The organism is Nostoc sp. DSM 114167 (genome assembly GCF_052692655.1).
The window spans coordinates 1,321,028-1,551,713 of the sequence record NZ_CP195116.1 but is presented as its reverse complement, the minus strand read 5'-3'; the positions used below and the strand labels follow the sequence as shown (position 1 = coordinate 1,551,713).

The window sequence follows — 230,686 nt, the reverse complement described above, 5'->3', positions numbered from 1 at the left end:
TTCTTTTGTCAATCACCCCTGGCTGAACTCACCAAAGAACTCGACCTTAGCCGAGGCTTGACATTGCTAAAAACCCTGATTGAGTCCCTAGAACCAGAAACCCAAATTGAAACTCCAGAATATCCTTTGACTAAATTCTATGGGTGTATTCAAGATGAAACATTCTTTCGCCATTCCCAAGGACAACAAGAACGCGAACCCATCCTGTGAAATTTCTGCTAGATACTAACACTTGCATTATCTATATGCGTGGTAAAAATTTCACCTTAAAGCAGAAATTAGAAACCACTGCTACTAAAGATATTGCCGTTTGCTCAATCGTCAAAGCTGAATTATTTTATGGCGCAATGAAAAGTGCCAACCCAGAACGCAATCTTACGTTACAGCAAGAATTTTTAGCTCAATTTATATCACTACCGTTTGACGATCTCGCAGCAATGACATTTGGAATAATTCGATCTCAGTTAGAAGCATTAGGCACTCCAATTGGAGCTTATGATTTACAAATTGCTGCGATCGCACTGACAAATCACTTAAGCCTTGTTACCCATAACACCAGAGAATTTAAGCGGATTAATAACTTACTGATTGAAGATTGGGAGATAGATAATTGACAAATGACTGGCTAGAAAACATTATCTCACAACTTTCCGCACTCGTTCTATTGTATTTACACTGGTATAAAATTAATTAAGTATTACTGTTGTATTACCATATACTCATACACGATTTTATAAGTGCGATTGACAAAGCTAAGTTTGTAACCAAAGCGATTAAACTATGGCACATTTACTGAGAATAACTTCCAGCCCATTCTGTACTTGCTCTTCTTGGCGCTTTTGGTAAATCCACATCTTTTCAGCTAGAGTTTTGTTGTAAGCCTTTTTCTGGTGTTCTAGGAGATTTTCGGAAAGTGCGATCGCTTGTGCGATTCTAGCAAAACGTTTTAGTCAATTCTGGGAAGTTTCGGTTAAAAGGAAAAAAGTCATTGTTGACATTATCAAAAAAAACCGAAAACAGTTATAAATATATCTTGGGTGAAAAAGTACTTAAGTTCTGTGCTAAATCTATCTTTGTCTGTAGAGGAATTTGGGTATGCCAAGACGCAAGCGCGGAGTTATACTCACTTCTGTTGGTTTACAGAAGTTTGAGGAAGCAAGGCACAAGTTTGAGTTTCGAGATAATTTTGGCAAGAGATTTACTCTTGAAGAGTTAAGCTACCGCACTAACTTAGATCCTCTAACAATTAGAAAAGTTTTGAACCGTAGGAAGGGAGTTGACAAGCGAACACTTGAGGCTCTCTTTCTTGGTTTTGATAGCTCTCTATGCGAAGGCTACTATTCAACCTCAGATTCCAATGGCCGTCAAGATTGGGGGGAAGCTGTTTCTGTCTTAGCATTTTACGGACGTACAGAAGAACTCAGTACTCTGGATGAGTGGCTGCTGAAGGATTCGTGTCGATTAGTTACCATTCTCGGAATGGGTGGAGTCGGAAAAACTTCTCTGTCGATTAAATTGGCAGAACTAATGCAAGACAAATTTGATTGTATTGTCTGGCGATCGCTGTATGACGCTCCACCTATTGATACATTCTTGGCTAGTATTATTCAGTTTCTGTCTGATGAGCAAGAAACTGAGGCAGAATTGCCGGAAAGCGTTAGTGATAAGATTTCTCAGTTGCTTAACTACTTTAAGGAAATGCGCTGCTTGGTCGTGTTCGATAATGTAGATGCTGTATTACGTGGTGGGAGTCGAGCAGGACAATATAGCCTTGGATACGAGCAGTATGGCGAACTCCTCAAACGAGTAGGTAAATCAGACCATCAGAGTTGCTTGCTACTGACAACGCGAGAAAAACCGAAAGAGGTCGCCTCTCTAGAAGGAGAAGCCTTGCCAGTGCGAACTTTGCGATTGGGTGGACTTAAAGAAGGAGAGGGAGAGGAAATTCTTAAGAGTAAAAGGCTTAAGGGTTCAGAAACTCAATTCAGCGCACTGGTTACACGCTATGGAGGCAATGCCTTAGCCTTAAAAATTGTCGCAACTACAATTCAAGATTTATTTGATGGTTATATTTGTGAGTTTTTAAAAGAAGAAACCACCGTATTTGGCGATCTTCGCGATTTATTAGAGCAGCAATTTGAGCGTTTATCTGATGAGGGAAAGCATGTAATGTACTGGCTAGCGATTAATCGGGAGCCAGTGAGTCTCTCCAAGTTACGAGAAGATTTAGTATCGCCTTTTCCCCAACTCAATTTAGTTGAAACGCTGGAATCTTTGGGACGGCGATCGCTTATTGAACGACATACAACTTGCTTCACTCTACAGCCAGTCGTGATGGAGTACGTGACAAGTCGCTTGGTTGAGCAAGTTTGTGAGGAGATTGCAAAGCAGGAGTTTTCTCTTTTTAGAAGCCATGCTTTGATCAAAGCTACTGCCAAAGACTATGTAAGAGAGACTCAAATTCGTCTGATTCTCTATCCCCTGATTAACCGATTAATTCCACTGTTGCAAGGTAAAAAAAACTTGGAATATGAACTGACTCAAATCTTACTCAAGCAGCGAGAGAAATCACCCTTGGAGCCGGGATATGTAGCAGGTAATATTCTTAACTTACTCAATCAACTAGAAACTAATTTAACGGGCTATGATTTCTCTGGTTTAACCATTTGGCAGGCTGACCTGCGAGATGTAAATTTGCAAAATACGAATTTTGCCTATGCAAATCTAGCGAGGTGTACCTTTACTGAAACCTTTGGCGCTATTCATGCGGTAGCCTTTAGTCCTGATGGAGAACTTCTGGCCATAGGTGACAGTAATGGAGAAATTCATCTGTACCAAGTTAGCGATGTGCAACCAGTCTTGATCTGCACGCGACACAAAAGTTGGGTAACATCACTGACGTTCAGCCCTGATGGTAATATTCTCGCTAGCGGCAGCACAGATTACACAATAAAGCTATGGGATGTTAGTACTGGTCAGTGCCTTCGCACCTTAGAAGGGCATACAAATGAGGTTTGGTCGGTTGCATTTAGCCAAGATAATTGCACATTAGCAAGTGGCAGCGATGACTGCACCGTGAAGTTATGGAATAGCAGCACTGGAGAATGCTGCAAAACACTTGAGGGACATTTGAGTTGGGTACTCTCTGTTGTCTTTAGGGGAGATGCTCAACTATTGAGTGGTAGCGACGATCGCACCGTTAAATTGTGGAATATCAACACTGGAGAGTGCATTCAAACATTTGAAAAGCATCATAATAGTGGAATCCGGTCAATTACCCCCAGTCCAGATGGTCAAATACTAGCAACTGGCAGCGAGGATCAAACTATTAGGCTATGGAAAACTCAAACGGGTGAATGTCTCAAAACACTTCTGGGGCATTCTAATCGAGTTTTTTCAGTGGACTTCAGCCCGCAAGGCGACATTTTGGCTAGCGGCGGGCACGATCATCACGTAAAGTTATGGGATGTCGATACGGGTGAATGTTTCAAAACGCTGCAAGGACATTTCAGTTGGGTCTTTGCAGTTGCCTTTAGTCCCCAAGGTAAGTTTCTGGCTAGCGGCGGCCACGATCAAACCGTGAAGCTATGGAGTGTCGAGACAGGTGAATGCCTCAAGACCTTACAAGGATATACCAATCAAATACTCTCTGTTAGCTTTAGTCCTGTTAGTGCTAGTTTGTCAAGCATCGGTCAAATTTTTGCTAGTAGCAGCCGCGATCGCACTGTGAGGTTATGGGATGCCGCAACTGGTGAATGCCTCCAAGTGTTAAAAGGACATTCCAACTCGGTTCATTCAGTTATCTTTAATCATCAAGGAAATATCCTAGTCAGCAGTAGTGTAGATAAAACACTAAAAATATGGGATATTTCTTCAGGTCAAACCTTAAAAACTTTACAGGGACATCGCGCCGCAGTTTTATCGATTGCCTTTAGTCCCGACAGCCAAACCATCGCAAGTGGCAGTGAAGACTGTACTATAAAATTATGGGACGTTCGTTCGGGTCGAACCTTAAGAACCTTACAGGGACATAACGCTGCGGTTTGGTCAGTTGCTTTCATCTCTCAAAGCGAGATATTGGCGAGTGGCTCCTGGGATCAAACGATCAAGTTGTGGGATATGCAGACGGGTGAGTGCCTCAAAACATTGGCAGGACACACGAGTTGGATTTGGGCAATTGCGATCGCTCCCAATGGTAATATCTTGGCAAGTGCTAGTCCAGATCGAACAATCAGGTTGTGGAATCCAGACACGGGCGAGTGCCTCAAAGTTTTACAAGCAGACACAAACTGGTTGCAATCGATCGCCTTTAGCCCTGATGGCAGAATACTGGCCAGCACGAGTCACGATCTGACAATCAAGTTGTGGGATGTCTCTACAGGTGAATGTCTGAAAGTTTTGCACGGACATACAGGCTTGGTTTGGTCGGTTGCTTTTAGTCCAGACAACCAAACCTTAGTTAGTGGCGGTGACGATGAAACGATTAGACTTTGGGATATCGTAGCAGGCAAATGCTTAAAAACCATGAGAGCAAGTAAGCCCTATGAACAAATGAATATTTTCGGAGTTAAAGGTTTAACTGAGGCGACAACTGCCACGTTGACCTCTTTAGGAGCAGTTATCTAAATTCCAATCATTAGCCTAGCTCACTGAGACATAACTGTTCGGACTGCTTCAAGGGTGCGATCGATGTCTGCTTCGGTATGAGCTAAAGAAGTAAATCCAGCTTCAAATTGAGATGGAGCTAAATAAATTCCATGTTCCAACATACCGCGATGGAAGCTAGCAAATTTACTTAAGTCAGACTTTTTGGCATCTTCATAATTGCGAACTGGGCTTTCGTTAAAGAAGAAACCAAACATGCCGTTAATGTGACCGCCGCAGGCCGCGTGACCTGTTTGTTTAGCAATTTCGAGTATCCCATTTGTGAGTCGCTTTGTAAGGCGATCGAGATACTCGTAAGTTCCAGGTTGTTGCAACAACTCTAGAGTCTTAATTCCTGCCGTCATTGCCAGTGGATTCCCCGAAAGCGTTCCGGCTTGATACACGCTTCCGGCTGGAGCAACCATCGACATAATTTCTTGGCGACCGCCATAAGCGCCTACGGGTAGACCGCCACCGATGACCTTACCTAAGGTAGTCAAGTCAGGAATAACACCAAATTTTTCCTGCGCTCCACCGTAAGCGATGCGAAAGCCCGTCATCACTTCATCAAATACCAGCAGCGCTCCATACTCCTGCGTCAGTTTTCGCAAACCTTCAAGAAAACCCGCAGCAGGTGGAATAAAACCTGCATTTCCAACCACAGGTTCAACAATGACACCAGCAATTTCATCGGGATTTTGCTCGAATAATACTCTTACTGCTTCTAAATCGTTGAAAGGAGCCGTCAGCGTGTTGCTAGTTACGGATTTGGGCACGCCAGGAGAATCGGGCAAGCCAAGGGTGGCAATGCCAGAGCCAGCCTTCACAAGAAACATATCGGCGTGTCCGTGGTAGCAGCCTTCAAACTTGATTACTTTCTCCCGCCCCGTAAAAGCTCGCATGAGACGAAGCACAGCCATACAAGCTTCTGTGCCAGAGTTGACAAAACGCACCATTTCGATACTGGGAACAGCATCGATTACCATCTGTGCCAGTACATTTTCGAGATAGCAGGGCGCACCAAAGCTAGTTCCTTTTTCCAAGGCATCGTGCAGAGCAGCAATGACTTCAGGATGAGCGTGACCGCAGATTGCAGGCCCCCAACTGCCAACATAATCGATATATTGATTGCCATCCACATCCCAGATGTAAGCATCCTTGACGCGATCGAACACAATCGGCTGTCCGCCAACAGATTTGAAAGCCCGCACGGGAGAACTGACTCCTCCTGGCATTAATTTTTGGGCAGCAGCAAAGATTTCCTCTGATTTAGTAATTTTCAACTGAGTCGTTGCAATCATAATTTTTGCTCCTGATAAATTTGAGCTGCGTCTAGAGTTAATCGATTACCTTTTGTAGATAATGCGATCGCAAATAACGAGAATCTAATTATTAAAAGTGACAATCAAAACGTGCAGATATTATTTCAATTCGAGCATGACTTCATTGCGTCTGAATGCGGGCAAGATGAAGGGAGAGTCATAAAAAGCATAAATCGGTTTACCTTTTGTCTCGATACCTTGCCGAGCCAGAAAAGCAGATAATTTGGCTTCCTTTTCTTTCAATTGTTCATCCCCAGCCGAACCGGAGAAACGAATTGCCGCAACTTTGTTGCTGGGAACTTCTTTGATAGTAATGCGAGAATCTTTTGGTTTTGGCAGCGTTGCCAGGGTGTATTCTGAGGGCATCACGAACTGTACCGCCCAAGTGCTAGCAATATTTCCTCGCGCTTCTTGTTGAATGACGGGCGCAGTCATGGCGATTTTTTCACTTGGCTGAGATTGCGTGACGGGCGCAGTCATGGCAATTTTTGTTACAGATGTGTTTTCCCCAAATATGTAAGCGGCAAGAATCGAAAATGCAGCTTTGTTTGCTCGATCTCTTTGGGCTTCAATGAGTGTTTCGGCAACAATTTTTGGCTCGTATTGCCGGATTTCAATCTCATCATAGGATTGCAATACGCAATATTTTGGTTCTTCGGTTTGACTCATCAGACTTCCACAAATAATTAAAATTAATGCGTTTCTTACTTTCCCACTTCTTGTACTAACCGTCCATCTTCCATGTGGATAATGCGATCGGCAATATCGAGAATTCGATTATCGTGAGTGACTAGTAAAATGGTGCAACCCTGCTCTTTAGCTAAACGCTGCATGATATCTACAACATCGCGACCTGATTTTTTATCAAGAGCAGCAGTAGGTTCATCGGCAAGAACAATTTTAGGATGACTGACTAGGGCACGAGCGATCGCAACTCGTTGCTTTTGCCCTCCAGAGAGACTATCTGGATAATAATCGATGCGATCGCCCAAACCAACACTTTTGAGAGTATCCGTCGCCAGCCGATCTATATCTTGCTTTAGATACTCATCATGCAGTTCTAAAGACATTCGGACATTCTGCTTTGCTGTTAAGAAAGTCAATAAATTGTGTGCCTGAAAAATATAACCAATCTGCCGCCGCACTTCTATCAATTGCCGCTTACTAGCCCCACACATTTCCTGTCGCAAAACTTTCAGATTGCCTTCTTTTGCGGCTCTCAATCCACCTATTAGTGTTAGTAAGGTGGTTTTCCCAGAACCAGATGGGCCAGTCATAATGACGATTTCTCCAGAATAAATGTCGAGATTAATATCAAACAAGACTTGCTTGCAGAGTTGTCCACGACCGAAGTAGTAATCGAGATGGCAAACTGAAATAACTGGTTGTTGGGAAGTATTTTGAACTTTGAGTTTTGAGCTTTGAGTTACGAGACTAATTTCTTGCAGCATGAGAGTTAAACTGTAAATTTGGGTTTCGTTCTCGAAAACTATGAGTTTTGGATGCGGTATTTTACTAAACTTCAACTCAAAACTTAGAAGATATCAGCTGGATCGGCTGCTCGTAATTTTTGCATAGCGATCGCTCCTGCTCCAATACACATAACGAATGTCAACACTAACACAGTTACCGCACGAGCTAATTTCATTGCAGTCGGTAAAAACGTCACGGATTGAAAAAAAATGTAAAATCCACTTGAGAGCAAAAAACCTGGAAGAAACCCCAAAACCGCTAAAATAAACGCTTCTTGAGCGATAACTTTAATTAGATATATATCGCTGTAACCCATTGCTTTTAAAGTTGCATATTCGGGCAAATGATCTGAGACATCAGTATAAAGAATTTGATAAACAATGACTGCTCCAACTAAAAAACCGATTGCGACACCGAGGTTAAAAGTCGGGCCAATAGAGGAGCCTGTAGACCAATATGCACTTTCACGAGCAGTGAATTCAGCGATGTTTAGTACTAGTAAATCATCCGGTAGCTTGGCTCGTAAATCAGCCTGGATCTGCTCAATGGAGGCATTTGATTCTACATCAATAATACCAAGATCGATGTCGTTTGCTTGGCGTTGGGGAAAGAGTCGTAAAAAGGTAGAATCGCTGACAATTAGATTGCCGTCAGCAGAAAAAGAAGAACCGAGCTTAAATAATCCGACTATTTGAATTTGATAATCGTTAGTTTGGACGATAAGCGGATTCTGTTTTTTCAGCAAACTAGGAACGTCCCCAAGCTGAGGAACCAATCCAGCCCTATCAAATAATGCTCGATTCAATAACTTCAGTTTATTCAATTGTCCATTGACTTCTGGTAAGTCAAATGCTGGCTGATTTGGATTGATTCCATAGACGAAAAGTTTACGGCTAGCTAGATTTTCAGGATTTCGCCACGATGCTTGACTCACATATAGCGTTGCCAGGGATTTTACACCGTTAACACCTGCTATTTTATAGAGTTTATTTCTGGAAAAACTTTTGATAGATTGCAAGTTATCAGACAGTTTATTGACTAAAAATAAATCTCCTTTAAGCGTGGTATAGGGAGTAACTTGCGAATCAAATAGTGCATCCCTAACTCCCAGTTGAAAAAACATTAGAAAATCAGCAAAGGCGATTCCTGCTATAGCAACGAACAATCGAGTCTTTTGACGGCTCATTTGCCGCCAAGCAAGTGGGGTTTTACGAAATAATTTACCGAATATAGTCAAGTTGCTTCGCTCCAATTCAAAATTATAAATTCAAAATTCAAAATACAAGCAACATATCTTTGGGTGAAATGAAGACGCGATGAATCGCGTCTCTACAAAATGGTTTGTTTGCTGCATTATTTTTGATAATTAATATTAATTTTGCTTGTTCGCTTTTATTGGTTGATATTGTTATTCGGCTGAATGGCAACCTGTACTTGCAAGTTAGTTAAGTTTGCAACTTGTTTGCTAGCTTGGGGATCGAGTGCAATTCTCACTTCAACAACTTTGCGATCGAGGTTTTCTCCAGGTTCGCCGCTAGTGACTTCTTGTTGGATCACCTGTAGTCCAATCAGCCGAACGGTTCCGCGCAATTGAGAGAACGACTCGCTGGAAATCGTTGCCTGTTGACCTTCACGAACTTTGCCAATATCAGTTTCATATATCTCTGCGATCGCTTCCATCGAGGTGGTTTGTCCGAGTTCGGCAATGCCTTTTTCGCCAACGACTTCTCCGGGTTTGGCCTTAATATCGAGAATGCGACCTGCTATAGGTGCGCGGATATAAACTTCAGCGAGATCGGCTTCAGCTTTTTTGACTGCGGCGATCGCTTTATTAACCTCGGCTTCAGCTGCTTGCACGTCTACTGGACGTACCTCAGCAATCTTATTTAGGTTGGCCTTAGCTTGCTCGATTTGCTGCCGTAGGGTATCTACACTCTTATTTTGGTTAGCTCTAGCTTCGGTAAGCTGTGCTTGCGCTGTTTCTAGAGTTAGTTGTTTTCGATCTACTTCCACAGCAGAAATCGCGCCGTTTTGGTAAAGCGAGAAATAGCGATTATACTCACTATTGGCAGTTTTAACTTCGGCTTGCCAGCGAGAGATAGTGGCATCTCTAGTAGATATTTCGCCCTTTAACTCTTCTTCAAGGCGATCGATTTCAGCTTTTTGGGCGGCAATTTCTCCTGATTTGGCACCAGCTTGCACCTTGGCTAACTCTGCTTGGGATACTTTGACTTGTGCTTGTGCTTCCAGTAAAGCATTTTGCAAGCGATCGCGCGAATCCATAATTGCAATTACTTGACCGGCTTTAACGCTACCGCCTCGCTCTACGAGTAGTTCGGCTACGCGATCGTTGCTTAAGGTAGCAGGTACTGATACTTTAATGACTTCTGTTGCTGGTTCTATCCGTCCTAAAGCGGTAATTTCCTCAATCTTTGGTCTGGGTTGCACAACTTCAACAGGTTTGTTGGTTGGTTTTGATTGAGAAACACCGTAGAAAGCGATAATTCCTGTAAGAGCAGTACCAGCCACAACTACAGCCAGCATCCATTGTGTTGAAGGCTTTGAGAGCGATTGTAAATTCATGTCAATCCTTCAAATTTCAGCGAGGACTTTAGTAAAATTGTCCTTGGTCATTAGTCATTTGTCCTTTGTAAATACGAATGCCAAATGACGAATGACAAATAACTAATGACAAATGACGAATGACAAATGACGAATGACAAATGACAAATGACCAATGACAAATGACAAATGACCAATGACAAATGACCAATGACAAATGACAAATGACAAATGACATTTCTTATGTTTTGACGGCAACAGTTAAACTACAAGAGATGTCAGGCTTGCCCAATCTTGAGGCTTTAAGAATACTTCGTATAACTCGGCTTCTGGGGTGTTTGGTTCGGGTTGATAGCCGTATTCCCAACGCACTAACGGAGGTAAAGACATCAAAATCGACTCGGTGCGTCCGTTAGTTTGCAATCCGAAAATCGTGCCGCGATCGTAAACTAAATTGAATTCAACGTAGCGTCCGCGCCGATATAATTGAAAATTACGTTGGCGATCGCTATACTCCATTGACTGCCGCCGCTTGACAATTGGCGTGTAAGCAGGTAGAAAAGCTTTACCGCAATCTTGTGCGAATGCAAATAATTCTTCCCAATTGCGGGTTGCTGGGATGCCAACGCGATCGCTGTTATATGCGGCTGTTCCTTTGGGATCGGGGCCTCGATAAAGCTGACCTTGACCGTCCTGATAGTCAAAAAAGATGCCGCCAATGCCGCGCATTTCTTGACGGTGTTTGAGATAAAAATACTCGTCGCACCAAGGTTTAAACACTGGATAATATTCGGGATCGTGCGCGTCACAAGCTTGTTTTAATGTGTAATGAAAATGAGCTGCATCTTCAGCAAACGGATAGTAAGGCGTTAAATCGATGCCGCCGCCAAACCACCAAACCGGGCCAGCTTCAAAGTAGCGGTAGTTGAGATGAACCGTTGGCACGTAAGGATTGCGCGGATGCAATACCATTGAAGTTCCGGTGGCATAAAACTTATGTCCATTAGCCTCTGGACGTTGTGCCAAGATTGAAGGCGGTAAATGAGAACCCCAGACTTCAGAGAAATTAACTCCACCTTGCTCGAATACTGCACCGTCGCGGATGACGCGCGATCGCCCGCCACCTCCTTCGGCTCGTTCCCATGCATCTTCAGCAAACGTGCCTCCGCCATCTAGCTGTTGCAAACCCTGACAGATTTCGTCTTGCAGCTGTCGCATGAACTGGCTCACCCTAGTCTTGGCATCAACTGGGGGTAGAGGTTTGGATTGAGTTGCTGGAGGAGTTAAAGTAGTGTTCATGAGCAATACCTATTTTTCCTATTTACTAATAGCGAACATTTGAGGAAAAGAGAAAGTTCATTTTTGCAGGTCGATGCATTAAAGGTGCAGGTCAGTGCATTCAAGGTGCAGGTCGATGCATTCAAGGTACAGGTCAATGCATTCAAGGTGCAGGTCGATGCATTCAAGGTGCAGGTCGATGCATTCAAGGTGCAGGTCGATGCATTCAAGGTACAGGTCGATGCATTCAAGGTGCAGGTCGATGCATTCAAGGTGCAGGTCGATGCATTAAACCTCTTGCACGAATGTTTGAAATTAATAATTTTAATTTCACGCAGAGGCGCTCAAATGCAGAGAGTAACGATAATTTTAAGTAGGTAGACACAATTATTTAGGAGACGCATTTCGACTTCGCTCAATGCTCGACAGCCAGAATAGAAGAGGGTTGAGCGCAGTCGAAACCCGGTAATCTCAAGTTAGGTTTAATTTAGTTCTTCTACTTATCTGTTTAGAAGTTCATAATCTGATTTATGCATTAAAAACAGAGAAGTTTCTCAAAAACTTACTGCGCTAACACAGGCAAAAACTTGCGAATTAATCCGATTATTACTTCCGGCACTTCCAGTTCTGGATTCAACCCTACATTTTCTAATTCGATAAATGCTTGAATTGCTTGTGGATTTAGATTTGCAAGGCGACGCCCTACATCCGGCCCTGTAAACTTCGCTTGGTTTCCCCAAATAAAGATGGTAGGCGTTGTCAATCTTGGAATGTATTCTGATAGATCGAAGGATGAGCTACCTTGTAAAAATGACAGGGCAGCATACTCGGCATTTGGCTGCTGCGCCGATTGCACAAAAGCTTCTACAATTTCGGGAGAAAGACGATTGGGTTGAGCAAAAACTCGCTCAAAAAAGTCACGAATGCCAAAGCTGCTGACTTGTCCTGCATAAAGAACGCGATCGAGAATAGGAACACTGGCAATTTGAGCGAAAAAACTATTGCTATAGTATTGCCTAAAGTCTTTAATGCCTGACGGAAGCGTAAGAATGAGCGATCTAAAGAGGTCGGGACGTTTGACTGCGGCTCGGATCGCAAATGCTCCAGTTAGGGAAGAAGCAATTATTGTTACAGGGGCTTGGCACGTCTTCTCGATGAACTCAATTAGCATTGCGATGTAGTCGGCTGGGAGATAATTTTGTTCAAGACGATCCGATCGCCCCCAGCCAATCAAGTCGGGTGCCAACACTCTATAATCTCCTGCAAATGCTGGATACACCTTCGACCACCCGTAGGCAGATGCTCCACCTCCAATACCGTGGAAGAATATCAAAGTTTCGCCCTCGCCCATTCCATCAGTTGCCCAAAGTTCGCCTTGGTTAGTGTAATAGGCCATCTTCCCCAAGCTAATTAAAACGGAGCGTTGCACAAAACCGAGTGGAATGAACATGATAAATTCCTCCTCTAGACGAACGACATGAAATCAAAACTAGAAAGTTTAATTGCCAAGTTTTGCTAACCAACGGGCTGCATCTTTGGCGTGATAGGTGAGAATCAAGTCAGCGCCAGCCCGTTTAAAACCAGTCAATGTTTCCATTACCACCCGTTCTTCCTCAATCCAACCGTTGAGGGCAGCAGCTTTAACCATCGAGTATTCGCCAGAAACGTTGTAAGCAGCAACGGGTAGATTGCTTGCTTCCTTGACGCGCCAGATAATATCCATGTAGGCCAAGGCTGGCTTGACCATTAACATATCTGCACCTTCGGTAATGTCGAGTTCGATTTCTTTTAAGGCTTCACGACCGTTACCAAAGTCCATTTGGTAGGTTCTGCGATCGCCAAATTGTGGTGTAGACTCGGCAGCATCTCGGAAAGGCCCGTAGTAAGCCGAAGCATACTTAGCAGCATAGGACAGAATCGGCGTATCTTGGAAACCAGCTTCATCTAAACCCGAACGAATGGCTTGCACGAAACCATCCATCATTCCCGAAGGCGCGATGATATCTACGCCAGCTTTGACTTGCGAAACTGCCGTTTTTTTCAGCAATTCCAGTGTCGGATCGTTGAGAACGCGCCCGGTTAAATCACCTACTTCTAAATAACCGCAGTGTCCGTGAGTAGTGTATTCGCACAGACAGGTATCGGCAATGACGATTAATTCTGGGACTGCTTGTTTGACGGCGGTGGCAGCTTGCTGCACGATGCCGCAATCGTGCCAACCGCCCGTTGCGTCTAAATCCTTGTCTTCAGGAATGCCAAATAAAATAATAGCTGGAATGCCGAGGTCGTAGACTTCCTTCGCTTCTTCCACGATTTTGTCTACAGAAAGTTGGTAAACTCTTGGCATGGATTTAATTTCATTGGCGATCGCTTCACCCGGTACGGCAAAAAGCGGGTAAATTAGATCGCTGGTTGTCAGTACATTTTCGCGCACCATCCGCCGCAATTGGGGATGGCTTCTCAGCCGACGCGGGCGATGAATTGGAAACATAGTATTAAAAAGGGTAAAGGGTAAAGGGTAAGGGGTAAAGGGGAAAGCGGCGAGCGAAAAAATCTTTTCCCTTTTAATTTTTCTGTTTCCCCCCTGTTACTTAGTTGCAAGCCCTTAACTGCGGTGGACTGTCTGGAAAATTTCAGTCAAAATCTCTGTTGCTCCTTGTTGCCGCAAGTTATGAGCTAATTGAATACCTAAATTTTCTGCTTCGCTAGCAGTACCCGTAACAGAATCTTTGACTAGACGTTTGCCATCGACGCTGGCGACTAATCCTGTTAATGTAAGATTATTGTCATCGAGTTGCGTATTAACACCGATTGGTACTTGGCAACCGCCTTCTAGTTCTCGCAAGAAAGCACGTTCGGCTAAAACGCGATCGCGGGTGGGAACGTGTTCGATTGCTTTGAGTAATGACAGTACTTGCAAATCCTCAGCGCGGCATTCAATCCCTAATGCTCCCTGTCCGACGGCATAAAGAGAAAGTTCGGTGGGCAGAATTTGATGAATGCGATCGCTCATTCCCAATCGTTGCAATCCTGCTGCTGCCAAAATCAGCGCATCGTATTCTCCATCATCCAGCTTTGCCAAGCGCGTGTTTAAGTTGCCGCGCACGTCCTTAAAAGTAAAGTGGGGGAAGTGATAACGCAATTGTGCAAGGCGGCGCAGGGAAGAAGTGCCGATGACTGTGCCTTCTGGCAGGGTATCGATTTGCTTATCTTTGTGTTTTTCATGCACAACTAAAGCATCTGCCGGATTTTCCCGTTCTGTTACGGCTGCTAACGCTAACCCCTCTGGCAAACAAGTCGGCAGATCCTTGAGAGAGTGAACTGCAAAGTCAATCTCCTGGTTGAGCATTCCTAATTCGAGTTCTTTGGTGAATAGTCCCTTATCGCCAATCTTGGCTAACGCCACATCCAAGATGTTATCGCCTTGGGTAGACATAGTGTGGACTTCAAAGGAAATATCGGGAAAGTGCTTTTGGAGTTGTTCTCGAACCCAGTAAGTTTGCACGAGTGCGAGTTGGCTTTTCCGAGAACCGATGCGGATGGTGCGAACCGGAGTCGAGATGTGAGATGAAGCGGGTTGAACTGAAGTCATAACTTTTAGTTGAGATCGTTTGACGAGTAGCTGAGTTGTTTGACTGTCTCGAAAAAGAAAGCAACATTCTCTTCGGGAGTGTTCTGTAAAATCCCGTGACCGAGATTGAGGATGTGCTTTTGGTTCCCCGCTTTGCGAATCGTGTCGAGAATGCGATCGCGGATCAGCTCTTTAGTACCAAACAACACGCACGGATCGATATTTCCTTGGACTCCAATATTTGCTCCGAGTCGCTGCCGCGCTACTGCCATATCTACAGTCCAGTCTACGCTAATGATATCAACACCCGATTGCGCCATTAACTCTAGAATTCCAGCACTGTTGTTGATATACAAAATCAGGGGTGTATCCGGGTGCGTTGCCTTAACCTGTTGCACGACTCGTTGCAGGTAAGGTAGGGAAAACGTTTGGAAATCTTCAGGGCTGAGTTGTCCCGCCCAAGAGTCAAACAGTTGCACGACTTGGGCACCGGCATCAATTTGGTAACGGGCGTAAACTGCGATCGCATCTGCCAGTTTCCCTAAGAATTGATGCAGCATTGCAGGTTCGCAAAAAGCCATCTTCTTAATAATGGCGTAGTCTTTCGAGCTTTTACCTTCAATTGCATAAGCAGCTAATGTCCAAGGTGCGCCCACAAACCCCAAAACGGTAGCTTGAGTGTTAACTTCTTGGCGTAGCGTCCTCAGAATTTGCTGCACGAAGGGTAAAGAAGCTTCGGGTTCGAGGGCAGTCAGCGCCTCAATTTGTGCTGGCGTGCGGATTGGTCGCTCGAATATCGGCCCTTTACTTTCAAGAATATCAAACGAGATACCCATACCAGGCAACGGCGTGAGGATATCTGAGAACATAATCACCCCGTCGGGTTGGAAGGCATGGAAAGGTTGCAGCGAGATTTCCACGGCTAGATCGGGGTTTTCGGAGCGATCGCGAAACGAAGGATACTTCTGACGCAAATCTCGATAAACTTTCATGTAGCGACCTGCTTGGCGCATCACCCATACTGGAGGGCGATCGAGTACCTCACCTCGCGCAGCTTGCAGTAACGTATAATTTCCCATGTATTTCTCCCTGGATTTAATAATTGTCATTTCAAGACCGAGTATGCACAATTGCCTTCAAAAATTTGTCATTGGCAACAAATAATCCAATCTTGTGGGGCTGTCAACTTCAGCTTAAACGCTTGTCCCACATACGCTTTACCCCCCTTAATCCCCCCTTATAAAGGGGGAAAAAGAAATCCAGTTCCCTCCCCTTGTAAAGGGGAGGGTTAGAGTGGGGTGACACCAATGCATCTTGCCCGCCCTAGTTATGCAAACTCTAAATTTAGTTCTTCAATAAAACAGAAGAAGGTTGGATTAAATTTCCGTTCGAGTTGTTTGATGGGTTTCGATCGGGTTTCATACCCCATCCCATCGCCAAACATTTTTGCCGAAGTTTGCGATAAGCAATAGATAAGTTATCGCAAGGAACGTGAACTTCGTCTGACAACTTATCTGGGACTGCCATCGGATATTCAGACTCCACAACTCCCTTATCTTCCATCACAACTTTGTAAGCTGCCCGTTGAAAGATGCCATCGGCCCAAGGGAAAGTTAAAAAACTGCGGAACTGAATTCGCTTAGTAATGGTGGTGCGATCGTCAATAGGAACGTGAACAGTAAAATTAACTAGCTTGCCACGACCGAAGTCAACCACTAAGCGCGTGATATTGGGCATATAAAAGCCCAGAGTCACCTTCACATTGGCTTTCAATGGGCGAAAGACAAAGGCGAAAATGTCTTTGGCTTTGGTATAATCTCGGACATTAACTTTAGCGTGACCTTCCCACTCCCCGATATTCAGCTCGTAATCTTCCATTTTTTGCTCTAATGCAAACCCATTCCCGAAGGACTTAGAATGAATAATAGATACGTGAGACATATCCATATCATTCTCTAGCGTGCGGGTGTAGTGAGCGTTCAGTTCATATTCAAAGAAAATTTTCTGTAGCCTTGGGTCTTCAAATTCTGGCAATGGTGGGATTGGCGGACGTTCTTGTTCTGGTAAATCACCATAAAATAGCCAGATAAAACCGTATTTTTCCTGTATTGGATAGCTATCTACACGAGCATTTTTGGGAATAGGGATTCCGGGTTGATTAGCAGGAATGTTAATACATCTTCCATCTGCTTGAAACTTCCAGGCATGATAGGGACAATAGACACAATCATCTTTTACCCAACCGAGAGATAAGGCAGCGCCACGATGGGGACACCGATCTTGTAAAGCGATTAGTTGTCCTTTAGTGTTACGGTAGAAGACAAATTTCTGATTTAATATCCGAACTTGCTTGGGCTTTGTGGTAACGGCGGCGCTGAACTCACAAGCGTACCAGAAGTTTTTTAACATGCTTGCTTCCTGCTATTGCTATTAAGAATCATGGATTTTATTAAGTTACGCTTTGAGCAATAACTTCTTCAACTTTTGCATGGACTTCAATACTTTCAAGTCTCATTTGAGTAACATTGATGTTTTTTGCTGCTATCTCTACGGTGCTGATTGATAAAGAGGATGTTTGGGCAACAACATTAGATTGCACCTCTGCCGTATCTAGATTAAACAACACTTGTAGAACCTGGAGGACAAGACGTTGAGCTTCCAAATCTCGCTGCGTCCGCAATTGCACCATTGGTTCGTGGAGAATTTTGTTGATAATCCTTTGAGTTAGGGCTTCGACGGCTTCTTGATGTTTTTTAGCAAAATCAGACCCCATACGCGACAAAGCTTTTTCTAACTCTTGTTCGCGAATTTTTTCCATTTTGTCTCGCAAACAGCTAATAATGGAAACAGTTTCTCGCGATCGCAACCAAGTTTGAAATGCTTCTAAATCCTCTTGGATTAATGCTTGCGCCTCTATTGCCATTTGCCTGCGACTTTCTTGATTCTGGGCAACAACGGTTTTTAAATCATCAACATTAAACACCCGAACGTGAGGCAACTCATTAACGTCGGCATCAACGTTACGAGGCACTGAAATATCAACCAGCATCAAAGGCTGTTCGGGTTGCAATGCAGCTTTGAGTTTGGCTCTATCAAGCAAGGGTTCAACTGAAGCAGTGCTAGTAAAAACTAAATCTGAAGCTGCCACTAATGACATCAATTCAGCAAGCGGATAATATTGCACTCCAACATCACTAAATTGATTCGCCAATTCCTCGGCGCGTTCGACGGAACGATTGACAATGGAAATTTGAGTTGCGCCTTTAGCGATGAGATGTTGTACCAGTCGCCGAGCCATGTTACCAGCGCCGACAATTGTCACTCGACAAGCCGATAACTTCTCTACTTTGATTTGGGCTAATTCTACTGCCGCAGAGCTAACCGAAACCGCACCCGTACCAATTGATGTCTGCGTTCTCACCCGCTTTGCAGTGGTAACAGCTTGCTTGAACAACTGATTGAGGATGCGTTCGCCTTGATTGTGTTGCTGAACTAATTGGTAGGCGTGTTTAACTTGAGCCAGAATTTGTCCTTCTCCCAACACCAAGCTATCTAAACCAGAAGCAACTTGCATCAAATGTTTAACAGCATCTTGCTGTAGCAGAGTAAACAAGTATTGATGTAAGTCTGAAAAAGGCAGTTTACTGTACTCGCAAAGAAACTCCGTCACCTCAGCAGCTGCTCGGTCTATCTTGTTGACAACTACGTAAATTTCTAAACGATTGCAAGTGCTAAGAATAGCAGCTTCTTCAATGTGAGAGTATTTACACAGTTGGGCGATCGCGTTTTCAATTTGCTCCTCTGGAATACTCAGTTTTTCCCGAATTTCAACTGGAGCTGTTTTATGACTAAGACCTACAAGTGCAATATTCATGTTTCCTCTTTTGAAGTTTGTCCTCTTCTAGAGCCTCGGTCAAGTAATATGGATGGTGAATTAGAGTTGATTTTAAACAAGATGATTGAGAAGTGACTTATACTGCGATCGCAGATTTTGTAGCAACTTCCTTAACAAATTGGTTTTTCGGTTGGGCAATCTGTTCGTATTCAAAAAAGCCAGAGTTAAATGTTCCTTTGGGATCGTATTTCCTTTTAATTTCATTAACTTTTGGCCAGTAATCGCCAAATTGGCTTTGCCACTGTTGAATAGTAAAATCTATCCAGCAAGTTAAATATCTTTTTCCACCCATTTCTAAACTCAGATTACTCAGTTTTTTCAATTCAGCCAAGATGGGTTGAACTTGCGATTTTGGAATGCTGGGATAAATTCCAAACCCAATAATCAGTTCTTCCTCTTGCGGTAAACGAAACATCGGCTTGGTGTTATTGCGATTTACCAAGCAAAAGCAGCCCATCTGCGCTTTACTAATATCGAGAAAAGAAGGCAACTGTTTGAGAGCCGTTTCGATGTAATTTTTAGCAGATGAGGCCGGAAGAAAAACATCCATCCAAGGGTGAGCGATATCCTTGCTATCTACTTGAATCATCGGTTCGATGAATTTTTCAAATCCCAAGTCTTCAGTATGGATATGACGGTAAAAATTTAAGCCAGCAAAGATTTCTTTATCATCAATAGCATCAGGAGAATTTGCTTCAACGGTAATTCGTAACGTGTAAAACCATTGAATCAAAGGTTGCATTATTCCTGTTGCTCTGGATACTCCTTGCAAACAGGGAACTGGGAAAGATACGAGATGATCTACTCTTTGTTCGGTTACTAAAATCCGTTTGTCATGCAAAAGAGCATCTAGGTTGTCATAGAACAGTAAATAAGTGCGAGTTTGAGAGGGGAAAATTCTAAGTTTGTGCTGAATTTGGGTAATAATTCCAAACTGACCGTAACCGCAAAGTACGTGATTAAAAAGTTCGCTGTTTTCTTCAGGCGAACACCAGAGAATCTCGCCTTCTGCGGTTACAACTTCTACACCAAGACAATTATCAGCTTGATTTCCATAAAGAAAAGAGGCTGCACCTATACCACCCGCAGAATGAGTTCCTCCTACAGAAACACCAAAATAATTGGTTAATACAGGAGGAACTAAACCATCAGGAATACAAGCATCGATTACTTGATTCCAAAAAGTCCCCGCATCAGCTTTAAACCAAAGTTGCTCTTTTTGGATATCTCGAATTTTATCGAGATTTCTCAGATTTAAAACGATTCCATCTTGGTTTAAAGACTGACCGCCTAAGGAATGTCCCGCAGCACGTGAAGAAATTACTAATCCTTTTTGAGCGGCATATTTAACAGTTTGGGCAATATCGTTAGCGTTTTGAGGAGTGACAACAACTTGAGGAGACTTTTGGAATATACCACCAAAATCTTGAGAAACTTCTGTCAAAATTTCTGAAGCGTTGCTGACTTCACCTGCAATCAAATGCTTGAGGTCTTGAATGATGCCATTCATAAAAATTACGATCCTTTAGAAAGAGACGTTTTTAAAAGATTTATCCCAATCTGCAAGATTTTAGGAGTCAAGCGAATCAAATCGAGAATATGAGAGAATAAGTTGGGTGATTTTTGTGGCTTTACTTCTAACCCTTTGACAGGTCTTTCATACTTGAACATACAAACGCAGTCACCATCTGCCTGTTTACTAATAATTGCGGCTTTCATCCCAGGAAATGCTCTCCTGGTTGCTTCTTGTTCCATCTCACAAATAACTCGGCAAGGACTTTCAAGCCCATATTCTTTGGCAATTGTCAGAACCGGACAAACTCGTTGAATTTCTAGTGCAGCATCTTTTCCTGGTTGGGAAATATCTACAACTTGCATTTTGAAGCCCATGATCCGAAAGATCGGAATTGCATCGGTAAAGCCTTTGGCTATGGTGGTATTGTCAATGAAAGCACCCATGAACGCCTTTTGATGAGCGGGGTAGGCTAACATCATTTGTTCAAAAGCTCCATCTTCTCCAATTTCATCTGCCAGCTTTTTGTAGGCTGCAAATCGATTCCTAAACATACTCACTGCTTTGGAAGAATCCATTTGCATCACATCATTCATGGTAATGTCGCCAATACCTATAACGTTGTCCATTGGCACTTCTCCGTATTTTTTTACTAATTTGAATGACTTGGAAAAACGAGGTAATCAATGGGCGATCGCTGCTATATTGGAGATAGCGATCGCCATCAACTCTTTTGCTCATAAATTATTCCGATTGACTACATAAACTTGTCAATCAAATCTTTGGTATCCTGCTCAAAGATGGAGTTTATTATCCTGACTAATTCAGGGCTAGCATGTCCTTGGTGATTCAGGACTAGCATGAATAGAACTCCATAAGTATAGTAAAACGAGCGTCAACGCTAGATATCTGCTAAAAAACATACACAGGAATACAATGTCAACTTCCCGCAGCTGTTCAATGGAGAAATAACTCAACCATTGAACTGGTAAAAATTTGGTAATTTCAGTTTTGAAATTGACGACTTCAGTTGAGTTATACCTACGAAATGATTTGTTAATTTTTAGCCAAATACTTGTCGGCAATTTTTCCATAAACACCTTGTTACTTCCTGTTTAGAGGCTATCTCTAAATAAATGTGAAGAGTAAAATTTAGGCGCTTCTTATACCATTTCACTCAATTTTCGATCCAAATTACTTTTCTTATTTCCCTGCAATCTGTATCAATCTTCAGGTGAAACGGCATTAGGATTTGGGTAGCCATGTTTTCAAATCTGCTGTTAACGCCTTTACCAAGAAGGGGAAAAGGGGGAAAGGGCACAAATAAAGAACTTTTCTCCACAAGGTATAGAGCAAGTGTTTTTAAATAGGTCGAACAAAAAAGAAGATTGAGCAGACACGTAGTGCGTTCGCCCTTGGCGTCTCGCAGAGAGAAAAATCAGTGTCTATATTTGAAACCCCTGCTTTTAAAAGGGCAGGAGTTTCCTTTCCCCTTTCCCCTTTACCCCTTTCCCTTTCTTCATACCCACTCTTGGGGATTTCTCAGTACCTCCAGAAGTTTTGCCTCTTCGCTATCAGCAGCGGGTTGGTCGTTATAGTTCCAAAACGCTTCTCCAGGCATACAATTGAGGACGCTTTGCGTACTTACAATCCCACTTGTTAGTCCAAATCGAACACCTCTATCATGCAGGAGAATAAATTCGGCATAACGTCCGCGTCTGATGCGCTGCCAATATTTTTGCTCTTCCGTAAACTCCATATCCTTACGTTGTTTGACAATCGGAAAATAGGCAGGAATGAAAGCTTCAGAACAAGTTTTTACAAAGGAAAGTAGAGTTTCGGCATCGGAATGTTGTAAATTGTCAAAGAAAATTCCACCTACACCTCTACACTCACTGCGATGAGGAAGATAAAAGTATTCATCACACCACTTTTTCAAGCGTGGATAGAGTTCTGCATCGTGCTGGTCGCAAGCTGCTTTATGTACTTGATGAAAATGAACTGCGTCTTCTTCAAATAAGTAAATTGGTGTTAAATCACCTCCACCGCCAAACCACCAAGAACCAAGTTCAGTACCATCACCCAATTGAAAGTACCGATAGTTAACGTGTGCTGTCGGCACCATTGGATTATATGCATTAATCACAACACTGGTACTCGTAGCGAAGAAAGAAGTACCTTTTTCATCTGGGGTTATAGTTGTTGGGTCAGCCATCACAACATCCGATCCTCGAAAGGTGACACCAGGAGGTAACTCACCCTGCATTGATACGTAGTTGATACCTACTTTTTCAAATACATTACCGTTCCGCAGCGACTTGTCGATATAGATAGCACCGTTACTGTTTTCACCTTGTACCCATTGCCCTATTTCATCTCTTGTCCAGCGTTGTTCGTGAAGTTTACTTCCATCTATTTCCTCAATAGCTTCGCAAACATTATCGAACATATCTAACAAAAAACTTTCAACTCTATTACTAATTGGTGGTTGCTTGACTGCTGGATTTTCAAGAATTTGAACCATGACGATGACCTCGTTGTGACTAAATAATTATTTCCGAAGAAATTTTGGAATCTATAAAAATTGGCAGTTACTTCTCAAGTTGTCAGCTTGGAGTTTCATTGATTAAGTATGTTTGCTTTGTAGCAAAATCTGGAAAGAAAAGAGCTAGCCTTTCGCGTTAATTACTTTTAGGTTTCGCATTACCTAAATCTTTTCGTAATCTATTTTTTTCCGTTAGCCAAATTTTTACTAGTGAAGATTTAGAATTTTAGGAAAATTATAAAGAAATTATTAAGAAGTAATTGCCTAGTTGGCAGAAGAAAAACAGGATAACTTCAATAACCGTAACTAGTCACACTTAAAATCAATTGTTTGGTAAAATTTTAACTTAACTAAACAATAAGTTATTTTTAGCTAATTTTTAACTTAAACATAATCAATATGTCATTCTTTAGATAGAAGACAAAACATTGTTACCGATGATTTACGCTTGTACTAATTTTTTCGCTTTTTCAATATTTAGGAAATTCCAGAAAATAAAATATACAATTTGCTAGAATAATAATCATTTAAACAGGCGAGATACACTGTATTTTTGGTAAATAGACCTGCCTTGAAAATAGGGACTGGAGACTAGGAAAGTAATTAGTGAAAATTATTCAATATAAAAATAGCTCTAAAACAAACATACCGTAAGGAGTCATGCTTGTTTTTGGGTAAAATCATGGTCATCATTTACCGTTAGCACTTGATTTATACCACCACGAGTAAATGAGCCAATATTAACTTAAATGTAAAATACCTGATTTATCTAAAGCTTATTTTCTTGATGTCCTATAGCTAATTGCTCAAAAACTACGTCACTTTCTTTCGGGTACTTTTTTGAGGTTGCATTTTAGCAGTTTTCTTGAGGCAATATCCTAAATCATTTAACTTGACACGAATTGTTTCTGAAGTTGGCAATTCTCGATCGCTATAACCAAACTTTTCAATTAACTGATGTCTCACTTCACCAGCAGAAAGGCTTGTATACACTCGTTCGCCTTTAAAATCTGGGTCTAGTTGCCTTTGTGAATCGGCAATTTTTTTGATATCTTCTAAAAGATTTGGTAGTTTTGCTTCTGCTTTACTACGTCCTCTATTTCGATAGTTATCCACGCAAGTAATACTAGTAGTTAATTCTTTAATTCCTTTACTAATAGTTACGCGATTCCATCCTAACTCTCGCTCCGCTAGAGATTGTCCTCCGTGTCCTAATGCCACTACTGTTTGTGCTATAAATTTACGTTTGTCTGCACCTTTTAATTGCCGTGCGGTTTCCTTCAATAACTTTTTCAGTGAATCCGTTAATTGTATAGGCATCTCTGTTCACCCAAAAATCCAATCATCATTGAATTTACTACAAAAAGGGAGGGAGAGATTAGCGATCGCCAGTCTCTCCCTGTTTTTTCAGAATGATTATTATATTTGTATATTTTATTTTCTGGAATTTCTAGAAAAATACTTGTAGTGTTGTTACTACTAAATAACTTTTTTCTTAACTTCACTAGTCTTTACTGGTGAAATTTTTCAGAAAACTTACCCTAGATCACAAAGGACTTTTGAACTTTCGTTTTTGTAACCTGGATGTATAAGGAGGAGCAAGAGGCATATACGGTGATTAAAGGTAGTATGCCGAAAGCGCTTAAGTTTCGGTTTAAAGCGCTCTGTGCACAATATGGATTAAAGATGAGTGAAGTCTTGGAAGTATTAATTAGCGAATGGGTAAAGGCTGATGGGCCAACTTCTTCTTTCACGACTGACACCTTAGATGAAGACCGAGACAATATCACGCATATCAAGGCATACATTCCCTCGTCTCTGAAGATACAATTTAAAGTTCTTTGTGCCCAAAGAGAGGTTATGCAACGCTTTATCCTCTACAACCTTATTCGTGAATGGGTAGAAACAACCCATGAAAGAAATTTGCCATGAATCTATTATTTCGTTCAACTAACATCGACAAACCTAACAAAAGTAAGGAATTAAGTCTAAAGAGCAGTAATCCCTTTATCCAACTGATATTTAACAGGGACACTATATCTGAGACTCGCAAGCTTCTAGATAGAGCTATAGTATCTGCTGCCAAAGATACATTACCAAACTGCAAGCCACCTGCCTTAACTCCCTCTCATTGGATCTGGCAACTTGCCGCTTCCTACCATTTAACTCACTCTACTGGGCTATTAATGGAAGAAGCAGCTCGGCGCTTTGCTAGATTGGGACGCTGGAGTTTAGCACAGTGGGCAGCAGAAAAAGCTCGTGAAGAACAAGGTCACGATCGCCTCGCCTTGCTTGATATTCAGTCGATGGGATATGATGCGGAAGCTGTAGTAAAAACACTTGTCTCTCCGAGTGCTATGGCTTTGCTGAGTTTCTTCACTCAGAGCGTACAAGCAGCAGATCCAATTAGTTGCGTTGGGTATTGCTATACGATGGAACGTCTAGCAATGAATATTAAAGCAGAGCATATCCAACTGGTGGAAGCGATACTACCACCTAATACCTATGCTACTCGCTGCCTGCGAATGCACAGTTGTTTAGGTAGTGACGTAAAGCATGTGGAGGAGACAGTTCAAATAGTGGCAGCACTAACTTCAGAGGAGCGCACTAACATAACTGTCGCTTGCTATGAAACTGCACTGTTGTACTTCAACTCGCTTAAGGAGAAGTATATACCAGAAGTGGAATTACAGCAGATATTGAATCAGTTCAAATTAGACGCTTGTAGTAAGAATAATTCTATTCCTGAATACATTTGCTAATGCAAATATCGCTAAACAATGATTAATTTGTTGGCGTTGCAGAGAAAGCGGGATGATTTAGTATAAAATCTCTTTGCCTGCTTCCCCTGTACAAAAACTGCTTGCCAGAATTTATCCATTTGTTGTAGAACGCCAATTTGTTTAACCAATTCTTAATCACATACTTCAAACAACCTGAGGAAAATACAATGAACGTCGCAATCACAAGCATTGGACAGCAACTTTTCGGCTGGAAATCTTTCGGCTACTTCTTGAAGCACAACTTCAAGACTTGGTTTCAAATTCCAAATGACGACGAAATTGAACTGGAAGACTTTTTGAAAGATCAATTCGACCAAGGACTATTTTTTAATATTCCTTCCTCTTTCTAAGCTCTCGTAAGAGTTAAGATCGAGCGTATTTTGTCAATCAGTCAAAATACTCTCTAGGCCTCAGTAGAGCGAAAATAGCGACCGCTTGGGCGCGGGCATTCCGCGCCATCACTCAATTATTAAAGCAAATAATATATAAGTTTTTCATCTTATTTAGGTGATTATCTAATTTCAGAGCGTCACCTCAATAATTACTAGATGTTAACGCACTATTTACAGTTTTTTAACCTCTCTTTATACAACCATAGCTATATTGCGATTGGTAAGTTTTACTGAATTTCTGTAACTTTAACAGAGACAATTGTAGTTTGTTTAAACAAATAAATAGTAACAAATGAAGAAGTCTGATTTTCTCAGGGCTATTCTACCTATTGCTGTACCAACAGCAATATCTTTCACTCTGCTTAATTATCTACAAAAGCCACTAACAGCACAACCCTCAAGCGTTCATCTAAGAATGGGCAATCCTAGTAATGCTGGCAGTAGTTACAGTAATCTTTTGTTGAGCAAATCTCAATACGCAGTTTCTTACAATTGCTATAGAGGGACACCAAATTGGGTAAGTTGGCAGCTAAACACATCATGGCTAGGAAGCGCACCTCGCCAAGATGATTTTCGTGCAGATACTACATTACCTTCAAGCTGCTACCGAGTCACTTCTTCCGATTACACTGGTAGCGGTTTTGATAGGGGACACATGACTGCTTCAGCAGATAGGACAAATACAGTTACCAATAACTCTGCTACTTTTTTAATGACGAATATAATTCCTCAGTCACCTGATAATAATCAGGGGCCTTGGGCTGCACTAGAAAATTATTCTAGAGACTTAGTAAACCAGGGGAAAGAACTCTATATTATTTCAGGCTCCTATGGCACTGGTGGAACTGGGTCGAATGGAACAAAAAACACAATTGCTAATGGTAACGTTACAGTTCCAACTAGAACGTGGAAGGTTATTGTAGTATTAAATTCATCACATTCTGATGCTAGCAGCGTTACTAATAACACAAGAGTAATTGCAGTGAATATGCCTAATTCACAGGGAATTAGAAATAATAACTGGACAAACTACAGAGTTAGTGTTGATTCCATTGAAACAAACACTGGTTACAATTTGCTCTCTCATGTTTCTTCGTCTGTTCAAAGTGTAATTGAGTCTAGAGTTGACAATTTGTAAGGATACTTACTTCACTTAAAACTTAAAGCCTATCTGCAAATTATAGATAGGCTGATGTTTGATTCGTTAGGTTTCTACAACTTTTGTCGAAATTCCGCCTAAATCTTTATCTGAAGTTTTACCAACAATATAGACATCAATACTGATCGTACCTATGCAATAAACCTTGATATTAGTGAGGCAATCTCTTAGTTTTTTGACAAGTGATTTAAACTTTGGCACATTTTGTCGTTGTATTTCATCGTGCCATTCTTTTTCTTGGGCACAGTTCCGAAAAAAATAATCTAGTTCTACTTCTTCAACTGATGTTTCTTGAGGATGTCCTGTTAACTGGAGAAGTTTTTGATTTGTCAAAGGTTCTTGCGCTTGATTAGACCACAAAAAAGCTTCAAAAGGATACTCTGATTCACTTATCATTAACAAACCATCAAAGGCTTGTTTAAGTTTTTCCGTAATCTCGTTAGTCATAAAATTTATTTATGGTTATGAGCATTGATTTTTGAGTTAGATAATTGACAAAGACTGTCTAGAAAACATCATCTCACAACTTCCCGGAATCGCTCTCTTGCATTCCTTCGGAGATGAAATCACTCAAATACTACTGTTCTATTCCCATATACTAATACACGATTTTGTAAATGCGATCGCACTGCTCTTGCTAATACAATTCTCTCCAAATCTTTACCTTTTCTCACCAAATCATCAACTTCATCACGGTGACTTACTCGCACTACATCTTGTTCAATAATTGGGCCTGCATCTAAATCAGCAGTAGCATAATGAGCAGTTGCACCAATAATTTTTACCCCACGTTCAAAAGCTCGGTGATAGGGATTTGCTCCGATAAAAGCTGGTAAAAATGAGTGATGTATATTAATAATTTGTGGGAATTGATTAATAAAATCTGCACTAACAATCTGCATATATTTCGCCAATACAACTAAATCTATTTTGTACTGGCGGAGTAATTCTAGTTGTTGGGCTTCTTGTTCTGATTTATTATCTTTAGTAATGGGAATGTGCTGAAAGTCAATATTAAATTGTTCTGCCACTACCTTTAAATTAGAATGATTACTAATAATCAAAGGAATTTCAGCAACAAATTCTTTAGCACGTTGTCGCCAAATTAAATCAAATAGACAATGGTCTTGCCGACTTACCCAAATAGCAATGCGTGGTACTGTATCAGAAAAACGTAATTCCCATTTAGCACCTAAAGGTTGGGCGATCGCATTAAATGCCGGGGCAATAAATTCTCGCGGTAAATTGAACCCATCTAATTGCCATTCAATGCGGGTAAGGAATAACCCAGCAGCAAAATCTGTGTGCTGATCTGCATGAATAATATTACCACCGTTAGAATAGATGAAATTGGCAAATTTCGCCACCAGTCCCCTTCGATCGGGGCAGGAAATCAGCAATGTTGCTGTGGGATTTGTCATAGTAACTTAGAAAAACTAGTCAGATTTGAAGTAGAGTAGCACAGATGTGCTAACCCATTGTGCGTTACCGAAACATACCACAGAAACCGTAATTGCTTATTTACTATTTGTCGGAGTTGGTAAAGGGGTGCTGAGTCCAGGTAGCTTCTGACTATTATCTACAGGTTGTTTCCACTCTGATAGTTCTCGATTTACGGCATTTGCAAAATCTGTAGATACTAACAGCACATTTATATTTCCATCGGGTTTAGCAGTAGGGTCAGCTTGAGCATACAATAAACGACCGTTAAAGTTAGATTTACCCAAAATCAACTGATGGCTTTGTCGGTTTTTCAGGGTAATATTAATAGTTGCTTGGGGTGGATCTAAGGCAAATTCTCCAAGCTCTTTTGCTGAAGTTGATAAAGTACGCTCGCTATTACCCTTGACCAACAAATCCATTAAATAAGAAACAATAGCATCATTTGCTGGCCCCGATATTGGAGATTTGATTAACCACTTGGGTTTACTAGAAGATTCAGGGTTACGTTCCAGATTCAGGGTGAGTTTTTTTGTCTTGACTGTCAAAGACTGCACATCATCTTCTCCAAAAGAGAAAATTTTCTGCTTTTGCTCCTTGATTTCTTCGCGCACAGTTGCACCTCGAATTTCATGGAAGTAAACAAAACCACCTAAACCCAGCGCTAGCAATATCAAAATTAAAGTCGTTCGTGGCAATTTCATTTTTTAGTCATTTGTCACTTGTACTGAGCGAAGCCGTTGGCGCAGCCTCTCGTAGAGAAGTATTTGTCATTGGTAAAGAGTTAATATTTATAACTCCTAACTCTTGTACAGACGCGATTAATCGCGTCTCTTCTTACCGTCGTTTCCACCAAATAATAACTGCGATCGCAAACCCAATTAAGGGTAAAACTAACAGAGATGACAATATTAAAAGATTAGCTTGTGTGGTTGTCAGGGTTATTCGCCGATTTTTCGGTTCTTTGGGACGAATGGAAAGGGGTTGCTGATCTTGTTGACTCAGCCAAGTAACTGAGTTGAGGAATACATCTCCATTTAATTGCTGTTGAAACAAACCATCAGTGGCAAAATCGGAATTTCCTAAAACTACTAACCGGGACTCGGTAGCTGTTTGAGATGAGGCAGCAGGGGAAGGAGGGGCAGGGGAGGCAGAGGGGGCAGGGGAGGCAGGGGAGGTAGGGGGAGTGGGAGAAGTCTTGCTTTGAGTAGTTGGTGATGGTAAGGGTAAGGCTTGCGGAGTCTTGGAAGAAGGGGAAGGAGTCGGGCTAGTCTTGCTTTGAGTTGTTGGCGATGGTAGAGGTGAAGGTGTGGGTGCAGCTTGGGGAGTGGAAGTAGATTTGGGTGTTTGTTTTCTTGTTAAAGCAACGCCCAAGGTTAAAGGGCCTTTGAGGTCTTTATCTGCATTAAACTCTAATTTTTCGCTTTGGAGGTCGCTTTCTGCCCAACTGCTAGGGTAGGGTTTGGTTCGTAACAGTGGAGTAGCCTGAACACCAGGCACAGAGGTAATTTCCAGTGGTCGCGCAATCGGATAAAAAGAATTGCCGTTACCGAAATCTTTGGTAATCGGATGTTGTCCATATTCTGTGACTAAGGGCGCAGCAGGGCCAAGTCCCACAACGCTTTCGCCAGAGACATCGACTGCTAAACGATTATCCAGACGAACACCCCACTCTTGTAGCAAGCTATTAAGTTTGGGATCGGTATTCGGATCGATCATCAGCAGTAAGTTACCGCCGCGATTAAGGTAGTCTTGCAAAGCTTTGACTTCACCCTCAAACAGCCCTCGTTTGGGGCCAGCTACTATCACTACAGCCGCATCTTGAGGAACTTTGGAAGTTTCTCCTAAATTCAGGGGTGATGTTGTGAAATTTTTGTCGCCTAATCCTTGAACTGCTTGTGATATTGCATCTTTACCAGGCGAAAGTTGGCGTTCGCCATGACCTTGGAGGAAGTAAACTTTAGCTGTGGTTGAATTTGTTAGTTGTTGCAGGCGACTAGTTAATCTAATTTCTGACAATCGCTCATTTTCATTTATTGTTTGTACTAATTGCCGTTTATCGCCAGATTCTAAATAAACTTCTCCATAATCTTTGACGCCAAACTTTTCTGCAAGTCCTGGTCTAGCTTGGGGGTCGATATACTCGTATTTAAATTTTGAGCTTTGGCGTTGATAATTTTCTAGTAGTTCTCTATCTTGGGGATTTTGGTTAATATCAAATACCCATACTTTCACTGGCTGTGGTAAAACCCTTACTAATTCACGTGATTGGGGTGCGAGGGTAAATAATTGAGCCTCTGTTAAGTCTGCTCGTAAGTGATAGCGAGTTCCCAAAAAGTTAATCAATCCCAAAATTGCTAATATTGCCAGAGTTGCCACTAGGGCATTAGTCCCAGCTTGGGTAGAACGACGATTCCACCAGTTACTCTGGTAGCTTTGCCATATTATCCCTAACCCACTAATAACAATTCCTGTAATCAGAAATACTAATGGAATTAGTCCCCACTGGTCAGAGACTAACCCAGCTGTTAAACCGACAGTAATTAGGAATGGGCCTAACCAAAACAGATATTTCCACAGTTTCTTTTTTGCAAGTATCTTCATATTATTAGACTGAAATTAGGAATTAAAAGTTAGGAGTTAGGAGTTAGGAGTTAGGAGTTAGGAGTTATTGACTCTCTGATACTATTATTCCTTTGTTACCTTCTCTAAGAGACGCTGTGCGGATACCTCCTTTTCAGTTGGTTTTTTCATTACTTTGCTTAAGTCCTGATGACTTTTAACTCCTCACTTTTAACTCCTAACTCATAACTTATATAACTACTGCCTTTGAAAACGCAGTGCATCAATTGATTGAGCTGTAAGAAAGATGCCAAAAAAAATGTAACTGGCGAATAAAATTAAAGCGCTAGTATCAAAAATGCCTTGGATTAATGTGTTGTAATGTTTCAGCAACGATAGATAACCTAAAGCTTCACCGACGGGGCCAGGGACAATTTTGGCGATTAAATCAATCAATAACAATAATAAGATGACTGCAAAGGTAAGAACAGCAGATAAAATTGTGCTGTCTGTTAATGAGGAAATAAACATTCCTACAGATAAAATTGCTGCTGCTAATAAGATTAATCCAATATGACCCAGTAAGGGAATTGAGGGCGTCATTGGTGGATTTGAGCCGCTGATGGCGATCGCTTCCAACACTAGCATGGGTACAACCATTGTGATAAAAAATGTGATTACACCTAATAATTTACCTACAGCTACCGCCCAATTAGTGATTGGTGAGGTGGCTAATAGTTCTAAAGTGCCCCGCTTCCGTTCTTCGGCATAAAGTCCCATTGAAAGTATGGGCAGGATAAATAACAATAGCCATCCCATGCGATCTAAAAATGCTCGGACAAATTCGTAGGGGACATCTATTGGTGGTGTTGGCACTCCCAGCTGTTGCCCTTGTGCATCTATTGCCGCGACTCCTACTAAAATGCCATCTGGCCCTAGCAAAATCATCACGAAGAATAACCCGGCGATGAACCAAAATATGCCTGCGATCGCATAAGCCAAAGGTGATACAAAATAACTCTGTAACTCTCGGCGATAAATGGCAATAATATTACTCAGCACTATACCCATTTACGCTGCTCCTTCTTTGTCTGCTGCTAAGTCTACCTCAGGATCGAAATTTTTTTCTTCTGTGGTTAGTTGCAAGAATACGTCTTCTAAGGTGGCGTTAACCCGCCGCAGTTCATGTAAACCAAATCCCGCACGCACTAATGTTGTGGCAATATCGCGTCCTGGTTCTTTTCCTGGTTGCGATATCACCCGCAAGTAAGCGCGATTTGCCTGCGGTTGATAACCTCCGGCTATAGGAATTGATTCAACCAAACTCACACCCGCAACTTTTTGCAATACCTGTTTCGCTAAGGCGGCTTCTCCTTCTATTTCCAACTCATACCCAGAACCACCTGTCAACTGAGTCATCAGGTTTTCTGGTGTATTAGTTGCCACCACTTTACCGCGATTGATGATGGCGACGCGGCTACAAGTCATACTCACTTCTGGCAAAATATGCGTGGAAAGAATAATTGTGTGAGTACCAGCGAGGCTTTTGATTAAGTTCCGCACCTCAATTATTTGTCGGGGATCGAGTCCAACGGTGGGTTCATCCAAAATGATTGCTGGGGGATCGTGAACGATCGCTTGAGCAATTCCGACCCGTTGGCGGTATCCTTTAGAGAGTTTGCGAATAATTACTCGCCGCTTATCTTCCAAGTTGCAGCGTTCGATGGCGGCTGTCACCTTGTTGGGGCGATCGCCTGCTGGAACTCCCTTAATTCGGGCGACAAAATGCAAAAATCCCTCCACCGTCATGTCTGGATATAATGGCGGTGTTTCCGGTAAATAACCAATGCGTTGGCGCACAGCCAAAGAATTCTCATGGACATCATAACCAGCAATTCGAGCATTTCCATTGGTTGCCGGTAAATAACCAGCCAGAATCCGCATGGTTGTGGTTTTTCCAGCGCCATTGGGGCCCAACAACCCTAAAATCTCCCCAGGTTCGACGCTAAAGGTGACATCAGTAATTGCTGGGGTAGAGCCGTATATTTTACTCAGATGTTCAACTTCAATCATCCGTATAGTGGCGATCGCAAATTTATAGAATACCCAATAATCTTAGATCGCAATATTGAGTATGGGGGACTGACACAAAGATTAGCTGACAATGGGTAAAGTTCCTGAAAAACGTCTTTAGGTACTTCCAAATAAAAAACATCCCAAATTTTCTTGTGGTATGGGTGTCCTCACCCGCTTTCAAGGGTAGGTTTTTAGAAAAGGGTAGATGATAGGATAAAACATCGTGGCACAAAGCGGGTCATGAACGAGTATTCAGGTTTGAACAGTTGGATAGCGATCGTTAACCAAAAGCTACCACACCTAAGTCGGCCACAAGCGAAAGTTTTGGCAATGTGGAGTTTTGGTATAGGAATGATGCAATCAACGGGTCTAACAACAGTAGCAGTGTTTTTAGCACAACTACTAAGTGAAAAAGAAAATACAGTCCGGCAGAGATTGCGAGAATGGTATCGAGATGCGGACGATAAAAAAGGTACTCAACGACAAGAAATAGATGTGAGCAAGTGCTTTGCACCATTACTAGGCTGGGTAGTTGATAAGTGGTATTCACAAGAGTCACAACTAGCCTTGGGGATGGATGCAACTACGTTAGGTAGTAGATTCACGGTCTTAGCAATTAGTGTACTGATTCGTGGCTGCGCTGTGCCAGTGGCATGGAAAGTAGTTACAGCTAACAAACCAGGAGCTTGGAAACCTTATTGGTTAGAACTTTTTGATCGCTTAAAACATAGCGTTCCACCAGATATGACAGTAATTGTTACCGCTGACAGGGGATTATACGCTGAATGGCTGTATCACAAAATAGTTGAATTGGGTTGGCATCCTTTTTTACGTATAAATCTTGGTGGGCAATTTCGCCTGTTAGATTCTCATGATTGGATTACTTTGACTGATACTGTTCCATTTGTGGGTAGCCATTGGTGTGGTGTTGTTCAATGCTTTAAAACCAATCCTCTAACTTGTACTCTTTTAGCTCGTTGGGACAAAGGTTACACCGACCCCTGGCTGATTTTGACTGATTTTCTACCACAGACAGCATCTACCACCTGGTATGGAATGCGCTCTTGGATTGAATGCGGTTTCAAGGATACTAAACGTGGTGGCCTACACTGGCATTTTACCAAAATCACTGACCCCAAACGTGCCGAGCGACATTGGTTAGCGTTCGCCCTTGGCGTTGGCGCAGCCATCGCTCTCGCTACTTTCTGGCTGGTCAGTGTTGGCAGTGAGGCTGATGCTACACCTCCTAATAGTAATTATGATGACTTGCCACCAGATCACATAGCACGTACTCAACCACCAGCTAAAAAACCAACACGTTTTTTAAGTTGTTTTCGACGCGGTTTTATTCAGATTATTGTTGCCTTGTTACTCGGTCAACCTTTGCCTATTGGTTGCTTCTTCCCTGAATCGTGGAGAAGTCCCACAGCTTTCTCATCTGCTTAAACAAAAAACCTGCCCTTGAAAGGTCCTCACCCGTCCCCTATAAGATGCCATTGGTGTCAAATTAAGCCATCAGCCCCTAATAAGCCATTCTCATACTCTGCATAGAAACGAGATAAACAAGAGAATAATGGAAAATCGAGCTTTTTTAGATTTGTGTGTACACCATAGCCAATCTGTACTAGGAGCAGTGTCAAGTTAATTAAGCAAGAGTATCTTGAAAGAAACTATTTCTCATTTCTCTTTTGAACAATAACTCGGATTAGCCGTTATTGCCGAAGATATTGAAACACCACAACAAATTTTATGGTTACAGGAACTTAGATGCGAATTTGGTCAAGGTTATCTGTTCTCTAAACCTCTAAAATATGAGACAGCACAAATACTTCTAGCAACTCAAACTATGTATTTATCTTCTGGTGAATTCGGCAAACGATCGGCTAATTAAAAAAGTAGTTGGACGATCTAAATAGGTTATCTCACAACTACAATCAAGATTTTCTGTTTCTCTCTATCTTGAACCAGATATTATTCGATAATTTTTGTTATAAGTTAGCTAGTATTTGTATTTATTATTTTAAATTAGCTAAATAATGTTATTTATCTTGATGGGTCGAGCTAATTGTTTACTCCACATATCAGATAACTAAAACATTGACCTCTGGCAAAAGAGACTTTTATAACTCAGCAAAAATCTATCTGTAGATAACTTACTAAAAATCAAAAACTAGCTTAGGGTATGTACAGTCTCAGCAATGAGTATTAGTTTTTCCCAAAACTTTTCATGCCCCATATTGATTATCCTCAGTTACTGCGTTATGTCCTTGTTGTATTAATTGTCGCACTAGCATTAGTGCTAATGTTAATGCTAGACCCTTGGTTAAGTATGAGTGGAACTTTTTTTCTACTATTTTTTAGCGCTGTAATGTTGAGTGCTTGGTATGGTGGTTTGAAGTCAGGGTTGTTAGCAACTTCATTATCTGCATTACTGAGCAATTATTTCTTTCTCCCTCCAGCTTATGAACTGAGTTTTGATTTATCTAATTCTGTGCAAATTGGGTTATTTGCATTGCAAGGATTGCTCTTTAGTATTTTATGTGAAGCATTAAAAACTGCTAAAACAAGGGCAGATGAAAATCTCCAAAAGCTGAGAGTTAGTGAAGAAAGATTTCGATTAGCGTTAAGCAGTTCAGATATCGTGGTCTTTCAGCAAGACCGCGATTTGCGATATCAGTGGATTCATAATCCTCAAAGTCCAGAAACTGTTGAGGAAATGTTAGGTAAGTCTGATGATGAATTATTTACCGCCTCAGTAGCAGCGCAATTGCAGGCAATTAAGCTAAAGGTAATAAAAACTGGTGTTGCAACCCGCCAAGAGGTTTATTTGACAATTGGTCAAGAAAATCGTTACTACGATTTGCTAGTTGAACCGCTAAGGGATGCAGACAATAACATTTTAGGTATCACCTGTGCAGGTGTGAATATTACTGAGCGCAAGCAGGCAGAACTAGAAAAAGCCAGGTTGCACCAGGAACTTCAACAAGCTATTGGGCAAAAAGATGAATCTCTGGCTTTACTCAATGCTTGGCTTACTAGTTCACCAGTAGCCCTGGCTTTTCTCGATCCTGAACTGCGCTATATTTATGCGAATGAAACGCTAGCTGCGATTAACGGTGTACCGCAAACTCAACATATTGGTCGCACCTTTAAAGAAGTACTACCAGAATGGGCGGCGCAAATTGAGCCTGTTTTTCAGCAAGTGATGAAAACTAGGCAGCCCTTACTCAACCAAGAAGTGAGCGGTGAAACCTATCCGCCTGGGGTATATCGTTATGGTCTTGTTAGCTATTATCCGGTGTGTTTGCCGAATGGACAGTTGTTGGGAGTGGGCATTAGCTCAATTGATATTACTCAACTCAAACAAACTGAACAAGCATTACGAGAAAGCGAAGCTAAGTTTCGCAGTGTGGTTGATTCAAACATGATTGGTATCGGCTTCTGGGATCGAGACGGCAGGATTACAGATGCTAACGATGCCTTGCTGAATATGGTCGGTTATACCCGTGAAGAATTACTTTCTGGAACACTTCGCTGGCAAGACCTAACTCCTACAGAGTACGTGCCACTCGATCGAGAAGCAATAACTCAATTACAAGACAGTTTCTTTTGTACACCATATCAAAAAGAATATATCCGTAAAGACGGCTCACGCTTCCCGATTTTGATCGGTGGTAGCCACTTTGAAGGGACTGTAGATCGAGGAGCTTTTTTTGTCCTCGATATTACAGAGCGCAACCAGGCTGAGGAAAGACTACGCTATATTGCCCAAATTAGTAGTGTACTCTCTACTTCGTTAGATTATGAACAAACCTTACAACAGATCGCCAAAATTTCAGTTCCCCAGCTAGCTGATTGGTGTAGCGTCGATATTTTAAATGAAGATGGTTCCATTCGCCGCCTACCCATTGCCCATGCAGACCCATCGAAAGCGGAGTTGGCGCGTAAACTTCAAGAGTATGTGACAGATTACAAGAGTGCAAGTGCAATTACAAGAGTACTGCAAACTGGACAAAGTGAATTGATCTCAGAGGTATCTGACTCGCTATTAGTCGCAACTACTCAGAATCAGGAACACTTAGAACTTGTTCGGCAATTGGGGATGAAGTCTGTAATGATTGTGCCATTAATCGCAAAAGGGCGCATACTCGGCTGTATTACCTTTGTCAGCACTCAATCAGACCGTCGCTACGATCGCACTGACCTAACTTTAGCAACAGATATTACTCATCGTGCTGCCTTAGCAGTGGAAAATGCCCAACTTTATCGAGACATCCACCAAGCTTTAGTCCATTATGCTGAATCTCTATCTCTTCTAGATGCGCTGCTAGAAGCAGCTCCTATTGCTGTATGCTTTTTGGATCGAGAACTGCGATATATCCGCATTAATCAAGTTTTCGCTGACATTAACGGTTTAGATATAGAAGAACATCTAGGACGCAAATTTAAAGAAGTCTTGCCAGCAATGGCGGCTGAGTTAGAGCCACAATTACAGCAGGTGTTAGATACTGGAGAACCCCTGCTGAATATGGAAATCAGCGGTGAGACAAGAAAACAACCAAGACGTTACGGTTACTGGCTGGGCAACTATTACCCAGTTAATAACGCAATGGGTGAAACAATAGGAATTGGGATTATTTTGGCAGATGTGACCGCAGCAAAGCAAACAGAAGTTGCTTTGCGAGAAAGTGAAGAAAGGTTTCGGGCAATGTTCAATCAGGCAACTGTCGGTATTACTCTAGTAGCGTTGGATGGACGATTTCTGCAAATTAATCCTGCCCTATGCGAAATTACTGGATATAGCCATGAAGAGTTAATGCAAATGAACTTCCAGGAAATTACCCACCCTGACGATTTAGAAGTTGATTTGGAAAATGCTCGGCGAGTTTTAGCAAAAGAAATTAGTGGATATTCCTTAGAGAAGCGCTACATCCGCAAAGATGGTTCTATTGTTTGGGTAAATCTAACTTCATCAGCGGTTTGGAATGCGAAGGGACAACCAATGTATGCATTAGGGATTATTGAAGATATTAGCCATCGCAAACGAGTTGAAGCCACACAAAACTTTTTAGTCGAAGCCAGTACCTTACTAGCTGCCTCATTGGATTATGAAATAACTTTAGAAAATGTAGCTAATCTAGCAGTTCCAACTTTAGCCGATTTGTGCATTGTAGATGTCTTCCAGGAAGATTGGTCAAGTAAACAAATTGCGATCGCAATTGCCGATTCCACAAAACTGAATATTTTAGACGAAATCCGACGGCGTTATCGACCTAAAACCAAAGCCAAAGAGCTGGTACGGCAGCTACGCTTAGGAATATCTGTCTTTTATCCCGAATTATCTGACTCACATCTTTTACAGATGTCTGAAGACGACGAACATCTGCAATTGCTGCAAAGTTTGGATATTCGTTCTCTAATGGTGATTCCAGTTCGTTCTCGCGGGCAATTATTTGGAGCAATCTCTTTTTTTACCGCCGAATCTGGTCGGTACTATCAACAAACAGACTTGGCTTTAGCAGAAGATATTGCTCGGCGGGCAGCGACAGCCATCGACAACGCCAGACTCTACCAGGAAACTGAACGGTCTGTCAATCGCACAGTACTTTTACAAAGAATAACTGCTGCCTTCTCGGAAGCCTTAACTCCCCAACAAGTAGCTAATGTAGTGGTGAACCAAGGCATTGCCGCCTTGGAAGCTACTGGTGGTTCCGTTGTCTTACTGACTGAGGGAAATACTACCCTAAATGTTGTGCAAGCAATTGGCTATCCGCAAACGCTCATCAATACTTTGACAACTTTTCCGATCGCAGCACCTAACCAAATAGCAGAAACAGTCAGAACTGGGCAGCCGATTTTTTTAGAAAATTTAGCAGCCATGATTGCTAGATATCCTGAGTTAGCAGATGTTGTGACTGTTATGGGGAATAATGCCTGGGCTTCCATTCCCTTGGTAGTAGAAGGTAAAGTAATTGGCGCACTGGGATTAAGCTTTACGACTGGACAAATATTTAATGAAGAAGACCGGGGATTTATGTTGACACTGGGACAGCAGTGTGCTCAGGCGATCGCCCGCGCTCAACTTTACGAAGCTGAAAAGACTGCTAGGGCCCAAGCCGAGACAGCCAACCGAATTAAAGATGAATTTCTCGCTGTCCTTTCCCACGAACTCCGAACTCCCTTGAATCCAATTTTAGGATGGGCAAAGTTACTCAGAACCCGCAAGTTCGACGAAGCTACTAAAATCCGAGCATTGGAAACAATCGAGCGGAATGCCAGGTTACAAACCGAATTGATTGGAGATTTACTTGATGTTTCGCGGATTTTGCAAGGTAAGGTTAGGTTAAATCTCCATGCAGTGGATTTGAAAATAGCGATCGCAGCTGCATTAGAAACAGTGCGTTTAGCAGCAGAAGCTAAATCGATTCAAATTCAAACGGTGTTAAGTAATGATATCGGCAAAGTTCTTGGCGATGGCGATCGCTTGCAACAAGTGATGTGGAATCTCCTCTCCAATGCTGTTAAATTCACACCCACGAATGGACTTGTACAAGTGCGTCTCGAGCAAGTTGGTTTAGATGCCCAAATCCAGGTAATTGATACAGGTAAAGGAATTAACCCAGAATTTTTGCCCTACGTCTTTGATTACTTCCGGCAAGCAGATGCTAAGACAACCAGAGTATTTGGCGGATTGGGATTGGGGCTGGCAATTGTGCGTCATTTGGTAGAACTTCACGGTGGCACAGTTCAGGCAGAGAGTCCGGGAGAAGGACAAGGTGCTACCTTCACAGTTAAACTACCTTTGCTGAAAAATTCTGAGTTGCGAGTTAGCAGTGGTGAGGCTTCTCAAGCAGAACTCAGTACTGAAGAGACATTACTGGCTGGAGTCCAAATCCTGCTTGTGGACGATCAAGCCGATGTGCGAGAGTTTTTTAGCTTTGCGCTGGAACAATATGGCGCGACGGTAACGGCAGTTGAATCAGCAGATGAAGCGCTACAAACATTAATGCAATCAAACCCAGATATCCTCTTAAGCGATATTGGCATGCCCTTCATGGATGGGTATATGTTGCTACGTGAAGTGAGAAAATTACCACCAGAGCAAGGCGGACAAATTCCGGCGATCGCTTTGACTGCTTATGCAGGAGAAATTAACTACAACCAAGCAATGGCAGCAGGATTTCAAAAACATCTACCTAAACCCGTCGATCCAGCGGATTTAGCCGCAGCGATCGTTAGTCTCATTGGGCACACTTCACCTTCTGAGTAAATAAACTCTTTAATTTCTCTTCTTTCTTTTACAAATCAAATTAAATATATATTTTTTATTTTTATTTAGAAATTTGCCGTTTGCAAATTGATGTTATAAATTAGCGTGAGTTCGATGAACCTCTCCCTCCCAGCCTCCCTTTCCGAAACGGAAAGGGAGGAGAAAGAAAAATTAAGCTTTTTGCTCCCCTCTCCGCATCGGAGAGGGGCTGGGGGAGAGGTCAAATAAGACTTGTCAAACTCACGTTAAATTAATGCTCAGGTTTTAATCAGAGATTTATTTACCAATGAAAACCCAACAGTTCAGTTCAACAACCCTAGAAAATAGACCTCCCAAGACGAAAAAACAGTCTTTTCCTGGTAAGAGTATTGGTACTCCCAAAGTACCATTTCGTAAATCCCATAAAATAGTCCAACAACATGAGTTACTTAGTGACTGGGAACACGCAAGTTAATTTAGTAACCTACTATGGCTACGATCTAAACTGATGTAAGTAAGTCGGTAAGAAGAAATCAAACTAGATTAAGTAATGTAAAAAATATTGAGATTAGTTTGTAGTGAGGACTTTAGTCCTCTTTTGAGGGCTGAAAGCCTCTCTGCGAGATGCTTCGCGAACACTACAAACCTTGAATTATTCACGCCGCTTTACTTACTACTCTCGGTATCCAGTCAGACATTAACTGATACCAATTTTCTCTGAAGTTGCACTTAATAACGAAGTGATGATATAATCCCATCCACAAATAGAAGCGTAGTTTACCGCCGTAGGTCTTACCCTGAGCCTGTCGTACTCCTTCGGAGAAGCAAGCTACGCGGAGCGTCTCGTAGAGAAGGGCATCGCTTCTGCTGAGATGGAACCCTTGAACCTGTTTTAACTTCCGTCTTAATTCATCTTTAGGCCCCTCGTTTACTCACCATCAAATTTTCTTAACACCTTGGTATCAAGAAATGGAAAAGTATTTAGTCACCAAAGAAGAGATTGAATCTTATGAAGGACTAGAAAAAACACATTTTCTCAACTCTAATGCTCGCAGACTAAATAAGTCTTTAGGGGATTTGACAGGTTTAAAAAATATTGGTTTCCACATCATTGAGGTAGAGCCTGGACGTGAATCAACGGAGCTTCACATGCACTATCACGAAGAAGAGTGCGTATACATTCTTGAGGGAGAAGCCGAAGCAACAATTGGAGAAAGCGTTTATCCAGTTAAAGCAGGAGATTTTATTGGATATCGCGCTGGTGGTAAGCCGCACAACCTGAAAAACACGGGCAATTCTATATTCAAATGTATAGTAGTTGGTCAAAGGCTAGAGCATGATATCGGTGATTATCCAAATTTGCACAAGCGTATATATAGGAGCAAAGGTTTAAAGTGGAATCTGGTGGATATGGAAAATATAGCTGAACCAGTAGCAGGTAAGAAGGCATAATAGGTAGAATGCATTTCCTCATGATTTCTTTGGCTCTATTGCCATGAGCCAACAATCTGAGTATTCTCTTTCATGCAATTCATGTGCCGGCAATAGCTTTACTTTCACAAAACCACATTTTTCATAACAGCGAATAGCACGGTAATTGTTAACGTGCGGATCTATAACAATTTTCTGAGCTTGACACTGTTCAAAAAGATAGTTGATAAATACTGACAGCATTTTTGTACCAATTCCCTTGTTCCAATAGCCGGTTTCGCCGATGAATAAGTCAATCGCATAGACGCGATCGGTTTGGTCGAGATGATACAATTGTCTATCTGTTTCCGATAAGTCATTGAGCGTACAATACTGCAAATAACCAATGGGAATATTTTGATAGTAGAGGAGGCAAGGAATAATCGGCTCATCTCCTCTAACCATCGGTTTGTAAGTTTCTATAATTCTTTCTAAAGGGAAAGGATTATCTCTTCCTTCATAAAATTCTAAAACTTTTGCATTAGTTAACCATTTTGCCATCAACTCATAATCATACATTTCATCTTGCATGAGACGAATAGATATTTCGTCTTTTATAATCAGCATATCTTGTATAGATAGAATATTTTTTATAGCAGCTATTAATATAAGTTGTTAAAAATATCTATATTCTGACATAATTTGTGGAAAAAAGAGGAATTTTATCTCTATTTTTTAAGAATAAAATTCCCCTTAAACCCTTATAAGACCCTTGAGATTAGATAGTTATCCACAGGTGAGATTTACTTAGTTCCCACCAGATACAACAGCTTTATTATGTATCGCAGTGTCTTCAGGCTTTCTCTGCCATTTACCATCATTGCCTGGTTCGTATTCATTTTTTACACTATTCCAAGCAATATCGCGCGCACCCTCTTCACTCGAACCATCACTTTCAGCAGCATTAAATGCCGCAAGAAAAATCTGTTGTGCGTGTTCAGGCAGTTGTCCCTTGATGTCTTCCGCTAATTCATCTATTTTGTTATAAGGCATGAACTCACTCCGAATTATCTTAACTTGAGTCCATGCTAAAGAACTGGTAATCTAATTTCCTCCTTCTCTAAGTAGAGACTAAATAATCATACTTTTGGCTGAGTCAAACAATTTTTAAATCAGCGATGCAATGATATTAATACTCATAGCTAAAATGGTGGTATTGAAAAAAAATGATAATATGCCATGTAACAGAGTCAAGCGTCTCATATAGGGTGATGTTGTCTGCACATCTGAAACTTGACTGGTCATGCCGACAACAAATGAATAATATAAAAATTCCCAGTAGTCTGGATAGTCGTTATGAGGAAAATCTAAACCTCTAGTGATTTCTTCACTATGATTACGATTAATATATTTATAATAACTGTGCGCATATTGCACTGCAAACATCGTATGCACTAATAACCAGGAACCGACAATGGTCATAATTGAAAGTACAACGTGTAGGGTAAGCTGAATTATTGACAATCCTTTTTTATCAAGTAAAAACCCAATAGCTAAAACACTGGCACAAGCCGCAGCAATTACCAGCATAAATATAGCCAAATGTCCTTCGTATTCACTCTCGGCATAACGGCGAATTTTTTCTGGGTTAGCCTTGGTCATTTTCCACCACGTTATCGCTAAGAAAAAGTCAATACCGGAGTTCCAAGCGCAGAGAATGCGAGTAGGTAAGTGCAGAGAAGGCGGCAGGATGACTGAAACTAATACAGCAAATCCGACAGCAACAATTAGTCGGGGTCGAGAGTCAAAGTTTTTAAATAAATTAAATTTCACAAATTTAGCGATCGCAGAGTTTAACTAATTCGTAATTCATAATTTTTGGTGAAACACTACACCACATTCCACAATCTTCATTCCAGATTTTACAATAGTCTAAATCCACATAAGTAGATGGACAAAAATATTTACAACCATTGCAAACTCTGTGAATCACCCAATACTCTGGGAATGTCTCACTCGCAATGACATGGTGTAATTAATTTTGTCCAACTACTTCTTTATCTTCCTAGTCTTTAATCTCCAGCTTTTAGTTCAATTAAAAATTATTGGAACTTGGCTCTAATCGTCTCTATGCGTTTACGATTAACACCCAAATCGCTTTGACCTAAACGTGAAGCTGAACGTACATGGATAACATTGGTAGTCCGGTCTAGATAGAATTCTACATCATCCACAAATCCCAGTAAAGCACTTTTAAATTCTGCATATAAATAATCATTACTGAAAGTAATGATTTTGGTTCTTGGTAAAGACTCAATAATCTGTTTAAGATTAGTAATCGCTTGTTCTGGAGTAGATGTAAAAGTCAGTGGTGCAATTTGATGAGATGCATCTGTACTCTGACTAGAAACGCAATTGGGAGAATTAGGGCAAGATGCTAATTTACCGTTGCTAATACCTAAATTATTTGGTCGTTTGCCAGCAAAAACCATAATTATGTCTCCGGGTGAGTGATTAACAATTCAAAATTCAAAATTCAAAATTCAAAATTAAAGACATTTCAAATGGGGATTTAAACCCCGACTGAAACTGCTGCTACATATAGATGTAGGGGTCTTAACCCCTTGAACTTACGATAAATATACTCTCACACATTTGTTTGAATCACTGTAATATTTTGCTGTAATCGCATCTTCTGGCAAATGACAGATTCACTAAAACATCGGTGATGCGATCGCTGTTTATGATTCAATACGCTTGGGTTAGCGCCAAAAACCCAACATTTTCATAACTTTGTTGGGTTGCGCCTTGCTTCACCCAACCTACAATTTTTCATAAAAAAAAGCCTGTATTCTTTGCTCAATAAAGCTTACAGGCTATATTACATCTATACCGAGTCATTTCAGACTAGGCGATACTCAAATTAACTCGGACAATCAAATCGTTGTAATCTCGATCGCCGCCATTAGCTAAATCCTCAAAGCCAAAAGCGTTATTTCCTAATAGGCGAATATGATCTGCTTTGTCAGTGTTAGCACCCAAGAAGGAGAAGTAAACTGCCGGATCGTTATTGGTATTGCTATCAAGAATTGCATCAGTCCCGGCATTAACGATGATAAATGGGACGAAAATAGCACCAGGTTGGAAATTACCTGTGAAAGTTGCTGTACCTTCGTTAGCTACACTCAAATCAATACCAGCGACACGGTGACTAATAGCTGCTTGAGTATAACCCGCCTGTCCAACCAGCACATCTGGTTTACCATCGCCATTGGTATCGATGCCACCATTCTCATCAGTTATCTGATAAAAGCCAACAAAGTTGTTAAAAGCTGCTTCTCTATGAACTACAAATTCGGCTTTCACCAATTGTTTCACATCCCGTAAATCAATTAGTTCGGGTTCATACTTTCCTTGAAGACCAGTACCTAAAGGTGGATCTTGCTCTGTTGCTGCAATCTTGACAACCAAATTCTGGAAGTTGAGAGAGAACCCTGTATCGTCCACATTCGTATCCGAGGCAAAAAGCACCTGAGAAAAAGGGGTTTGTCCAGATAGCACCGCCTGAGTAGTGCTGCTACGGATTAAATAAAATCTTAGGTTGCTCTCAGAGTTGAACTCCAGTAACCTGCTGAGGTCAGTGGGATTAAAACCATTGGGTAGTTTGGCAAGAGATGAAAGAAGCACTGTTGCTCGTTGGAGAGCTAGTTCGGTGTAATTTGCAGCACCAGGGGCTACGCCATTAATCCTACCTTCTGCATCGTCAACGACAAATACACCCAGTTCATTGACTTCTTCAGAAGTGTTGCTTTTAATCTTGACTGAGAGTTTGGCTTTTTCACCGTCAACTTGATTTTTGATCGTAAAGATATCACCTGTAATTCTTGTCAGTAGGCTAGTTGATTTAGTCTCAGCAGTAATTTCTTGAGCAATGGTGAGTGCAAACACATCACTGACTTCAGCCCCAACCAAATCTTTGGCAGTAACTTTGATGTTCAAGCTACCCAAGTTATTATTCGTAGGAGTGCCGCTGAAAGTACGCTTATTAGGATTGAAGCTTAACCAACTGGGTAGTGGGTCGCCGTTGTCTAAGGTAGCAGTGTAGGTTAGGGTATCTTCAATATCTACATCGCTAAAGGTGTTTTCAGGGATAGTGAAGTTAAAGGTAGTTTCTGCCGTAACTTTTTGGTCAGCGATCGCCTGCTCTACAATTGGTGGATTGTTAGCTTTAGCAATTGTGAGTGCAAATACATCACTAATTTCAGCAAGAGCCGGATCTGTGGCGGTGACTTTAATGTTCAAGCTACCCACATCATCATTCGTAGGAGTGCCGCTGAAGGTAAGCTCGTTAGCATTGAAGCTTAACCAACTAGGTAGTGGATCGCCATTGTCTAAGGTAGCAGTGTAGGTCAGGGTATCTTCAAGATCCACATCGCTAAAAGTGTTTTCAGGAATGGTGAAGTTGAAGGTAGTTTTTGCTGTGGCCTTTTGGTCAGCGATCGCCCGATCTACAATTGGCGCACTATTGAACTTAGCAACTGTCAATACAAACACATCACTGGCTTCATCCCCAGAAATATCCTTGACAGTGACTTTGATATTTTGATTACCCAAATTCTCCATCGTCGGAGTACCACTAAAATTCCGGGTAGCAGAATTAAAAGTTAGCCAACTGGGCAGTGGTTCGCCGTTTTCGAGAGTAGCAGTGTAGGTGAGGCTATCGCCGGCATCAATATCAATGAAGGTATTTTCTGGGATCGTGAAATTGAACTGCGTATTTATAAGTACCTTTCGATTAGCGATCGCCTCAACTAACTCTGGTGCATCGTTAACGTTCTTAACAGTAAGTGCAAAATCATCACTGACTTCAACCCCAAAAATATCCCTAGCAGTAACTTTAATGTTGAAGTTACTCACATCTGCATTTAAGGGAGTGCCATTAAAGGTTTTGGTAGCAGCATTGAAGGTTAGCCAACTAGGTAGAAAATCCCCATTTTCGAGAGTGGCGGTGTAAGTGAGGCTATCGCCAGCATCGACATCCTTAAAGGTGTCTTCTGAGAAAGTGAAATTGAAAACCGTGTCTTCTATTGCTTCTTGGTTTGCAATTTCGTTCATCACCTCTGGCGCATCGTTGGTGTTGTTAACAGTGAGCGTAAACACATCACTGATTTGAGCAACAGCTAAATCCGTGGCAGTAACTTTAATGTTTAAGCTACCCACGTTTGCATTTAAGGGAGTGCCACTGAAGGTTTTGGTCGCAGCATTAAAACTCAGCCAACTCGGTAGAGAGTCGCCGTTTTCGAGAGTGGCAGTGTAGGTGAGAGTGTCGCCAGCATCAACATCCTTAAAGGTGTTGTCTGGGATAATGAAGGTGAAAAGTGTGTCTTCTGTTGCTTGTTGAGGAGCGATCGCCTGAAATACCTCTGGCGCATCGTTGACGTTGTTAACAGTGAGTACAAAAATATCATTCGCTTGGGCAAGAGCTAAATCCGTAGCAGTAACTTTAATGTTGAGGCTACCTACGTTTGCATTTAAAGGAGTGCCACTGAAGGTTTTGGTTGCAGCATTAAAACTCAACCAACTCGGTAAAGACTCACCATTTTCGAGAGTGGCAGTGTAAGTAAGAGTGTCGCCAGCATCAACATCCTTAAAGGTGTTGTCTGGGATAATGAAGGTGAAAACTGCATCTTCTGTTGCTTGTTGGTTTGCAATTTCATTCGCCACCTCTGGCGGATCGTTGGTGTTGTTAACGGTGAGTACAAAAATATCATTCGCTTGGGCAAGAGCTAAATCCGTAGCAGTAACTTTAATGTTGAGGCTACCCACGTTTTCATTTAAGGGAGTGCCACTAAAGGTTTTGGTAGCAGCATTAAAATTCAACCAACTCGGTAGAGAGTCGCCGTTTTCGAGAGTGGCAGTGTAAGTGAGAATGTCGCCAGCATCAACATCCTTAAAGGTGTTGTCTGGGATAATGAAGGTGAAAACTGTATCTTCTGTTGCTTGTTGGTTAGCAATTTCATTCGCCACCTCTGGCGGATCGTTGGTGTTGTTAACAGTGAGTGTAAACACATCACTGATTTGAGCAAGAGCTAAATCCGTGGCAGTAACTTTGATGTTCAGGCTACCCACGTTTGCATTTAAGGGAGTGCCACTGAAGGTTTTGGTTGCAGCATTAAAGCTTAACCAACTCGGTAAAGACTCACCATTTTCGAGAGTGGCAGTGTAGGTGAGAGTGTCGCCAGCATCGACATCATTAAAGGTGTTGTCTGGGATAATGAAGGTGAAAACTGTATCTTCTGTTGCTTGTTGGTTAGCAATTTCATTCGCCACCTCTGGCGGATCGTTGGTGTTGTTAACGGTGAGTACAAAAATATCATTCGCTTGGGCAAGAGCTAAATCCGTAGCAGTAACTTTAATGTTCAAGCTACCCACATTCTCATTTAAGGGAGTGCCACTGAAGGTTTTGGTTGCAGTATTAAAATTCAACCAACTCGGTAGAGAGTCGCCGTTTTCGAGAGTGGCAGTGTAAGTGAGAATGTCGCCAGCATCGACATCCTTAAAGGTGTTGTCTGGGATAGTGAAGGTGAAAACTGTATCTTCTGTTGCTTGTTGAGGAGCGATCGCCTGAAATACCTCTGGCGGATCGTTGACGTTGTTAACGGTGAGTACAAAAATATCATTCGCTTGGGCAAGAGCAGTATCCGTAGCAGTAACTTTAATGTTCAAGCTACCCACATTCTCATTTAAGGGAGTGCCACTGAAGGTTTTGGTAGCAGTATTAAAACTCAACCAACTCGGTAGAGAGTCACCGTTTTCGAGAGTGGCAGTGTAAGTCAGAATGTCACCAGCATCAACATCCTTAAAGGTGTTGTCTGGGATAGTGAAGGTGAAAACTGCATCTTCTGTTGCTTGTTGAGGAGCGATCGCCTGAAATACCTCTGGCGGATCGTTGACGTTGTTAACGGTGAGTACAAAAATATCATTCGCTTGGGCAAGAGCAGTATCCGTAGCAGTAACTTTAATGTTCAAGCTACCCACATTCTCATTTAAGGGAGTGCCACTGAAGGTTTTGGTAGCAGTATTAAAACTCAACCAACTCGGTAGAGAGTCACCGTTTTCGAGAGTGGCAGTGTAAGTCAGAATGTCACCAGCATCAACATCCTTAAAGGTGTTGTCTGGGATAGTGAAGGTGAAAACTGCATCTTCTGTTGCTTGTTGAGGAGCGATCGCCTGAAATACCTCTGGCGGATCGTTGACGTTCTTAACGGTGAGCGTAAACACATCACTGACTTGAGCAAGATAAGTATCCGTAGCAGTAACTTTAATGTTCAAGCTACCCACATTCTCATTCAAGGGAGTGCCACTGAAGGTTTTGGTTGCAGCATTCAAGGTTAACCAACTCGGTAGAGAGTCACCGTTTTCGAGAGTGGCAGTGTAAGTGAGAATGTCTTCAGGATCTTGATCTTGGAAGCTATCTGAGATTGTGAAGTTGAAATTTATGTCTTCTGGAGTCTCTTTGTCTGCGATTTCCTTCACTAGTACTGGATTTTGGTTAACCCTGTAACGTGCCACAGCAAAGTTATTGGCGCTTATTCCCGCGACTATTACCGTACCATCGTGTTGGGTGAGAGCATAGGCATTATCAGTAGTCTTTGTGCCGATATCAGTAGTGATAATGCCAGTAGTGTTGAAATCAGTGTCAAGAGTACCATTGCTGTTGTAACGTACTAAAGCAAAGTTATTGTTACTCGAACCCGCCACAATAATTTTGCCATTAGCTTGCACGCTAACGCTGTAGGCTATGTCAGTACTGCCCAAGTTAGTAATGACCTTGCCAGCAGTACCAAAGCTGGTGTCGAGACTTCCATTGCTGTCGTAACGTACCACAGCAAAGTTATTACTACTCACTCCCGCTAACAGAATCTTGCCATCGTCTTGCAGGGCAATGCTGTAGGCGGTGTCCGTGGTATTAGTACCAATATCAGTAATGACCTTGCCAGCAGTACCAAAGCTGGTGTCGAGACTACCATTGCTGTCGTAACGTACCACAGCAAAGTTATTATTACTCACTCCCGCTAACAGAATCTTGCCATCGTCTTGCAGGGCAATGCTGTAGGCTATATCAGTACTGCCCAAGTTAGTAATGACCTTGCCAGCAGTACCAAAGCTGGTATCAAGACCTCCATTGCTGTTGTAACGTACCACAGCAAAGTCATTACCGCGCTTTCCTGCCAGCAAAATCTTGCCATCGTCTTGTAGGGCAATGCTGTAGGCTATGTCAGTACTGCCCAAGTTAGTAGTAACCTTGCCAGCAGTACCAAAGCTGGTATCAAGACCTCCATTGCTGTTGTAACGTACCACAGCAAAGTTACTACTACTCGCTCCCGCTACCAGAATCTTGCCATCGTCTTGCAGGGCAATGCTGTATGCTATGTCAGTATTGCCGAAGTCAGTAGTGACTTTGCCAGTACTATTAAAGCTAGTGTCGAGACTACCATTGCTGTTGTAACGTACTACAGCAAAGTTATTATTACTCACTCCCGCTACCAGAATTTTGCCATCGTCTTGTATGACAATGCTTCTAGCAATGTCAGTGGTATTAGTACCAATATCAGTAGTGACTTTGCCATCACTATCAAAGCTGGCATCGAGAACTACAGATAGAATTGAAGCGTAGGCTGTTATTACTTCTTGCCCAAACGCTAAACGAGGAACAATAGATCCTGTAGAAACCTCCAGTTCCCAATCACCACCTAATGCAGCACTCCCTGTCAAGTCATCAGAGGCCGCTACTACTGCACCTGTCAATTCGCTCAGACAGCGTATAAACAATACACCTGGCTCGGTTTGAGCGACTTTGCAACCATATAGCAGTAGTTGTGCGTCTTCACCCAAAGCATTTGCCCAACCCATAAGTTGGGCTGCGTAACGATTGAGCGTTTCGTTGTTGAGTTGACTGTTGCCCAAATAGATGCACCCAGGTGCGCCGTGGGAAACAATGTGCAGACTATTGACTCCCTGATGAGACTCCAGCACTCGACTAATTTGCTCAATACCATCTTGGTTGGCATCTAAGACTACAATTGAGGTATCTGGTAATACACCCATTACCAGACTTTGGTAGTCATCAATCTGTGGGTCAATAAAAACTAGGCGAGTAGGATACAAGTCTAAAGTTGATTTAATATTAATGCTGTTAGATATTTTGTTTATAGTAAAGTTTTTATTGCTATTATGCTTTATCATAAATTTCCAATGGTAAATCCCTGATATTCAGCAAAAATGAAACTTTTTGCAGATCGTTTCTTGTAGTTGCTTTCACTTTCAATGTAGGAATAAAATAAATCCTTTCCCTCGGTAAATCCACCAGTTTAATTAATGAAGATTTAGAAATTTTGGGCATAGAAAGTAGCTGAAATTTTTGATAAAAAACTCAGTAAACATCCAATACGGTTTGGGGAAAGGGGAAAGGGGAAAGGGAGAGAAAAAACCTCTAACCCAAACCCAGTAACCTTTTCCTAAAGGGAATTCTGAGTTAAAAAGACTTATCCGAACCGTGTTGAGTACACATCTATATCCTGACGTTGCATATTTGCGGAATGATTTAGCAACGTCCAAAAATTTCCTCAGTTTCCTCTGCTTGCCTCAATTCATAGCACTGTTCTGCAATGCCCTATTGCTAGATTTCCTGTTTCCTCCCTAGACAAGTAAGTTCTCCGAATCAAATCGGATTCCTATATGATCCGGTAAGTATCGTCTAAATGAAGAAAGATTTATGACGCAAACAATTTCAATTAACGACTCCGGGCGCTTGCAACTCACGCCGCTAGAAATCCCATCCCGTCTGCTGTTGGGACCAGGGCCATCTAATGCCCATCCCACAGTTCTCCAAGCGATGAATACTTCACCCGTTGGGCATCTTGACCCAACTTTTCTCGCACTCATGGATGAAATTCAGTCGTTGCTACGGTACGTATGGCAAACAGAAAACTCACTTACTATTGCAGTCAGCGGTACGGGAACAGCTGCAATGGAAGCAACCATTGCCAATGCTGTAGAACCCGGTGATGTAGTTTTAATAGGTGTAGCTGGTTACTTTGGTAATCGCCTTGTGGATATGGCTGGACGTTATGGCGCTGATGTGCGAACCATTACCAAACCTTGGGGACAAGTCTTCAACTTGGAGGAAATTCAAACTGCCTTAAAAACTCATCGTCCAACTATTTTAGCTCTAGTTCATGCCGAAACTTCCACAGGCGCACGTCAACCCTTGGAAGGGGTCGCTGATTTGTGTCGTGAATTTGGCACTTTGTTATTAGTGGATACGGTGACAAGTTTGGGCGGCGTCCCCTTGTTTTTGGATACTTGGGGAGTTGACTTAGCCTATAGTTGTAGCCAAAAAGGGTTAGGTTGCCCGCCTGGTGCTTCTCCTTTTACAATGAGTGCGCGTGCAGTTGAAAAATTGCAACAGCGACAAACGAAAGTTGCAAACTGGTATTTAGATATGTTGTTGCTGGGCAAGTATTGGGGCGCTGAACGCACCTATCACCACACAGCACCCATTAATTTATACTATGCATTGCGGGAAGCACTACGTTTGCTTGCAGAAGAGGGATTAGCAAATTCCTGGCAGCGGCATCAAAAGAACGTAGAATATCTCTGGGAAGGTTTAGAGAATTTAGGACTGAGTATGCACGTTGAGCAAGAGTATAGATTGCCAACACTTACCACTGTCCGCATTCCAGCCGGGGTAGATGGGAAAGCGATCGCACAGCAGTTACTCAATGAACATAATATTGAAATTGGCGGTGGTCTTGGCGAACTTGCAGGTAAAGTTTGGCGCGTGGGATTGATGGGCTTTAATAGTCGAAAGGAAAGTGTTGACCAACTTTTAGCAGCACTGCGGCAGGTTTTGCCTAAGTAGTTTTGATATATGGTGCGTTAAAAGTAGCTTAACGCACCTGAGAAAAAGAGCATCGCGCTAACTTCACTGCGAGAAAAAGCCAACAACCAGCAGAGGCAAAAGTATTAAGACAGATACAATCAAAACCAGGGTTGCCGGCTCAACTTTAATGTGGTTATTTTGTGGATCGCGCATTTGGTACTATCTCGAACAATAAATATATTAACCAAGCCTAAAGGATGTTTACTTTTTTTTCCAACCCCAATGAGGTTTAGAAGTGTAAACTTTTTAGCCCATCAGCTTATTTCTTCCAAGGCAATTTAGTCCCCATTTCAGTTAAAGCTGAGAAGATAAGATAGAGAATGAGTAACCCAGCAGCCGCAAAGAAAGTGAGTAAATCGTTATCCATAAATGCTCCACGCTAAAACTTAGCTAATCATAGCGGAATCGTCTAATCTTTAGCATTTTTCTGAGTCTGCAATCTTTGATCTTCTGGGTGCAAACTGTACCAGCCATACCAGTGACGAACTGCTAGCCAAATCGCTGAAAGCAATCCCGCTAAACTAAGGGTTAGTCCGCTAAACGGTACTAATAATCCAAAAATAGGTAGTACTGCTCCAGCAATAGTAGCCACGATCGCAGCCAACGAAACACTGCGGCTAGCTCCCAATCCCCATGTTAAAATTAGTAAAACGATCGAAATTAAAGTCCAAGCCAACTGAGCATTGATAACACGGGCTAGATAGGTCAAAGTCAACAGACAAGCAAAGAAAATACTAGCAGCGATCGCAATATTTCTAAAACTCATTGGCAGTGACAAATATAACAACAATATCCACCACAAAAATATTGCTGGTGCTAGTAATAAAAGCCGGGGAATGATGCCAGTATGACGAATGGGGTCAGTGTTAGTAAACACTCCAAATGGATTTTTGACTGAAACATTATCGTCAAATTTCCAAGTAAACTGAGTACTACGTCCAGTAACTTTAATTTCATTCGGTACAACACCACTAGCAAAATCAGCCGGAGCAAAGTTGGCAATTGCTGTGAGGCGAAAATTAGAAAGCAACTGTCCTGCGGCGCTGTAAACCCAGCGAGGCCCGCCTTGAGCCTGATAGGTGACTCGAAAGGTGGTTTCTTCTCCTGGTTGCAGCTGGAAGGGAAAGCCATAGTCTCCCGGATTAGTTTGTTGTAGCCTAGTGCCGTTACGCTCTACTTTGTAGCCAGCAAGAAGTGTGTAGCCGTTAGGTGGCGATGCTTCAAAAAAGAAATTATTAATATCCTTGAGTTGGTTAACTACTTTATAATCAGCAGTGTATTCCACGCGATAAATTGAACTGCGACCTGGAACATCTACGCTTTGGTCTAGCTTGACTTGAATTTGCGAACCACCCAGCGTTAAGAACCGGTTAATCTCTCGCGTATCATTGACTTTGACTATCTTGCCATTGGCTTGCGTGGTATAAGAGTATGGCTCCTGGATAGTGTAGCGGACTTGCGGGGCAGATTGTTCGAGCTTTTCACCTGCGACACTTTCAGCTACTTGAGCTACCTTTGTTTGTTCCCAGTAGTGATAGCGATTGCTCAAAGTCGAACACAGAAAAAATCCCGGAACTAACAAGACTAATACTAGAGTTAAATGCTGTAATCCCCGCAAGAGTTGGGAATAACGAACAGCCCATTCGCCAATGAATATAAACTGTTCCGGCTGGCTGCGACGCAAAGAAAAACTGATGAGTGCGATCGCAACTCCTAAAGCTACGACCAAAAATACTAATAACAATGAAGCTTTGAGCGCCTGGGTTCCAAATTGAACCAGTTCAACTGGATGCGTCAAATCGGGTAATCCGGGAATACCTTGAGCAGAAGATGACATTGGTTGATTTTTGCAGAATTTGAAGAACCAGACCAATAAAATCTCTTAAAAGTTTCTGGACAATAGTTTTATTTGATACCCAGACAATTGAGATAAGTGCTGTGTTGGTGTAGCTACCTCTGTGACCATCGTAGGTCTTACCCTGAGCCTGTCGTACCACTTGCCTACGGCACGCTCCGCGAACGTGGAAGCAAGCTACGCGGAGCGTCTCGTAGAGAAGGGCATCGCTCTGTTCCTGACTTGCTCGACTGTAACTTGGTATAAACACCAAAAACCCGGTTTTAATGACCGGGTTCTTGAGGGAAAACAATGGGGATATATTCCCCGAAGGTTAGTTATAGAGGTTCAGTATAATATCGATGCTCTGATATTTACTACCACGCTATTGTTACCCATTCCGGAAAATTAGCTAAGAATTTTTGACTAGTCTTCTTTAGACTTGTCCCTTAATAAGGTAGAGTAACGATTAGCAACTGGAATCAGACAGAAAAATGCTAGACATCAATCGGGTTTTGAAAGAAGACCGCCTGCTGAGGGCATTGACTGGACTAAACCGTAAGGCATTTGATGAATTGTTGCAAGGCTTTGAAATTGTACTCAACCAAGAAGCGATGCCCTTCTCTACGAGACGCTCCGCGTAGCTTGCTTCCACGAAGTGGTACGACAGGCTCAGGGTAAGACCTGCGGTGGTAACAGACTTGTACTGAGTTTCGATACTTCGACTGCGCCCTTCGGCTACGCTCAGGACAGGCTCAGTGCATCGCTGCGCGGTAATCGAGCGACTTGTACTGAGTTTCGACTACGCGGTAATCGAGCGAAGTCGAGATTCAACTACCGCGTAGTCGAAGTAAGTCGAGATTCAACTACCGCGCAGCCGAAGTAGCTTTGTCGTACCCCTCCTCTTAAGCAAGCTAGCAAGAGCGTCTCCAAGAATTGTGCGGGCTACGCCTAGTCGATTTATTTTCGTCGTCAGACTGTAAACCCTGTAACCCACAGTGTACACCCGATCTCAGCCCCAGCGATCGCCGTTTCTACGTCTAAAGATACAAGTTTTTTTAATTTTGAGATATTAATCAAAGATTAATGAGATATTAAGTTGAAAAACTAGTTCAGATAGAAACTTATCATGACCGAGCAAGAGCTTCAATCCCTTTTTAATAACTTAGATACCGATGGAGATGGCAAAGTATCCATTAACGATCTTTTTTTAAGTCCTGGCTTAAGTGCAATCATTTCATCAGAAACAAATACTACTAGTCCGCAGGAATTGCTAGTAAATTATGATTCAGATAAAGACGGCAGTATTACCTATGAAGAGTTAAAAGAAGCAGTTGAGAAAGCAAATAATTTAAACTAGCAACCCAATCCCTAACACCCAATACCCAATAACCAAAAATCCCTCTCTAGCCGACGCTTTGAGGGATTTGCAATTTTCATGGTCATTGGTAATTCACTAGCCCAAAAGAGATGACCTTAGAGGTGAAAGGCTGGCTTTTTGCAATTGTGGGAGGGGAGAGGAGCGATTGCATCTACAGAATTTTGAAAACTCAAAAATTTCCCATCCACTCGCGCCAATACTTTGGCAATAGTAGCGAATTGCATTAGCTCCAGGACTGCTGCCCCGTGTAGGAATTTCCTCTAGTTGCTTGTTTGAGCTTAACTTGACACCATTTGAGCCTCAACGATGCGGTAGGTGAAGTGCTTTCGGTCTTTTACATATACAACTTGTTTAAATTTAGGTTAACCAAAGGTTATGCAATGAATCGCAACTATCTTATAATACCTCTAAACTACAGTAAATCTCTCGGCTTACCGAATTTAATAGAGGAGGGAAATTTTGAGAAACAAGCGGCAGCATAGTTGGAAGTTAAACTATATCAGGAAACAAGTTCACACTCGTACTGTTAAAGCTTGGCAAGCTATAAGAAACTGGGGGTTTATATCCCTATTTTTGGCGGGAGTAAGCTTAAGTATAGTAATGAGTGCTTGCTCTGGAGCTAATGTTGATAACACTGGTAATAGAATCGCCACTTCAGAGCGCGATGTCAACCTAACGTTTGTTTCTTACTCAGTGACAAAGGCTGCATACGAGCAAATTATTCCACAATTTGTAGAAAAATGGAAAAAAGAGCATAACCAAAATCTGAAGTTTACTGAAAGTTATGATGGGTCTGGTTCTCAAACCCTAAATGTGATTGATGGTTTAGAGGCAGATGTGATACACCTGTCACTAGCCCTTGATGTTGACAAACTGGTTCAGACAGGTTTTATTCAACCGGGTTGGGAAAAAGAAGCACCAAATAATGCAATTGTCACCCAATCTGTAGGTGCGATCGCTACTCGTGAGGGGAATCCCAAAAATATTAAAACATGGACAGATTTGACAAGATCGGGAGTGAGCGTACTGACAGCTAACCCGAAAACATCTGGTGGTGCGCGATGGAACTTCTTAAGTTTATGGGGTTACATGACAAAAACTGGTCAGAATGAGAAGCAAGCATTAGATTTTACTTCCAAAGTTTATAAAAATGTACCTGTGCTGCCCAAGACTGCTCGTAATGCCAGCGAATTGTTCTTTAAACAAGGTCAAGGAGATGCTTTACTAAACTATGAAAATGAAATGATTTTATCAAAACAAAAAGGCGAAAAGTTCTCTTATGTTGTCCCTAATGTGAATATATCTATTGATAATCCAATTGCTGTGGTAGATAAGAACGTCGAGCAACACGGGACTCGGAAAGTTGCAGAAGCATTTGTTCAATATCTCTATACCCCAGAGGTACAACGGGAATTTTCCAAAATAGGATTTCGTCCTGTAAATAATACGATTGCAAAAGAATTGGGTAGCAATTTTCCTAAAGTTAAAACTCTGTTCAAAGCAGAAGATTTAGGAGGATGGAACAAGATTCAACAGAAATTTTTTAATGAAGGTGCTATTTTCGATCAAATTCAAGCTCAGAAATCTTCAAAATAAATAGCTTGAGATTCTCAAAATTTTTAAAACCTACATGATTAGGAATGTAGACCATAAGCAATATTAGAGAAAAGCTTATGGTCTACAATTTTAGATAAATATCCAAACAAAAATTACTATTTAAAGAGCTTGAGTTTAACTAAATTGACTATCATGAAGAGAAAGAGTTAAGTAAAATGCAGTCTCTTATCTGCTAATAAAAAAAGCTATATCATGTGCGCCTAATTAGTTATAATTCGCGCATCTGTGCAAAAACCAGAAAACCCTCTTTCCCCCTGCTCCCTGCTCCCAGCAATAACTGCCCTCTAAATGATAAGTCTTTAACCGGACATGATATTATGGCTGATTTTTAGTGAGAAATCAGTTTTTCAACAACTTTGTTATTATCTCCAACTGCTTGAGCAACTGTAAAAGATTTATTGCTAGAAGGTTGTTTAGGAAATTTGCTATTAATTTGAATATGCAAGCCTGGTAATAGAGCCACTTTAGCTTCTTTATTCTCTATCGGACTATATACTAAAGTTTCTTTCATCTCATTAATAATTTGTTGCTGGTCTTTGATAATTTGAGTTAGTTCGTTAAGCCTTTGAGAGTGTAATTCATCCAATTTATGATGTAGTAGTTCAATATTTTGACTGGCTTTTAGATTCACTTCGTGGTCGATTTCGGCACTTCTGCGGTCAGTGTCAGACTGGCGATTTTGACTCATCAATACAATTGGCGCTGTGTAGGCAGAAGCAAATGAAAACACTAAGTTGAGCATAATGAACGGTGAATTATCCCAGTGGGGAACTCCTGGTGTCAAGTTCATTCCCACCCATCCCGCCAAAATGGTACTTTGGCAAATCAGGAATTTCCAAGAGCCTACATGGTTTGCTAATTTATCAGCAAGCTGTTGTCCGGGCGTTAATTGCTCTATCGATGCGTCTGGAGCTTTCTGTGCAACTTGAGTGTTTTGAAGTGCTTGTACATCAACGCTATTTGACAATATTTTTTTGCTTATACTCATGCTACACCTGTTTAGTTAATTCAGTATCTGTTTGGCTTGATACTTTAAAATTAAGGTTTACTGTCGATAGAAGCAAATATTCTTTTTTTTCAAAACGATAAATAGAAGTAATTGCTCGTGAGAATACCAGCGATGTATACGATGGTCACTGACTTGTACTGAGTTTCGACTGCGCGGTAATCGAGCGACTTGTACTGAGTTTCGACTGCGCGGTAATCGAGCGAAGTCGAGATTCAACTACCGCGTAGTCGAAGTAAGTCGAGATTCAACTACCGCGCAGCCGAAGTAGCTTTGCCGTACCCCTCCTCTTAAGCAAGCTAGCAAGAGCCTCTCGTAAAGAAGGGTATCAGTGTCTCAATTCCGAATCTAGCTGCAAAAACACAGGAAATTGTTAAATAGCATTGCATACTACGGTAAATCTATCGGAATAATGTATGATAATTTCAGTTCTACTGCCAGCACAGGAATGTTGCGATCGCATATTAGCAAAATTCCAAAAGAAACAGGCGAGTGTGAACACCACCCTACAGATCAAACTCTGGAGAATCTACATGGGCTACAAACATATAGAAGTTAAACAAGTTGCTGGTTTCATCGGTGCCGAAATCGGTAGCGTAGACCTTTCCCATCCTCTTTCTGACGAGCAAGTTCAAGAAATCCGTAAAGCATTATTGAAATGGAAAGTTGTGTTCTTTCGTGGTCAGAACATAGATCATGCTGCCCAGGTTGAGTTTACATCTCGTTTCGGTGAAGTAACTTTCGCACATCCACTCGGAGAGCCTGAACCAGTACCAGGATTCCCACAGATCAAACCCGTAGATCGTAAGCTCTATGAGAAGCAGTACGGTTTTCGCACTGGTGGTCCTTGGCACACAGACGTAACGGCAGCTATTAATCCACCAGCAGGGTCAATTTTACGCGCGGTTAATGTCCCCAGCTTCGGTGGTGACACTCAGTGGAGTAATCTAGTTGCGGCTTATGAGGGACTGTCAGCACCCCTTAGGGCACTAGCAGACACATTGAAAGCTGAACATCGCTTTAATGGGGGCGGGTATCAGCCCCGCAACGGCAAATTCGACGAGCGCATTGCTGTCAATCCACTAGTCTCAATCCACCCAGTAGTCAGGGTTCATCCTGAGACTGGCGAACGTGCGTTGTTCGTGAACCCTGGCTTCACCTCGCACATTATTGACGTGTCACCACAAGAGAGCAAACTGTTACTTGAGTTGTTCTTCAACCAAATCACCAAGCCTGCCTACACCACCCGTTTCCGTTGGAACAATGGTGATATCGCGTTCTGGGATAACCGCGCCACTGTGCATTTAGCTCCTCAAGATTTAGATCATTTGGATGTGGAGCGTCTGTTATATCGCACCACTATTACTGGTGATGTTCCAGTTGGAGTTGATGGTTTCCGCTCCCAAGTGGTTCAAGGTGAGGTGTTCAACGCAGAAGTACCAACTGTCTTCAAGCAGAAAGCTGAGTCTAAGGAACCACAACCAGTGCTTTCGTAAACCTGAGTCCTGTTAGCTTTTTTCAAAGCAGTGCTGAGTAAATTTAAAAGTACTCTGAACCGAATGGCACGCTTGTTAAGATACAGCCTTGCTCTGACTGATTAAGAGCTTATACCAAGCGTGAAAAATGATTGCGACAGATGGAAAACTGAAACATTTATCCAATGGATGTTTCACAATCCAAAATCGTTCGACTGAGCGACTTGCCTTGAGCGAAGTCGAAAGGAGCCGAAGTCTAAAATCTAAAATCCAAAATGGTATTAGAGGCTCTTAACCCATTCTGGGAGGCTCTGCCTCCGATCTTCTTGACAAGAGGCAGAGCCTTTTTTAAATACATTCAGCGATGTGAATATTCTCGATTATGACCATGTAGAAGGAGCAAAACTAATTGCAAGGTTGCAGGAGCATATTAAGCAACCCCGGTTTGCCTATCGGCACCAGTGGAGCAAGGGCGACCTGCTTTATTGGGATAATCAGGCAACATCTCACTACCGTCCTGAATTTAATGCCAATGCAACCCGTGTTCTGAAACGGGTCAGCCTTCGGGCTAGCCGTCCGTTCTAAAGTTCAGCTAGCTAACATTTGTAGATTATTTCAGATACAAAGACAAAGCATTTTCTTCTTTTTCTCTTAGAGAGAAAAGGGAGAAAACATAGTACAACAGTGCCTAAATTTTTACCTAAAGGTATCAACATCAAAGTTATGAGAAAAGTGCAAATTGGCAAATATTCAATATCCAGACGTGATTTACTCTACGCTTTCTATGGATTAGTTTCTTTTACGACTTTAGCCAGTTGTGGTACAAACAAGACCAGTATCGGCAATAGCATTGCCAGTAACACTAGTATTAAGAGTAGTAGCAATACCAAGCTGGTTCGACTTGGCTACCAAGTTTCTGGGGATCTAACACACGAAAAAGGCGTAATTGAAAAACGTTTAGCTCCTCAAGGAATAGGTGTTACTTGGTCTCAATTTGTATCCGGGCCACCGCTATTAGAAGCCTTAAATGTGGGTAGTATCGACATGGGGCCAACAGGTGAAACACCACCTATTTTTGCTCAGGCAGCTGGTACTAATCTGATTTATATAGTTAATACGCCGCCAGGTACTGGAGAAGGTTCAGCAATTGTTGTGCTAAAGGATTCTCCAATCCAAACATTGGCAGGTCTTAAAGGTAAAAAAGTTGCTTATTCTAGAGGGACGGCTCAGACCTTTTTTGTGGTGAAAGCGTTTGAAGAGGTAGGGCTAAAAATCAGTGATATTGAATCAGTGAATCTAGCAATTGCAGATGGAAGAGCAGCGTTTTTGAACAAGACGGTTGATGCTTTTGTAGAAAGCGATCCTAGTCTGATCAAGCTGCAACGGGAAGGCACTATTCGAGTCTTACGAAACGCCCAAGGAATTAAGACGCCAGGAGGTTATTACCTAGCTTCACGAGATTTTGCCACTAATAACGCTGACCTCTTGAAAGCAATTTTGTCAGAGTACTATGAGATTGGGCTGTGGGCAAATAAAAATAGGCGGGCTGCTGCTGAAATCCTCGCACCGAAGGTCAAGACTGATGTCGATACTATGGAGTTGACGCTGACAAGAAAAAAATATGACATGAGACCAATTACTGAGGAAGTAATTAGCGCTCAACAAAAGATTGCGGATCTTCTATATCAACTGAAAGTTGTGCCTAAACTAGTCGATATTCGAGGAGCAACTCTAACTGCCCAACAGTATGCAGCAATTACACCGGATGCCGTTAGGAATAAGGCTTAATCTTTGAATCAGCAAGCTTGTTACAAAACCAGACGCGATGCCCTTCTCTACGAGACGCTCCGCGTAGCTTGCTTCCCCGGAGGGGTACGACAGGCTCAGGGTAAGACCTACGGCGGGAAACTACGCATTATCCTATAATTATTTGCGAAACTAAATATTAGGTACTCTAAGATTTAGGATAACATCGTATAATTCCGCTAATGAAAATTTGGAATAGACAACTAGGCGATCGCGTAAGTAATATCATTTACCAATATTTACCCGCCTTTCGCTGGCGTAATTTTCGCCTGTTTTTTGGAGGACAGTTACTATCAATGTCTGGGACATTTATGACCCAGCAGTTAACTATTCCTTGGCTGGTATACGATTTGACTCAATCGGCTTGGTTGTTGGGAGTTGCAGGCTTTGTACAATTTTTACCGACGTTATTAGTGATTCCCTTTTCTGGCGTATTGTCCGATCGCTGGAGCCGTCGTGACTTATTAATGGTGGTGCAGATATTGGGAATTAGCGTTTCTCTAGCTTTGACAATTCTTACCTTTAGGAATTGGATTACGTTTCCCATCCTATTGGTATTGAGTGTTCTCAATGGTTTGCTCAAGGGATTAGATATGCCCGTGCGCCATACAATCGTCACCGAAACCGTAGACGATCGCGCCGATTGGAGTAATGCGATCGCTTTGAATTCAGTGATGTTAAGTTCCTCGCTGGTATTGGGGCCAGCTATGGGCGGGATTTTGATTGCGACGCTAGGGGTGAAATATTGTTTTCTCTACGATACCCTCAGCTATATTCCTGCTATCTTTACCCTGCTAGCAATGCGGCTGAAAGTCCGACCTACGCAGATCCTAACGAGCCTTAGCGATACTTTACAGAAATTGCGGGAGGGCTTTGAATATGTCTCCAAGTTCCAGCCGATTAGAGCAATTTTATTAATACTGGCGTTACAAGGTTTAGTCGGGATGTCTCATGTCGCGCTCATGCCCATCTTCGCAGCTAAGATTTTAAATGGGGATGCAACTACAATGGCTCACCTCAGCACCTCAGCGCCCATTGGCTCGTTGTTTGCTTGTTTATATCTGAGTGTTAGGCGAGGGATTGCAGGCTTAGAGCGTTTGATTGTAGCCGCTCAAGTCTTGATTGGGATAAGTTTGATTTCCTTCTCACTATCGCGTCAAGTTGGATTATCCATAATCATACTGGTGTTTACAGGCTGCTTTTCTATCCTTCTGATTACCAGTAGTAATATGATTATCCAAACCCTAGTTGCCGAGGATAAGCGGGGACGGGTGATGAGTTTTTATGCCCTAGCAATGGTGGGTATGATGCCCTTTGGGAATCTGTTAGCTGGAACTTTGGCACAGAATTTTGGTGCGACTAATGCCTTGATCGTCTGTGGCAGTCTAAATATCTTAGGTGCGCTATGGTTCTGTGCACAATTGCCAGCAGTGAGCCGTTGGATTGATTCTTAAATTTTATAATCATTAACTCCGGTAACTCGATTGGTATATAGTATTTAAGTCCTAGCTGTTGTAAAGTAATGCTCATAGCTTTGCAATCCTTTAGGCAGATCGAGTGTACGAGAAAAGTGCAAAGCCTTTGGTAACAACATTCTAGTAATTCATTAAAAATTAGCTTGAGGACGCACCGATGAAGTTAATTGCACCTCCCAGCTGCCTGTAGAAATGTCACAACGTTATTAAGTATCCCAACAAAAGTAGAGCAGACAGTATGATCAAATATGTAAATCTTGGCAAAACTGGACTCAAAGTATCGCGTGTCACCCTCGGCACGATGACTTATGGCTCCCGTAAATTGCGCCAATGGGTATTAGAAGAAGAAGAAAGTCGCCCATTTATAAAACTGGCTTTGGAATTGGGGATTAACTTCTTTGATACCGCCGATGTGTATTCCTTGGGCGCCAGTGAAGAAATTGTCGGGCGAGCGCTCAAAGACTTTGCAAACAGAGATCAGGTTGTTATTGCTACCAAAGTACATGGTAAAGTCGGCGATGGCCCAAACGATCGAGGACTATCTCGCAAACATATTTTTGATAGCATTGATGCTTCTTTGCGGCGACTACAGACTGATTATGTAGACTTATACCAAATTCACCGTTGGGACTATGAGACACCAATCGAAGAAACCCTAGAAGCACTTCACGATCTTGTGAAAGCAGGTAAAGTCCGTTACCTGGGGATTTCTAGTGTTTACGCATGGCAGTTTGCTAAAGCCCTTTATACAGCAGACATTCACGGCTGGACTCGCTTTGTATCAATTCAAAATCACTACAACTTAGTCTATCGAGAAGAAGAACGAGAAGTCATACCTCTAGCCCAAGATCAAGGGATTGGTATTATTCCTTGGAGTCCCTTGGCGCGGGGCTTTTTGTCAGGGAATCGCAGTAAGTCAGACTATGGGCAAACACTACGTGCAAAAACTGACGAATTCGCTCACAAACTCTATTATCAAGATTCAGATTTTCAAATAGTTGAGCGCGTAGTTGAATTAGCTACAAAACGAGAAGTTAAACCCACACAAATTGCCCTAGCTTGGCTATTACATCAACCAGGTGTAACATCTCCCATAATAGGCGCTAGCAAGATCGAACATCTCAAAGAGGCTGTCGAGGCGGTGGATTTAGAACTCTCCGATCGAGAGCGCGAATTCCTAGAAGAACCTTACACACCCCATCCCATTTTAGGGCATGAGTACCCTTCTGGAAATCGCCCATAGAGCAACTAAGTACTCGATCGACCCTTGGATTGCGATGTGCTGCGTCGTTTTTCCGTCTTGTTCAGTCAGGGTAAGCATATTCAGGTGTTGATTTGGTGACGATCGCGGTCAAAGTACCCCACCATCGCGAACTTGTTACTGCTGCGCTTGTATTGACATAGGTTTTCAGTTTACAGGCTGAAGATGATGCAAAGACCAATTAAAGCGAGTAAAACGGCGATCGCCACAAGGGGTAATAGTGGTGTGGGATACTATTACGCTCAAGCGATCGCATTTATTTCTGTAAATGGATCTATGGCATGAGATGAGGTTGTCCCCACAGTAGCAGTAATATAAAAAGGAATTAACCCAGATTTAATATCTGTAACAATTTGCTGTTGTAGTAATTATGGACACATTCTATAATCAGCATCAATCTCAATTCAATGGAAATTTTCTCGCTTAATTCTCGCTAAAATAGCAGCTTTATCAATTGAAGGGATTAAGGTGTGTTTTTTCACTCTAATTCTAAGTCGGAAACTTTTATGAAAATCTACTATGTAACTTTAAATAATACAGATGAAGCGCGTCAAATTGGTCGGGCATTACTAGAATGTAAGTTAGCAGTTTGTGTCAATTGGTTCCCGATTACTTGTGCTTATAGTTGGCAAGGAGACATTACTGAAGAACCAGAAGTTATTTTAATTATCAAAACTCAAGATGGTTATGCTTTAGAAATCGAAAAACTTATTCATGAGCATATTACTTATACTAATTTTATCGCCGAAATTTCTCCGACAGCAATTAATCAGGGTTTTGTCAATTGGTTGAATGCAGAAGTTTCACCACGCTCACAATAGAAATTACCTAATACCATTTCTTCCCCTGCTTCCGTTGGCTTACCTCAGTTTTGCTACCTCGACTTTGCTCGGCACAAGTCGGCACGAGTCGCTCACGGCAAGCCTTCTCCTCTACTTACACAGCGATAGGATATTTTTTTAGTTGGAAGTCCCTTATGCCTCAACAAGCTTATTCTAACTATTTTACTGGAGGTCAAAAATGGCAATTCTCAAACTAGAAAATGGAACTCTCTACACCGATTTAATTCACATTGCTCAGGAATTAGCCCCTCTGAATATTCAAATTAATCGTCAGACGGGAGGAGATAACCCTCAACTTCAACATTTGTTGGCACAGGATAGTCTCAACGAAGATGAAAAAGAACAAGTACTCAAAGCAATAGATAGTTACTTTGAGCAACTACAACAGACAGCCGGTTATAAATCTCGTGATTTGATTGTCCTTCATCAAGGGATTCCTAACCTTGATGAGTCAATGGCAAAGTTTGACCAAATTCATACCCATGCAGATGATGAAGTCCGCTACATCATTGATGGAGAAGCGATTTTTGGCTTTGTACGTTCTGATGGTAGTCAAGTAGAACTGACAGTACAACCAGAAGAATATATCAACATTCCAGCCGGAACCGAACATTGGTTTTATCTTACCCCAGCAAAGCGAGTGAAAGCAGTACGCTATTTCATCACCACAGAAGGTTGGATACCCCAATATACAGGCAAAGAAATTCGCACCCGCCAACCCCTGCTGAGTTGAAAAGGCAGAAGGCAGAAAGTAATCCCCATAAATAAATTTAGGGACTTTAAACCCATTCCGCAGAGGACAAAAATATATTTTCTGCCTTCTATCTTTCTTCGCTCAATTCTAAATTATCAAACATTACAAATTACAAATTAGTATGAAGCGGATTGTTTTTTGTGACTTTGATGGCACTATTACAGTTGACGAAACTTTTGTCGCGGTTCTAAAAAAGTTTGCACCAGTAATTTCTGCAAAACTACTGCCTGAAATGTATGCCAAAAGGCTGACACTGCGAGAGGGAGTCAAGGAAATTCTGCAATCAATTCCATCTGCAAGTTATCCAGAAATTCTGGAATTTACTAAACCTCAATTAATACGTCCTGGGTTTATAGAATTGTTGGATTTTTTGGAGTTTCAGGGAGTTTCATTAATAGTAATTTCTGGGGGACTACGGGGAATGGTAGAGGTCGTTTTGGATGGGATAGTGCATAGAATAGAGAGAATTTATGCTGTAGATGTCGATATTAGCAGTACTTATTTAAAAGTAAATTCTGAATACGAAGGAGATACAGAACTGATCGCTAAAGTGCAAGTTATGGATCGGTACCCAGCCGATGAAAAGATCGCGATTGGTGACTCCATCACCGACTTAAATATGGGATTGCAAGCTTCTGTTGTCTTTGCACGCTCTCCCTTAGCAAAATATTTAGATGAACACCAAAAACCCTATATTTCTTGGGATGATTTTTTTCAAATCCGCGATTATTTAGCAAAATCATGGAGTTAAACCCAACAATAGCAGATCCTCGTTTGCAACTAATTGGCACTGCTCGGTATTTTTACCAACAAGGTTGGATGGTAGGAACTGCCGGCAACCTCTCGGCTCGATTAGCTGATGGTAGTTTTTGGATTACAGCTAGTGGTAAATCTAAGGGTAAGTTATTACTCAACGATTTTGTTCTGATTGCTCCAGATGGCAAAATAGAAGCATCAGCCACCCAGGTGATACCTTCAGCTGAAACAGCTATTCATCAATTAGTTTACCGCCTGTTTCCAGAATCACTTGCTTGTTATCATATACATTCTGTTGAGAGCAATTTGGTTTCTCGTTTGGTTGAAGATGATAGTTTACTTTTACCACCCCTAGAAATGCTCAAAGGTTTGGGAATTTGGCAAGAAAATTCCTGTTGTATAGTGCCAATTTTTGCTAATCATTTCCAAGTTGCCCAGATTGCTGGTGATATTGAACAACGCTTTGCCGTCACTCCACCGCAAATATCCGCATTACTAATTCGAGATCATGGTTTGACAGTTTGGGCTTGTTCTCTTGAAGCTGCTCGTAATTATATTGAGTTATTAGACTACATCTTTCGCTACATGGTTGCTGCCATTCGCTTAGGCATAAATATCTGAAATTCTACTTGATGGCAAAGTTAGAGGGGTCTTGATCTCGTCGATGCTTAGTGGCAATGGGGGCTGGCTGCCCATCACCTGCAAGGGCTGCGGTTTTTTCTAGGGATTCCCTCAATCGCTTGGCTGCGTAGATAGACATGTCTCGTGGTACATTAATGCGATCGCGCAAATATCGGAGAGCGACATCAGATCCCGATGGGGGTACACAGTCTTCCCCTGTCATCATGTGTGTTAAAGCACAACGTAGCGCTAGATCGAACAATTTATCATCTAAGGGGTTGACTCGGATAATATTGATCCGGTGGTCGATAGTTCGTTTAAGAGCTTCCATACGGGAGTTTTTCGGCTCTGGATAAGTAACATCTGGTAGTCCAAACCAGGGGCCGTTATCCACCCGCGCTTTATTGAGAAGCATCTGGGTTTCGCCGTTTTCCCAACAGCCCCCCATCTGGGGCGGCAAATCATGTGCGTGGGTGTGAAAGTCGCTCTGGGTACCGCAGTAGGTTGGTCGGCTTTCCATTGCCGCAAACCATGCGCTTAAACGAGGGTTTTCCTCCCGCAGTGAGTAGCCCTTGTAGTAGTAAAGGCTCGCATTCATCCGTTCGAGATATGGCGTAAAAATGACATCGACGATGCCGAAGCTATCTAAAAAGTAAGGGCTTGGGGCGCTACTCAGAGCCTCCTCGACCCTAGCCACCACTCCGATAAATTGTTCTCGGTTGCGTTGTTCTTGTTGAGAGGAATCGGTTCTAGAGCATAGCCAAACGCACCAGGCTCTAAATAAAAGTCGTTCTAATTGACGTAGAGGAAGCACCGTGCGGTCTTCCATCCCTTGGTTCAATGGAGCAAATATCTTTTCCAAAGCGATCAAAATGTCATCGCTTTCCTTAATAACCCGTCCATCTAGCTCGATCGCGGGGAGCATTCCTGATGGTACCTTACGTTTGTACCAACTTTCTTTCTCCCCATAGCAGAACATTGTCACTTTTTCGATGCGGTAGGGGATCTGTTTTTCCTCTAGCCATAACCAAACTTTTTGACAGTAAGGACACCAAGCATGGTTATCGCGGTACAGCGTTACCCGCACATCAGATTCCGGCTGACCAAACAAGCGCAACCTAGCTCTAGCGTTGGTGGGACCATTAACGGTATCTATTTGATAGTCCGTGAGGGTTTCTAGTTCTTCCCAGCTTAAGGGTGCGGTAGTCATAGGGGGAGTTTCGTAGAGCAATACTTAGGACAATTCTATACTCTACAATATTTTCAATTACACCAAGGCTGAATTTAACCGATAGGTTCGCCCATCAATTCTTTCCACTCTTCTTTAAGAAAAAGTTGAAGTGACGATACCGCCTTCAAAGGTTTTGGCAATTTGGCATAACTTGTCTTTGAATTGCCCTTTAAATGAGATATCAACAGAACAGACGCAAATCGCCAGTTGTTGACCCAACGCTGTAGAAGAACTCAGCAGCCCACCCACAGCGCTCGGTCATCGCTTCACCACAACTGGCTAGTAATGTACTAGAAAATACATCGTAAATGTGCAATGGCGATGCCTATGGCCATAAATTGCGCTCTTTTCCTACTTAAATTTTGCTGAATTTTTGAGAGTAAAGTTCATCAGACACTTTTTTTAGTTCTGGTTCAACTACTGTCAAATGTTGCTCTAAAATTGCCAAATTCCGAATGTTGGACTTATAGAAAGCATCAAACAAATCACCTACTAAAGGCACAGTACCAACGACTGTTTCCAAACCTACATTAAAAATCATTTTGGCTAAGTCTTGACGCGGGATGCCAAACTGAGTAGCTAAAAATATAATGTAAGCTGAAAACGCTGTACTGATTAAATCACCAGCACCTGGAACTAGACCAATGATTGGGTCTATGCCAATGCGAAAACCTGTCAAAGGGATACGTATTGATGTATCCATCAGACGGCTGAGTTTGCGGATGCGATTTAGAGTAGCAAGGCGTTTGGCAGCGTCCATAATTGACCATATTTACACTACTTTTAAATTGCACCATTTTTAGTTCTTTGTCTTGTACCGTTAGAAATAACAAGTGTGAATAAAAATCTTGAATACTGCCTAAAAAAGCATTATAACTAATTAGCCAGACATGATATAAGACGTTTTCTCCATAAGTTTGCATACTCTCTAACATCTCTGCCGCTCAGTCATCTTTACCCCTCGTACCAATGCATAGATATATTGCAAATCCAGGAAGGTCAGGGTGTATTAGTGTATTCGTAGGTGCAGGTAAACAGCAAGTTTCTGCTAGCGTAAATCGACACTTACTGCTTTGATAGCCGTTTGCAATTGAATCGAGTACAGACCTTCTTAGAGGTACGGCAATGCCGTGTTTTTACCCGCTTACTTTACTCCAAACATATTTTTGGCAGACTTCGCAGGCGGCTTTTGCTTCCTCGGTTTGCGGATTGGTGAAGATGGGATGGTAACGCAACCTGTCGCAACAGACTTGCAACCATGCACGCCAACCACCCCGCCACAACCTTATTGTTCCATCATCGCTGCCACTAACTATCTTTTGCCCATTGGGGCTAAAAGCTACTGACCAGACAGAATCTTCATGTCCCCTAAACGGTTGACCAATGGGGTTACCTGCTAAATCCCATAACTGCAATGTGTTATCGTCGCTACCACTAACAATTATCTGCCCATCAGGACTAAAGGCGACTGACCAAACATAATTCTCGTGCCCCCAAAATGGTTGACTGATGGGGTTACCTGCTAAGTCCCATAACCGCACTGTGTTGTCAATACTGCCACTAACTATCTTTTGTCCATCGGGACTAAAAGCAATGGCGGTGACAGAACCTTCGTGATCCTGTAAGGAGTGACTGAGCAGGTTACCCTTGATATCCCATAACTCCACTTTCCCTTCACGACTGCCAGTACCTATCTTTTGCCCATCGGGACTAAAGGCAATGGCGGTCAGTTCACCTTCATCTACCCGTAAAAGTTGAGCGATGGAGTGACCCTGTATATCCCATAACCTTACTGTCCCGTCATCACTGCCAGTAACTATCTTTTGCCCATTGCAGCTAAGAGCAACTGAAAAGATAACATTCTCATGACCACGCAAGGGTTGAGCGATGGAGTGACCCTGTATATCCCATAACCTTACTGTCCCGTCATCACTCCCAGTGACTATCTTTTGCCCATCGGGGCTAATAGCGACTGACCGCACAGAATATTCATGCCCCTGAAAAGGTTCACCAATAGGTTTGCCCTGGATATCCCACAAACGCACTATCCCGTCACTGCTGCCGCTGACTATCTTTTGCCCATCAGGACTAAAGGCGACTGAATTGACTGAACTTTCATGCCCCTTGAAGGGGTAAGTAAGCGGATTGCTCGTTAAATCCCACAACCGCACTGTTTGGTCACGACTGCCACTAACTATCTTTTGCCCATCAGGACTAAAGGCCACTGACCAGACAACATTTTTATGCTCCCTAAACGGTTGACCGATGGGGTTGCCCATTAAATCCCACAACCGAACTGTGTTGTCGCTACTGCCACTAACTATCTTTTGCCCATCAGGACTAAAGGCCACTGATAAGACAGAATTTTCATGTCCACTAAGCGGTTGACCGATGAGGCTACCCGCTAAATCCCATAACCGCAGCGTTCGGTCACGACTGCCACTAACAATTTTCTGTCCATCGTGATTAAAGGCAACTGAATAGACTTCATGCTCGTGTCCCCAAAATGGTTTACCTATAGGGTGACCTTGGATATCCCACAAACGCACCGTCTTGTCCCAACTGCCACTGGCTATCATTTGACCATTGGTGCTAAAAACAACTGAAAAGATAACATCTTCATGACCGTAAAAGGGTTGACCGATAGGTTGGCCTATTAGATTCCATAGCCGCACTGTCTTGTCCCAACTGCCACTGACTATCATTTGACTATCGGCACTAAAAGAGACGGCAGTAACATAAGCTTCATGCCCGTAAAAGGGTTGACCGATAGGATTGCCCTGAATGTCCCACAAACGCACCGTCTTGTCCCGACTGCCACTGACAATTATTTGACCATCCGGGCTAATAGCAACTGAATATACGGAGTCTTCATGCCCCTGAAATGGTTGACCGATAGGATTGCCTAGTACATCCCATAAGCGTACTGTTCCGTCAAGACCGCCACTGACAATCATTTGACTATCCGGGCTAATAGCAACTGAATTGACAGTACCTTCATGTCCCAGGAAGGGAATGGACACTCTAACTGTTTCCATCACTCTATGCAAGCTGTTCTGAACTGGGGTGAGAATCTGATCTGGCATCTTGTCAAGATTCTCACCTATTGCCTGAATCGCCAAAACTAGACCATCTAATGGTTTGAAAGGTAGTAAATTCAATACCCTTGTAGCTTTTTCTCGCAAAGTAGCTTGGGTGAGTGCCCGCTCTAAAATATTAATTCGGTCTTTTTCATACGCATCACTGCGCTGATAAAAATTCTTCGCTTGAGGTGATGATAAAAACTCTAGCTGTTCCCAATTTTCGCGCACCTCTGCTAACAATCCCCCCTGCATTAAGTATTTTTCATTCTCCCCTTTGTTCACCCACTCGCGTAATACATCTGCTAACCTATCGCTCAACCGCCGCAAATCTCGGTCTTGTTGTCGCCACTCTTGAAACCTCTGCCAACCCTCAATTAAGGCTTCATGGGCTAAATCAATCCAAGCTTTTCCTTGTTCATCTTTCCCAGCTACTAGCAAACGTCCTTTCACTAATCCTTCATCTAGCAATTCACTTAATGCTTGTTGCTGTTTTTGGTTATTACCTACAATGGCTAACAGTTCAGTTTTTGGTTGGCGCTGTCGCGTATCCTTTTCTGCCTCTCCAGTTCGCAATAATCGCAGAAAAATTTGCTTAATCCAGTCCTTCTCCTGTTCATTTCGTTCTTGAGTTGGGCAATCTTGTTGATAATCTTCGTAAAGATAAACATTTTCTGCATGAAAATTCAGCGCCCCTGTCAATCCTTGGAAGTTTTCATACTGTTCTAGGGTGAGTTGATGCTTTTGTTGGTCGCGTTTTTCCCAGAGTCTAGTTAAAGCAAACTCCATCAACGGCAAGTATCCCGGTTCTTTACCAACATCTTCTAAAATTTTCAGTAATAGTCCTTCTTCAACACTATGACCTTGAAGTTTAGCAGGTTCGGTTATTGTCTCTTTTAAATCAACTCCAGTGATCCGCGGCATCAAAACAAGCTGATTTTCAATTAATTTATTTAAAGACGGATAATCTGAACATGATTCGAGAAAATCCGATCGCATGGTAATCACAACTGACAACCGCGAATCGGTCATCTCTACTACCTGAGTCAGCAATTCAATAAATCTCTGCTTTTCTTCAGCAACAGAGACAGTAAATAATTCCTCAAACTGGTCTACTACCAATAAAAATTTTTCTGCACCTGTGAGATGCTCCAGAATTACAGGTAAAGGATTCGTTTCATTAGTAATCAACTCCCAAAGCAATTTTTCTTTTCTCGCTCCTGGAAAAAATACTTTCAGAACTCCTCTCAATTCCTGCAAAGGCTGAAATCCTGGCTTGATTGGCGGTAAAATTTGCCAGATTCTACGATCTAATTCTGGAATCAAACCCGCCTGAACCACAGAAGATTTACCACTCCCGGAAGCGCCAATAATTGGAACAAAGGGATTTTGTGCCAGTTTCCCCAGAATCTTTCTTACAACCTGCTTGCGCCCAAAGAAAAACTGTTTTTGTTCCGCTTCAAAGGCTTTTAAACCTTGGTAAGGACATTCTTCTTTTACCTCAAAGGTTTGAGCTTGGGTTTGAATGTTGTGGTTAATTAGAGTAATGGAACGCCCCCAACCCATGCGGATTGGTTCTTGTCCACTACCTTTGAGTTCTGTAGCAAGTATATCGAAGAGGCGATCGCCTGTCACCTGTCCGCGATCGTTAGTGTTGTCTGGTGACAAACCAGCCAACAAAGCTGTTGTAAAAATACTGTGTTGTTCGCTTTTTTTGGCATAAGCTTGTTGAAAACCTCTGCAAGCAGCAATAAAGTAGTAATCGCGCTGTGAAATAAAGGCAGTCAGAGTTTTCTCGATGAGATTGCGTTCTAAAAATTCACCGCTATGACAGCAATCTAACAGCACTACTAGACTACTCAAGTCGGAGTCTCTAATTAAATTGTTGAGACTTAAAAGACTAATCCCACCTGTTTGCTCAATAATCTGATTGCCTTGAGTGACAATTGTCAAGTCAGAGGTTGCTAGATATGCTTGTAGTGTTCCTAAGCTGTCAGATACAGTGATGCCATGCCCTGTAAAGTAAATTAGCGCTTCGTTTTTAACTGCTTGTTGTTGCAAAAGTGTTTTTAAAGCTTCAGCCAACTTAGTTGTACTAACTTTCCCTTTGAGAACAACGATATCCTCAAAATCACCATGCGCTTTTAGTACCTGCGCGACTGCTTCGGCATCCGTAACTGGTTTTGTGAGATTAGAAAGCTGATTTGTATAATCTGTAATGCCAACTACAAGCGCGTAACGAGCCATCTATACGTATTTAAGTTGTCTGTTACAGAATAAGATAACTTAAATACACCTAAAATCTGAGGGCTTGATGTCGAACATAGAACGTTTAGTCTTTGAAGAAGACGGGGAAATCTATACCATTTTGTTCGAGTCAAAGGAAACGCCAAATATACCAGAAGTTGTCACACCGGAAGTTGATGAGGAGAAAGAATCCTACGGTTTTCGGGAAGAGGCATTTGTCAAGATTGAGGAAGTTCACCATCAAATTCGAGCTTATACCAAATATGCCATTGGCGCTTTTAAAAATTTAGGTGCTGCTGAAGTCGAAGAGGTAACTCTGAAGTTTGGCTTGAAGATAGGCGGAAAAACTGGTATCCCCTTCGTAACTGAAGGTTCGGCGGAGAGTAATTTTGAAATTGAGGTGAAGTGTAAGTTTCCTGAAAATAAGCAAAATTCCAGCACTTAAGGTTTTGCTTTGCCAAGGATAAGCTTTGTACCTTCAACTCTGCTATGAATTTATGAAAGCGATGTTTTTGATGGGCTACGTCTACGCTTTTGATTCACCTTTGGATCTCGGACATTGCTGTTCATAGCTTCAAGTTTCGTGTTCTTATCTCGAACTTCCATGTTCTGAGGTTGAAACTTCGAGTTCAGAACTCGGAACACCGAGCACTTTACTCCAACATCCGAGTTCTTAGCCTCAACATTGCACCTTAGAAGTGCGATATCGCCGAGCTATTTTCTACAACGCTGCGGCTTGAGGCTTGGATTTCCGAGATTTACGGGCGAACCTTTGCCCCATTTCCTCAACTACTCCATTTAAACCAGCGCCTTGTCCACTAGCTTTGGCATAGTTATATACCTGCAACGCGGCTGCATAAGCTTCACTACCCACTGCTATAGATGTATCGTCCAGCAACTCTTGTAATTGTGACAAAGACAGCACTACTGGATACAAAGCTTCAAATAATTGTACGTCTTTCGTATCTCATTAAGGTCAAACGATCGCGGTAAAAACTCTGGGTTCTGTGTCGCCACTTCTAATGCAATGCTTACAAAAGCGCGGCTTTTATCTCCCATCTTGGGTAAAGCTTTCCGCTCCTCGTTACTTAAATCAATCAAAAATGGTAGCTTTTCTTTAATTGTAGCGATCGCTTGCAACACAGCATCTCTATCTGATTGCGCTAGTGTTGCACTAATTGGGGCTGTGGACATAGAAATTAGTCTACAGTATTTTGTTTAGTTTTAAAGTGCTTAAATATATCATAATTTCAATAACACCAATAAAAATTCCAAAGACAAAAGGTGAGCTTTGTCAAAGTGCGGGTTACGCCTAAGCCTTTAGCTCACCATAATTTATACCAATTTGAAAAAAGAATGCGACAAATAGACCACTTGTAGAGACGCGATTTATCGCGTCTTTACCCAAGGATGTGTTGCTTGATAGCCGTTTGCAATTGAGTTTAATACAAACCTTCTTAGAGGCACAGTAATACTGTGTTGTTACCCACTGACTTTACTCCAAACATATTTTTGGCAGGTTTCACAAGCGGCTTTTGCCTCCTCTGTTTGCGGATTGGTGAAGACGGGATGGTAACGTAACCTGTCACAACAAACTTGCAACCATGCACGCCAGTCACCGCGCCACAACCGCACAGTGCCATCTTCACCGCCGCTAACAATCGTTTGCCCATCGGTGCTAATGGCGACAGAATAAACCCAACCTTCATGACCGCGTAAAGGTTCAGCCAAGGGAAGACCTTGCAGGTTCCACAACCGCACAGTGCCGTCATCACCGCCACTAATAATCGTTTGCCCATCGGCGCTAATGGCGACAGAATAAACCCAGCCTTTATGACCGCGCAAAGGTTCAGCCAAGGGAAGACCTTGCAGATTCCACAACCGCACAGCGCCATCAGTACCACCACTAACAATCGTTTGCCCATCAGCGCTAATGGCAACAGAATTGACAAAACCCTGATGACCGTGCCAAGGTTCAGCTAAGGCAAGACCCTGACGATTCCACAACCGCACAGTGCCGTCATCACCGCCACTAACAATCGTCTGCCCATCGGCACTGATGGCGACAGAATTGACATAACCCTGATGACCATACAAAGGTTCAGCTAAGGCAAGACCTTGCAGGTTCCACAAACGCACCGTACCGTCACTACCACCGCTAACAATCGTCTGACCATCGGTGCTAATGGCGACAGAATAGACCCAACCCTGATGACCGTGCAAAGGTTCAGTTAAGGCAAGACCTTGGTGATTCCACAACTGCACCGTACCGTCAGTACCGCCACTGACAATCGTCTGACCATCGATGCTAATGGCAACAGAATAAACCCAACCCTTATGACCGCGCAAAGGTTTCGCCAAGGGAAGACCTTGGTGGTTCCAAAACCGCACCGTGCCGTCAGTACTACCACTAACAATGGTTTGACGATGAGTGCTGATAGCGACAGACCTAACATTGCCTTCATGACCGCGCAAAGGTTCAGCTAAGGCAATACCTTGGCGATTCCATAACCGCACAGTGCCGCCATCACTGCCACTGACAATCGTCTGCCCATCGGTGCTGATGGCCACAGACCTCACATTCCCCTCATGACCACGCAAAGGTTCAGCTAAGGAAAGACCTTGGCGATTCCACAACCTTACCGTACCATCAGCGCCGCCACTGACAATCGTCTGTCCATTGGCGCTGATGGCTACAGACCTCACATTCCCCTCATGACCATACAAAGGTTCAGCCAAGAGAAGACCTTGGTAATTCCACAACCGCACCATACCATCAGCACCACCACTGGCAATCGTCTGCCCATCGGCACTGATGGCGACAGAAGAGACATCATTTTTATCCCCACACAATGGTTTAGCTAAGGGAAGGCCTTGGCGGTTACACACTCGCACAGTGCCGTCAGCACCGCCAGTGACAATCGTCTGTCCATCGGCACTGATGGCGACAGAAGAGACATTACCCCGATGACCACGCAAAGGTTCAGCTAAGGCAATACCTTGGTAATTCCACAACCGTACCATACCATCGGCACCGCCACTGATAATCGTCTGCCCATCGGCGCTAATAGCGACAGAATTGACATTACCCCGATGACCACGCAAAGGTTCAGCTAAGGCAAGACCTTGGTAATTCCACAACCGTACAGTACCGTCAGCACCGCCACTGACAATCGTCTGCCCATCGGCGCTAATAGCGACAGAATTGACATTACCCTGATGACCACGCAAAGGTTCAGCTAAGGAAAGACCTTGGTGGTTCCACAACCGTACAGTGCCGTCAGCACCACCACTGACAATCGTCTGCCCATCAGCGCTGATAGCGACAGAAAAGACATTACCTTCATGACCACAGAAGGGAATCAAGACTCTTGCTTTATTTACTACCCGATTCAAACTGTTCTGAACTGATGCAAGAATCTGCTGGGGTAGTTTCTCTTGATTTTCCCCCATAGCTTGAATTGCCAAAACTAGACTATCTAGGGGTTGTAAGGGCAATAAATCGTCTACTCTAGCCGCTTTTTCTCGCAACTTGGATTCAGTAAGCGCCCTTTCCATCTCGGCAATCCGGTCTTTGTCGTCAGCATCGCTACGCTGGTAAAAATCCTCATCTTGTTGGGGTGATTGCAAATCGGCCTGTAATTGTTGCCAGCTATCTCTCACTTGGGCCAGCAATCCCTTTTGGATTAAATACTTGTCATCCGGCCTTTCGTTCAACCATTCCCGTCGGGTATTTTCTAATGACTCGCTCAACGGTCGCAAGTCTCGGTCTTGTTGTCGCCACTGCACAAACTGCTGCCAACTTTCAATTAAAGCTTCATGAGCTAAATTAATCCAGATTTCTCCTTTTTCATCTTTCTTAGAAACTAATAAGCGTCCCTTAACCAATCCTGTTTCACCATCTAGCAACTCACTAAGTTGTTGCCGTTGATTAGCATCATCACCTGCAATATTTAATAATGTGGCTTTTGGTTGGCGCTGTCGGGTATCCTTTTCTCCCTCTCCTGTTCCCACTAACCGCAGAAAAATCTGCTTCATCCATTCCTTTTCTTGCTGAGTGCGTTCTTGAGTTGGATATTCTTTCTGATAATCTTGGTAGTGATAAACATTTTCTGCATGGAGATTTAACACCGCAGTTAATCCTCCCAAGTTCTCATACTCTTCTTGGGTAAGTTGATATTTCTTTTGCTTGCGTTTCTCCCAGAGTTTAGTTAAGGCAAACTCTAACAATGGCAAACTCCCTGGTTCTTGTTGAAGATTTTGGAGAATTTTTAATGCTCCTGCTTCTTCAACACTATGAACCTGAAGCTGGGCAGGTTTGGCGATTGTCTCCTTGAAATCAACTCCAGTTAAAGGCGGTATAACAACTACTGGGGTTTGAATCAGGTGAGTCAGAGAAGGATTATCTAAACAGGATTGAAGAAAATCACCTCGCATAGTAATTACAACAGCTAACCGCGAATCATGAATTTCTACTACCGCAGTCAGTAGTTCAATAAATCTCTGCCGTTCTTCCTTATCTATACAAACTGTAAATACTTTCTCAAACTCATCTACCACCAGCAAAAATTTTTCTGTGTTAACCACAGCCTCTGCATCATCAATAGGTTTAGTCAGGCTGCCGAAACTGTTGTCATTGTGAGCAATTTCAACTACAAGGGCGTATTGTGTCATCTTGTTTTGTTAAAACTATTGAGAAAATTACCTCTGTGCTTTAAAATACCCAAATTAACGAGTTATTTACCCACTAGAGTTAAAAACTCTAGATTTCAAGTTCAAGTAGCAGTTGAGTAACAGGCAGTAAAAGCACAATATTAAAGTCTTAGTGACTGGGATAAGCTCTATACGTTGTAGTTCAGTAGTAATTACGGGAGCGATGTCTAAGGGCGGGCTACGACTAGTTAGAAAATTTCAGCTGAAGTTGACACCAATGTAATACTTCTCGGTTAAAGGGAAAAGGAAAAGAAAAAACCTTTAACCCTTACCCCTTAACCTTTTCCCAAAACCCGATTCTGAATAAAAAATGCACAAAGCGAGAAGTTTTGGATACCAATGGGCATTACCGTGCTACTACCTTGAGAAAAATCTCACATCGCGCTAGTCTTCATTAGACTTCTTGCAGAAGTAGGGAAAAGGGTAAGGGGGAAAGGGAAAAGGAATAAAAAAACCTTTCCCCTTTGACCTTTCCCCTTTTCCCGCAAGAGTGCAAAAGTAACTTTTGCAAGAGGTCTATTGACGTAACTGCACGCTGTAACATTAGGCGATGACAAATCAACTCTCTTTGAAAATTCCCTCTTGCACTTGGAGCCGTCCCATCGGCTTAGACTGGGATAAACCTTATACAGTCCGCTATGCAAGTAATATTGATGATGGCCCTTGGCATGGTATGCCTTTAGGCGGCTTTGGTGCAGGTTGCATCGGTCGTTCTTCACGAGGAGACTTTAACTTGTGGCACATCGACGGCGGCGAGCATACCTTCAAAAACGTTCCCGCTTGTCAGTTCAGTGTGTTTGAATCCAATAGCACATCTTCCCAAGCCTACGCTTTGTCTACCCAGGCGCCCGATGATGGCACTCTCAAAGCATGGCAATGGTATCCGACACCTCCCGACACAGAGGGAACGGGCGATTATCACGCGCTATATCCACGTAGCTGGTTTGTATACAAAAATGTATTTCAAACACAGTTGACTTGTGAGCAATTTTCCCCAGTGTGGGCAGGTAATTACCAAGAAACTAGCTACCCTGTGGCAATATTTGTCTGGAATGCCCAAAACCCTACAGATACACCGATTACTCTCAGCATTATGCTCACTTGGCAAAATATGGTGGGCTGGTTTACAAACGCTCTCAAATCTCCCGAAGTGCGCGTGCGCGATGATGGGAGTCCGGTTTACGAATACCAACCACGCTGGGGCGAAAGTCAAGGAAACTACAACCAGATAGTTGAAAATAAACAACAGTTTGGCTGTGTTTTAGGTCGGGTTGGTAGTAATGAACCTTTGCAAGAAGGTGACGGAACTTGGTGTATTGCGACGCTGAAACATCCCCAAGTGGAAATATTTCATCATAGCCGCTGGAATCCTGAAGGTACGGGTGATGAGGTATGGCAAAGCTTTGCCCAAGATGGCTCTTTGCCCAATTATGTTGATACTACTCCAGCAACAGAGAATACACAAATCGGGGCTGCGATGGCTACGCCGGCCGCAGGCATCGCAATCCGTTTCACTCTCCAACCAGGTGAAACTCTGGAAATTCCTTTTGTCGTCGCTTGGGATTTGCCGATAACAGAATTTGCGGCTGGAGTCAACTATTACCGCAGATATACAGATTTTTTTGGTAAAAATGGCAACAATGCCTGGGCGATCGCATCCACTGCCTTACAAGAATACCAAACCTGGCGATCGCAAATTCAAAGTTGGCAAAAACCCATTCTCGACCGGGAAGATTTACCCAAGTGGTTTAAAATGGCTCTATTTAATGAGCTTTATGACCTCACCAGCGGCGGAACTCTCTGGAGTGCAGCATCAGAACTTGACCCCATCGGTCAGTTTGCGGTGCTGGAGTGCCTAGATTACCGTTGGTATGAAAGTCTAGATGTGCGGTTGTATGGCTCTTTTGCCCTGCTGATGCTGTTTCCAGAATTAGAAAAGTCGGTGATTCGGGCATTTGCACGGGCGATTCCTCAAGGTGATGATACTCCCCGAATCATTGGCTATTACATGACAATTAAGGCCGAAAGCCCGATTGCAGTTCGCAAAGTTGCAGGTGCAACACCCCACGATTTAGGCGCACCGAACGAACACGTATGGGAGAAAACCAACTACACCAGCTATCAAGACTGTAATTTATGGAAAGATTTGGGTAGTGATTTTGTCTTGCAAGTATACCGTGATTTTCTGCTCACGGGTGCTGATGATGTAGAATTCTTAGCAGATTGCTGGGATGCGATCGTTCAAACCCTCGACTACCTGAAAACTTTTGACCTCGACGGCGATGGGATTCCGGAAAATTCTGGCGCACCCGATCAAACTTTTGATGATTGGCGATTACAAGGTGTTAGCGCTTATTGTGGTGGGTTGTGGTTAGCGGCACTAGAAGCTGCGATCGCCATCAGCGATATTTTATTAACTTACCAGACAAGTAACACAACGGAGTTGGCAGCGCAAAAATCCACTTATGAAAGTTGGTTACAACAATCTCTGCCTATTTACCAAGAAAAACTCTGGAATGGGGAATATTACCGACTTGATAGTAAAAGTGGTTCCGATGTAGTGATGGCAGATCAATTGTGCGGACAGTTTTATGCACGTCTGCTGGACTTACCTGATATTGTACCAAGCGATCGCGCCCTTTCGGCGCTGAAAACCGTTTATGACGCTTGCTTTTTGAAATTCTGTAATGGTGAATTTGGTGCTGCTAATGGTGTTCGTCGTGATGGCTCGCCAGAAAATCCCCAAGCTACTCATCCTTTAGAAGTTTGGACGGGGATAAACTTTGGGCTGGCGGCTTTTCTCGTGCAAATGGGAATGAAAGATGAAGCGTTGAGGTTGACGCAAGCTGTGGTGCAGCAAATTTATGAAAATGGTCTACAATTTCGCACGCCAGAAGCTATCACCGCAACTGGTACTTTCCGCGCTAGCACTTACCTGCGGCCAATGGCGATTTGGGGGATTTACTTAGTGATTAATTGATTGACTATCAAAGCGGTTCTCGTTTTGATACAACACACGTAGATGTCATTGGTGTCAACTTAAGCTGAAATCTTCTGACTGTATAAGTTTTGTCCCCAGTCCCTCTCCCAAAATTAGCAAAAGGAAGCAAATTCTCCAGTTCCCCTTCTCCCATATTGGGAGAAGGGGTTAGGGGATGAGGGCATAGAACCCTTACTCTTAAATAACTTCTACCTTAAGTTGACACCTATGACAGATGTGCGTCCCTACAGAATTTAACTTGCCTTCATTTGGAAAAGTAAAATTTAGATTTGCGATTTTATTTTCCGAGTGTTTCCGGAAGCGAAGGAAAATTTCAGTAATGGTAAGAGTTGAAGCATTGAGAATTATAAGCCTAATGTTTCAAAAAATGCAAATATTACTAGCTTTAGCTATAAATATTGCTGATAGTTCCTAGATTACGTTCGCAATCAAAAGCTAGGTTATGACGTGCCTATTACTTTACTCAACAGCAAAGTTGATCGGATTGTAGCGCTTCGTGTTTGGCAATGATTAGCCAGCACTGGTGCATACGCTTAAATCCCTACAGCTTGCGTAACTTAACGCCAGTAAATCTTACAGGTGCATTTCACCAGCCTTTACTAGAAGCAGCCCAAACTTGCAGGATGTGAAGCGTTATCAGTAAGGACTAGTTTTAAGTAAGCTGGACTCATACTATAACCCTTGGATAGCTCGTTGTCAAGTAATTCATTGTGTAGTTGTCTGGAGAGATAAAGGCGATCGCATATTGATTTTTGATCTTGTACGCCATTTAGCCCAATTGTTACTACATTTGTAATCTCAATTTTTTAAATCTGCTACAAGACTCGCATTTGATTTTTGAAAGAAACTCAGTATACTTTTATTCTTTCTTCCCTGTTCCCCGTTCCCTGGTCTCTCTCTACGCAAATAATTTCTCCGAATCAAAGCAGATTTTTATAGATATTTAGACATTAGAGAAATCACTGCTAAATCAAGTTCATAATATTCTTTGTTAATTAGCTTTATCTCTATTCTCAAATTCGCTAATATTGTACAAACTTAGAATAATATTTTTTTATAAAGGTATCCACCTGCGGATGTTTTTATTAACTCCGCTAACGAGCATTAGAATTATCTATATATATTATTAGCCAAAACTTATCTTTGAAGTATGGGCTAGTTTATGATTCTTATCCAAGCATTATGAAATATTCCCGATCGATTGACAACAATTTTATTTAGATACGCTAAAGCTGTAGCTTTTGCCAACCAATAAAGACAAGGTTAATAAGTCTTATTGTCCAAATGAACTTATTGAAAAATAGGTTCAATACTATGGCTAGCAATAGTTTTATCACCGATTTACTAATATTTTTATCTAGTTGTTTTACATTCTAGTTAATGGTACTATTTTTTAGTTACTCGATAATAATAAAGGTTTTAAAATGATATCGGGTGAGGGGTAACACCCCTCAAAAATTAGCCAAAGGGGACAAAACTAAAAGCTGCACAATCCACAAGTAAGTATCTAAATACATTCAGTAAATTTAACCTAACAATAGACTAAATTAGCAGATGACATGAACGACAAAAAATAGTATAAATACGAATGGTGCTAATACCGCTCAAAGATAATATATTTTTTTTGTTAGTCTAAAAAAATATGCAAACTTCCCGGAAATTGCCTAATTAAACAGTAGTAAGAAATATAAGCGTGTGAACCAAGAAAAATCATTTACTTATGGATTTTTATCTCTTGTAAACATCTCACACCGCTCTAGTGCTAATAATTGGCCACAAGCAATTCAACCTTTTCAACAAGGCTAGTGCAGTCTGTACGCCTCAATTGAAACACCAACAATCGCAAAAAAAGAAAATACTTTACTTCATCCAGGATAACTAAAACTATGATGAATCAAGACATTGCTGGTATTAGTAGTAACTTAGATAAGACAGTAAAAGCTCAACAATTTGACAAAGTAGTTGAGGCAATTCTTGCTGGAAAGTATTCCTGGGCATGTGTTTTAATGCTGCGATTTGGTGGTTATAATCCTCTCCATTACATTCCATATCGCACCTACAATCGATTGCTCAAAGAAAATTCTCAAGCTGATAGGACAAAACAACAGCAAACTGAAAATCTAAAAATGCTGAAACACGCTCATGATTCTCAGTCTGAGAATCATGCGTCATCAAGCTGCTTAAGCAAAATTAAAGACTTAGCTTATCTAGAAGTAGTTAGAAAACAAAAAGCATGAATCAATTCAAAATGACGCTTTCTACGAAATGCTGCGCGTAGCTTGCTTCCCTGTTAGGGTACGCGGACTCGCTTGCTTCCCGCCGGCGCTAACAAAATTCACGCATTAAATACAGCCACCCACAATATGAGTGGGGTTTCCACCTACCGAGTGAGACAAGGATTTTTTCGCCTACGAGGGCGAGGTTTTAAACCGAACTTTTTTGATAAATCCTTGGTGGGAGTTTAGACCAGAGATTGACACAGCAAATTAACGAACATCAATCAAGCAAATCGCCATTAAAACCAGAAAATGTTCAAGACGTTTCCTTGAAATCCTGTGGATTCAATTAAAAAGTATTTGGAATCAATAGATTCTGCTCTAAAGTTGATTGATTATCTGAAAGCCTGCGATGCTAATTTAAAATTTATAGCATAGCAGGTTTTCTATCGCAGTCATTAATTTCATAAATTTGGCAAAAATCTGCCAAAATGGCAAATATATACTAATGATATTGGTAAACTAATAACAAATACAACTTCAACCAAAATAGAGGTGATTTGCCAAGCAAGTTAATTTAAAAAATAAAATCAACGATTAGTTCTAACTATGAAATCAATCAAACTGATTACAAAAGTAATCAGAATTTGATGGAGTAAATAACTCTTAGACCAAGACCAATAATCCAACCGTTGCTACTGGTGGTTCTTTTTCTGAGGAAGTTTGAGCAAAAAGAATTTGAGGAGGTAGATTCCCCCAAGCCAAATTTTACACAGCTTTCACTGACTGCAGACGGTGCGAGTAATGCCGATCAAACTTTCTATCCTGTGGTTGGTGTTGCTTTAGTTAAATATTGCAAACGCTTAACATCAATTTCAGGAACGGAAATAGAAAAGTTACGGTGAAATTGTTGTCCTTGGCTGGTAGAACTAGTAGCTCATACGCTTCTCTTTCGACTATTGTAATCCTAGTCCTCCCAACCGGGATTATCTTTGGTTTATAAACTTTCAATTTATATAACACTACTGGAAGTTCAAAACTTAAATAGCTTCCAGTTTTTTATCTGTATATAAAAAGAAATAAGGTAGGCAAATTGCCCACCTTATTTTTTGTGGATAATAGATATCTGGTGAAATTAATCTAGAAGTCTTGTAGAGACGTAGTACCGCTATGTCTCTACATTCTTTTTCACTTCCATATTTAATGATTGGTTAATTCAAAAAAGAATTAAACCTTAGCTAATTCTGGAGTAGGACTCTTGCTGTTGCGAATTGCTGTAATAGCCTCAGCATAATCTTTAGCATTAAACACAGCTGAACCGGCGACGATCGCATTGGCTCCCGCTTCCAAAACTTGCCAGGTATTATTTGCCTTCAGCCCCCCATCCACTTCAATCCAGGGATCGAGACCACGTTCATCACACATTTGGCGTAGCTTGCGGATTTTGGGTAACACACCAGGGATAAAGCTTTGACCACCAAAACCAGGGTTGACGCTCATAATTAGTACTAAATCGCACAAATCTAGAACGTATTCAATTAGCTCTAGAGGGCTACCAGGATTAAGTACAACACCAGCTTTCTTACCAAGCTCTTTAATTTGCCCCAAGGTGCGGTGCAGGTGTGGAGAAGCATTATGCTCGCAGTGTACGGAGATAATATCAGCACCCGCCTTAGCAAATCCCTCTACATACTTTTCTGGCTCCACAATCATCAAATGGACATCCAAGGGCTTGGTCGTAACCGGACGAATCGCCTCCACAATCAGAGGGCCTATCGTAATATTAGGTACAAAACGACCGTCCATGACATCAACATGAATCCAATCCGCTCCAGCTGCGTCTACGGCACGAATTTCGTCACCCAAGCGACTAAAATCGGCTGATAGGATAGATGGAGAAATTACAATGGGCTTTTGAGATAGGTTTTGGGTCATGGCTAGTGGGTTTTTAAGCGTCCTCGTCTGTACGCATTGTAACAAAACATTGAACAAGACTCATAAGTTTGATCCCGGTCTTTTTGGGGAGTGGGGAGCAGGGGAGCAGAGGAGCAGGGGAGCAGGGGAGCAGAGGAGGGATAATTAATGACCAATGACCAATGACAAATGACAAATGACCAATGACCAATGACAAATGACTAATGACAAATGACTAATGACAAATAACAAATGACTAAAAAACTAACCTGGGTAATTTGGGGATTAACTACTTCTTGTCTGAGTGCGCCGGTAATTGCTTCGGCTTTAGAGTCTGCTTTGGGAACTAACGGTATTGATGCTTTGAAGCTACACAAACCTCCTTATAATTTAATCGGTCGCAAGATTGCTATTGGTCAAGTGGAAATTGGTCGGCCGGGAATGTTTGGGTGGGATAAGGCGGTGTCTAAAAATCGTGCCATATCTTTAGCAGCGGTTTTCTTACGCAATGGCCCAGCTAAGTCTAATAGCGGTGTTGACCCTCACGCCTACAATGTCGCTGGTGTGATGGTGAGTCAAGACAAAGCTTTGCCAGGAGTTGCGCCGGGAGCGCGATTGTATTCATCAGCAGTGGGTTCGACTAAAAACATGGGTCAGCCAGAAGAGTGCTTATCGGCACAGCACATAGCGCTCCAAAATGGTGGCGATGTGCGTGCGATCAACTTTAGCTTTGGGGAACCTCTGAGCCGCGATCCTCGACCGGAAGCTACTTTAGACGGCAATGCTTTACTAACTTTATGTGTTGACTGGTCTAGTCGCGTTCATGATGTTTTGTATGCGATCGCAGGCAACCAGGGCAAAGGCGGCATTCCTATTCCTACAGATAATTTTAACGGAATAAATGTGGCTTTTTCATCCCGCCGAGGGGGAGTTTTTAACAAAGTAGACGTGGCTAATCTGGCGGGTGTTAACCAAGGGGTGAATCAAAGACTAGCTGGAAAGGAATTTGACCTTGATGGGCGTCGCGCTATCAGTTTAGTTGCTCCTGGTAATAATATTTCTTTGCTCAATCCAGATGGCAAATTGAACAAGGTTACAGGTACAAGTTTTGCGGCGCCTCAAGTTACAGCTACCGTTGCTCTGTTGCAGGAACTGGCAGACCGACAGATGCGAACAAAACAACCCCACTGGAGCATTGATTCTCGGCGGCATCAAGTGATGAAAGCTATATTGCTGAATTCAGCAGATAAACTTCTAGATAGCGGCGATGGCTTAAAGTTGGGAATGACTCGGACGCTAATTGATAAACAAAATCAAAACTGGCTAGATTCTGATGCTTATAAAGATCCAAAAATTCCTTTGGATGCCCAAATGGGAGCGGGTCATTTGAACGCGTTTCGCGCTTATCAGCAATTTAGTGCTGGTCAATGGCAAGCATCAGCTGCGGTACCGGCTATTGGTTGGGATTATCGCACAGTTGATGTTGGAGCATCTGTTGACTATATATTAGCAAAACCGTTAAAGCAGGGAAGTTTTGTTGCTGTCACCCTGACTTGGGATCGATTAGTAGAACTCAACGATAAAAATAAAAACCAGCAATATGATGTAGGCGAAAATTTTCGCGATCGTGGCTTAAATAATCTCGACCTATACTTAGTAAAAGCTGATGCTCAAAATTCAGATGCTGGTGCTGTTTGCTCCTCAATCAGCCAAATTGATAGTGTAGAACATATTTTCTGCCCCGTTACTGCTACTGGCAATTACAAAATCCGCGTCCAGTTTCGTCAAAAGCTCAATGATGCTACTCAACCCTACAGTTTAGCTTGGTGGAGTGTACCGATTAATTAGACTTATTGCATAAGTCGGGAAAAGGGTAAAGGGGAAGGGTAAAAGGTTCTGCAAAAGTCCCTTTACCCTTTAACCAAAACCTTTTCCCCAAGAGTGCAAAAAGCACAAATGCCAAGAGGTCTATTGAAATAGGTTAACAAATATCTGTGTAAAATTACAGCGTTTTTCTCGTTCCCATGCTGCGTATGGGAACGAGATTTTCAGCCTCTGATAAATTTGATTCGATCTATAAAAACCTCACAGAAGTGCTGATTTTTCGAGCGCGTAGCTTACAATACGTTTATACGTAAAGATAAAAATTTTTAGAAATCAAAATTTTTTATAAGTCGTCTGTATAGCCGTCTCAATCAAGAATTAGCAACTCCACAAGTTCTGTTTAATTACTTTGAGCTACTAATTTGCTGTTACGAAAACTGTAACAGTCCCATTTTTCTATTGGAGTAAATGCAATAGTTAATCATTGACACAGTATCTGCGTCAACTCTGAGCACAAATCGGGAATCTTTGGCAAGTGAGGTAGCAGAATGAATCGCCATAAATTGAGTGATGCAAAAGAAAATTTCCTGCAAAGACGTTACGGTGTTAGTCTAGGCAGACGTTATGCTTTGGCAGCTGCAAGCGTTGTTCTATTCAGTGTATTAGGGTGTTCTCAAGTCGATAGTAATAAAAGTGCCCTTGCCCAATCTAGTTTACCTCAGCCAGAAACTCCATTGCAAAAAAAAACAGCCAACACTGATACAAAAATTGTTGAGTCTAGCAACAAGTTTGGCTTCAAACTATTTTCAGAAGTTCTGAAAAACGATCGGGGTGAGAAGAATATTTTTATCTCACCTTCGAGTGTTGCGATCGCTCTTGCAATGACTTATAACGGCGCTAGCGGCTCGACTCAACAAGCAATGGCAAAAACCCTAGAATTACAGGGGATGAATCTACCAGAAATCAACTCTTCTTATGCGGCGGTATTAAAACAGCTTTTAGACAATTCGGATACGAAAGTGCAATTGAAAATTGCTAACTCCCTTTGGGCAAATCAAAATGTTAGCTTTTCGCCAGACTTTCTCAAGAGAACCCAGGACTTCTATCAAGCTAAAATCAGCAATTTAAACTTTCAAGATGCCGCCGCATCTAGCATTATCAATAACTGGGTCAAAGAAAATACTAACGGTAAAATCACTAAAATAGTTGAAACAATTGAACCAAATCAGGTATTATTTCTGATTAATGCCATATATTTTAAAGGTAGTTGGAGTAACGAATTTGACAAGAAAGAAACTGCTTCATACCCTTTTTACATCACATCTGGCAGGCAAAAACAACACCCAATGATGTCACAAGAAGGTGATTATAGATACTATGAAAGCGAAAAGTTTCAGGCAGTTAGTTTACCTTATGGGAAAGATGGTAAGATAAGTTTTTATATATTCTTACCCAAAAAGAATTCCAACCTCAAAGCATTTTATCAAGACTTGAATGTTGAGAACTGGGAAAAATGGATGACTCAGTTCAACAATCAAAAAGGGTTTATTCGCCTACCCCGCTTCAAAACAGATTACGAGATTACACTCAATGATGCTTTAAAAACTTTAGGTATGGGGGAGGCTTTCAGCAACAAAGCCAATTTTTCTGGCATGGGTAAAAATTTTGCCATTAGCCAAGTTAAGCATAAAACTTTTGTTGAAGTGAATGAAGAAGGCACTGAAGCGGCTGCGGCTACTTCAGTGGGAATAGTAGCAACATCTGCAAGACAAGAACCAGAACCATTCCGAATGATTGTCGATCGCCCCTTCTTCTGTGCCATCAGGGATAATCAGACGGGAAACATTTTGTTTGTGGGTTCAATTATCGAACCGCAATGAGGAGGTAAGAGGGATTGAAGTGAAGACTTCATCTTTTTAAAAGAGAACTTCCAAAAAATAAAATTTTCAGTGAATATAAATGATTAATTTAAACCCGATCTATGTTAAAATATAGAGTTTTTTTAAAAAATATATTTTTGTAGGTTGGGTGGAGTGAAACGCAACCCAACATTACCACCAAATTTTCTGTTGGGTTACGCTATCGCTGTACCCAACTTATAAAACTACGGTTTTCAAGTTAGACGAGGTTTACATTCACTGTATCTGCGGATAATAATTTTTAGAATTCATTATCCGTAAAGGGAACTATGGATGGTGAAAATATTTTTAGTAATGGAAAAAATTCTAACCTCGCGGCATAATCATCTATTTGTGATAGTTCCAGTTCAATTGTTTGCTGCTCTTTTTCATCAAAAAGCAACTGAATTTGATAACTTGTCCAGAATTGTTCGCCTAGTTCATCTTCTAAATCAAAAGGCTGTTCTTCATCACCCCATATATTCGACCAAAGGACTATTTGATTAGCCCGAAAATGGTTTTGACCTTTTATATCTCCAACTACAAAATATACTTCGACATTTAAATCAAATCCCAAATCATCGACTTCTGCCTCTGCTATCTGACAGCTAACCACAATTAAACTATCTGGGTTAATATCTACTACCTGCTGTTGGCGTTGTAATAATTCTTGAAATACAAAATTAGGTAATAATTTTGAACTCTCCTCAAGTAGGTTTTTTTGACTTTCTGGAGAGTAACGATTTTTTAATTCTTGCGTGATTAAATTTAAAATATCTTCACTAGCTAAATTAACAACTATCTGTTTATTTGCCGGATTAAGGAAACATCCTTGATTAAGATTAATGTGTTTGTTAATTGGCATAGTTCTCTAAAATCCTTTGAATGTGAACGGATAATTCACAAATCAAGCTCAAACAAAGGTAAGGAATAAATATTACTTTAGCTTCTGTTCTATATCTTTAGCAAGACAACAAAACCATGACTAAAGTCACAGATCAAACATACACAAGATCAACAATAATTGTTAAATTAGTAATGATTTGCAATAATTGTCCAGTTAAAAGGTTCGATTTCTATCGGGGCTTGTGACTGATTTTTCTTACTCTTTCAGCAACATCGTTTTTTTATGTGTAGATTAATTGGCTATCTTGGTAACGCCATCCTCTTAGATGAGTTGCTGTATAAACAAGAGCATTCGCTCTACAAACAAAGTTACAGTCCTTTGGAATTAAAATCAGGAGTAGTTTGTGGAGACGGAGTAGGTGTAGGCTGGTACGATGAAGTGGGTAAACCATTCATTTACCGAAATACTATCCCGCTGTGGAACGAGCCGAATCTGGAAGAGTTGAGCAACTATGTACAATCCAGTTGTACTTTAGGCTATGTCCGATTAGCTGGAACAGGTGAATCCCTCGACATTAGCAATTGTCAGCCATTTCGTAGTGGGAAACTTTTGTTTGTGCATAATGGTGAGATATCAAACTTTCAACAAACTCTTTGTAGACCAATACGTAAGAGCCTTTCTGATTCCACTTACCGCCTGATTAAAGGTACGACTGACTCTGAACACATCTTCGCCCTACTAGTGGAAATGTGGCAGTCGTCTCCAAACAGCACTCTGTTGTCAGCATTAAATGCTACAGTTCAAAAATTGACTAAGTTGGCATCAGAACACGACACCAGCTTTAGTGCCAATGTAATTGTCAGTGATGGTCAAGCAGTTGCAGCAATTCGCTATGCTTATCGCACACAAGCACCTACTCTTTATTGGTCTTATGATGAACTCAAGCAGCCAAACCAAGTTATTGTTGCTTCTGAGCCTTTATCCAATCACCAAAATTGGACTGCTTTTGATGAGCAAAGTGCGCTATTTGTTGAAGCCCAATCATTACAGCCAACAATTAGCCTATTGGAGAGATTTGTTCCCATTGGGGTTTAAAAAAGGATTGCGATTTTGTGGAAATTGAGCTTTTCCCTCTAAGGGATTACCAAGAAATAAATTATTCAATCTTGTGGGGTGGACATCTTGTCCGCCCTAACCATTGGGCGGGCAAGACGCCCACCCCACAATAAAAATTGAATGTTTTTTTCTTTGGAAGTCCCTAAAGTTGGTGTGATGGTAGACAAGCATTGTTATTGCTTGTGCCAAAAGGCAACAGTTGGAAGCAAATGAGAGAGACAACATAAATTATCCGTCTTTCAACTCCTCTGGGAGCTAGCTAGTGTCACCGATAGCGAACGCGAGTGCGTCTTGTAGAGATGCGTTATACCAATTCAATTAATGATTGCAACACATTTTTGGCTAAAGACGCGATGAATCGCGTCTCTACAAGTGGTCTATTTGTCGCATTCTTTTTTTAAATTGGTATTAGCGAGTCATCGGTGACGCAATCATCATTCATTTTATGGCTCCCTTGTACTCTGTCCATCACTGTACACAGCCAAGCAGGAGCGATCGCATACTTACTTGTAGTGCCGATTACGAGTATAGAGGGAAACAGATGATTTCCTCAGACCTCAACGCCAAAAATGCCCTGTTGCCTGATTCAATCCAATTTCAGTTACCCTGAATGACCCAAATAGTTTTATGATTCTCTACGAAAGCATATTTGAAATTATTTAGGTTTACTACCAAAATATTCTCAAGCTCATTCTAAAACATGGTGTAAATCACCTTTAGCTAAATTCGTGCAATGCTGGTTTTGAACCTTCTTCCAGGGTCAAATAAAGTACAGGGAGATGTAAAAGTATGGCTGAACACTCATTTCATGACCAACTGAGTTTAGAGGAACAAACTGAAAAACTCGGCAAGCAAGCAGTAAGCTTAGGTTTGATTCCTAGCTTTGTGGTGCATTACTTTCCTGATACCTGGGTATTTTATATACCCAATGAAACTCAATCGGAACCGCTGACACCAGAAGAAGCATACTTTCGTTTAAAGCAACTGGTTAAACAGTAGATATTTTGACAGCAGATTTTTGAAGATAACGGCTAGACACTGCAATTGTTAAGTAACAGTAGTTATGGCGAAACCAGCAATTTTAACCGTCGATGACGATCCAGAAGTATTGCAAGCGGTGTCACGAGACTTGCGTCATCAGTATGGCGATCGCTTCCGCATTGTTCGGGCAGATTCCGGGATCGCGGCTCTGGATGTGGTGCAGCAACTAAAATTGCGCAATGAATCAGTTGCTCTATTTCTAGTGGATCAACGTATGCCCCAAATGGGAGGCGTGGAGTTTCTGGAACAAGCAAAAAGCATCTTTCCCGATGCGAAACGTGCCTTGTTGACGGCCTATGCAGATACGGATGCTGCGATTAAATCGATTAATAGTGCCAGACTTGATTATTACTTACTCAAGCCTTGGAATCCACCAGAAGAGAGACTATACCCGGTTTTAGATGATTTGCTAGATGACTGGCTAGCAAGATTTCGCCCACCCTTTGAAGGCATTCGAGTCATTGGTAATCGCTGGTCGCCTTTTTCACATCAGGTGAAAGACTTCCTAGCACGTAACCAGATTCCATTTAAGTGGTTAGATATTGAACTGGAGCCGGATGCAGAAAAATTGGTGGAATTCGCCCAAGCTGATTGTAGACAACAATTACCCTTAGTGATGTTTCCCGATGGTTCCCGATTAATTCAACCATCTAATTTAGAGATTGCCGCCAAAATTGGACTGCAAACTCAGGCAGAGCGTCCCTTTTATGACTTAGCGATCGTGGGTGCTGGCCCCGCCGGACTGGCAGCTGCCGTCTATGGCGCTTCTGAGGGATTGAGTACTGTCTTAATTGAGCGGGAAGCGCCAGGAGGACAAGCAGGTACGAGTTCGCGGATTGAGAACTATTTGGGGTTTCCTGTTGGTTTGAGTGGTAGTGATTTGGCAAGGCGGGGAGTCACCCAGGCGCGGCGATTTGGAGTAGAAATTCTCACTCCTCAAGTAGTAACTAGGGTTCGACTAGAAGATCCTTATCGGATTCTGCAATTAGCAGATGGTAGCGAGATTAGTTGCCATGCGCTTTTAGTTGCAACAGGCGTTTCCTACCGTTTGCTAAAGGTTCCAGGAGCAGACAAGCTCACAGGAGCAGGAATTTATTACGGTGCTGCCATGACTGAGGCGATCGCCTGCACCAACGAAGAGGTTTACTTGGTAGGCGGGGCAAACTCTGCCGGACAGGCAGCAATGCATTTTTCTAAGTATGCCAGCAAAGTGATTATGTTAGTACGGGGTCAGTCACTAGCATCAAGTATGTCTCAATATTTGATTGACCAAATTGCTGCAACTGAAAATATCAAAGTTTGCACGGGTTGCACCGTCGTGGAAGTGAAGGGAGAGGAACATTTAGAAGCAATTGCGATCGCCCATGCTAACACTGGACAAATCGAAACCGTGTCTGTGCGATCGCTGTTTATCTTTATCGGTGCTAGCCCCAAAACTGATTGGCTCGATGGCGTTATTCAACGCGATGCTCAGGGGTTTATCATCACAGGGCCGGACTTAGCGCATAATGGCAAATCTCCTCGTGGTTGGTCTTTGGAACGCTCTCCTTTCTTATTAGAAACCAACATTCCCGGAATCTTCGCAGCCGGAGATGTCCGCTATGGCTCAATTAAACGGGTGGCATCCGGTGTCGGAGAAGGTTCGATCGCCATTCAATTCGTTCACCGCTACCTAAGTAATGTTTAGCTAAAGCAGCCAATACTAATACCATTTGGAAAAATGATTGCGACAGATCGATTCACACCAAGCCAGATGCACCAAGGCAATTCCCAATCCAAAATCTCAAATGGTATAAGCTGTATAAAATCTACAAACCCTCTCCCCTGCTCCCCTGCCCCCTGCCCCCCTGCTTCCCTGCCCCCTTCACTGACTTGCGTTGATCCCAATTACCCCGATGATGATTAAGGCGATCGACACAAGTTTGATGAATGTGGCAGATTCCCGAAACCAAATAATCCCAATAAGAGCTACTAGAATAGTTCCTAATCCAGCCCAGACAGAATAGGCGATACTTACTTCAAGTTTCTTGAGAGCAAAGGTCAAAAAAGTAAAACAAAGTCCATAGAAGACAAATATTAATACTGAAGGAACTATTTTAGTAAATCCCTGTGATAATTTCATGCAAGTTGTGCCTGAAACCTCAAAGAGGATTGCTAATATAAGGTAAATCCAACTTGTTGACATATTTTTTGTAAGTGGTTAGTTAAGAGCAACTCGCCCTAAAAATAGAATAAACACTCCTGAAGTAACTCATTAAAAATTTTTACAAGTGTAATATCAATTCTCAATGAAGATGCTTTGGAGGAAGAGTGTTGCGAAGGCAAATATATGCAGCTTCACAAAGAAACGATTTAAGTAAATACAGTTCAGATAGAGCAACAAAACCCTTATATAGAGACGCGATTGTTCGCGTTTTGAAAGACTAATTATCTAGACCAATAACCCTGAATCCAGCATATTGACAAGTAGTCCAACATTTAAAACCAAACGTGCAGTAGTATAATTGAGGCTGATTCCGGGGCTTTATGGCGATAAATTGCTCAAGCATTCGAGCAACATCTGCTGTAGTGTGATTGTGTTTTTGTCCTACTAATGGTAGAAGAAATGACGGCTCAATTTGAATACAGCACTCTTGCCGATCCACAGGATATTCAGCAGCTGATATATATCCTTGAGCAGTGTTTCATCAGCGGAGTTGGTGGTGAAGAAGCTTATATCAATCTCATTGGTGTAGAAAATTTCCGTATTATTCGGGGATTTGGGCAATTAGTTGGTGGATTGGCAACTCTGGATATGGGTCAGTGGTGGGGTGGTGTGCGCGTACCAATGACAGGAATTGCCGTTGTGGGTATTGCTCCAGAGTATCGCGGTTCGGGAGCTGCGATCGCTCTCATGCAGCAGACGCTCAAGGAACTTTATGCTAGAGGTATACCGCTCTCTGCTCTTTATCCAGCAGTTCAAGGCTTGTATCGAAAAGTCGGGTATGAGCAGGGGGGTAGCTGGTGTAATTGGGAAATTGCAACTAAAAGTATCCAACTGCGGGAGCAACCTCTACCTTTACAACCAATAGTGCCAATTAATCATCAAGTCTTTCACGAACTATATCAGCAGCAGGCGAAACTAACGCATGGATATTTAGACCGACATCGAGCAATCTGGGAGCGCTTAATTCAACCAGATGAGAAGGAAACATTTTACGCGTATTTTATCGGTACCAAAGAGAAACCCGAAGGTTACATCCTTTTTAGTCAACATCCAAAAGAAGATGGCGCAATTTTGCGAATCAAAGATTGGGTAATTCTCACAACTGCGGCTGCACAAACATTCTGGTCTTTTCTTGCCAGTCATCGCTCCCAAATTGAACGCGTGCGATGGAGGAGTTCTGCAATTGATTCCTTGACATTGCTGCTACCAGAGCAAACTGCCAAGCTTAAGAATACGATGCGTTGGATGCTCCGAGTAGTAGATGTAGTCAAGGCGCTGTCCATGCGGGGTTATCCTTCGGGAATTGAAACTGAATTGCACTTAGATATTCAAGATAATTTGCTAGATGCAAACAATGGTAAATTCATTCTTTCTGTTGCCAATGGACGCGGTGAAGTTACCAAAGGTGGAAAAGGTGAGTTGCAGCTAGATGTCCGAGAACTAGCACCAATATATACAAGTTTGTTCGCTCCCTACCATTTGCAAATAGCCGGAAAACTGCATGGGACAGAAACAGCTATTTCAACAGCTACGCAAATCTTTGCGGGTAGTTCTCCTTGGGTGGCTGATTTTTTTTAACGTCATCTGTCAACAAATCTTTCTCTGCCTTAGTTCAAGTCTGCTCCTCTTGAGAGTCGGAGAGGGACAGTTTTGTGCAGTCAAACCAGCCTCTTGGATTAAAGTCTCCCAAAGAATTTATCCCATCTTAATTTTGTAACGCTTCGTAAATAGAGTGGGAAAAGTAGGATGTTTTGTATGAACCCTAGAAGTATCCAGACAAGTGAGATAGATTAGGTATGCAGTCAATAACCTCGCTTCTGCAAAGAAGTGAGTATCTCTAGTGGAGCGGAGCGCAACCCAACACATATCAGGATGTTGGGTTACGCAAAGCCTCCACCCAACCTACAATTTTTTTTGCAACATTTTTTTGCAACATTTGAGTAATGACACGCCAGTAGAGTGCGTTCTGGACACGCCGAAATAGCAAATGAGTTCGCCAAATCAACAAATGCGTTCGCCAAATCAACAAATGCGTTCGCCGAAATAGCAAATGAGTTCGCTGAAATAGCAAATGCGTTCGCCGAAATAGCAAATGCGTTCGCCGAAATAGCAAATGCGTTCGCCAAATCAACAAATGCGTTGGCGTACCCCGCCGCAGGCATCGCCAAAATAACATCAGAAAAGGAAAACTAGAACTTCTAATTCCCTTTCCTTATAAAGGCTACGGTGTACACAAGTCGAATTACCCCCCTTAATCCCCCCTTAGAAAGGGGGGAAAAAAGAAATCTAGTTCCCTCACGCCACTTGCTTCAAGCCGGGAAACCCGTCCAACGCAGTGGCTCCCCTTTATAAGGGGAGGGTTAGGGTGGGGTGACGCAGTAAGTAACCGTAAGTGAATGAACTCAATATCACGTCTTGACAAGAGTTTTACGTTAAGTTGACACTAATAGGCAATGCGTGCCTCTACGCGAAATCTATATGTATTAGGGTTTTAGTGAATAAGTTTTACTTTCTCTCTCTACAAAACATAAGCTGGAAACATAATTAATCCTTTGCTCGTCCTTGCGCTAGATTAACAATTTCTGTTGTTATCAACTCACACACAAATAAAACTATCAGCGATTTACTTTTAATAAGTAATGATGATTTATCGTGCTTATCTAATCCCAAATATCATCTGGTAAAAATAACTCAACGGGATTTATGACTTTTTCTCCGGAAGTTCAGCACAGTCATCAGAAAACAATCTAAGTAAACCTGATTAGTTTCTCCTAACTTGCACACCCACATTCACAACATGAAATCACATCTACTGGCGATTGGTTTAAGCAGTTTGGTTCTAGTTGCAGGACAAGCTAAAGCTTCACAATTACAGTCTTGGTACTATGATTCTAGCCAAAACCAATTAGACTTAACTACCACTTCGGGAATAGAACCAAAAGCCTTTTTATTAGATAATCCGAATCGATTAGTGATTGACTTACCCGGAACTAATTTTAATTCCGATACTGTCAAACAAAGTTTTGGGAAGGCGGTGAAAGAAATTCGCCTCGGCAAACCAGACTCTCAAACTACTCGTTTTGTCGTCGAGTTAGCTCCTGGTTATGATGTTACTCCCCAAAATATATCAGTTAAAGGAGATTCCCGTTCTCATTGGATTTTCAAATTCAATTCATTTAACCGCCAAAGTAATCCCATTGTTGGGGAAAATCGAGAAGATATTGCCATCAAATCCACAGATGCATCGACATTTGCTGGAGTTGTGAATCTTGGTCAAGAAATGGTTGGTATTACTTCTCAGATTCGCAGTTTGTTAGCAAGTTATAAAACATTAAATCCGGGAATATTTTTCTTGGATTTAGATACAGGAAACTATATAGATATTAATGGCGAAAAAAGATTTGCTGCTGCCAGTACAATCAAATTTCCCTTATTAGTGGCTCTTTTCCAAGAAATAGATGCAGGTAGAATTAAACTTACCGATAAATTAGTGATGCGGCGCGATTTAAAGGTGGGCGAATCTGGAATTATGCAATACAAACCCATTGGCACTAAATTTAGTGTCCTGGAAACTGCTACCTTGATGATGACAATCAGCGATAATACTGCCACAAATTTAGTTCTCGATCGCTTGGGTGGTGCCGCAAAAGTTAGTCAACGTTTTCGTAGCTGGGGATTGCAAAATACAGCACTTCGGAATCTACTTCCAGACATCGGTGGCACAAATACAACTAGTTCCAAAGATTTGGTCAGATTGGCGGCGTTAGTTTCTAATAATCGTTTGTTATCCCCAAGTAGCCGCGATCGAGTTTTAGGCATTATGCGCCATGTGAAAACCAATAGTTTACTACCAGCTGGTATCGGCCAAGGAGCTACCATTGCCCACAAAACTGGTACATTGAGATTTATCATTGGTGATGCGGGTATTATTCAAATGCCCAACGGCAAAAGCTATTTAGCAGGTGTTTTGGTACAAAGACCAAACTACGATTCAAGAGCCGGCGATTTTGTCCGTGAAGTTTCCAGAAGAGTCTATAATTACCTAGACAATACCAAAGTTAGCAATATACAACCAATACTTGGCGAGCCCACTCGTTAGTCAAGCGATCGTAATTACTAGTCCACCACATCAATGAAGAGTGCTGAGTGCTGAGTGCTGAGTGCTGAGTGCTGAGTATTGAGTGCTGAGTGCTGAGTATTGAGTAGGGTGAATAAGTTTGTAGTAAAGACTTTAGTCCTTGGTTTGAGGGCTTTAGCCCTCACTACGAACTTCGCAATTGCACTAAATCGTAAAAATAGGGACGTGCATCTGTACGTCCCTAGATATTTATCTGTATTCAGGTATTTCGTCGTGAAATGAGATTAACTTAGGAAATTTGGTGTACCACCATTACCACTCCTACCAACAGCAGGAATTTCCACTGTGTCATCTGTAGCTTTACCAGTGCCGTCATTGACAACGTAATTAGTGTTACCCACATGTCCATTAGGGATAAACAATTGTGGATGGTCAAAGGGCGCTTTATCAAACCGAACTCGGTCATCAGTCAGCGCTTTTAAAAAGGCGACTAATTCTTGTTTTTCTACTGGTGACAGATTTAGCGGTGGAAGTACTCCATAATCACCACCACGATTGTAAAAATCAATCACTTGCTCTAGAGTCGCCTGACCTCCATTGTGGAAGTAGGGAGCAGTTAGTTCCACATTGCGAAGTCCAGGTGCTTTGAAAGCTCCATTTGCAAACACAGGCTCAGTGGAATTCAACGGTGGATTAAGGGTTGGGGGGTTTTCGCCAAGGAGATCCTTAAATTTACCCAACTGAGCCAATCGTGCCTCTGAAAGCGGATTACGTTGACCTTTACTCTGTAAACCGTCATAACCACCCAAACCGGGGTCGTCTGTGGCTGGTCTGACACCGATATTGAAGAAACCAGTGTCTTCTGGGGAGTTTGGCGCGAACGGCGCACGTTTGATTCGTCCTTCTTTAGCCACGTTGCTGACTGAAGCAGCTGTTAATTCTACTCCACTGTGGCAAGCAATACACAAAGCTTTGCCCTCAAACAGTCCTTTCCCTCGTTGCTGCTGCGCGGTTAGGGCGCTGGTGTTTCCTTCCAAGTAGCGATCGTAGGGCGTATCATAGGAAATGAGCGTAGACTCGTACAACTGAATTGCCAGCCCAAAGAATAGCGAGAAGTTGTACTCTAGCAATGTATACTCATTAGTCGTCAAAGAGCGATCGGGCCTCTTGACAATAGTCCGTTTACCGTCAGAGTCAACTTGGATGAGGCGAGTAGAATTCCACCACTCCGGCTTAAAGGCATCTTGAATCATCTGCTCGTATGTTTTATCTTTAAGTCCAGGCTTAGGCGATCTACTATCTTTACCTAAAACGCTGTCTTGTGGATGCACAATCTGTTTAGCTAGCGGTCTAAGAGGTAATAACTTTTTCGCAAGTTTTCGGGGGAGCTTTTTACCCTTACCAGCGGTGAAAGATATTCTGTCAATTAGCCCCAACTTATCACTCCCGAACTTATCACCAATTTCTTGAAAAGTGCGACCATCTGCGGATGACTCAAAAGAACTGAGTGGCGGCCCGACAGCTTGAGATGCCAAAGACGAGTTATTGAGGCTGACTTTCACAAATTCTGCCCTAATTGGGTTTATAGCCTTGACGACAGCGGCGTTAGGATCTCTTAAACCGAAGGGGTTCACCCCATTAAAGATATCTTGTGCCCTTCCATCCCAAAAGTTGCGAAAGTTGAATGCGGCATTAATCACGCTTGGCGTGTTACGCGGCTCGACGCGCCGCACATTGATACCTTTTACGTTAAACACCGGATCTGGCTCAGTGGTAACTTTGTCTTCTGCATTCCCAGGTGTGACATCCACAAACTTCGTATTGAAGATCCCCTGAGAAGAACTGACATCGTTACGGTCAGATACAACAGTCTTAGGATCGTTTGGGTTTGACAGCTTGTGGAAGGGGAAATCTTCTGGTTTAAGCTGATAGTTTGGTAGTCCGCCGACATTAAAAACTGAATCTGGATTCTCTGTACCATCGGCGTTGACCCGCAAAAGCCCAGGAGCAATCTGATTTTTGGATCTATTGTCCGCTCCAGCATGGAAGTGACAACTAGCACAGGAGGTCTTTCCATCACTCCCAATCTGCATATCCCAAAAAAGAGTCTTTCCTAATTTGATTGCAGCCGTTTTGTCTTTTACGAAGTCTCCAAGATTGTCAGGTTCTGGAACCGATACACTCTTGAGAGAAACTGGAGACGGGCCTGTAACTGCTGATACAGTATTTCCGGCTACTACTGCTACCAGAATAATGGCAGCAATTGTTACAGTCCTTGAAAATCTCGATCTTAAGTAATTAGCTTTGCCATATCTGAATTTCCACTCTTGCCGCTTTATTTTTGTCACCAAAAATTTGAGCAAAAATCGACCTCTTGAGGTCAACAATAAGTAACATGATAAAGCGGTGGTGAAGATTACTAAGCTGATTATGGGTATAATCCCCATAGTTTTTTCTAAAGTAACACCAAGATAAAGTATACATTTACGAAGAAGTTTAAAATTTAATATTCATGTAAAATGAACACGCAAATTACGAATTTTACGTAAACACAAAAAAAACACCCTCTTCAAGCTACGAATTATAAATTGAGTTGAAAAAATTGGTTATTCTATATTGAATTTGGATTAACTAAACTATTAATATATTTTATCGATAAGAGTTTGATAAAATGTTTAGATATTTAAATTAGATATAACTTACTTATCAGTCTTATTTTTGGGATATTTTAATGTTAATACATCAAAGTTCTGGTCGGTGGCGCTTAGGACTAATGTTATCGCTATTGACAGTCTTCTTGTGGGGAATTTTACCTATTGCTCTTGCAGTAATTCTACAAGTACTTGATGTCTATACCGTAATTTGGTTTCGCTTTTTGGTATCATTTGTACTGCTTGCTGTGTATTTAGGGATACGCGGCAAATTACCAAAATTAGAACAATGGCGCTCTGCTTCTGGAAAATTATTAGCGATCGCGACAATATTTTTAGGGATTAATTACTTTTCGTTTATCCAAGGTTTAGCATTAACATCGCCTGCTAACGCTGAAGTTCTCATTCAATTATCTAGCCTTTTATTAGGTTTTGGAGGGTTAGTAATTTTTAAAGAACGTTATCGGCTGTCTCAATGGATTGGCGTTAGTGTCATGATTTGTGGTTATCTTTTATTTTTTCGCGAACAACTAACGAATTTAATTACAGCACATGGCACATATATACTAGGTAGTGTTTTAATTGCGCTAGGATCGACAGCTTGGGCTATTTATGCTTTGGCGCAAAAGCAGTTATTACAATCTTTATCTTCCACTAGCATCATGTTGGTTATTTATGGAGGTTGTACTTTATTATTCACTCCTCTAGCAAAAGTTAAATCACTTTTTATACTCGATCCTTTCCATTTAGGAATGTTGATTTTTTGTGCCTTGAATACCTTAATCGCCTACAGTGCTTTTTCTGAATCATTACAACATTGGGAAGCATCACGAGTAAGTGCAGTATTAGCTTTAGCTCCCATTGTGACATTAATAGCAGTAGCGATTGTATCAGTTATTGCACCTGATTGGACACCACCAGAACACTTCACCCTCATAGCAATATTTGGAGCGGGTTTAGTAGTTACAGGTTCAGTAGCGATCGCCTTGGGAAAAGCTGATTAAATGCCATGTTTTTCAGGATTTTTACTGGCTTTTTCATCTAGTAAATTTGTGCAATATTCAAAGCTACAACATAAATACTGAGGCAAACTATTTTTTATTTGTTATGATTTAATAGTGAAGGCAAGCTACTGAAGTCAGTCGGATACTTTACCCATCTGCGTGACTTTGTAGGATTTGATTGTTGACTTTATAGCCGAAATATCCTTGCAAAAGAATTCAGAAATCATAATTCAGGAGTCAGAAGAAATTACTAGGGCATTGGGAATCACTACTTTTTTTGACTACTAAATCTCAGATTTGGTGGAAAATTTAAACCCATTTATACCCATTATTTTCAGCCAGCTACATTCGCAAGTCATACATAATTCATCGTCAATTATAACTACTGACTCCTAAATTCTGTTTTGATAAAATTGAGGCTAATAACTTTAAGTAAACCAAGCAGGGCGCCCGAATAACTACCAAAGCCAACACCTGATAAAACCAGACCACCGAAACAGTTGAGCGATGAATAGTTTGTTTGGTAATTGGGCCAGCACCCTCAGAAAAAATTCTTTATTGCTGGTTCTTTCAATGGTGTTGCCAACGTTTGGAATTAGTAATTCTGTCTTGGCAGCAGAGCGGATTTATGCATCTTATTCAGCTTTAGAGCTTTCCATTTCAGTCAGGACTTTAGAGAACTACGCCAAAACAGGTGTAATTAACGAAGACTTAGCAGCTTATCAGCGATATCTGCCTTTAGAACAGCTTCAAGAATTGCGGCGGATTTTACTTAATCGTGTGAAAGTTAGTCCAGTAGTAGTTTCGCAACTTCTCTACACACCCCAAGGAGAATTTTTACTGCATCGATTGGCGCAAGTGATTAAAACCAATCAGCCAGAACCAGGATTTGGTACTTTGCGTTCAGCGCTAATTTTAGCCTCTGGAGAATCGGGAGGCTTGACACTTTTAAATGTGTTGCGTAAATATCCCAGCAGCAGCATTCGCCTTGATGTCGCCGAGACTTTTGAAATAGCTACACAATTGGAGAAACTTGTTAACCAAACTCATCAAGCGATCGCAGCTGTTTCCCAAAGGTCTAAAATAGAAGCTGAGAGCATTTCTCCACCAAATTTCTCGCAATTGCCCGATTTAAAGGTTCCGGGAAAATTTAAGTCGCAAAAATACACCTTGAATTTTTTCGACTCAACCCGCAATCGGCTTTTATTGACTGATGTTTACATTCCCAATGTCCAGAATCCTGCACCAGTAATTGTCATTTCTCACGGCTTGGGTTTAGACAGCAGTAATTTTCAATATTTAGCCACTCATCTAGCTTCTTACGGATTTGCCGTCGTTGTTCCCAATCACCCTGGTAGTGATGCGAAACAATTGCGTTCTCTGTTAAAAGGACGCGCTATTGAAGTAGCAGAACCAAGCGAATTTCAAGACCGACCAATGGACATAACATATATACTGAATCAATTGCAAAAAGATAATCAATCTGATTCACGGTTTAAAGGTCGCTTAAATCTGCAACAAGTCGGAGTATTTGGTCAATCTTTGGGAGGCTATACAGCCTTAGCCCTGGCAGGCGCTAAAATTAACTTTGAGCAGCTAAAACAAGACTGTCAACCAGCAGCACTCCAAAATACCTGGAATATGTCTTTACTGCTCCAGTGTCGCGCTTTAGAATTGAGCATTAGCAAGTTTGGCAAAGATTATAACCTGCGGGATGAGAGAGTCAAAGCTGCGATCGCAGTTAATCCCATTACGAGTTCGATTTTCGGCAAAGCTGGCTTAAGTCAAATTAAAACTCCAGTGATGATTGTCAGCAGTAGTGATGATACAGTTGCACCAGCTTTATCCGAGCAAATTTTACCTTTCTCCTGGTTGACAAATTCCCAAAAGTATCTCGTCATGCTTATAGGTGGCACACACTTTTCCACCATTGGCAATGCAAACCCTGCAAATCAACAAGTAGCATTACCTGCCGATATGATTGGTGATGCTTCTCAAGCGCGTCGTTACATAAATGTTTTGAGTTTACCTTTCTTCCAAACATACATTGCAGGCAAGCCGCAATACACACCCTACCTAAACGCCGCTTACACTCAAAGCATTTCTAGTAAGCCTCTTGGCTTGAGTCTCGTTAAGTCATTGAATACAACTGAATTAGCACAATTATTAGATATCAAAGGAGCCAAACTCGTTAACAAAAAAGTTCCCAACACCATAGTCAGCTTCGGATTTTGGATGTTGGATATTGGTGTTGCATTACTGCATGTAATGATTTTTATTTGATTTGTACAGACGTAATTAATTACGTCTGTAAAATTTATTTGCACCTTTATAAAATTAGAGGTTCAATTCTTGCTTGCACTTCTTCAATTAACTTTTGTTCAACTTTCTCTACAAACAAAACCTTTCTAGCTTTCCAGTCTAGTGATTTGAGCCGATCGGCTAGCACCACGCCACTGGTTATCATTCCGTCAGGAAGCGGAACCTCAAAGTTAAGACCTTTTTTTTGATTAGTAATTGGACAAATTAGAACTATAGAAGCCATTCGATTGTATTTTAACGGCGACATAACTAAAAAAGAACGATAGCCCATCTGCTCACGCCCTTGAGGTTTTAATTCAGCATTAAGGGTTTCAGCAATATCTTCAAATGACATTCCTGATGTTCTCAGGGCTAATACACGTCGGATCGAATCAGCCGTAATTTGCTTTGTAGTTCCGCAATCTAACTTGACAATATCACCTCTATCTGGAATGTATAGTTTAACTACCAAACTTCATTCCCCACAGCAGATCCAGTATCAATTTCAGAATGCAAATTATCTGGAGTCATACCTTCCAATAATTCATCAAGGGTATATTTTTTTCGCTGCTGCGGCGTGATGACAATACTATTGCCTGAAATGCTGAAAGTTACATCTGTCCCCTCTTTGACATTAACTTGTTCAGCCAAAGCTTTCGGAAGTCGAATAGCTAGACTGTTTCCCCACTTCGTAACAACTGTAGTCATAACTACCTCCAAATAAATGCTTTCTTAAAAAATTTCACACCCAAACATAAAACTTTCGGAGCTTGACGCATCTATTTTGGACTCTTTTATGTATCTACTTTGAATATACCATAATTAATTTGTATTTTCGCTATGTTATGGAAGCCTTGCCACGCCACTACACCATCTTCTAGTTATTTGCACTTACCTTAATTCGTGTAAAAACCATAAGCAGTACAGATATATGCGATCGCATTCATACTTTAGGACATATACTTTAAAGAAATATGACATTTAATTGCGCTATTTTAAAACTAGCTTTACATAAGTTAAGTTATGAGCCAGCCGGAATATACTACAGCCCAAGCTACTGCCCTGACTAACCACGATCGCAAACCTATTCACATACCTGGCTCTATTCAACCTCATGGCATTCTCCTGGCACTCAGTACTCAATTAGAGATACTGCAAGTTAGCAACAATACCCAAGTTTATTTGTACAAAGCTCCAGAAGATTTGCTCGGTAAACCTTTGAGCTATTTACTTGAACCTCAACCAGTGGAAATTGTCAAGCAGTGCTTAGTCAAAAAGGTTGGCAGCGCTAATGTTTTTAAAGTATCAATAAATACTTTATATGGTGAAATATACTTTGATGCTATTGCTCATCGTACAGAAGAAGCTGTGATTCTGGAGCTAGAACCAACTGACTCGGAATTTGAGATGAGTTTCTTAAACTTTCATAGTTTTGCGAGTGAAGCGATCGCTAAAATGCAAAGGACATCCAATTTGGGAGAATTTTTGCATTTAGTAGCACAAGAAGTCCAAAAAATCATCGGTTTCGATCGAGTGATGGTTTATCAATTTGACGAGTCAGAAGCGGGTTCTGTGGTTGCAGAAGTTAAACGGGAAGATTTATCACCTTATTTAGGACTCCACTATCCCGCTACAGATATTCCAGCGCAGGCTAGGGAGTTATACACGCGCTGTTTTCTGAGATTTCTCCCCGATTTGACTGCCGAACCTGTCAAACTAGTTCCAACGGAAAATCCGACAACACATCAGCATCTTGATTTAAGCTACTGTCTGCTGCGGAGTTTTGATTGGTGTTGTACTGAATATCATCAAAATATGGGGGTGAAGGCTCTTTTGGTGATTTCAATTATTCAAGAGCAAAAGCTTTGGGGATTAATATCCTGTCACCATCAAACACCAAAGTATATTTCTTACGAAGTCCGCAAGATGTGCGAATTTTTGGGACAGATTGCATCTTCAGAATTAGCACACAAAATTAGTAACTCGGAATGGGATTATAAAGTAAAACTCAAATCGCTACAGTCTGAGTTCCTTGAGTCTATTTCCCAAGCAGACAATTTTATCGATGCCTTAATTAAACCGGAAATTCGCTTGCTCGATCTTGTTAGTGCTTCTGGAGCTGCGGTTTGTCTGGATAATGAAATTACCCTTGTGGGGACAACACCAAATATTGATGAAGTTCGGGCACTGATTGAATGGGCGAATACCCAAGTTAGTGACAATCTGTTTGCTACTGATTCTCTGCCGAAGCTTTACCAAGAGGCACTAGTATTTAAAGATACTGCTAGTGGCTTGTTGCTACTGCGGATTTCTAAAATTCGGCGCTATTATATCCTTTGGTTTCGCCCTGAAGTTCTTCAAACGGTACACTGGGCAGGAAATCCACAAGAATCCATGCAAGCACAGGCAGACGGTAGCTATACCCTGTCTCCCCGTAAATCCTTTGAACAATGGCAAGAAACGGTTAGATTAACTTCTCTACCTTGGAAACCTTGCGAACTTGACAGTGCGATCGCTTTGAATAATGCGATCGTTGGTATTGTACTCTCAAAAGCAGATGAATTAGCTAAAATCAACCTGGAGTTAGAACGCAGCAACCAAGAGCTAGCATCCTTTGCCTACGCCGCTTCTCATGACCTCAAGGAACCTTTGCGGGGCATTTATAACTTTTCAACAGTGCTGTTAGAAGACTATGCCCAAGTATTAGATGATGATGGAATTGAATGCTTGCAAACAGTAGTATCCTTGTCTGTACGCATGGAAACTCTGATTAATGCTTTGCTGCGGTTATCGCAGTTAGGACAAGCCCAACTGCGCTTGCAAGCAACTGACCTCAACGAATTACTCAACCAAGTAATTGACATTTTTCGTGCTAGTCGCCAAGACTCTGGGCTTGTGGATATTCGCATTCCTCGGCCTTTACCAACAGTTTTGTGCGATCGAGTCCTGGTTAATGAAGTCTTCAGTAATCTGCTTGGTAATGCGTTCAAATATAACGATAAGACAGAGCAATGGGTTGAGATTGGCTACTTTTCTCAAGAAGAGACAAAGGAGCAAGGGAAGAAGCAAGAAAGCAGGGAGCAGGGAGCAAGGGAGGAGAGTTTTCCCCTCTGCCCCCCGCCGCACCCTGCCCCTCTGCCTCTTTCCCATGCCCCATGCCCAATATTTTATATCCGAGATAACGGCATTGGAATTCCACAGCATCATTTAGAAACTATCTTTAGATTATTTAAGCGGCTCCATTCCCAGCAAAAATACGGTGGAGGAGCAGGTGCGGGACTAGCTATTGTCAAGAAGATTGTTGAGCTTCATAACGGTCACATTTGGGTTGAATCTACCGTAGGCGTTGGCTCAATTTTTTATTTTACGCTGGAATAGTTTAAGATAATGACTAAATATATATTTTTGTTAAGCTCTTTTAAGACCACGAATGACAAAAAAACTTCATGAACCGCTGCTCGTTGTTGAGGACAGCAATGAAGATTTTCGGATGCTGCAACGTCTGATGCGGCGTATGTCCGTCCAGAACCCCATACATCGTTGTACGAATGGGGATGAGGTTTTAGAGTTCCTTTATCAACAGGGAAACGATGCCTACGCTAAGGACGAAGACTTACCTAACTCAAAAGTAGCATTACGACCCTCTGTAATCTTGCTGGATCTCAATTTGCCAGGTATTGATGGGCGTGACATTTTAGATCGGCTCAAGCAAGATAAGAGTTTCAAGGGAATCCCCATCGTTGTTTTTACCACATCATCTAACCCCAAGGATATTGAATTGTGCTACCAAAGAGGCGCAAATGGATATCTGGTAAAACCGATGGATGCTCAGGAACTAAAAAAGACGATCCAGGCATTTGTAGACTACTGGCTTGAAGCTAATACGCCGCCTGTGTTGGATTAATTTATTTATTTTTTGTTGATTTAGCAGTAGGGAAAAACCGATAATAAAGGAGACGGCTCAGAGGACACAGAGACATCTTCCTCTTTGAGTCACTGTGTCTGTTTGTCTGTGTTAGATTCCTTTTCCCTATTTCCTGTTTTTGACTATTTGGTGTTTCTTTAGAGATTACTAAAGAATTTAGATTTTATTTACACTTATTTTATATTATTTTTAGAATTATGCAAGAAAACACAATCTGGATAAAAGGGATCTATATAGCTCCCTGATCCTCATAACCTTATGTTGGACACATGGACGCTACTTATCATCGATGATTGTGCCGCAGATCGGAAAATCTATCGTCGATATCTTTTGAAAGATCCGCACCAGTCCTACCAGATTTTAGAGGCAGACTGTGCAGAAGAAGGACTTGCTTTGTGCCAAAAAGTACGCTGCGATGTCATTTTGCTGGATTTTTGCCTACCTGATATGAGTGGGTTAGAATTTTTTGATCGCATCCAGCAGAAGATATTTAAGACTTCTGTCCCCGTGATTATGTTGACAGGGCGCGGTGATGAAGAAATCGCTGTGCAGGTAATGAAACGGGGTGCTTTGGATTACTTAGTCAAGCAAAATCTGACACAGGATGTGCTGCAACTAGCAGTCCGCAACGCCATTAAGCAGTCGTGCTTGCAAGCCCAACTGCTCAAAACTCAGGAGAGACAACGCCTAATTGCCACAACTGCTTTACGAATTCGCCAGTCTCTTAATCTAGAGCAAATTTTGAATACGGCTGTAGCTGAGGTACAGCAACTTCTAAAGTGCGATCGCGTCATGGTTTATCAGTTTGCCCCAGATACAGATGGTAAAATAGTCGCCTCATCAGTTGAGTCATACAGCACTGTGGCATTGTGCGATCGGGTTGGCGCTGGGACTGGGGAGCAGGAAAGCAGCACTTCGGCTCCTTTCGACTTCGCTCAAGGCAAGTCGCTCAGCGATCGAGGAGAAGTTGCAGTAGGTCTTTCCCCTCTGCCCCTCTGCCCCTCCGCCCCTCTGCCTTTTGTGCCTAATTCCCAATCGCCAATGCCTTATATCTATGAGCTTGGCTTGTGTAATTGTGTCAGCCTAAAAGAGCAATTTAATACTAAGGCAAATCTGGTAGTTCCGATTAATCTGAGCAACAATGGAAACCCAACCCCTAAGCTTTGGGGTTTATTGATTGCTCACCATAATTCCGGAGAGCGACAGTGGCAAACTGATGATGCAGAAATGCTCAATGAAGTATCAGTACAGTTAGCGATCGCTATTCAACAGGCGGAATTGTTAGCCCAAACTCAAGCAGCCCTTGTCAAAGAAAAGCAACTCAATGTATTTAAATCCCAAATAATTACAACAGTTTCCCATGAGTATCGAACGCCGCTAACTTCAATTCTGGCTGCGGCATCAACTTTGGTAAAACATAGCCAGCAACTAGATGAGTCCAAACAACAGAGGTTCTTGGGAATCATTGAACAGAAAGCAAGGTATATGTCCAAACTCGTGGATAATATGCTTCTGGTTAACCAACTTGAACTGGAAAAACCCAAGTTTCAACCAATCTTAGTCGATTTACTACAATTTTTTTCTGACCTTTTAGAACAAGAGCGAGAAACAGTAAGCGATCGCCACGAATTGATTTTTAAAATTACTGGTAATCATCATGGATTTTGGGGCGATCGCGGACTTTTGCAACAAATTTTTATTAACTTAATGTCCAATGCAATTAAGTATTCTCCAGATGGAGGTAGTGTAGAATTTCACCTGATCGGCAAAGAATCAGAAGCGATTTTTTACATCAAAGATTGGGGAATTGGTATCCCAATGGCAGATCGAGAAAATTTGTTTCAATCCTTCAGTCGTGGAAGTAACGTTGACACAATTCCTGGTACTGGCTTAGGACTCGCGATCGCTAAAGCTTGTGTCGAGTTACATAGTGGCAATATTACTTTGTCAAGTGAAGTGGGGCAAGGAACTAAAGTTACAGTTAGCTTACCGAAAATATGCCCAACTGGTCAATTATCCCCATCATCCACTTGATAAAACGTGAGTTCGACAAGCCCTTTTTTGACCTCTCCCCCAACCCCTCTCCGACACGGAGAGGGGAGCCAAAACCCTATTTCTGGTTGCTCCTCCCTTTCCCTGTGGGAGAGGGAGGTTGTCCGGGAGAGGTTCATCGAACTCACGTTGATTTAGATAATTTTAAAAAGCATATTGTAATTATCGATCTTGAATTTCAATCTTGCTAATTAACCATTCTTTGATTGTTTTCCCGCAAGGCTCAGAACTTTGGCAATCACTGACGTTCTCTAGAGAATAAGACATTTTTACTTTTTTGTTGACGTATTTCTCTGGTTCGCAAACCTCAAAGACTGCACCGACACCTTCATATACTTTGCCATTTTCATCGACAACAGTAACGTAGCATTTCAAGTCTCCGTTTTGCATATCTTTGATAGTACCAGAACTTGGATTATCGTTTTTAATTTCTTTGGATTGATTGTTTTTAGGAGATGTTTTTTCAGTTGATGCTGACTTAATAGTTTTTTTGCTGTTATCTAGTTTTACTTGATTTACAGAAATAGATTCAGAATTAACTTGCCTAGCGGTTGCAGTATTTGCTAAATTAACTTTATTCTGTTGAGAAGCAATATTGTCTGAGTTACTACAACTCATAATCAACATAGAGCAAAAAAACAATGTAGTAGTGAAGATTGATTTTTTCATTTGATTTATGTTCGTAAAACCTATTGATACTTGTTTGGCTAAAAGCCCTACAGATAAAATCTTTGAATGACAATCAAAACTTTCATTAAGTTTTCTATGAGATTTCTTGAATATTACAGTTTTATGTCTTGGAAGTTATAAATGACATCGTGATATTTGCGGAAAATACTCGGCATTATCTGCACTTTTTGGATATTATTCGGTAAAGTGCTTAAAGAATGTCTTGATACTGATAAAATAATGCTTAATTGAAAAAAAATGCAGAATTCAGAATTCAAAATTCTGAATCAAGACGCTCTCTACGACTCGCTATCCGCTTTTTCGGTCAGAATGAATTCTGACTCCTGACTTCTGAATTCTGTTTCGATAAACTTTAATTGCTAAATATTAATGCTTTGAGGATTAAATAAGTATTTAATAGAGTTTAGAAGCTGTAAGTATTGATTTTGTGTTATTTCAAGGTTTTCTCAACTTAAACAAACCATTTGGCTGGACTTCCCACGACTGCGTAGCGCGGGTACGAAAATTGTTGCGCCTCAAACGTGTAGGACATGCGGGAACCTTAGATCCAGCAGCAACAGGGGTTTTACCGATCGCACTTGGTAAAGCCACAAGATTATTGCAATATCTGCCAGAAAACAAAGCTTACAAGGCTACCATTCGTTTGGGCGTGCAGACTACAACCGATGATTTAGAAGGTGAAATCATTAGTTCTCAAGCTTGTGCTGGATTGAGTTTGGCAGAGGTGAAAACTGCACTGGCACAATTTGAAGGCAAGATTGAGCAAATCCCACCGAGTTATAGTGCAATTCAAGTGGATGGGAAACGTCTCTACGACTTAGCACGTAAAGGTGAAATAGTGGAAGTTCCAGTGCGGACAGTAAAAATTTTTCAGATAGATATTTTGGATTGGAGAGAAGGAGATTTTCCCGAATTGGATGTGGCGATCGCCTGTGGATCTGGTACATATATTAGAGCGATCGCTCGTGACTTAGGTGCAATCTTAGAAACTGGTGGCACACTTGCGGCTTTGCTCCGTACCCAAAGCAGTGGTTTCGATTTAACAGATAGTCTCACTTTCACCGACTTAGAAGCTAAATTGCAAGGCGGGACATTTCAACCTCTCGCCCCTGATGCGGCGTTACAACATTTGTTGTCTGTGACTTTACCAGCAATACCTGCTCAAAAATGGTGTCAAGGTCAGCGAGTTTCTCTAGATTCTGATATTACTGGGATAGTGCGAGTTTATCAAGAAGAGACTCGCTTTTTAGGTGTTGGGCAATTACAAGATGAAGTGTTAATTCCGCAAATGGTTTTTGAGGCGATTTCTTGAAGAAGAATTCAGGAGTCAGAATTCAGAAGTCAGAATTTAGGAGTGGAACCGAAGACACTCCACCTCCGGTAAGAATCAAGATATTCTCTACGAGACGCTGCGTGTACCTCGCTGTAAGGGTAAGCGGACTCGCTACCCTTGCGCTATCCACTAGTCGCACACAATTCATTTCTGACTCCTGACTCCTTTCTTATTAAACCAAATAACTCGTATTAGGTACGATCGCAAAGAAAGCATACTCATACCAAGCAGTCCAGATGAAACTGCGAATCCATCGCTGACGCTTGTCGAAACTCAATTCATATTCAAACGCGCCACGAGATACATCAATGGAAGATAGATGAGAGTTGCAACCGCAGCCATGCTGATAAGTAAAACCGTATTTGGAGGCAATACTTTGCACCTTCATTTGAATAGCAAATACCTTACCTGCATGGAGTATGGCATCCCAAGCACGTTTATGCTCAATATCGCGCCGATCGAATCGCAAAGCACGTTCTTCAAAAACATGATCGCGGTAAATTGGTGCTAAATGCACGTGATAAAAGCTAGCAGGTAGTTCATAACCAAATTCATTAAATAAATCTATGCCGATGCGAGCCACTTTTACTTCATCAGCGTAATCAATTCCTTTTGACTCCACATCGCAAAGAATTTCTGCAAAGTTCGGATAGCTGTGTTTGAGAAAGTCTTGTCCAAAAAACTCTAAGGTTTCCCATGCTAGTTGTGCAAATAGCTGAGAAAATGAGGGTATTAGGTGAGCTAGTTGGGGGCGATCGCTAAATAAATCAACATCACCACGTTCTAATTTATACAAAAATAGCTGTGCCATCTCAACATAGCTTTGGGGTTGGGAAAGTCCGACACTCGTGGTTCCTCTAGCAATGTCTTGCCATATAGAAGGTAGTTGAGAAACATGAACCGCATTTTCTCCAGCAATGACTGCAACAGGAGGACATTCGAGAAGTTGCATCGACAATCTCCTTTAATACTTTAATGTGTAATTTACCTTAAACGCTCGCTAAATCTATCTTCTGAACACAATAATAAATGTTTGACAGACTGTCTTTTGACAACGAGCGCAATTTTATTCATAATTTTTGGGATATTGAGTATTAGTTATTTTCAGATAATTCATAATTCATAATTCAATTACCCGTTCAAAGCATTCTTTTCACATACCTGCTATTTTCCTATATATTTTCTCACCCTTTACTAACTCTTCATAGTAAGGCTCATAAGAGGTGAATCTGATAGATTCTTGTCTTCCTAAACCCAAGATGCCAAAAGTACAAAGGCTATTATAAAACAGTTCGTGTACTCGCTTTTGAAGTACCTGATTAAAATATATGAGGACATTACGACAAAGAATCACATTAAACTCATTAAAAGAACTATCAGTGGCTAAATTATGCTGGGCAAAAACCACATTTTCTCTTAGAGACGCTCGAAAAATAGCGTTGTCATAAGCTGCTGTATAATACTCTGAGAAAGATTTCTTGCCGCCTGCTTTTAGATACAGGTGAGTATATTCCTGCATCATTTTCAACGAGAAAATCCCACTTTTAGCATTTTGTAATACCTTCTCATTCGTATCAGTGGCATATATGCGGCAACGGTGATAAAGTCCTTCTTCTTGCAGTAAAATTGCCATTGAATAGACCTCTTCACCAGTTGAACATCCAGCGTGCCAGATCCGAATAAACGGATAGGTTTGTAAGAAGGGAATAACCTGATTTCTGAAGGTATTATAAAAGCTGGGATCGCGAAACATTGATGTTACATTCACCGTCAGAGCCAGCAAAAATCTTTCTAAATAGGCGCGATTATGTAGTAACCGCTCTTGCAATGCAGAAATATTTGCTACCCCTTCTAATTGCATGAAGCCCTGAATACGGCGCTTGAGTGATGAAAGAGCATAATTGCGAAAGTCATAACCGTAGTACTGATATACACCTTCTAAGAGTAGGTGTATTTCTATGTCCTCCAAGATCGGTTTGGGCAGAGGCATAATATTCATAATTCATCGGTTTCAGTTTAACCGAATGGCTTTTACTACTAAAACAGCGATCGCAATTATTGAAATTCCAGCTAGCCATCTAACCTGATAGCGCAGATTTTTTATCTCTTGGCTCAGGCTTTCTCTCTGTGGGATGGAATATGGTTCTAGTTGTACAACTTCAATCGCTACTTGTTCAGGTGTCTTTTGGAGATTTTCAAAGGAGACTTGCGTGTGTAGCCAATTAGTAATCAGTTGCGGACAGTTCTTTTTAAACCATTTTAAAGCTAAGATTCTAAAAACTGGTTTAGACATTCGGGCAATTAATTTCATCACCCTGTTTAAGGGTTTTAGGCGAAGCTTTTGATTAATCAAATTGACTGAACCAACATCATAAAGACAATCCAGAATTAGTTTTACAGTGGCTTCTTCACTGTTAATCAAGTTTTGCAGTAAAAGCAGAACATCACGCATCCGCTCTGCTTCTGCATATTTTTCTGCCAAGTTTTCTGGAGGATTTACTGAAGGATTTACAGTTGGATTTAGGGTGTTTTGTCTTACTATCGTCATATTGGTAACATACCAGTCACAATCATGTCAGTACACCTATCTACCGAGAGAAAGGTTTTTTATCTAGAGAGAGAACCTAAAAGCCAAAATTTATTCGTGAGAAACATGACTATATCGTGTTTGTAAAAAATCCGTTTGTCTAGTTCTAATAAATCTTTTATCTACTTCTGGGTAAATAAATTTTTTATGTAGATGCTAAGACTTCAATTTCCGAAATCACCCGTTCTAATTCCTCAATTATTACAGTGCTTTCAGTCTTTTTAAAGGCATCTACAAGCGCCCGATAATACCAAAGAGTACCTTCTTTACGTCCATGAAAACGTTCCCAAAGTGATTCGCCCAAAATGCGATAATCTTTGAGAATAGACTGGGCATTGTAAAGTTTATCAGCTGATGACACCAGCAGTACTGATGGGGAAGCTGTAGGAATATGAGCAATGTATGCCTCCTTGCGCTGTCGCCAAGGGGGTTTTGGAGTTGTATCAGCATCAGTACAACCATCTACAATTGCCGTTACATTGTCACCAAAGCGACGGCGAATTTCTTCTCGTGTTGCAGCGCCACCTTGATCTTCGATCGCATAGTGTAAAAGAGCTGCGATCGCTTCATCTTCATTTGCGCCGTATTCTAAAGCAATACTAGTGACACCTAATAAATGGGCAATATAAGGGACACCTGAACCTTTACGAACTTGGTTGGCGTGTAGTTGGGTGGCGTAGATCAGGGCTGCGGTAAAACGTTCTGAGAGCATTGTATAAAAAAATTCCAGCAGTCAGAATAACTCAACCGAAATATTGGGTTTGTGTCAATTTTATAACAAATCGCTCCAAGTGCAGAGGTAATAAAGGATGAAATGAGTATACAAGTAAAATTTGAATTTTAAATTAGATAGATAACATTTAAATCTATATTCCATCGACAGATAGATAAAACTCTGCTGTTAGTTTATTAAATTTACTCAAGGATGTGTTTTCAACTAGGAGTTAATTTACATAATGCCAGACAATCCTGGATTAGGAGAGCAAGCTCTCAATAAAGCGGCAGAAATAGGATTATCTAGTCAATTAGATGAAGTCGAAAATTTAGATGTAGACATCAAAACAGACCCGCTGAAACTGGTTCAGGGAGAAGTGGATGAAGTCACGATTGAAGGTGATGGTTTAGTTATGCAGAAAGACCTCCGTATGGAGGAATTGGAAATGCAAATGACTAATGTTGCTATTAATCCTCTAAGCGTGGCTTTTGGTAAAATTGAACTAACTAAACCGACTGAAGCTAATGCAGAGGTTGTGTTAACCGAAGCTGATATTAATCGTGCTTTCAACTCCGAATATGTGCGATCGCAACTGCAAAGTCAAAAAATACATATTAACGGACAGCTGAGGGCTATTGAACCTCAAAATGTAGATTTTCGATTACCGGGCGATGAAAAAGTAGCACTAAATGCCAGTATAAAATTAGTAGAAACTGGTGAAAATCAGCAAGTTGCGTTTTCCGCAGTCCCCAGGATTAGCAGTAATGGAAAAAGTGTTGCTTTGGAAAATGTCGAGTATGGCGAAAGTGAGGAAATATCGCCAGAGTTGACAAAAGCTTTGATCGATCAAACTAGCGAAATTTTGAATCTAAGTAACTTTGATTTAGATGGTATGAGTTTGCAAGTCAACCAACTAAAAGTAGAACTAGGTAAACTAATCTTACAGGCTGAAGCTTATGTGGAAAAAATTCCTTCAGCTTAAAAATGTAACGTTCATAAATTCAGGATACTAATAATGGAAACTACAGAAACAACACAAACAGGTTCAACACCTTTTCCAAATATTCCACCAGTTATTGAAAGTAACGACAGTGAGTATCGTGATACTGGTGTACCCAGTACAGTAGCGATCGCCGGACATCCCCTACACCCCTTGAGTGTGATCTTTCCCATAGCATTTTTAGCTGCTGCCTTGGGAAGTGACATTGGTTATTGGTTAACTGGCGATTTCTTTTGGGCTAGGGCTTCGCTATGGTTAATCGGACTTGGATTAGCTGGAGGCATCCTTGCATCTGCGATCGGTCTGAGCGACTTTGTAAAAATTGAACGAGTCCGCAAGCGCACCGCCGGTTGGACGCATTTGATACTTAACGTTTCTATACTAGTTTTATCACTCGTTAACTTTCTCCTACGCTTGGGTGACGCTGAATCTCGAATCTTACCTTGGGGACTGTTAATCTCGCTTGTTGTCGGTACGCTAACCAGTGCTTCTGGTTGGTTCGGCGCTGAACTCTCCTATCGCCACAAAATTGGTGTAGTGGGTGGAGGTAGCAGAAGATATCCTTAAAGGATGAGTAAGGCAGTGTTTCGACTACGCTCAATAATCAGACAGGAGGCAGAAAGCAAGTGGTTACTGAGCGTAGTCGTTGCCGCAGCCTCTTGTAGAGAAGTGAGGCAGAAAATAGGAAAAATGCAGCACTTAACAAGATAGTTGTCTGAAACTACAAATCCAATGACAGATTATTATTTACAGCTGCCGCTAAGAAAATTTAGCAGTTATAGTTTGTATTTGATACAGCCTTGATACATCTTGGGGAATGGAGATAAGTCCGAGCTAAAGTTTTTATAAATTAAAATTTGGGAGGATATTTTCCTTGCCCAGCAAGGCTTTTAAACTCATATTACAATAAAAAATTTAGCTTGTTTAATTAATAACTGTATACTTTGTCTATGTGGTAAAAAAAATACATCCTGTTAATATACTAACTCTTTATATACACAAGCTTATAAAAATTGCAATTATACAAAAGAGTGAAATTGCAAGATTGAATTTCATACTAAATTAAGTTTAAAAAAGTGCGCGATTGCTAACTTTCAGACTTTAAAGTGTTTTAATAAAGTTATTACCGAAAGTTTAGAGAAGCAAAAACATGAAAGGTTTCAGGAAGTTATCTTCAATAGCAGTATTGCTATTTGCCTTTGTGTCTCCGCCCTCATTAGCTGAAGCCAAAGATATTTCTCTAAGTAATACTCTGAATGAACAGAGCGTTGCACCAGATGCTAACCTGGTTGGAAATAAAACCGGAGAGCTTTTAATTGCTCAACGGTGGTCAAGACGATACTATAGACGAGGGCAACCCTACGAGAGACGGCAGATAATCCGACGAGAGCAGCCCTACGGACGATACCAGAGAATCCAACGACGGCAGCCTTACGGACGATATCAGAGAATCCAACAACGGCAGCGTTTTAGACAACGCCAGATTATCGAACGACGGCAGCCCTACGGACGATACCAGATTATCCGCCGACGCTATTAGAGATAGGAGTAAAAATGACGTAGGCATAATACCCTTCTCTTAATGGAAAGGCTACGCGTAGCTTGCTTCCAGAAAATGCTATGGGAAGCCTCCAGCTACATGAATTTTGCCTACTAAATATTTCGGATAACACATATTTAGTTCACCAGATGTCTAATGGTTAGTAGTGGCGTGACAAGACAAAAATGTTGCAATAAATTTTATTGTGGGGCGGGCATCTTGCCCGCCAAAAAAGACGGGCTAGAGAGCTTATCCCACAAGAGTTTGCTAATGCACAAATTTAGCCTTGCCACGCCAGTAGTTGTTCTATTAATTACTAAACATTAAATATGGTGGCTCACTTCAGCCTGGGATTAATCGCTGGTATCACCTTAAAATTGGCGATTTTCCAAGGTTGTATAATCAATATTTGTTTTTGTTGCAAAGATGAAAATTCAGTACTGGCGGAACGCTCTAATAAATCTACTGTATTTCCAAGATTTAACCCTAAATCACTTTGCAAAGATAACTCGGCTGTTTCTCCGTGAGGTTCATAACATCGCAGAATTAATTGCTGTGGATCGTCTTCAGATGGCTTTAAGGCCATCAAGATTAAATTTTCAGCTGATAAATCTAGGAAACTTACTCCTTCAATAGTGCCGATAGCAGCAGTGGAGGGTTTTGCCAGTGGCCAATTGAATATCACTTGCAATGGTATATTCAATTCATAGCCACGCCGTACTGTATGGGCTGATTCCCAACTATCAGCATGAGGATACAAGGTATATTTAAACTCGTGAAAACCTCGATCGGCTTTTGAGTCTGGCCAATTAGAACTGCGTAGCAGTGTTAGACGGAGTTGGTTTGGTTTGCTGTCATAACCGTATTTACAATCATTGAGCAAACTGACACCATAACGATTTGGGATTGCGGTATCTTCTGTCTGTGTGTTTTCTGCTGTTAAATCAGCCCAACGCAAAGCAGGAACTTCCCATTTTGCTTGTTCTGCGGGAGTTTGCGGTTTAGTTGGGCGGCGAATCGCGCCACAGGGAATTTCATAAGTAGCAAAGTCGGCTTCAATATTTAGAGGAAAAGCAGCTTTCACTAATACATGATTTTCTTGCCAATTGACAGTTGTAGCAATGTTCAGCAGAGGTGAACCAGCTTGCAGAATATAGTCTTGACAAAATTCTGATTCACCCAACTGACGCACCACGCGCACACGACTTTGCACTGGGCCTTGTTCTAACCACTGAATAAATTGAAGATTTGTTGAGGGTAAGGGATGTTGAGCATAATTGGGGTCTATATTCCAAGCATCCCAATATTGCCCACTGTCTTTAAAAGCTTGCAGTTGATTCCCCGCCCCACTTAAAACTTCTCGCTGATAAGTTTTGTCAAAAACACTTGATAAATCTCCGGTGTCGGGATCTATAACAACTCGCAAGAATTCATTTTCTAAAATCCAGTCTGGGAAGAGTGCGGGAGATGAGGGAGAAACGCGATTCATCTCGTCTGTACTAGTGAGTGAAGGGGAAAGCCAAAATATGCGGTAGCCTACGGGTGGAATTTCGGTGGCGAGAAATAGTATAGTTGATGGTTCAGAGAGTTGGGAGACAAGCTGGTTTCCAGAAGTGTCGTAAATCTGCCAATCTTCTGCTGTAGGTAAGGCTACAGAGACTACCTCAGAACGTTGCCAATTGAGAGAATTGAAAACAAAAATAGGCAGACTATCGGGTTTTGGTGGCTCTGATAGGGTAATGTGAGATGCGATCGCTAAAAGTGATTCCTGTAATATTTTCGTTCCTACTTGTTCCACTTGCTGCCATTGGGGCAAGGCATCTGTGTAAACTTGGGTAATTGAAGAACCAGGTAAAATATCGTGAAACTGTTGAAATAACATTTGTTTCCAAGCTGCTTCAATTTCTGCTTTCGGATATGCCACACCACAGCTTACAGTCGCCAAGGTAGCAAATAGTTCAGCTTGATATAATAAATTTTCACAACGACGATTCCAGCGTTTTTGATCTCCGTGGGTAGTGTAGCAACCACGATGGAATTCTAAGTATAGTTCGTCATTCCAAGTAGGGAATGAGGAGGATGGGGAGGCAGGGGAAGAATCATGATTATTAACAGACGCGATGAATCGCGTCTCTACAAGTTGCTGTAAATACTTTTCAGCCGTCGTAAATTCTAAGTCTGGGAACAAAGGTGACTTTTGCCAGCGTTGGGCGGTTTCTAACATATCACGGGTGGGGCCGCCGCCGTGGTCGCCGACACCGGGAAGCCAGAGGGATTCTGGTAAACCAGTTTGAGTTTGCCATTCAAGAGCGTAGGATGCCATTTTAACTGGGTCTATAGCTTCACCGATGGGTGCAGACATCAAACTAAAGACTTCGCTACCGTCAGGCGATCGCCACCAAAAAGCCCCATAATCAAATTTAGTAGTATCATTCCACCGCAACTTCTGCGTCACAAAATACTCAATTCCGGCATTAGCGAAAAACTGCGGTAAAGTTGCACAGAAACCAAAAGAATCTGGAACCCATTCCACAGTTGAAAGCTTGCCAAATTTCTCCTGAATGTAGCGCTGACCATATAGTAGCTGACGGACTATTGATTCACCAGCAATTAAGTTGAGTTCCGGTTCCACCCACATTCCGCCGACAACTTCCCAACGTCCGGCGGCTACCTGTGCTTGAATTGCCCTAAATAAATCCGGGCGATGTTCTTCAATCCAAGCATAAAGTGCGGGACTTGAATGACAGAAAATTAACTCAGGAAAATCTGCTTGCAACTTCAGAACCGACTCAAAAGTATTTTGCGCCGCATTCCAAGTTTCACTTACAGGCCATAACCATGCTAAATCTAAGTGAGCATGACCCAACAAGAAAATTTTAGATTTTTGATCCCCCCAACCCACGCCACTTGCTCCACTTGGGGAGACCCCAAGACCGCAGTGGCTCCCCTTCAAAAGGGGGGCTAAGATATCGGATTGAATTAAATTTTGGCGTAGAGATAAAAACGATCTTACTAACTCTTCCTTGGCGTCTTTGGCGTCTTGGCGGTTCGTAACCTCCCCCACCATCGCCGCCAAAACATCCAACTTCTCCGGCGCAAATTTTTCCAAATAAAGTTGCACCACAGCTAATTCATCAGCCACAAAACCCGGATCGGGATTATTATCAACATAAGACTCATAAACTAGGAGCGATCGCACTAAAGCACCATCACAATGTCCCGGACTGACTAACCGCAAAGCCACAGTGAATTCTTCCCCTGGCGTCACCCCTTGACTGAGAAGCACTCTCGGCGAACAATCAAATAAATCACCCTCCAGCACTAACTCGCCATTTACATAAATCTCAGCAGAATCCGCCCACCAAACCAGCGCCAGCCGCAAAGATAACCCCGCTAAGGGATAACCGTGTAAATCTTGGGGAACTACCAATCTTTGCACTAGCCATAGCACTTTTTTCCCACCCGTCCAAGCAATATGTTCTTTAGCATTCAACTGGACAGGTTGCCAATGAGACAAATCAGCAGCTACAACATCAGTAATAACTAAGTCAGATTCCTGATACAGCCACGTAGACTGGATATTAACTTGACAAAAAGAGCGTAGTTGCTCAATTGCTTGGGAGATAAATTTGGTCTGGGATTGAGAGACAGTCGGGGTCATATATTCGCTAAGATGAGGTGTTGGTCGTTTTTATTGTTTGGCACGAGTCTCACAACTTAACAAGACTTGAACTAAAAAATTACTACTATGTCTTCTGGTTCCTCTGGTCGTTATCAAAGCAGACTATTTAACTTTGTCCACCAGCAATCTCGGCGGGTGACACAACAGTGGGAACATACCTTTCGGCATTTGCAAGTCGCCACTAAGTGGGGTGTCGAGGTACTACTTTACCCAGTGTATCTACTGTTTCAGTCATCTGAATCATCTGGGAAAACGCTACATACTAGAGAACCACAAACTAGATTAAAGTTACAACCAAATGATACCGATTTCCAGCCTGAAACTCTACCCGATGCTGATAGTCCCATTCAAAATGTACTAGAGGCAGTCAATCACCTGTCACCAGATGAACCCGCTTCCACTCCTACGAAAGCATCTGAACATTTCAATCCCTTGGCGTTATTGGGAGTTTTTCGGCTGAAATTCGTTGAAAAGAACTCTAATCTTACTCAATCATCAAATATTACCGCTAATCAAGCTCTCAGTCTCAACCCTTCACAATTAGACAATGCCCTTCAACAACGTCTTCCAATAGTGCAAGGAATTGCCACAAATTTGATGAATCGAAATTTAGTACTTGTTACTGCCGACAATGAAATTCTAGATATCTTAACACCCAAACAACAGGCAAAATTAGAAGACCGAATTATTAACGAAGTTGCTAATTACTGGCAGTGTTGGCGTTTGATTGTAGCTAAAAAAGAAACGCAGCTACTACCACAAATTGACCGATTATTAGCAAAACTCACTGACGCAAATCCAGCTAAAATTCCAGTTGTAGCTGAGGGTATACCAAAAAATTTACTTAATACAAATAGATTATTAGCATTTATAGATATAGCCATTGCTAAGTTGGAATCGAATGCTTTAGTCCCAGTGCAAGAACGCAGTCAGGAAGTTATCCAAGTTGCCCAAACACAGTTAAACATATTTCTTTATGGCAAAGAGCAATTAGCTGCAAAGGGAGACATTGCTCCTAATGCTGATGGTTTAGAGACTCATTCACAGAATTTTCAGGCTTTGATTGAGGCGGCGCTTAATTACTTTTTTGGTGTTGGTAATAGAAAAACACTTGAGACAACAATTAGTAATGAGATGCCAGGTAAACTCTTTTCGTCACGCCTTAAAAAAGCCTTATCCAAAAGCCCTGTGGAAGAGAACCAGGATTTCACAAACGATCCTTGGCTAACGTGGAATGATTTATTTGGTGACACCAAAACCGTTGCTGACAAGTCAGTTACACTTTCTGAGGGGAAAAATCCTGCTTTAGCCCCAAGTTTATCAATAAGGCATTTTCCACAAAAGAATTTGAGTGTAAAACAACCTAAATTCGGATCTGGTTTGGTACAAAGAAAACAACCAAGTAGTAATCTCGCCTCAAGTCAAAAAATATCTGGAAAAGTCGCCTCTGTAAAACAAACTCAAACCCGTATTTCCCAAACTAAAAGCGAGAGTCGTAAAGGGGAAATTTTGCAACAGCAATTTCACCAAAGTAGTCAAGTTGAGGCACAGCCAGACTGGATAGAAACAAAAGCAACTTCAACTGGCTATGAAAAGCACCCCTTAGAGCAACTTTTAGAATGGCTTGATTATATTATGGTCTGGCTAGAAGAAAGATTTGTAAAGGTTTTTCAGTCGTTGCGGCAGCTTTGGCAAGGGAAATAAGACTAATTCGTAATTCGTAATACTCGCCAAAGGCGAGAAGCAAGCTACGTAATTCGTAATTAAGACTTGTCAGATTGCATTTGGGTTTCTAGATTTACATCTGTAGCCTGATTTGGGAGAGTTGGTATAAACTGGTATATATTTTTTAAGAAATTATAGGACGAATGGTACTTACTTAAGCAAAAGCTGTTCACAGATACCCTACATATTCTTGAATGCGTGAATTTGGAATTTTGAATTGTTATTGGTGGTTGTCTAAGTGAAAATTATTGTTTACTGTAAATACTTCAATTTCAAAAATCCATTAGATAAACCGAAAATTGAGACGTTTGTGGTAAATCTGCCTCAAATCCCGAAGATAGGTGAAACAATTGTAGTCGAAAGAATTTCACCGCAAAAGCAGTTTGTAATTATCTTTGAATACATTGTGACAGCAGTACAATTTAATGCATCTAGGGAATCAGCTGATTCAGTAGATGCCCAGGTAAGTGCATTTTTGAACCACTGTTGGGAGGGAACATCAAATTTCAAAGTTACAAACTTTTTAGAAAAATAATCTCTTACCACAATATATGATTTCTATTTGTCGCAGTGTATGCATGTCTTCCCCTGTGGGTACTGTCTGTTTAATTGCTGCGGCTAGCTCAACTAAATCTTGCCTTCCTGCTTTAGCCGCTTCTATGACAGCAATTTCTTCTTTCCACACCCGTTCCAGTTGACTTTTTAGTAGCTCGTTGGGAGAATACGTAAAAAATTAACCCTATGATTGACCATAGCGATCGCCTAGCTTCTCGTAAAGAAGGCAGATTTACAGGTGTTGGAGGACTTGAACTGTATTACCAAAGCTGGCATCCAGAGGGTAAAGTCCGGGCAATATTAACCATTGTGCATGGACTTGGAGGGCACGGCGATCGCTACAGTAATATCATTGAACATTTGATACCCAAGCAATACGCTATCTACGCCTTAGATTTGCGCGGTCATGGACGCTCACCAGGTCAGCAAGGCTATATCAAGGCTTGGAATGAGTTTCGTGAAGACTTGGGAGCTTTTTTACAGTTAATTCAGACTCAGAATCCTGGATGTCCAGTTTTTCTCTTGGGTCACAGCTTAGGTGCGGTGATTGTCTTAGATTACATTCTGCGCTATCCCCAACAAGCATCATTATTGCAGGGTGCGATCGCTCTCGCGCCAACCTTAGGGAAAGTTGGGGTTTCACCGATTCGGGTACTTTTAGGAAAAATGCTCTCACGGGTGTGGCCGCGTTTCACCCTGAATACAGGCATTGACATCAGCACTGCTTCACGAGATCCGCAGGTTTTAGCTGCGATATCGCTCAGGATACACTGCGACATACCCTTGCTACTGCCCGTCTGGCTACAGAATTCTTTGCAACAGTTGATTGGATTAATGCTCATGCAGGTGATTGGCAATTACCATTATTAATTCTCCACGGTGGTGCAGACCGAGTAGCTTTGCCAGCAGGAAGCGACATTTTTTGCCAACAAATAAACTGCAAAGATAAGCTGAGAATTGAGTATCTGGGAGCCTATCATGAGATTCAGAGTGACCTCAATTATCGAGAGGTAATGGCTGATTTGGAAGATTGGTTAGAGCGACACCTACCATCTGAGATAGCGCAGTTAGCACGGGAAAATACTGAGTTAGAGTTTCCTAGTTTTTAGAACCTAAATTTTAAAAGCCGATCTGCATCTGTTGGTGTTAACGGGACTTAAACAAAAGTTAAGAGTGGAAAAGAGTATAATACTGTCTCAGTAATCGTATATTAAAATGTAGAGTTAGTTATTTACATTATCTGAAAAATACGTTGCTGAGGATTGAGAGTTTTTTGTAGCTAAGATAGGTTTTCCATTTACTCCTCCACGACTAAGAGTACGAATTTTATAAAAGTTTTCACACTCAAAGATTGCTAGAACTAGCTCTTTCCCAGTTTGGTAAGAGGATGGCAAAGGTTTACCTACCTCGCATTCCATATCAATTTCGTTATCACGCCACTGTAACTTCCAAATGCGCTTTTCGGTTATTGGTGCTTTAAGAGACTGAGCAAGAGCACTATACACCTGCTCTGCTTTGATATCATCCTTGGCTGCTGGCACAAAAAACTTCATAGGCTGAGGCTACAAATAACGTAGGTTTCATTAGCACCAGCGTAACGCAGTTACCAAGGCAATCTGCTCCCATCCCACGAGAAAAAGTGTCCACTATCGCCTTCTTGAAGCTGTTCGATGACAGCCAATAATTGGGTAACAGTACGTTCCACTGAAAATAATTTTTCCGCAGGGACATTTCTCTGGAAAGGACGAGAAAGGCGGGTATCAGTTGTACCAGGATGCAATGTTACTATTAATGCTTTCGGACAACTTCTTTTATACTCAATTGCCGCAGTTCGCATCAACATATTGAGTGCTGCTTTAGAAGCCCGATAGCCATACCATCCACCAAGTTGGTTATCGCCAATACTGCCCAATTTAGCAGAAATAGTGGCGAACACGCTGCGTTCTCCATGACGAAACAGAGGCAATAAATGTTTAGCCAGTAAGACAGCACCAATACTATTTATCTGAAAGTAGCGCAGCAAATTTTCTGAATCGATCTGTCTTAAGCTTTTTTCAGGTTGCAAAGTATCTTCGTGTAACAGTCCTACACAGTTGACTACCAAATGCAATTTGTCAACTTGAGTATGTATTTTTTGAACAGCTTTAATAATCTGTAACTCGTCAGTAATATCCATCTCCAAACAAATTAATCGCTCAGGATATTCGTTTGCAAGAGCTATTAACTCTGAGGCCGATTTCGGTTGACGAGAAGTTGCATAAATTTTAGCTATTGGGCGATTTTGTAGCAATTTTTTCACAAAACCTAAACCAATACCTTGGCTGGCTCCCACAATCAAAGCATTGACAGGATTAATTTCATTGATAAAAGACATTAGAGCAAAGCGCCACCACAACTAGAACCACACCCAGCAGTACAACCATAGCAATAAGCAGCAGTTTGTACCTCATTAATCAGGTCTAAATTGCCAGCTTCTAACAATTTGCCAACTGTCAAAGTTTCACCATTACGAGTTTTTGCAGGCAGATTCATCATTTGGTTAAAGTCACAATCATATACATTGCCCAGATAGTCAATTGAAAGTTCATCGCGACACATTAAATGTTCAACTGTGCTGGGATTAAAATGCGACTCTAAAAACTGCAAATAGCTAGCGTACAGTTTTCTCCGTTCTAAATGCATTTTGGTTCTACCAACTGGTAGGTTGGTAAAGGTGAAGAGGTTGTTAAACACAATATTAAAATGTTCTTGTAAGAACATTTTGTAATCTCGTTCTAGGTTGCTCTGTTCGGGAGCTAAAGAAAATTTTTCATTGGTGGGTAACTGGGGATTAAAAACTAAGTCCAGAATTAAATGTTGGTCTTTACCATAGCCGAGTTGGTTAAGCCACTGCAAAGCTTTGACTGAACTATCAAAAACACCAGTACCGCGCATTTTATCAACATTAGCTGCTAGGTAACAGGGTAGAGAAGCTACAATTCTTACTTGATGTTTAGCAAAGTATTCTGGTAAATCACCAAATCCATCTTCAAAATAAATCGCCAAATTAGACCGGACAATTACTTGTTTCCCAGTTGCTTTTGCTGCTTCTACCAGTGGCTTAAATCCATAATTCATTTCAGGTGCGCCACCAGTCAAATCCACAATTTTAATTTCGGGAAATTTATGGATTAGTGAAGTCAATTGTTCGCAAATTTCAGGAGAAAGTTCTTCTGTACGTTTTGGCCCGGCTTCGACATGACAGTGTGTACAAGCAAGATTACAACGTTTGCCTAGATTAACTTGTAAAACAGTGATTCCTTTCTTTGTCAAAGGTGAACTGAGTTTATTTTGAAAGGCTGTGACTGCTGGATTTCGGATAATTTTTGCTTGAGTTTGCATTAGTTACTACTCCTAAAAAATTGCACAACAATATTCAATTTTTCTAACCTTGCAGTAATCTGTAGGCGATCGCACTAATAATTGCAGCAGTTGGTAAAGTTAAAACCCATGATAGTAGAATCTGATAAAAAACACGAGTATTAGATTTAGATTTTTTGTTAATTAATCCAACACCAAAAATAGAACTAACTGAAACGTGAGTCGTAGAAACTGGAAGCCCAAACCGAGTAGCTGCAATGACGAGAACTCCAGTTACTATATTTGCTGATAAGCCTTGAGTATGATTCATTGAAGTAATCTTTTCACTCATAGTTATTGCAACTTTTTGGGAGTTGAGTAAACCGCCAAGTGCCATTGCGATCGCTATCAAAATCGCTCCTCCCTGAATCGAGAAATACTCAATAATTAGGATGAGTGAAACAATTTTAGGAGTATCATTGAATCCTCTAGCAAAACTGACAATTCCCGCGCTGAAAAAATGACAAGCATCAATCATTTTTTGGTTGACTGGTAGATGCCATTTGGAATTAATATAGCCAGATAAGCTGTAAATTCCTGCGGACAAGGGAATAGCAATGATTGGACTGAGTAATAAAGGCAAAATAAAGGAAGTTCCTAAAGCTGCAAAATTAACTTGTAGTCCGATCGCAACTAATCCAGCGCCAACCAGCGCACCTGTTAAACTATGAGTTGTGGAAATGGGAAACCCCATCAGGCTAGCAATGATTACAGTCAATCCAGTGGCGATCGTGATTGCAAGATGAAACTCTGGAGAATTAGCGATCGCATCAGGTAATAGTCCTTTTCCAGAGAAGTTTTTAATTAATGCTCCTGCTAAAAAAATCCCAGTTATTGCACCAGCAAAAGTTGTGAAAGTTGCCCATAAAACTGCTGTTTGATAGCTGCTAGTTCGGCTACCAAACAGCGTTGCTACACCTTTAAAATTATCATTCGCTCCATTTGAATATGCTAAAAAAAGCGTGGCTAAAAATAGATTTATTAACAACATTTTTGAGTTTATAAAAAAGAAGTCATAGTTCAGAATCTAGAATTCAGAATGTAATTAGTGAAATATTTAAATTGTGCATTCATCATCCAGTTGCACCGAACCATTCTGAATTCCAACACCTGAATTCTTTCTGAATAAATTAACAGCAGCCACCACCGTTATAATGCCAAGTTGAATTGGTAACAATTATTTCTGTTGGGTTACTAGCAGCAAGTTTAGCAGCCGTTTTATCACACACCGCAGTCGGAATACCTAGCTGAAGTATATGACCTGCCAAATCGTCAAAGAAGGGTTCAGAACCAGCATAAATTGCTGTTTTTCCAGTGAAAATGCAAGCACCATCTTCTGGAATGACAACTTTAAATGAGACTGAATCCAGACTTTCTAAAAGTAGGTTTTCTTCTAAATTATAAGTCTGGGAATCTAGTAGGCGATAAGGACGACGGGCACGAATTTCAACTTGACCAAAACCAGCATTTATAATCTTTTCAGTATACTCTTGATATGTGAGTGCGCCTGATAAACACATGGCTCTTAGCCGCTCATCATCTTGAAGATGTGTTGGAATGGGACGAGTCGCAATTGGATCGCTCATCTGCAAGCGTCCACCTGGTTTTAACACCCGATATGCTTCTTTTAAAGCACGAGTTAAATCTTCTGGTTCAAAGATGTTGAAAAGACAATTTTGTGCCACGATATCGACGCTACCATCAGCAACAGGTAAGTTGAAAGCATCACCTTCGCGGATTTCGACAAAGCTGGTGTTAAACCAGGGGTTTTCTTGAGCAGCAATTTCCAAATTACGTGCAGCTGCTTCTTGCATGGCCTCAATCGGTTCAACGGCAATTACAGCACTTGCATAACGGGAAAAATAAGCGAATTGCAACGCTTCTAAGCCGCCACCAACACCGACATACAACACAGTAGGTTGGTTTCCTAATTCGGTGGGGTGAACAGTGGTGCCACAACCATAATTCATTTCCTGCATTGGCAAAGGAATTTTCAATCCTGGTAGTTGCAGGGGCGTACTTTGTACACAACAAAGTCCAACTTGCGGGGTTTGGGCAACTTCGCGGTAGAATTGCGCTGCTGTTTCTAGATAGGTCATGCCACTTTGAGTTTTGGATTTTGGATGATGATAGCTTTGTGCATCCTAATATAATTAACTCTAAGTTGGATGAGTTTTTGTAGAGATTGCCAAAAACGCCAAAGTTTGCTATGGTAAAATCTTTTGCTTTTGGGCAATAGGCACTGAGGGAATAAGGAAGAATTATTAGACTTCTTGGCATTTGTGGGGAAGGGGGAAGGGTAAAAGGTTCTGCAAAAGTCCCCTTCCCCTTTACCCTTTTCCCCAAGAGTGCAAAAAGCACTTTTGCCAAGAGGTCTAATACCCAATCCCCAATTCAATCATGTAATGTGTAGCCAACACCAATCACAGTTTGAATGAGACATTTTTCGTTATTGGCTTCAAGTTTCAGACGCAGGTAGTTAATGTAGGGTTCAATGATGTTGGCATCGCCCATGAAGTCATAACCCCAGACTTCCTCTAAAATGCGATCGCAGCTAATTATCTGTCGCGGATGGGCCAACAAATATTCTAGTAAATCAAATTCCTTCGCAGTTAACTCAATTAACCGCCGATCTCGGTACACTTGCCGCGTGCGACGATTTAAACTTAGGTCTTCAAATTCTAAAACATCTGCGTACTCTACTTGATTGCTTCTTCGTAGGCGAACGCTGACTCTGGCTAATAATTCATCAACGCTGAAGGGTTTAACCAGGTAATCATCAGCACCAGCGTCTAAACCTGCAATGCGATCGCTTACTTCATCTTTAATGGTTAATAAAATTATCGGCACTTTCTGGGCGATACTCCGCAGGCGGCTGCAAATTTCCCACCCCGACAAACCAGGCAACATCCAGTCTAAGATTACTAAATCCAGATGCAACTCCCTGGCTGCGGTGAGTGCAGTTAATCCATCGTAGGCAATACTGACTTGATAGCCTTCATAATTCAATTCCAATTCGATAAATCGTGCCAGTTTGACCTCATCTTCAATCAGTAAGATGTGCGTCATGATGATCTTAATAATTTCAGCAGGATACGGGAAGCAACAATAGTGCCAGCTACTTAATAGCCAAACATCTAATTAGGTGTACGTTAGCTTAGTATAAACCTAAGTAAGTAACAACCGTAAATCTGCAATTACCGATCGCTGCTCGATCGAAGAACAATCCAACTGGCGATCAGCAATAAGCTGTGATATCTTCACCACATTCATCGGCGAGATAACAGAGCGCTCTAAAACGCAAACCAACCACTTCCTCGTATAGAGGATTTAATTTACACATAGGTGGAATATGAAATAGCTTCCGGCCAAGCAGCATGATGTCTCGCTCAAAGGGACATTGAGCAGGAATAGCTTTGCATAGAAAATGAGCCAATTTGGAGTTATGAATTTCTATCGTTTCCAACCACTCGCGGACTGGGTGCAGTAGGTCATTGTGTGAGCGAACTTGAATAAAGCTTGTCATAATTTTTCACCTTGATAATTTCAAACTAGATTGAGTTTTTTGTATTTGAACCTCTATAAATAGATACAGATCGGTTTTATAGTTTTATGCACTTATTACTTTTTCTTTGGTTCTCTACAGAGGTAGAAATTGTAGTGTTAACTACACATTCAAGTACTACAGTTCCCGATAATTTGTCCTGACTTTTCACTTCATATTGAAAAATCTATCCAAAACCTAACCTCCTAACCTTTCTCTCGTAAAGAAGCTCGATTTTCAGGGCAAAAAGGTTACAGGACAACGCTTTTGGGCAAATTGGCACTATTTGACAAACATTTCGCCTCAATCCCTGGACGATGCAGAATTTTTCAGGTTACTGATAGTAATTTATGTTTCTATTTAGTCTACGTATTTGCCAATCAATTTAATATCAAGCTAATATAAGTAAAGATTTTTAAGTGCAATTGCTGATGTGACTTAGCACATTGATATAATTTATGCAAGCGAAAATATCGTGAATATGGCTGCGGAAATATACTGAATCATTTAACAAAATTTATTATTTGCTTTCTCATGTCTCAGAAAATATACGGTCACAATCATTAACTAATTATAGATATCCTTTATTAGGGCTAATTCGCTCTCAAAGTTAAGAAACTTGGTATCAGTTACTAAAACTATGACGAGTAGTTGGGCTGCTAGTCACCCTTCTGTTTCAGAGACGGGAACGCGTGACGATCCTAACGACACTAACGCAGCCTCTCCTAAAGAAAAGAAGATAGCCAGTAGAGAGCAACTGTTACCGTTCTACAGCACTGGCTCACCGTTTTTACCAATTTAGCCAGCAGCTACTTTTTCAACTAGGAAGGTAAAAAATGGAATGGGCTATTTACAAAAAGAATACAGGCAGTTTTGTAATAGCAGTCGCAATTATGACTGGTGTTGGCATCATCTCATACCTTAGTTTGCTTCAGTATAAAGAAAACGCTCAATGGGTAACACATACACGCGAAGTGCTTGAAAAGACAAAAGAAGTCATGTCACAGATCAAAGATGCAGAGACTGGACAACGAGGCTATCTTCTCACAGGCAAAGAACGGTATCTGGAACCCTATCGCACTGCAACTGGCGAGATTGCTCAGAAACTTAAAATTCTACGCCAATTGACTGCGGATAACCCGAATCAACAGCGGCGGCTCGATCGCCTTGAACCTCTGATAACTAAAAAACTGGTTTTGATTGAACAGACGATTAACGCTAGGAGCAAAAACTTAGAGTCCGCGTTGCAAATAGTTCAGACAGATCGGGGTCAGCAGATTATGGAAGACATCCGAATGCTGACCACAGCTATGGAGAACGAAGAAAATGAGTTGTTGAAACAGCGATCGATGAAAGCGAACGCCAGCGCTCATCAAACAACTTTGCTGACTATTTTTGGTAGCATTATCGCTTCTGCGATCGTCGGTTTCGCAGCCACAATCACCAATCAGGAACTTGTCAAACGCGAGCGAATGGAAAATTCTCTGCAAAAGGCTCGTGATGAATTAGAAATAGAGGTTAACAAACGGACTGCCGAACTGAGAAACACTAACGAAGAATTGCAAACTGAAATTAATGAGCGCAAAAAAGCGGAGTCAGAGATTCTGCGTCTAAACGTCCAGCTTGAGGGGCGAGTTGCAGAACGCACAGCACAACTCGAAGCCACTAACAAAGAGATGGAAGCATTTAGTTATTCTGTATCTCACGACCTGCGCGCCCCCTTGCGGAGTATCGACGGCTTTAGTCAAGCACTCCTAGAAGATTATGCTGACAAGCTGGACGCACTAGGTCAAAACTACCTCCAGCGAGTGCGTGCAGCCACCCAGCGAATGGCACAACTGATTGACGATTTACTAAATCTGTCACGATTAACGCGTAGTGAGATGCGTTACGAAAAGGTCGATCTGAGCGCACTAGTAGAAGCGATCGCTACAGAGTTGCACAAAACCCAACCAGAACGCCAAGTAGAGTTTATCATTACGTCGGGATTGGTTGCTAATGGTGATGCTCATCTGTTACGGATCGTGCTAGAAAACCTACTGGGTAATGCCTGGAAGTTTACAGGTAAACATCAAAAAGCACGGATAGAATTTGGGCTTTTACAGCAAAATGACAGCCATGTATATTTTGTCCGTGATGATGGCACAGGCTTTGATATGGCTTATGTTGACAAACTCTTTGGTGCTTTTCAGCGCCTACACGCTATGACTGAGTTTGAAGGTACTGGCATCGGACTAGCTACTGTACAGCGCATTGTTCACCGTCATGGTGGCCGTGTCTGGGCAGAAAGCGTAGTGGAGCAAGGTGCAACATTTTACTTCACCCTTTAACTAGAGGAATAGAACATGATTTTACTTGTAGAAGACAATCCTGACGATGAAGCGCTCACTCTACGCGCACTTAAGAAAAACAATATTCTGAACGAGGTAGTAGTAGCACGCGATGGGGTAGAAGCCCTAGATTATCTCTTTGGTAAAGGTGTATACGCCGATCGCGACATGAGCGTTATGCCGAATCTCATCCTTCTAGATTTGAAGTTGCCTAAAATGGATGGTCTAGAAGTTTTGCGACACCTACGAACCGATGACAGGACAAAAATTCTTCCCGTCGTCATTCTCACCTCCTCCAAAGAGGAGCAAGACTTAATCAATGGTTACAGCTTGGGAGCCAACAGCTATGTTCGCAAACCAGTAGACTTTTCCCAATTCAGTGAAGCAGTGCGACAACTAGGATTGTACTGGTTTGTCTTAAATGAATCACCACCAAGAATATAGCTTACCAATCCTCCAAAATCAGGTTATAGATGCAAAGCTGACTTTCTCAATTACGAATTACGAATTACGAATTACATGGGTATACCACTGCGTGTATTACTTGTTGAGGATTCAGAAGACGACGCTTTGTTGATACTGCGCGAACTGCAACGTGGAGGCTATGAAGTAACCTCTGAACGAATTGATACACCCACAGCTATGAAAGCTGCGATCGCAGAGCAAACATGGGATATCGCGATCTGCGATTATTCCATGCCCACCTTTAGCGCCCCGGCTGCACTGAAGCAGGTTAAGGAAAGTGGACTTGACTTGCCATTTATTATCGTCTCAGGCACGATTGGTGAAGATACGGCAGTAGCCGCTATGAAAGCTGGTGCCCATGACTACATCATCAAAGGCAATCTAGCACGGCTTACCCCTGCTGTTACCCGCGAGTTGCGTGAGGCACTGGTAAGGCGGGAGCGTAAACAAGCAGAGGAGCAGATTAAAGCATCGCTTCAAGAAAAAGAAGTGCTATTGAAAGAAATTCATCACCGGGTAAAAAATAATTTGCAGATTATTTCTAGTCTGCTCAACCTGCAAGCAGAGTATCTCAAGGACAATCAAGCTCTTGAGGTATTCAAAGATAGCCAGAACCGGATTGAATCAATGGCTCTGATCCACGAGAAACTATATCAATCTCAAGACTTGGCAAGGATTAATTTTGCCGACTATATCCAAGATTTAGTAACTAATTTATTTTATTCATACAACGTTAATTCCAGCGATATTACCTTGAAAATGAATGTTGAGGAGGTTTTTCTAGCCATTGATGCAGCTATTCCTTGCGGTTTGATTATCAACGAACTTATTTCAAATTCCCTAAAATATGCCTTTCCCCAAAGAGAACCAGGAGAAATTTATATTGACTTTTGCTCCACAGAAGGAAATTTGTTTACACTTACTATAGGTGATAATGGTGTTGGTTTTGCCCAAGATTTTGACTTTCAAGCTACAGAATCATTAGGTTTACGATTAGTCAAAGGTCTAATACATCAGTTACAAGGCAATATCGATTTTACCAACAACAAGGGAATAGAGTATAAAATTATATTTACGAATAAAATTTTCTAAATTTAGAAGTTAAATAAAATCATGAACCCAGTAAATATATTAGTTGTTGAAGATGAAATCATCGTGGCAATGGATATACAAAGTCGGCTGAGGAAATTTGGATACAGTGTTATGGCGCTTGCCGATTCGGGAGAAGAAGCAATTAGGAAAGCAGCAAATGATTCTCTTGATTTAGTTCTAATGGATATTCACCTCAAAGGAAAAATGGATGGTGTGGAGGCTGCTCAGATAATTCATAATCTTTTTAATATTCCAATCATATATCTGACTGCTAATGCAGATGAATCAACATTGAATCGAGCAAAGGTAACAGAGCCGTTTGGCTACATTCTCAAGCCCTTCAAAGAAAAAGAATTAAAGTTCACGATTGAAATTACTCTTTCTAAACATCGGACGGAAAAAAAATTAAAACAGAATGAACAATGGCTGACTACTGTACTTAAAAGTATTGGAGATGCTGTGATTACTAGCGACGAATCTGGAACTGTGAATTTTATGAATCCAATTGCGGAGGTACTGACGGGTTGGAATTACGCAGATGCATTTGGGAAAGAAGCAACAGAAGTATTTAATATTGCTCATGAAAAAACTCGTATAATAATTGAAAATCCTGTAGAGCAAGTCCTTCAGTCGGGCGTTACTGTCGGTCTACCAGAACAGACGATACTTATTGCTAAAAACGGTACAGAAATACCAATTGATGATAGTATTGCACCGATTAAAGATGACAACGGTAATATCACAGGTGCAGTTTTGGTCTTTCAGGATATCACCGAACGCAACCAAATTCTAGAGGCACTAGCGCGTCGCCAGCAAGAATTCAAAGCACTAGTTGAAAATGCACCTGATATTATTTCCAGATTTAACCCTCAATTGCGCTACGTTTACGTTAATCCAGCTATTGAAAAAGTTACAGGAATATCAGCCGAGACATTTATCGGCAAAACAAATGCAGAGTTAAGTCTACCAGAAGAATTTTGCTGGATATGCGATCGCAAGCTTCGGCGAGTTTTTCAAACCAAAGAAGAAACGGAGTTTGAATGCAGTTTAGCGATCGGCCAGCAAACAAAACATTACCATACCCGCCTTGTGCCTGAATTAACTAGTGATGGTTCAGTATATTTTGTTTTAAGTATTTCTCGCAACATTACCGCTCTCAAACTTGCGGAGGCACAATTAATTCATGATGCCTTTCACGATGTCTTAACCGGCCTGCCAAACCGTGCCTTATTTATGGAACGGCTAGAACGTGCGCTCATGCAGGTAAAACGACGCGCGAACTATACATTCGCTGTTCTGTTTCTAGACCTAGATCGCTTCAAAGTTGTCAACGACAGTCTCGGTCACATGATTGGCGATCGACTACTAACTGCCCTTGCTCGGAGATTGGAAAATTGCCTGCGTACTGGAGACACAGTTGCCCGTCTAGGGGGAGATGAGTTTACAATTTTGCTTGACGATCTCCAAAATGCCAATGACGTAATCACCGTAGTGGAGCGGATACACGAAGCTCTGACATTTGCGTTCCAACTCAGTGGGTACGAGGTATTCACCACCGTTAGTATTGGCATCGCCCTGAGCAAGGGTAGTTATAACCGACCGGAGGAACTCTTGCGCGATGCTGACATTGCAATGTATCGCGCTAAAGCATTGGGTAAAGCACGCCATGAAATATTTGACTCAACCATGTACGCCCAAGTAACCCAGCTATTAGAGTTAGAGATGGATCTACGACGGGCAGTTGAACGCCAGGAGTTTCAAGTTTACTACCAGCCAATTGTTTTATTAGAAACTTACAAAATTATTGGCTTCGAGGCTCTGGTTCGTTGGCAGCACCCGCAACACGGATTAATATCTCCAGACAGCTTTATTCCCCTGGCAGAAGAAACTGGGTTGATTATCCCTATTGGTTATTGGGTACTAGGCGAGGCTTGTCGGCAGATGCGGGCTTGGCAAGTACAATTTCCTACTGACCCACCTTTAACGATTAGTGTAAATCTTTCTACTAAGCAGTTTTCCCAACCTGGGCTGATTGAGCAAATTAACCAAATTATCCAAGAGACTGGTTTAGAAGTTGGCAGTTTAAAGCTGGAGATTACTGAAAGCGTACTTATGGAGAATATGCAATTAGCAACTTTTATGCTATCGCAACTGCAACAGATGAATATTCAATTACACTTAGATGATTTTGGCATCGGCTATTCATCCTTGAGTTATCTGCATCGCTTTCCCAGTAATGCCTTGAAGATCGATCGTTCCTTTATTGCTAAGATTGGTGCTAATGGAGAAAACTTAGAGATTGTTCAAGCGATCGTCGCTCTAGCACAGAGTCTAAATATAGATGTAATCGCAGAGGGCGTAGAAACACTAGAACAACTGGCGCAACTTCAAGTGATGAAATGCAAATATGCACAGGGATATTTTTTCTCCCAACCCCTCGATAACAAGTCGGTAGAAACATTGATTTTATCTGGCATTGAACCTAGTTAGGTTAGTTTAAATAACCTGACAAGAGCAACATATTACAACTAATTCAGAACCGCTATAGTTAATTTGTGTTGTTAACCAAATTCTTGGAGGCGCAGCTAAACTTACCCTCAAAAAGCATCAAGCTTTAAGAAAGCTGCGAAAACTAATGACTGATGACTTTTTCAAAAACAAAAAGCTATTTTTTGACCTATGGGCATCAAGTTACGATTGGTTCTTTCCTTCAGTGTTTTATCGAGCCATTCACCAACGGTTGCTGGAGTACGTCGATTTACCAGAGCCAGCAAATGTACTTGATATCGGCTGTGGTACTGGACGCTTGCTTGAGCGCCTTGCTACTCAGTTTCCCAATCTCCAAGCTACCGGATTGGATTTGTCTGCTAATATGTTGCGGGTAGCAAGACAGAACAACCGCCACCGTCCACGCTTAATTTATATTGAGGGCAAAGCTGAGTCTCTTCCCTTTGCTGATGGTCAATTTGATGCCGTTTTCAATACTATCAGCTTCTTGCACTATTTGGAACCAAAACAGGTGGTTAGTGAGATAGCACGGGTACTTTCTCCGGGTGGACGCTTTTATTTAGTTGACATGACTTCCAAAAAAGAGACAGAACCTCAATTATTGCCAGTCTCTCCCCGTGGAATTAGACTCTACAGCCCTAATCAACGTCAACTTCTTGGCTCCTCTGCTGGGCTATTGTGTTTGAATCACCATTATTTACTAGGGCCTGTCTTACTAACAATTTTTGCTAAACCTCCGATTTGAAAATGGAGGCAATAAAAAGTTGGAAACATCTTGTATCAAGCCTTGTTCTGCATATCTGAAATTACGAATTACGAATTAGCCTGACCTCGATATTCCATAAATACCACAGGAACTTTGAGCAGCCTTTTAGCTAACTGCGAGAATCTAAATTTCTCTTTAAGCGTAGATAAGCCTATTGTCTTGGGAAATTGTGGCAAATCTTCAAAAGATATTGGCACAAAGTCAAAGTGACTGTAAAACTGCACCAGCCGTTGACCTAAGCATTCCAGATAAAGTGGTTGCGTTGCTGTATTAATCAAATGCTGCGTTAGCAAACTACCCAAACCGCGACCTCTCCAAGCTGATGCAACGACCAAGCTACCAAGTTCTTGTGCCCCTGAGAAATTACGTAGCTGTCCACAAGCTATCAGATTCTGATTGTATTCAATTACCCAAAATTGCTGCCAATTTAATTGGGTTGGATCGAGTTTCGCTGAAAATACCAGCAATCGAATCGACCACTGATCCCCAGAGGTTGCCTTGCGAAGGATACATCCAGATGGTAACGATAGATTGTTCTGGTTCATTAATTAGACTTTGATAGTTTGTATCACCATCATCAAACCATATTATTCGCCTAGCCAGACTCAGATCGCTTGCTATTTCCTGGCAACTATCAATAAAGCAATTTTAAAAGCATCTTAGACATAAAACCCGTTCCAGGTTTTCCCTTAGCGATAGGAAGGGTTGTAAGGTTAAATAACTCTACATTTCTGGATTTTTTCAGCATACATGAGTAATACTAAGCAATACTTCCGATAGAGGTAGAAATCAGCCATAACTATATCTGGATAGATGCATTCATACTCCTAATTTTTTAAGATCATCTCAACGATAAATAATTAGGGATGTAATCATGGCTGAACAACAAAAATCTAATAATGAACAACCTGCGTCTACTGCTTCTGCTGACGGCGAAACCCCTACTGACGAAAGTATCCGCAAAACTGGTGATGCGCAAGGCAGTGATGCTAAATCCACTGCTACTCCAGAAGCTCCAGAAAACGATGGTGTAGCAGGTAGCCCCAATCAAGGAACTGAGTCACGTTAATTAATTTGAACTTTCTCAAGTTTTAATCAGCTCGTGGGGTCTTTTGTTGTAACCCTAATACACTAAATTTAGAGTGGAAATGTGGTGTTACACTACATCTCCACTTGTTTTTATGTCAAAAATTGCATTGTCTCTACGTTGGGGCGTTAGCGTAGCTTACCGCAGCTATGTTTATTCTCGTGTGGGTACTCGCAATCATCAATTTGTTCTCGTTGACTGTAATACTGCTCCCAGTCTAGCTCTTAGTAATTTACATATAGCGATCGCTCAGGATAATGGTCTCAATATCTTGAGCAAATCTTTGAGGTTTTCCGCCGTCTTCATACTCGTCGAGTTTCTGGTACTGGCATTAGTCTAGCTATCTACAAAAAAATCGTTGAGCGATATGGCGATCGCATCTGGGCTGAGTCGAAACTAGGCCGGACGTAGGAACAGTATTTTATTTTACCTTCAACGCAAATTAAGGTATCTTTAAATATATATTTAATAACCGCTTATTAACCCTCTAATAAGCGAATGAATTCTAGCCCTATCTACAAAATAGGAAATCAGGTGATTATCTAACAAATTGATATAACCCTGTACTATGGAAAAGCTCACAATTCACATTCTATTAGTAGAAGATAGTGCAAGTGATGCTTATCTCCTACGCCGGATATTTTTAAATTCAGATCAAGAACAATGGCAGATGTTACATGTTGAACGGTTATCTGAGGCGATAGAAGCTAGCAGGGAAAATTCTACGTCTAACCTTGATAATTCTCAGATAGAGAGTCGAAAGCAACGCAGATTCGACCTAGTTTTGTTAGACCTCAGCCTTCCAGACTCTATTGGACTGGACACGTTGAAAGAATTTAGGGCAGCAGTACCTGATATCCCAGTTGTAATATTAACAGGTGTTGATGATGAAGATTTAGCACTGCAAGCATTAGCAGAAGGAGCGCAAGACTATCTAGTTAAAGATAAAATCACTATCCAATGGTTAGTGCGTGCCATTCGCTATGCCATTGAAAGAAGCGAAATTCTCAACCAACTACGCGAGAGTGAAGAACGCACCCGTCAAGCACTGGCAAAAGAACAGGAACTTAACGAGTTAAAGTCAAACTTTGTAGCAATGGTTTCTCACGAGTTCCGCACCCCTATGACTACGATTCGGACGGCTGTAGATATCCTGGAATACAACAGCAATAAACTAACTGATATCCGGAGAATTAAATATTTCGATCGAATACAAAATGCTATCAACCAGATGATTAATCTCTTAGATGAGATATTGTTCTTGAGTAAAACGGAAGCAGCTAAACTCGAATACAAACCTACACTTTTAAATTTAGAAAATTTCTGTAGCGAACTCACAGATATTCTTCAACTCAATGCAGGTAGTAAGCACAGCATTATCTTTACTTGTCAAGGTGAATCAACCCAAGCCCAAATTGATGAAGACCTACTAAATTGTATCTTAACTAATTTAATTTCCAATGCCATTAAATATTCTCCTGAAAGTGACACTATTTGGTTTGATTTGATTTGCAAAGATCGCCTCGCAATTTTCCAAATCAAAGATCGGGGAATGGGGATTCCTCTCAAAGATCAAACTCATCTATTTCAAACCTTCTATCGCGCCAGCAATGTGGGTGTAATTCAAGGAACAGGACTGGGACTCACTATAGTTAAAAAATGTGTGGAGTTACATGGTGGTCATATTCAATTAGAAAGTGAGCAGGGTGTCGGCACAACAGTAATTGTCACTCTGCCACTACAATAATTAGGCAAGTAAATTATCATAGTTGGGCATTGGGTATTGGGGATTGGGTATGAAGAAGAGACAAGGGAGACAAGGAGGAGGGGGGAGACTTGGGAGAAATTTGTTCAATAATTCCCCTTGTCTCCTTGTCCCCCTTGTCCCCCTTGTCCCTCTTGTCCCCCGATCTCCCTGATCTCCCCCTGCTCTCCCTTTCAAGGGCAGGCTTTTAGGCTTTCGATAAATAGTTGAGAATGTTCTCAATTATTGAACGTAGTTTTAAGTTCTCAGACAATGGTTTTGGTTTTAAAATCCCAAAAATTTGTCTAATCAAAAAAACCTGCCCCAGAAAGCCCTGCTCTCCTGCTCCCCTGCCCCCTGCCCCTCTGCTCCTCTGCTTATTTTGGTGCTTGGGAATTTGGTGTTGGACAAGTTTTATTACCTGCTAAAATTTGCAACCTGCGTTGGCGTATTTGCCATCAAAAATATATGGAAATATTTTGGAAGATAAAGTTATGCAAATAATAGTTGAAACACAATTAAGTTCCTTCTTTATCTGACGCGAATTCATTTATATGAATTGCCCATAACTACAGCGTCTAGTTTTGCTTAAGTCCTAATTTTTTCAAAAAATACATCGCTACGTGGATTTTCTATTTTCCAGACCAAATAATTTTTGTCACCGTACACTACAAAAGTTTTATAATTATAATTTGTTTCTATTTGCTGACGCCAGGTATCTGAAGGATTTAGTAAAAAAATATCAGTAAAACCATCAGGAATATTGGGGATAGAGCGGCCTTTTACTAATTGGTACTGCACTTTTGGTTGTAAAAGATAACTGAGAGAAAAGACATTACCATAATTAATACCAGAATCATTACTAATCAAAAGTGGATGATTAGTCTGATTAATAATTTTTGCAACTTGTGGATTACCAGAGCTAATAACCTTACTCCACCAAGTATCAGCCTGAGAACTCACTCCATAAGAAACTAGTCCACCAATAATCACTAGTCCCATGATTATTTGCCAGATTCGCCGGCGTACTAAACTCTTATTATGTAGCTGCGTAGCGAGTAGGTAAGTAACAGACAATTGAATTCCTAAATAAGAAATCAATAAATAACGTTCGGCAAGTGAGCGTATACCCCCAAAAAGTAAGTCTGGTAGCATTAAAGGTAATGCAGGAACCATAATTAGCGTGATAATAAACAACCAAATTTTATAGTTAGTTTTTCGACAAATAAAATAAATAGAATATCCAAAAAGAACTAAAAAAAATGGCGTAATTACATAGGTAAACGGATTTTCAAAGCCTAAGTCTAAATCAATAAAAATCCGATTTAACTGTAAAAGCCAAGATTTAATTAAATCATCTAAGGGTAAATGTCTTTTTGTCCAAGCTGTTGAACTTTTTAATTGCAACAAGTTAACTATCACAACCTGTATCCAAGGTGTAAAAGCTAAAAACCCTGCTAAAGATGCTAATAGATAAGCTTTTACTGTTCTAGTAAACCTAAATTTTGCAGTGGCAATTACATAAATCCCATGAGCGACTATAACAAATCCACTGAATAAAAATGTATAGAGACTAAGCACCAAGGTGATTGCATACATTCCCCAATTTAGTATACGTAGTACTCCACCTTGTGATTCCAATCGTAATGCTCGTAGTAATGAAGCGCTGCATAGTAATACAGTCACTATCCAGAGAATATATTCTCGTGCTTCTTGGGCATATACTAAGTGAATAGGGGAGATTGCCATGAGTGCGATCGCAACCTCCGATACCCATACCGATGATTTAAATAATTCTCTACACAGCCAATAAATACTCGGAAAAATCAGCAAACTGATAAAGGCAGATAAACTTCTAATTACCGTTACCGAATTGCCAAAGATTCCCACCCAAAGCCGAGCGAGTATATAATACAGTGGTGGATGCTGTGGATCGTCTACTTCCAAAGATATAATTGTGTCACGTAAGCCTTTCTCCATATTGGGATTTTGGAATTTGGCAAAACTTTCCTTATTAATTATGCGACCATTAAATATTTGCTGCTTGGCTTCATTTGACGTATAACCAGAAATTCGCAATGAAGTAAAAGTCTCATCGTGCCAGTAAACTTTGCGATCGAGGTTAAAAAAACGAAAAAATATACCCACCATTAACAAAACTACAATGAGAAACCGCAACCTATTGGGAGCAAGTTGGAGCCGCATAACTAAATTTCACAATAACTTGTACAACAATTATCTACTTTAACGAAACAACTTTATAACTCTCCAAACTAGTTATTAAAAATATCTAACCAAATAGTGGTGGGTTGCAATTATAAATAGTCAGTTAGTCAAGTAGCGGAGGTAGTAATTAAACTCAGTAGTTTTTTGTACATGATAATAATTGTATATTTAGCTACAAAAACTTTTTTTTAGTGAAGTGGGAGAAGTGGGTTTATGTACTCCAAGCAGGCTTATTTGGGCAACAAAGAACTTTTCAAGAGTTGGAGCTATGGAAGAATTGTTGGCTTAGTTGATAGCTCGGCAGGTAATTGATTATTAGGTGAGATATTACGTCGGCGCAAATTACGAGTCTTAGCAAATTTCCAAATTGAATAATAGTTATCGCTATAAACAATATCTGTTTTGAATTTATATTTTTTTTCTATGATTTTACCCCAAGCCTTTGAAGGATTAAGTAAAAACACATCAGTAAACCCATCAGGAATTTTAGGAATTTTTTGATTGTTCACTAACAGAAATCGCACTTTTGGTTCTAAAAGATAGCTTAAAGAAAAGACATCACCATAATTATTACCCAAAGCATCACTAATCAAAAGTGGACGATTACTCTGATTAATGATTTGGGCAACTTGAGGATTGCCATAATTCATACCCTTATTCCACCAAGTTTCTGCCTGGAAACTCACCTTAGAAGAAATCAAACCACAAATAATCACTAATGCCATGATTATGTGCCAAAAGCTCCGACGCGATCGCCTGCCATTATATAGTTGCGTAGCTAGTAGGTAAGCAACAGCTAACTGGATTCCTAAATAAGATGGGATTAAATATGCTTCGGTAGACGATCGTATACTCCCAGTAATTAAATCTGGCAGTATTATGGGTAATGCTGGTACTACAATTAATGTGATGATAAAAGACCAGACTTTATAGTTAGTTGCTCGGCAAATAAAATAAATAGAATATCCTACCAAAATTAAAAGGGTTAGTGCAATTAATTTGCTTAAAGGATTTTCTGAACTAAGGTCTATATCAAAAAAAATCCGGCTTAACTGCATTGATAAAAATGGAAATATAGGTATTATATCGGACTGTGTTGTTTTGTCTGCTGAAATTAAAAATTGAAAAAAATCACCAATTACAATTGTTATCCAAGGCATGAAAGCTAAAAAACCAACTAGTGATGCTAGCAAATAAGTTCTCACAGTTTCAGTAAACTTAAATTTAGCAATTATCATCACATAAATTCCGTGAGCAACTGCTACAAATGCACTCAAAATAAATGTATAAAGACTAATGGCTAAGGTGACTGCATAAAGGCTCCAGATAGCGAATAAATCTGGTTTTTGTCGTTCTTCTGCTAGCTCATCTTCTAGCCGTATGGCTCGTAGCAGAAACGCACTGGATAGTAAAATGGTGACTAACCAAAGAATATATTCTTGTGCTTCTTGGGCGTACACTAGGTGAATTGGAGAGATAGCCATGAGTGCGATCGCAACACCAGGAACCGATAATGGCACATTAAATAATTCTCGACATAGCCAATAAACACAAGGGAAAACCAGCAAACTAATGCAGGCTGATAAACTTCTAATTGCCGTCACCGAATTACCAAAGATTTCCACCCACAATCTGGCTATTATGTAATATAACGGTGGATGTTGAGAATCTTGTTTTGCTAAAGACATAATTGTATCATTTAAGCTTTTTTCTGGATTTGCACCTTGAAACTGGGCAAAACTTTCTCCACTAACGATCCGATTATTAAAAAGTTGTTGTTTAGCTTCATTTGCCGTATAACCAGAAATCCGTAATAAAGTGAAAGTCTCATCGTGCCAAAAAACTTTCCCATCAAGATTAGAAAAACGAAACAATATACCCATTGTCAATAATAAAATAATTAAAAATCGCAACCAACTCGGAGCCAATTTGAGATGGTGCATAAGTAGTTTTCCCAATAATTTGTCTAATATAATTCAGTTAGGTGGACTAAATGAGATACGTTCGGTAGGAATTATATCTGAGTTTCTTCATCAGATACAGCTTAGGTAATTTGATTGAGTGTTATCAAATTTGATAGCGCCATCTAGCAAAGTCTTTGCCATTAGATATAGTTAAAAAATCAATGGTTTTAAACTGCCGATCGATAGCTGGAACACTGCATATTTTAGCTCCAATATTCAAGTATGCCTGCAAAATTTTAGGAATTTCAAAATTATTATATTTATTTGGACAACTTTGAGGCATTTCTAGACAAAATTGTGGGTTTGGATAAACCAAAATACTCGGATGCATGAAGTCATTATGCTGAAAATAATTATAAGCGCAAGTTGCTTGCCAAGGACATTGTGTCAGTAATGATGCACAACCAAAGAAATATTGGTTTTTACTCCAGATGAGATAATTTGCCAGCCCTTCCCAGAGCAGTAAAAGTGCTTGAATATTGCGATATTCTTTCGCTATACATGCACGCCCAACTTCCACTGCTACCTGAAGTACAGAATTGGGAATTCCATTAAGATTAAATATATCGGTAGCATCAAAACCCAATTTTTGAGAAGCCATTGTATAAGTTTGCATCCGATAAGTTCCAATCGTTTTACCCGTTTGTTTGGAGATTAAGATTAAATGATGGCAAACCGCATCAAACTTATCTATATCCATCTGGTTAAAGTTAGAAGCAGTAAATCCTAAGTCTAGTTCCAGATTAAACACCTCAAAACGCAACCGAAAAATGGATTCTAATTCTTCTTCAGTTGAAGCCAGTCGTAGGGTATATTTTTCAGTTTGAAGGACGGGAAAATCTTCAAGAGGGGAAGGAGGATTCAGTGGGTAATTGATGTTGCGTCCAGAAACTTCCATCTATCTTCCTACTTAGATTTGCGAAATTATTCTACTAGGATTTAGGCACTAAACAAACAGGTCACATTATGCATTAATGTGCCGAAGTGTAATTGAGACAGTTTTCGACAAAAGATCCTTTAGACCAATACCCTTCAGTTAAGGATTTTTTATACTGATTTTTGACCTATAAAGACGCGTTAGCGCAGCAAGATGTTAGCATAGCGGGGCGATCGCGCAGCATCTCCAAGAGTTGCTCGGTTCAATTTCGCGTCTCTAGCAAGGATTTTAGGTTTCACTGAACGGTATTGTGGTCTAAGAGCTTTTTTACTTTCTTAGATTAAGGTTAGAGTGCTTTTATTATGAGCATTAATTCCTAAAAAATCTGGCAATAAGATACAAAATTTTCTTTTGATATACGCTATAGATGTAATTCATAGCATTTGACACAAACTCTGATATACAGCAGAATTCGGAATTCAGGGGTAAAACACGTTTTATATTTGGGCAACAGACGTGAGCTTGTGTACCTCACCAACTTGAATGCTGTATATTGTGACGATAATTAACCTAAGTGAGGGAGTTATGTCAATTGGTCGACCGAGAGAACTTGCGATGGTGTTCAAAAGTTTAAGTATCGCAACAAGCTTTATCAAAAAGATTTTTAGAATTTCCAGCTTCAAAACTAGTTCTGAATTTGCTAACTGCACATCAGAGAGCTATTCCCGCTTGCTAGAGTGTAAGTAGTTCACGTAAAATATAGTGCCATTGTTGCGGCAGTTCTCATGACCTCATCTGCGTCGTTTGACACATTAGAGTCTTTACAGGCGGATATCGCTGAGTTGATCGTTCGTTTACCGACATTAAAAAATCGGCAATTTATTCAGCAAGCACTTACTACTATTGTTCGTCTAGCTGATACCGAAATTGAGCGTCTCGATTGGAAAATATTATCCGCTGCATTAGCAGATATGGAGCGCGGTTTCCAGCTTTTTTATGATTACCGCCACGTTCGCAAAGTCACCATCTTCGGTTCTGCTCGTCTAGCGCCAGATAGACCAGAATACCAAATGGCCCTTGAGTTTGCTCGCGCTGTTTCTCAATTAGGATTTATGGTGATGACTGGTGGCGGTGGTGGAATCATGCAGGCGGGTCATGAAGGTGCTGGGCGAGAAAATTCCTTTGGATTAAACATTCAGTTACCCTTTGAACAGCAAGCAAACCCTTTTATCGAGGGCGATCCCAAGCTAATTAACTTCAAATATTTCTTTACCCGCAAGTTGTTTCTTCTCAAAGAAAGTGATGCTGTAGCCTTGTTTCCGGGAGGCTTTGGTACTCAAGATGAAGCTTTTGAATGTATGACATTAAGCCAAACTGGTAAATTTGGGCCAGTACCTTTAGTTTTAATCGATCGCCCTGGTGGTGATTACTGGCGCTCTTGGAGCGAATATATTGATAAGCAACTAGTGCAAAACGGTCTGGTCAATCCTGAAGACCCCAGCCTTTACACGGTGACAGATAACCTGGATGTGGCTTGTGATGCTATCACCCGTTTTTACCAGGTTTATCATTCCAGTCGTTATGTCAGCAATAAGTTAGTCATCCGTCTGAAGACAGATATATCAGACGCTCTGTTAGAAAAACTTAATGCTGATTTTAGCGACATTATTATTCAAGGAAGAATTGAAAAAAGTCAGGCATTACCTCAAGAAGCACAAGATGAAACTGTTGGACTACCTCGCCTCATTTTGTACTTCAATCAACGCGATTTGGGACGTTTGTATCAGATGATTGCCACAATTAACCGGATGGGTACTCCTTCATTAGAGGATGTAGCGCATCCAGAAAGAAAGTAGGTAATAAAACACATCTAATTTGCATATTAAAATTTTCTCACTATCTTATGGGGCGGACATCTTATCCGCCCTGATTATGCAACTTGAATGCTGATTAATGTATTAACGTGAGTCTCCAACGGAGGCGCACCTGCGGGAAGGGCGAAAGAAACAAGTCAAATCCTCTTCCCCTCTGCCTTCTGCCTCCTGCCTCCTGCCTTGTTTCTTAGGAGTTCGACAAGCCCTTTTTTGACCTCTCCCGCAACCCCTCTTGGACACGGAGAGGAAAGCCAAAACCCTAATTTCTCGTTGCTCCTCCCTTGACCCGTGGGAGAGGGAGGTTGTCCGGGAGAGGTTCATCGAACTCACCTTGTATTAAGGGAAAAAAGGGAGAGAATTTTGAATACTCTCCCTTTCCTTGTTTCAAGGTTATGAAATTACCAAGAGCGATCGCACAGCATAAAGCCTTTTATTATCAGGCTGCGACACCCTGGGCGTAGCTTGCTTCTTTGTAGGAGTAGGCAGCTGAGAGCGAGTCTTCTTCTGTTGGAGACGCTACCGCAAGCTTCCCTTGCTTCCCTGTAGGGGTACAATACAGTCCGTCGTCGACATCGCCAACGGCGTAGTCTCTCCACAAATCAAAAATATTTTATATATTCATGGGGCTATCTTCATGAGCAGTGAGGATTTTGGCATTGTCCAAGCAAGCCACGAAAACAATATAATCACCCTACTTACAGATGAGAAAAACACCAGTTATTATGACTCAATACTGATTTTTGTAAAAAAGCTTGTATATTAGCACAGTAAACAACGCTTGAGATCCTAACAGAGGAATAAAAAATGCTGGAATTATTGGGTTCAGGTTTGGTGTCGCTTTGGCTGGAAATGGCTGGAGTACAAATCAAACCTCTAGATGCCTTAGATGCACTAACTTGGCAAAGTAGCCCTGGCTTTGTTCTTGCCCCCGATCCAAATCCAACTGGGGCGACTACGGTGCAGGAATATTTGAAAAAGCTGATTACATCAAAAGTGGTGGCGCAAAATCTGGCTGAGAGTCAGGGAATTTGGATGCAGTCAGGACCAATGCTGATGGCAAATCACCAAGGTACGACACCTCTGCCGGCTGCTTCTTTAACTAAAATTGCCACTTCACTAGTTGCTTTGAAAACTTGGGGACCAGATTACCAATTTGATACTTTGGTGAGTGTGACTAGCCCAGTGGTAAATGGAGTTGTGCAGGGCGATTTGGTGGTTACAGGCCGTGGCGATCCTTTGTTTGTTTGGGAAGAAGCGATCGCTCTTGGTAATACTCTCAATCAAATGGGCATCAAGCAAGTAAAGGGGAATTTGATTATTACTGGCAGTTTTGCCATGAATTTTCAACGTCAGCCAATGCTAGCTGGTCTGATGCTCAAGCAAACGCTAAATCGTGCCACTTGGGGACGCCCTGCGATTTACACCCACTCAATCATGCCCAAGGGAACACCCAAGCCTCAAGTTGTCATTGCTGGCGCGGTGAAAGTTGAGGCGCAACCAAACCCCCAACAAACTTTGTTACTGCGTCACCGCTCATTGCCCTTGAGGCAACTGCTCAAGGAAATGAACGTTTATAGTAACAACGATATGGCAGAGATGCTGGCAGACTCTGTGGGGGGAGCAACTGTAGTCCAATCAACTGCTGCTAATCTGGCGAGAGTGCCACAAGCGGAAATCCAGTTAATCAATGGTTCTGGATTGGGGCCGGAAAATCGCATTTCCCCCAGGGCTGTGTGTGCCATGTTTATGGCTATTCAAGCTGAGGCATCTGCCCATCAACTGAATCTAGCTGACTTGTTCCCGATGTCTGGATTCGATCATCGGGGGACACTACACACCAGACACATTCCCCTGGCGACTGTGATCAAAACTGGTACTCTCCGGGATGTGAGCGCTTTAGCGGGAGTGATGCCCACACGCGATCGCGGTTTGGTTTGGTTTGCTATTATCAACCGTGGCACAAATGTCTGGGGTTTGCGGACTGGACAAGACCAACTCTTGCAAAGTGTTGTCAAACAATTACAATTACCTCTAACTGTTCCTGTTAACCTCACTCCCCACTCAGCCATTAACTCTTTACCCCAGCTAGGTGCAGCTAATCGCAATGAAATTTTATACAAAAGTTAGGGACTTCCATAGTCTACAGTTAGAACAGAGAGCGGACTAATCTTATTCGCAATCCAAAAGTTTTATTGATGGGTAAAAACCGAACTTGTAAAGGGTAAATGTCCATAATAGCTTTTGGGTTAAATTTTCTATTAAGTTGATTACAGGTAGTTCGCAAAATACCCTAACCCCAATAGGGGAAAGAGCAGGCGAAACCTGAAATAAAAATAACTGTAAATAGATTTGTCACGACTAAGCAACAATTAAGCTTATAAATTAGGTTGTGATTATGCGATTTCCCAAAATATCTCGGTCTCTACGTCAACTCACTACTCATGTTTTAGCGATCGCGCTAGGAGTTGTGCTAGCGATTAGCACATTGCAGGTGTTACCCTCCCAAGCCGAACCAGCACCCACAATAACTGCTGTTGATACTTCAAATCTAATTGCTCAACGACAATCACCAGCTAGTGCTGCGATCGGTAGCAGTAGCTTTGTTACAGCAGCAGTGAATCGTGTCGGTTCAGCAGTTGTCCGCATTGATACTGAACGGACAATTACTCGCCGCGTCGATCCATTTATGGAAGACCCCTTTTTCCGTCGGTTTTTTGGTGACGGTTTCTCCCAACAGATGCCGCCGTCTGAGCAGTTACGCGGTTTAGGCTCAGGTTTCATTATTGACAAGAGCGGGTTAGTTATGACTAATGCTCATGTGGTCGATAAGGCCGATAAAGTAACAGTCCGACTCAAAGATGGCCGCACCTTTGAAGGGAAAGTTCAAGGTATTGATGAAGTCACAGATTTGGCAGTAGTCAAGATTAACGCTGGTAACGATTTACCAGTCGCGCCTTTGGGTTCTTCCACTAATGTCCAAGTAGGAGACTGGGCGATCGCAGTCGGTAATCCTTTGGGATTTGATAATACTGTTACCTTGGGAATTGTTAGTACCCTCAAACGTTCCAGCGCCCAAGTCGGTATTAGTGACAAACGTTTGGATTTCATTCAAACAGACGCTGCTATTAACCCTGGTAACTCTGGCGGGCCACTACTGAATGGTCAAGGTGAAGTAATTGGTATCAATACAGCCATTCGCCCTGATGCAATGGGTATTGGCTTTGCCATTCCTATTGATAAAGCTAAAGCGATCGCTGCGCAACTACAACGCGATGGCAAAGTTGCTCATCCCTATCTAGGTGTGCAAATGCTAACTTTGACACCCGATCTCGCCAAGCAAAATAACACCGATCCCAACTCTCCAATTCAGATACCAGAAATCAATGGTGTTTTTGTTATGCGAGTTGTTCCCAATTCTCCAGCTGCATCTGCGGGTATCCGACGCGGAGATGTAATTCTGCAAATTGATGGTAAAGCTATTACCAGTGCTGAACAATTGCAGAATGTTGTGGAAGATAGTCGTCTTGGTCAAGTATTACAGGTAAAAGTGCAACGAGGTAATAAGACAGAGCAGCTTTCAGTCCGCACAGCCGAGTTGCAAAATGCTTCGTAGGGGCAATATAGCCTATTTTAATTGTGTGGAATAGTAAGGGCACAGCATTGCTGTGCCCAAAATGCGTATAGTCTATAAAGGTTTTTAACCTACAAAGGTGGGTAAAGTCTCCTGTAGCCGCAACTTCCAGTAGCCAAGACGAGTAACAATTTAGACTTTTCAAACATCCTCTTTGAATAGAAACTGCGATCGCACATCGCAGTTTCCGGTGCTACTGGTTTCCTCTTCTAAGAAACAGAAATGTTTCTTTACATCCATTGGGAATGCGATCGCTTCCTCAGACAGTTTTGATAAGTTGGAATTGATGGGTTGCGATGCCTACGGCGGGCTACACCTAAGCATTGGGGGAGCTAACACTTTCGGTCACTTATTACACGTAATAGCCCTTTCGTGCAGTGGTTTATGACTCATAAGCCGAAATTTCAGCTATAAGTTTTTATCTCGATTACGAAATACAGAACAACCATGTGGTATGTAAGTAAATAAAATGCCACCTTCTGGAGTTAGTACATGGAACCACTTACTGCTGGTGCGATCACGCTTGTCACTCTGCGAGGCTTTACAATTGTTGACAGCACTAGTGGGTATATTACGGGTATAAAAAGAACAAGTTGTAGCAAAACAATTATGTGAATGGTTAGGTTATCTCCCTCTGGGTTTGGAATTGGGGCGAAGGTATGTGGCTCAAAAACCTCCCAACTACAAGTTAGCTTCTATGCCGGATGAGTCGAACTTGTTCAGCATTTAAATGGCGGCGATAGTAGAGAGCCAAGTTATCGTTCCAGTGACATTCTGCAAGGATTTAGAGGCGTTTGAACCATAATATTGCTGAAGTTAATTGGAAGCATAAGCACGTAAAAACAGCAATATTATCCTTCCACCGACAGTTTCAGATTTAAACACTATTTTGAGTTACTGGTAAAAATAAAGAATCTCTGATTTCTTGCCGTACTTCCCGCTTAACATAGCAATCACTGTTTAAGCACTCAAGCAACATTTTGTTTGCATTGTAATACTGTTTCAGCAAAAATTTCTGTTGAACACTGAACTGCCAATCATGACCAATGTTGTAAAACTCAATCAGTATCTTCCTGAATTTTTTAGTCCAGTCATCTCCATTAACTTGCCACCACTCTTTAAAAAAACTTTTGTCTTTACTAAAGTCAGGCAACTTTAGCATAACTGTTTGCAACATCTTTTTATCTCTTAAACCTGGTATAGTAGTTAAGTTGCAGGCTAAGTCAATTGCTAAGTTACGTGCCAAGTCTCGTGTAACAATAAAGTCACGAATAATAGGAGACGTGATAGAAAATTGAGAGGAAATATCATTAACAAGTTGATTATCTAGAAGTTGCACTAACTCAAGTACTCTATCAAGATCAGGTTCAGAAGAGAGTGTTTTTGACCTAGTTTTTGGAATATCTCTAGTTAGGTCACAACCGATGCCAAAGTAGATACATCGAATTGCTTCTGGTTTATAAGAGATATAGTCAATTGACTTCTCATGCACCCAAATTAAAAATTTTTGCAAATTTAGATCATTAGCCAAAATATTATCTACCTGTTGCTTAAGTAGCTTCAACAGCCGTTCTGCATTCGGAAGCATTCCCAATGCTAGTAACAAAACTTCACGCCAGCGTTTTTCTGTAATATGAGTAGATAGGTCACGTAATACTTTTTCTAATTCTTGAGGCTCAGATGTAATTATTATCTTTCTAGCAGTTAAATATTCTTGAAAAGTAAGATGAGAAAAGGAATAAATTCCTCTTGCTCTTTCTACTAATAGTCCATGTTGTGCTTCTATGGATTTCAATACTACTTCGCTATCTAGCTGCAAAGCTTTTGGATCTGTTCTAGCATCTGGCAGATTTCGTATATACTCAGCAATACAACGCTCAACCTCTCTTTGTTTAAAGAAGTAATCTTTCCGTTCAAAAGTAGTAAAAGCAACTGAACTAAGCAGATCCTCTTTACGTGGAATGGAAAGATTTCTATAAACTTGATCTCGTTCTATATTACGTTGGGCATCCCATTTTTTTAAAAGAATTGAAACTCCTTCCTTGTAGAGTTCCGAACGGTTTATAGGAAAATCTGCTGATTCCTCAAAAACTAAGCAGAGTAGTGTTAATAAAAGTGGACTACTTGCCAATTCTCTAATTGGTTGATTTTCTAATAATCTAGCTAAAAACTTGCTACCCTTAACCGAATCCTTGAGGTTAAACCAGTTTTTTACAAAGGTGTGAATTTGTTGTTCATCAAAGTCTGCAACTTCAACTTCTACAAAGTTTTGAAAAATATATTCTATTGCTGCAATTCGACAAGTAATTACAAAATGATTATATAAACTTTTTGAGGAAATTTATTAGAGAGAAAAGTAAGACCCTGATCCAAATTTTTTAGCAATTCGGGATATTGTCTGGATAGCTCTTTTTCTCGGTCTTCAAATTCCTTTGTCGCTTCATCATATATTTCTTGATATTTTTCTAATTTTATATTATTTTTATTACGCAATTCTTTTGCTTCTTCAATTTTTCTATCCTTATTAGTTGTTATTTCTTCAAGTTTTCTAGCGCGTTTATTAAGTAGAGAAGATTGCTCGATTTTGAAATCTTTGGAAAAGAAGTACTGCTCAGAAAAGAGATTAATTTGTTTAATAACATGGTCACTGTCTTCTTCTCGCACTTCATCCAACCCATCTAATAAAATTAAAATTCTTCCATGCTCAAGTAAAGTGCTTACTTGAGCATGGTCTACGTCGTAGGCAGAAAATATCTCACTAATAAAGCATAGAAAATCTGGTTGGTTTTTGGCTTCCGCAAAGTCTTTAAGCGTAATAAAGATAGGTATTCGTTTGGCTTGGAAGTTTTCCCAAATGCATTGGATAGCTAGATACTTCAGGAAGGTAGTCTTTCCTGCACCAGGTTTACCTAAAACCATTAGCTTAGGATAACGTCCTACTACATTTAGTCCCGGTACTCGTTTTTCAGTTACTTTACCCAAGCCACGTCGATCAAAGCTATCAGAATCTGGGTCAAAACTTTTCAACAGCTCATCAATTTCTACCCACCGCCGTCCTGTAACTGTTTCTAAAATATTGACATCTGTATAAATATCACACAGCCCAATGGGATGAGTCATATCTAAAACCCGCATTAAGCCACATTGCTCTTGTATCTTAGGTTTTATTTTCTTACGTACCTCTACTAATAAAGTATCAATGTCAACTTCTTGCTGAGGATTTAATTTAACGTCAGATTCTAAGTTTATAGCAATCATTTTCCAGTCTAGCCCTAACCTTTCGCAGATTTGAACAAATAGACCGCTATCAACTGGTTTGCCATTGAAGAACTTGCTGACAGGTTGACGGCTGACCTCTAAAGCATTTGCTAACCGTTGCTGAGTTGAAAACTTTTCGATTAAGGCTACCTTAGCAGCTTGAATACCTTTTGAAGATGCTTGGAGTGATCGCTCAGTCATATCCTCACGGTAAACTTTTACCTATTTTAGCCACATCATATAGAAGTCATCAATCACACATACATAAGTTATACACTCTGCAAGCCTTGTCTTTACGTCATCCAGGTGAGCCTGTAGGAGCAAACATACAGTTAACACGTATGGATACTCTCCTAATTTTTGGTCTATGGTTAATTCAGAAGTCTGGCGAGGTTGTCCTGAGTAAGCTGCTAGATAAGCTGCTCAGTGGGCAAAACCTGAAACGGTTAGTAATTTTTTTCAAAATACAGATATTAATTTTTTACCTGAATTGGGTCTTTCTAAAAACATCATTAAAATCTTTACCAAGCCAGCAAGAAGAGTAAATTTAACTTCAGCTTTGGCACGATCTGACTCATTCCACGTTAGAGCCAATACGTGTAATTAATGGCTATATATATTGATGTGGCGTTGAGCCGACAATCGTGTAATTTGGGTTTAGATGGTACAGAGTAGAGCATATACTCTGAAAAAAAGCCTCCCCGATCTTAGAAAAACAGGTAAAACGGCTCTTTTCTAAAGACAGCCAATTACTTGTAGTAAGTTTAGGGCTACCAGTGCTGCGAAACTTCCTTCCCCAGTGAGGGCTATGACCCTAAACATAACTTAGGCGATCGCTACAACGACTCTAAATCACTTCCCAACAACTAATATCAGACCTTCATGGGCTAGTATCGCTTGAGGAAAAGCAGATTTAATATCGACTTGCACCCGATCGAGAAAGTCATCATGGTCATCTGGGTGATGATGAGAAATAGCTAGCTGTTTGACGCCAGCACTCAGAGCTGCATTCACCGCAGCTTGCCAGAGTAAATCAGCAGAATCATGGTTGTGAGATGTCGGCGGAGTGTAAGTGGCATTGGCAATCAGCAAGTCAACGCCTTGAATAAACTCTAAAATCCGCTCTCGCTCCACTTGATCGGCATTTTGGTGCAAATCTGTGATATAAGCAACACTATACTCTTGCCAACTAACTCGATAGCCAACTGACCGCTGAGTTTGATTAATTAATGCAGTGGTAATGGTGACATCATCTAACTTTACGTCACTTTCTGGGGTCAGATTGTAAAATTGCAATTCTGACTGCATTACCTGTAAAGGGTAAGGAAAGTGCGGCTGGAGCATCTGATCGTACAGACATTGTTTGATTGAGGCTCCATTGGAGGCAGCTGTGCCGTAAATATGGAAGCAATTTTCCCCAATAAATGCAGGAGCAAAAAAGGGAAATCCTTGAATTCGGTTTGATTGGCAGTTGGTAAAAAATAAATGGGCTTCTAGTGGCTGTTGCAGTTCTTGCCAAGTTTTACCCAATATGCGTAAGCCAGTACCGCCATCAAAAATCAAGCGTTTCCCAGCCACATATATTTCTACACAAGCAGTATTACCACCATAACGATTGGTGTTGCTACTGGGAGTAGGAATTAAACCTCTGACACCCCAAAATTGCACGATAAATTCACCTGCTGGGCTACTGGGCAGGGTAGATGACTTTTCTGTTATGTAGCTCTGGGAATCCGACAACTCAAAATTTGACATTTTCCTTGAAATTAGACCTTACTGAGCAGGTCATCGTAGCGCCGCACTTCCAACAACCTGTTTTTTTCGTCCACAATGACTACCGTAGGAGAGTAACTTTTTAACTCTTCTGGAGTAAACTGCCCGTAAGTCATTATAATCAAGCGATCGCCAATAATGCCTAGACGTGCCGCACCTCCATTTAGCTCAATGATTCCTGAATGAGCTAGAGCAGGGATCGCATAAGTAATAAAGCGCTGGCCGTTGGCACTATTAACTACTTGCACCTGCTCATAAGGTAAGATACCAGCTTTTTCCAAAAGGATTTCATCAATGCTGATACTACCCACGTAGTTGATATTTGCCCCTGTAAGGGTGCAGTTATGAATTTTTGCCAAAAGGAGAGTACGCTGCATTCTGGTTTGGGTTTGGTGGCAGATTATAAAATCCGTAACAAGGGAAAGTTAGCAAAGTGAAGTGAGGAGTTAGGAGTGAGGAATAAAAATTCATAACTCTTAACTCTTAACTCATGTACAGACGCGATTAATCGCGTCTCTACTCCTAACTTTTCTATTATCCTCTATAAGCTCTGACGGATTTTTCAACTAAAGCTGCAACCTTGTCTACATCTTGCCAACCGAGAATTTCAGTCACCTTTTTTTCTAAATTTTTATAACTACGGAAAAATTCAGCAATTTCCTCTAAGCGGTGTGGTGCTACGTCATTCAGGGATTTTACCTGAGTGTAGCGCGGATCTTTGTCAGGAACACAAAGGATTTTTTCATCGCGATCGCCACCGTCAATCATCTCCAAAAAGCCAATTGGTCGCGCAGCAATAATACAGCCGGGAAAGGTCGGCTCATCAATTATGACCATACCATCTAGGGGATCGCCATCATCAGCCAAAGTATTAGGTACAAAGCCGTAGTCATAAGGATATTGTACTGAGGAATAAAGTACTCGGTCTAGAGCAAAAGCTTGTAGTTCCTTGTCGTATTCGTATTTATTTTTACTTTTGCCAGTAATTTCAATCAGAACGTTGATTAGACCCGGTTTTGGTTGGGCAGGAATACGAGATAAGTCCACAAAAAACTCCTCTGATAACTGTGAATCATGGGGGCACTCTGTCAGCTTCGCTCCCCGTGTAGAATTTTAGGGCAATATGGATCTCTTCCCAAGGTATTTATTCCAGGGCATGGGGCCGTTGGGTACAAGAAGCAGAGGTGCGGAGGGGAAAAAATAGAAAAAGCGTTACGAAGTTTGCTCGCAACGCTTTTTCCAAGAGGGTATTATGGATATTCTCCGCCCTTAATTGCTGTTAGGGGGATTTCTGTCCTAACTTTGTTAAGACAACTGAAATCTGGAGTCACACAATCCAGATTTAGCTTATTTTTGACTAACTACACCCACATCTTCAGAGATTGTCTACAAAATCAGTGTTCTGCTTTTTTGTAGATATCCTCATGAGAAAATGCGACTATGAAGCTCGATCAATCTTGATTTCTTTGTATATTTTGGATCAGAGGTTGCTGGTTATTTTGAACATTGGTTGAAGAATAGTGGGCGATGACAAATACGGGTAGGGTAAGAGTCAATAGAGCGATCGCAGTTCCCACAATGTCTGCCAAACGTTGGGAATATGTATCGGCATTGGCAGACTGGCTATTTGAATTCATACAAAATTGAAGTTCTTCGCAACACTGTGTAGGTTTACTCTCTCAGTGAGAGTATTAATGCTATTTTAGCTATTTTTAAACTGTAAAATGTGTAGCATTCTACAATTTAAACCAGTTATACAACTGTCATAGTAGGCTTTTTATACATAGAATTCTTAAGACAAAGTTACAATTAAACAAATTATGTTTTATTTTGTAATTAATATTTTCAGGTGTTTCTTTGTATGGTGTAACGGGTTGCATACGCAAAGCAAACTTTGACAGCATCATAAGTTACATTTTTTCGCTGATTAAAGATTAATTAGCAAAACATATTTATCCGATACTTCATGATTATAACATTCTATAAAGCTTTTGATAAGGTCATTTTACTGGAATTGCTAATTTGTGATACAGGACACAAAACCGCAATTGCACTGATAGATATTCAGTGCAATTGATTGTTATATAGTAGTTATACATAAAATATTTGACACCAGAGAAGAAATAGTAGTAACGATTTTTGTAACCAATGATAACTACCGAATAAACACAGATACATTAACTGTATAAGGAAGAATGGATTCAGTGATATCACTAAACAAATATTTAAGAATTTCAATTTTGCAATCTATGTAATATCACAGCCATTTTGTCAATCTACATAAAGATAGAGTAAATAAGTTTGAGAAAGTGGCCTAGAGGTATAGTAAGTTATTACCAAATCCCCATATCTGAACAAAATACCTAATGCCAATTTCCAGATCCTAAATCCGTATAACTTTTTGAATAAATCAAAATCTCAGACGAAAAATTGTATAACAAATTAATCAGCGAAAAAAACCGCCACTAAATATAATAGGGCGGTTTAGTTAAGCGATCGGAGGGTAATTACAGATTATTCTGCTAATAAATGAAATTGCTGTAACGACGTTTGCACTAAATTGGGCATTGAGCAAAACAGTGCTGAGTGCTAAGTACTGTTAGCGGATAGCTAGGGTTTAGCCCGTGCTGAGTTAGGAGTAGAGACGCGATTAACCCTTATCCGTAGATGAGTTAGGAGTTAAGAGTTATTCTCCCCCTGCTCCCACTTCGGCTACGCTCAGTGACCACCTGCCTCCCTGCTTCTTCATCTCCCCGCCCCCTACTGCCTTCCATAAACACTGATTGGTTCCTTGATAAATCGGGTGTAAAGATGCTTAAAGGTAGACTTAATGACGCGGGGCATACCAAAATCAATGGGCATTAACTTGTCTGGTAGCCGCCAATCTTCTATTTTTAATAAGTCAGGATTTAAATGTGGAAACTCTATGGCAGCAAGTTCTGGACAAACTCCTAGCCTTTGAGAAGCTGCAACTGTGGGCACTTGTTCAGGAGAAACATTGAGGATTTCTACCATTGCCCGATCTAAGGCAAATATATCTGATGCGGCTGCTAAAATGCCCAGTTGGCGAGGTTCCCCGTTGCTGGGGCCATTACCTTCGTGACCGATGATGCCATCTAATATGGTTAAGTCAGGGTTAATCGCTCTGGCAGTTTCTACTAACATTTCACCAAATCTATTCGCGTCTTTTCCCGCTTCCATGTGCCACCAAGCTTTCATTTTGCCGGGGACACAACCAAACAGGTTTTTTACGCCCAGTGTTAATGTCAACTGAGCATGTGATTTAACTTTCGGTAGGTTAATCACTACGTCTGCTTCCATTGCTTCTTTAGACAGGCGCAAATGGTTAAAATTATCACTAACGGTTTGGTAACGCTGACCGTGAAAATCGATGATGGGAAGATTGAGTTCTTCTAAAATAGGCAGATAGCCATTTGCTATTGCTACGCCCTTGGCACTACCAAAAGCAGGACTATCGCCCAAAAATGGCTTACCGCCAACATCAATTACCATTTGGGCAACTTCATAAACTAGTTCGGCACGGGTGATACACTCTTTACTAGGACGCGATCCGGTAAGTAGATTCGGTTTGAGTAAAACGCGATCGCCTTTTTTGACAAACGCTGCTATTCCTCCAAAAGGTTCCAGCAGTGTGACTAAGGATTCTCGTAAAGCCTCTCGTTCGTAAGATGTAGCTCGAATGAGACTAACAGCTGGTTTTTGAGTCTGCATAGTATAGGTAGGGGATAGAGGGAGAAATCAATTCAAAATTCAAAATTCAAAATTCAAAATTGAAGAAAAGACTAAATAAAAAGTAGCTAAAGCTTCACGCAGGGTCAAGAATGAGGGGACAAGGAGAATACCATGCCCTACCCAATGCTCCATGCCCCATAAACTATTATTCTGTTTTGAGCGGTAAGATACCACTCATTTGTTCTAGATTTAACACTGTGGCTAAATCTGTTTCATTCATTAATCCTCGTTCTAAAACAATTTGCCGCAGAGATTTACCAGTTTCTAAAGATTCTTTGGCGACAGCTGCGGCATTTAAATAACCGATATGGGTATTTAGTGCGGTTACTAAAGCTAAACTGCCTTCGGCATAAGCTAAACAACGTTCTCGATTGGCAGTAATTCCCTCAATGCAGCGTTCGGTGAGTGCAGCGATGGTATTGCCGAGAATTTCGATACTGTGAATTAGGTTATAGGCAATTAGCGGCATCATCACATTTAATTCTAATTGTCCGGCTTGTGCGGCTAAAGCGATCGCACTATCGTAACCCATCACCTGAAAGCACACCATTGATGTCATCTCTGCCATGACTGGGTTATATTTCCCTGGCATAATCGAGGAACCGGGTTGCACTGGAGGCAGTTGAATTTCTTTCAAGCCTGTTTTTGGCCCCGAATCCATCAACCGTAAATCATGAGATATTTTGGCTAAATCCTGGGCTAAATTCCGCAAAGCACCGGAAACATTTACAAATGGCGCCATACTTTGCATAGCTGCCATGAGATGGGGTGCAGGTTCTAAAGGAGTATCAATCAATTCTGAAATAACTTCTACCACGCGGGCGCGATACAAAGGATGAGTATTTAATCCCGTTCCGGCTGCGCTACCTCCCAAACCCAGCACCATCAAATCTCCAGAGGCGGTATAAATTCGGTTTTGGTGTTCTGTAAGAATTTGCGCCCAAGCTCGAAAATTCTCACCCAAACGCACGGGTACAGCATCTTGTAAGTGGGTTCTGCCAGATTTGACGATATCTTGAAATTCTACAGCTTTGTTTTCTAAGGATGCGATCGCTCCATCTATTGCTGGGTGTAATGTTTTAGATAATGCCAATAAACCACCGATGCGAATTGCAGTCGGAATCACATCATTGGTAGACTGTCCATAATTAACATGGTCATTGGGACTAACACGTTTGTAATTGCCCTTTTCTTCACCAAGTATTTCTAAGGCGCGATTTGCGAGAACTTCGTTAACATTCATGTGGTGGGATGTTCCAGCACCCGCCTGATAAACATCCACAACAAATTGATCGCGGAACTTCCCAGCTAAGATTTCATCAGTTGCTTGCACAATCGCCTGACTAATATCTTGGGGAATACAATTTAGTTCTCCATTCACAATTGCTGTAGCTTTTTTAATTATCAATCCAGCATCTACGTAAGTAGCTAAAGGCTTTATGCCACTAATGGGGAAGTTTTCAATCGCCCGTAGTGTTTGAATGCCGTAATAAAAGCTACTAGCAATTTGGCGATCGCCCATCGAATCGCGTTCGATGCGGAATTGAGAGTCTGTGTATTCAGTCATAGTATTGTTTTAAGAGAGCTTCAGAAAACAGATTTTCCCACGCTTAGGGAGAAAGTGGGGAGAATTAGAGACAAGGTGACAAGGGGGTAAACAAAACTCCTAACTCTTGTACAGACGCGATTAATCGCGTCTCTACTGTTAACTCTTAACTCAGCACGGGCTAAACGCCCCGTTGACGCTAACAGCACTCCTAATGCCCAATGCCCAATGCCCAATATCCTATGACTCTACCCAACTGGATTACCTTCTCTCGCCTTCTGGGTGTACCATTTTTGCTTTATGGCTTGTACAACCCCACACCACAAGCTAGGTGGATATGTTTGGCGATTTTTATCGTTGCGGCGTTAACTGATTGGTTAGATGGCTATTTGGCGCGGAAACTCAACCAAATTAGTGAGTTGGGTAAATTTCTTGACCCCTTAGTGGATAAATTTCTGGTACTAGCGCCATTGATGGTTTTGATTGAACTAGAAAAAATACCTGCTTGGGGAGTGTTTTTGATTTTAGCGCGAGAATTAGCGATCGCTGGTTGGCGAGTAAATCAAACAACAATTACCGGAGCGAATATTTGGGGTAAACTCAAAACTATTAGTCAAATAGTTGCGATCGCACTTCTAATTGCACCCCTACCTGAAGTGTGGCAAACTCCCTCTATAATTGCCTTTTGGATTTCTGTTGCCCTAACTTTAATTTCTGGTGGTATTTATCTTTTGCCGCAAAATCCAATTAAGGAAAATACTCTATTAGATGTAAAATGAACCAGGAATAAGCTACACAGGAATATTGGCAACAACCTCAAAACTCGGAATTTCGAGATCAAAACTCGGAACTTTGAAATCAAAACTCAGAACTTCAGGATCTGAACTGGAAACTTCGAGATCAAAACTCGAAACTTGAGATTCAAAACTCGGAACTTCACGATCGCAACTGGAAACTTCGAGATCGGAACTCGCAACTCGGAATTTTTAGAATTTGCAAACAAGTAAAGAGTCGAGTTGAACGAATGCGAGAGGCAATTTAGCGCTTCACTTTTACACAGCTAATACTTTATTTCTCAAAATCATAGCTAGGTAATCCGGTAACATCAGTTTGGAGAGCAAACAAATCACCTGAGTAGAAACTTTTTTCAATTTCCGCTTGGCTGAGTCCAACTGAAGCAGTGGTGATGTAGAGTGTTTGCAAATTCTCGCCCCCAAAAGTACAGCTACTTGGCACTTGCACAGGTAGCTTTAGCCGCAATATCTCTTCGCCCTTAGAGCTAAAACGAATCACACACCATCCATCCCACATAGCGGACCAAATATGTCCTTCACTATCTATTGTCAACCCATCTGGATAGAAAGATTCATGAGTTAAATCAACAAAAATCCGGCGATTAGTAATGCTACCTGTAACTGAATCAAAATCGTAAGCATATATCTTTTGCTCAGGAGAATCTGTTAAGTAAAACGTCTTTTGATCCGGACTCCACCCCAGACCATTAGAGATAGTCAATCCCGTTTCCATGATATGCAATGAACCATCAGCATCATAACGATAAAGACTAGCTTGGGGTTTTTCTAAAGAACACATTGAGCCGAACCAAAAGCGGCCTTGGGGGTCACATTTACCATCATTAAAACGGTTATCTGGCAGATTTCCTTCAATCTCCAAAATGGGAGTAACTTCGCCTGTCTGGGTATTGAGGAATGCCAAGTGATGACGTAATGTCATAATTAATCTATCTGCACCTGCTGTTGCGATCGCACCTACTACATCTCCTACATCAAAAAAGCAGTTTTCCCCCGTAATAGGATTGAACTGATGCACTTGATGGTTATAAATATCAACCCAGTACAGTAAGCTTCTGGTACAGTCCCAGATGGGGCTTTCACCTAAACGGGCACGGGCTTGTAGAACATTGTGGAGTGGATATTGTCCCATAAGCAGTTAATTTAAATATTAAATGAAGTATACATCTTTACCCAATGTCAACTCAATCTCTACTCTTAAGTTCTTGGTTTAACTTATAACAAATGGATTTTATGCGTTTGATCGTTATTTTTATTTTAACCCATTTTGATAATAATAATTTGAGTTGAATTTTACTATAATTTTTTCTTCTAAATCAGAATTACATTCTAAATCTCTATCTTCATCCAAAAAATAAGCATTTTGTTTATAGCATTCCGTAATTATTAAAAGAAAATCTTTAATACCTTGACAAATTATATATAGAACATCATCTTTAGGAGTCCATACAACTGATTGATTGTCTGGCAAAGTTCTGACGCAATAGTAATCACCTCCGCTACCATATAAAAAAGGAATCATATCTGGTTGCCATCCCCAATAGTCTGGATCTTTATGTACGCTATGCAAACGATTTATAACGCTATCTACTTTATCAATTTCGATTAAATTGTATCCAGGAAGTAAGTATGTAGGAAAATTAAAATTATTAGGAAGTTCAAAACAACATCCTTTAACACATGAATATATAGCGATTAAACCTTCAGGAATTGGATGAGTTGTAATGCTATTCTGAATTTCATCATCGAGTAAACCATCTTTTAAAACAGCAATGTATCCAGGTCTTTGATTTTCAATAATTTCTAGAAGATTTCTGAAATATTGTTGAATATTTTCGCGTTCATTCATTTTCAAAAATTTGTCTTTTGATTTTTGCCAAACCTTTATCGCGATCTGTTAACTTAAAATTAGTCGGTCAGGATTCCCGTTATGTACCAAACAGACCCCCCTCGTCCTTCAAAAGAAACCCTACCAACAATGTACGATCTTCCCAGTGAATACCCAGAGGACTCTGGTTTGCCTGACGAATTTCACCTTTTTCAACCCCAACTTCTGCGCGAAACCTTCTGTCCACAGCTAAATAGTCATTTTTCAGAGAATCTTGTAAACCAGAAATAAAATCATATTCAGGATATTTATCTTTTGCCACAAAAAGCTAACACTGCTGATTGAAAACATCTCTCGATAAATTTATTTTTTATCACCAAAATTTTACGAAACCGAAATTATAGATGAACAACGGTAATAACGAATAAATCATCGTTATTTATGTACATTTATCTGTATTTAAGGAACTACAATTACAGGAGTACCTATTGTCACCATTTCATACAATTTTCGCACGTCCTCATTATACATACGAACGCAACCATGAGAAATTGCCTTCCCTACAGAGTCTCGCTTGTAAGTACCATGAAATCCGATTTGGTCTTTTCCATCAGTCCAAAATCCAATCCAACGTTCTCCTAGAGGATTCTCTAAACCTGGAGGAATAATTTCTGTGTAATTAACAAATGGATTTCGCCAAGTTGGGTTTTTAACCATATTAAGCACTTTAAATTTGCCTGTAGGCGTTTCCCACTTTGGTTTACCAATAGCTACGGGATAGCTGGCTTGTAAAACATCCCCCCGATAAACATAAAGTTTTCGTTGTTTGAGAAAGAGTAGTAAATGGATATTTTGCTCAGAAGTATTAGGAGGGGTTGTCTGCACTGGAAGCTTTAGCCTCAGCAGTAAACGCATCATTCGCTCAGAAGTGCTAGGAAGATTTGGCTGCGCGGGAGGAGAGTTCAGTTGACTAATTATTGTCTTCTCCGTTACTCTTTGCTCAATTGTAGTTTTGGCAATAGCACGTAATTGAAGCCAGAAAAGCAAAGCAATTGAGATTAATCCAAACTTGAGAACATTACGATAATACACACTATTGTTCATAATCTATTGCATTAAATTTATAAGTTTATTATAAAATATTTAATTTTTAATTTTGCTTTTATTTATTAATAGTAATTCAGAACTCAAATTTCAACTAGTTTGAAGTCTGAATTCTGAATTTTTACTCAACTATTTTGCAAAATCTCACTAATCAAATAAGTTTTATCCTCGTCCTGGAATGGGATATGTTGGCTCTGTGGTATTGCCATTATTTGAATTAGTCGGCTTTTTAGTATTGCCAGTGTTTGAATTAGTCGGCTTTTTAGTATTGCCAGTATTTGAATTAGTCGGCTTTTTAGTATTGCCAGTATTTGGATTAGTCGGCGTTGTGGTATTGCCAGTATTTGGATTAGTCGGCTTTTTAGTATTGCCAGTATTTGGATTAGTCGGCGTTGTGGTATTGCCAGTATTTGAATTAGTCGGCGTTGTGGTATTGCCAGTATTTGGATTAGTCGGCGTTATGGTATTGCCAGTATTTGGATTAGTCGGCGTTGTGGTATTGCCAGTATTTGAATTAGTCGGCGTTGTGGTATTGCCAGTATTTGGATTAGTCGGCGTTGTGGTATTGCCAGTATTTGAATTAGTCGGCGTTGTGGTATTGCCAGTATTTGGATTGATTTCGTCAGAAGCAGGTGGTGTTGCTGGCTGTGAATTATTTGGTTGTGTGGTGTTATTAGTAGGTGTTATCGGGTTTTTGATTTCGTCAGAAGCAGGTGGTGTTGCTTGCCCTGTGCTATTTGGTTCTGTGGTGTTATTAGTGGGTGTTTCTTGCTTTGTAGATTGTCCCAATCCTATTTGTGGGAGAATCGCAAAGCTGAAACAAGAAGTTAAAAAGAGTAAAGAAACTGCACTAGAGATGAATTTTGATTTTTCACATTGCTTTTGATTCATTTTTCCTTATTCCTTGATGTCTGCTGTTTTACGGTTAGTTTATCATTAAACTAATCTTTACTAATTTCAAATATTAAAATCTACCCAATATAATATTTATATTTACTTTTGATTACATGATATGGATATGTTGTCTCCTAACAAATTACCTTTATGCCAAATTCCACTTTTAGAAGATCCATTTGCCGGTTTAAATACTCCTTCCCCCTCACATTCATAATCTTTGAAATTCCCTCTATACTCATCACCATTTTTCCATCTTAATTTTCCTAGACCGTTAGGCCGATCGTCTACGTACTGACCTATATAATATTCATATACATTTCCACCTATAAATGAAAATCTTCCACAACCATCACGCTTATGATTTTTGAAATCTCCATCATATCTATCACCATTTTTAAAGACTAAGATTCCCTTACCGCTGAAGTTATTATTCTCATCAGAAGAGCCATAATAGCTGATATTATTCTTAAACTTTCTATCTGGTTTATCTGGTAATTTTGGTAAATTTAATTCTAATGAAGATAGTTTAGCATCACACGGTAGTTGAGTAAAGTTTTCGGTCGTTTTGGTAGACAATAGAATTAAAGGAGCTAACACAAGTATTGCAAGTATTCCTGCTCCTACTCCAGTTGTAACTAAAACTTTTTGGCGAAATGGTAATTTCCACGACGTTGTTGATTTTGATAGTCTTGGAGATACAGAATTCAGTGCTTGCAAAGCCTCGCTTGCTGTTTGGTATCGCTCACTAAATCTTTTACGCACCATTTTAGTTAAAACATTAGCTAATTTATTGCTAACATTTGCTTCGTTTCGCCAAATTATTTCTCCATTGTTGCGGTCTTCTTGAAAGTCTTTAGGTAATTTGCCTGTCAAAGCTTGAATACCAATCACTCCTACTGCATAGATATCACTAGATAGTTTTGGCTTAGAATTAGCTTGTTCATCTGGCATATAGCCACTAGAGCCAATAATAATAGTTGAAGTAACTTGACCTTCAGAATTCGCCGCCAAACCTTTAATTTCTTTAACTGCTCCAAAGTCAATCAGTACAATCTTGCCATCCTCACGGCAACGCATCAAATTTTGGGGTTTTATATCACGGTGGATGATGTTCTGCTGATGAACGACAACTAAAACTTTTAGAATCTGTTGCAATAGTTGAACAATTTTATCTTCACTCCAGGGATTACCAGGAATGATTTCTGCTGCTAAATCATGCCCATCCACAAATTCTTGCACCAGATAGAATTCGCCATTTTCTTCAAAATGAGCAAATAGTTTAGGGATTTGCTTACTAAGATTACTTAAGCGATATAAAGCTTCTGCTTCACTCTCAAATAAGCGTCTAGCGAGCATCAAAACTTCTGGTTTGACATTTTTAGGTCTAAGGTGTTTGACGACACATTTAGGTTTGCTAGGCAAATCTAAATCTTCAGCTAAATAGGTGTCGCCAAATGCACCACTTCCCAAGCTGCCTAAGATTTTGTAACGTTTCCGAAGAACTGTATTCATTACCATCCATGTAATTTTATAGGATGTTACTTAACGTCTTGTATTACTTTTGGAAAACTAGAATTGCCCTATGCCCATTAATCTTAATTTAACTGTAAAGTATTTCCCTTACACTTAAAAGTTTTAGTTGTGTACTCATCTCCAATAGTTGGGGGAAAATCAAATTTAACTTTGTAAAAAACCTCAACTGATTTGCTTTCTTCATTTGGATCGAGAAAAGGTTCTTCAATATAGTCAAATTCTTTTGTTGTAACAACTCTTTTTATAGTGCTTGTTTTATCCCCTTCCCCTTTTATCGGAGGTTCTCGATCGCCTTTGTTAATTGTTGCGTGTAAAAATATTCCATCAGATATTGTCAAATAACCAGGTGATGATTCTCCACCATTAGGTTGCAGAACAAACCAACCTTTAGTTTGTAATACATCATCTAAAGCGATGAAGCTAGCAGCAACATACACAGGTTCTGAACATTCATTTTTTAATAAAAGCTTGTTATATGCAGGTTTTTTTTCTCTCAAGGCACGAACTTTTTCTCTATGTGCTATCTTAATTCTTCTGTTACCAGCATCATTCCATTGGAAAGTAATTGCCCACTGTAAAGTTAGTGTATTCATTATTACAACCCTGTAACTTTCTACAGGTAATTACAATTCAGTATGGTTTGATTCCTGAAAATATTATACAGATTTATAATTATGTTTGAATGATGTGTCATCGAATTTTAAACTTTTGTATTAATCAAGCAGAATCGGTCTAAAAGTATTAATCCAAATTATGAATTACCATATTTTGCGTAATTATTAATGGTCAATTCATGTGAAATTGACGATTGCCCTACGGGCAACCGTCGCTTAAACCCAACCAAAAGTACAAGCCTTAAATTAGTCTTATAAAGCTTGCAAAATTTCTTCATCTAGAGAAAAATCAACCTTGGCTCGATCGCTTTTAGATATTAAATAATCATTTTCAAAAGAATCAGTCAGCCCAGAAATCAAATCATATTCAGGATGCCAGTTTAATTCTGTTTGCGCTTTATTTACCGAAGCAAAGAAATGCTGCACCCGCATCGGAAAAGCTTTGCGTTTGCCGAAATCAAACTTTTTCGGGTCGTAATGGACGATTTTGACAGCATCGGGTGATTTGCCAGCCGCAACAGCGCTAGCACGGGCTAAACCATCAAAAGTGACAAAGCGATCGCCAGAGATATTATAAATCTGTCCTATGGCTTTTTCATTGCCCAAAACCTGAATCAAAGCTTTTGCCAAGTCTTTTACATGACCTAGCTGGGTGATATGCAAGCCATTTCCGGGGATGGGAATGGGGCGATCGCGCACAATTCTGTCAAAAAACCAGCCTTCTAACTCATTATAATTACGAGGGCCGTAAATATAAGTAGGACGAATAGAAGTGAATGGTAATCCCAATTGAGTCAGGTAAGCTTCTGTTTCATGTTTACCCTGATGGCGACTTTTGGGATCTACTGCATCGCCTTCTACATGGGGCAATTGATCGGATTTGAGATACACTCCCGCAGAACTCATATACACAAAATGTTGCACTCGGTCTTGAAAAATTTCTGCTAGTGGTTGAGTATCAGTAAGTTCTCGACCGTTATTGTCAAAAATGACATCGAAGTTTTCTTGTGATAATTTTGCTTTTAATTGAGTAGCATCTGTGCGATCGCCTATAATTTGTCCTACTCCCTGTAAAGGAGGTGCTGGCCGATTTCCACGATTGAACAGCACTACCTCGTGTCCTTTTTCCACTAGTAGTTGAGTCAAATAGACACCAATGAACCGAGTACCACCCATAATCAGAATTCGCATAAATTCACCCTTTCTATATCAGTTGTCATTAAGAGAGTAGGTATTGTGGACTGGGGACTAAGAAGACAAGGAGAATAACCCATCCCCAATACCCAATACCCCATTCCCAATCTGAGGTTATCAGGTTGTAGTATCCATCTGGAACCTCTGAGGGAAAGATTCCGTCCCATTTGCTAATCTGAAGCACTTCCCGTTAATTAATTACAATAGGAAACTTTTCAGTCGGAGTCTAAAAAAACTATCTTCAATTTTGAATGCGTGAATTTTGAATTGTTTAGCTGTGCCCTTGAAATATGCCCTAGTTCATGAGTGGCTGACACCCAAAGCCACAGGTGGTTCAGAACTCGTTGTCCGAGAAATTTTGAATCACATTGATGCTGATTTGTATGCTCTCATAGATTTTGAATCCAGCAACAGAGAAAGTTATTTATATAAGCGTCAAATTGGCAAGACGTTTCTCCAGAACTTTCCCTATGCCCGCAACGGTATACAAAAATACTTGCCTTTGTGGCCCTTGGCAATTGAACAACTGGATTTGCGGCATTATGATGTCATTCTGTCTTCATCCCATGCTGTTGCCAAAGGAATCCTTACCACTCCCGAACAGATGCATATTTGCTACTGTCACAGCCCTATGCGCTATGCCTGGGACTTGACCTTTGATTATCTGCGCCACAGTAAACTGGGTAGTGGCTTACCTGGATGGGTGACGCGATATTTATTACATCGTTTGCGCCAGTGGGATGTATTGAGTGCCAATCGCGTTGATTATTTCATTGCTAACTCGCAACATACAGCTCGGCGGATTTGGCGTTGCTATCGGCGAGAAGCAACAGTCATTTATCCACCAGTGAATATTGCTCAATTTCCGTTTCTATCTGAGAAAGAGGACTTTTACCTGACAGTTTCCCGGTTAGTGAGTTACAAGCAAATATCGTTGATTGTCAAGGCTTTTAATCAACTAAAACGACCATTAGTAGTCATTGGTACAGGAGATGAAATGAATAAGATTCGCAAGATGGCAAACTCAAATATCCAAATACTCGGTTGGCAACCCGATAATGTGGTAAAAAAATATATGTCTAGGGCTAAAGCATTTGTGTATGCAGCTTGTGAAGATTTTGGTATTGCCCTAGTGGAAGCACAAGCCTGCGGCACGCCAGTAATTGCTTATGGTGCAGGGGGTGCTCTAGAAACAGTGCGAGATATTCGCTCTGGTGCGGATACAGGGACAGGTATATTTTTCAAGACGCAAACAGAGGCGGCTTTGGTGGAGGCAGTAGAAAAATTTGAAATGTATGAGGGTTCGTTCAGTTCCGAGTATATGCGATCGCACGCTGCGCAGTTTTCACCGCAAATCTTTGCAGATCGTTATCTAGATTTTGTAAACAAGTGCAACGAAAAAAGACCATTTTTGCAATGATGGTCTTGATTAACATCTTATTTTTTTAGGCTTTTGGCAATTTCCCCCAGAAGCATCTCATTTTGGCTTTAATATTGGGACTATGTGTGGTGTGGATTATTAAGGAGTATGATGACTGCCCAGAGCTCACTCCTCTCCGGCAAGCGAGGCGTAAGGCAAGACACTAGAGCGTCTGTGCGTTTCTTAAAACGCGGTCAAAAAACGAAGACGCCAAAAGTTAAGCCCAAAGGTTTATCTTTTCAGGGTTTAAACGGAGAGTTTGCCAAGCGACTCTTCGATATAGTGTTTTCGCTGTCGGTATTGATTTTGTTCTTCCCCGTCTACTTAATTTTGGCCTTGCTGATTGCCTTGAGCTCAGAAGGGCCAATATTTTATATCCAGGAACGGGTAGGGAAAAATTACAAAGCGTTTAATTGTATTAAATTCCGAACAATGGTAAGCAATGCGGACGAAATCCTCATGCAAATGATGGAAACATCGCCCGAGTTGCGACAAGAATTTGAGAGCAGTTTTAAACTAAAACAAGACCCCCGGATTACCAAAATTGGTCGATTTTTACGAATTACTAGCTTAGACGAATTTCCCCAGTTCTGGAATGTTTTAAAAGGGGATATGAGTGTAGTCGGCCCCCGACCCTTGGTAGCAGAAGAATTGCCAAAATACGGTTATCATATTGATGAGATTTTAACAATCCGTCCAGGAATTACTGGTTTGTGGCAGGTATCTGGACGTAATGACATTCCTTATCCTCGGAGAGTCCAAATAGACCTGCATTATGTCAAATTTAGGAATTTCTGGCTCGATTTATGGATCATCTTGAAAACTGTTGATGTAGTAATTCTAACTAAAAATAACGGTGCTTACTGAGTAAATACTTAGGGTGAATTCTGTGGGGCAGTTAATGCCCCTAAGTACTAATTCTCCCCTCACGCTCAAGGATTGCTCATTTTTATCTCTATCATTTGTGCTTTTCTACTTAATTCAGACTTCTGTGAGTGTAGATATTTGGCACTTTTGTCAGAAGTCTAATTTCAAATGGCTATTTTATTAAGTCTTCACATAACTAGAGATATATGAAGTTTTGAAAAAAAAATATACATAAAAATAATCTCGTATCTGGTAAAAGAAAATATACATAGTTAAATAATTTTGAGTTATCTAAATGTTGGACTTACGTGCTAGATTGCTTTTTCTTCAGTATATTTATTTACGGAAAAAGTCTCATAACAACAAGAACTCGTAGGTTTCCCATTAGGCAATTCAGCAATTAGTTGCTAGGTTGTATAATGATTGGCTGTAACTTTTTAATCAAAGACAATAAGGGATAATTGAGCATGACGCAACAGAAGCGAGCGTTGATTACTGGTATTACTGGACAAGATGGTTCATATCTAAGTGAGTTTTTGTTGGAACAAGGTTATGAGGTTCATGGGGTAATTCGCCGGACTTCTACCTTCAACACAGACCGCATCGATCACATTTACGAAGACCCCCACAAAGAGGGAGTACGCTTGTTTCTTCACTACGGTGACTTGACAGACGGTACAACGTTACGGCGTATTTTAGAAGAAGTAAAGCCAGTAGAAATTTACAACCTCGGCGCTCAATCCCACGTCAGAGTCAGCTTTGATTCACCAGAATACACAGTAGATGCAGTAGGAATGGGGACATTGCGTCTGTTGGAAGCAATTCGAGACTACCAGCATCGTACCGGAATTCAGGTGCGATTTTACCAGGCAGGTTCTTCAGAAATGTACGGTTTAGTACAAGCAGTACCTCAAACTGAGACAACGCCCTTTTATCCCCGCAGTCCCTATGCCTGTGCGAAAGTTTACGCTCACTGGCAAACTGTAAATTATCGTGAATCTTATAATTTGTTTGCTTGTAATGGCATACTTTTTAACCACGAGTCACCACGGCGGGGTGAAACCTTTGTAACCCGCAAAATTACTAGAGCGGTAGCTGGTATCGTTGCTGGGAAGCAGAAAAAGATTTATATGGGTAATCTAGATGCCAAGCGAGATTGGGGCTATGCGAAGGATTACGTCAAAGCAATGTGGTTGATGTTGCAGAAAGACCAGCCAGACGATTACGTAATTGCTACTGGTGAAACCCACTCGGTACGAGAGTTTTTGGAACTGGCATTTAGTTATGTGAATCTTAATTGGCAAGATTATGTAGAGTTTGATGAGCGTTACCTGCGTCCATCTGAGGTAGAGTTGTTGATTGGCGATTCTACCAAAGCACGGCAGAACTTGGGCTGGACACCATCAGTAACCTTTGAAGAACTAGTTTCCCTAATGGTAGAAGCAGACTTACAAGCATTGGGTCATACTTCACCCAATGGAAAAGGTTCACAATTTCCAGATGACATTGCGACTATTCGTCAAACACTGGGCGCTTTGCACTTTTGATTTGGCATCACAGAGGATAAAATATGACCGCCTTAGAACTAAAAAATAAACGGATTCTAGTCACTGGTGGATCGGGGTTTCTAGGCCGTCAGGTGATAGATCAACTGTGTAAAGCAGGAGCCGATCGCGAGAAAATTACAATACCGCGATCGCGCGATTCCGATTTGCGTGTCTGGGAAAATAGCCAACGTGCAGTTGACCAGCAAGACATAATCATCCATCTAGCAGCTCATGTGGGTGGTATCGGTTTAAACCGTGAAAAACCCGCAGAGCTATTCTACGATAACTTGATTATGGGAACCCAGCTAATTCACGCTGCTTACCAAGCGGGAGTAGAAAAATTTGTTTGTGTTGGCACAATCTGCGCCTATCCTAAATTCACTCCAGTGCCATTCAAAGAAGACGATCTGTGGAATGGCTACCCAGAGGAAACCAACGCCCCTTACGGAATTGCAAAAAAAGCACTTTTAGTTCAATTGCAATCTTACCGTCAGCAGTACGGTTTTAATGGCATTTACCTACTGCCAGTCAATTTATATGGCCCAGAAGATAACTTTGACCCCGGAAGTTCCCACGTCATTCCAGCGTTAGTTCGCAAAGTTCACGAAGCCCAAATTAATGCAGAAAAGGAACTTCAAGTTTGGGGTGATGGCAGTCCTACCCGTGAGTTTCTCTATTCAGAAGATGCAGCACGGGGGATTGTGATGGGGACTCAATTCTATAACGAATCGGAACCAGTTAACTTGGGAACCGGTTATGAAATCTCCATTCTTGATTTAGTAACTCTAATCTGCGAATTAATGGAGTTTAAGGGGGAAATTGTGTGGCAAACTGATAAGCCTAATGGTCAACCCCGCCGCTGTTTAGATACTGAACGAGCAAAACAAGCCTTTAATTTCACGGCTCAGGTGAGCTTTGAAGAAGGGCTAAAGAATACCATTGAGTGGTATCGTCAACACGCTGCATAACTATGTTCTGGTGAATGTAAAGCGATCCAAGCTGGGTAATGCCCAGCTTATTTTTTTGACTATTTTTATGGATAAAGTTAATTATCAACTAAATAAAGTAGAACTGCGCCGCACTCTACTCAAAACCCGTCAATCAATGTCCGTTGGAGAATGGAGAGAAAAAAGCGATCGCTTATGCTCTCATTTACAAAACTCTACTTTTTTTACCCAAGCAAAAACAATACTCGCTTATTTCAGCTTTCGCCAAGAACCTGACCTTAGTCCATTATTTACAGACAGCCAATACCGTTGGGGATTTCCTCGCTGCGTTAATAAATCCCTGTCTTGGCATATTTGGACACCGAATGATTTTGTCCAAAGCGGTGCTTATGGCATTATTGAACCACACCCTGACGCTCCCCTATTAGATGCTGCGGAAGTCGATTTGATTCTTGTACCCAGTGTAGCTTGCGACTATCAAGGATATCGTTTAGGTTATGGTGGCGGATATTACGATCGCTTGCTCAGTTTACCGCAGTGGCAGACAAAGCCGACTATCGGAATTGTCTTTGATTTTGCCTATTTGTCTCATATACCTATTGAACCTTGGGATAAACCACTACAAGTTATTTGTACGGAAACCGGATTGACTCATAAAGGTTCCAGGATTCAGGATAATGAGGACACATTATCAAATGTTTTATGACTAATCCAACGTCATCTACCACTGAGCAGGAAGCAATAATTGACGAAATTATAGCAAGTAGTCTCCAAGCTCAACAAAAAACAGGCCCAGACCTCCGCCAAATTCATAGCAAAAGTCATGGACTCGTTTGGGGAGAGTTTATTATTGAACCCAATCTTCCTGAAGACCTAAGAGTAGGTTTGTTCAAAACGCCTCAAACGTATCCGGCGTGGATTCGTTTCTCTAGTGGTGGTTCGCCTGAAAAACGTGGTAAATTCCACTCCGACAGCCAGCCTGATGTTCGGGGTATCGCCATCAAGGTGATGAATGTGGACGGGCAAAAAGTCTTGGATGATGAAGAAAAAACTCAAGATTTTATACTTAACAATTATCCTATTTTCTTGACTAAAGATGTTCGTGATTACGCCGATCTTTCCCAAGCAGGTAGTGGAAAACTTTCCCCAGAACGGCTGGAAGAACTTGGTTACGCCTTTGCTATCTTGCAAAAAATTGGTAGCAAAAAGGTAGGAAATCCACTTTTGATTCAATATTGGAGTATGGCTCCGTTTAAATTTGGCGATCGCATTGTAAAATTGTCTGTCAAATCTCAACAGCTTGAAAAACCACCAGAAACACTTCCAGAATCAGAAAATTACCTCCGAGAAACGCTGGTCAAATATTTGACTGAAGAAGGTCAAGAAGCGTCTTTTGACTTCCTAATTCAGTTTTATGTAGATGACGACAAAACACCGATTGAAGACCACATTCAAGAATGGCAAGAAGCAGATTCACCATTTATTAAAGTTGCAACTGTCCGCATTCCTAGTCAGAAATTTGACTTTGAAGAACGCAAACGCTTAGATGAGGGTATATTGTTTTCCCCTTGGCATACACTCCTAGAGCATGAACCTGTTGGAAGTGTAAATCTCTCTCGCAAGAGGCTTTACAGCGAACTTGCAAAGTATCGACGAGAACAAATTGCCCAACGTTCGCGGGAACCACAACCTTATGTAGCGGTTGAAGATTAACCACTCTCAATTCACTTCAAAAAAAAGCTGTGAAAAGGTTGTACAGAAACTTGAATCATGACAATATTATCTGATTAGCGAAAATTGAAATGCCTCAATTACCTACTTTTAAAATAAGTCAGTGATATTGTCTTTGAGGCAATACGCTTGGGTTAGTGCCAAAATCCCTAAGTTAAAGCTAATTTACAATTAGACTTAACCCAAGCATATTGGTTTTTAACGAATCTTTTTAGCAATGCTATAGATATAGCAGAATTTGTTTGACTTTTGAAAAAATTCCGTACATCTGGAAAAAGCTTATTCCCTACTCGCTACCTACGCAAATAACTTCAAAAATCAAGGCGTATTATTATATAACTCAAGGTAAATCAATCAGACTTTTTCGCTGATTAATAAATGAAGTACGAAGGCATTGTAGAAAATTAATATCTAATTTATCAACGGTTTTTAACTTTTGTAAATCTTCGCTTTGTTTTGCAATTTCTCGTATGGCAAACATGTGGTTACTAAATTCTTCTTTTTGTTCTTCAAGTGATTTTTCCTCCCACCAATTAGGATCTTCAATATCTTTCATAGCAGAGAGATATCCATCAATCGTGTTTGTTACACATTTTGGTACTTTAATAATATTTTTTGGTGTTGGATCAAGACAAGCTTCTAAAGTGAAGCAAATTGCAGAAGCAGCTTCCTGTGCTTCAACATCATACTGAGATCCTGAAACACAATCAGCATTGGGAACTGCTTCCTGACATACTTTCAATAGTTGACGAATTTGTTTGGCATTTACTGGTTGTCCTTCAATAAATAACCATACTTCGTTGAGTGCATTTCTAAGGATAGAAGGATCGCCCCAACCATCTTCTTGCTTCACAAGACTATAGTTAGGTAAAAGCCTTTCGCAACAGCTAGCAGCAAATACAAGTCTATGAACAAATGATAATTTTGTTAACTCCGCTTCCAAAACATCAAATTCGTAAAGTTTAATATTCATCTTATTTATAGTGTTATGCCTATCAAGGTAGTAGTGCAGAAGAGTCAATATTTACTTTATTATTAATTGTGATTGACACTCTTGCATTCTAAAAGTCACAGATTCTCGACTTCTCAAAAAAACTTGGCGAACTTGTTTATAACGAACGATATAGAATTGCTTTAACCAAATTCTAGAATTAGAATAGAAAATTCGTAATCAAATGCTGAACTGGAAAAAATCACGATCGCAGATTCTACTAATGTATGCGCTATTGGGAGCGATCGCACTGTTGATGCTCTTTCCTTTACTATGGCTAATCAGTACATCCTTGAAATCGCCAACGGAAAATATTTTTCAGTCGCCGCCACAGTTGCTACCTAGTCAACCGACACTAAATAACTTCTCTAGTGTGTGGAACTCTCTACCTTTTGGACAATACCTGTATAACAGTACCTTAGTATCAGTACTGACTGTGGGCTTAAATCTGCTGTTTTGCGCTTTAGCTGCCTATCCGTTGGCAAGATTATCATTTGTCGGGCGAGACTGGATTTTTGTAGCGATCGTCTCTACGATTATGATTCCCTTCCAAATTGTGATGATTCCCCTTTATATTTTGACAGTCCAGATGGGTTTGAGAAATACTTATTTAGGGATGATTTTTCCGAGTTTAGCTTCTGCCTTTGGCATTTTTCTGTTGCGCCAAGCTTTCATGAGTGTCCCGAAAGAAATAGAAGAAGCCGCCAGGATGGATGGCAGCTCAGAGTTAGGATTATGGTGGCATATTATGTTACCAGCAGTTCGCCCAGCACTGGTAACTTTAGCTATTTTCGTATTCATTGGTGCTTGGAGTGACTTTTTGTGGCCTTTAATTGTCATCCAAGACGAAAATTTATACACTCTTCCTTTGGGAGTCGCCAAGCTAGCAGGTACATTTTCTCTTGACTGGCGCTTGGTAGCTGCTGGCTCAGTAATTGCGATCGCCCCAGTATTATTACTATTCCTGTTTTTACAACGTTACATTGTACCTACAGAAACAGGTAGCGGTGTTAAGGGATAAAAATATTTTTCCCATACCCAATGCCCCAATTTAATAAGCCCCAGTCTTTTTCAAGACTACCCAGATAGTTTTAATAATCAGACTCAGATCGTAAGTTACAGACCACTTGCGTTGATAATCCATATCCATTTTCACAATGGTTTCAAAGTCTGTAATGCTGGAACGCCCATTAGCTTGCCATTCTCCGGTAATGCCTGGTTTGACTCGCAATCTATCCCAGTGGTGTGGATCGTAATTGTTGACTTCATCAGGAGTAGGTGGACGAGTACCAACTAAACTCATGTCCCCGATCAGAACATTCCAAAATTGAGGGAATTCATCCAAGCTAGTACGCCGCAAAAATTTCCCAACAGGAGTAATGCGAGGATCGTCAACAGATTTAAAAATGTGACCTTTGGCTTGGTTCTCAACCAAATGCTTGAGTTTATCAGCATCGACTATCATGGAGCGGAATTTCCAGATGCGAAAAGTTTTTCCGTTTAAACCACAGCGAATTTGAGAATAAAATATTGGACTTGGCTCATGAATAAAGGTAGCAATTGCTACAGGAATTGCTATTATAAATGTAACAATCAGCCCCACAATGGCTCCAACAATGTCAATTAATCGTTTTCTCACGCTTAACGTTGACGGGTGTGAAGGCTGTTGCAAACAATTAACTGAATAAAGATAAAGATTATTCACAAGAACTAACTTAGTTTTATAACAAGAATTTTTACATTAGTAGGGTAGACATAGACGTGATTTTTAGGCGATTTTTACTGCTGTTGTCTACTACCGAGTGTTAATATACATAAATTTTAACCAATATAAAAATCAAAAACTCAAAATTTACAGAATCTTTCAATTCAAGTGATAGATTGTAAAATTACGGTATTTTATGCATCTAATAAAAACTAATAAAAAGATAATACTATCGTATATATCCCACATATCCCAAAAATTACTGTGCTGAAGTACTAGTAGTAATTCGCAAAATTCCAAATGCTGATGTTATGAGCATTTGGAATTTTGAGTAGTATTCTTATTTCTAGCGCGATCTACTAGTACAACACGACGGAAATAAACCAATCACTTCAAATCAACGAAACCCTGATGCTGTATTCATTTTTAATTTTTAATTCCGCCTTGCGGTAGTAGTCTCAACAATCGACCTCTAAGGCAAAATTCACCGTATATGGTTCCTCCAGTGATTGCTGATTACTAGCCTTAATTGCATCTAGATAGCGACGTAAAGACAACAATTGTTGAGAATTGGGACGATAAGTGAGACTTCCTTGTTTTTCAAATAGTGGTGCTGTGGCGATCGCCTGATAGTCAGGATTTTCTTGCGAACTCTGGGTCAGCCAGGTTAATTCTGTGACTGAAGGTATCAAACCGGAAGGCAGTTCACCTTCCAAAAAAGCCAGCAGCCGTTGCTGACAAATGCGAGTATTGATCCCACGACCCTCAAATAACTGAATAACTTCACCGAAAGATAAAGGACGGTCTGGTAGCAATCGCAACAATTCTGTAAACAAGAAATAATCAGTGTATTGTTGCCTGGGTATATCTAAAATCTGGGGATGCAGAGGCAGCATCGCCAAACCATAAGCAACCCGGCTGCAATTGGGAGCACCGTTTTCGCCGAGATATAAATCTTGAATAATCTTAGTGCTGGGAAGTTTTTGCCGTAACCAGCGGTTCACTATCCCAATACAAGCCACTCCACCAGTCAGGATAGCTTGATTAATCGCTTCTGTGGGGATACCACGAGCTACCAATAACTTGTTGAGTTCTCGGTTCAGGCGGCGCACAAAGGGAATAAATACCTGGCTTTCTAAGTCTCGTCGCTGCAAAACCCACCGCTGATCGGCTAATTCTAGGGTAAAAGAGTCTTGGTGTTGCAAAATCAGCTTTAGGGCTAATGCCGCATCTAATACCGCCTGTCCCAGTAGAGAACTTTCTAGACGCTGTTGGAGACGAATGCGAGCAGCGATATCTGGTTCTCCAACTCTAGGTAGTTCTAATTCTTCCAACCCTAAAGTCTGCCAATGCATTTGGTCTAAACCGGGAATTGACGGTTGCCATTGCCAAGAATTACTCGTGGTAGTTTTGCTATTGCTTGGTGTTTCTCTGCGTGATTGCCGAGATTTCGGTGGCAATAGCAGTTGGCAAATTATATCTTGTTCAATACCCTTGCCAGCATAAGCAAAACTATGGAGCATGAAATCATTGTATGTCAATTGCTGCAAGGTTTCTGGTAGATTCACCAGCAACATTTCTGTGGCAGTTGTCCCAATGTTAATCACAAGGGTGTTGCCAACAATCGGATGTTCGCTAGTTTTTGCTGGATGATTACCTTGAGCATCGCTTAGTTTTACTTGCTCACCATTAACAGCATCGAGTTCCGGGAGTAGACTAGCGATCGCTTCTTCAACAAAAAAGACTTGCTGCGGATGTTGAATGAGTTTGCTAGTGAGTAAAGCTTCCCGCACGTTAAAGCGGTATTGTTCCGACCAGCTAGATGGACAGGTGCAAATTACACCAGCAATATTATTGATAATCTGAGGAAAATCTTGTTCGCCGATTCCAACAGCGGCAGCCACTAAACTAGGGGTGGTACTTGTTTTTTCGGATTTGAGGGTTAATAGTAACTTAGAGAGCGATCGCACAACCCAAATCAAAGGCCCTGCCGAAAATTCATTTAATTGCAAAACAGGTTCCCATTTCTGTCGTTCGCTCTTGTAGGGAATGGCTACTTGTAGATAGGGTTTCAACTGCGCCGAGTAGAGATTGTTTTGCGTCGGATCTGCTGTCGATTTTGGTGTTGCAGAAGTAGTAGCCGAGCGATCGGGTGCTTTATCTTGAGCAACAGCCGCAGGTGCTGTCTGCTCATGTGCTTCGATAGTTTCGTTTTCACCGTGGGGTACAGAAGCTGTAGGCAGATAAACCTCTGTTGGTAAACGAAATGATTGCTGAAAGGAACTTGTTCCTGGCGGATTTTCTGCTGACCAGTAGATAGGATGTACAACAAAAGTCGAGCGATTTAATAATGTAGCGGAAATTCCTGTTGTACCTAAATCAATTCCTAAATACCAGACTGATTCTAAAATATTGGACGAAACTTCTGGATTATTTATGGAGTGAGCAATTGGAGGTGAAGAACTTTCTGGAACAGGAATTGTGACTTCCTTTTTTTTTTCAGTTTCTACCTGGGGAACTGCCAAACTGGAGAAAGCAGCAGTTGATGTATTCTCTGCTATTTGGAGATTTTCAGGGGAAGTTGTGGGGATTGTGTCTTGAATGTTATCAAGTGGTTCCGAGAAAACACCCAAGTTGGTAGCTGGCTGCGACTCAGAATTTAGCTGCCGATCGAAATTAGCCAAATCCCGATCTAATTGCTGCAACTGTTCTTCATCTAAAGAAATATCTGGTATGGCTGGAGACTGGTTTGACTCAATAAAAAGTAAGTTTTCTTGGGGTGAAGCAGCAATGTAGTTATCTGAAGACAGTTGGGAGCGATCGCTGTTAATTAATACTTCCGATGTAACGATACTTTCGCTAGGTACCAACTCAATTTCTGGTGCTTCTGGAGTCACTGGTGCTGTGATTGTGGCATCATCCACAAAAGATGAGACTTCCAGAAGTTGCAGTTCGCTATCTGGATCGGGCAATAAGTCAGTTGCTGTAGTTGTGGCATTATCTACAGAAGATGAAACTTCCTGCAATTGCAGTTCACTATCGGCATCAGGTAATAACTCAGTTAGAGTATTAATTGTATCAACGCTAGCTGGCTGAGTGCCGATTTGTGACAAACTGTCTATTTGTGGAGTAGAGAAGCTAAGAGGTGAATCTAGGTCAGTCTCTTCTTCAAAAAATAGTTCTTCCTGTGGCTCTGATGAATCTGTGGTTTCGCCTAAAGTCTCTTGAGTTGAAAGACCCGTATCTGGAGTTACAGCCGCAGAATCCACGCTTGGAGAGACAGGCGGGGTCTGGGCGATGTTCAACGGTGATGGAGAGGCTGTGGGAGCAGATAAGTCATTTGTGGGAACATTGAGGCTGGGATTATTAACATCACCAGCATCAAACAAACTGGCATAAAGTTGGTCTACTTCATCACCAATTGCCGCAGAAATATCTTCCGGTAATTCGGTCGGGGTTTGAGAATATTCAGATGAGTCTACACCAAGCTGCAACAGCACTGCATCTAAATCCTCCGTTAGGGTAGTTTCCTGTTGCTCAATTGTGAGTGGAGATGAAGTTTCTGGCTGGATAAGCTCCAAGGATTGGGGCGCAACTCCAGCTGCAATCTCGGCTGGTTCAGTCAATGATGATAGTGTCTCAGATTCTCCTGCCAAGAAAGATGACTGCGAACTAGAGAATTCTGGTTGCAAATGCTGGGTCAAATTGTTGACAAAGCTGGCCATCAGCTGTTCGCCTTGCATCCCCTTGCTATGCATTCTTGCCAGTGCTTGCGACAGGGATTCGTAATAAGTATTAATGTTGCGCTGTAGTGCTTCAAAGACTACATTCACCGTCCCATCTAGTGATAATAGGCGTCGATCTAACTCCCTAGCTAGCTGGGTTAAGCGCTCCACATCGTCAGAGGATTCTAATAAAGATTGAGTTGCAGAGGTTGCGTAATTAATTCCTTCTGAAGAACTGGCAGAATTTTCCCTTGTCTGTCCCATCAGTGGCGTTAAAGTTGGCACAAGGCGACTCATGAGTACCTGTAAAAACTCGGTAATCATTTGCTCCTGGTTTGTCAACTGCTGCGCTAACGAGTAGTTTTGCAAACGCTTTTGCTCTAGTTGCCGAATTTCTTGTATGAGAGTGGCTCGTTCTTGCAAAAGTAATTCTAATTCCGATCGCAACGGCTGAATCAATCTCGAAAATTCATTATTTAATTGTCCCGCGCCAACAGTACTCGGTTCCTGAGTGAGTACGGGCTGCGGTAGTGGATACTGGTTATTATCGCGATCGATAAATTTTGTTAACAAAGGCGATGGCTTTGCGATCGCCCTTGGCGTTGGCGGTTCTTCAGAAGACTGATTTGGGATGCTGCTCTCTAATGCTTCTTTTTGTTGTAACCTCACCAAGAAGTCGCGAATTCGCTCTAAAACTTCTTTAGGCTCTTGCGCCTGACCAGACAGAAATCTAGACAGACGCTTGCCACCGTTGGCAAGTAAGTTGTCAATGTCTGCGATCAGCTTTTGAATTTCATCTGTACTAAAAGTCACTTTGATTACCTTACTTAGAAATGTATGTCAACGAATATGACAATTAATTTACAATCACTGTATCTCTATGGGGATCTTGCTACGCGCAGCGTCGACCATAGAAGACATTTTGAGTGGCCAAAGCCGCTACTTGGAATTGTGACTAGTCATTATGTTATGGATTACTGGGAGTCGTGGCAATCTTCAATCATCGAAGAAAACAAGGAAAAAAGTTTCTCTTTGTCCCCCCATCTCCTTGTCTTTCCCTCTCCTTAGTCCTCTTCAGACAGCCTTTGCTCGAAAAGCTTAATTTTCCAGGTCATTGGTTGCCTATTTTTGAAAATCGCTAAAATACCTGAGCAATAATTTACTCCCTTTAGTATCATTAATGTTGTTTGCCTATATTCATAACTAATCAAGTTTGCAGTGCAGCTAGCCCCTAAGCAATCCAACCGCAGGCTATAAACTACTTTTTGCAAAACTTTTATCCCGTTTAAACTTATAGGTAAAGATTATTTAGAAAAACTTCTTGTCGCTTTCTTGTGTAGCATAGTTTAGTTTTTTCTTTGAAAGGGAGCTGTGCAATGATAGCTTAGGCTACAAATGGCGCTCCTGTTTTTTGTGTGTACATAGCAGCTTGAGTTAAAGATGTCGTAATGGAAGATCGATATAGCTTGCAAGCACAGGCTAATTCCTGGATGATCGCCTCCGCTCCCTTTTTTCAAGGGTTGCCAGAAACTGCTGTGGAATCAGCCCTCACCCATCTAGTTACCCGCACTCACCCAGCCAATCAGGTGATTCTGCTGGAAAATGACTGGGGTGGTTCTGTGTATTTTATTATGGACGGATGGGTAAAAATTCGCACCTACAATCTGGAAGGAAAAGAGGTAACGCTGAATATTATTGGCAAAGGTGAATTGTTTGGTGAAATGGCGGCGCTAGATGAAGCACCTCGATCCACGGATGTGATTACCTTGGCCCCAACGGTAATTGGTAGTATGCCTGCTCAGGATTTTGTCAAATTACTTCAGATAGAACCTTTGGCAGGAGTTCGATTGGCGCAACTCATGGCACGACGTTTGCGGCAAGTAAATCGCCGATTGCGGTTGCGGGAATCTGATAGCCAGTCAAGGGTAGCAGATACGTTGTTATTTTTGGCAGAAGGACAGGGAAAAAAAGGGCAAACTGGAACCGAAATCCCCAATTTACCTCATCGGGAATTGAGTAGTTTGAGCGGACTGGCGCGGGAAACGGTGACACGAGTATTGACAAGACTAGAAAAAAAAGGCTTGATTAAACGGGATCAAGACACTATTTGTATTCCCGATTTGTCAGCCTTGGAAAGAATGATCGTTTAAAAACTTGTCAGATATGAGTATTTTAGATTCTCTCCCAGATGAACCGGAGGAAGATCCATCTTCTGAATCTTCAACTCCTCAAAATCACTGGTTAGATAAAGAACAGCAGTTAATGCCTCCTCAAATCAAGGCTGATGCGCCCTTGAGGATGGTGGAAACAGCATTTTTAGCCAGTACCGCTAGCTTAATTTGGTTTATAAATTTTTACTTTCCTTTGGGCCCAGTTTTGCGGATATTTTTTCCAGTGCCGATCGCTCTAGTTTATCTGCGTTGGGGCAAACGTGCGGCATGGATGGCAGCACTCACCTCTGGGTTATTGCTGACGGTACTGATGGGGCCAGCCCGCAGTTTACTGTTTGTCATGCCCTACGGGTTCATGGGCGTGCTTTTGGGCGCTACATGGTGTCGTCGTCGTCTTCCCTGGATTGTTTCTATCACTTTGGGTACGCTATTAGGTACTTTAGGAGTCTTTTTTCGGCTGTGGTTGCTGTCTGTTTTGTCAGGTGAAGACCTGTGGATTTATGTGATTACCCAGGTGACTGAGTTCATTGAGTGGGTATTTTTTAACTTGAGTTTGTTGACCAGTCCCAGTGTATTTTTGATTCAAGTAGGAGCGATCGCTTTAATAATACTCAACAACTTTATCTACCTTTTTGTGGTACACCTGGCAGCATGGTTGCTTTTTGACCGCCTGGGCAACCCGATTCCCCGCCCACCACACTGGGTACAAGTTCTCATGGATTATGAAGGATAATTATTTGTCATTTGTCACTTGTACTGAGCGTAGTCGAAGTATTTGTCATTTGTCATTGGTTAAATGATCGGTTCTAACTAATAACCAATGTTCCATGCCCAATTCCCAAATTAGTATTTATACTCAAAAAGAACAGGGTGAACAATGGCTGCGAAGGTATCGTGGTTGTCTACCAGTATTTGCTTGTGTTTTAGGATTTACTGAAACTGGTTTAATTCCAGGGATTTCAGCAGCTGGCCGCACTCCGGAGGATCGGAAATATACAGCTTGTGCCGATGCTGAGTTTTTGTATCACGGCCCAGAACATAAAGCCCAATATCCCCTACCACCATTGGCGGCTGGGGCTTCACCTGTGCTGATTTCTCGCGCTGTATTTGAGTCACTAAAGATACCAATTCATTTATTTAATGCTGGTTTACCCCAAGCTCCTGCTGTGCCAGTAATTGATTTAGGTGGCGCTCCTGCTAAGTGTTTAAGTCAAGGGGCTGCTATGGAAATTACAACAGTACATCACTTATTTAAACAAGGACTACTTTGGGGAGAACGCCTAGCCGCCAATATTCAACAGGGGTATTTGATTGTCGGTGAGTGCGTCGTCGGAGGTACTACAACTGCCCTGGCAATCTTAACTGGTTTAGGTATAGATGCTGCTGGAAAAGTTAACAGTAGCCACCCTGTTTGTAACCACGCGCAAAAGTGGGCACTAGTGCAAGCTGGGCTGGAGAAGATGAAGGGGAGCAGGGAGCAGGGGAGGCGAGGGGAGCAGGGGGAGATAAACTTCCAATCTCAAATCCAAAATCCAAAACTTGTACTGAGCGAAGTCGAAGTAGTCGAAGTATCTAAAATCCAAAATTCTGTAGATCCCTTACAACTTGTTGCTGCCGTGGGCGATCCGATGCAAGTAGTGGTAGCTGGGATGGCGATCGCTGCTAGCCGTAGTTGTGGTGTAATGCTGGCTGGAGGGACGCAAATGCTGGCGGTTTATGCGCTGATTGGTGCGATCGCTCAAGCTTACGCCTTATCATGGCAACCAGAAGCAGTGGTTGTAGGCACAACCCGCTGGGTAGCTGAAGATCCTACTGGCGGTACAGTTGACTTAGCCCTTAACTTAGGAAAAAACAGCTTAACTGCGAGTGGAAAAACCCCTCCTCTATTAGCAACTCATCTGAGTTTTGCTGATTCTCGTTATCCTCAACTGAGAGCTTATGAGCAGGGCTTTGTCAAAGAAGGTATGGGTGCTGGAGCCGCTTGCATAGCCGCCCATCTTAGCCAAGATTGGCAGCAACACCAACTTTTGGCAGCCATTGAAGCCCAACTTGAACGGCTAAGTACAGCATCTCATTAATTCTTAGCGAATTAAATTCGGCAAGACTCTCCGCCCCACCAAAGTTATAAACGGAGGTTTCCTCCGATGCTACTTCTCTGTGCGTTTAAAAATCTTGCCCAGCATGACAGAAGAATTAGAATAACGTGAGTTCGACGGAACTAAAAAATGGCAGGAGGTAGCGCAGGCAAATCTTTTGGGTAAATATCAATTGAAGGTTTTTTAGGCAAATAGGTATAAGCAGCTAAACCAGCCATCAAATTCACCAAAAAATTAAATGGACTACGATGGCGAGAGTGTTCGATTTGACATATATTTTTCAGATGGTCATTGACGGACTCAATCACAGCACGTTTGCGTAACAGAATTTTATCAATCAGTTTTACCAAGCGATTTTTCATTTTCTTTTTAGATTTTGTGATTAATTGCAACCCTCGTTCATATAACTCCTCAAATAATTTTTGAGAGATGTAACCTCTGTCACCAAAGAGTTTACCAATTAAATCTTTAGTCATATCTGGGACTGGTTTTCGGTCATCGATATTTGCTGGAGTTAGTGAAAATGCGAGTAATTCTCCACAATCATTAATAATCAAATGCAGTTTAAATCCAAAGTGCCAGCCCACAGAATTTTTGCCCCATTTCACCAACCCTTTAAATACCTTGTGAGAATGCGCTCGACAGTTGTGACAAACATCTATTGGGGTGGAATCGATAAAACTAATCCCTGTAATTTCTCCTGTTCGTGTATGCAAAAAACAACACAGCAACATTAAACACCAAGGCATGAGTTCCACAAATCTTGTGTAACTGACCAAATTTGGAAACACTCCACGCCAGCTTTGTAGTACGTGCAACGTATAAAATTCCTTAAAAGTCTTATAACCACTGCCATGAAACGCGATTACTATTGTCATCACTTCCGATAAATGCATCCTGGACTGACTGCGACGTTCTCCTTTGGTGGATGGTAACTGTGGTACTTGTTGCCATAAGCTTTGCCACTGATTGCAGAAATCATCCACATCCCAGAAGATTTGCGTGATATCAAGGCGAGATACAATGGTGGACATAGCCGAGACCCTTATTTTTCTTAGATATTTTTAGTCTCGGCATTTTTTTGTGATTTTTTGGCTAATCCTCAATTAATCTTAGCGATCGCTGCCGTGAATAACCTTGTTTTGCAAATCTATACATCGCAAGCTTTTTACCTTTTTATAACCGTCGAACTCACGTTAGAATAAACTGTGAATTGGAGTTTTCCCTTATTTATGAGCGTCATAATTCCCGATGACATCCTCTAATACCAATTCTTTATGAAGCTGCGCTAAATAAGGCTTCAAGGATAAAATTGTAAGAAGTAAGAGAGGCAATCATGGAAGGTGTAATTTCTTTGAGGGCATCAGTTAACTTTTGCTGTAGTTGTGAGAGTGTTTTACAGTTTTCCCATTGGAGTTGAGATTTGAGAAATTCCCAAAACCGCTCAATCGGGTTGAGTTCAGGAGAGTGAGGAGGCTGAAAGAGCGGGATAATGTTATCTGGAAAATCGAGAGTTTTCGCTTTGTGAAAAGAACCTCGGTCGAACTGAATTACGGCACTATCATCACCAAGATCAGCAGACAACAACTCTAAGAAGTTTTGAAAACTGCTTCCCCATTAAGGTAAGGGAATTCGTAGAAAAAGCTGTATCCGCTTAGAGGTTCTACAACTCCATATAAATAAAAATTTTCGCGTTGCCATTGACTTAAACCTACAGGTTTAACTCCCTTAGCTGTAATTAAACGTCCGGTAATTGTCTTTAATCCTAAACGTGTTTCATCCTGACATAAATACCTCAATCTTTTCCCTTCGCCAAATTCCTCCTGCAAGAATTTGAGTGCTAGAGGCAGTTTTTTTTAAAGTGAGATAGACTGTCTGGATGTTGTTTGGTGCTTTGAGGACGCGGAACTTTCAGCTTGGCACCAAGTTGATATCTCACTAATTGGTATACCGTTTTATAAGCAACATTTAGTCCTAATTCCGCCATTAACCATTGTTGAATCTGACTGTAACTTTGAAATCCTTGTGGTTCGGATAATCTTTTTTTTAAACGTTCTAAATTCTCGCCACTGACAATTGGCTGTTTTCCTGGTGCCTGTTTCACCTCTAGTAAGCCTTTGTATCCTAATTCCTTGTATTTTTTTAGCCAACGAGTTACTGTTGCCTCATCTCTCCCTAACAACGCTGCCAGCGATCGCCTACTTGTAACCTGTCCTGTTTTTAGCCAGTTGAGCATTTGTAATCTCTCTTTGCTACTAGCTTCTAGCGCATATTTCACTGCTTTTTGTAATTCTTCTTGGCTCTCTTTAATTTCAATTATCAATCTCCGACCCATTACACTTTTACCAAATACACCCTTTTCCACAATTTAGCGCAGCTTCATACAGAATTGGTATAAGCATCAAACATGACTAAGGATGAACTGAAATTAGAAATTGCCATCTTGTTTTATCAGCAAGCTAAAATTAGCAGTGGCAAAGTCCGAGCCTTGACAGGAATCACAGTACTTGAATTCCATTGATGCTGGCATATTCGATGGCGCTAGGCACAGAAGAGTAGTTGAGGTTATTCTTTCTTGGTTTATTATCTAATTGGTAAACGTGTAATATTTCTATCTGCTAAAGCGGTCTGGAGCTACAAATAAAATGACTGTTTTATTACTTGCCATCCTGTTGGCAATTAACTTAGGTGCTGGATGTTATTTGACTCTAGCTAATCCTCTAAAAGGTTTAGAGCAAACATCAACTAAACTTGTTTTTATGATTCGACCAAAAGTATTTTTAGGTGTGGGAATATTTTTTAGTCAATTATTTGTTCTATTTTTATTTGCGACTATTGTATTTACACCTATTACACAACTTGTATGTCATCGTTATCCAAATAATATATCTACTTCAAATATTGATTTGAGTGCGGGACAAAATACTCTAACAGGAATGTGTAAGTTAACAGAAAACTATTGGTTTGGTCAAGAAAAAAGTGAAGTGCTAGTTTCTGAGTTACTAGAGGCTAAATTGAAAACAGAGATGCAAACCGATAGTCAAGTTAAGCCTAGATACTCATATAAAATTTTACTATTAACTGATAAAGATAGCTTTCCTTTTACAGATAGAACATACCCAAAATTTAAACTTGAAGAATTACAATCAATAGTATTAAGAATTAACAAATTTTTGAAATCCCCTACAGAGAACAATTTAGCGGTTATACTTGATGACACTTTTATGGGTTACATTGTTGTCAGGTTTACTGTATTCTGTGGAATATTAGCGTTGCTAGTAGCGTCACCAGGTTTATTTATCACGTGTAATTTTGATAAAGAAACAAATACTGTAAAACTTAGTCGTTACAGGTGGTTTGGAACGTTAGGAAAAACAGTTTTTCAATATTCTTTGAACGAAATTACTGATGTTAAACTTGAACGGATTCCTACTAGTATAGATGAATACTTTTTTCGGGTTATTTTAGTACTAGAATCGGGTGATAATCTACCATTAACGCCCAATTATACTTCAAATTATATAAATGGAGATTCTATAGTTAGAGTAACTAAAGATTTTCTGGAACTCAAACATAAAGATAGTGCTAGATAAAAGCGTGAGATTGGTAGACTCAGAAAGATATGAATTTGGAAACCAGCTATGTCTCACATAAGCTTTTTAATAAAATTTGTACCCTCTGTAATTTAATTATTTCATTTTGAGATTTATATATTACAACAGATTTATGACAATCTTTTTTGTTTTACATTTACTCTTTTCTTTGGCTGCAAATCTTTTAAGAATTTCCGACTTGAAATCTCCGTAAATTTCTGCCATTTCATCAATTGGCATTGAGTCCCTTATTTACAATAGCGGTTGAGTAGGAGCAGGTTGCAAAAGGTCAATTTTAGCGAAAGCTGTCTGGCTTGTCATCAACTAATTTGATAACAAGATGCCAAAAACACTTATGAGAAAAACGCAGATTAATAAAAAAATCTTGGTTTTTGAACCAAACTAATACCCTAATGACATCAGTCTTAGGGTTGTTTTTTTGTTTCATAGTGAGGTATTGACTAAAAACCTATAGGTAGATATGTCACACTATTACGTAAAGATATGTAATAGTGTGTTTAACTTTTTTATCAATTTGATGGCTGGATTACTTACTTATATCTAAGTATATGCTCATAAAACCATCACTCAATATTGAACCTAAAGGCTTGTCTTACCTACCTCAATCCATTTTTTTAATTTGTTGAACTTCAGGTTAAATTTAATGAATTCTCTCTCTAAGTAATTGTTCTTCTAAAGCAGCAATGCGATTGTACGCTGCTGTTAATTGCGCTGTCAGTCGTTGTATTTGAATTTCTGGTGTTATGTTATCTCCACTTTGACGATGTATGTCTAGATAAATGCCATCTGTCAATACATCTTTGTGTTCCATTTCTGGATTTAAATTGTTACGTCCTTTAAACTGGTAGCCTCCAGCCGCGTCATTTTGTTGGGAATTATCCTTTGCTTGTGTATTGGCTAAAGAACACTCTGAGTAAGTTTGAGTGACTTTACCATCAAGCTGCTCAATTACTTGGCACAGGTCATCCAGCTTTTGGCTTAGAATCAGGATCTGCTGCTGTAATAGCTCCATTTAATACCTTTATTCGTACATTTCCTCTATGGTATTCAATTTACTCTCAACCTTAACGATACTTATGGATTATTTAAGTATTGATAATTTTTGCTGGAAATGTGACATTTAAATCATTACTTCTAAATACAAGTAAGGTTTCACTATAAGTACCACCAAGTAAATTTATGGATAAAAATTAATCTTGAGGTAGAAATTTGCCAAAAGATTGCTAATTTGAGTCAAATATTCCAAATTATCCGTAATATCAAGAAAAAATACTGATAATTCTCCAGATTCACTTTTTCAGCTAGTCAGCCACTGGTGAATCTCTGCTTAATATTAGGTATAATCAAAAATCTCAAAATCCAAAATCAATGGATCGACGGTCTTTTTTGCTGGGTACAAGCACACTGGCGCTTTCACAACTGCTTTTTGGCTGTGGTGGAAACAAGCAAACGCAACTAAAAGTACAGTTATTAAAAGGTTCTATACCTGGTCAGGTGGTGAATCAATTCCACAAAGGTTTGCAGCAACGGGTGCAGTTAAAATTTGCTCCAGTTGAGCATATACAGGATTTATTTCAACAATTACAAAATTGGCAGCAGAAGCCAAAGACCAGCGATGAGAAGGGATGGCGTCGTTTTATACCCTTTAGGCAAGGTCAAAAAGCCGCTGACACAAACCTAGTGACATTGGGAGATTACTGGCTACAAGCGGCTATTGAACAGAAATTGATTCAACCACTCCAAGAAGTGCAGGGAAACCAATTAAAGCAGTGGTCTACTTTAAATGAAAGGTGGAAACAACTAGTAACGCGCAACGACCAGGGTATTTTGGATACTCAAGGGAAGGTGTGGGGTGCGCCTTACAGGTGGGGTAGCACGGTAATTGTTTATAACCGTGACAAGTTGCAAAAATTGGGATGGACACCTAAAGATTGGAGTGATTTGTGGCGAGATGGAATGCAGCAGCGTATTTCTCTACTCAATCAACCACGAGAAGTTATTGGTTTGGTCTTAAAAAAGTTAGGAAAATCTTATAATACAGAGAATCTTGACCAAGTACCAGACTTGGAAAAGGAATTACAGATATTAAACCAACAAGTGAAGTTTTACAGTTCCAATAACTATTTGGAACCTCTAATTATGGAAGATACTTGGCTAGCGGTTGGTTGGTCAAGCGATGTATTGCCTATTTTGGGACGTTATCCGCAGCTTGCCGCAGTTATCCCCCAGTCAGGAACAGCAATCTGGGCGGACTTATGGGTACGTCCCGCAGGGATTACTAAGGATAGTTTATCAGATCAATGGATTGATTTTTGTTGGCAACCAAGCACAGCTAAAGAAATTTCAGTGTTGACTAAAACTAATTCACCAATTCCTACAAATATTGCCGCTTCCGATATTCAAGAACCATTATGGAGTTTGTTAGAGAGCGATCGCAAAGTTTTCGATAAAAGTGAATTTTTACTTCCTTTACCTCCATCAGTAATAAAACAATACGAGTCTTTATTCGCCAAAATGAAAGTTTAATTGGAAATTAGGCATGGGGCATTGGGAATTGGGCATTGGGAAAGAGGAGGCAGGAGATAGAAGTTCTAAAATGTTTGAATTTTGAATTGATTTCTCCCTCATGTTCCCCAATTTCTAACTCCTAACTCCTAACTCCTAATTATAGCAACGGACAAGACTGTTAGGACGTAAACTGAGAAGGTAAAAGAGAAAATTAAATACAGTCGATGCCAAAACCCTACAGTTATGATTTAAGACAAAAAGTAATCAATGCGATCGTATTAGATGGCATGACCAAAACTGAGGCGGCGCAAGTATTCCAAATCAGTCGCAACACCATAAATCTATGGCTACAAAGGCAGGCGGAAACTGGAGACTACCAGCCTAAGCCGACTCGTCCCCAGAAAACAAACGCCAAAATTATAGATTGGGAGGAGTTTAGTCAGTTTGCTCAAATGCACGGGGACAAGACACAAGTGCAAATGGCACAGCTATGGTCAGGTCAGATCAGTCCGAGGACGATTTCACGAGGGTTGAAAAAAATAGGTTGGTCTCGAAAAAAAAGTCTTATGGATACCGAGAACGAGATCAGGCTAAACGTGCCATTTTTATCCAGCAATTAGATTTAATTCCAGAGTCACAACGAGTGTATATAGATGAATCAGGAATGGATGCACGGGATGATTACGGTTATGGCTGGTGTCAACGAGGTCAAAGGTTTGAAGCACTCAAGTCAGGACGCAGAACGGGTCGGGTCAATATGATTGCTGCCTACTGCCAACAACAGTTGATGGCACCATTTACTGTGGAAGGAGCTTGTAATCGAATAGTTTTTGAAACTTGGGTTTCCACTTGCTTAATTCCTGTACTCCAACCAGGACAAGTGATTATTCTTGATAATGCCACCTTTCATCATGGCGGACGTATTGCCCAATTGATTGAGCAGGCAGGTTGTCAGTTATTATATTTGCCGCCTTATTCTCCAGACCTCAACCGCATTGAAAAGTGTTGGGCTTGGCTTAAATGTCGTATTCGCCACATCTTATCCTCTTGTTCTGATTTACGACCAGCTATGGAATCTGTTCTCAAATCTGCTGTGTCCTAACTCTACTGGCAACAGCTATATTTACTAGAGTAAACGCTGTAACCCTATCTTATTTTTAATAGTGGTTTGGATACTACATAAAGCTGGACTTGTACTAAAGTTGCAAGTGTAGGTCGCCAAGGGTTCTTTTTGATAATTAAATACCCTGACGTTGTAACCAAAGTTCCGTGCAGCGCTACCCAAGCGATTTACGAAGTCGTAGCGCTCTATATACTCTAGTAAGCTCCAAATTTGCTGATTTACGATCAAGTCTACTCGTGCAGGTTCTTTATTGGAAGCTGGATATGCGATCCAATTATCCAATAGCTTTTTTTCAGAGTTTTGTTGTGCCCACCATAAACTGGGAACGGTTAATCGTTCTGGATGAATGGTGGTAGCTGTGATTATATAGTCTTTTGGCTTGGTCAATAAGTCTAGTTCTAAAGGCGCATTAGAAGGCGACGGGATTGAGGGGGTTTGCGCTAGTGAGGGCGGGATTAGTAAAGCTGTAAGGGTAATAGTTAGTAGTAATAAAAATGATGTTTGGCGATGGCTACGCCAAGGGCGATCGCAGAATTTAGGTATATGCATAGCTGATACTAATTCGTAATTCGTAATTAAAGCACTAGTAAAAAATCGTACATTTTATAGTTTAATGGCAACTATACGAATTCTTCGATAATCTGCTGTCCAAGTTCCTTGTTGATATAGTGTTGGCTTTAGATATTCCTCAACGACGGGAATTATTTGTATTTGTTGCTCAGGTGAAAGTCCGGTTAAAAATGGATTGGCGAACATTTTAATCCAGTTTGCGATGCCTGCTTCTCCTTCTGCTAGGGGAGTTGGGCGAGGAAACAGCATAGCATAAATGACATCAAAGCCTTGCTGTTCTAGGAGGCTACTGTATTCGCCAATGCTGGGGTAATACCAAGGATTCTCTACTTGTGCTTGAGGGATACCAATGGACTCTAAAGCACTGTATAAAGCTGTGGCGATCGCCTTTATATTCCCTTTACCTCCAAATTCTGCAACAAAACGGCCTCCGGGTTTTAGAGATTGGTATATGGAGGCGATCGCGCGATCGGCTTCTTTTACCCAATGTAGTACAGCGTTGGAAAATACAGCATCCAATGGCTTATCTACTTGAAAACTTCTAGCATCAGCAACATCAAAGCGGATATGGGGATAGTTTTCTCTTGCCTTCTCAATCATCTCAGATGCATAATCAACTCCCATGACTTCAGCCCCAGCTTGGGCAATTTTTTCTGTGAGTTGTCCAGTTCCACAGCCAAGATCCAAAATGAATTCTCCTGGCTGAGGGTTGAGTAATTTTAGTAAGTCTTCGCCATATTGCCAAACAAAGGCGTGTTTATCTTCGTAAAGCGAAGTATCCCAATTATTGCTTGTTGAAATATTATTCATAAATTGTGAAATTACAATGTGTTGATTCGCCAATCCTCAACCATCTGCTTGAGGTTCATGAATGCCTAATCACTACAGTAAAAAAGATTTTTAACTATGTCCAATATATATTTTGACCTTAACTAATATTTAAAAGATATGAGTTTGGGTAACAGATGGAACTACGGCATTTGCGCTACTTTGTCATCTTGGCAGAGGAACTGCACTTTGGACGGGCAGCAGAACGCTTGCATATTGCCCAACCCCCCTTGAGTCAACAAATTCGGCAGCTAGAAGGGGAATTAGGTTTTGAACTGTTTCACCGCACGAAACGAAATGTGCAGTTAACAGAAGCCGGACAAGTGTTTCTATGTGAAGTTCAGCAAATTTTCAGGCAATTACAACAGGCAATTCAAGTTGGGCGGCAAACCAGTCGGGGCGAAATTGGACAGTTAGTGGTTGGCTTTGTCAGTTCTGCCACATATAATATTTTGCCAACTATTCTGCGAAGCTTTCGTAGTTGTGTTCCTGGTGTGAGTTTAGAGTTACACGAACTAACTACAGATCAACAATTAGAGTGGTTGCGAGAAGGTCGAATGGATGTAGGATTTGTACGTCCACCTGTTGATGAAAATAGATTTAGTTGGGAGATTATTTTTCAAGAATCGCTGATGGTGGCATTACCTGAAGCACATTTGCTAGCCAATGAGTCTGATGTCTGTTTGACATCGCTTGCCAATGAACCATTTATTTTATTTCCCAGAATATTAGCGCCTGGACTTTACGATTTAATAATCAGTCTTTGCCAACAAGCAGGCTTTAGTCCCAATGTTGCCCAGGAAGCTATCCAGATGCAAACGATTGTGAGCTTAGTAGCAGCCGAGATGGGTGTGGCGATCGTGCCAGCATCTTTGCAAAATATGCAACGGACTGGAATAGTTTATAAAAGCGTACAAGAATCTACTTCAAAAGTTGGCATTGCGATGATTTGGCGAAAAAACGAAACATCCCCAACCGTGCAGAAGCTTGTGGAAATAGTTAGACAAGTTGCAAACCAATTATGAACAGAGAGTGTCTCGTTAAGAAATTCGATATAGTTTACTTCCCAATTTCATCAATAATACCTGCAATAATCCCCAGGTAATTGAGAGTTTTTACTTGAATTTCCTCTCCATCTGCCATTTACTATTTGCTAGATGGTGAGTATCAAGTTAACCTTTTTAGGGGAAACGATCGCATCATATCCCCTACATTTCCAGAATTAAACTTGACCGCCGAACAGATTTTTCAAGCTGGCGTTCAGAAAATCAATTATGAGCGCAGTGCAGACACTCCCATAGGGCCACGAGTCACACCTAATTGATTTTGCAACTTCAACTCGCGCCAGAGTTGGGAACCTGTAATCTCACCTCGCAATAATTGACTATAAAAATGTATTGTTTTACTCACTTGCTCTGGTGTCTCATTCACAAACTCGATACGGAAGTGACGTAATCCCAGTTCTATGAGGCGCTGTACGTACTCGGCTCCCGTTTGAGCAGTGCCGTTAAATACAGTATTGCGGCAACCTATATCTGCTTTGAGGACGTGTTCGCTGCCTACACGGTCTTTTAATTTCACTTCCTGTTTTTCACAAGGTCGTCCACAGTTAGTATAGTCTGTACCTGTTGATAGAAAAGCGCAAAAAACACAATGCTCCATGTGAAACATCGGTATATGCTGATAGATTGTCACCTCAAACCACTGGGGCGGACAACTGGTAAGCAGGTCTTGCAGTTGGGTAATATTCAAGTCGTATGATGCTGTCAGCCTTTCTAAACCAAAGTGTTGCTGAAAGTAGTCTGCTGTTAAAGGATTAGCAACGTTGAGCGAAAAATCTCCGATACAACGGTCTGCTGCAAAGAATTGCAATTGGTCATAGTTCCGTATCAGATAGCCATCTGCTTTACAAGCACGTACTTGTTGCAAAATCCAATTTTCCCCCGGTTTAGTAATTCGGGGTGGTGCAACCCAAATTGTGGGGAGTGCTAAGTTATGAGTTAAAAGTGAAGAATTTTCTGCTTTGTTTTTTTGCTGTTGTTGGCGCACCATTTGCACGGCTTCTTGGTAAGCACGGGGGTCTTCAAATTCACAATACAGTGTTTCAATACCGACTTCGAGTGCTGCTTGGAGTTGCTTGAGATTTCGTACTAGGATGATGAGTGAAGGAGATGTAGCTTTAGCTTCTTGCAGAGTGGGAGACGAAGGGAGTAAATTTTGGAAAGAGACATCAGAATGTAATTGCCAGCGTTTGGGTTGACTTCGCAATTCTTCAAACTGTACTACCATTTCCCGCCGCATCCGGTTCAATTCACTGATGGGTAGCATAATAGCACCGCTGAGGTGGTTGGTTAGTGTTCCTAAACAGAAAGGTGTATTACCAAGACGACCGAATTGTTCTTTTAAACGGTCTGTATCTAGTGGTTTGGTGTGCGCTTCAACTAAAGAAGTTGCAGACTCTACCTGTACAATATTACCGAGTCGATCGCGGGCGATCGCAATCAATGCCTGACCAACTTCTCCATAAATCTCTAAGTCAATCGGACGCTGAAATTGGGGATTCTCGCCAGCAAAACTCTGCCGCAGTTGCTTATCGAGTTCTGGATCGCTGGTTTTCCAAATGCGATCGCCTATATGCACTCGGCGCAGGTTCAAGTCATTTCGCCCAAAGGACAAGATGGTTTCTTTACCCTTGGACACCACAGCATAAACCCGACCGCCTTCTTCCTTCGCCTCTGGATGACCGCAGTCAAATACTATTCCATCTCCTAGTTTTACGGGTGCTTGCAATTTGACTGTTACCTGTTCATTGTGAATGCGGGTAACTTCACCCAGATAAACTCCACGTTTTTTACCAAAACGGGCGTGAACTAGTTCCTGATTATTAATTCCGCCAAACCAGCCAGTGTAGAGTCCGCGAGAAAATGCCATTTCTAGGTTGTAATGTTCTCGATCTGATTGACCTCTCCCCCAACCCCTCTCCGTTTCGGAGAGGGGAGCTTTTATTCCCTCAACGCTAGTAGAAAAGGGGGTTAGGGGGTTAGGTCTTTCCAATTCCGTCATTACACTATCCAAAGCTTGCCGATAAACACGGGTGACATTAGCAACATACTCTGGAGCTTTCAGGCGACCTTCAATCTTGAGAGAGGTTACTCCTGATTTCACCAAATCGGGCAAAACGTCTAACCCTGCTAGGTCTTGAGGACTGAGTAAATATTTGCGCTCTTTTAAATTTACAACTTCGCCATCGGCGATTAAATCGTAAGGCATTCGGCAAGCTTGGGCACATTCACCTCGGTTAGCAGAACGTCCGCCTAAAGCCTCACTAGTCAAACACTGGCCGGAATACGCTACGCACAAAGCACCGTGAACAAAAACTTCCAAAGGCAGCGAGGTTTCCTGTTGGGCAATCTGCTGCTGTATTTTATTGATTTCTTTGAGAGAACATTCACGCGCCAGCACCACCAACTGACAGCCAAGAGATTTGGCAAATTCCACTCCAGCCGCACTGGTAATTGTCATTTGCGTGGAAGCATGGATGGGAAAATCGGGGGAAAGTTGACGGATGAGACGGCATATACCAATATCTTGAACGATCGCCGCATCCACACCAGCTGCAATAATTGTGCGGAGATATTGCTGCGCTTGTGCTAGTTCTTTAGGAAATATAAGTGTGTTGATAGTGACATAACCCTTTACGCCCCGACGGTGCAGGAATGTCATCAATTGGGGTAAGTCTGCCTCAGTAAAGTTTTGTGCCCGCATTCTGGCGTTAAACCGATCCAAACCGAAGTAAATCGCATCTGCCCCATTTTCCACAGCAGCTTTAGCACATTCCCAATTACCTGCTGGCGCGAGTAGTTCAGGACGTTGAAGGGAAGGTTGGGAAGGGGAGCGTAGGCGTAGCCCATCGGAGATATCGCTTTTCATTAGATTTAGAGAGGGTTAACTAGCACCATAGTGATTTTATCGAAGTTATTGGGGGATGGGGCGATCGCTCTTTCATCTGTAATTTATTAATTTAAGTTAGATTTCAAGCCGCGTTCAACAGCCACTTTTAAAGCTCTTGCTTTACTTACTAAGCCACGTCGGTAGACCTGCATAAGTTCATCTAGTTGACGAACTTCTGCATCATTAAGCTGTCCCTCTCGGTGACGAGCTAACAATTCACTGAAAACTTCTTGTTGCTGACTTTCCATCTGCATATCGCACACAGCCAAAACCTGAACATCCGGTAATGACTCCAGATGTAGTTCGGTAATAGCGTGATTAATTTCAGTCATTTTCTACCAGTTTGCCTTTTACTTATGATTGTATCTGCGATCGCTCTCTTATTTTGCTGCACATCATTGGGTTAAAAAAGAGCGATCGCTATTAGACAGAATAGAACTCAAATTGGGAATACTGAGTAAAGCGCAGCTATTTACTGCATAGAGACAAAGTATCTTTTTGCCATACCTGCTACTAAAGATTTATCAACTAGGAGATAATTGTGAGTTTACTTCTTAAAGCTTCCTTTACACTTGCACCTCATATTGCCAATGGGTTAGTTAAAGGAATATATGTACTATGTGGGAGTGTAATCCGAGATACTGTAACAAATAATGTCCTTGGATTTTTAAGAGGGACAACTCCAACGCCTACAAGTTCCCCTAATAACATACTAAACCTGATTATTTCTGGTGCAAACTTGCTAACTTCAGGAGCAAATATAGGCGTGTCAGCTAAGGGATTTAGCAATGTTAACCAGCGATTAGATAAAGGATTTGGTGATGTTAACCAACAATTAGGTAATATTGAAAATCAAATCCGAGCAATTGGAAAACCTTTACAAATAAGTTCAGAACTTTTGCAGATAAGCAGTGCTGCTAGTGTACTTAATCTTGGGGTATCTATGATGGGTTTTGCTGTTATATCGCAGCGTATCAATGAAATAGAAAACCAATTAAAACAAGCAGGAGAATTGTTAAATAAAATTAATCGCAAAATTGACCTCAGTTTCTATGCTAACTTCCATGCTGGAATCGAATTAGCACTTAATGCCTTTACGATGACTAGAGTTGAAAACCGTAGAAGCAGCGCTTTACAAGCTATCAATCGCTTCTTAGAAGCAGAACATATTTACAAAGATTACACAGTGAATGAACTTTCGCAGAAAAGCCCAATTATTGACAAATATATACTGACATTATCTCTAGCCTATATTGCAGAAGCACGTTGTCATTTAGAGCTAGAAGAACATGAAACAGCACTTCGTCGTTTTCAAGAAGGGGCAAAATTTATTAGGTTGCTACTTAAAAAATATATTGAACTTATGCTTACTTCTAATCCAGCAGCATACTTACATCCTCAATTTAAAGGTCAGATTGATTTGCATAAACTAACCCAAATTTACCAATGGATTGACCCGAATTTTAATGAAAATACAGTTTTCGAGATACAACGTGAGAATATGTTTAACTGACTCAAAGTCATGATGAATGGCTATCTTCCCTTCCATCGGCAATTGTAGATCGTAGTGAAATTCAATGGGGCATATTCGGAGGAAATCCTACTCCATTCACAGGAAGATTTGAACAAGAAGCTTACAAACGTCTTCCCCAAGTATTTGAGGTAATGGAATCTATGATTGAAACTAATCGCCGCTTTGAATCTTACCAAACAGAAGTACAAGCAATATCCCAATTAGGAATCAGCTTTCATGACTGGCTTAAATTAACTCCGTCTACAGAGATTAAACCAGACGGTGCAGAATTAATGTACATCATTCCATCCAAACCTCTAGAATTGCATTATCTATATCCTCAAGAGTTTTAGGTTCTCCTTGATATTTTAAACAGCCTGCTACATCATCTAATTTAGTTTCTGGAAAAGGTTTATTATGATTTAAAATAGCTACATCACTCATATCAATAATAATAAATTCTTGCTCGTTTGCTAGTGATAATTGCATTTTAAATTCCTTTAATTCATAGATTCAAAGTCAACAAGAAGCCAATTTATTCCATCCATTATTATTGGAAATTTCTCTTCGGGTATATTTAACTCATGAAAACATTTATCTCTATATCTTTCTTTTTCAGTAAAATTAGTGATGGCTTTAACTAATGGCTTTTTTACTTCGTAGCTTTCTTCAGCTTTAGCAATTGCACGTGCGGGAATTTCGTTATTTACACGCAATATTGCTAAGTCAATCAAATCTCTAGATTGTGTACTTGAATCGTTCCATCGGTCAGCATTAGCCATTAGTTTTGATGTAAATCTATCGCTTATACTCAGACAAGGTATTTTTGTCCATTTCGGATAAACAGGAGAGTCTAAAGTAAAAATCCCATTGGCTACAATTTCTACTTTAATAGTTGTTTCATTGACTACAATAGGAAAACGAATACCATATTGATTTATTGTACTGTCACCTAATTCGATATCTGTTGTACTTTGAAATAATGCTACAATTCCTTCATCGCAAATCAAATTTCTTAAATATCTGTAATTTTCAGTTCCATAAGGAAAGAGGAAATCAATATCTTTACTAAGCCTGTATTCATCATATTCTAATGCCAAGAGTGTACCACCGCCAAAGTATGCAGAAGCTTTTTTGAAAACTTCTGGATTGAAAGCATTAAGGATTTTAAGTATATTATTATGATGATCGAGATGAAACATTTCAAAATCCGGTAATATCCAGGAGTTATATTTTTTTGCTAAATAATGAACAAAATCCTTTTCTTCTTGTTTTAAATTTTTGAAGGTAGTTTGATGATGCCAATTGCGTTGATACAATTGAACAATTTCTTTCTCACTCATTTGATATACATTTTTTAGCTGCCAACCAATAGACTCTAGAAATGGTAGCTTTTGTGGATTGAGCTTAAGCATAATTAACTCTAATGGTTAAATTTTCTCTAAGTTATGATTTGGCGATATCCACCTGATTGTAACTATTTTTAGGCGCTCTTACTTTGCGCCTTTGTGAGACAAAAAAGGCGAACTTTTTGGGTTCGCCTTAATTATATGCTGTTGCTCAATCCAAACCAAAATCTAAATCTTCGCTTCTTCTCTCACCAACTTATCCCAACCCAAATCTTTCAAATTATTATTTCGACGCAACGGACGAGTCACCAACTCTAATATGTCACGCGCATTCGTAAAGCCGTGAATTTGAGCAAAAGTAAACTCTACAGACCACTTAGTATTAATACCGCGTGCTTCTAACGGATTAGCGTGCGCCATACCAGTAATTACCAAATCTGGTTTCAACTCATAAATTCGCTGGAGTTGATTGTAATTATCCGGCTTCTCTACAATCCTTGGCAGAGGTGAACCCATTTCCTGGCAAGTTTTCTCCAGCAGTGCCAACTCAGCAGCTTGATAGCGCTTATCCATATAGGGAATGCCGATTTCGTGAACTGTCATCCCACAACGGATTAAGAATCTTGCCTGGGAGATTTCCAGCAAGTTATCACCCATGAAGAATACAGACTTACCGCGAATTAGTTTGACGTAATCTTCCAAGCCTGCCCAAATTTGGGCTTCCCGTTCATCCAAACCCTTAGGAGTAATACCAAACACCGAGCAGATTTTCTCAATCCAAGCGCGAGTGCCATCGGGGCCAATGGGGAAGGGTGCACCAATGAGTTTACACTTGCGGCGGCGCATTAAGGTAGTAGCTGTGCGGCTGAGGAAGGGGTTGACACCAGCGACATAATACCCTTCTTCTAGTACTGGCAATTCAGTGAAGCGCTTCGCAGGTAGCCAGCCAGAAACTTTGATGCCTTGTTTCTTCAGTTCCAAGGTTAACTGAGTAACCACGGGGTCGGGAAGGGAGCCAAAGAGAACTAAGGGTGGATGATCTACGTACTCAGATTCATCTTGGGCGACATCTTCTTTCTTCTTACCAAAGTTGAGCAATTTAGCGATCGCATTACGTTCATTTTTCTCTGTTTCCGCCACCGGAGCCTTATCAGGACAACGGTTAGCCATTGCTGCTAATACGGTGTCTTCTCCTTGGGTGAAGGCGTAATCTAGACCATTTGCCCGCGCTACAACGATGGGAATCCCGATTTCAGATTCTAGTTTCGGTGCCAAACCTTCCAAATCTGTTTTGATAATTTCTGTAGTGCAAGTGCCAATCCAGACAATTACACTAGGATTGCGATCGCGTTTAATTTGCAAGCACAACCGCTTTAACTCTTCATAATCATTCAGCTGTGCCGAAATATCGCCCTCTTCCAACTCTGCCATTGCATAGCGGGGTTCAGCAAAAATCATTACCCCCATCGCGTTTTGCAGGAAGTAGCCACAAGTTTTTGTCCCAATCACCAAAAAGAAGCTATCTTCAATTTTTTGGTATAACCACGCCACGCAGCTAATTGGGCAAAAGGTATGGTAATTTCCTGTTTCACATTCAAAGTTTAAAGCTTCTGGTTGTTGAGCGACAGTCATTTTGGTTTTTTCTCCCCTTGATATTTAAAGTTAGAAGTTAGGAGTTAGGAGTTAGTAGTAGAGACGCGATTAATCGCGTCTGTACAGGAGTTAGGAGTTCTGATTAATAACTATAAAATTTTTTAACTCCTAAGTTTTTTCCTAACTTTTTTACTCCAACTTTTTTAACTCCTAACTCTTAACTCCTAACTCCTAACTTAGTAATTAAGCATTGGGGAAGAGGCGGGCAATTTCTGATTCATCAAAAACGCCTGCTGGCAGTTCTTCCCCTAAAAAATCGTTATTTTCTTCAGCCTTTTGTAAAGCTGTTTCATCACCCCAGACATCTGATAACACGTCTTTAAACGCATTCTCATCTAGTGGACTATCTCCAAGTGCCTCTTCTTCATCCAGCTTTACTTCCGTTGCAGCTGTTGTATCGAAGGCAATTTCCCCAAACTCATCTGCTTCTAAACTAGAGTTTTGGAGAGACTCATCTTTTGAGTTGTGTCCGTTGGTTAAGGAAATATCGCCAAAGCCATTTTCCGTTTCTTCCAACTGGCTGATTCCCAGGCTTTCATCCTCAGAATCCACGATTGCGAACTCTTCAACTACCGCCACCGCCGCAAAGCCATTTGTATGATCGTGTGTCAATGTTTCATCTTCAGGCTTTTCATCAATGACAGATACTGCTTCTTCTACGTATTTTTCTACATCTTGGTTGACGACGAAGCGATTACCGAGAGCTAAATCTGGGTCAAAATGCAAATCCAGGACTTCAATCAGGGTATCGGCGTCAGGATTGAGTTTGGCAAATGGCAGCATTAACTGCGCTAGTTTTGGCTCTAGGGCGTTAAGAACTCCCAGGATGAGGTAAGAAGGTGGTCGCTTCCCGCCATCAGGGGTGTACACCGATTCCACTTCCATGTGGAGGATAATCCAGTCTCGATTATTCTGGAAAAATTGTAACCACTTTTGCTTTATTGAATCTGTAAAGCTGTGAAAGAATGCCATGTTATTGTCCCCCATCCTGAGAACTTGGTGATTTATACAATCATCAAGTCTAGTTCCTCTTCTGAATTAGGAACCTGGGGTTTACCCGGATTTAGATAAAAATCGGACAACAAAGAGAACAACTCCCGATCTGGTGAATCATTAGGTACAACACCTTCGGGACGCGCTAGAATTTGGTCGGCGATGTTGAGATAGTAGTCGCAAACGTAGTCTAGAGAAGGATCTTGCTCTGCCATCTCAAACAAAGTCTTACCTTTCACACGGGAAACACGAATATCTTCAATTAAAGGTAAAACTTCCAAAACTGGCATGGGCACTGCTTCTACATATTTTTCAATCAAGTCACGCTTGGATGTGCGATTGCCAATTAACCCAGCTAAACGCAGTGGGTGAGTTCTTGCTTTTTCGCGGACTGAAGCAGCAATCCGATTGGCAGCAAATAAAGCATCAAAGCCATTGTCTGTAACAATCAGGCAGTAATCTGCATAGTTGAGTGGTGCTGCAAAACCACCACAAACTACGTCACCCAGAACGTCAAAGAGAATTACATCGTACTCATCAAAGGCGTTGAGTTCTTTAAGTAATTTTACGGTTTCACCGACTACGTAGCCGCCACATCCAGCACCCGCAGGTGGACCACCAGCTTCTACGCAATCAACACCGCCGTAGCCTTTATAAATTACATCTTCCGGCCAGACATCTTCGTAGTGATAGTCCTTTTCTTGGAGGGTGTCGATAATTGTCGGAATCAAAAACCCAGTCAGGGTGAAGGTGCTGTCATGTTTGGGGTCGCAGCCAATTTGCAGCACTTTCTTGCCACGTTTAGCTAGGGCGACGGATATATTACAGCTAGTTGTGGATTTACCGATACCACCTTTTCCGTAGACTGCTAGTTTCACTGTTGTTTCCCTCTTATAGCTTTTGGTCAAACTTGTGGCTCAAACATTTGCCTTCACCTTTCCTGAGATGGCGATGCGTGAGGTCTGTTGATGTCATTATTGGGCAAATTACCTAGAAAAGAAAGTGGCTCCTAATCTGTAAAACGGTTTTAGAGGATGAATTAAAGCTCAATTAGATTAATTTAGGTTTTTATGAACCCTAAAGACCTTAAAAGATTTAAAAATACATAATAAAAACTTTTTATTACTTATTTTTATAAAAATAGTTACAAAATACAAAAAATTTAAATCTGCCTTTTTGAATGCTTTTCATAGAATTAGCTAATGTTTTTACAACCTGTTTTCAAGGCATTGGGGCGCAGAGTTAAGGCAAAAGAGAGGTATATGCAGCCTGATGCTGGAAATACTACTGAAATTTGTGTTAGCGTAGCTCACCGTTGGCGTTCTCGTTAGCGTCTCTGAAAGAGAAGCCTCTTGTAGAGAAGGTATCGCAGATAAATCGCCAGTTTTCAGTCGGTAGAGCAAACCATTTAATTGCTGCTTGAGAGTGAGTTAGTGTGATTTTGTAAAATATTATTAATTTGCAAGATATAGGGTTTCTGGGTTGAGTCATATGACAGACTTAACCCCCAATCCCTTCCCTACTAGCGTTGGGGAGTAAGATTCAAAGCCTCTTTCCTAAAAGAGAGAGCAATGGAACTGAGGTTAAAATCTTTTGGCTGTGCGGCTTAAGGCAATTAGGACACCTCAGTTTTAATTTCCTGGATTTCCTGTAATGTTTGCCAACCAGCTTGCCACTGGGAGTTATCTTGTAATAATTTGGCATTTATCCAAAAACGGACTTTAGGATCGCAAGCAGCAACCATTTCGGCGTAAACCCATTTACCCTGATTTTTCCGATTGACAACTTGGAAATGCCGCCAGCCATCAACTTTTTGCTGTGCTGTCCACTTAGAACCAACTAGGTAAGGAAATTTTTGTTTTTTAGTCATTTGTCATTTGTCATTTGTCATTTGTCATTGGGAAAACACTTTCTTTATTTCCCATTCCCCATTCCCAATTCTCAATTTCTAATTCCCCACCTTAAGATGTCACCAAATCACCGTTACGGGTAAACTTCTGGCAATCCAACTCATTATCTTGCTGAACGCATAGCGAAAACCATCTGATATGGCTCCAGCAGGTGTTGATGTTGTTGGTAATTTTGCGCTTTTTCTTAGAAAGGCGTAGTCTTACGACTTCATTAGGACAAAGAATTTCTAACGTACCCGTACCATCTTCGTCATTGACGATGCGAAATAGACAGTCTTGCAACATCGCACGGCTGCTGCTGTCGAAGAACCGCTTAAATCGCTGTAGCTTTTCCCCTTCAGTCATTTGGCTGATGGGTTTTATTTTCAAGAAATCCTCATCCTCTAAGTCAAAGTTATCATCTTCAAAGTCGTAGGGGTCAATCATTTTCAGCATCCACTAGGCGACCTGAAATCATGGTAACTCTGTATGGGGGCAAGGTAGATTTAATACGTCATACTTGGTGTACGCATTTCGATTCCTACTTATGAAGGAGTAATTTTGTTTATCACCATGTCTCTATAGATATTGTTAAGACAGTTACCATACATTCTAAGAAAAAAATAGTCAGCTTTAACTTTCAGGGATAAGCTGTTTTCAATGCGATTAAGTGTAATTGACCTGATGAAATATCTACTTGACCATTTCACATCTTTTAAATATAATTTAACGTGCTCCAAATCTTTTTATTGGAAATAATTTTGTTTAATAAGCATCTCTAGAATGTTATGAATATTAATCGAAAAAGCTTTGAGCGTTTCTTTGATGGCTGCTTGTGAATTCAATAAGATTTGGCTTCATGGTATTACTGCTGCGATCGCCATTTACTTTGGTTTTATTGCTATACTAAATTTATGAGAACTGAGTTCCGGGGAAAGCTACAGTCTTAGCCAGAAATAAATAGGAGTTGTATCAAAATTAAGTAAGCGAGCTAGTCATTTAATCGCTTAATAAAGGAATCGTATACAAAATTTAAGTATACGATTCTTGATAAAACATAGAACTAAATTGTTTTCTACCCACGACTAAAATGTTTCAGTTGTTCAACCAAGGGATATTAGAGCTAATTACGGGCAGTGTATGCCATACAGTTGGCTTTGCTTAAAATTAAGGGGGTACGCCCGTCTTTTTTAGTTACGGCTAGGAAGGAGCAAACATTTTTGTACTAAGCTTTTTGTACTAAGCAGTTTTACCTGTTACACCAAATAGGCTTTTTGGTATAACAGGCGTATACTTACTGCAAACCTAGTTGTTTAGACTGTGATGCTACCAGCGTAATGGCAAACTTAGTCCCTGGCTTAAAGTCTGCAATAGTTGCATTATATTCCAAGGACTGGTTCGCTGGTAAGTAAGATGGCCCCCCGCAAGATACATTTAAATCCGTACCATCCTGAACTTTTAAATTAGAACAGCCATAAATGACTGCTTTATTGCCTTCATTATCGACTTTGCTGATCTGAAGGCTTTTAACAACCCCAGTTACATCCGCAGGCAAATTTATAATAGCTCTTTCAACCCTTAGAGCTTGTGATAACTTCATCGCGTTAGCACTGAAGCTACATCCATCGGCATTGTTAACTATCACAGTCGGTGGTAGAACATCGATTTCATTGGGATCTTTTGGATCTGGTATTATTTTTACTTCACCGATGACGGTACAATCTGACTTGATAGGCGCAGTCTGTGAATCTGCAATTGCCATTCTCGGAAAGAAAGTTGCACAAATTACGAGTAAAACAGCAAGAACTCCAAAAATCTTCTTGGAATATTTGAATCGATTCATTATTTTTCCTCCTTAAGTAAGTAGATGTTGAAAAAACCTCTAGCTAAAGGAATATTCAGTAGTTTTTTGATTAAATATGCAAATATGCAATTTGATTTTGAAAATTAGATTTTTTTGCGGGTGTAGACATCGCCAAAGCACCGCAAAAGTTTTCGGATTACTGGCACGAACATAGATTTCCAGCATTGTTGCATTATTCCCTTGTTAGATTAACTGCTAGTCTCCAACTCAGCACACGCAACACTTTCTCCTCCAGCGCTGTCAAGTAAACACGATTCGGCTTCCAGGGCGACTCCAAAAACCTCTGTACCGACTCCTAAGCGCTCACTGGAATAAACCCAACTAATGCGATCGCCTATATCATGGGCGCTTGCGCCATCGCACACAAGAGGGCATCTGCTGACATTCCGCAGGCCAGTAATTGAAATCCACATAGGAAAATCGGAACTAGGGGAAAATACCACTTTTTCAAGATGTGAACACCGATCTAGGCGATCGCTCCCCTGTTCATACAATATCTATTGAGAGCAAAAATTATCTTTACTTGGTGTTCTGGTGGTAGCCTCTGACAAGCTACAGCACCTCTACGTTCCTGAAAAAGCCTATGCAACCTACTAATCCTAACCAATTTACAGAAAAAGCTTGGGAAGCGATCGCCCATACCCCAGATATTGTTAAACAATATCAACAACAACAAATTGAAAGCGAACACCTAATGAAAGCGCTGCTAGAACAAGATGGTCTAGCAACAGGGATTCTCACAAAAGCGGGTGTTGACCTGCAAAAACTGCGCGATATCGCACTGAACAATTTTTCCAACGTCAGCCAAAAGTATCCGGTAGCAGCAGTTCTGTTTACTTGGGACGCAGCTTGGATACACTTCTAGATCGAGCAGACGGATATCGCAAAGAGTTTCAAGACGAATATATTTCAATTGAACACTTATTGCTGGGTTATGCCAAAGATGACCGTTTTGGCAAAGCTTTATTCCAAGAGTTTGCTTTAGACGAAGGCAAGCTCAAAAATATTATTAAACAAGTTCGGGGGAGCCAAAAAGTGACCGACCAAAATCCAGAAGGCAAATACGAAGCACTGGAAAAATACGGGCGTGACCTTACAGAAGCCGCGCGTAAAGGTCAACTTGACCCAGTAATTGGGCGAGATGATGAGATTCGTCGGACTGTGCAAATTCTTTCTCGCCGTACCAAAAATAATCCTGTGCTAATTGGTGAACCGGGTGTTGGTAAAACTGCGATCGCCGAAGGATTAGCACAGCGCATTATCGCAGGTGATGTACCCCAATCCCTCAAAGACCGCAAGCTAATCGCTTTAGATATGGGTGCTTTGATTGCAGGGGCAAAATTCCGGGGTGAATTTGAAGAACGCCTGAAAGCAGTATTAAAAGAAGTTACTGAATCTGGCGGCAATATTGTTTTATTTATTGATGAAATTCACACCGTTGTCGGCGCTGGTGCAACCCAAGGCGCGATGGATGCGGGTAACTTGTTAAAACCGATGTTGGCGCGGGGCGAATTGCGCTGTATTGGGGCGACAACTTTGGATGAATACCGCAAATATATCGAAAAAGATGCTGCACTAGAAAGACGGTTCCAACAGGTTTATGTCGATCAACCTAGTGTAGAAGATAGTATTTCGATTTTGCGCGGGTTGAGAGAACGTTATGAAAACCACCACGGGGTGAAGATTTCTGATAGTGCTTTAGTTGCAGCCGCCGTATTGTCAAGTCGATATATTAGCGATCGCTTCCTACCAGATAAAGCCATTGACTTGGTAGACGAAGCCGCCGCTAGGCTGAAAATGGAGATTACCTCCAAACCAGAAGAACTCGACGAAATCGATCGCAAGATTCTGCAATTGGAAATGGAGAAGCTATCGCTGCAAAAAGAAAGCGATGCCGCTTCTCGCGAACGTTTAGGAAGATTGGAAAAAGAAATTGCCGATCTCAAAGAAGAACAAAAAACTCTAAATACTCAATGGCAGTCTGAAAAAGATATCATTGACAAAATTCAGTCTGTGAAAAAAGAGATTGAACAGGTCAATCTAGAGATTCAGCAAGCAGAACGCGACTATGACCTTAACCGCGCTGCGGAGTTGAAATACGGCACTTTAACCAGTTTGCATCGTCAATTGGAAGCAATAGAAGCTGAATTGGCAAACACTCAAAGAAGTGGTAAATCACTATTAAGAGAAGAAGTCACAGAAGGTGATATTGCTGAAATTATTTCTAAATGGACAGGAATTCCGATCAGTAAGTTGGTGGAATCTGAAAAAGAAAAACTGCTGCATTTAGAAGATGAACTCCACCGCCGCGTGGTTGGACAAGAAGAAGCAGTCACAGCTGTAGCGGATTCAATTCAGCGATCGCGCGCTGGATTAGCCGATCCTAATCGTCCTATTGCTAGCTTTATTTTCCTTGGGCCTACGGGTGTGGGTAAAACCGAATTGGCGAAAGCGCTGGCGGCGTATATGTTCGATAGCGAAGATGCGCTGGTGCGAATCGATATGTCTGAGTATATGGAGAAACACGCCGTCTCTCGTTTAATCGGTGCGCCTCCAGGATACGTGGGTTACGAAGAAGGCGGACAACTTACAGAAGCGATTCGTCGCCGTCCTTACTCAGTGATTCTTTTCGACGAAATCGAGAAAGCACACCCCGATGTCTTCAATATCTTCTTGCAAATTCTTGATGATGGTCGCGTCACTGATGCCCAAGGTCATAAGGTGGACTTCAAGAACGCTATTATCATCATGACTAGCAACATCGGTTCGCAGTACATTCTTGATATCGCTGGGGATAACACCCACTACGACGAAATGCGCCGTCGAGTCATGGAAGCAATGCGAAATAGCTTCCGTCCAGAGTTCCTGAACCGGATTGATGAAATCATCATCTTCCACGGTTTAGATAAGAAGGAATTGCGGCAAATTGTGCTGTTGCAAGTGGAAAGATTGCGGCAAAGATTGAGCGATCGCAAAATCTCTCTCAAACTCTCCGATGCTGCCCTTGACTTTTTAGCAGAAGTAGGGTACGACCCAGTGTATGGGGCGCGTCCACTGAAGCGGGCGATTCAGCGAGAGTTAGAAACTCAAATTGCTAAATCCATCTTGCGCGGCGAATTCAACGACGGTAACACCATCTTTGTAGATGTGCAAAATGAAAGGTTGTCGTTTAGCCGTTTACCAGTTGAAGTCTTCACCGGATAATTACACCTGATAAATCACACACAAAAACCCGTTTTCTGACAGAAAGCGGGTTTTTGAATTATCTATATAGGTAAAGTGAAAATCCGATCGGCAACGTCTGAATTTTTTATTGAGTCTTACACATAACTTGTCGCATTTTACGCATATTTGCAGGCAACTCTAAATTCATCGCTTGTTGAATAAAAATAGATGGAATCGGAATTAGAGGTGTTGCTTGCACAGTATAAGCAAGTATTGTGCCATTACCACAATCTTGTAGTTCTAAATTGGCGTTAAAGTCCTCAAAAGTCCCATTTACCATCCGAAATTGGATTTGCTGCCCCAGCACTTCTACAACATTGAGGTAAATTTCTACTTGAGCCGTAAAAAATAAGAAGGCTTTTTGTGCTGCTTGATACAGACGTTTGACTTCACCTTTATGTACTACCTCACTCTTGGTGATATCGGGAAAATAGTGCACCCAGCGAGGATAATCAGTTAATTGCTGCCAAACGTGCGATCGCACCATCGGCAAATACATCCAGGCTGTCACCGCGCCACCCGATAGCTTGTGCGATCGCGTTTCTACCAAAATTTCACCTTGTACCAGCAACTTTTGCTTGTCTTGACTCCAAGCCATATCTGAACCTGCAATAATTGAATCTGATATATAAGACGCAGACATAATGATTAAGTTACTCCTCAACTCATCCACCTAAATAGAGTTGAAATTACAAGCCATAAAACTTGATTTAGATCCAACCCATTATTAAATTAGTTCCAGTTTAATACTTATCTTTTCCGGAAAGGATAATTTTTTGCCGATCATTTCAGTTACTTTACTGTAAAAACTGTGTTTCTTATCACAATTAACATAATTAATACTCCAGTAAGTTTTGTCAAAGTAATATTTGTAGATGAAAAACTGCGTTGTTAACAGCTAGAATGGCACAAACACGATTTAACATCAAGTCCCTTACCCTAACGTTTGGACAGGATCTCTCGGTTTTTACGTGTTATTTCTGATGAAACTATAACTTCATCGTAACTTCATATTTTAATTATCAATATCAAGTGTAATGTCTGTTGAATTGAGAGGAAAATTAGGTGAATCAATCTTCTTTAAATCGTAGATTAATCCAGATTTTTGGTATACTTCTCGGCATTAGCGTTGCCGTTTGGGTACTGAGAGGTATTGGTATTCTCACTTTTATCCCAGGTGGAATTATTTGGCTACTGCTACTTGGGGCGATCGCGATCGGAATTATCAGTTACGCCCAAAGGACATGGTGGCGTTTTTAGTCATTGGTCATTTGTCATTGGTCATTGGTCATTTGTTTAAGATACAAGAGTTTTTGGTATATACCTCTGCCCTTTTGGGCGAAAAAAACTAATGACTACGGGCTAATTCAAGTCACGTCCACAAGGGACGTGGTTTCTCTTGGACATTAATGACTAATGACTTTGCGAAGCGGTTTGATTTTCATACCGTAGTCTCGTTTAAGAATTGTGGCTTGCTTATTTTGACTCATTCCCAAAAGTATTTAATAGGGAAGCAATGCCAATAATTTACGAGGAAAAAGGAGCATGGCAAAGTATAAATGTACTGTTTGTGGCTATATATATGACCCAGCAGAAGGCGATCCAGATAGCGATATAGCACCGGGAACAGCTTTTGAAGATATACCAGAAGATTGGTCGTGTCCAACTTGTGGTGCAACAAAAGACGACTTTGAACCTGATGAAGAGTGAAAATAACAGCTAGCCTAGAAAGTAGGTGCTGTAAAAGAGACATTTTTGAAATTGTTACCGTTACAAATTGTAGTTATTGGGGGTGGGGCAGCAGGATTTTTTGGCGCGATCGCTTGTGCTAAAGCCAATCCTGATGCCCAAGTTACTTTACTCGAAGCCAGTCGTCAACCCCTAGCGAAAGTGCTAATTTCTGGTGGCGGACGCTGTAACGTCACTCATGCTTGCTTTGAGCCGGAGGAGTTAGTGCAAAATTACCCCAGAGGTGCAAAAGCTTTGCGGGGCGCTTTGACTCGGTTTGGGCCTCAAGATACAGTAGCTTGGTTTGCTGCTGGTGGAGTCTATCTCAAAACGGAAGCTGATGGCCGGATGTTTCCTGTCACCAATACTTCAGAAACGATTGTGGAATGTCTGATTAAAGCGGTGGCGAAAGCTGGGGTGAAACTCCGTATCGGTACGCATGTAACTTCAGTAAGAACCTCAGTAGATGGGGGGTTTGATATTTTTCTGAAGTCGGGAGAGACAATTAAATGCGATCGCCTACTTTTAGCGACCGGTAGCAGCCTTGCAGGTTATAAAATTGTCCGAGAGTTAGGTCATCAAATTGAACCGCCAGTACCCTCGTTATTTACCTTCAACATTGTCGATCAAAAATTGCGGGAATTGGCTGGAGTTAGCGTTAATCCTGCTCAATTGCGGTTATCTGCGGGCGGAAAATCCCAATTACAACAAACTGGGCCATTGCTAATTACCCACTGGGGTTTGAGTGGCCCGGCTGTTTTGAAGCTTTCTGCTTGGGGTGCGAGAGTTCTGCACGAAAGCCACTATCAAGCCAGATTATTGATTAATTGGCTGCCTAATTTGCATCATGAACAAGTGCGAGAAAAAGTTTTAGCAGTTAAGGATGAATGGGGAAAAAAAGCGATCGCATTGCATCGCGGCGTCGAGCTACCCCATCGTCTCTGGCAATATATCATTGCTCGTATAGGTATTACCACAGAAGACCGTTGGGCAGAAATATCTAGTAAAACCTTAAATCAACTGGTGCAAGAACTTACTCAGGGACAATACTTAATCAACGGTAAAGGAGCCTTCAAAGAAGAATTTGTTACCTGTGGCGGTGTCAAGCTCAAAGAAGTCAACTTCAAGACGATGGAAAGTCGGTTAGTTCCTGGTCTTTATTTTGCTGGAGAAATCTTAGATATTGATGGCGTTACCGGTGGGTTTAACTTCCAAAGTGCTTGGACAACCGGTTATTTAGCAGGCGTAGCAATGGCGACTAGCGATTAATGCTACTACAGAGATTATGACAGTTTAAAAGAGTTAGTAGTAAGCCTTAAAGTGCTTAGATGAAGGCTTAATACTAACTCTTTTTACCAAGTTGAATATCTATCTTAGTCCTCTCCTGATCAAATATTCAACTTGTTCTACAATTTCCTCTATCCAATCCATTACAGATTTACTGGACTCTTTGATTCTAATGCCATCGTCATGTAGAAAATAAACAGAACAGTCATCTTGTCCATTGGCAATAATAAACCACGGATCTCCATGTAAAGCACAGATACAGAAAGCATTTTCAGGTAAGGGTGTACATTCTTCTCCCTCAGCAATAGACTCAAGGATAATCTCTTGCTGCCACTCATTCATTTTAATAAGTTGGTCGAAATAAAACTCCAATTCCGATCCTCTAATAAGCTTTCCGGCGCTATGCCCAAGTAAGCCTAAGATTTCTCTGTAAGTCCTTGGTAAAACTCCATATTTACTTTCAATGTATGCAATTTCTTCTGAGGTACATCCTTGTAACTCTTGCTCATTTGTTACTATTCCACTAGTAAACAAGCGCTCTCTTAATTCTTGTATATTATTAATCATTTTAAAACTTGAACTGTTTAGAGGATAAATAATCTCTATCTTAATTATTAATTATCTGACTAGTACAAAATGGCAAAAGTCTACTTTTAAAACTTGTTACCAAGAGCATCTCCGTGTTAACCCGAGCCCATTTACCAGTTCTTTAGGAACAAGCAAGCCCTACTTAACTATATTTACTTATCAAAATTCTTACTAATCCTCCAGCATTTCCCACCTTGCCACTCTATATTCACACCAGCCACCCTAGAGAAGACAAATTTTTCAGGGTGTATTAATTTTCGCATAAAAAATATATGAATACTGATAAAAATGCTGCGTCTGCAATTACGTTGCAGGGAAGCCAGTATATGCTGCATGGCTTTCCAGTGCTTGGTATTCCTGATGAGAAGCGTGCTGTAAAATACTTCAGCCTCAATCCATTTCTACCAAATGTCCAAAATCGCTGCCCGATTGAATGTGCCTATTGTGTCTGCCATCAAGACCGTGACTGGCATCATTATCCACAAAACTTTCAGGATGTCTCATCTCCAGTTGACCTGCTCGATCTTTTGCTAGACTACATTTTTGCTACCCCAGAGGGACAAAAGGGTTTTCCGATTTCACTATGCGATTACTCTGACCCTTTTATTCCAGCCCATCGAGAACGCGTACTATCAATTCTGGATGCACTGATTGACCGCAAAGCCGCCAATATCGTCTACATCACCACCAAAGTCCATCCCGGTCAATCTTTTCTAGAGCGCCTCAAAACAACTCTAGAGCGACCTCATTCACTTCGAGTCACTGTCTTTGTTAGTCTACCACCCTTGAAACCAGGCTATGAGCAAGCCTCAATTCAGAGTCGGGTACAGTTGTTGCAAGATTTAGTAAACCTTGGCATTCCCTGTTGTTGGTATCTGCGTCCACTGGTTGAAGAGTGGTTTGATGAAGCTTTAATGTGGCAATTAGCACGGACACTATTGCCTCATGTTTCCCGTCACGTTATTCTGTCTGGGCTTGTGATGTCTGAAGAAATTGAAGCAAGTCTGTTAAAACAGGGATTAATCGTTCCAGAATGGGATCGCACACAACCAGGACGTAAGCAATACTTGTCGTTAGAATTCGAGTCAAAACTGCGCTCAATTCTCAGCATTGTTGCTAGCGAGCAAAATATTTCTCTCGGCCCGGTGATGGGACATCGGCTATGCGGTACTAACGGTAATAATGCCTATGGCTGCTTGATTTGCGCTAAACAAAACCGGTATTGCCAGCTTTTTCAACTTCATCACTATGGTGAAACGATCGCTACCGAAGATAATCAACGCCTCAAGACGCTATTGAGACAAGATGCAGTGAAAGTAAGCTCACGAGAGCCATCAACAGAAGAATGTCAGTGAAGTAATCCAACTTGAAGCGAAACTAGAAACAGTCTGATTGCCTCACCGCTACGCGTCTACAAAATTATTGTATTGGAGCATAAAGAGGGAAAATTATCTTGCAATTGTAGATCGATTTTAAACACACCCAACAATGAAATTCAGCGAAATCCTCCGTCAATTTGGTGACGCGGCTACCAATCATAGCCTGACTAGCAACCCAGACCAAGACCCAGAAATTACAGGGGTAGCAGCCATTGATGAAGCTACCAATGGTACGATCGGTTACGTAGAAAGTGCAAAATTTGGGTCTTTTGTCGGTAATACCAATGCTAGTGCTTTAATTTTGCCCCAGGACGAAAAATTACAAGCGCTTGCACAAGAAAGGGATATTGTTTGGCTAGCAACCCCAGATCCGCGATTATTGTTTGCCAAAGCGATCGCACTTTTTTATCAACCATATCGCCCTACCCCAGAAATTCATCCCACCGCAGTAATTCACTCCACCGCAAAAGTTGGTAGTGATGTTTATATTGGCCCCCATGCTGTGATTCAACAAGGGGTAGAAATTGGTAATGGGGCAATCATTCATCCCAACGTGGTGATTTATCCAGATGCCAAAATAGGCGATCGCACCACCTTACACGCCAACTGTACCATTCACGAACGCACCCGCATCGGTGCAGATTGCGTGATTCACAGTGGTGCTGTGATTGGTGCAGAAGGCTTTGGTTTTGTTCCCACCCGGACTGGTTGGTTCAAAATGGAACAATCAGGCTATACAGTCTTAGAAGATGGTGTAGAAGTTGGCTGTAACACTGGCATTGACCGCCCAGCAGTCGGAGAAACACGGATAGGTCGCAATACAGTAATTGATAGCTTAGTGCAAATCGGTCACGGTTGCCAAATCGGTTCTGGTTGTGCGATCGCAGGTCAGGTTGGTATGGCAGGAGGGGTGAAACTGGGAAATCGCGTTATTTTAGCTGGACAAACAGGAATAGCCAATCAAGTGAAAATTGGAGATGGGGCGATGACATCTGCTCAAACTGGAATTCACAGCGATGTTGCACCAGGAGAAGTTGTTTGTGGAACTCCAGCCCTTCCTTACAAACTGTATCTCAAGGTATGTGCTGTCTATGGTCGCCTGCCAGATATGTATCAATCGCTAAAACAATTGCAACGTAAATTCCAAAATAGCAATGAATAAGCTGAAAGTTATCTAAATTACATAACCAAATTCAAAATAATTCTTGTGGGGCGTGAATCTTGCACGTCCCATTCTGTATTCTTCTTCAAGAGGATTTTATTTTTATTCCTATTGACAGATGACACGAAAATTTTCTGATTATCTTATACCAACTTTAGAAATTTGTACAAAAAAATAAAGATTTAGTTAATGATGTTTTTTTATTTGCTTACAAAAAAATAACACACTAGAATTTTTATTAGGACAAAGTACGAACTTGTACGGGATTTCTGCAAAAGAGGTAACAAATCATTCATGATGAATGTACGTACATTCAGTTAACCAAAAACAAAAATTTTTGGAACGCATTATAGTTAAAGTTTAGCTTCAATTCTTGAAGATAATGTCAATTTTCAAGCTGATACTAACCTAAATAAGGATTTGCAAACTTGTGAAATATAGTTACAAAAGGTTTGTACATTTTACTATGTGAACTGCCTGAGTAATTGTTTATTATTCACATCAAATCAATCAAGTATTTGTTAATCAGCATTTGCAAACATACTCTCAAACATAGTTGCAAAGAGTATGCATTTTTTGCTATGCAAGCTGCGTGAATAATTGTCTAGATATTCACGCCCCATTAGACAATCAAGCATCAACAACAACCCACTTATCTGCTAGAATAATGACTGCAACTCTTTCTTTGGATGCTAAGATATCCAACCAATTACAGCAAGTTTTGTTAGAACTCACAACAGCACAGGATTTGTCTCTACATCCCTTTGTTCAACGCTTTGCCAAAGGAGAATTTTCACAAGATGCAATCCGCCAGTTTGCAATGAAAATGCTACCTGGCTCAAACAGATTCAATATGGCTTTTCTGAAAGTCGCGTCTAAAATGGATAGTTACCATGCTAGAACGATTATGCTAGAAAATGCATTTACTGAGCATGGAGAACTCAACTCAGACCTTGCTCATGTAGCATTATTTATGCGTTTTATGAAAGGTATTGATTGCCCTCAAATTGATATCAATGCCGATGATGGAGCGTTTCTCATTCCGGCATTACGTTTTAAGAAATTTGAATTTTGTGATGATGAACCTATAGTACGTTCTTTAGGAAGATTTGCAGCAATTGAGCAAGTTTTACCTGGAATTTTCATCAAATACATCGAAGGGCTTCGTAAGATATTTAAAGGTATTGATGACCATACCATCGAATATTTTCATCTCCACTGCCACTTAGACCCAGAACATACAGACGAATTGATTCAAGTGGCGCAAATTTATACCAAGTCTGAGAAAGATGTTGAACTCTTCCGTGAAGGAGTTGAAGATATGGTTAAATCAATTGGCGATATGTTTTCTTGGATGGATGAAAACATTGAAAAAGAAGCGTTGACTTTACGAAGCTAATACCAAAGCGAATCTCAAAATTAAAGTTTAATTAAAGTTATCCAAAATTACCAGTCTTATATATTGTAAGTTGGTTAATTTTGGAAATTTTTTTATCAAAACAGAATTAAGGCGTCAGTTGTCAGAATACAACAAGGTTATTATTCTATACGACTAACGCCAAGGCGCGGCTGTTCTTGCTTTGCTCCTGAATTCTTCGGCAATTTTTGAAAGTCTCTATTAAAAGCCTTAGATAGTAAATGTAATTCCAGGAGTGAGCACACTCAAACTGATATCCTCAGCTACAGCAATTACGTCACCGAATGCGGGCGCTCCGAAGAAGATGACCGTATCTAATATCTTCTACAATATTCCTTCCTCTAACCAAGGAGGTGCAAATGAGTTAAAATCATTAGATAGAATTGGGCGATCCATCCATCTCCATTTTTTCCAATCTTCTTCATCTGCATACAATATCTTTGATTCCATTAGTTCACCTTGCTCATCGTAAATTTCAATAAAGTCACCGCTATTATCCCACCCATCATCTACATAACCATGGATACAAATAGCGAAACTTATAACTTTATTGATAGAGATTTTAAAAACACAGATTTCACTTGCAGCGCGTTTTGCGTACCAAATATGTCGTTTAAAAGCATTCAAAATACCTGCTGGTACTTCTTCTTTTAAAGCTTTAATAGCAAATTCTTGAATGTCAATAGCTTCATCATTAAATGTATCTTCAGGAGTAAAAATAACACATCCTATTTCAAATTTTTCTTGAAAAGTCTCGCAAATATTATATTCAAAATCAGTTCTAATTTTTTCTTTGTAAAATTGATTGCAACACATTCTTGGGTAAAGACGCGATTCATCGCGTCTCTACAAATGGTCTATTTGTTGCATTCTTTTTTCAAATTGGTATTAGAACTAGCCTTTCAAGGTGGATTAAATTTTGCTCAATAAACTCTCTTTAACCTCTTAACTCTGTGTTCTCTGCGCCTCCGTGGTTAAATAAAATACTTTTGAACCGCACAGACGCAAAGGGCGCAGAGAGAAAAAAGAGATTTTACCAATCAGATAAAAAGGGCTAGTCCTAAAACTAAAATCCTAATTTTTCCAACACTGGCTTTGTGGAAACAACGTGACGGTCTAAACCCAGTTCTTTTGGACTAACGCCAAGTGCCAAAGCAATCAACTGGGGTAAATGCAACACTGGTAAACCTAGCTTTTGTTCAATCACCTTTTCTACCTCTGGCTGGCGCGAATCTAAATTTAAGTGGCACAGAGGGCAAGGTGTAACCATACAGTCAGCACCAGATGCTAAAGCGTCCTGAATATGCATCCCTGCCATCTTGAAAGATTGGGTAGTGGCATAACTAGCAAGAGGCCAACCACAACATTGTGTCCGTCCTCGGTAATAAATTGGTGTTGCACCCACCGCCCGAAACATATTTTCCATCGCTTCCGGTTGGAAAGGGTCGTCATAAGGCACAGATTTTTGGGCGCGCAGGAGATAACAGCCATAAAAAGCCGCACATTTTAATCCAGTTAACTTTCGGGTGACACGTTTGGTAATTTCCTCTAAACCGTAATCTGTCACCAAGGCATAAAGAAGATGTTTAACGTCAGTACTGCCGCGATAAGGCGAACAGCCTTCTTTATTTAGCAAGCCATTAACCTGTTCAATGTAAACAGGGTTAGAAGTCTTACATTCTTTCAAGTGTTCGTTGACGTGACCGATAACACCTTGACAAGTGCTGCAATGGGTAAGTAAAGGCAAATTTAATTCTTCTGCTAGGGCAATATTTCTGGCGTTGACTGTATCTTCTAGCAGTTGCGAATCTTCTTTAAATGTGCCAGAACCGCAACAAGCAGCTTTTTTAAGTTCAACTAGTTCAATGCCCAGTGCTTGGGTGAGCGCTTGAGTTGATTGGTAAAGTTCCCGACAGGCCCCTTGAGCAACACAACCAGGGAAGTAAGCGTATTTCAGTGTCTGAGGTAGCATAGAAGTATGTTTGGGTTAGAGCGATCGCTCTAAACAATAACTGTTTTATTATTCCTTGTTAGCATCATTCTGATGTTTGACGTTTAGCTACCTTTTAAGCGTCTAGGTTAAAAGGCCGCAGCATCTACATATTCTTAATTGCTAGCAAGGCTGTAAATACCGATGAGACATTGTCAAAAATTTTAGTAATAATTGGAAAACCAAAGCATTTACACGGAATCGGCGATGGCGTAGCGCGCTCCACAGTTCAAGTGTTAAGAGAAAACTTACCCCATTTATTTTAAAAATGGCAGAGGTTTTCTAGCAGAAAAACCCTTGGAAGTATGCGGGCGATCGCGCTTGACGATAAGATGTATATGCTCAAAACAATGTCTCCTCTAAAGAGCAGATCGTAGCAAGTGGTTAAGGACTTTTATTTATGAGCCAAACGGACATTTTTGAAAAGGTCAAGAAAATCGTTATCGAACAACTGAGTGTTGATCCCCCAGATAAAGTCACACCACAAGCCCAGTTTATGGAAGACCTGGGAGCAGATTCCCTCGATACCGTTGAGTTGGTGATGGCTTTGGAAGAAGAATTTGATATCGAAATTCCCGACGAAGCTGCCGAGAAGATTAGATCCGTTCAAGACGCAGTAGATTACATCAATGACAAAGTTACCGCCTCAGCTTAACTGAGGATTGGAATTGGGGATTGGGATTGGGGAGATTTTTCTCTAATATCTAGCCACTCTTCGCCTGACGCTGCTAATGTCACTAATGCTGACGTTAACGACAGTCACTTGAAGTCAGCAAATCCGATGCCAGTCGCTCGTAAAGGAAACCTTTAAGACCGCGCTGGCTCACCAGTACCTAGTCGCTAACCTCAAATTTTTTGCCTGCTGCTTTTTCGCCATTTTTAACTGAATCATGACAGATCATACACGTAAACGCGTTGTTGTAACTGGTGTTGGCGCGATTACACCTATAGGTAACACAGCAACAGAATATTGGGATGGATTATTGAGTGGACGTAATGGCATTGACTACATCACATTATTTGATGCGTCTAGCCATGATTGCCGAATTGCTGGTGAGGTGAAAAACTTCGATCCGCATGATTACTTGGAGCGCAAAGAGGCCAAGCGTATGGATCGGTTTTCCCAATTTGGGGTTGCGGCAGCAAAACAGGCTCTAGCTAACGCGGAGTTAACGATCAATGACCTGAATGCAGAACAGGTAGGTGCGATCATCGGTTCTGGCGTTGGTGGGATTAAGGTATTAGAAGACCAGCAAACTATCTACCTCAACCGTGGACCCGATCGCTGTAGTCCATTCATGATCCCAATGATGATCGCCAATATGGCCGCAGGATTAACGGCAATTCACACGGGTGCTAAAGGGCCAAACTCTTGTCCTGTAACTGCCTGTGCTGCTGGTTCTAATGCCATAGGAGATGCTTTTCGCTTAATTCAAGGGGGATATGCCCAGGCGATGATTTGTGGGGGAACGGAGTCAGCTGTCACACCATTGTCGATAGCTGGGTTCGCCGCCTGCAAGGCACTGTCTTTTAACAATGATGACCCGGCTCATGCTAGCCGTCCTTTTGACCGCGATCGCAACGGATTTGTTTTGGGTGAAGGTTCAGGAATTTTAATTCTAGAAGAACTGCAACACGCCATCAGTCGCGGCGCTCACATTTATGCCGAAATGATCGGCTATGGTATGACCTGTGATGCCTACCATATCACCTCCCCCGTACCTGGTGGGCTTGGAGCCGCTAGAGCGATGGAACTTGCGCTTAAAGATGCTGGCATAACTCCCGAACAAATTAGCTATATTAATGCCCACGGCACTAGTACCCCAGCTAATGATTCAACTGAAACCTCAGCAATCAAAAAAGCCTTGGGAGAACATGCTTATAAGGTGGCAATTAGCTCCACCAAATCGATGACAGGTCATTTATTGGGCGGTTCTGGAGGTATTGAAGCAGTTGCAACAGTACTAGCGATCGCAAATGACCAAATTCCGCCGACAATTAATCTGGAAAATCCCGATCCAGAGTGTGACTTAGATTACGTGCCTCACTCTAGCCGCGCTCAAAAAGTCGAGATAGCAATATCCAATTCTTTTGGGTTTGGCGGTCATAATGTCACACTGGCCTTTAAGAAATACGTTTAAAAGAGGCAGGAGAGCAGGGAGCAGGGGAGATGAGGGAGACAAGGGAGACAAGGGGATAAACAAAACTCTTAACTCTTAACTCAGCACGGGCTAAACGCCCCGCTACCGCTAACACCACTCAGCACTGCTAACGCCCAATGCCCAAAGTATCAGAAATATCATTCCGATATAACTTAAGCGTTCAGCATGACCCAATTATCAGCTTGATTTATCACCAGAAACTCAGGAGATCCCGCTTGTCCATCGATAAGCGGGAGTGGGATGATGAGGATACTGTGGGGAATCTAAAATAACCCCAGCAAGAGAAGCTACCAAGAGTGCTAACCCGTCGTTAAAAACAAGAGATTATGACTGTTGCAACCCAATCCGCCAAAGAATTGTCCGTCGAAGAACTGGCTATTAACTCGATCCGCTTCTTGGCTATTGATGCCGTAGAAAAAGCAAAATCGGGACACCCAGGACTACCAATGGGCGCGGCTCCAATGGCTTTTGTCCTCTGGGATCGCTTTTTGAAGTTTAATCCCAAAAATCCCAAATGGTTTAATCGCGATCGCTTTGTCTTATCTGCCGGTCATGGCTCAATGTTGCAGTACGCCCTGCTTTACTTGACAGGCTACGACAGTGTAAGCATTGAAGATATCAAGCAATTCCGTCAATGGGAGTCTAAAACCCCTGGACACCCCGAAAACTTCATGACCCCAGGTGTGGAAGTCACCACTGGCCCACTAGGTCAAGGAATTGCTAATGGAGTCGGTTTAGCGATCGCCGAAGCGCACCTTGCCGCTAAATTTAACAAACCCGATAGCAAGATTGTTGACCATTACACCTACGTAATCTTGGGTGACGGTTGCAACATGGAAGGAATTTCCGGTGAAGCTTGTTCTTTCGCAGGACACTTGGGATTAGGCAAACTCATCGCTCTGTACGACGACAACCACATTTCGATCGACGGTTCCACAGATGTGGCATTCACCGAAGATGTTTCCAAGCGCTTTGAAGCTTACGGTTGGCACGTCCAACACGTCGAAGATGGTAACACGGATTTAGAAGCGATCGCTAAAGCAATTGAAGCGGCTAAAGCTGTTACCGATAAGCCTTCTTTCATCAAAGTAACAACGATTATTGGTTACGGTTCCCCGAATAAAGCAAACACTGCTGGCGTTCACGGTGCTGCCTTGGGCGCAGACGAAATAGCCTTGACTCGGAAAAATTTGGGTTGGGAATACGAACCTTTCGTAGTCCCAGAAGAAGCCCTCAACCACACCCGCAAAGCAGTTGAGCGCGGTGCAGGCTACGAAGAAGAATGGAACAAGACCTTTGCTGACTACAAAGCTAAGTATGGCCAAGAAGCGGCTGAATTTGAACGTTACCTAAACGGCAAGCTACCCGACGGTTGGGATAAGGTACTACCCACCTACACCCCCGAAGACAAAGCAGCGCCCACCCGCAAACACTCAGAAACTTGCCTCAACAAACTGGCGGGGGTTTTACCTGAATTGATTGGTGGTTCGGCTGACTTGACTCACTCCAACCTGACCGAAATCAAGGGTAAAGGCGACTTCCAAAAAGGGCACTACGAAAATCCTAACATCCACTTTGGGGTGCGGGAACATGGTATGGGCGCAATCTGTAATGGGATAGCGCTGCACAGTTCGGGATTAATTCCCTACGGTGCTACCTTCTTAATCTTCACTGATTATATGCGTGCTGCCATCCGCTTATCCGCGCTTTCCCAAGCTGGCGTGATTTGGGTGATGACTCACGATTCCATTGGACAAGGTGAAGATGGCCCGACACACCAACCCATCGAAACTCTCGCTTCCTTGCGAGCTATTCCTAATTTATTAGTGTTTCGTCCCGCAGACGGTAACGAAACCTCTGGCGCTTATAAAATAGCGATTGAAAAAGCCAAGCAAAATGCTCCGTCTCTGTTGGCGTTCACCCGTCAAAACGTTCCCAACTTGGCAGGTACATCGATTGAGGGTGTGGCGAAGGGTGGATATACCGTTGTTGATAGCGAAGGTACACCCGATCTCATCTTGATTGCTACTGGTTCAGAACTGAGCCTCGCCGTCGGCGCAGCCGAAAAACTTAAGGCTGAAGGTAAGAAAGTCCGTGTTGTCTCCCTACCTTCATGGGAACTGTTTGAAGCACAGGATACGGCTTATAAAGAGTCGATTCTGCCGAAAGCTGTCACCAAGCGTTTATCTGTAGAAGCTGCCGCTAGTTTCGGTTGGCACAAATACGTGGGTACTGAAGGCGATACTGTTAGTATCGATCGCTTTGGTGCTTCGGCTCCAGGCGGTGTTTGTTTAGAGAAGTTTGGTTTTAGCGTTGATAATGTATTAGCTAAGGCTAAACAATTGTTGGGTTAATAGCAATAGAATATTCTCAAAATATTGTGGGGTGGGCTAAAAGGCCCGCCTTTTTTTTACATAGATAAGGGTTGAGGAAGATTAACTATAATTGAATAAATCAGTTACGAATTAGGAGGAAGTTATTCAGTAAGTTTCAGGGAAAAGAGATATAGCGATCGCACGGTTATCAAAAATCGTCGATAAGTTAATTCAAGATAATAGTCTTTATCAAGAAAGATTAGATAAACAAGAAATTATTCAACATTTAGTTAATTTATTAGATAAGTTTTCACCAGAATTTCTAAATGCTATCTCTGATGGTGAATTAATGGACAGAATTGACAGTATTTTAGTAATAGAGGCAGTTTCTGGAACATTAAATGATTTAACACCAGAGCAAATAGAGATGTTTGATGCAGCAGTGAAAAGGAGATAGTAATAAAAAATTAAAGTTCCCAAATACAGTTCCTTGTAGAGACATAGCACTGCTACATCTCTTTTTCACCAGATGTCTATTAAGATTTGTATTTATCCTGCTAAAAGTGAAGGTTCCTACAGGGGTAATATTATTTACTAACTTGTTTTAGTTAAACTTAAATTCTCTGTGATATATTTATGTAATCAAGAATACCCGTAATGTAAATATTAAAACTTGGTACTATGTCTAGTCAAGAACAAAATTCCAACAAAGCATTGAAGCAAACGCAGGTTAGCGCAGCAAAGAAAAAAGTACAACCTCCCCCAGACCTCAAAAAACCAAAGAAAACCGAATAAAAATTATTAAAGTTACTTGCAGAGACTTAATTAAATTAAATCTCTGCAATTTACATCAAAAATAAATCAGCTTATTTATTTTTCGCTTGAGTCTTTGCCTGTTCTAAAGCTATTTCTTTAATTGCCTGATATGAATTAACATTTGAAGTACCTTCAATAGCTTTAACTGCCAAATCCTGAACTTGTTTGAGAGCAGATTCCAGTTGTTTAGAAAGATTTTGAATACGCGTCTCTTGATTGGTAATAGTTTGTTCTAGAGATTGCAGTCTTTGTTCATAGAAACGCTTTTGCCCTTCTACTTCCTTAGAATATAAATCTGATTTGACTTTAGCTTGGTAGTGGGCGATGCCTTTACCTTCTTCTGTAGCTTTTTTGATGGCTGCTTCTTTATCTTTCGGAAAAGCCTCTACCTTGGCTTTTAACTCTTCAAATTGTTTTTCTCTTTCAGAAATTGCTTTCTCCCGTTCAGCCCACTGCTTTTCTGTTTCTTGGAGTAATTCTTCCAGTTGCTTATATAGCGATTTCTGCTCTTGTTCGTATTCGTCATTTTGCAGTTGCCGCTGAAGTTCTAAATTATACTTGTACTCTGCTGCATCGCGTTGCCGAGTTTTATTCAAGTTTTCATTCCGTTCTTTTATCGCCCGTTGGTGTTCCTCTTGTTCTTTTCCCCAAGTATTTCTTTGCTCTAGTATTTCTTGGAATAACACTTCAGAACGTTGGCTATATTCTTCCTGATAAGCTTTAGTATTATCTTCATAGGCTTGGATGAGAGTATCCAAGATATCATCAGAAATTTCTAAATTATGCAGTTGTGTTAATTGTTGGATTTCTTCTTCTAAAGTTCGCCTAATTTCTTCCAATTTAGAAGCTTTCGTGGTTAGCTGTTCTGATAATTCATTAGCAGCACTGCCAAAACCTAATTGAATTTTTGCCAAGCTTTCAATTGTATTATTCATCTTCTGTTGGACGCTAGAAAGCTGATTCATAGCTGTTTTTTGTTCTAATTGAGGCTGTTCTTTTGTTCCAGACTCGTTATATTTGGTAACTTTATCGAGTTCTGATTTCAGTGCTGCTTTTTCTTTTGCCAACTCCTCATACGCCTGAAGAATTTCTACTTTAGTATTCTTATCAGTCGGTTTTTTCCCCACCACAACAAATCTCCTCTTCAGGAATTCAAAATGATTAAGATGCTATGAACTCACAACTATTTAGGGTTAGAACTACCAAAAGCCCTCATAGCTAAGTCTTGTGCTTGTTTTAATGCAGTTTGCAATTGAGCAGAAATTCCTTCTATTTGCTCAGATTGTTTCTTAATTGTTTCTTCCAGAGATTGAATTTTTTGTTCATAGCTCTGTTTGTTAGATTCCCATTCTCTTTCAAATAAATCAGCCTCAATTTTAGCTTTTTGACTGGTTTCTTTAATTGCTTCTTCTCTAGCCTTCTTAACGGCTTCTTCCAGTTCGCTAGGAAATGTAGTTACCTTTTGTTCATAATCTGCAAAGAGTGGTTGGCGTTCAGCAAAGATTTTTTCTCGTTCTGCCCAATCTTTCTCTTTCTTTTGAGAATTTTCTAGTATTTCCCTTTGTTGTTGGCGCTTTATCCCTTCGTAGCTGTCGGTATTGAGTTTACGAGTAGTTTCTAACTTATACTGAAATTCTTCTTGTTCTTGCTGGCGATCTTTGGCTAATAAATTGTTATATGCTTGAAGTTTTTCTTCATACTCTGCTTGCTCTTTTTGCCATTCTTTCCGCCTGATTGTAATTTCTTTCTCTAGTGTTTCCCTTTTGCTAATAGTATCTTGTTCGAGAATTTTTAATTTTTCTTGGTGTTCTTGACTTAAAACGTCTAGAGTATCTGCTACAACTCTAATTTGTTGCAGTTCTTGCAGACGTTGAGTTTCAATTTCTATAGCTCGGTTCAATTCATCTAACTTGGAATTTTCCTGAGCTAGTTTTTCAGATAATCCATTGAGAATACTCCCAAACTCTAATTGTAAATCAGCTAAACCTTTGACAATACTATCAACTGTATATGCAGAAGCTGCTTGCAGAATTTCTTGACTTTTTGCCTTTTCTGCTTCCTCTTGTTTGGTTGCTATTTTAGATTCAAGTTTTTTTCTTTGGATAATAATTTGTTGAAATGCTTGCATTAGTTGTTGTTTGCTGTCTTTGACTCCAACTGTAGTCATCTTCCAACTCCCTTCAATAGGCAAATGATTTATTGGGTAGCAAGCCATACCAATGACTACCCTATGCAGACATCAGAGTAGCCTTTTAATCAACATTTTTAACGCAGTGGAAATACTGAAATGATCCACATCTGACACTTAGTGGGTACGAATTTTCCACATATATGTCTTTCTGTTTTTCAGGTATAGTTTTTGCTTTGAGGTTTAGTAGTATTTTTGTACTAAGATAAATATACTTAACCTAATCTCCTCTGTCAAGATAATCTTCATGCAATAATGTCTTTGGATCTTTTGAAGACAGAATCGAAAATTCAAAGTCTTAATTAAAAAAAACTATTAGAAGCTTGCAGCCACAGTGATTTATGATTTAGGAGACTGCTGTGGTGTATGTTACTTTATGTAAATAAAATCTAAAAAAATTAACCCTAGTAGAAGCGCAGTTGCAGTAAAGCGAGATAATAGAGTTAATCATCCTAATTGATACAAGCACAGTCCTAGACTTTTGTGATATCAATGTATACCAGTGAATCGACCAAATACTCTGCCAGAACGGACATTGGACAAACCAGCCGTATTCTAGTAGTAGAAGATGAAGAATTAATCCAGGAAATGCTAGCTGTAGCTCTGGAAGAAGAAGGTTATGGGGTGATAACTGCCCCCGATGGGCGGTCTGCTATAGAGTATCTTAAAAGTTTTGAAACCAATTCAGGGGAACTTCCCTTCGATCTGGTTATTCTTGATTTGATGCTACCGCAAA

General features: G+C 41.2%; 190 protein-coding genes and 6 pseudogenes (2 of these 196 cut by a window edge). 94 read left to right on the top strand and 102 right to left on the bottom strand.

Annotated elements, in window-relative coordinates; translation table 11 throughout:
- The 3 genes from NSTC731_RS06560 to NSTC731_RS06550 all read left to right on the top strand — a co-directional run.
- Positions 1-210, top strand: partial view of a hypothetical protein gene (locus tag NSTC731_RS06560; protein ID WP_445630103.1) — the 3' portion only. Its footprint begins 132 nt before the window's first position; only the last 210 of its 342 coding nucleotides appear in the window; its start codon lies beyond the left edge, outside the window; its stop codon occupies positions 208-210.
- The gene (vapC, locus tag NSTC731_RS06555; protein WP_445630102.1) at positions 207-614 is read left to right on the top strand and encodes a type II toxin-antitoxin system tRNA(fMet)-specific endonuclease VapC; all 408 of its coding nucleotides are present in this window, start codon (positions 207-209) and stop codon (positions 612-614) included. The genes NSTC731_RS06560 and vapC overlap by 4 nt, the downstream gene beginning before the upstream one ends.
- A 481-nt stretch (positions 615-1,095) precedes the next feature.
- Positions 1,096-4,626 (top strand): WD40 domain-containing protein, encoded by a 3,531-nt coding sequence (locus tag NSTC731_RS06550; RefSeq protein WP_445630101.1) that lies wholly within the window; start codon positions 1,096-1,098, stop codon positions 4,624-4,626.
- Positions 4,627-4,646: 20 nt separating this feature from the next.
- Here NSTC731_RS06550 and hemL read toward each other — a convergent pair whose 3' ends face one another.
- From hemL to hemF (NSTC731_RS06520), 6 genes are all read right to left on the bottom strand, one after another.
- On the bottom strand, positions 4,647-5,945 hold the full coding sequence (gene hemL, locus NSTC731_RS06545) for a glutamate-1-semialdehyde 2,1-aminomutase (protein ID WP_445630100.1): 1,299 nt from the start codon (positions 5,943-5,945) through the stop codon (positions 4,647-4,649).
- 120 nt (positions 5,946-6,065) lie between these two features.
- Positions 6,066-6,635, bottom strand: a complete 570-nt coding sequence (locus NSTC731_RS06540) for an SOUL family heme-binding protein (RefSeq protein WP_445630099.1) — start codon at positions 6,633-6,635, stop codon at positions 6,066-6,068.
- Between the two features lie 35 nt (positions 6,636-6,670).
- On the bottom strand, positions 6,671-7,417 hold the full coding sequence (locus tag NSTC731_RS06535; protein WP_445630098.1) for a DevA family ABC transporter ATP-binding protein: 747 nt from the start codon (positions 7,415-7,417) through the stop codon (positions 6,671-6,673).
- An 83-nt stretch (positions 7,418-7,500) separates the two neighbouring features.
- Complete coding sequence (gene devC / locus NSTC731_RS06530; RefSeq protein ID WP_445630097.1) at positions 7,501-8,676, bottom strand: ABC transporter permease DevC; 1,176 nt, start codon at positions 8,674-8,676, stop codon at positions 7,501-7,503.
- 155 nt (positions 8,677-8,831) lie between these two features.
- Entirely contained in the window at positions 8,832-10,022 is a 1,191-nt protein-coding gene (locus NSTC731_RS06525) for an ABC exporter membrane fusion protein (RefSeq protein WP_445630096.1), read from the bottom strand.
- A 240-nt stretch (positions 10,023-10,262) separates the two neighbouring features.
- Positions 10,263-11,300, bottom strand: a complete 1,038-nt coding sequence (gene hemF, locus NSTC731_RS06520) for an oxygen-dependent coproporphyrinogen oxidase (protein WP_445630095.1) — start codon at positions 11,298-11,300, stop codon at positions 10,263-10,265.
- Between the two features lie 63 nt (positions 11,301-11,363).
- On the opposite strand from hemF (NSTC731_RS06520), the gene NSTC731_RS06515 reads away from it, so the two are divergent.
- A complete protein-coding gene (locus tag NSTC731_RS06515) occupies positions 11,364-11,660 on the top strand; it encodes a hypothetical protein (RefSeq protein ID WP_445630094.1) in 297 nt (98 codons plus the stop codon).
- Between the two features lie 181 nt (positions 11,661-11,841).
- Here the strand turns inward: NSTC731_RS06515 and NSTC731_RS06510 are convergent, their stop codons facing one another.
- The 11 genes and pseudogenes from NSTC731_RS06510 to NSTC731_RS06460 form a co-directional block, all read right to left on the bottom strand.
- Positions 11,842-12,729, bottom strand: coding sequence for an alpha/beta fold hydrolase (locus tag NSTC731_RS06510; protein WP_445630093.1), 888 nt, complete (start codon positions 12,727-12,729; stop codon positions 11,842-11,844).
- A 48-nt stretch (positions 12,730-12,777) separates the two neighbouring features.
- Positions 12,778-13,770 carry a porphobilinogen synthase gene (hemB, locus tag NSTC731_RS06505; protein ID WP_445630092.1) on the bottom strand — a complete coding sequence of 331 codons (993 nt, stop codon included), beginning with the start codon at positions 13,768-13,770 and terminating at the stop codon, positions 12,778-12,780.
- A 114-nt stretch (positions 13,771-13,884) separates the two neighbouring features.
- On the bottom strand, positions 13,885-14,871 hold the full coding sequence (gene hemC / locus NSTC731_RS06500; RefSeq protein ID WP_445630091.1) for a hydroxymethylbilane synthase: 987 nt from the start codon (positions 14,869-14,871) through the stop codon (positions 13,885-13,887).
- A gap of 5 nt (positions 14,872-14,876) precedes the next feature.
- Positions 14,877-15,929 (bottom strand): uroporphyrinogen decarboxylase, encoded by a 1,053-nt coding sequence (hemE, locus tag NSTC731_RS06495; RefSeq protein WP_445630090.1) that lies wholly within the window; start codon positions 15,927-15,929, stop codon positions 14,877-14,879.
- 265 nt (positions 15,930-16,194) lie between these two features.
- Complete coding sequence (locus NSTC731_RS06490; protein ID WP_445630089.1) at positions 16,195-17,259, bottom strand: aromatic ring-hydroxylating dioxygenase subunit alpha; 1,065 nt, start codon at positions 17,257-17,259, stop codon at positions 16,195-16,197.
- Positions 17,260-17,299: 40 nt separating this feature from the next.
- Positions 17,300-18,724 carry a glutamyl-tRNA reductase gene (locus NSTC731_RS06485; RefSeq protein ID WP_445630088.1) on the bottom strand — a complete coding sequence of 475 codons (1,425 nt, stop codon included), beginning with the start codon at positions 18,722-18,724 and terminating at the stop codon, positions 17,300-17,302.
- A gap of 97 nt (positions 18,725-18,821) precedes the next feature.
- Positions 18,822-20,255, bottom strand: coding sequence for an FAD-binding protein (locus NSTC731_RS06480; protein ID WP_445630087.1), 1,434 nt, complete (start codon positions 20,253-20,255; stop codon positions 18,822-18,824).
- Positions 20,256-20,260: 5 nt separating this feature from the next.
- On the bottom strand, positions 20,261-20,887 hold the full coding sequence (locus NSTC731_RS06475) for an L-2-amino-thiazoline-4-carboxylic acid hydrolase (RefSeq protein ID WP_445630086.1): 627 nt from the start codon (positions 20,885-20,887) through the stop codon (positions 20,261-20,263).
- Complete coding sequence (locus tag NSTC731_RS06470) at positions 20,847-20,999, bottom strand: hypothetical protein (protein WP_445630085.1); 153 nt, start codon at positions 20,997-20,999, stop codon at positions 20,847-20,849. The genes NSTC731_RS06475 and NSTC731_RS06470 overlap by 41 nt, the downstream gene beginning before the upstream one ends.
- Positions 21,000-21,777: 778 nt before the next feature.
- Positions 21,778-22,782, bottom strand: a complete 1,005-nt coding sequence (gene hemF, locus NSTC731_RS06465) for an oxygen-dependent coproporphyrinogen oxidase (protein ID WP_445630084.1) — start codon at positions 22,780-22,782, stop codon at positions 21,778-21,780.
- Positions 22,783-23,423: 641 nt separating this feature from the next.
- Positions 23,424-24,117 (bottom strand): annotated as a pseudogene (locus tag NSTC731_RS06460) (ISAzo13-like element transposase-related protein); the annotation flags it as partial.
- A 372-nt stretch (positions 24,118-24,489) separates the two neighbouring features.
- On the opposite strand from NSTC731_RS06460, the gene NSTC731_RS06455 reads away from it, so the two are divergent.
- From NSTC731_RS06455 to NSTC731_RS06440, 4 genes are all read left to right on the top strand, one after another.
- The gene (locus NSTC731_RS06455) at positions 24,490-24,735 is read left to right on the top strand and encodes a hypothetical protein (protein WP_445630083.1); all 246 of its coding nucleotides are present in this window, start codon (positions 24,490-24,492) and stop codon (positions 24,733-24,735) included.
- Entirely contained in the window at positions 24,732-25,565 is an 834-nt protein-coding gene (locus NSTC731_RS06450; protein WP_445630082.1) for a hypothetical protein, read from the top strand. Before NSTC731_RS06455 ends, NSTC731_RS06450 begins: the two co-directional genes overlap by 4 nt.
- A gap of 188 nt (positions 25,566-25,753) precedes the next feature.
- A complete protein-coding gene (locus tag NSTC731_RS06445) occupies positions 25,754-25,936 on the top strand; it encodes a hypothetical protein (RefSeq protein WP_445630081.1) in 183 nt (60 codons plus the stop codon).
- 334 nt (positions 25,937-26,270) lie between these two features.
- Positions 26,271-27,116 (top strand): DNA/RNA non-specific endonuclease, encoded by an 846-nt coding sequence (locus tag NSTC731_RS06440; RefSeq protein WP_445630080.1) that lies wholly within the window; start codon positions 26,271-26,273, stop codon positions 27,114-27,116.
- A 66-nt stretch (positions 27,117-27,182) separates the two neighbouring features.
- Here the strand turns inward: NSTC731_RS06440 and NSTC731_RS06435 are convergent, their stop codons facing one another.
- The 6 genes from NSTC731_RS06435 to NSTC731_RS06410 all read right to left on the bottom strand — a co-directional run bounded on the left by NSTC731_RS06435 (position 27,183) and on the right by NSTC731_RS06410 (position 33,212).
- Positions 27,183-27,584: a nuclease A inhibitor family protein gene (locus tag NSTC731_RS06435; protein ID WP_445630079.1), complete on the bottom strand. Its 402-nt coding sequence runs from the start codon at positions 27,582-27,584 to the stop codon at positions 27,183-27,185.
- A 119-nt stretch (positions 27,585-27,703) separates the two neighbouring features.
- Positions 27,704-28,558: a formyltetrahydrofolate deformylase gene (purU, locus tag NSTC731_RS06430; protein WP_445630078.1), complete on the bottom strand. Its 855-nt coding sequence runs from the start codon at positions 28,556-28,558 to the stop codon at positions 27,704-27,706.
- A gap of 96 nt (positions 28,559-28,654) precedes the next feature.
- Positions 28,655-29,281: a DUF4340 domain-containing protein gene (locus tag NSTC731_RS06425; RefSeq protein ID WP_445630077.1), complete on the bottom strand. Its 627-nt coding sequence runs from the start codon at positions 29,279-29,281 to the stop codon at positions 28,655-28,657.
- A 133-nt stretch (positions 29,282-29,414) separates the two neighbouring features.
- Positions 29,415-31,181, bottom strand: coding sequence for a GldG family protein (locus tag NSTC731_RS06420; protein ID WP_445630076.1), 1,767 nt, complete (start codon positions 31,179-31,181; stop codon positions 29,415-29,417).
- Between the two features lie 216 nt (positions 31,182-31,397).
- A complete protein-coding gene (locus NSTC731_RS06415; RefSeq protein ID WP_445630075.1) occupies positions 31,398-32,210 on the bottom strand; it encodes an ABC transporter permease in 813 nt (270 codons plus the stop codon).
- The gene (locus tag NSTC731_RS06410) at positions 32,211-33,212 is read right to left on the bottom strand and encodes an ABC transporter ATP-binding protein (protein ID WP_445630074.1); all 1,002 of its coding nucleotides are present in this window, start codon (positions 33,210-33,212) and stop codon (positions 32,211-32,213) included.
- A 243-nt stretch (positions 33,213-33,455) separates the two neighbouring features.
- Between NSTC731_RS06410 and NSTC731_RS06405 the strand changes: the two genes are divergently transcribed.
- The 5 genes and pseudogenes from NSTC731_RS06405 to NSTC731_RS06385 all read left to right on the top strand — a co-directional run bounded on the left by NSTC731_RS06405 (position 33,456) and on the right by NSTC731_RS06385 (position 41,916).
- The gene (locus tag NSTC731_RS06405) at positions 33,456-34,661 is read left to right on the top strand and encodes a transposase (protein WP_445630073.1); all 1,206 of its coding nucleotides are present in this window, start codon (positions 33,456-33,458) and stop codon (positions 34,659-34,661) included.
- 265 nt (positions 34,662-34,926) lie between these two features.
- Positions 34,927-35,106: pseudogene (locus tag NSTC731_RS06400) on the top strand (EAL domain-containing protein); the annotation flags it as partial.
- 336 nt (positions 35,107-35,442) lie between these two features.
- Positions 35,443-40,485, top strand: coding sequence for a PAS domain S-box protein (locus tag NSTC731_RS06395; RefSeq protein WP_445630072.1), 5,043 nt, complete (start codon positions 35,443-35,445; stop codon positions 40,483-40,485).
- A 286-nt stretch (positions 40,486-40,771) separates the two neighbouring features.
- Positions 40,772-40,939 (top strand): hypothetical protein, encoded by a 168-nt coding sequence (locus tag NSTC731_RS06390; protein WP_445630071.1) that lies wholly within the window; start codon positions 40,772-40,774, stop codon positions 40,937-40,939.
- A gap of 494 nt (positions 40,940-41,433) precedes the next feature.
- Entirely contained in the window at positions 41,434-41,916 is a 483-nt protein-coding gene (locus NSTC731_RS06385) for a cupin domain-containing protein (protein ID WP_445630070.1), read from the top strand.
- Positions 41,917-41,934: 18 nt separating this feature from the next.
- Here NSTC731_RS06385 and NSTC731_RS06380 read toward each other — a convergent pair whose 3' ends face one another.
- The 5 genes from NSTC731_RS06380 to NSTC731_RS06360 form a co-directional block, all read right to left on the bottom strand.
- Positions 41,935-42,501 carry a GNAT family N-acetyltransferase gene (locus NSTC731_RS06380; RefSeq protein WP_445630069.1) on the bottom strand — a complete coding sequence of 189 codons (567 nt, stop codon included), beginning with the start codon at positions 42,499-42,501 and terminating at the stop codon, positions 41,935-41,937.
- A gap of 180 nt (positions 42,502-42,681) precedes the next feature.
- Positions 42,682-42,927: a ChaB family protein gene (locus tag NSTC731_RS06375; RefSeq protein WP_445630068.1), complete on the bottom strand. Its 246-nt coding sequence runs from the start codon at positions 42,925-42,927 to the stop codon at positions 42,682-42,684.
- A 114-nt stretch (positions 42,928-43,041) separates the two neighbouring features.
- Positions 43,042-43,707: a DUF1345 domain-containing protein gene (locus NSTC731_RS06370; RefSeq protein WP_445630067.1), complete on the bottom strand. Its 666-nt coding sequence runs from the start codon at positions 43,705-43,707 to the stop codon at positions 43,042-43,044.
- Between the two features lie 269 nt (positions 43,708-43,976).
- Positions 43,977-44,366, bottom strand: a complete 390-nt coding sequence (locus NSTC731_RS06365) for a DUF1499 domain-containing protein (RefSeq protein ID WP_445630066.1) — start codon at positions 44,364-44,366, stop codon at positions 43,977-43,979.
- Positions 44,367-44,781: 415 nt separating this feature from the next.
- On the bottom strand, positions 44,782-51,120 hold the full coding sequence (locus NSTC731_RS06360) for a putative Ig domain-containing protein (protein WP_445630065.1): 6,339 nt from the start codon (positions 51,118-51,120) through the stop codon (positions 44,782-44,784).
- 529 nt (positions 51,121-51,649) lie between these two features.
- Between NSTC731_RS06360 and NSTC731_RS06355 the strand changes: the two genes are divergently transcribed.
- Positions 51,650-52,798 carry an alanine--glyoxylate aminotransferase family protein gene (locus NSTC731_RS06355; RefSeq protein ID WP_445630064.1) on the top strand — a complete coding sequence of 383 codons (1,149 nt, stop codon included), beginning with the start codon at positions 51,650-51,652 and terminating at the stop codon, positions 52,796-52,798.
- 430 nt (positions 52,799-53,228) lie between these two features.
- Here the strand turns inward: NSTC731_RS06355 and NSTC731_RS06350 are convergent, their stop codons facing one another.
- Positions 53,229-54,656, bottom strand: a complete 1,428-nt coding sequence (locus NSTC731_RS06350; protein ID WP_445630063.1) for a hypothetical protein — start codon at positions 54,654-54,656, stop codon at positions 53,229-53,231.
- Between the two features lie 1,123 nt (positions 54,657-55,779).
- On the opposite strand from NSTC731_RS06350, the gene NSTC731_RS06345 reads away from it, so the two are divergent.
- Entirely contained in the window at positions 55,780-56,013 is a 234-nt protein-coding gene (locus NSTC731_RS06345; protein ID WP_445632033.1) for an EF-hand domain-containing protein, read from the top strand.
- Between the two features lie 519 nt (positions 56,014-56,532).
- Complete coding sequence (locus NSTC731_RS06340) at positions 56,533-57,630, top strand: sulfate ABC transporter substrate-binding protein (RefSeq protein WP_445632032.1); 1,098 nt, start codon at positions 56,533-56,535, stop codon at positions 57,628-57,630.
- A gap of 349 nt (positions 57,631-57,979) precedes the next feature.
- Here the strand turns inward: NSTC731_RS06340 and NSTC731_RS06335 are convergent, their stop codons facing one another.
- Complete coding sequence (locus NSTC731_RS06335) at positions 57,980-58,639, bottom strand: DUF1003 domain-containing protein (protein ID WP_445630062.1); 660 nt, start codon at positions 58,637-58,639, stop codon at positions 57,980-57,982.
- A 434-nt stretch (positions 58,640-59,073) separates the two neighbouring features.
- Between NSTC731_RS06335 and NSTC731_RS06330 the strand changes: the two genes are divergently transcribed.
- The 5 genes from NSTC731_RS06330 to NSTC731_RS06310 all read left to right on the top strand — a co-directional run bounded on the left by NSTC731_RS06330 (position 59,074) and on the right by NSTC731_RS06310 (position 64,656).
- On the top strand, positions 59,074-60,153 hold the full coding sequence (locus NSTC731_RS06330) for a TauD/TfdA dioxygenase family protein (protein WP_445630061.1): 1,080 nt from the start codon (positions 59,074-59,076) through the stop codon (positions 60,151-60,153).
- A 345-nt stretch (positions 60,154-60,498) separates the two neighbouring features.
- Positions 60,499-60,717: a TauD/TfdA dioxygenase family protein gene (locus NSTC731_RS06325; RefSeq protein WP_445630060.1), complete on the top strand. Its 219-nt coding sequence runs from the start codon at positions 60,499-60,501 to the stop codon at positions 60,715-60,717.
- Positions 60,718-60,816: 99 nt separating this feature from the next.
- A complete protein-coding gene (locus NSTC731_RS06320) occupies positions 60,817-61,920 on the top strand; it encodes an aliphatic sulfonate ABC transporter substrate-binding protein (RefSeq protein WP_445630059.1) in 1,104 nt (367 codons plus the stop codon).
- A 200-nt stretch (positions 61,921-62,120) separates the two neighbouring features.
- Positions 62,121-63,392 carry an MFS transporter gene (locus NSTC731_RS06315; protein WP_445630058.1) on the top strand — a complete coding sequence of 424 codons (1,272 nt, stop codon included), beginning with the start codon at positions 62,121-62,123 and terminating at the stop codon, positions 63,390-63,392.
- Between the two features lie 259 nt (positions 63,393-63,651).
- Positions 63,652-64,656: an aldo/keto reductase gene (locus NSTC731_RS06310; protein WP_445630057.1), complete on the top strand. Its 1,005-nt coding sequence runs from the start codon at positions 63,652-63,654 to the stop codon at positions 64,654-64,656.
- A 260-nt stretch (positions 64,657-64,916) separates the two neighbouring features.
- Here NSTC731_RS06310 and NSTC731_RS06305 read toward each other — a convergent pair whose 3' ends face one another.
- On the bottom strand, positions 64,917-65,015 hold the full coding sequence (locus NSTC731_RS06305) for a hypothetical protein (protein ID WP_445632031.1): 99 nt from the start codon (positions 65,013-65,015) through the stop codon (positions 64,917-64,919).
- Between the two features lie 165 nt (positions 65,016-65,180).
- Between NSTC731_RS06305 and cutA the strand changes: the two genes are divergently transcribed.
- The 4 genes from cutA (at position 65,181) to mtnB (ending at position 67,647) form a co-directional block, all read left to right on the top strand.
- Positions 65,181-65,495 (top strand): divalent-cation tolerance protein CutA, encoded by a 315-nt coding sequence (gene cutA / locus NSTC731_RS06300; RefSeq protein ID WP_445630056.1) that lies wholly within the window; start codon positions 65,181-65,183, stop codon positions 65,493-65,495.
- 199 nt (positions 65,496-65,694) lie between these two features.
- Positions 65,695-66,249 (top strand): 1,2-dihydroxy-3-keto-5-methylthiopentene dioxygenase, encoded by a 555-nt coding sequence (locus NSTC731_RS06295; RefSeq protein WP_445630055.1) that lies wholly within the window; start codon positions 65,695-65,697, stop codon positions 66,247-66,249.
- Positions 66,250-66,391: 142 nt separating this feature from the next.
- Positions 66,392-67,021, top strand: a complete 630-nt coding sequence (locus NSTC731_RS06290; protein WP_445630054.1) for an HAD-IB family phosphatase — start codon at positions 66,392-66,394, stop codon at positions 67,019-67,021.
- Positions 67,012-67,647: a methylthioribulose 1-phosphate dehydratase gene (gene mtnB / locus NSTC731_RS06285; RefSeq protein WP_445630053.1), complete on the top strand. Its 636-nt coding sequence runs from the start codon at positions 67,012-67,014 to the stop codon at positions 67,645-67,647. The genes NSTC731_RS06290 and mtnB overlap by 10 nt, the downstream gene beginning before the upstream one ends.
- Positions 67,648-67,651: 4 nt before the next feature.
- On the opposite strand, the gene NSTC731_RS06280 is transcribed toward mtnB, so the two are convergent.
- From NSTC731_RS06280 to NSTC731_RS06270, 3 genes are all read right to left on the bottom strand, one after another.
- A complete protein-coding gene (locus NSTC731_RS06280) occupies positions 67,652-68,857 on the bottom strand; it encodes a glutathione S-transferase family protein (protein WP_445630052.1) in 1,206 nt (401 codons plus the stop codon).
- Positions 68,858-69,233: 376 nt separating this feature from the next.
- Entirely contained in the window at positions 69,234-69,638 is a 405-nt protein-coding gene (locus NSTC731_RS06275; RefSeq protein ID WP_445630051.1) for a DUF4112 domain-containing protein, read from the bottom strand.
- A 376-nt stretch (positions 69,639-70,014) separates the two neighbouring features.
- A complete protein-coding gene (locus NSTC731_RS06270) occupies positions 70,015-74,205 on the bottom strand; it encodes an nSTAND1 domain-containing NTPase (protein ID WP_445630050.1) in 4,191 nt (1,396 codons plus the stop codon).
- Between the two features lie 67 nt (positions 74,206-74,272).
- On the opposite strand from NSTC731_RS06270, the gene NSTC731_RS06265 reads away from it, so the two are divergent.
- A complete protein-coding gene (locus NSTC731_RS06265) occupies positions 74,273-74,650 on the top strand; it encodes a CU044_2847 family protein (protein WP_322668253.1) in 378 nt (125 codons plus the stop codon).
- A gap of 276 nt (positions 74,651-74,926) precedes the next feature.
- Here NSTC731_RS06265 and NSTC731_RS06260 read toward each other — a convergent pair.
- Positions 74,927-75,399: pseudogene (locus NSTC731_RS06260) on the bottom strand (hypothetical protein).
- Positions 75,400-75,687: 288 nt separating this feature from the next.
- Positions 75,688-78,879, bottom strand: coding sequence for an nSTAND1 domain-containing NTPase (locus tag NSTC731_RS06255; protein ID WP_445630049.1), 3,192 nt, complete (start codon positions 78,877-78,879; stop codon positions 75,688-75,690).
- A 589-nt stretch (positions 78,880-79,468) separates the two neighbouring features.
- Between NSTC731_RS06255 and NSTC731_RS06250 the strand changes: the two genes are divergently transcribed.
- The 3 genes from NSTC731_RS06250 (at position 79,469) to NSTC731_RS06240 (ending at position 84,156) form a co-directional block, all read left to right on the top strand.
- Entirely contained in the window at positions 79,469-81,898 is a 2,430-nt protein-coding gene (locus NSTC731_RS06250; protein ID WP_445630048.1) for a GH116 family glycosyl hydrolase, read from the top strand.
- 527 nt (positions 81,899-82,425) lie between these two features.
- Complete coding sequence (locus NSTC731_RS06245) at positions 82,426-82,548, top strand: hypothetical protein (protein WP_445630047.1); 123 nt, start codon at positions 82,426-82,428, stop codon at positions 82,546-82,548.
- Between the two features lie 1,260 nt (positions 82,549-83,808).
- Positions 83,809-84,156, top strand: coding sequence for a HetP family heterocyst commitment protein (locus tag NSTC731_RS06240; protein ID WP_445632030.1), 348 nt, complete (start codon positions 83,809-83,811; stop codon positions 84,154-84,156).
- 1,206 nt (positions 84,157-85,362) lie between these two features.
- Here the strand turns inward: NSTC731_RS06240 and rpe are convergent.
- Positions 85,363-86,070 (bottom strand): ribulose-phosphate 3-epimerase, encoded by a 708-nt coding sequence (rpe, locus tag NSTC731_RS06235; RefSeq protein ID WP_322684187.1) that lies wholly within the window; start codon positions 86,068-86,070, stop codon positions 85,363-85,365.
- Between the two features lie 231 nt (positions 86,071-86,301).
- On the opposite strand from rpe, the gene NSTC731_RS06230 reads away from it, so the two are divergent.
- Both NSTC731_RS06230 and NSTC731_RS06225 read left to right on the top strand, forming a co-directional pair.
- The gene (locus NSTC731_RS06230) at positions 86,302-87,897 is read left to right on the top strand and encodes a S8 family serine peptidase (RefSeq protein WP_445630046.1); all 1,596 of its coding nucleotides are present in this window, start codon (positions 86,302-86,304) and stop codon (positions 87,895-87,897) included.
- 524 nt (positions 87,898-88,421) lie between these two features.
- Positions 88,422-89,753 (top strand): serpin family protein, encoded by a 1,332-nt coding sequence (locus NSTC731_RS06225; protein ID WP_445630045.1) that lies wholly within the window; start codon positions 88,422-88,424, stop codon positions 89,751-89,753.
- A gap of 280 nt (positions 89,754-90,033) precedes the next feature.
- Here NSTC731_RS06225 and NSTC731_RS06220 read toward each other — a convergent pair whose 3' ends face one another.
- Positions 90,034-90,636: a hypothetical protein gene (locus NSTC731_RS06220; RefSeq protein WP_445630044.1), complete on the bottom strand. Its 603-nt coding sequence runs from the start codon at positions 90,634-90,636 to the stop codon at positions 90,034-90,036.
- 264 nt (positions 90,637-90,900) lie between these two features.
- Here NSTC731_RS06220 and egtC point away from each other — a divergent pair, with 264 nt between their 5' ends.
- The 3 genes from egtC (at position 90,901) to NSTC731_RS06205 (ending at position 94,462) form a co-directional block, all read left to right on the top strand.
- A complete protein-coding gene (gene egtC, locus NSTC731_RS06215; protein ID WP_445630043.1) occupies positions 90,901-91,713 on the top strand; it encodes an ergothioneine biosynthesis protein EgtC in 813 nt (270 codons plus the stop codon).
- Between the two features lie 810 nt (positions 91,714-92,523).
- Positions 92,524-92,733: a hypothetical protein gene (locus NSTC731_RS06210; protein ID WP_194044515.1), complete on the top strand. Its 210-nt coding sequence runs from the start codon at positions 92,524-92,526 to the stop codon at positions 92,731-92,733.
- A gap of 64 nt (positions 92,734-92,797) precedes the next feature.
- Positions 92,798-94,462 carry an FAD-dependent oxidoreductase gene (locus NSTC731_RS06205; RefSeq protein ID WP_445630042.1) on the top strand — a complete coding sequence of 555 codons (1,665 nt, stop codon included), beginning with the start codon at positions 92,798-92,800 and terminating at the stop codon, positions 94,460-94,462.
- Positions 94,463-94,639: 177 nt separating this feature from the next.
- Here the strand turns inward: NSTC731_RS06205 and NSTC731_RS06200 are convergent, their stop codons facing one another.
- Positions 94,640-94,960: a DMT family transporter gene (locus tag NSTC731_RS06200; RefSeq protein ID WP_445630041.1), complete on the bottom strand. Its 321-nt coding sequence runs from the start codon at positions 94,958-94,960 to the stop codon at positions 94,640-94,642.
- 420 nt (positions 94,961-95,380) lie between these two features.
- Between NSTC731_RS06200 and NSTC731_RS06195 the strand changes: the two genes are divergently transcribed.
- The 3 genes from NSTC731_RS06195 (at position 95,381) to NSTC731_RS06185 (ending at position 99,080) form a co-directional block, all read left to right on the top strand.
- A complete protein-coding gene (locus NSTC731_RS06195; protein WP_445630040.1) occupies positions 95,381-96,559 on the top strand; it encodes a GNAT family N-acetyltransferase in 1,179 nt (392 codons plus the stop codon).
- Between the two features lie 381 nt (positions 96,560-96,940).
- Positions 96,941-97,174 carry a hypothetical protein gene (locus NSTC731_RS06190; RefSeq protein ID WP_445630039.1) on the top strand — a complete coding sequence of 78 codons (234 nt, stop codon included), beginning with the start codon at positions 96,941-96,943 and terminating at the stop codon, positions 97,172-97,174.
- 604 nt (positions 97,175-97,778) lie between these two features.
- Positions 97,779-99,080, top strand: coding sequence for a serine hydrolase (locus NSTC731_RS06185; RefSeq protein WP_445630038.1), 1,302 nt, complete (start codon positions 97,779-97,781; stop codon positions 99,078-99,080).
- 263 nt (positions 99,081-99,343) lie between these two features.
- Here NSTC731_RS06185 and NSTC731_RS06180 read toward each other — a convergent pair whose 3' ends face one another.
- Positions 99,344-101,506 (bottom strand): cytochrome-c peroxidase, encoded by a 2,163-nt coding sequence (locus NSTC731_RS06180; protein WP_445630037.1) that lies wholly within the window; start codon positions 101,504-101,506, stop codon positions 99,344-99,346.
- A gap of 284 nt (positions 101,507-101,790) precedes the next feature.
- Between NSTC731_RS06180 and NSTC731_RS06175 the strand changes: the two genes are divergently transcribed.
- Together NSTC731_RS06175 and NSTC731_RS06170 are read left to right on the top strand one after the other, a co-directional pair.
- Positions 101,791-102,714: a DMT family transporter gene (locus NSTC731_RS06175; protein WP_445630036.1), complete on the top strand. Its 924-nt coding sequence runs from the start codon at positions 101,791-101,793 to the stop codon at positions 102,712-102,714.
- Between the two features lie 507 nt (positions 102,715-103,221).
- Positions 103,222-104,997 (top strand): alpha/beta hydrolase, encoded by a 1,776-nt coding sequence (locus tag NSTC731_RS06170; protein ID WP_445630035.1) that lies wholly within the window; start codon positions 103,222-103,224, stop codon positions 104,995-104,997.
- Between the two features lie 46 nt (positions 104,998-105,043).
- Here the strand turns inward: NSTC731_RS06170 and NSTC731_RS06165 are convergent, their stop codons facing one another.
- On the bottom strand, positions 105,044-105,487 hold the full coding sequence (locus tag NSTC731_RS06165) for a type II toxin-antitoxin system PemK/MazF family toxin (protein WP_445630034.1): 444 nt from the start codon (positions 105,485-105,487) through the stop codon (positions 105,044-105,046).
- Positions 105,481-105,723, bottom strand: a complete 243-nt coding sequence (locus NSTC731_RS06160; RefSeq protein ID WP_445630033.1) for an AbrB/MazE/SpoVT family DNA-binding domain-containing protein — start codon at positions 105,721-105,723, stop codon at positions 105,481-105,483. Before NSTC731_RS06160 ends, NSTC731_RS06165 begins: the two co-directional genes overlap by 7 nt.
- Positions 105,724-106,038: 315 nt before the next feature.
- Between NSTC731_RS06160 and NSTC731_RS06155 the strand changes: the two genes are divergently transcribed.
- From NSTC731_RS06155 to NSTC731_RS06145, 3 genes are all read left to right on the top strand, one after another.
- Positions 106,039-108,393 carry an ATP-binding protein gene (locus NSTC731_RS06155; RefSeq protein ID WP_445630032.1) on the top strand — a complete coding sequence of 785 codons (2,355 nt, stop codon included), beginning with the start codon at positions 106,039-106,041 and terminating at the stop codon, positions 108,391-108,393.
- Positions 108,394-108,445: 52 nt separating this feature from the next.
- On the top strand, positions 108,446-108,919 hold the full coding sequence (locus NSTC731_RS06150) for a response regulator (RefSeq protein WP_445630031.1): 474 nt from the start codon (positions 108,446-108,448) through the stop codon (positions 108,917-108,919).
- Between the two features lie 279 nt (positions 108,920-109,198).
- Positions 109,199-110,974 carry an ATP-binding protein gene (locus NSTC731_RS06145; protein ID WP_445630030.1) on the top strand — a complete coding sequence of 592 codons (1,776 nt, stop codon included), beginning with the start codon at positions 109,199-109,201 and terminating at the stop codon, positions 110,972-110,974.
- Between the two features lie 180 nt (positions 110,975-111,154).
- Here the strand turns inward: NSTC731_RS06145 and NSTC731_RS06140 are convergent, their stop codons facing one another.
- A complete protein-coding gene (locus NSTC731_RS06140; RefSeq protein ID WP_445630029.1) occupies positions 111,155-111,661 on the bottom strand; it encodes a hypothetical protein in 507 nt (168 codons plus the stop codon).
- Between the two features lie 448 nt (positions 111,662-112,109).
- Here NSTC731_RS06140 and truB point away from each other — a divergent pair, with 448 nt between their 5' ends.
- A complete protein-coding gene (truB, locus tag NSTC731_RS06135) occupies positions 112,110-112,994 on the top strand; it encodes a tRNA pseudouridine(55) synthase TruB (protein WP_445630028.1) in 885 nt (294 codons plus the stop codon).
- A gap of 193 nt (positions 112,995-113,187) precedes the next feature.
- On the opposite strand, the gene NSTC731_RS06130 is transcribed toward truB, so the two are convergent.
- The 4 genes from NSTC731_RS06130 to NSTC731_RS06115 all read right to left on the bottom strand — a co-directional run bounded on the left by NSTC731_RS06130 (position 113,188) and on the right by NSTC731_RS06115 (position 116,314).
- Complete coding sequence (locus tag NSTC731_RS06130; RefSeq protein WP_445630027.1) at positions 113,188-113,967, bottom strand: hypothetical protein; 780 nt, start codon at positions 113,965-113,967, stop codon at positions 113,188-113,190.
- 201 nt (positions 113,968-114,168) lie between these two features.
- A complete protein-coding gene (locus NSTC731_RS06125) occupies positions 114,169-115,005 on the bottom strand; it encodes a CheR family methyltransferase (protein WP_445632029.1) in 837 nt (278 codons plus the stop codon).
- Between the two features lie 21 nt (positions 115,006-115,026).
- Positions 115,027-115,563, bottom strand: coding sequence for a hypothetical protein (locus tag NSTC731_RS06120; protein ID WP_445630026.1), 537 nt, complete (start codon positions 115,561-115,563; stop codon positions 115,027-115,029).
- A 184-nt stretch (positions 115,564-115,747) separates the two neighbouring features.
- Entirely contained in the window at positions 115,748-116,314 is a 567-nt protein-coding gene (locus tag NSTC731_RS06115; protein WP_445630025.1) for an HD domain-containing protein, read from the bottom strand.
- Positions 116,315-116,558: 244 nt separating this feature from the next.
- Between NSTC731_RS06115 and NSTC731_RS06110 the strand changes: the two genes are divergently transcribed.
- From NSTC731_RS06110 to NSTC731_RS06100, 3 genes are all read left to right on the top strand, one after another.
- Complete coding sequence (locus tag NSTC731_RS06110; RefSeq protein WP_445630024.1) at positions 116,559-117,299, top strand: LmeA family phospholipid-binding protein; 741 nt, start codon at positions 116,559-116,561, stop codon at positions 117,297-117,299.
- 33 nt (positions 117,300-117,332) lie between these two features.
- Entirely contained in the window at positions 117,333-117,884 is a 552-nt protein-coding gene (locus NSTC731_RS06105) for a DUF2231 domain-containing protein (protein WP_322713525.1), read from the top strand.
- A gap of 583 nt (positions 117,885-118,467) precedes the next feature.
- Positions 118,468-118,857 (top strand): hypothetical protein, encoded by a 390-nt coding sequence (locus NSTC731_RS06100; RefSeq protein WP_445630023.1) that lies wholly within the window; start codon positions 118,468-118,470, stop codon positions 118,855-118,857.
- A 337-nt stretch (positions 118,858-119,194) separates the two neighbouring features.
- Here the strand turns inward: NSTC731_RS06100 and NSTC731_RS06095 are convergent, their stop codons facing one another.
- Positions 119,195-122,518, bottom strand: a complete 3,324-nt coding sequence (locus NSTC731_RS06095) for an alpha-mannosidase (RefSeq protein ID WP_445630022.1) — start codon at positions 122,516-122,518, stop codon at positions 119,195-119,197.
- An 87-nt stretch (positions 122,519-122,605) separates the two neighbouring features.
- Between NSTC731_RS06095 and NSTC731_RS06090 the strand changes: the two genes are divergently transcribed.
- Both NSTC731_RS06090 and NSTC731_RS06085 read left to right on the top strand, forming a co-directional pair.
- On the top strand, positions 122,606-124,243 hold the full coding sequence (locus tag NSTC731_RS06090; protein ID WP_445630021.1) for a hypothetical protein: 1,638 nt from the start codon (positions 122,606-122,608) through the stop codon (positions 124,241-124,243).
- Between the two features lie 259 nt (positions 124,244-124,502).
- Positions 124,503-124,799 (top strand): hypothetical protein, encoded by a 297-nt coding sequence (locus NSTC731_RS06085; RefSeq protein ID WP_322671179.1) that lies wholly within the window; start codon positions 124,503-124,505, stop codon positions 124,797-124,799.
- On the opposite strand, the gene NSTC731_RS06080 is transcribed toward NSTC731_RS06085, so the two are convergent.
- Positions 124,788-124,949, bottom strand: a complete 162-nt coding sequence (locus tag NSTC731_RS06080) for a hypothetical protein (protein WP_445630020.1) — start codon at positions 124,947-124,949, stop codon at positions 124,788-124,790. The two genes, NSTC731_RS06085 and NSTC731_RS06080, sit on opposite strands and share 12 nt — an antisense overlap.
- Before the next feature lie 56 nt (positions 124,950-125,005).
- On the opposite strand from NSTC731_RS06080, the pseudogene NSTC731_RS06075 reads away from it, so the two are divergent.
- A pseudogene (locus NSTC731_RS06075) lies at positions 125,006-125,928 on the top strand (alpha/beta hydrolase).
- Positions 125,929-126,042: 114 nt separating this feature from the next.
- Here NSTC731_RS06075 and NSTC731_RS06070 read toward each other — a convergent pair.
- The 7 genes from NSTC731_RS06070 to NSTC731_RS06040 form a co-directional block, all read right to left on the bottom strand.
- The gene (locus NSTC731_RS06070; RefSeq protein WP_445630019.1) at positions 126,043-126,360 is read right to left on the bottom strand and encodes a hypothetical protein; all 318 of its coding nucleotides are present in this window, start codon (positions 126,358-126,360) and stop codon (positions 126,043-126,045) included.
- 62 nt (positions 126,361-126,422) lie between these two features.
- The gene (locus NSTC731_RS06065) at positions 126,423-127,193 is read right to left on the bottom strand and encodes an SDR family NAD(P)-dependent oxidoreductase (protein WP_445630018.1); all 771 of its coding nucleotides are present in this window, start codon (positions 127,191-127,193) and stop codon (positions 126,423-126,425) included.
- On the bottom strand, positions 127,193-128,200 hold the full coding sequence (arsS, locus tag NSTC731_RS06060; protein ID WP_445630017.1) for an arsenosugar biosynthesis radical SAM (seleno)protein ArsS: 1,008 nt from the start codon (positions 128,198-128,200) through the stop codon (positions 127,193-127,195). Before arsS ends, NSTC731_RS06065 begins: the two co-directional genes overlap by 1 nt.
- 43 nt (positions 128,201-128,243) lie before the next feature.
- Positions 128,244-129,209 (bottom strand): anion permease, encoded by a 966-nt coding sequence (locus tag NSTC731_RS06055; RefSeq protein ID WP_445630016.1) that lies wholly within the window; start codon positions 129,207-129,209, stop codon positions 128,244-128,246.
- A gap of 139 nt (positions 129,210-129,348) precedes the next feature.
- On the bottom strand, positions 129,349-130,317 hold the full coding sequence (gene arsM, locus NSTC731_RS06050) for an arsenosugar biosynthesis arsenite methyltransferase ArsM (RefSeq protein WP_445630015.1): 969 nt from the start codon (positions 130,315-130,317) through the stop codon (positions 129,349-129,351).
- Positions 130,318-130,612: 295 nt separating this feature from the next.
- Positions 130,613-131,287 (bottom strand): response regulator transcription factor, encoded by a 675-nt coding sequence (locus NSTC731_RS06045; RefSeq protein ID WP_445630014.1) that lies wholly within the window; start codon positions 131,285-131,287, stop codon positions 130,613-130,615.
- Between the two features lie 169 nt (positions 131,288-131,456).
- On the bottom strand, positions 131,457-131,744 hold the full coding sequence (locus NSTC731_RS06040; RefSeq protein WP_445630013.1) for a Mo-dependent nitrogenase C-terminal domain-containing protein: 288 nt from the start codon (positions 131,742-131,744) through the stop codon (positions 131,457-131,459).
- Between the two features lie 658 nt (positions 131,745-132,402).
- Here NSTC731_RS06040 and NSTC731_RS06035 point away from each other — a divergent pair.
- The 6 genes from NSTC731_RS06035 (at position 132,403) to NSTC731_RS06010 (ending at position 138,902) form a co-directional block, all read left to right on the top strand.
- The gene (locus tag NSTC731_RS06035; protein ID WP_445630012.1) at positions 132,403-132,564 is read left to right on the top strand and encodes a hypothetical protein; all 162 of its coding nucleotides are present in this window, start codon (positions 132,403-132,405) and stop codon (positions 132,562-132,564) included.
- Between the two features lie 34 nt (positions 132,565-132,598).
- Positions 132,599-134,092 carry a sensor histidine kinase gene (locus NSTC731_RS06030; RefSeq protein WP_445630011.1) on the top strand — a complete coding sequence of 498 codons (1,494 nt, stop codon included), beginning with the start codon at positions 132,599-132,601 and terminating at the stop codon, positions 134,090-134,092.
- Between the two features lie 15 nt (positions 134,093-134,107).
- Complete coding sequence (locus NSTC731_RS06025; protein ID WP_335000001.1) at positions 134,108-134,536, top strand: response regulator; 429 nt, start codon at positions 134,108-134,110, stop codon at positions 134,534-134,536.
- 75 nt (positions 134,537-134,611) lie between these two features.
- Positions 134,612-135,649, top strand: a complete 1,038-nt coding sequence (locus tag NSTC731_RS06020; RefSeq protein WP_445630010.1) for a sensor histidine kinase — start codon at positions 134,612-134,614, stop codon at positions 135,647-135,649.
- Positions 135,650-135,670: 21 nt separating this feature from the next.
- Positions 135,671-138,139 (top strand): EAL domain-containing protein, encoded by a 2,469-nt coding sequence (locus tag NSTC731_RS06015; protein ID WP_445630009.1) that lies wholly within the window; start codon positions 135,671-135,673, stop codon positions 138,137-138,139.
- Positions 138,140-138,284: 145 nt separating this feature from the next.
- Entirely contained in the window at positions 138,285-138,902 is a 618-nt protein-coding gene (locus NSTC731_RS06010) for a class I SAM-dependent methyltransferase (protein ID WP_445630008.1), read from the top strand.
- 68 nt (positions 138,903-138,970) lie between these two features.
- Here NSTC731_RS06010 and NSTC731_RS06005 read toward each other — a convergent pair whose 3' ends face one another.
- A complete protein-coding gene (locus NSTC731_RS06005; RefSeq protein ID WP_445630007.1) occupies positions 138,971-139,468 on the bottom strand; it encodes a GNAT family N-acetyltransferase in 498 nt (165 codons plus the stop codon).
- A 329-nt stretch (positions 139,469-139,797) separates the two neighbouring features.
- Between NSTC731_RS06005 and NSTC731_RS06000 the strand changes: the two genes are divergently transcribed.
- The 4 genes from NSTC731_RS06000 (at position 139,798) to NSTC731_RS05985 (ending at position 141,757) form a co-directional block, all read left to right on the top strand.
- A complete protein-coding gene (locus tag NSTC731_RS06000; protein ID WP_322713506.1) occupies positions 139,798-139,992 on the top strand; it encodes a hypothetical protein in 195 nt (64 codons plus the stop codon).
- A gap of 112 nt (positions 139,993-140,104) precedes the next feature.
- The gene (locus NSTC731_RS05995) at positions 140,105-140,350 is read left to right on the top strand and encodes a hypothetical protein (RefSeq protein WP_445630006.1); all 246 of its coding nucleotides are present in this window, start codon (positions 140,105-140,107) and stop codon (positions 140,348-140,350) included.
- Entirely contained in the window at positions 140,290-140,421 is a 132-nt protein-coding gene (locus tag NSTC731_RS05990) for a hypothetical protein (RefSeq protein WP_445632028.1), read from the top strand. Before NSTC731_RS05995 ends, NSTC731_RS05990 begins: the two co-directional genes overlap by 61 nt.
- A 157-nt stretch (positions 140,422-140,578) precedes the next feature.
- Positions 140,579-141,757, top strand: a complete 1,179-nt coding sequence (locus tag NSTC731_RS05985) for an ATP-binding protein (protein ID WP_445630005.1) — start codon at positions 140,579-140,581, stop codon at positions 141,755-141,757.
- Between the two features lie 585 nt (positions 141,758-142,342).
- Here NSTC731_RS05985 and NSTC731_RS05980 read toward each other — a convergent pair.
- From NSTC731_RS05980 to NSTC731_RS05970, 3 genes are all read right to left on the bottom strand, one after another.
- Positions 142,343-143,959, bottom strand: coding sequence for a glycosyltransferase family 39 protein (locus NSTC731_RS05980; RefSeq protein ID WP_445630004.1), 1,617 nt, complete (start codon positions 143,957-143,959; stop codon positions 142,343-142,345).
- Between the two features lie 287 nt (positions 143,960-144,246).
- On the bottom strand, positions 144,247-145,923 hold the full coding sequence (locus tag NSTC731_RS05975) for a glycosyltransferase family 39 protein (RefSeq protein WP_445630003.1): 1,677 nt from the start codon (positions 145,921-145,923) through the stop codon (positions 144,247-144,249).
- Positions 145,924-146,047: 124 nt separating this feature from the next.
- Positions 146,048-146,842, bottom strand: a complete 795-nt coding sequence (locus NSTC731_RS05970; RefSeq protein WP_445630002.1) for a GNAT family N-acetyltransferase — start codon at positions 146,840-146,842, stop codon at positions 146,048-146,050.
- Positions 146,843-147,606: 764 nt separating this feature from the next.
- Here NSTC731_RS05970 and NSTC731_RS05965 point away from each other — a divergent pair.
- From NSTC731_RS05965 to NSTC731_RS05950, 4 genes are all read left to right on the top strand, one after another.
- Positions 147,607-148,677, top strand: coding sequence for an LOG family protein (locus NSTC731_RS05965; protein WP_445630001.1), 1,071 nt, complete (start codon positions 147,607-147,609; stop codon positions 148,675-148,677).
- Positions 148,678-149,499: 822 nt separating this feature from the next.
- Positions 149,500-150,822 carry a D-alanyl-D-alanine carboxypeptidase gene (locus NSTC731_RS05960; RefSeq protein ID WP_445630000.1) on the top strand — a complete coding sequence of 441 codons (1,323 nt, stop codon included), beginning with the start codon at positions 149,500-149,502 and terminating at the stop codon, positions 150,820-150,822.
- A gap of 268 nt (positions 150,823-151,090) precedes the next feature.
- Positions 151,091-152,308: an HhoA/HhoB/HtrA family serine endopeptidase gene (locus NSTC731_RS05955; RefSeq protein ID WP_445629999.1), complete on the top strand. Its 1,218-nt coding sequence runs from the start codon at positions 151,091-151,093 to the stop codon at positions 152,306-152,308.
- A 172-nt stretch (positions 152,309-152,480) separates the two neighbouring features.
- Complete coding sequence (locus tag NSTC731_RS05950) at positions 152,481-152,714, top strand: hypothetical protein (protein WP_445629998.1); 234 nt, start codon at positions 152,481-152,483, stop codon at positions 152,712-152,714.
- A gap of 489 nt (positions 152,715-153,203) precedes the next feature.
- Here the strand turns inward: NSTC731_RS05950 and NSTC731_RS05945 are convergent, their stop codons facing one another.
- From NSTC731_RS05945 to NSTC731_RS05910, 8 genes are all read right to left on the bottom strand, one after another.
- Positions 153,204-154,457 (bottom strand): NACHT domain-containing protein, encoded by a 1,254-nt coding sequence (locus NSTC731_RS05945; protein ID WP_445629997.1) that lies wholly within the window; start codon positions 154,455-154,457, stop codon positions 153,204-153,206.
- A 176-nt stretch (positions 154,458-154,633) separates the two neighbouring features.
- A complete protein-coding gene (locus NSTC731_RS05940; protein WP_445629996.1) occupies positions 154,634-155,785 on the bottom strand; it encodes an NACHT domain-containing protein in 1,152 nt (383 codons plus the stop codon).
- A 651-nt stretch (positions 155,786-156,436) separates the two neighbouring features.
- Positions 156,437-157,339, bottom strand: a complete 903-nt coding sequence (locus tag NSTC731_RS05935) for an MBL fold metallo-hydrolase (RefSeq protein ID WP_445629995.1) — start codon at positions 157,337-157,339, stop codon at positions 156,437-156,439.
- A gap of 11 nt (positions 157,340-157,350) precedes the next feature.
- Positions 157,351-157,734, bottom strand: coding sequence for an aspartate 1-decarboxylase (panD, locus tag NSTC731_RS05930; RefSeq protein ID WP_292729447.1), 384 nt, complete (start codon positions 157,732-157,734; stop codon positions 157,351-157,353).
- Positions 157,735-157,891: 157 nt separating this feature from the next.
- Positions 157,892-158,404, bottom strand: coding sequence for an inorganic diphosphatase (locus NSTC731_RS05925; RefSeq protein WP_445629994.1), 513 nt, complete (start codon positions 158,402-158,404; stop codon positions 157,892-157,894).
- A 404-nt stretch (positions 158,405-158,808) separates the two neighbouring features.
- Positions 158,809-158,994, bottom strand: coding sequence for a hypothetical protein (locus NSTC731_RS05920; RefSeq protein WP_104905165.1), 186 nt, complete (start codon positions 158,992-158,994; stop codon positions 158,809-158,811).
- Positions 158,995-160,117: 1,123 nt separating this feature from the next.
- The gene (locus NSTC731_RS05915) at positions 160,118-161,089 is read right to left on the bottom strand and encodes a DUF362 domain-containing protein (RefSeq protein WP_445629993.1); all 972 of its coding nucleotides are present in this window, start codon (positions 161,087-161,089) and stop codon (positions 160,118-160,120) included.
- A gap of 166 nt (positions 161,090-161,255) precedes the next feature.
- Positions 161,256-162,677: an aspartate ammonia-lyase gene (locus tag NSTC731_RS05910; protein WP_445629992.1), complete on the bottom strand. Its 1,422-nt coding sequence runs from the start codon at positions 162,675-162,677 to the stop codon at positions 161,256-161,258.
- A 221-nt stretch (positions 162,678-162,898) separates the two neighbouring features.
- Here NSTC731_RS05910 and pgsA point away from each other — a divergent pair, with 221 nt between their 5' ends.
- Positions 162,899-163,435, top strand: coding sequence for a CDP-diacylglycerol--glycerol-3-phosphate 3-phosphatidyltransferase (pgsA, locus tag NSTC731_RS05905; protein ID WP_445629991.1), 537 nt, complete (start codon positions 162,899-162,901; stop codon positions 163,433-163,435).
- Positions 163,436-163,724: 289 nt separating this feature from the next.
- Here pgsA and NSTC731_RS05900 read toward each other — a convergent pair whose 3' ends face one another.
- The 4 genes from NSTC731_RS05900 to NSTC731_RS05885 all read right to left on the bottom strand — a co-directional run bounded on the left by NSTC731_RS05900 (position 163,725) and on the right by NSTC731_RS05885 (position 166,400).
- On the bottom strand, positions 163,725-164,600 hold the full coding sequence (locus tag NSTC731_RS05900; protein ID WP_445629990.1) for an SMP-30/gluconolactonase/LRE family protein: 876 nt from the start codon (positions 164,598-164,600) through the stop codon (positions 163,725-163,727).
- 120 nt (positions 164,601-164,720) lie between these two features.
- The gene (locus tag NSTC731_RS05895) at positions 164,721-165,317 is read right to left on the bottom strand and encodes an SMI1/KNR4 family protein (RefSeq protein ID WP_445629989.1); all 597 of its coding nucleotides are present in this window, start codon (positions 165,315-165,317) and stop codon (positions 164,721-164,723) included.
- Between the two features lie 79 nt (positions 165,318-165,396).
- On the bottom strand, positions 165,397-165,618 hold the full coding sequence (locus NSTC731_RS05890) for a hypothetical protein (RefSeq protein WP_445632277.1): 222 nt from the start codon (positions 165,616-165,618) through the stop codon (positions 165,397-165,399).
- Between the two features lie 137 nt (positions 165,619-165,755).
- Complete coding sequence (locus tag NSTC731_RS05885; RefSeq protein ID WP_445629988.1) at positions 165,756-166,400, bottom strand: L,D-transpeptidase; 645 nt, start codon at positions 166,398-166,400, stop codon at positions 165,756-165,758.
- Positions 166,401-166,596: 196 nt separating this feature from the next.
- Between NSTC731_RS05885 and NSTC731_RS05880 the strand changes: the two genes are divergently transcribed.
- The gene (locus NSTC731_RS05880) at positions 166,597-167,286 is read left to right on the top strand and encodes a hypothetical protein (RefSeq protein ID WP_445629987.1); all 690 of its coding nucleotides are present in this window, start codon (positions 166,597-166,599) and stop codon (positions 167,284-167,286) included.
- A gap of 107 nt (positions 167,287-167,393) precedes the next feature.
- On the opposite strand, the gene NSTC731_RS05875 is transcribed toward NSTC731_RS05880, so the two are convergent.
- The 3 genes from NSTC731_RS05875 to NSTC731_RS05865 form a co-directional block, all read right to left on the bottom strand.
- Positions 167,394-168,809: a protein kinase domain-containing protein gene (locus tag NSTC731_RS05875; RefSeq protein ID WP_445629986.1), complete on the bottom strand. Its 1,416-nt coding sequence runs from the start codon at positions 168,807-168,809 to the stop codon at positions 167,394-167,396.
- Between the two features lie 83 nt (positions 168,810-168,892).
- Positions 168,893-169,423 (bottom strand): hypothetical protein, encoded by a 531-nt coding sequence (locus NSTC731_RS05870; protein ID WP_445629985.1) that lies wholly within the window; start codon positions 169,421-169,423, stop codon positions 168,893-168,895.
- A gap of 273 nt (positions 169,424-169,696) precedes the next feature.
- Entirely contained in the window at positions 169,697-170,635 is a 939-nt protein-coding gene (locus NSTC731_RS05865; protein WP_445629984.1) for an NAD-dependent epimerase/dehydratase family protein, read from the bottom strand.
- 280 nt (positions 170,636-170,915) lie between these two features.
- On the opposite strand from NSTC731_RS05865, the gene NSTC731_RS05860 reads away from it, so the two are divergent.
- The 6 genes from NSTC731_RS05860 to NSTC731_RS05835 all read left to right on the top strand — a co-directional run bounded on the left by NSTC731_RS05860 (position 170,916) and on the right by NSTC731_RS05835 (position 177,132).
- Complete coding sequence (locus NSTC731_RS05860) at positions 170,916-172,058, top strand: glycosyltransferase (RefSeq protein ID WP_445629983.1); 1,143 nt, start codon at positions 170,916-170,918, stop codon at positions 172,056-172,058.
- Positions 172,059-172,169: 111 nt separating this feature from the next.
- Entirely contained in the window at positions 172,170-172,925 is a 756-nt protein-coding gene (locus tag NSTC731_RS05855) for a sugar transferase (RefSeq protein WP_445632027.1), read from the top strand.
- Between the two features lie 467 nt (positions 172,926-173,392).
- On the top strand, positions 173,393-174,472 hold the full coding sequence (gene gmd / locus NSTC731_RS05850) for a GDP-mannose 4,6-dehydratase (RefSeq protein ID WP_445629982.1): 1,080 nt from the start codon (positions 173,393-173,395) through the stop codon (positions 174,470-174,472).
- Between the two features lie 23 nt (positions 174,473-174,495).
- Positions 174,496-175,440: a GDP-L-fucose synthase family protein gene (locus NSTC731_RS05845; protein WP_445629981.1), complete on the top strand. Its 945-nt coding sequence runs from the start codon at positions 174,496-174,498 to the stop codon at positions 175,438-175,440.
- A gap of 67 nt (positions 175,441-175,507) precedes the next feature.
- Positions 175,508-176,125 carry a 5-formyltetrahydrofolate cyclo-ligase gene (locus tag NSTC731_RS05840; RefSeq protein WP_445629980.1) on the top strand — a complete coding sequence of 206 codons (618 nt, stop codon included), beginning with the start codon at positions 175,508-175,510 and terminating at the stop codon, positions 176,123-176,125.
- A complete protein-coding gene (locus NSTC731_RS05835) occupies positions 176,122-177,132 on the top strand; it encodes a catalase family protein (protein ID WP_445629979.1) in 1,011 nt (336 codons plus the stop codon). The genes NSTC731_RS05840 and NSTC731_RS05835 overlap by 4 nt, the downstream gene beginning before the upstream one ends.
- Positions 177,133-177,490: 358 nt before the next feature.
- On the opposite strand, the gene NSTC731_RS05830 is transcribed toward NSTC731_RS05835, so the two are convergent.
- Positions 177,491-178,123 (bottom strand): DUF416 family protein, encoded by a 633-nt coding sequence (locus NSTC731_RS05830; RefSeq protein ID WP_445629978.1) that lies wholly within the window; start codon positions 178,121-178,123, stop codon positions 177,491-177,493.
- Positions 178,124-178,325: 202 nt separating this feature from the next.
- On the opposite strand from NSTC731_RS05830, the gene NSTC731_RS05825 reads away from it, so the two are divergent.
- Positions 178,326-179,162, top strand: a complete 837-nt coding sequence (locus tag NSTC731_RS05825; protein ID WP_334901009.1) for a carbohydrate ABC transporter permease — start codon at positions 178,326-178,328, stop codon at positions 179,160-179,162.
- Positions 179,163-179,192: 30 nt separating this feature from the next.
- On the opposite strand, the gene NSTC731_RS05820 is transcribed toward NSTC731_RS05825, so the two are convergent.
- Positions 179,193-179,846 (bottom strand): sugar transferase, encoded by a 654-nt coding sequence (locus NSTC731_RS05820; RefSeq protein ID WP_445629977.1) that lies wholly within the window; start codon positions 179,844-179,846, stop codon positions 179,193-179,195.
- A 458-nt stretch (positions 179,847-180,304) separates the two neighbouring features.
- On the bottom strand, positions 180,305-184,384 hold the full coding sequence (locus NSTC731_RS05815; protein ID WP_445629976.1) for a hypothetical protein: 4,080 nt from the start codon (positions 184,382-184,384) through the stop codon (positions 180,305-180,307).
- A gap of 635 nt (positions 184,385-185,019) precedes the next feature.
- Here NSTC731_RS05815 and NSTC731_RS05810 point away from each other — a divergent pair.
- The 3 genes from NSTC731_RS05810 to NSTC731_RS05800 all read left to right on the top strand — a co-directional run bounded on the left by NSTC731_RS05810 (position 185,020) and on the right by NSTC731_RS05800 (position 187,820).
- Entirely contained in the window at positions 185,020-185,721 is a 702-nt protein-coding gene (locus NSTC731_RS05810; protein WP_094349203.1) for a Crp/Fnr family transcriptional regulator, read from the top strand.
- A 13-nt stretch (positions 185,722-185,734) separates the two neighbouring features.
- Positions 185,735-186,475, top strand: coding sequence for a DUF2232 domain-containing protein (locus NSTC731_RS05805; RefSeq protein ID WP_445629975.1), 741 nt, complete (start codon positions 185,735-185,737; stop codon positions 186,473-186,475).
- Between the two features lie 94 nt (positions 186,476-186,569).
- Positions 186,570-187,820 (top strand): nicotinate-nucleotide--dimethylbenzimidazole phosphoribosyltransferase, encoded by a 1,251-nt coding sequence (locus NSTC731_RS05800; RefSeq protein ID WP_445629974.1) that lies wholly within the window; start codon positions 186,570-186,572, stop codon positions 187,818-187,820.
- 140 nt (positions 187,821-187,960) lie between these two features.
- Here the strand turns inward: NSTC731_RS05800 and NSTC731_RS05795 are convergent, their stop codons facing one another.
- From NSTC731_RS05795 to NSTC731_RS05780, 4 genes are all read right to left on the bottom strand, one after another.
- A complete protein-coding gene (locus tag NSTC731_RS05795) occupies positions 187,961-188,872 on the bottom strand; it encodes an IS982 family transposase (RefSeq protein WP_445628360.1) in 912 nt (303 codons plus the stop codon).
- Between the two features lie 241 nt (positions 188,873-189,113).
- Positions 189,114-189,422 (bottom strand): transposase, encoded by a 309-nt coding sequence (locus NSTC731_RS05790; protein ID WP_445627957.1) that lies wholly within the window; start codon positions 189,420-189,422, stop codon positions 189,114-189,116.
- 5 nt (positions 189,423-189,427) lie between these two features.
- Positions 189,428-189,667: a hypothetical protein gene (locus NSTC731_RS05785; RefSeq protein ID WP_445627956.1), complete on the bottom strand. Its 240-nt coding sequence runs from the start codon at positions 189,665-189,667 to the stop codon at positions 189,428-189,430.
- A gap of 11 nt (positions 189,668-189,678) precedes the next feature.
- Positions 189,679-190,173, bottom strand: a complete 495-nt coding sequence (locus tag NSTC731_RS05780) for a helix-turn-helix domain-containing protein (RefSeq protein ID WP_445629973.1) — start codon at positions 190,171-190,173, stop codon at positions 189,679-189,681.
- A 72-nt stretch (positions 190,174-190,245) separates the two neighbouring features.
- On the opposite strand from NSTC731_RS05780, the gene NSTC731_RS05775 reads away from it, so the two are divergent.
- Positions 190,246-190,359 (top strand): UPF0175 family protein, encoded by a 114-nt coding sequence (locus tag NSTC731_RS05775; RefSeq protein WP_445629972.1) that lies wholly within the window; start codon positions 190,246-190,248, stop codon positions 190,357-190,359.
- 124 nt (positions 190,360-190,483) lie between these two features.
- Entirely contained in the window at positions 190,484-191,431 is a 948-nt protein-coding gene (locus tag NSTC731_RS05770) for a hypothetical protein (protein WP_445629971.1), read from the top strand.
- Positions 191,432-192,092: 661 nt separating this feature from the next.
- Here the strand turns inward: NSTC731_RS05770 and NSTC731_RS05765 are convergent.
- Positions 192,093-192,464: a hypothetical protein gene (locus NSTC731_RS05765; protein ID WP_445629970.1), complete on the bottom strand. Its 372-nt coding sequence runs from the start codon at positions 192,462-192,464 to the stop codon at positions 192,093-192,095.
- Between the two features lie 356 nt (positions 192,465-192,820).
- Between NSTC731_RS05765 and NSTC731_RS05760 the strand changes: the two genes are divergently transcribed.
- Both NSTC731_RS05760 and NSTC731_RS05755 read left to right on the top strand, forming a co-directional pair.
- Positions 192,821-193,978, top strand: a complete 1,158-nt coding sequence (locus tag NSTC731_RS05760) for an extracellular solute-binding protein (protein ID WP_445629969.1) — start codon at positions 192,821-192,823, stop codon at positions 193,976-193,978.
- Positions 193,979-194,184: 206 nt separating this feature from the next.
- A protein-coding gene (locus NSTC731_RS05755; protein ID WP_445626187.1) for an IS630 family transposase occupies positions 194,185-195,062 on the top strand; the annotation gives its coding sequence in 2 pieces (ribosomal slippage) (positions 194,185-194,514 and positions 194,517-195,062; 876 coding nt in all).
- 24 nt (positions 195,063-195,086) lie between these two features.
- On the opposite strand, the gene NSTC731_RS05750 is transcribed toward NSTC731_RS05755, so the two are convergent.
- Positions 195,087-195,632 (bottom strand): hypothetical protein, encoded by a 546-nt coding sequence (locus tag NSTC731_RS05750; RefSeq protein ID WP_445629968.1) that lies wholly within the window; start codon positions 195,630-195,632, stop codon positions 195,087-195,089.
- A 54-nt stretch (positions 195,633-195,686) separates the two neighbouring features.
- Positions 195,687-196,463 (bottom strand): class I SAM-dependent methyltransferase, encoded by a 777-nt coding sequence (locus tag NSTC731_RS05745; RefSeq protein ID WP_445629967.1) that lies wholly within the window; start codon positions 196,461-196,463, stop codon positions 195,687-195,689.
- Between the two features lie 155 nt (positions 196,464-196,618).
- On the opposite strand from NSTC731_RS05745, the gene NSTC731_RS05740 reads away from it, so the two are divergent.
- Both NSTC731_RS05740 and NSTC731_RS05735 read left to right on the top strand, forming a co-directional pair.
- Entirely contained in the window at positions 196,619-197,506 is an 888-nt protein-coding gene (locus NSTC731_RS05740) for a LysR family transcriptional regulator (RefSeq protein WP_445629966.1), read from the top strand.
- Positions 197,507-197,619: 113 nt separating this feature from the next.
- A pseudogene (locus NSTC731_RS05735) lies at positions 197,620-197,805 on the top strand (hypothetical protein); the annotation flags it as partial.
- Here the strand turns inward: NSTC731_RS05735 and NSTC731_RS05730 are convergent.
- Together NSTC731_RS05730 and NSTC731_RS05725 are read right to left on the bottom strand one after the other, a co-directional pair.
- Positions 197,754-200,411: a DUF3656 domain-containing U32 family peptidase gene (locus NSTC731_RS05730; protein WP_445629965.1), complete on the bottom strand. Its 2,658-nt coding sequence runs from the start codon at positions 200,409-200,411 to the stop codon at positions 197,754-197,756. The pseudogene NSTC731_RS05735 and the gene NSTC731_RS05730 sit on opposite strands and share 52 nt — an antisense overlap.
- Before the next feature lie 86 nt (positions 200,412-200,497).
- The gene (locus NSTC731_RS05725; RefSeq protein ID WP_445629964.1) at positions 200,498-200,764 is read right to left on the bottom strand and encodes a hypothetical protein; all 267 of its coding nucleotides are present in this window, start codon (positions 200,762-200,764) and stop codon (positions 200,498-200,500) included.
- A 209-nt stretch (positions 200,765-200,973) separates the two neighbouring features.
- Here NSTC731_RS05725 and NSTC731_RS05720 point away from each other — a divergent pair, with 209 nt between their 5' ends.
- Positions 200,974-201,945 (top strand): hypothetical protein, encoded by a 972-nt coding sequence (locus NSTC731_RS05720; protein WP_445629963.1) that lies wholly within the window; start codon positions 200,974-200,976, stop codon positions 201,943-201,945.
- Positions 201,946-202,245: 300 nt separating this feature from the next.
- On the opposite strand, the gene NSTC731_RS05715 is transcribed toward NSTC731_RS05720, so the two are convergent.
- The 9 genes from NSTC731_RS05715 to NSTC731_RS05675 form a co-directional block, all read right to left on the bottom strand.
- A complete protein-coding gene (locus NSTC731_RS05715; protein ID WP_445629962.1) occupies positions 202,246-202,434 on the bottom strand; it encodes a hypothetical protein in 189 nt (62 codons plus the stop codon).
- 11 nt (positions 202,435-202,445) lie between these two features.
- A complete protein-coding gene (locus tag NSTC731_RS05710) occupies positions 202,446-203,360 on the bottom strand; it encodes a nucleotidyl transferase AbiEii/AbiGii toxin family protein (protein ID WP_445629961.1) in 915 nt (304 codons plus the stop codon).
- Positions 203,361-203,522: 162 nt separating this feature from the next.
- Positions 203,523-204,926: a ferredoxin:protochlorophyllide reductase (ATP-dependent) subunit N gene (locus NSTC731_RS05705; protein ID WP_445629960.1), complete on the bottom strand. Its 1,404-nt coding sequence runs from the start codon at positions 204,924-204,926 to the stop codon at positions 203,523-203,525.
- Positions 204,927-205,130: 204 nt separating this feature from the next.
- On the bottom strand, positions 205,131-205,919 hold the full coding sequence (locus tag NSTC731_RS05700; RefSeq protein WP_445629959.1) for a DUF5331 domain-containing protein: 789 nt from the start codon (positions 205,917-205,919) through the stop codon (positions 205,131-205,133).
- A gap of 32 nt (positions 205,920-205,951) precedes the next feature.
- On the bottom strand, positions 205,952-206,818 hold the full coding sequence (bchL, locus tag NSTC731_RS05695) for a ferredoxin:protochlorophyllide reductase (ATP-dependent) iron-sulfur ATP-binding protein (protein WP_138503144.1): 867 nt from the start codon (positions 206,816-206,818) through the stop codon (positions 205,952-205,954).
- 737 nt (positions 206,819-207,555) lie between these two features.
- Positions 207,556-207,810, bottom strand: coding sequence for a TIGR02450 family Trp-rich protein (locus NSTC731_RS05690; protein WP_322672297.1), 255 nt, complete (start codon positions 207,808-207,810; stop codon positions 207,556-207,558).
- A 91-nt stretch (positions 207,811-207,901) separates the two neighbouring features.
- A complete protein-coding gene (locus NSTC731_RS05685) occupies positions 207,902-208,276 on the bottom strand; it encodes a hypothetical protein (RefSeq protein WP_445629958.1) in 375 nt (124 codons plus the stop codon).
- An 847-nt stretch (positions 208,277-209,123) separates the two neighbouring features.
- The gene (locus NSTC731_RS05680; RefSeq protein ID WP_445629957.1) at positions 209,124-209,672 is read right to left on the bottom strand and encodes a hypothetical protein; all 549 of its coding nucleotides are present in this window, start codon (positions 209,670-209,672) and stop codon (positions 209,124-209,126) included.
- Between the two features lie 209 nt (positions 209,673-209,881).
- Positions 209,882-210,106, bottom strand: a complete 225-nt coding sequence (locus tag NSTC731_RS05675) for a hypothetical protein (protein WP_445629956.1) — start codon at positions 210,104-210,106, stop codon at positions 209,882-209,884.
- Between the two features lie 170 nt (positions 210,107-210,276).
- Between NSTC731_RS05675 and clpB the strand changes: the two are divergent.
- Positions 210,277-212,897, top strand: a pseudogene (gene clpB, locus NSTC731_RS05670) (ATP-dependent chaperone ClpB).
- A gap of 106 nt (positions 212,898-213,003) precedes the next feature.
- Here the strand turns inward: clpB and NSTC731_RS05665 are convergent.
- Positions 213,004-213,561 (bottom strand): SRPBCC family protein, encoded by a 558-nt coding sequence (locus NSTC731_RS05665; protein ID WP_445629955.1) that lies wholly within the window; start codon positions 213,559-213,561, stop codon positions 213,004-213,006.
- A gap of 422 nt (positions 213,562-213,983) precedes the next feature.
- Here NSTC731_RS05665 and NSTC731_RS05660 point away from each other — a divergent pair, with 422 nt between their 5' ends.
- From NSTC731_RS05660 to NSTC731_RS05650, 3 genes are all read left to right on the top strand, one after another.
- Positions 213,984-214,178: a hypothetical protein gene (locus NSTC731_RS05660; protein WP_322683898.1), complete on the top strand. Its 195-nt coding sequence runs from the start codon at positions 213,984-213,986 to the stop codon at positions 214,176-214,178.
- 285 nt (positions 214,179-214,463) lie between these two features.
- Positions 214,464-214,628, top strand: coding sequence for a rubredoxin (rd, locus tag NSTC731_RS05655; RefSeq protein WP_292774831.1), 165 nt, complete (start codon positions 214,464-214,466; stop codon positions 214,626-214,628).
- A gap of 51 nt (positions 214,629-214,679) precedes the next feature.
- On the top strand, positions 214,680-215,915 hold the full coding sequence (locus tag NSTC731_RS05650) for an NAD(P)/FAD-dependent oxidoreductase (RefSeq protein ID WP_445632026.1): 1,236 nt from the start codon (positions 214,680-214,682) through the stop codon (positions 215,913-215,915).
- Positions 215,916-216,014: 99 nt separating this feature from the next.
- Here NSTC731_RS05650 and NSTC731_RS05645 read toward each other — a convergent pair whose 3' ends face one another.
- Positions 216,015-216,500: an SMI1/KNR4 family protein gene (locus NSTC731_RS05645; RefSeq protein WP_445629954.1), complete on the bottom strand. Its 486-nt coding sequence runs from the start codon at positions 216,498-216,500 to the stop codon at positions 216,015-216,017.
- A gap of 293 nt (positions 216,501-216,793) precedes the next feature.
- Here NSTC731_RS05645 and NSTC731_RS05640 point away from each other — a divergent pair, with 293 nt between their 5' ends.
- The 3 genes from NSTC731_RS05640 (at position 216,794) to NSTC731_RS05630 (ending at position 220,461) form a co-directional block, all read left to right on the top strand.
- The gene (locus tag NSTC731_RS05640; protein ID WP_445629953.1) at positions 216,794-217,876 is read left to right on the top strand and encodes a hypothetical protein; all 1,083 of its coding nucleotides are present in this window, start codon (positions 216,794-216,796) and stop codon (positions 217,874-217,876) included.
- 133 nt (positions 217,877-218,009) lie between these two features.
- A complete protein-coding gene (gene lpxD, locus NSTC731_RS05635) occupies positions 218,010-219,062 on the top strand; it encodes a UDP-3-O-(3-hydroxymyristoyl)glucosamine N-acyltransferase (RefSeq protein WP_445629952.1) in 1,053 nt (350 codons plus the stop codon).
- Positions 219,063-219,729: 667 nt separating this feature from the next.
- A complete protein-coding gene (locus NSTC731_RS05630) occupies positions 219,730-220,461 on the top strand; it encodes an iron-containing redox enzyme family protein (protein ID WP_445629951.1) in 732 nt (243 codons plus the stop codon).
- Positions 220,462-220,803: 342 nt separating this feature from the next.
- Here NSTC731_RS05630 and NSTC731_RS05625 read toward each other — a convergent pair whose 3' ends face one another.
- Together NSTC731_RS05625 and NSTC731_RS05620 are read right to left on the bottom strand one after the other, a co-directional pair.
- Positions 220,804-221,295 (bottom strand): hypothetical protein, encoded by a 492-nt coding sequence (locus NSTC731_RS05625; RefSeq protein ID WP_445629950.1) that lies wholly within the window; start codon positions 221,293-221,295, stop codon positions 220,804-220,806.
- Positions 221,296-221,545: 250 nt separating this feature from the next.
- Positions 221,546-222,451, bottom strand: a complete 906-nt coding sequence (locus NSTC731_RS05620; RefSeq protein WP_445629949.1) for a CoB--CoM heterodisulfide reductase iron-sulfur subunit B family protein — start codon at positions 222,449-222,451, stop codon at positions 221,546-221,548.
- A 418-nt stretch (positions 222,452-222,869) separates the two neighbouring features.
- On the opposite strand from NSTC731_RS05620, the gene acpP reads away from it, so the two are divergent.
- The 4 genes from acpP to NSTC731_RS05600 all read left to right on the top strand — a co-directional run bounded on the left by acpP (position 222,870) and on the right by NSTC731_RS05600 (position 227,403).
- Positions 222,870-223,124 (top strand): acyl carrier protein, encoded by a 255-nt coding sequence (acpP, locus tag NSTC731_RS05615; protein WP_445629948.1) that lies wholly within the window; start codon positions 222,870-222,872, stop codon positions 223,122-223,124.
- A gap of 235 nt (positions 223,125-223,359) precedes the next feature.
- Positions 223,360-224,610 (top strand): beta-ketoacyl-ACP synthase II, encoded by a 1,251-nt coding sequence (fabF, locus tag NSTC731_RS05610; RefSeq protein ID WP_445629947.1) that lies wholly within the window; start codon positions 223,360-223,362, stop codon positions 224,608-224,610.
- Positions 224,611-224,957: 347 nt separating this feature from the next.
- Positions 224,958-226,985 (top strand): transketolase, encoded by a 2,028-nt coding sequence (gene tkt / locus NSTC731_RS05605; RefSeq protein WP_445629946.1) that lies wholly within the window; start codon positions 224,958-224,960, stop codon positions 226,983-226,985.
- A 151-nt stretch (positions 226,986-227,136) separates the two neighbouring features.
- A complete protein-coding gene (locus NSTC731_RS05600; protein ID WP_445632025.1) occupies positions 227,137-227,403 on the top strand; it encodes a hypothetical protein in 267 nt (88 codons plus the stop codon).
- Positions 227,404-227,812: 409 nt separating this feature from the next.
- Here the strand turns inward: NSTC731_RS05600 and NSTC731_RS05595 are convergent, their stop codons facing one another.
- The gene (locus tag NSTC731_RS05595) at positions 227,813-228,892 is read right to left on the bottom strand and encodes a hypothetical protein (RefSeq protein ID WP_445629945.1); all 1,080 of its coding nucleotides are present in this window, start codon (positions 228,890-228,892) and stop codon (positions 227,813-227,815) included.
- A gap of 53 nt (positions 228,893-228,945) precedes the next feature.
- A complete protein-coding gene (locus NSTC731_RS05590) occupies positions 228,946-229,929 on the bottom strand; it encodes a hypothetical protein (protein WP_445629944.1) in 984 nt (327 codons plus the stop codon).
- 513 nt (positions 229,930-230,442) lie between these two features.
- On the opposite strand from NSTC731_RS05590, the gene NSTC731_RS05585 reads away from it, so the two are divergent.
- Positions 230,443-230,686: the beginning of a winged helix-turn-helix domain-containing protein gene (locus tag NSTC731_RS05585; protein ID WP_094349166.1), read on the top strand. 509 nt of this gene lie beyond the right edge of the window; the window shows 244 of its 753 coding nt (coding positions 1-244); its start codon is at positions 230,443-230,445; the stop codon falls past the right edge of the window.

Bases quoted from the DNA above. Each gene is read 5' to 3' on its own strand.
- NSTC731_RS05680 (WP_445629957.1), bottom strand. From the start codon at position 209,672: ATGAATCGATTCAAATATTCCAAGAAGATTTTTGGAGTTCTTGCTGTT.
- NSTC731_RS06445 (WP_445630081.1), top strand. From the start codon at position 25,754: ATGAACGTCGCAATCACAAGCATTGGACAGCAACTTTTCGGCTGGAAA.
- NSTC731_RS05750 (WP_445629968.1), bottom strand. From the start codon at position 195,632: ATGCATATACCTAAATTCTGCGATCGCCCTTGGCGTAGCCATCGCCAA.
- hemC (WP_445630091.1), bottom strand. From the start codon at position 14,871: ATGACTTCAGTTCAACCCGCTTCATCTCACATCTCGACTCCGGTTCGC.
- hemL (WP_445630100.1), bottom strand. From the start codon at position 5,945: ATGATTGCAACGACTCAGTTGAAAATTACTAAATCAGAGGAAATCTTT.
- NSTC731_RS06185 (WP_445630038.1), top strand. From the start codon at position 97,779: ATGAAATCACATCTACTGGCGATTGGTTTAAGCAGTTTGGTTCTAGTT.
- NSTC731_RS06205 (WP_445630042.1), top strand. From the start codon at position 92,798: ATGGCGAAACCAGCAATTTTAACCGTCGATGACGATCCAGAAGTATTG.
- NSTC731_RS05960 (WP_445630000.1), top strand. From the start codon at position 149,500: ATGCTGGAATTATTGGGTTCAGGTTTGGTGTCGCTTTGGCTGGAAATG.
- NSTC731_RS06275 (WP_445630051.1), bottom strand. From the start codon at position 69,638: ATGGACGCTGCCAAACGCCTTGCTACTCTAAATCGCATCCGCAAACTC.
- NSTC731_RS05810 (WP_094349203.1), top strand. From the start codon at position 185,020: ATGGAAGATCGATATAGCTTGCAAGCACAGGCTAATTCCTGGATGATC.
- NSTC731_RS06055 (WP_445630016.1), bottom strand. From the start codon at position 129,209: ATGTTGTTAATAAATCTATTTTTAGCCACGCTTTTTTTAGCATATTCA.
- NSTC731_RS05855 (WP_445632027.1), top strand. From the start codon at position 172,170: ATGACTGCCCAGAGCTCACTCCTCTCCGGCAAGCGAGGCGTAAGGCAA.
- NSTC731_RS05900 (WP_445629990.1), bottom strand. From the start codon at position 164,600: ATGGGACAATATCCACTCCACAATGTTCTACAAGCCCGTGCCCGTTTA.
- NSTC731_RS06120 (WP_445630026.1), bottom strand. From the start codon at position 115,563: ATGACGATAGTAAGACAAAACACCCTAAATCCAACTGTAAATCCTTCA.
- NSTC731_RS05975 (WP_445630003.1), bottom strand. From the start codon at position 145,923: ATGCACCATCTCAAATTGGCTCCGAGTTGGTTGCGATTTTTAATTATT.
- NSTC731_RS06360 (WP_445630065.1), bottom strand. From the start codon at position 51,120: ATGATAAAGCATAATAGCAATAAAAACTTTACTATAAACAAAATATCT.
- NSTC731_RS06115 (WP_445630025.1), bottom strand. From the start codon at position 116,314: ATGCTCTCAGAACGTTTTACCGCAGCCCTGATCTACGCCACCCAACTA.
- NSTC731_RS06295 (WP_445630055.1), top strand. From the start codon at position 65,695: ATGGCAATTCTCAAACTAGAAAATGGAACTCTCTACACCGATTTAATT.
- acpP (WP_445629948.1), top strand. From the start codon at position 222,870: ATGAGCCAAACGGACATTTTTGAAAAGGTCAAGAAAATCGTTATCGAA.
- NSTC731_RS05795 (WP_445628360.1), bottom strand. From the start codon at position 188,872: ATGTCCACCATTGTATCTCGCCTTGATATCACGCAAATCTTCTGGGAT.
- NSTC731_RS06350 (WP_445630063.1), bottom strand. From the start codon at position 54,656: ATGTCATCTTCTGCTCAAGGTATTCCCGGATTACCCGATTTGACGCAT.
- NSTC731_RS06265 (WP_322668253.1), top strand. From the start codon at position 74,273: ATGTCGAACATAGAACGTTTAGTCTTTGAAGAAGACGGGGAAATCTAT.
- NSTC731_RS06450 (WP_445630082.1), top strand. From the start codon at position 24,732: ATGAATCTATTATTTCGTTCAACTAACATCGACAAACCTAACAAAAGT.
- hemB (WP_445630092.1), bottom strand. From the start codon at position 13,770: ATGTTTCCAATTCATCGCCCGCGTCGGCTGAGAAGCCATCCCCAATTG.
- panD (WP_292729447.1), bottom strand. From the start codon at position 157,734: ATGCAGCGTACTCTCCTTTTGGCAAAAATTCATAACTGCACCCTTACA.
- NSTC731_RS05645 (WP_445629954.1), bottom strand. From the start codon at position 216,500: ATGATTAATAATATACAAGAATTAAGAGAGCGCTTGTTTACTAGTGGA.
- NSTC731_RS05830 (WP_445629978.1), bottom strand. From the start codon at position 178,123: ATGAATATTAAACTTTACGAATTTGATGTTTTGGAAGCGGAGTTAACA.
- arsS (WP_445630017.1), bottom strand. From the start codon at position 128,200: ATGCAAACTCAAGCAAAAATTATCCGAAATCCAGCAGTCACAGCCTTT.
- NSTC731_RS05985 (WP_445630005.1), top strand. From the start codon at position 140,579: ATGGAAAAGCTCACAATTCACATTCTATTAGTAGAAGATAGTGCAAGT.
- NSTC731_RS06125 (WP_445632029.1), bottom strand. From the start codon at position 115,005: ATGCCTCTGCCCAAACCGATCTTGGAGGACATAGAAATACACCTACTC.
- NSTC731_RS06470 (WP_445630085.1), bottom strand. From the start codon at position 20,999: ATGAGCAAAAGAGTTGATGGCGATCGCTATCTCCAATATAGCAGCGAT.
- NSTC731_RS06280 (WP_445630052.1), bottom strand. From the start codon at position 68,857: ATGACTACCGCACCCTTAAGCTGGGAAGAACTAGAAACCCTCACGGAC.
- NSTC731_RS06175 (WP_445630036.1), top strand. From the start codon at position 101,791: ATGTTAATACATCAAAGTTCTGGTCGGTGGCGCTTAGGACTAATGTTA.
- tkt (WP_445629946.1), top strand. From the start codon at position 224,958: ATGACTGTTGCAACCCAATCCGCCAAAGAATTGTCCGTCGAAGAACTG.
- NSTC731_RS06435 (WP_445630079.1), bottom strand. From the start codon at position 27,584: ATGACTAACGAGATTACGGAAAAACTTAAACAAGCCTTTGATGGTTTG.
- NSTC731_RS05870 (WP_445629985.1), bottom strand. From the start codon at position 169,423: ATGAATACACTAACTTTACAGTGGGCAATTACTTTCCAATGGAATGAT.
- mtnB (WP_445630053.1), top strand. From the start codon at position 67,012: ATGGAGTTAAACCCAACAATAGCAGATCCTCGTTTGCAACTAATTGGC.
- NSTC731_RS05965 (WP_445630001.1), top strand. From the start codon at position 147,607: ATGACCTCATCTGCGTCGTTTGACACATTAGAGTCTTTACAGGCGGAT.
- lpxD (WP_445629952.1), top strand. From the start codon at position 218,010: ATGAAATTCAGCGAAATCCTCCGTCAATTTGGTGACGCGGCTACCAAT.
- NSTC731_RS06160 (WP_445630033.1), bottom strand. From the start codon at position 105,723: ATGACTACAGTTGTTACGAAGTGGGGAAACAGTCTAGCTATTCGACTT.
- NSTC731_RS06310 (WP_445630057.1), top strand. From the start codon at position 63,652: ATGATCAAATATGTAAATCTTGGCAAAACTGGACTCAAAGTATCGCGT.
- NSTC731_RS05980 (WP_445630004.1), bottom strand. From the start codon at position 143,959: ATGCGGCTCCAACTTGCTCCCAATAGGTTGCGGTTTCTCATTGTAGTT.
- NSTC731_RS06415 (WP_445630075.1), bottom strand. From the start codon at position 32,210: ATGGGTATAGTGCTGAGTAATATTATTGCCATTTATCGCCGAGAGTTA.
- NSTC731_RS05630 (WP_445629951.1), top strand. From the start codon at position 219,730: ATGACTGCAACTCTTTCTTTGGATGCTAAGATATCCAACCAATTACAG.
- NSTC731_RS06410 (WP_445630074.1), bottom strand. From the start codon at position 33,212: ATGATTGAAGTTGAACATCTGAGTAAAATATACGGCTCTACCCCAGCA.
- NSTC731_RS05840 (WP_445629980.1), top strand. From the start codon at position 175,508: ATGGATAAAGTTAATTATCAACTAAATAAAGTAGAACTGCGCCGCACT.
- NSTC731_RS05705 (WP_445629960.1), bottom strand. From the start codon at position 204,926: ATGACTGTCGCTCAACAACCAGAAGCTTTAAACTTTGAATGTGAAACA.
- NSTC731_RS05865 (WP_445629984.1), bottom strand. From the start codon at position 170,635: ATGCGAATTCTGATTATGGGTGGTACTCGGTTCATTGGTGTCTATTTG.
- NSTC731_RS05775 (WP_445629972.1), top strand. From the start codon at position 190,246: ATGACTAAGGATGAACTGAAATTAGAAATTGCCATCTTGTTTTATCAG.
- NSTC731_RS06490 (WP_445630089.1), bottom strand. From the start codon at position 17,259: ATGTTAAAAAACTTCTGGTACGCTTGTGAGTTCAGCGCCGCCGTTACC.
- NSTC731_RS06045 (WP_445630014.1), bottom strand. From the start codon at position 131,287: ATGACGCACATCTTACTGATTGAAGATGAGGTCAAACTGGCACGATTT.
- NSTC731_RS05970 (WP_445630002.1), bottom strand. From the start codon at position 146,842: ATGGAAGTTTCTGGACGCAACATCAATTACCCACTGAATCCTCCTTCC.
- NSTC731_RS06425 (WP_445630077.1), bottom strand. From the start codon at position 29,281: ATGAAATTGCCACGAACGACTTTAATTTTGATATTGCTAGCGCTGGGT.
- gmd (WP_445629982.1), top strand. From the start codon at position 173,393: ATGACGCAACAGAAGCGAGCGTTGATTACTGGTATTACTGGACAAGAT.
- pgsA (WP_445629991.1), top strand. From the start codon at position 162,899: ATGACTCTACCCAACTGGATTACCTTCTCTCGCCTTCTGGGTGTACCA.
- NSTC731_RS06405 (WP_445630073.1), top strand. From the start codon at position 33,456: ATGAACGAGTATTCAGGTTTGAACAGTTGGATAGCGATCGTTAACCAA.
- NSTC731_RS06225 (WP_445630045.1), top strand. From the start codon at position 88,422: ATGAATCGCCATAAATTGAGTGATGCAAAAGAAAATTTCCTGCAAAGA.
- NSTC731_RS06230 (WP_445630046.1), top strand. From the start codon at position 86,302: ATGACTAAAAAACTAACCTGGGTAATTTGGGGATTAACTACTTCTTGT.
- NSTC731_RS05835 (WP_445629979.1), top strand. From the start codon at position 176,122: ATGACTAATCCAACGTCATCTACCACTGAGCAGGAAGCAATAATTGAC.
- NSTC731_RS06150 (WP_445630031.1), top strand. From the start codon at position 108,446: ATGACAAAAAAACTTCATGAACCGCTGCTCGTTGTTGAGGACAGCAAT.
- NSTC731_RS05800 (WP_445629974.1), top strand. From the start codon at position 186,570: ATGCCCAATTCCCAAATTAGTATTTATACTCAAAAAGAACAGGGTGAA.
- NSTC731_RS05875 (WP_445629986.1), bottom strand. From the start codon at position 168,809: ATGAATACAGTTCTTCGGAAACGTTACAAAATCTTAGGCAGCTTGGGA.
- NSTC731_RS06355 (WP_445630064.1), top strand. From the start codon at position 51,650: ATGACGCAAACAATTTCAATTAACGACTCCGGGCGCTTGCAACTCACG.
- NSTC731_RS06375 (WP_445630068.1), bottom strand. From the start codon at position 42,927: ATGCCTTATAACAAAATAGATGAATTAGCGGAAGACATCAAGGGACAA.
- NSTC731_RS06130 (WP_445630027.1), bottom strand. From the start codon at position 113,967: ATGCAACTTCTCGAATGTCCTCCTGTTGCAGTCATTGCTGGAGAAAAT.
- NSTC731_RS06525 (WP_445630096.1), bottom strand. From the start codon at position 10,022: ATGAATTTACAATCGCTCTCAAAGCCTTCAACACAATGGATGCTGGCT.
- NSTC731_RS06170 (WP_445630035.1), top strand. From the start codon at position 103,222: ATGAATAGTTTGTTTGGTAATTGGGCCAGCACCCTCAGAAAAAATTCT.
- NSTC731_RS06390 (WP_445630071.1), top strand. From the start codon at position 40,772: ATGAAAACCCAACAGTTCAGTTCAACAACCCTAGAAAATAGACCTCCC.
- NSTC731_RS05640 (WP_445629953.1), top strand. From the start codon at position 216,794: ATGAATACTGATAAAAATGCTGCGTCTGCAATTACGTTGCAGGGAAGC.
- NSTC731_RS06365 (WP_445630066.1), bottom strand. From the start codon at position 44,366: ATGGTTTTTGCTGGCAAACGACCAAATAATTTAGGTATTAGCAACGGT.
- NSTC731_RS06040 (WP_445630013.1), bottom strand. From the start codon at position 131,744: ATGACAAGCTTTATTCAAGTTCGCTCACACAATGACCTACTGCACCCA.
- NSTC731_RS06385 (WP_445630070.1), top strand. From the start codon at position 41,434: ATGGAAAAGTATTTAGTCACCAAAGAAGAGATTGAATCTTATGAAGGA.
- NSTC731_RS06455 (WP_445630083.1), top strand. From the start codon at position 24,490: ATGAGTGAAGTCTTGGAAGTATTAATTAGCGAATGGGTAAAGGCTGAT.
- NSTC731_RS05910 (WP_445629992.1), bottom strand. From the start codon at position 162,677: ATGACTGAATACACAGACTCTCAATTCCGCATCGAACGCGATTCGATG.
- NSTC731_RS06095 (WP_445630022.1), bottom strand. From the start codon at position 122,518: ATGACCCCGACTGTCTCTCAATCCCAGACCAAATTTATCTCCCAAGCA.
- NSTC731_RS06540 (WP_445630099.1), bottom strand. From the start codon at position 6,635: ATGAGTCAAACCGAAGAACCAAAATATTGCGTATTGCAATCCTATGAT.
- egtC (WP_445630043.1), top strand. From the start codon at position 90,901: ATGTGTAGATTAATTGGCTATCTTGGTAACGCCATCCTCTTAGATGAG.
- NSTC731_RS05715 (WP_445629962.1), bottom strand. From the start codon at position 202,434: ATGCAATTATCACTAGCAAACGAGCAAGAATTTATTATTATTGATATG.
- NSTC731_RS06395 (WP_445630072.1), top strand. From the start codon at position 35,443: ATGCCCCATATTGATTATCCTCAGTTACTGCGTTATGTCCTTGTTGTA.
- NSTC731_RS05625 (WP_445629950.1), bottom strand. From the start codon at position 221,295: ATGTGTTGCAATCAATTTTACAAAGAAAAAATTAGAACTGATTTTGAA.
- NSTC731_RS06140 (WP_445630029.1), bottom strand. From the start codon at position 111,661: ATGAAAAAATCAATCTTCACTACTACATTGTTTTTTTGCTCTATGTTG.
- NSTC731_RS05730 (WP_445629965.1), bottom strand. From the start codon at position 200,411: ATGAAAAGCGATATCTCCGATGGGCTACGCCTACGCTCCCCTTCCCAA.
- NSTC731_RS06015 (WP_445630009.1), top strand. From the start codon at position 135,671: ATGAACCCAGTAAATATATTAGTTGTTGAAGATGAAATCATCGTGGCA.
- NSTC731_RS05740 (WP_445629966.1), top strand. From the start codon at position 196,619: ATGGAACTACGGCATTTGCGCTACTTTGTCATCTTGGCAGAGGAACTG.
- NSTC731_RS06105 (WP_322713525.1), top strand. From the start codon at position 117,333: ATGGAAACTACAGAAACAACACAAACAGGTTCAACACCTTTTCCAAAT.
- purU (WP_445630078.1), bottom strand. From the start codon at position 28,558: ATGACAAATCCCACAGCAACATTGCTGATTTCCTGCCCCGATCGAAGG.
- NSTC731_RS05845 (WP_445629981.1), top strand. From the start codon at position 174,496: ATGACCGCCTTAGAACTAAAAAATAAACGGATTCTAGTCACTGGTGGA.
- NSTC731_RS06420 (WP_445630076.1), bottom strand. From the start codon at position 31,181: ATGAAGATACTTGCAAAAAAGAAACTGTGGAAATATCTGTTTTGGTTA.
- hemF (WP_445630095.1), bottom strand. From the start codon at position 11,300: ATGAACACTACTTTAACTCCTCCAGCAACTCAATCCAAACCTCTACCC.
- fabF (WP_445629947.1), top strand. From the start codon at position 223,360: ATGACAGATCATACACGTAAACGCGTTGTTGTAACTGGTGTTGGCGCG.
- NSTC731_RS05745 (WP_445629967.1), bottom strand. From the start codon at position 196,463: ATGAATAATATTTCAACAAGCAATAATTGGGATACTTCGCTTTACGAA.
- NSTC731_RS05685 (WP_445629958.1), bottom strand. From the start codon at position 208,276: ATGATTGACCCCTACGACTTTGAAGATGATAACTTTGACTTAGAGGAT.
- cutA (WP_445630056.1), top strand. From the start codon at position 65,181: ATGAAAATCTACTATGTAACTTTAAATAATACAGATGAAGCGCGTCAA.
- NSTC731_RS06090 (WP_445630021.1), top strand. From the start codon at position 122,606: ATGTCTTCTGGTTCCTCTGGTCGTTATCAAAGCAGACTATTTAACTTT.
- NSTC731_RS06480 (WP_445630087.1), bottom strand. From the start codon at position 20,255: ATGAATGGCATCATTCAAGACCTCAAGCATTTGATTGCAGGTGAAGTC.
- NSTC731_RS05675 (WP_445629956.1), bottom strand. From the start codon at position 210,106: ATGTGGATTTCAATTACTGGCCTGCGGAATGTCAGCAGATGCCCTCTT.
- NSTC731_RS06210 (WP_194044515.1), top strand. From the start codon at position 92,524: ATGGCTGAACACTCATTTCATGACCAACTGAGTTTAGAGGAACAAACT.
- NSTC731_RS06240 (WP_445632030.1), top strand. From the start codon at position 83,809: ATGAATCAAGACATTGCTGGTATTAGTAGTAACTTAGATAAGACAGTA.
- NSTC731_RS06200 (WP_445630041.1), bottom strand. From the start codon at position 94,960: ATGTCAACAAGTTGGATTTACCTTATATTAGCAATCCTCTTTGAGGTT.
- NSTC731_RS06535 (WP_445630098.1), bottom strand. From the start codon at position 7,417: ATGCTGCAAGAAATTAGTCTCGTAACTCAAAGCTCAAAACTCAAAGTT.
- NSTC731_RS05920 (WP_104905165.1), bottom strand. From the start codon at position 158,994: ATGAATTCAAATAGCCAGTCTGCCAATGCCGATACATATTCCCAACGT.
- NSTC731_RS06475 (WP_445630086.1), bottom strand. From the start codon at position 20,887: ATGGACAACGTTATAGGTATTGGCGACATTACCATGAATGATGTGATG.
- NSTC731_RS06380 (WP_445630069.1), bottom strand. From the start codon at position 42,501: ATGCTGATTATAAAAGACGAAATATCTATTCGTCTCATGCAAGATGAA.
- NSTC731_RS06100 (WP_445630023.1), top strand. From the start codon at position 118,468: ATGAAAGGTTTCAGGAAGTTATCTTCAATAGCAGTATTGCTATTTGCC.
- NSTC731_RS06440 (WP_445630080.1), top strand. From the start codon at position 26,271: ATGAAGAAGTCTGATTTTCTCAGGGCTATTCTACCTATTGCTGTACCA.
- NSTC731_RS05780 (WP_445629973.1), bottom strand. From the start codon at position 190,173: ATGGGTCGGAGATTGATAATTGAAATTAAAGAGAGCCAAGAAGAATTA.
- rd (WP_292774831.1), top strand. From the start codon at position 214,464: ATGGCAAAGTATAAATGTACTGTTTGTGGCTATATATATGACCCAGCA.
- NSTC731_RS05805 (WP_445629975.1), top strand. From the start codon at position 185,735: ATGAGTATTTTAGATTCTCTCCCAGATGAACCGGAGGAAGATCCATCT.
- NSTC731_RS06220 (WP_445630044.1), bottom strand. From the start codon at position 90,636: ATGCCAATTAACAAACACATTAATCTTAATCAAGGATGTTTCCTTAAT.
- NSTC731_RS05765 (WP_445629970.1), bottom strand. From the start codon at position 192,464: ATGGAGCTATTACAGCAGCAGATCCTGATTCTAAGCCAAAAGCTGGAT.
- NSTC731_RS06255 (WP_445630049.1), bottom strand. From the start codon at position 78,879: ATGACACAATACGCCCTTGTAGTTGAAATTGCTCACAATGACAACAGT.
- NSTC731_RS06245 (WP_445630047.1), top strand. From the start codon at position 82,426: ATGATTAGCCAGCACTGGTGCATACGCTTAAATCCCTACAGCTTGCGT.
- NSTC731_RS06145 (WP_445630030.1), top strand. From the start codon at position 109,199: ATGTTGGACACATGGACGCTACTTATCATCGATGATTGTGCCGCAGAT.
- NSTC731_RS05760 (WP_445629969.1), top strand. From the start codon at position 192,821: ATGGATCGACGGTCTTTTTTGCTGGGTACAAGCACACTGGCGCTTTCA.
- hemF (WP_445630084.1), bottom strand. From the start codon at position 22,782: ATGGTTCAAATTCTTGAAAATCCAGCAGTCAAGCAACCACCAATTAGT.
- NSTC731_RS06250 (WP_445630048.1), top strand. From the start codon at position 79,469: ATGACAAATCAACTCTCTTTGAAAATTCCCTCTTGCACTTGGAGCCGT.
- NSTC731_RS05710 (WP_445629961.1), bottom strand. From the start codon at position 203,360: ATGCTTAAGCTCAATCCACAAAAGCTACCATTTCTAGAGTCTATTGGT.
- NSTC731_RS06035 (WP_445630012.1), top strand. From the start codon at position 132,403: ATGACGAGTAGTTGGGCTGCTAGTCACCCTTCTGTTTCAGAGACGGGA.
- NSTC731_RS06025 (WP_335000001.1), top strand. From the start codon at position 134,108: ATGATTTTACTTGTAGAAGACAATCCTGACGATGAAGCGCTCACTCTA.
- NSTC731_RS05935 (WP_445629995.1), bottom strand. From the start codon at position 157,339: ATGTCAAATTTTGAGTTGTCGGATTCCCAGAGCTACATAACAGAAAAG.
- NSTC731_RS06290 (WP_445630054.1), top strand. From the start codon at position 66,392: ATGAAGCGGATTGTTTTTTGTGACTTTGATGGCACTATTACAGTTGAC.
- NSTC731_RS06020 (WP_445630010.1), top strand. From the start codon at position 134,612: ATGGGTATACCACTGCGTGTATTACTTGTTGAGGATTCAGAAGACGAC.
- NSTC731_RS05825 (WP_334901009.1), top strand. From the start codon at position 178,326: ATGCTGAACTGGAAAAAATCACGATCGCAGATTCTACTAATGTATGCG.
- NSTC731_RS06510 (WP_445630093.1), bottom strand. From the start codon at position 12,729: ATGTTCATTCCACTCGGTTTTGTGCAACGCTCCGTTTTAATTAGCTTG.
- NSTC731_RS05725 (WP_445629964.1), bottom strand. From the start codon at position 200,764: ATGACTGAAATTAATCACGCTATTACCGAACTACATCTGGAGTCATTA.
- NSTC731_RS05690 (WP_322672297.1), bottom strand. From the start codon at position 207,810: ATGACTAAAAAACAAAAATTTCCTTACCTAGTTGGTTCTAAGTGGACA.
- NSTC731_RS05590 (WP_445629944.1), bottom strand. From the start codon at position 229,929: ATGACTACAGTTGGAGTCAAAGACAGCAAACAACAACTAATGCAAGCA.
- NSTC731_RS05955 (WP_445629999.1), top strand. From the start codon at position 151,091: ATGCGATTTCCCAAAATATCTCGGTCTCTACGTCAACTCACTACTCAT.
- NSTC731_RS06155 (WP_445630032.1), top strand. From the start codon at position 106,039: ATGAGCCAGCCGGAATATACTACAGCCCAAGCTACTGCCCTGACTAAC.
- NSTC731_RS05770 (WP_445629971.1), top strand. From the start codon at position 190,484: ATGACTGTTTTATTACTTGCCATCCTGTTGGCAATTAACTTAGGTGCT.
- NSTC731_RS06270 (WP_445630050.1), bottom strand. From the start codon at position 74,205: ATGGCTCGTTACGCGCTTGTAGTTGGCATTACAGATTATACAAATCAG.
- NSTC731_RS05665 (WP_445629955.1), bottom strand. From the start codon at position 213,561: ATGTCTGCGTCTTATATATCAGATTCAATTATTGCAGGTTCAGATATG.
- NSTC731_RS06335 (WP_445630062.1), bottom strand. From the start codon at position 58,639: ATGAGTATAAGCAAAAAAATATTGTCAAATAGCGTTGATGTACAAGCA.
- NSTC731_RS06110 (WP_445630024.1), top strand. From the start codon at position 116,559: ATGCCAGACAATCCTGGATTAGGAGAGCAAGCTCTCAATAAAGCGGCA.
- NSTC731_RS06030 (WP_445630011.1), top strand. From the start codon at position 132,599: ATGGAATGGGCTATTTACAAAAAGAATACAGGCAGTTTTGTAATAGCA.
- NSTC731_RS05995 (WP_445630006.1), top strand. From the start codon at position 140,105: ATGTCAAAAATTGCATTGTCTCTACGTTGGGGCGTTAGCGTAGCTTAC.
- NSTC731_RS05700 (WP_445629959.1), bottom strand. From the start codon at position 205,919: ATGGCATTCTTTCACAGCTTTACAGATTCAATAAAGCAAAAGTGGTTA.
- NSTC731_RS05895 (WP_445629989.1), bottom strand. From the start codon at position 165,317: ATGAATGAACGCGAAAATATTCAACAATATTTCAGAAATCTTCTAGAA.
- NSTC731_RS06315 (WP_445630058.1), top strand. From the start codon at position 62,121: ATGAAAATTTGGAATAGACAACTAGGCGATCGCGTAAGTAATATCATT.
- NSTC731_RS06195 (WP_445630040.1), top strand. From the start codon at position 95,381: ATGACGGCTCAATTTGAATACAGCACTCTTGCCGATCCACAGGATATT.
- NSTC731_RS06065 (WP_445630018.1), bottom strand. From the start codon at position 127,193: ATGTCTTTTATCAATGAAATTAATCCTGTCAATGCTTTGATTGTGGGA.
- NSTC731_RS05940 (WP_445629996.1), bottom strand. From the start codon at position 155,785: ATGACTGAGCGATCACTCCAAGCATCTTCAAAAGGTATTCAAGCTGCT.
- arsM (WP_445630015.1), bottom strand. From the start codon at position 130,317: ATGACCTATCTAGAAACAGCAGCGCAATTCTACCGCGAAGTTGCCCAA.
- NSTC731_RS05915 (WP_445629993.1), bottom strand. From the start codon at position 161,089: ATGCAGACTCAAAAACCAGCTGTTAGTCTCATTCGAGCTACATCTTAC.
- NSTC731_RS06550 (WP_445630101.1), top strand. From the start codon at position 1,096: ATGCCAAGACGCAAGCGCGGAGTTATACTCACTTCTGTTGGTTTACAG.
- NSTC731_RS06005 (WP_445630007.1), bottom strand. From the start codon at position 139,468: ATGAACCAGAACAATCTATCGTTACCATCTGGATGTATCCTTCGCAAG.
- NSTC731_RS06180 (WP_445630037.1), bottom strand. From the start codon at position 101,506: ATGGGGATTATACCCATAATCAGCTTAGTAATCTTCACCACCGCTTTA.
- NSTC731_RS06485 (WP_445630088.1), bottom strand. From the start codon at position 18,724: ATGAATATTGCACTTGTAGGTCTTAGTCATAAAACAGCTCCAGTTGAA.
- rpe (WP_322684187.1), bottom strand. From the start codon at position 86,070: ATGACCCAAAACCTATCTCAAAAGCCCATTGTAATTTCTCCATCTATC.
- NSTC731_RS05620 (WP_445629949.1), bottom strand. From the start codon at position 222,451: ATGCTACCTCAGACACTGAAATACGCTTACTTCCCTGGTTGTGTTGCT.
- hemE (WP_445630090.1), bottom strand. From the start codon at position 15,929: ATGGGAAATTATACGTTACTGCAAGCTGCGCGAGGTGAGGTACTCGAT.
- NSTC731_RS06010 (WP_445630008.1), top strand. From the start codon at position 138,285: ATGACTGATGACTTTTTCAAAAACAAAAAGCTATTTTTTGACCTATGG.
- NSTC731_RS05885 (WP_445629988.1), bottom strand. From the start codon at position 166,400: ATGAACAATAGTGTGTATTATCGTAATGTTCTCAAGTTTGGATTAATC.
- NSTC731_RS06000 (WP_322713506.1), top strand. From the start codon at position 139,798: ATGGCTGAACAACAAAAATCTAATAATGAACAACCTGCGTCTACTGCT.
- NSTC731_RS06330 (WP_445630061.1), top strand. From the start codon at position 59,074: ATGATAATTTCAGTTCTACTGCCAGCACAGGAATGTTGCGATCGCATA.